The following is a 221,275-nucleotide window of genomic DNA, read 5'->3' on the forward strand; positions in this document are numbered from 1 at the left end:
GATCATAAATTCCGGCGCAACGGTGAAGGCGGAAGGGGTTACGTTCTATTTCCCCGACGTCAACAGCGAGATCCGCGCCAATGGCGGTCTGACCTTCACGGCGACAGCGCCGACATCCGGACCCTACAAGGACATCCTGATGTTCGAGAAGACCAGCGACGCCAGCAACAACCGCAACCCGCAGCAATATGTCTTTAATGGCAGCAAGGGCGAGATCCTCAAGGGGATCATCCATCTGCCCAATCGTGACGTGACCTACAATTCGACGACGAACCAGACCAACAACATCACGCTGGTGGTGAATACCATCATCATGAATTCGGCCAACTGGAAGATCGAGCCCCTGTCGGGTGGCGGTTCGACGCCGACGAGCGGTCTCGCCAATCCCCGCATTCTGCGCTGATGCCGGTCGAATGAAGTCAAATCGAGAAAGGGCGTCCGTTGGGCGCCCTTTTTCTCAAGCCTGATCGTCCTGGCCGAGCAAACCGTCGAATACTTCGATCAGCGCTTCGCTGATCGCGCCACCGAGCTTGTGGCCGGCCTCGCGCAACCCTTCTTCGTCCATGTCGCGCGCCGCAAGCGCCAGCGCCGTGCCCTCCTGGGCCACGATTTCCTTGGCGCGTTCGATGGCCCAGAGGGCAAATTCGCTGCGGCTTTCGATGGCGACGGTCTCGTCCATGGTCTGTCCTTGTGGCGGTCTTGGGGTGCTCGGGAATGCGTGAAAAATCGTGCTGGAAACGACAGTGCGACAGCACCGGAAACTGAAATTTCAGACAAGAAAAAAGCCCGGCAAGCCGGGCTTTTCAAAGTGTTTGAGGATCGCATAAACTGCTGATCTCAAATCGGAATTTGGTGCCCAGAAGAGGACTCGAACCTCCACACCCTTTCGAGTACCAGCACCTGAAGCTGGCGCGTCTACCAATTCCGCCATCTGGGCGACGAGGAGCCGTGTAAAGGGACTGCTCCGACCTGTCAACCGGCTTTTTGAAGTTTTCATGTCGGGGCGATGAAGGCGTCTGCCGGATTGGCGGGAAAAGCCGGAAGCGGATTCGCAGATGCGTTGGGACACAGGCATTTTGTACAGTCTGCCACGGATAACGCTGTCGTGAAAAAGCCGTGATCGAAACGCTCTATCTTTCGGTCGGCAAGGCGGTTCGCCCGCCGCCGGGATGAACGACGGGATGACCATATGAAGATTCGATCCGCTTTTGTGGCCGTGGCGCTTGCCGGTGCCCAGCTTTTCACCTCCGTGGCGGAGGCTGCGATGACGAAACCGACGCCACCGGTTTCGCAACAGAGCTCCGATGTGGAAAAGATCGATCTCGTCTGCGACTTCTCCGGTTGCTACGAGACCTGGGACCGCCCGCCGCCGCGCCGTCCACGCCCTCTGCCACCGGAATACTATCCGCCATCCGTCTATGACGAACCGCCGGTCTATCGCCCGCGCCCACGTCCGCCTGTCTATGTCGAACCCGGCTACCGTCCGAGACCGCGTCCGCCGGTTTATGCCGATCCGGGTTACCGCCCGCCGGGCCGCGGCTGGGAGCGGCATGTCGACTGGTGCCTGAACCGCTACCGGTCCTACAATCCCCGTACCAACCAGTTTCTCTCGTCGAGCGGCTACTACAAGGTCTGCCAATCGCCCTTCTATTGAGACGAGCGATTGTTGAAGGCGGTCTTGCGGCCGCCTTTGCAGGTCTCAGCTGTCGAGCCCTTCGTTGCGGCTCCCACGATCGACATGGCCGAGATCACGCTCGGGATCGATGGCATCCCGCACCTTCTGCTTCAGCTCCTTCGGGCCTGGAAAACCGCCATCACGCTTGCGTTCCCAGATCAGGTCGTCGTTCAGCTTGATCTCGAAGATCCCGCCCGTGCCAGGGATCAGTGCCACTTCGCCCAGATCGTCGGCAAAGGTATGCAGCAGTTCCTGCGCCATCCAGCCGGAGCGCAGAAGCCAGTTGCATTGGGTGCAATAGGTGATCGAAATCCGGGGTTTTTCCATCAATACATCCTCACTTCACGGATAAGTTAACCCGTCTAATCAACTTTTCTTCGTGCGTCCAATTGCCACGCGCCGAAGCTTCGGCCATGAGGCGCAGGTTATTGTCATTTTGGAGTTTGTTCATGTCCATTGAACCGAACCGTCTTTTCGTTCCCGCCCTTGCCCCCGTCTATCGTTCCGGCCACGAAGGGGGCGAAACCCTTCTGCGTCTGGTGGCCGGTGGCTTCCTGGTCATCCATGGCGCCGGCAAGATCGTCGATCCCTTCGGCGCCGTCCAGATGGTCGAAGGCCTCGGCTTCTATCCTGGCGTCTTCTGGTCGCCGCTCCTAGCGATCACCGAATTCTTCGGCGGCATCCTGCTCGCAATCGGTCTCCTCACCCGCCCGGCGGCCTTTGCAGCCACGATCGTCCTGCTGGTCACGGTCTATTTCCACTGGATCCAGCTGGATCAGGGTTTCTCCGGGGCTGAAAAATCGCTGCTTTGGTCAGCGATGACCTTCTTCTTCGTGATTCGCGGCGGCAACAGCCAGTCGGTTGATGCGCGCCTGAAGAGAACCTTCTGAAGCCTGGGGGAGGGGGCTTCAAGCGCCGCCCTCCCGTCTTGCCGTGATCGCAGGCGCATGCTTTCTCTGAAGCAACAGCCCACGAGATCCGATTCCCCATGCGCGTTGCCATCGTCGAGAATACCAAAGTCACCGAAGCCGGTCAGGTCGGTATCGCCCTGGCCGAAGCCGGAGCAGAGATCATCACGATCCGCGCCTATGCGGGTGAACCTCTCCCGGAGTTTGGCGCGCATGACGCCCTCGTTGTCTTCGGCGGCGAGCAAAATGCCCGCGACGACGAAAAGCATCCTTATCTGCCGGCGCTCGCAAGCCTGATGCGCCGCTTCGGCGACAGCGACAAAGCCGTGCTCGGCATCTGTCTTGGCAGCCAGTTGCTCGCCCGCGCCTATGGCGGTGATAACCTGATCGGCGCCGCCCCGGAATTCGGTTGGCGCAGCATCGGCCGCACCGAGGCCGGCAAAGAGGATCCGGTGCTCTCTACCATGCCCGACCGTTTCCTCTCCTTCCAGTGGCACGACGACACCTTCACCCTACCGCAAGGCTCTCTTCATCTCGCGGAAAACGAAGCGGCCCGCCATCAGGCCTTCCGCATCGGCCGCGCCGCCTATGGCTTCCAGTTCCATTTCGAGGCCAATCGCGAGGTCGTGCGCAACTGGATGACGCATTTCCCCGAGGTCATCGAGCGCAAGGAGCCCGGCTGGCTCAACCGCCATCCTGAGATCGAACCGACCGACGGGCAGCTTTCCGATGAAGCCGGGCTGGAGCTGGCTCGTGCCTGGGTCCGGCAGATCCGCCCGTCTTGAGCGCATCTCCCGCGTCACCCGGATCCCTTCGCCGGGTTTGACCGACATCAAGCCGCCGCGGCATCCGACCTGCTATCTCCGACCTCACTGATCGGAGTTCTGCTTTGTCCCTGTCCACCTTTGCCTTTGCCGTCCTGCTCCTTCTGCTGACGCCGGGGCCGACGAATACCCTACTTGCCGTTTCAGGCGCCACGCGCGGCATCAAGGCCTCGCTGCCGCTGATCGGTGCCGAATGCGCCGGCTATCTCACGGCCATCGTTCCGCTTGTCTTCTTGGCCGCGCCACTGCTCATTGATCAGCCGGCTGCAGCCCTTGGCATCAAGCTCGCCTCGACCCTCTGGGTCTTGCTGCTCGCCGCCCGGCTCTGGATGCGTCCGCCCTCGGCCAATGCGCAGGGTGGAACGACGGCGGCTGCCGTCTACGCCACCACGGTGCTCAACCCCAAGGCCTTGATCATCGGGCTCGCCCTCATTCCCGCAGCCAGCACGGGTTCGCTGGAAGCACTGTTCCGGCCGCTCCCCTATCTCGCCGTGTTCTCCCTGCTCGTCGTCATCGTCGCCACCTGCTGGCTGAGCGCCGGCGCCGCCATGCTGCGGCGGCTGGCCACCACGAGCCCCCTACTGTTCGGGCGGGTCGCCGCAAGCTGCCTCGCGGTCTTTGCCTTGAGCCTTGCCGGCCGCGCCATCGGCTGGATTTGATCCCGCGTCATTCGCCTCCCTCTTGCGAGCCATCCGCCCCCGTGCTTAATCGAACTTCAATCGATTGAGTTCGCTTCAGAAACCTGTGGGAGGGGGACATGAAGGCAGTGGTCAAGCGCTTGGTTGCGCTCTGCTTCATCATCATCGGGTTGGCCTTCCAGCCGGCCCAGGCATCCCCTGTGGGCGCCGACATGGTCATGCGCGACTGGTATCGCCTGATCCTCGAACTCGTCCGTCATACGCCGACCTATTCGCCCCCCGTGGCAAGCCGCGCCTTCGCCTATCTCGGGGTCACCGCCTATGAGGCGCTGGCGGCCGGCGACACGACCATGACCTCGCTTGCCGGTCAGTTGAACGGCCTCACTCCAGTACCTCAGCGCGAGGTCGGTATCGCCTATGATGAGGCGGTCGTCATGCAGGCAGCCCTGTCATCAGCCGCACGCGAATTCTTCGGCAATACCGGTCCGACCGGTCAGCGCGCCCTGAAGCGCATGACCGAAAAGCTCTCGTCCGAAGTGTCCGCCGGACTTGCCCCCGATCTCGTCGCCCGCAGCCAGGCCTATGGCGAGAGCATAACGGCGCATATCCTTACCTGGTCGCTGGACGACGGCGGCGCCAAGGTCGAGAACATGGGCTTTCCCCTGGAATTCGCGCTCGGGAGCAAGAAGGACAGCTGGGTGCCGACCAGTCTGATCAATCAGCAGCAAATGCCCCTTCTTCCCCAGTGGGGCGAGAACCGTCCCTTCGCCCTGCAGACCGGTAATGCCTGCCCGCTGCCGGCGCCGCCCGTCTACAGCGAGGACAAGGATTCCGACTTTTACAACGAGGCGATGGAGGTCTATGAGGCGGTAAACACCGTGACCGATGAGCAGCGCGCCATCGCCCGCTTCTGGTCGGATGACCCGATGCTCTCGCCCACCCCGCCCGGCCACTGGATAGTGATTGCGCTGAAGGTCCTCGACGAGCAGGATGCAAGTGCTGCGGAGCACGCCGATTTGCTTGCCCGGCTCGGGATTTCGCTCGCCGACGCCTTCATCGGCTGCTGGCATTCGAAATTCGAATACGACCTGCTCCGCCCGGTCACCTACATCAAGCGGGTCATCGATCCCAAATGGGAACCGATCCTGATCACGCCGCCCTTCCCGGAATATCCCTCCGGCCATTCCACCCAGTCGGGTGCGGCAGCCACCGTGCTGACGGCCTTCTTTGGCGAGAACTTCGCCTTCACCGACAACACCCATGAAAAGGACAAGCTGCCGAACCGGAGCTTCAAGAGCTTCTGGGGCGCGGCAGAAGAAGCCGGCGTCTCGCGCCTCTATGGCGGCATTCATTTCCGCGCCGCGATCGATCGCGGGCTCGATCAGGGGCGCTGCATCGGCGAAAAGGCGGTCGCCCTGAGGACGCGCGGATGACGGCCGAAGCCATCCCCTCTTACCATCGCCGAACCGCCCTTGCGGCCGCCCTGTTCGCCGCGCTGCAAGCCGGCACAGCGCTTGCCAATGGCGGCCCCGTCGTTCCCCGCTTCACCGACGAAACCGCCTCCAGCGGCATCACCAGCACCTATCGCGGCGACTGGGAATTCATGGTCGGCGGCGGCGCCGGCAGCTTCGACTGCAATGCCGATGGCTTCCCCGATCTCGTGCTGGCTGGCGGCGAGGACAAGGCGAAATTCTACCTCAACCGAAGCGAGGCTGGCGGCCCCCTCAAGTTCGACGAACAGGTGTCCGGCCTCGAACTCGACAAGGTGATCGGCGCCTATCCGCTGGATGTCGATGGCGACGGGCTGCAGGACGTCGTACTGCTGCGCTCCGGTGAGAACGTCGTGATGCGCGGCCTTGGCGAATGCCGTTTCGAGCGCGCCAACGAGGCCTGGGGATTTGACGGCGGCGACGCCTGGTCGACGGCCTTTTCCGCCACCTGGGAGCGCGGCAACTCCTGGCCGACGCTCGCTATCGGCAACTATATCGACCGCTTCGAAGACTTCGAGCCCTGGGGTTCCTGCACCGACAACTGGCTGCATCGCCCGTTGTCCGCTACTGAGCATCGCTTCGCCCCGCCGCTCTCGCTCAATCCCTCCTATTGCCCATTGTCGATCCTTTTCACCGACTGGAACCGCTCCGGCACGCCCTCGCTGCGCGTCTCCAACGACCGCGAATATTACAAGGGCGGCCAGGAGCAGATGTGGCATGTTGAGCCGGGCAAGGCACCGGCGCTCTACACCCAGGAAGAGGGGTGGAAATACCTGCGCATCTGGGGCATGGGCATCGCTTCCCATGACCTCGATTTCGACGGCTATCCGGAATATTTCCTGACCAGCATGGCCGACAACAAGCTGCAAAAGCTTGGCGAAATTCCCGCGGACGGCAAGCCGAAGCCCTCTTATGTCGATGTCGCCTTCGCCAAGGGTGCCACGGCCCACCGGCCCTATACCGGTGGCGAGATCCGCCCTTCGACCGCCTGGCACACGGAATTCGAGGATGTCAACAATGACGGCCGCGCTGACCTTTTCGTTGCCAAGGGCAATGTCGCGGAGATGCCGGACTTTGCCGAGAAGGACCCCAACAACCTGCTCGTCCAGGGCGAGGACGGCAAATTCATCGAAATGGGCGACAAGGCCGGCATCGCCTCGATGGCCAAGGGCCGGGGCGGCGCACTCGCCGACTTCAATCTCGACGGATTGGTCGACCTCCTCGTCGTCAACCAGGGGTCTCCGGTGGAGATCTGGCGCAACACGACGGAAGGCGCTGGCCGCTTCCTGCAACTGGCGCTGCGCCAGGACGGTCCGAACCGCGACGCGGGCGGCGCCTGGATCGAGGTGAAAACCGGCGATGTTGTGCAGCGCCGCGAGCTCACCATCGGCGGCGGCCATGTCAGCGGCAAGACCGGCTGGCATCACTTTGGTCTGGGCGAACAGGCAGAAACCGAGATCCGCGTGCTTTGGCCGGATGGCGAGGTTGGGGATTGGCAGACGGTGGCGGCTGACGGGTTTTATCTGGTCGAGCGCGGGGCGGCCCCGAGGGCCTGGAAACCGGGCGAGGGGATGTGAGGGTGGATATCTCCCCCTTGGTGGGGGAGAAAGCGATTTCGATGAATTAGGCGAGCGCAAGCCGCCTAAACATCTGAAATCGCAAGAGAGGGGCTCCGTTCGTCGTGCCCGCAGACTGATCCCCTCACCAACAAAATCTGAGGTTTAGCCCGGATCGGGCTAAGTCCTCGATTTTGTAACCGCTCCCACAAGGGGAGAGGCATAATCAGCGCTCACTCCACCTCTTCGACCGCAGCCTCCGCCACCCGCTTCTGAAGCGACTCGATGCAGTTCTTGGCGCTGGATTTCGACTTGTAGGTTTCCGAGCGCACCATGATCTCGCCATTGCCGGCGCGGAAGCGGACAAAGGTCTCGCCGTTCTTGGCTTCATCGATCTCGAAGCGATAGCCGCTGCCGGTTTCCTCCTTGGTGAGGTCGACGACGGGGGCGGCGGGCGCATTTTTCTTCAGCGACTCGACGCAGTTCTTCGCACTGGCCTTTGACGCATAATTCTCCGACCAGACCATGATTTCGGCATTGTAGACGAACTGGACGCGGAACTCGCCCTTTTCGGTCTTCAGGATCTTGAACTTGTGCATGCCCGTCTCCCCTCTCTTGCCCATCGGCTTATGATTGCATTCGAATGCTAGCGTGACTGGGGCGAGCGGGCAAGAAGGCCTCAGAAGCCCTGGAAGAGGAAATCCGTGGCGGCAGTGATCTCATCGGCGCGGGCGGAGAGATCGGCGATCGAGGGGCCGACAGCAGAGATGGGGACCGTCGTCATGAACTGGGTGAGCATCGCAAAGGTTTCGCCATCGATGGCAAGGCGCGGATTGAGGCGAGGAACAAGGGTCGTAACGTCACCCACTGGTGTAAGCGGCACGACTACGCGCGTCGTCAGGGCATCCAGCAGCTTGGATTGCACATCGACGGCCAGGCTTCCATCGTTCCCGATCCGGTGAACGTGGAAGCGGGCCATGGTCAGAACATCCGATACTTCGCGAGTGGAAGGCCATGCTTGGCGACGTAATCGTTAGAAGCCTGGATCGCCTCGGCGTTCTCGATTTTCCAGCGCCGTTCTTTCTCGGCCTTGATGGCAAGCGCGATGCCCTGTTCAGCCGCACCCGTGATGTCGAGGCCAAGGGTTTCAGCCTCGGCAACAAGGGCTTCACTGACAGTCAGGTCATGGGCTTTGCGGGCTTCGATCGACATGGCGCAACTCCGAAGTTGCGCAATTATAGCGCGGAATTCGCATTCAATAAAGTCGATGCCGAGGGCGGCGAACCGCCCCCGGCGGAGGTGTCAGCCCTTCGGCGGATACGGATCATTGCCATAGGAATTGCGCCCGCGGATGCGACCGTTTTCTCCATGGATCAGCATTTCCGACTGCTGGTTCTGCGCGATGCCTCGGGCAATGCCGATAGCCTCGCGCTGGGTTTCGACGACCTTGGTGGCCCGCTCGGAGCCTGCACCTTTGACTGCCCAACCATTGGCATGGGGGACAACGTGTTGATCGCGTTTGGTCATTTTCAGAATCCTTTTTCGATCGTGAGGAGGAAGGTCGCTGCTTTCGCAGCGACCTCGCTTCGTCATGCTGAGCGCTTCTGAAGGGCCGCTTCGCGGCTGCCGATGAACTTCCGTTCTTTCAGAACTTCGTTCACGCGGCCCGGATTGACGTCGAGACGCGCCGCAATCCGGTTCTGAAACTCGCCGGTCCAGTGGCAGAGCCAGATCTGGACGGCGTCATCGAAGGTGAGCGCAGGGCTCGGTTTTGCATTATCGCTCATGATAATGACCTCCGTTGAGGATGCCCTCTTGAAACGGAGACCGAGAGATGCGAGTCTGAAATTGTAACGGTTCAGATATCGGCATTCTCAGTACATCCGTCCAACGGATTGGGCTTGTCCGCTGACACCACGGGTCACATTGCAGGTCGGGTTGCCGCCCTTTCTGTTTTGTGACCCTTTCGTTACTGCCAACCGCGACGGCGCTCGGTGGTGCGATTGGCTACTTTTCTTCTATTCATAATCGTCTCCGAATTACTGTCACGCAGGTCGATTCCGCGTGAATAAACTAGCTTTATATTGTGGTGATGGTGGCTGCAAACACTAAATATAGTACTAACAGATTGTTGCCGCCAGACCCAGACCCCCAGCCGGGCGGTCAAAGTCGCACAAATGTCCTGTTGCGGAAGGCGTCGTCAGAACACCATTCCACCTCACAGAAAGCCGCCACAATGTTTGATAAAACCCGGCCTCGTTATGCCCGGTCCAGTCGCCGCCGCAACAGGTTCCATTAACATCGTCCCGACTGATTCCGTCAAGGGGTGGTCTGTGAAGGAAATGTTAACGCTATATCTTGTGGTGGAAGACTGTGGGTAGCGCTTAAAGCGTTAAGTCATTGAATACAATGATTTAATCCCGTTGATCGCAACGGAAGTATTTCGTTCTAGCTGAATATATACTTGTAGATAAGTGAAAGAGGGGCCTGCCCACCCCTCACTCGTCGCTCATCTTCAACGCTGCGATAAACGCTTCCTGCGGGATCTCGACCTTACCGAACTGGCGCATGCGCTTCTTGCCGGCCTTCTGCTTGTCGAGGAGCTTGCGCTTGCGCGAAGCGTCGCCGCCGTAGCACTTTGCGGTCACGTCCTTGCGGAGCGCCGAGATGGTTTCGCGGGCGATCACGTTGCCGCCGATGGCGGCCTGGATCGGAATCTTGAACATGTGCTTCGGGATCAGGTCCTTGAGCTTTTCGCACATGTCGCGGCCGCGCTTTTCGGCTGCCATTCGGTGCACCATCATCGAGAGGGCATCGACCGGCTCGCCGTTGACGAGGATCGACATCTTGACGAGGTTGCCCTCGCGATGGCCGTCGAGATGGTAGTCGAAGGAGGCGTAGCCCTTGGAGATCGACTTCAGGCGGTCGTAGAAATCGAAGACCACTTCGTTGAGCGGCAGCTCATAGGTGATCATCGCACGCTTGCCGACATAGGTGAGTTCGGTCTGCACGCCGCGCCGGTCCTGGCAGAGCTTCAGGATGCCGCCAAGATAGTCGTCGGGGGTGAGGATCGTCGCCTTGATCCACGGCTCGTGGATTTCCGAGATCTTGACCACGTCGGGCATGTCCGCCGGATTGTGCAGCTCGCGCTCCGTGCCGTCGGTCATGAACAGCTTGTAGACGACGGAAGGGGCGGTCGCGATCAGGTCGAGATCGAATTCGCGCTCGAGGCGCTCCTGGATGATTTCGAGGTGAAGCAGGCCAAGGAAGCCGCAGCGGAAGCCGAAGCCGAGAGCGGCAGACGATTCCATTTCGAAGGAGAAGGAGGCGTCGTTGAGGCGCAGCTTGCCCATGGCAGCGCGCAGGTCCTCGAAATCGGCGGCATCGACCGGGAAGAGACCGCAGAAGACGACCGGCTGGGCCGGCTTGAAGCCCGGCAGCATGTTGGCGGTCGGGCGCTTGTCTTCGGTGATGGTATCGCCGACGCGGGTATCGGCCACTTCCTTGATCGAACCGGTGAAGAAGCCGATTTCGCCCGGGCCGAGGCTATCCACGGCAACCATCTTCGGGGTGAGCACGCCGACGCGCTCGACCGCGTATTTCGCGTCCGTGCCCATCATGCGGATGGTCTGGCCCTTGGTGAGCACGCCGTCGAGCACGCGCACGAGAACCATGACGCCGAGATAGGTGTCGTACCAGCTGTCGACCAAGAGGGCCTTGAGCGGGGCCTTCTCGCCGCCTTCGCTCTTCGGCGCCGGCAGTTTGTGCACGATGGCTTCGAGAACGTCGGGAATGCCAAGACCGGTCTTCGCCGAGATGAGAACGGCCTCAGAAGCATCGATGCCGATGACTTCCTCGATCTGCTCCTTGATGCGCTCGGGCTCGGCGGCCGGTAGATCCACCTTGTTGAGGACCGTGACCAGCTCGTGATTGTTGTCGATCGCCTGGTAGACGTTCGCGAGCGTCTGGGCTTCCACGCCCTGCGAGGCATCGACGACCAGCAGCGAGCCTTCGCAAGCCGACAGCGAGCGCGAGACTTCATAGGCGAAGTCGACGTGGCCGGGTGTGTCGATCAGGTTCAGCACATAGGTTTCGCCATTGTTGGCCTTGTAGTGCAACCGCACCGTCTGGGCCTTGATGGTGATGCCGCGTTCCTTCTCGATGTCCATGTTGTCGAGGACCTGCTCCGACATCTCGCGGTCGGCGAGGCCGCCGGTCGACTGGATCAGGCGGTCGGCCAGCGTCGATTTGCCATGGTCGATGTGGGCGACGATGGAAAAGTTGCGGATATGGTCGAGAGGGATGCGGGACGATGTGCTCATGGCACGCGCATATAGCAGCGACGTCTCTCCGCGCCTAGCGGGAAATTGTCGCGATGGCCCGGAGAAGCAGGCTTTTCACACCCCGAACTGCTCCGGCCAGTCGCGGCGGGTGGCGACCTGGCCTTCCGTGCGCAGACGCCGGACCGTGTCGAGGTCGATCTCGGTGATCAGCCAGTGGCTTTCCTCGACCGCGTCGCTCTCGCTTTCGGCATAGATGCCATTGGGCGGCATGCCGTAGTCGGAGGGCACGTAAAGGGCAGCGCGGCCGCGGTTTTCGTCGAGTGCCGGTGACCACGGGGCGGTTCCTGCCGTGGGTGACGATAGGACGGCAATCTGGTTTTCCAGCGCCCGGGCCTGGGCGCCGATGCGCACGCGATAGGCGCCGGCCAGCGTGTCGGTGCAGGAGGGGGCGAGGATCAGGTCAACGCCCTGTTCGGCGAGGGTGTGGGCTAGCATCGGGAACTCGTTGTCGTAGCAGATCAGGATTCCGAGCTTGCCAAGCGGTGTGTCGAAGGCGGTGAGGCCATCCTTTCCGGCAGCAATGCCCCATTGCTCGCGCTCGAAGCGGGTCATGATGATCTTGTCCTGATGGCCGATCAGACCATCCGGGCCGAAGAGGTAGGCGCGGTTCCGGTATTGGCCGTCGGGATCGAGCACCGGTGCGGAACCGGGCTGGAAGACGATCGAATGGGTGCGCGCAAGTTCCTCGCAGAGCTCGACCCAGGCCGGGATCAGAGGCTGGATGCCGGCGATCGAGCCGTGCCGATCCGAGCGAGTTTGCGCGTCAAGCTGACCCGCGAGCACCAGGCCGGCATATTCCGGCAGCAGCAAGAGTTTCGCGCCGCGATCGACAGCTTCATGCACCAGATGCGTCAGGTGAAGGACGTACGCCTCCCAGCTCTCGATCAGATCGATCTTGTATTGGCAGGCGGCAAGGGTGAGGGCTGTCATAGGGTCAGATCCCGGATCCAGAAGGAAAGCGGCTTCGGGCTTTCGACGGTTTCGTCGAGGTCGCGCCAGGTGAATGTCGTGCGAAGCTCGGGGTGATGGGTATAGCCGCGCTTGGCCCAAAAGGCGTCGAGCGGCACGTAATCGGCCGGGCGGCGCGGATGATCGGCGGGGCGCTCGACGGCGCAGAAAGTGGCGTAGCGCAGGCCAAGCTTTCTGGCCTGCTGCTCGCGGCCTTCGAAGAATTGCACGCCGATGCCCTGGCCGCGATATTGAGGCAAAAGCACGCTTTCGCCGAAATAGAAGAACTCGTGCGGATCGAGCCCGGCCTGGAGGAAGGGGCGTTTCACCTCGTCCGTCTCGCCGGCCATCGGAGTTCCCGTGGCAACGCCGACCACCTGGTCGCCATCGATGGCGAGCACGAAGATGGAGCCTTCGGACTTGGCATAGGTCGACAGATAGGTTTGTTCGTAGTCCGGGTTCCCCTCGTAGAGGTAGGGAAAGGTGCGGAAGACGGTAGTTCTCAGCCGAGCAAGGTCGTCGAAGAAGGGTGTCGCGTCGCTGCCGGAAAAGGATTGAATGGTGGTGGCCATAGAGTGTTTTCAGTCCGTTGCGGAGTGGTTATACCCATCTGCGACCACCCGAGAAAGCAATTCCACGACGAGGAGTGACCAATGACCGCCGCCACCACCATCCGCGCCTATTACGACGCCTTCAATGCCGGCGACATGGACCGTTTTCTGGCACTCCTGACCGATGACGTCGCGCACGACATCAACCAGGGTGCCCGCCAGACGGGCAAGGACGCCTTTGCCAAATTCATGGACCACATGAACCGCTGCTACAAGGAAGAGCTCACCGACATGGTGGTGATGGCCAATGAGGACGGCACGCGCGGCGCGGCCGAATTCATCGTCAACGGCACCTATCTCGCAACCGACGAGGGCCTGCCGGAGGCCAACGGCCAGACCTACCGCCTGCCTGCCGGCGCCTTCTTCGAGATCCGCGACGGCAAGGTCGCCCGCATTTCTAACTATTACAGCCTCCCCGACTGGATCGCCCAGGTCGGCGGCTGAACGGGGCCTTAGGGGCTCAGAACTTGTAGCGAACGCCAACGACATTGGCGTTCGTCGCACCCTTCATGTTGCCGAGTGTCCGCCAGGCGCCTGAGCGATGGTGCAGACGCCAGAAGAATTCCGTATTCGAGGTCTCGCTAAAGGACAGATTGACCTCCGGCCCGAGGTAAAAGAGCGCGCGGGCATTGCCCTGGTCCTCGCGCTCTTCATCAGCCTCGCGGCCCGGATGTGCTTTATTGACGAAGCTCAGACCGGCCGTGAATGCAGGCGAGAGAAAGAGGCCGTCGCCGAGGCGGATCTGGTCATAGCGCACAACGCCACCGCCCCAGACCTCACCGGTGAAACCTTCGCCAAAGCGGACCGCGATGCCGGCCTCGACGCCCAGCCTGATTCCGCCGATCTCGTAGGGAAACAGCTGGTAGCCACCGCCGATGATGTAGTTCTTTTCATAGTCGACAGGGATGAGGGCCGCACTTTTGAGCATGTCTTCGCGCGTCATCGCGCCGCCGAACCCGAAGATGGCTTCTTGCCCGCTGCCATCCATATATTGCTCGCTGGTGTCGGCGCGGGCTGCGGTGGATGTCTGCAGGGTGATCAAGCCGAGAAGACACAATGCGGCTGAGCGCTTCAGGATGTCCCTCGTGCAGCGAGCTCTGGCCAGGCCCGAACTTGGGGGCAGGGAGAGTGTCAGCAACATGGCGCTCTTTCCTCCATCGGGGTCGTTTCACAAAGTTAGGGGCCGCGTGTCACCACGCGACCCCTGCCTCCTGCCAGTATAGGCCTCAATTCATCGAGGACCAGTCCTTGCGCACGTCATCGGCATTTTTCGAGAGATGAACGTGCTGATCGACATGGTCGACCCAGTCGAGCGGAATGTAGTGGTGCTGGCCATCAGGGGAATCGTTCTTGGTCAGCTTGATGCGGCTTTCGCCGTCCATGTGGTCGACGGTGCCGACATGGGCGCCGTCCTGGGCGAGAACTTCCATGTGTTCGCGGATCTGATCTGCAGAAATCATTGGTCATGCTCCTCTCGGGTTGGGGTGCCAAAGAAAGACCCGACGGGTGGCATTTGTTCCGGCCGCTCGCCACACAAGACATCAGGCAGGCAGGGGAACATCCATGCCTCAGATGCATTGACAGACACCCGCGCGAGATCCCTCGCCGACAGCGAGTCCATATATGTTTCCGAGAATTGCGATCATCGGTACCGGTCCCACCGGCCTCTACACGTTCAAACAACTGATCGGTTCCACCGTTCCCTTGTCCATCACGCTTTACGAAGCGGAAGGCGAGCCGGGAAAGGGCACGCCCTACCATCCCGACATGAACGATCCCGCCATGCTCTCCAACATTCCGAGCATCGAGTTTCCGGCGTTTACGGAGACCCTGGTCGAGTGGCTGCGACGACAGGATGACGAGACGCTGATGCGCCACGGCATCCGGCGCGAGACGATTGATGAGCGGGAGTTTTATCCGCGTCTCGTGCTTGGCGACTACATGCAGGCGCAGTTCGAGCGGATGCAGGCTATCGCGGCCGAGCGTGGTCACGAAATCTTTGTGCTTGCCCGCCACAAGGTGATCGATATCGAGATCCAGGCCGATGCGATCCGCCTTCGCGTCAGCCATGTCGACGGCGAAAACGACGCGGCCTACGACCATGTCGTCATGGCGACCGGCCACAACTGGCCCGACAGCACGGAAATCCGGCCCGGCTATTTCGTCTCGCCCTGGCCGGCGACGGTTCTGACATCAATCCGCAACGAGGCGGTCGGCATTCTCGGCACGTCGCTGAGCGGCATCGATGCGCTGATGACGGTGGCCACAGCCCACGGAATGTTTTACGCCGATGCGGCAGGCGACCTGCAATATCAGCCAGCCGAAGGAACCGAGGCGTTCAAGGCGACGCTGATGTCGCGCAAGGGCATCCTGCCGGAGGCTGATTTCTACTGCCCGCTCCCGTATGTCACGCCCCTGGTCTGCACCGAAGGAGCGATCGATGCGCTGATTGCCACGGGACGTCACGATCTGCTCGACGAGGTCTTCGAACTCTTCCGCGGCGAAATCGTTGCGCGCGACCCCGACTATGCCGCCCGGATCGGCCTGTCGCAGCTGACGGTCGAGACCTTTGCCACCGCCTACTATGCCGATCGCAGCGAAAACGATCCCTTCGTCTGGGCGGCAAAGAACCTGGCCGAAGCGGAGGAAAACCGGCAGAAGCGCTATACCGTGCCGTGGCGCTACGCGATCCTGATCACCCACGAGATCGTGGCAAAGGTCATCCCGCATCTCGATCAGAACGATCTGAAGCGCTTCCATCGCCACTTCAAGGGCATCTTCATCGACGACTATGCAACGGTGCCGCTGATGTCGATCCGCCGGCTTCTGGCGCTGGCCCGTGCAGGCAAGCTGTCGATCCTGAAACTCGGCGAGGATTACGAAATCCGCACGGCCGAGGACGGCTTGGAGCGCGGCGCAGAGATTGTGGTCGGTGGCACCACGCATAGCTTCGGCGCCTTTATCGACGCGACCGGCCAGGAGACGCTGTCCGCGACCGACCTGCCCTTTCCGACGCTTGTCGATCAGGGTGGCGTCCGAGAAGCCACGACGCCGAAGGTCGAGGCTATCCGATCGCTCGACCGGGATCCCGACATGGTTCGCACCGGGGGCATTGACGTCGATGAATTCTATCGCCCGCGTCTCGGTCTGATGTCGGAAGGCAGGCTCTATTGTGCAGCGGTGGCCTTCCTGCTGCACAAGGAGCCCTTCGTGCAGGGCATCACCAGCGCGCGGGATATTGGCGAGACGGTCGGCAGGGCGATCCTTGCGGATATCGCGGAAGCCAAGGCACCCGTCTTTCAGATCTCAGCATAAACTTCGTCGCCGACGCTGATTGTCACGCCTTCGGTGGGCGTGGCGTAGACGCCGAGATTGCGCTTGTTGTGACGCATGATGCCGCGCAGGACATCAGGCTCTTCCCCCAAGCCTGGCTGGGCGACCAGCGTCATGCCGCAGCGGCGCGAGGCTTCCGTCACATGGATCTCTGCTTCGCCGATCCTGACGATACCGCCTACCCAGTCGTTTTCGACGAAGCCTGCATCGTCTTCCGTCTCGATCAACACCGAGGGGCGGAAGCGTCTCGCATCGATCGGCGGGAGGTCTGTGATCGATGCGAGCGCGTGCATCGAAGCCGTGGTCACGAGGTGAAGCGGCGCCGGTGCGTAGCGGTTGGAGACCACAGGGAAGCGGTAATCGCCCGTGCCGACGAGGCCGATCGCGACCGGGAAGCCGAAATGCTCTGCCAGCCGGTCCGGCAATTCGCCGTCATCGAGTGCATGCTCGGCGCCGTCGGCGAAGCGCAGGACAGGCAAGCCTGCTGCCGGTTGCGAGGCGGAGATGAAGAGGGCGGGGCGCCAACGCGTTTCCTTCTCAGGGGCGGCGGCAAGGCCCGTTTCCGGATCGAACAGCGCAAAGCGCCGGTCACCCTCGATGCCTTCAGGCGAGACGGTGATCGAGGCGAGCGGCTCCCCGCCAAGTGAACTCACCGGATAGCGCCAGACTTCCCGCACTCGACCGATTTTTCGCATGATGACTCCCGTTTCAGACCATCACCATACGTCGAAAAGCCGCTCTATGTTCCCGCATTTCTGCGGAGCGCCTCATTCCGCCGGATTGGGTCAGGTCCAGTCGAGCACGATCTTGCTCGCCTTGCCGGCGCTAGCGAGTTCGAAGGCTTCCGCATAGTCGTCTACCTTCATCCGGTGGGTGATGACCTTGCGGATATCCAGGCCGCTTTCGAGCATGGCGAGCATCTTGTGCCAGGTGTCGAACATCTCGCGGCCATAGATGCCTTTGAGAGTGACCATGCGGAAGACGACCTTGGAGAGATCGAAATGGAAGGGCCGGGCCGGAACGCCGAGAAGCGCGATGCGACCGCCCATTACGAGATGGTCGATCATCTGGTCGAGGGCCGCCGGCGAGCCGCTCATCTCAAGCCCGACATCGAAGCCTTCCTTCATCTTCAGCTTTGACATCACGTCGCGCAGGTCTTCCTTCGCGACGTTGACCGGATGCACGTCGGCGACTTCTGCCGCAAGCGCCAGGCGCTCCGGATTGACGTCGGTGATGACAACGTGACGCGCGCCGACATGGCGGGCGATCGCCGCACCCATGATGCCGATTGGGCCGGCGCCGGTGATGATGACGTCCTCGCCGACGAGATCGAAGGCAAGCGCCGTATGGACTGCATTCCCCAGCGGATCGAGGATCGCGCCGATCTCATCGTCGATCGTGTCCGGCAGCGGGATGATGTTGAAGGCCGGGATCTTGGCGAATTCGGCAAACGTGCCCTGCACATTGACGCCGATGCCACGGGTTTCCGGGTCAAGGTGATACTTGCCGGCGCGTGAGGCGCGGCTGTTCATGCCGACGAGATGGCCCTCGCCGGAGACACGCTGGCCAATTGTGAGATTGCGGACATTCGCGCCGACGGCGACGATCTCGCCGGCATATTCATGACCCGTGATCATCGGCACGGGGATGGTCTTCTGCGCCCACTCGTCCCATTTGTAGATGTGGACATCGGTGCCGCAGATGCCGGTTTTGTTGATCTTCACCAGCACGTCGTCGGGGCCGATTTCGGGAACGGCTGCATCGATCATCCAGATGCCAACTTCGGATTTCTGCTTGGAAAGCGCCTTCATTGTCAGATCATCCCGATGGTCTTGCCGGCATCGATGAATGCGGCGATGGCGGTGTCGATATCGGCCTCGGAAAGCGCTGCCGACATCTGGGTGCGGATACGGGCCTGGCCCTTGGGCACGACGGGGAAGAAGAAGCCGGCGACATAGACGCCGCGCGCATCGAGTTCGGCAGCAAGCTTTTGCGCCAGCACCGCGTCATGGGTCATGACCGGGATGATCGGCGTCTCGCCGGGAAGCAGCTCGAAGCCGGCCTCGGTCAGGCCCTGGCGGAAGCGCCGGGTGTGGCCGGTGAGCTTGGCGCGCAGATCGTCGGCGCTTTCGGCGATCTCGATTGCCTTCAACGAGCCAGCAGCAACGGCAGGCGCCAGGCTGTTGGAGAAGAGATAGGGCCGTGCCCGCTGGCGAAGCAGGTCGATGGCCGCCTTCGGCCCGGCAATGAAGCCGCCCATGGCGCCACCAAGCGTCTTACCGAAGGTGCCGGTGATGATGTCGACGCGGGTGCCGACACCGGTCAGTGTCGGCGTGCCCTTGCCCTTGTCCCCCAGATGGCCGGTGGCATGGCATTCGTCGATCATCACCATGGCGCCGTATTTTTCCGCGAGCGCGCAGATCTCCGGAAGCTTGGCGACATAGCCGTCCATCGAGAAGACGCCGTCGGTGACTACAAGCCGGAAGCGCGTGCCCTCGGCAATCGCCTTCTTCAGCTCGTCTTCCAGCCCGTCCATGTCCGAATTGGCGTAGCGATAGCGCTTCGCCTTGGAGAGGCGCACGCCATCGATGATCGAGGCGTGGTTGAGCGAGTCGGAAATGATCGCATCTTCAGGACCGAGCAGCGTCTCGAAAATCCCGCCATTGGCATCGAAGCAGGCGGCAAACAGGATCGCGTCGTCCTTGTCGAGATAGCGGGCGATCGCCTGTTCGAGCTGACGGTGGATATCCTGCGCGCCGCAGATGAAGCGCACCGAGGCCATGCCGAAGCCATGGCTGTCGATCGCGGCCTTGGCCGCCTCTTCGATCTCGGGATGGTTGGCAAGGCCGAGATAGTTGTTGGCGCAGAGATTGATCATCTCGCGCGTGCCCCGGGCGTCGCGCACCTGGATGCGGCCCGATTGCGGGCTGACGATTTCGCGCTCGCGCTTCAGGAGCCCGTCGGCTTCGATGCCCTGGAGAATGTCGTTGATGTGGTCGAGAAAGCCGGTCTGCATGGGAAATCCCTCGATGCTGAATAATTCCAGCATATCGGAATTTTGTCCTGCGGCAATCGATATTTTGGAATTGCCTTTTCGCCTATCTGTGTAGCACGACCAGCAGGCCCTTGCCGATATCCGTTCCGCCATTGCGGATCGCATGCGGAACATCGGACCGGTAACGGGCGGTTTCGCCTGATCGAATCTGGGTCTTGCTGCCGCCGCTGGAAATCTCGAAACCGTCTGTGAAGGCGGTGAAATGTTCGAAGGCACCGATCGAATGCGGCTGGCTCACAAGGGCACCGCCCGGATCCATTTCGAGCTCGTACCATTCCGTCTGGCCGGCGAGCCGGGGCGAGCTCAGGATCTTCAGCCGGCAGGAGCCGTCGGCGCTGCGGATGACGGGCGTGTGCATGACCGAGGTCACCTCGATTTCCTCACCTCCCGCTACAGAGGTGCCGTTGCCGATCAGGTCGGACAGCTCGATTTCCATCGCCTGGGTGAGGCTCCAGAGCACGGCGAAGGTGGGATTGGCCTCGCCGCGCTCGATCTGGCTCAGCATCGACTTGGAGACGCCGGACAATGTGCCGAGCTGTTCGAGCGTCAGCTTGCGCGCCTTGCGCTCGCGCTTGATGGCCGGGCCGATCTCGGGAGTGTGCTGCTGCATTGGCTTTGTCCTGCGGTCTCGCCGGCGGGTGCCGACCGCTTCTTTTACGCCGAGCATGCCGTGCTGCGGAAGAGGGTGGGCAGGAAAGCTTGACTCCAATATCTGCGCGTGAAATTCTCAGATAATGGAATCGGAAGATCAATTCGAGAAACATGTCGCCGAAAGGCTGAAGCGCCTGCGCGTCGAGCGGGGGCTGACACTCGAGCAGTTGGCGGACCTATCAGGCGTCAGCCGGGCGATGATCTCGCGCATTGAGCGATCAGAGGCAAGCCCGACCGCGGCCTTGCTGGCGCGGCTCTGCTCGGCGCTCGGTGTTTCGCTGTCTGTCTTCTTTGCCAGCGCTGAAACCGAGCCGTCGCCGCTTGCCCGACGGGTCGATCAGCCGGTCTGGCGCGATCCGGAAAGCGGCTATCTGCGCCGTGCGATTTCGCCCCCGGGCACAGGCAGCGGCACCGATATCGTCGAGGTGGACTTTCCGGCTGGTGCCGAGGTCCGATTTCCCGGTCGCCCCACGGGCCGCAGCCAGACCCAGCATGTCTGGGTCTTCGACGGCGTGATCGAACTGATGGTCGGCGCCACGGTACACCGGCTCGAAGCCGGCGACTGCCTCTTCATGAATGTCGGTGACGTGCATGGCTACAAGAACCCGACCGACAGACCCGCCCGCTATGCCGTGGTGATTTCCCTCGGCCCCTGACCCTCTCCCACATCCGACGACAGGACCTGACCCATGCCCACGCCCGACATTCGTCCGCTTTCCAAAGCCGATACGCTTGGCGCCTTGCCCGACCTCTGCGAAACGCTCTCCGATTGCGTCGAAGGTGGCGCCTCGCTCGGCTTCATGTCGCCTTTCGCGCCCCATGATGGCGAAGCCTTCTGGCGCGGCGTCGCAGAGGCAGTCGGGCGCGGCGAAGTCCTGCTCTACGGCGCCTTTCGAGGCGATCGGCTGGTCGGCACGGTTCAGGTCGGTTTTGCCTCGAAGCCGAACCAGCCGCATCGCGGCGATCTGATGAAGCTTTTGGTGCATCGCGACGCCCGTGGTCTCGGCCTGTCGAAGGCGCTGATGGCGGCCGCCGAACAGGGGGCCGCGCGTGCTGGACGCACGTTGCTGGTGCTCGACACGGCAGCAGGCGAGCTTGCCGAGGCGCTCTATGAAAAGCTCGGCTGGCAGCGTTCGGGCATCATTCCGAACTATGCGCTGTTTCCGGATGGGCGCTACTGCGACACAGTGATCTTCTGGAAAACTGTGGCCTGATGGCATCTCTGCCAAGTTATTGAGATTGAGCCCAAAAAACGTCTGAGCTTCGCCCTTTTCAGCGATAGACGCATCTGCTTATCGTCCGTCCGCTTAACAGATTCCGGGGGGAAGGACTTCAGATGGTTGCAAAAGCAACTTTGAGATGGATGGGATTGGCGCTGGCTGTGGCCGTGGCGGCGCCCGCACTGGCGGCAGACGTGACATTTGTCATGCGCAACGATCATCCGAATGCCGTCGAGGTCGAACTCTACAGCCAGGATCGCGACCATATCTGGCCGGGCGACGATCAGGTCTTTTATCTCGATGACGGCGAGACCAAGGAGATCCCCCTGTCTTGCGAAGAAGGCGAGACGATCTGCTACGGCGCCTGGATTTCGGGCGACAAGCAGAGCTATTGGGGTGTCGGTCCTGAGAATGCCGAGAATTGCGAGAACTGCTGCTATACCTGCACCGGTGGCGAGACCGAGCAGATCAATCTGACGGAATAAGTTCCGTTCGGCGGGGGCCGAGGGGCGGGGGTGATTTTTTTGGTCGGTTGACCAGGAAAATCGCCCCCTTTGCACTTGTGGCTGAGGCCGTGACGAGGCTAGTTTTCTCTCCAAAACACCAGAGGGAAAACAACAGACATGCGCGTATTTTATTCCGAAAAGCACAAGCTGCGTGACGCCAAGACCGAACTGCATGGCGGCCTGCTGGTCAAGCCTTTCGAAGGGCCGTTCCGTGCCGAATGGGTGCTGGCGGGTGTGAAGGAAGCAGGCTTTACCGATGTGCGCGCGCCGGTCGAGCATGGGCTGGAGACGGCACTCAAGGTGCATGATGCCGGCTATCTCGAATTCCTGCGCACCTGCTGGGACCGCTGGCAGGCACATGGCTTCGAAGGCGAGGCGATCGCCACCTCCTTCCCCTGCCGCCGCAGCCAGACGGGTCGCGTGCCGAAGAATATCGACGGTGCGGTCGGCTACTATACGAATTCGGCGGAAACCGCGATTTCCAAGGGCACCTACGAGGCGGCCATCGCTTCGATGGACGTGGCGCTGTCCGGCGCTGACTGGCTGAACGAGGGCAACCGCTTCGCCTTCTCGCTGTGTCGCCCGCCCGGCCACCATGCCGGCATCGATCTCTTCGGCGGCTATTGCTTCATCAACAACGCTGCGGTCGCCGCCCAGCGGTTGATCGACCACGGCGCGAAGAAGGTCGCGATCCTTGACGTCGACTTCCACCATGGCAATGGTACGCAGGACATCACCTATCGCCGCGGCGACATCTTCTTTGCCTCGCTGCATGGCGAGCCGGAAGACGCCTTCCCCTTCTTCCTCGGTTATGTCGACGAAACCGGCGAGGGCGACGGCGAAGGCCTGAACGCCAACTATCCCATGCCCTCCGGCACACCCTTCGAGATCTGGTCCGCAGCCCTCGAAGACAGTCTGAAGAAGATCAAAGCCTATGGTGCAGAGGCGATCGTCGTTTCGCTCGGCGTCGACACCTTCGAAAAGGACCCGATCAGCTTCTTCAAGCTGAAGAGCCCTGATTATATCCGCATGGGCGAAATGATCGCGGCAAACGGCGTGCCCGTCCTGACCCTCATGGAAGGCGGTTACGGTGTGCCGGAAATCGGCCTCAACGTCGCCAATGTGCTCAAAGGGCTGGAAGGCTGACAGCGCCTCAATAGGTCTTTGCGACCTCGGTGAAATGGCGCTTCAGCCGCGCCACGTCGGCCGGATCGATTTCAATTCCGGTCACCGCGATCCAGGGATCGATATGGTGCTGCGGCGCATAGACATGTCCGTAGCCGACCGGGCTCGTCGTCGCGATCATCATGTCGAACAGCAGTTGCAGCATGGTGAGCACGGGATACCAGGTAAGCTCTGGAGAGACATCCGGACCCCGCGTGCCAGAGAGCCAGGCGGGCGCGCGGTAGGCCGAACGGGGGTCGAAAAACACCACGGCGTCGCTGGCATATTGCAGGTAGACGATCCGCAGTGGCCCCCATGCGGCATAGGATGAATTGAGATCGGCTTGCTGGTTGGTGAAGCGCGCGATCGAGCCGTCGCCGTAGCGGGGCAGCCAGGCGGGTGAGCCCGCTTCCCGGCCCGCGGTGAGTTCGCTCCACATCCGGCTCTGAAACGGTGGGCCGACCCACAACGCGCCATAGAAGGGATCGGCGACGATTTCGAGAAGATCAACCGAACTCTGCGAGTTGAGGGCTCCAAGGCTCAGGCCATAGAGCACCAGCCGAGGGCGTTCATTGGCCGGCAACTGCTTCCAGTGACGATAGACGGCGCGAAACAGCGCCTTTGCCGACTCCGAGCCATATTCCGGCTCGACCAGCAGCGAGAGCCAGCTGGTCAGATAGGAATATTGCAGGGCGACGCTTGCGACATCGCCGCGGAGCAGAAGGTCGAGCGTGTCTGCCGCCGCAGGGTCGATCCAGCCGGTGCCGGTCGGGGCCTTGATCACCAGCGTCGAGCGTTCGAAACCGCCCTGCCGGATCAGTTCCTCGAGCGCGCGTGCTACGCGCGTCTCGATGTTTTCTCCATTGTTGAGGCCCGCATAGACCCGGATCGGCTCCAGTGCCGGCTCTCCCCAGAAGCGCTCGATATCTTCGCGCGTCGGGCCGGAGGCGATGTAGTGCCGACCCTGACGGCCAAGACCATGCCAGGCGAGACGCGAATCCGGGCCGCCGGTTTTTGCCGGTGAGGTCGGCGCGGCGAATTCGTCCTCCATCAGGTCGTCCAATTGCTGGAAGGAGGAATCGGCAAGCCGGATTGCGCCGCGCAGCACGACGTTTTCGCCGATCGACCAGAAGATGAAAGCGGCGATGACGAAGCCGATCGCGGTGGCGAAGCGTGCCGGGAAGATGGTGGCCATGCGTGCCGCCAGCCGCCTGAACAGCATCATGAACAGGCGGCCGATCCATAGCAGGCCGAAGAATAGGGCTGCGGCCACCAGCACCGCTTCAAGATATGAGACGTCGAGAGGGGGCATCTGCCAGAGCACACGCGCTGATTCCTGCCAGACCGCGGAGCGCCAGAGCGCCACGGCCATTGCGGAAACACCAAACGCGGAAATCCAGAAAAGCACCTTGTCCCGGCGCAGGCTTGCCTCAGGCAATTCGAAAAACCGCCAGAGAGAACTCAGGAGAACGCCGAATAGATAGCCGACGGCGGCAGTAAGTCCGGAGAGCGACCCCTGCACCACAGCCTCGCGTGGCATGAGGCTGGGTGTGAGCGATGCACAGAAGAAGGCGATCGCGAGAACCACGCCCGGCAGGGAAAGCTTGCCGATCAAGATCTTGACGATGACCGACAGTGCGTTCTCTCCTGCTTCAAGCCGTCAGAGCCGTTGCGGCTCCCGTTCCGTTCTGCCAAGGAGCTTAGTCGACTTGCTCTGCCATTTGAAGGGCATGGCGTGACCCTGCGGCAAAAGCAGACAAACCCGGCCAGGGGCCGGGTTTGTTGTTGTCGCGATGATGCCTTGATCAGAGCGTGCCCTGGCGCTGCTGGATCATCTGGTAGGTATCGAAGCTGTATTCGGCGATCTGAGCCCAGAGATAGGCGTCCTGCTTGAACGCCTGCTGGCTGTCGAAGAGCTTCTTGAACCACTCGTTCTTTGCCGAGAGATCCGCATAGGTTTCCTTCGCTGCCTTGTGGCAGGTGTCGAGGATATCCGACGAGAAGGCGCGCAGCTGTGCGCCGCCGGCCACCAGTTCGCGAAGGGCTGCTGCGTTCGAGGCGTCGTAGCGGGCGAGCATCCGGGCGTTTGCCGCAGCGCAGGCGTCCGTCAGGATGCGCTTGTAGTTTTCCGGCAGTCCATTGAACTTGTCGAGGTTGAAGAAGGCATGCACGGTCGGGCCGCCTTCCCACCAGGCCGGGTAATAGTAGTAAGGCGCGACCTTGTAGAAGCCGAGCTTCAGGTCGTCATAGGGGCCGACGAATTCGGTGGCGTCGATCGTGCCCTTTTCGAGCGCCGGATAGACGTCCGAGCCGGCGATCTGCTGCGGCGTGACGCCGACCTTGGCCATGATCTCGCCGGCAAGACCCGCGATGCGCATTTTCAGACCCTTGAGGTCGTCGATCGTCTTGATTTCCTTGCGGTACCAACCGCCCATCTGGGCGCCGGTATTGCCGGCTGGAAGCGCATAGATCTTGTGGCTGACGAGGAACTCGTTGAGCAGCTCGTTGCCGCCGCCGGCGGTGAACCACGAATTGGTCATGCGGGCATTGAGACCGAAGGGGATGGCGGTGCCGAGCGCAAAGGCCGGATCCTTGCCGATGTAGTAGTAGCAGCAGGTATGGCCCATCTCGACGGTATCGGCGGTCACGGCATCAGCCACCTGCAGCGGCGGCACGATTTCGCCGGCAGCGAAGACCTGGATTTCGAACTGCCCGTCGGTGGCCTTCGAGACGCTTTCAGCGATGTCGGTGGCGGCCCCGAAGATGATGTCGAGGCTCTTCGGGAAGGACGAGGCGAGGCGCCAGGTGATCTTCGGATTTTCCTGGGCGATCGCGGGTGCGGCAAGCGCTGCGGCACCGATGCCGGCGACACTGGCCTGCTTGAAAAATTGACGGCGGTTCATGATCTCTTGCCTCTGATAATACGCACTCCTCCAGCTCCCGCGGTGGGTCTAGTCGCGCATGACCCGGAGTGCAAGTTCAAAAGCTCAGGAAATTGTCCGGCAACCCGACCAAATTTGCCTATTCTTTCGCGCAGGCGGTGTTCCGCGCAAGGAACTGTCAGGACGGGTTGCGCATCCGCGGGTCGTCGAAGGCCGGATTGTAGAAGAGGGACAGGACAAGGCTCTTGGCAATGCGTTCGGCACTTGTCATGAACCAGCCATGCGCGTCTTCCGAAGCGCCGATCTCGACGAGCGTGTCGGAAAAGAGGTGCAGCCATTGATGGAAGAGCCCTTCCGCCATGCCGTCGACGTTCTGGTGAGCCATCACCGGCTTGCCGCCATAGGCGCCTGTCTTGAAGGCGACGGAACTCCAGAAGGCCTTCATCTTGACCATATGGTCCGGCCAGCGTCCGGCGAGCCGCCCGTCGAAGACAGGGCCGAGTTCCGGATGCTGGCGGATATGCCCGTAGAAGGTCTCAACCAAGAGGTCGATGAAGGCCGCATCGACGCCCATCGCCGCCATCTCGGCCTGGGCGCGCGCCGTGATTTCAGCGCGGTGGGCGGCACGCCCCGTTAGTTCCATTGTCATCGGTTTCGTCTCGTTCTTGGGCTTCGGACACCTGATGCATCCTGCCGTGCAAATGGTCCATGCGGCATCTTGATACAAGCCCTGCCATGGCATAAGTTTAGAATAGTTCTAATTCTGGTGGCAATCGTCATGTTCAGTCTTTTCCAGAGGGGCGGCAAGCGCCCCTTCGATACACTCTCCGAACAGGAGATCCTGGCGCTTGCCATTTCCTCCGAGGAGGACGATGCCCGCATCTACCTCGCCTATGCCGACCAGTTGCGGGCGGCCTATCCGCAATCTGCCAAGGTCTTCGAGGATATGGCCGAGGTGGAGCATACCCACCGCAACATGCTGATCGAGATGCACCGGGACCGTTTCGGTGAGCGCATCCCGCTGATCCGGCGCGAACATGTGCGCGGCTTCTACGATCGCAAGCCCGATTGGTTGCGCAAGAACCTTTCACTCGAGCAGATCCGCGAGGAGGCCATGCAAATGGAGGAGGGGGCCTATCGCTTCTATCATGAGGCTGCCCAGCACACCTCCGACGCCGGCATCCGCAAGCTGCTCGGCGATCTCGCCATGGCCGAACAGGGGCATGAAGAGATCGCGACCATGCTCGGCGACCGGCATCTGCCGGAAGATGCGCGCGAGACGGAAGACGAAACGAAAAAGCGGCAGTTCATTCTGACCTATGTCCAGCCGGGACTGGCGGGCCTGATGGACGGCTCGGTTTCGACGCTGGCGCCGATCTTTGCGGCGGCCTTCGCGACCGGCGACACGTGGTCGACCTTCCTGATCGGCCTCTCCGCTTCGGTCGGCGCGGGCATCTCGATGGGCTTCACAGAGGCCGCCCATGACGACGGCAAGCTCTCGGGCCGCGGCTCGCCGCTCAAGCGCGGTCTCGCTTCCGGCATCATGACGACGGTCGGCGGTCTCGGCCACGCATTGCCCTATCTCATCCCGCATTTCTGGACCGCGACGATCACCGCCATCGTCATCGTCTTTTTCGAGCTGTGGGCGATCGCCTTTATCCAGAACCGCTATATGGAGACGCCCTTCTGGCGCGCAGCCATGCAGGTGGTGCTCGGCGGCTCGCTGGTGCTGGCCGCCGGCGTGCTGATCGGGCAGGGATGACGCAATGCGAGGAGCGGCTGCCGTCGCCTTAGACTGCAGCCTTCTTCTGTCGCGGCATCTCCTCGGTCTGGTACATGGACAGCGTATGTCCGTCTGGATCGGCAAATTCAGATGACCAGCCGCCGGGCGCATGGCTGACGGGTGTCACGATTGTGACGCCCTGCTCGGCCAGTCCCGCAACCATGTCGTCGATGCCGCCGTCTTCGAGGTCGAAGACGATGATCGGTGAATTGCCGGGCCTGGTCTCCATTTGGAAGAACAGGAGATCGATGCCGTTGGCCGTCGAGGCAATGAGCCAGTCCGGTTCGCCCGGCTCGTTCGGCATGCGCTGAAGGTCGAGCCCCAGCGTCTCGCCATAGAAACGGGCGGTGCGATCGATATCGGCGACGTAGTAGCAGATATTGGTGAGTTTTTTGGATTTCAGCATGGAGAACTCCCGTGTTGGAATGCGAACGTGTTCATGTTGCCGCTGGCCGTGTTTTCGTGAGGTCGCGTCCAAAAGAAATCAGATGACCGTCCGGATCATGGGTCGCAAGCATCGCGTCGACATGGCCGATCAGCGGACGCAGTGACTGGCGGATCGAGCCGAAGGTGAGGTTTCCGCACAGCCGTTCCGGTACTGCACCAGTGAATTCAAAAGGCCGCAGGCGTTTGCGGATCTCGCAGATCCTTTGGCGCAGCGCCGCCTCGTTGAGCTTCAGCAGATGGCGGATCTCGGCATGCGTCTGGCCATTGAGAGCGAGCAGAAAGGTGGTTCTGAGGCCGGGCGGCAGGCGTTGCAGATGGCGGTCGAGGTCATTCGGCTCGGCCGGTTCCCTGGTCTGCGGTTGCCAAAATACGAAGACGCTCTCCTGCTGCCGACGCCTGACTGCCGATCTTGCCACGAAGGTGCTGCGATGGCGCAACACGCCGCGCAGCCAACGCAGGTTCTCCGGCTTGGAAAAATCCTCCCGGCCTGCGGTGATCGCGGCAAGGAGCGCGTCCTGGAGAAGGTCTTCCGCCTCGTCCGCCCGCCGGCTGAGGCGTCGTGCCTCGTTGAGAAGCTGTCTGAACTGTCTGGCCTGCACGATGTCCCCCACTCACCCGTCATGGTGGCAGACCCCGGCTGACCCGACAAGCAGCAGAGATTGAGTTTGGCTGAGGTGAGCGATTGCGACAGGAATGAATGGTCACATGCCTGCAACAATCCGTGGATAAGGCGCCTTCATGAAAGCATCTCCCGCGACCATCGGTCTGGGCGTCACCATGACCATCGGTTACGGAACGCTCTATTACTCCTTCTCGGTGCTGGCGCCCGAGATCGCGCGCGAATTCGGCTGGGGCCAGAGCTTCGTCTTCGGCGTCTTCTCGTTCGGGCTGCTGGCGGGCGCGGTGGCAGCCCCTGTGCTCGGGCGGCTGGTCGATCGATACGGCGCACGGCTGATCCTCTGTCTCGGCTCCGTTGCGGCAGCACTTTCGCTCGCGCTGTTTTCGATGATGCAGAACGCCTGGCAATTCGCGGCGATCACGCTTGTCGCCGAATTCATCGCGCTTGCGGTGCAATATGACGCGGGCTTCGCGGCTCTTGCCCAGAGCCATGGCCGCGAGGCGCGCGCCCATATCACGCTGGTGACGCTGATCGCGGGCTTTGCCTCCACCGTCTTCTGGCCGCTGCTGCAGTGGCTGCTCACCGTCATGACTTGGCGCGACATCTACCTGGTGATGGCCGCGATGCACCTCCTGATCGCGCTGCCGATCCATCTGGCCCTGCCGAGGGCACGGATGGTCGCGCCGGAAGCGACCGTCCGTGAAGAGCAATCGACCGGCGAGCCTGTTCTCGACGGCGAGCGCAAACGCCGGATGATCCTCATGGCAACGGCTTTTGCCGCCGGAGGTTTCGTCATGTCGGCGGTGGGATCGACGCTTCTCGTCCTGATGCGCGACCTCGGCTATGCCACGGCGATGGCAACGCTTGCCGGAAGCCTGATCGGTCCGAGCCAGGTGGCTGCCAGACTGATCGAATATGTCAGGCGCAACCTGTTCTCGCCGCCGCTGACTGCGATCATCGCCGCTTCGGCCATGGCGCTGAGCCTCGCCATTCTTGCCGGTGCACTGGTCCAGCCGATGGCGGCCTTTGCCATCGCCTTTGCGATCTTCTACGGTGTAGGGCAGGGGCTGACCTCGATCGTCCGCGGCGTCCTGCCGCTGCACTACTTTGGCGCTGCGGGCTATGGGCGGACCATGGGCACGCTGGCATCGGCCCGCATCATCGCCTCGGCGATTGCCCCCGTGTCCGTGATCTGGCTGAACGAGATGGTCGGGACCAATGCAGCTCTGGCTGCATTGGCAGGCATGGCCTGCCTGACCGTGATCGCCACCCTCGCACTGACGCGCGAGAGACGAAGCTGACCGACTTTACTGCAGCGCGCCGACCAGAACGTCGGAGGTGCCGTTCTCGATGGTGACCCAGCGGCCGGTGTCGGTCGAAGACTGGCGCTTGAGAAAGGCATAACGCGTTTCGGTCCAGAGCTTGACGTCGTCGTTGAGGTTGTCGAGCACGAAGTCGCCCGACTGGGTGCGGACCGTCAGCACCGCATGACCTTCGCCATCCGGCTTGCGCACCACGGTGATCAGGAGATCGGCCGCATTGAATCCGGCTTCCATCAGCTTCTTGCGCTTCAACAGCACGAAATCCTCGCAATCGCCGAGATCGACCGGATAGGCCCAGACTTCCTCGCGGCCGTAGATCTCCATATCCGTCATGGGGACGATGGCGTGGTTGACGCTGGCATTGATGTCGCGAATGACTGTCCAGCCATGGTCAGTCACCTTCGGCGGAAGTGTCGGGCGGGTCCGGATGCTGCACTCATCGGGCAGGGCCTTGCAGAATTCGTAATGGCCGATGGGCTGGGATGTCACGGCGCCGGTGATCATCGATCGCAATGTCTGCGGTGCCGAAAGACCCGCATGGGCAGGTGCGAGCACCGCAACTGCAATGATCAGCGCCTTGATGGCGCGCGAGCCGTTCGTCATGAACACGTCCCCTGTATCCTTAACAAAAGGTTAAGATTGCATGAGGACGTGAGTCAACGGCGCGGCAGGCTCTCTCCCGCGCAATTCATCCGGTATGGTTAAAATGCGACAGTTCCAACAGCCGAAATGAGAATCGGTTCCCAAGATCGAGAGAAAATATAAGGATCGAAATACTCAGATCATTGAAAGTATCGCCGATTTCATCTTGGCGATGTCTTCTGGGCGGGAAAGCCGGTGGTCGCCATCGCGAATCAGCGTCAGCACCACGTCGTCGAGCGGCAGGAATTCCATCAGCTTCAGGGCGTGCTGATATGGCACATCCGGGTCCTTCATGCCCTGTAGGATATGGACGGGGCAACCGGTTTCGATGAGCCCGGTCAGCACCCGGTTCTTAGCCCCGTCTTCCATCAGGGCGCGGGTGAAGATGTTGGGCTCCGGACTGTACTCGGATGGTTCTTCGAAGTAGCCACGCTCGGCCAGGGATTGCCGCTCTGCCGCAGTCAGGCCGGGCTCGATGAGCTCCGATGTGAAGTCGGGTGCCGGCGCGATCAAGACGAGGCCGTTCACCGCGAAGGGCAGGCCGAGGCGCCGTGCCTCCTCAATGACGCGAAGTGCAATCCATCCACCCATGGACGAGCCGATCAGCACGACCTTCTGGACGCCCGACGAGGCAAGAACGGCTAGCGCTTCCTCGGTCCAGCGCGAAATGGTGCCCTTCCGGAAATCGCCGCCGGATACCCCGTGGCCGGAATAGTCGAAGCGGATGGCGGTGAGCCCCTGATCCCGGGCGAGAGCGTCCATTTCGATTGCCTTGGTGCCGGCCATATCGGAGCGGTAGCCGCCGAGCCAGACCAGGGCCGGCCGTTCCGGGCCGGTTCCCATGCGGGTGATGACCGCGATGTCGCGGGCTGCGTCACCGGAGCCGACGGTCAATGTCGTCTGTCTGAGGATGTTGGCTGTGTCGGTCATCGCGTGCTCCTTTTGTCGAATGCTGTAAAACACATCCAGGAAGTGAGCGACAACAGGTGATTTTCTTTCGCAAGCATGCTATTGACACTGCCGTTGCAGATATCACATAGCCCTTTGACGCGGATGCGCGCGGGTTTACGCTGCGACATTCCGAAATGTTTTGAGGAGAATACGACCATTCGCAGACCGTTCAAGACCGATGCCCCCGTAAAGGACGGGCCGCGCTCCAACCGTGAAATCCGCATTCCGAAAGTCCAGCTGATCAACGAAGAGGGCGAGAACCTCGGAGTCATCGCGACGGATCAGGCGTTGCGCATGGCTGAAGAGGCCGGACTGGATCTGGTCGAGATTTCGCCGAATGCCGAGCCTCCGGTCTGCAAGATCCTCGACCTGGGCAAGCTGAAATACGCCAACCAGAAGAAGGCGGCCGAAGCGCGCAAGAAGCAGAAGATCGTCGAGGTCAAAGAAATCAAGATGCGCCCGAACATCGACACCCATGACTATGAGGTGAAGATGAAGGCGATGAACCGCTTCTTCGAAGAGGGCGACAAGGTCAAGGTGACCCTGAAGTTCCGTGGCCGCGAAATGGCCCACCAGGAACTCGGCATGAAGCTCCTGCTTCAGGTCAAAGAAGACACCGCGACAATCGCCAAGGTGGAAGCCGAGCCAAAGCTCGAAGGCCGCCAGATGATGATGGTGCTCTCGCCGCGTTGAGTGCTGCCGCATGGCAGGACCGGATGAAGCCGCCTTACGGGGCGGCTTTTTTCATGCGTGGTTTTTGCCGGCTCCTTGTCTGACAGAACGCTGATCTTCACAGCGGCCGCTCTGTCAGGGGCATTGATGCGTGATCCCTCCATCGAAAGCGATTGCGAAGCTCGAGGGATTCCAGATGCCCCGATTTTCTGCGCCGGACCTTGCTGGTCTCGATCACGACACTGGCAGCATTTACTCTGATCCATGCCGCCGGTCTCGCAGAAGCCCTCGGCAATGTGCTCGGCAACGCCAGCACTTTGCCCAGGCCGAATCGTCGTGGCCGTCGAGCGCGCCGCCAAACACATCCGGCTTGATGTTGAAGATGACCGTCCGGGTGTCGCAGAGGCGGCCCTTGCGGAGGTTGCCGCCCGTAGCATTCATCTGGTTGAAGGCAAGGTTCCCGGGCTCGGGCTGGCGATCACCTCCGATATTCTCACCGCTTATGGCGGTGCGATCGTCTTTTCGCGGGGTGTAACCGGGGCCGAAGGGTAAGCTTGCTTTTGCCGGCGGGCCATGAACGGAAGATTCCGCCCGCCACCCGTTGCGCTTTTTCGGGTCTGCGGTTATAAGCGCGCGTCCGAACGGTCCGGCAGGGCATGCCGTGGCCGTTCTTTATGCTTGAAAACGGGCAATCGTCAGCCTGTTTCGATACAAGAACAATGGAGTAGCAAAATGCCCAAGATGAAGACGAAGTCTGCCGCCAAAAAGCGGTTCAAGATCACGGCGACCGGCAAGGTTCTCGCCGCCGCTGCTGGCAAGCGCCACGGCATGATCAAGCGTTCCAACAAGTTCATTCGCGATGCCCGCGGCACGATGGTTCTGGCTGAACCTGACGGCAAGAAGGTCATCAAGAACTACCTGCCAAACGGTCTCTGAGACCCGCTCGCTGTTGGACAATTAAGGAGATCATGACATGGCACGCGTAAAACGTGGCGTAACTTCCCGCGCCAAGCACAACAAGGTATTCAAGCAGGCCAAGGGCTTCTACGGCCGCCGCAAGAACACGATCCGGGCCGCCAAGGCTGCCGTTGATCGTTCGAAGCAGTTTGCCTACCGCGACCGCAAGAACAACAAGCGCAACTTCCGCGCTCTGTGGATCCAGCGTATCAACGCTGCCGTCCGCGAATTCGGCCTGACCTACGGCCGCTTCATCGACGGCTTGAACAAGGCTGGCATCGAAGTCGACCGCAAGGTCCTCTCCGATCTCGCCATCCATGAGCCGGCAGCATTCGCGAAGCTCGTCGAAGCTTCCAAGAAGGCACTTGCCTACCTCAAGGACGCAGGCACCGCCAACGAGTTTGAAAGCGCGGTCAAGTAACCAGCGCTTCCCAGACTTTTTTGACTATGGATTGGGAAACCCGCGCTGGACGTCCGGCGCGGGTTTTCGTTTTGCCGTAACGGCGGCGAGGAATGCATATGGCCTCTCTGGCAGAGAGATCCGGTGCGCCAATGGGTGAACGGGATCTCCAGGACGATGAAATTGCGGAAATCGTGCGGGCGCTCGTCGAAAGCGACGGTCGGGTGCAGCGCCTTGACCTGCCGCGTCGCCGCCTCTGGATAAAACGCCAGGGCGGCAAGGTCATGCCGGGGTTCGTTGCCCTGCAGGGGCTGGCTGCCGCTCTTTTCCGCCTGCCGTTTCTCAGGCCGTCGCCGCAATTGGCGCCCGAGGCGATGCAGGCCCGCGAAATCGAGCGATTGCGCGCCTTCGGCAAGGCCGGATTTCCGGTGCCCCGGCTTGTCTATGCCTCGGCGACGGCGATGGTCATGGCAGATGCAGGACCGACGATTGCCGAACACATGCGACGGGTGCGCGCCGACGCCGCTGCCCATGACGCCTTTCTGGTCAAGGGCGCAGATGCGCTCGGGCGGGTGCATGCCGCGGGGCTCAGTCACGGCAGACCGCATGTTCGCGACTTCTTCCTGGCGGACGGTGCTGTCGGGTTCATGGACTTCGAGGAGGATCCGGCCTCCGTCATGCCGCTGGAAACGGCGCAGGCCCGGGACGTGCTCCTCTATTTTCTCGTCGTCACATCCTTTGCCGCGTCCCCCGACGTGACCTGCCCGGCCGCACTCGACGCCTGGCTTCGCCATGCTCCGATAGCTGCGCGCCGGGAATTGCGGGCCTTGGCCTCGGTCGCCGGTCGAATTTTGCCGCTCGCCCGGTTGATCGGCCGCGTGCACATGGGTAGTGATCTGCGACGCTTCATCATGGCTACGGAATTTCTGATGCAGGCCCCGCTCGACAGGGCGGATAGCCCGAACACCGCCAAGGCAGGACAAGATGGTTGAACTAGACGTTTTGAAGGCACAGCTGCTTGCCGAGATCGCCGCAGCCGGCGACGAGCAGGCGATCGAGGCGGTGCGTGTGGCGGCCATGGGCAAGAAGGGGTCGGTCTCCGAACTCCTGAAGACGCTCGGCACGATGAGCCCCGAAGAGCGCCAGACACGGGGTGCCGCGATCAACGCCTTGAAGAACGAGATCACCGAGGAGATCACGACGCGAAAGACGGCGCTCAAGGATGCGGCGATCAATGCCCGCCTGAAGGCCGAGACGCTGGATGTCTCGCTGCCCGTCCGCTCCTCGCCGGCCGAGCGTGGCCGCATCCATCCAATCAGCCAGATCGTTGACGAGATTACCGCGATCTTCGCCGATATGGGCTTCTCGATCGCCGAAGGTCCCGATATCGAGACCGACTATTACAACTTCACGGCGCTGAACTTCCCGGAAGGCCATCCGGCCCGCGAGATGCACGACACCTTCTTCCTCCAGCCGGATGAGAACGGTGAGCGCAAGGTGCTGCGCACGCACACCTCGCCGGTGCAGATCCGCACCATGGAAGCGCAGAAGCCGCCGATCCGCATCGTCATTCCCGGCAAGACCTATCGCCAAGACTCGGACGCCACGCACTCGCCGATGTTCCATCAGGTCGAAGGCCTCGTCATCGACAAGACGGCCAATGTCGCCAACATGCGCTGGATCCTCGAAGAGTTCTGCAAGGCCTTCTTCGAGGTCGACAGCGTCACCATGCGCTTCCGCCCGTCCTTCTTCCCCTTCACCGAGCCGAGCTTCGAGGTCGACATTCAGTGTGACCGTTCCTCGGGCCCGATCGTCAAGTTCGGCGAAGGCAAGGACTGGATGGAAATCCTCGGCTGCGGCATGGTCCACCCGAACGTGCTGCGCGCCGGTGGCCTCGATCCGGACGAGTACCAGGGCTTTGCCTGGGGCATGGGCCTCGACCGCATCGCCATGCTGAAATACGGCATGCCGGACCTGCGCGACTTCTTCAACGCCGATGTCCGCTGGATGAGTCATTACGGCTTCCGCCCGCTCGACGTGCCGACCCTGTTTGGTGGTTTGAGCAACTGATCTGCGAATGACTGGCCGCCATGACGGCCAGATGGAGGGGCAGTTGGAGGCTGCCCCATCCTTGTGAATGAAGGCAAATGTGACGTGATTGAACATCTCGACAACATGCGGCCGGTCGATCTGCTTTGCGATGACGACTTGCTGCATGTGGAACTGACGGACGGTCGTATCGTCAGCGTCCCGGTCTGGTGGTACCCGCCCCTGCAGGAGGCGATGCCGGTGGAGCGGAACAACGTGGAATTCATGCCGTCGAGCATTCACTGGCCCGATATCGATCTCGATGTGACGGTGGTCAGCATGCTCCTCGGAAGACAGGCGTCAGGCGCGCGACCGCTGGACGCTTCGGGCAAGATGCAGATGGGAACGAGACAATGAAATTCACACTCTCCTGGCTGAAGGATCACCTGGAAACCGAGGCCTCGCTTGAGGAAATCTGCGAGCGGCTGACGGCCATCGGCCTTGAGGTCGAGGATGTCGATGACAAGGCGGCCTACAAGCCCTTCGTCATTGCCAAGATCCTGACGGCGGAAAAGCATCCCGAGGCTGATCGCCTGAAGGTGCTCTCGGTCGATGCCGGTGACGGCAAGCCGGTGCAGATCGTCTGTGGCGCTCCGAATGCCCGCGCTGGCATGATCGGCGCACTTGCGCGTCCGGGCACCTATGTGCCGGGCATCGACGTGACGCTCTCCGTCGGCAAGATCCGTGGCGTCGAAAGTCATGGCATGATGTGCTCCGAAAAGGAGCTCAATATCTCCGATGACCACAATGGCATCATCGACCTGCCCGAGGATGCGCCTGTCGGTACATCTTTCGCCTCTTACGCCGGCCTCGACGATCCGGTCATCGAGATCAACCTGACGCCGAACCGCCCGGACTGCACGTCGGTCTTCGGCATCGCGCGGGATCTGGCCGCTTCCGGTCTTGGCAAGCTCAAGGCGCCTAAGGCGCCCGCCTTCAAGGTCGAGGGAGAGACCCCGGTCGAGGTGAAGCTCGAGCTCGAAGACCATCTTTGCCCGGGCTTTGCCTATCGCCTCGTGCGCGGCGTGACGAACGGCCCGAGCCCGAAATGGATGCAGCAGCGTCTGCTGTCGATCGGGCTTCGTCCGATCTCGGCGCTCGTTGACGTCACCAACTACATGACCTTCGACCAGGGTCGTCCGATGCATGTCTTCGACGCCGACAAGGTCAAGGGCGCACTGGTTGTCCGTCGCGCGAAGGAGGGCGAGGAGATCCTCGCGCTCGACACGCGCACCTACAAGCTGAACCCGAACAACGTCGTCATTGCTGACGACAACGGTCCGGAATCCATCGGCGGTATCATGGGCGGCGAGCATTCGGGCTGCGACGAGAACACCGTCAACGTCCTGATCGAATCCGCGCTCTGGGACCCGATCAACATCGCCAAGACCGGTCGTGCGCATGGCATCATCACCGATGCGCGCTACCGCTTCGAACGCGGTGTTGACCCGGAATACATGATCCCGGGGCTGGAGCGCACCACCGAGCTGGTGCTCGAGATGTGCGGCGGTGTCGCGGCCGAGAAGAAGGTCGTCGGCTACAAGGGCCATGAGAAGAAGGTCGTCGACTTCCCCTATGCGGAAGTGAAGCGCCTCACCGGTCTCACCGTTTCCAACGAGGAGTCCCGCGAGATCCTGACAGCCCTCGGCTTCGAGATCCTGTCGGGCGACGAGACATCCGCCAAGGTCTCGGTCCCGTCCTGGCGTCCTGACGTCGATGGCAAGGCAGATCTCGTCGAAGAAGTCATGCGCGTACACGGCGTCGACAACATAAAGCCGGAACCGCTGCCGCCGACCGGTTCGGTCAATGCCAAGATCTTGACCACGCTGCAGATCCGTACCCGCACGGCGCGCCGGGCGCTCGCCTCGCGCGGCATGCTGGAAGCCGTCACTTGGTCCTTCATTCCGGCCGAACACGCCGCGCTCTTCGGCGGCGGCCAGCCGACGCTGAAGCTGGTCAATCCGATTGCGGCTGACATGTCCGACATGCGGCCTTCGCTGCTGCCGGGTCTCCTAACAGCTGCCCAGCGCAATGCCGACCGTGGCTTCGGCGATGTGGCAATCTTCGAAGTCTCCGGCACCTATGAAGGCGATACGCCTGACACCCAGCGTCGCGTTGCCGGTGGCGTGCGTCGGGGTACGGCCTCGATCGCCGGGGCTGGCCGTATGTGGTCGAATGGGGCCAAGGGCGGCGGCAAGGCGGTCGACGTCTTCGACGCCAAGGCCGATGCGCTGGCCGTGCTCGAAGCCTGCGGTATTCCGGTTGGCAATGTGCAGATCGAGCAGGGTGGCCCCGAATGGTACCACCCGGGCCGTTCCGGCACGATCAAGGCTGGCCCCAAGGTCGTGCTCGGCACCTTCGGTGAGTTCCACCCGAAGACGCTGGAAGCGCTCGACGTTTCCGGTACGCTGTGCGGCTTCGAGATCTATCTCGACGCCCTGCCGGAGCCGAAGAAGAAGGCGACCCGCACCAAGGCAGCACTTGAGCTTTCGCCCTTCCAGATGGTGAAGCGCGACTTCGCCTTCGTCGTCGAAAAGGCTGTCGAAGCCGGCGCGATCATCAAGGCGGCGACCAGCGCGGATCGCAAGCTGATCTCGGGCGTCAACGTCTTCGACATCTTCGAAGGCGCATCCGTCGGAGAAGGCAAGAAGTCGGTGGCGATTGAAGTGCTGATCCAGCCGGCCGACAAGACGCTGACCGACGAGGATTTCGACGCGCTGACGAAGAAGATCGTCGGCAATGTCGAGAAGTCGACGGGTGGCACGCTGCGCGCCTGATCTTTTGGTGGCGGACTGACTTGGTCCGCTTGCCGTAAGACAAAGAAAAAGCCCTTTCCCTGCATGTCAGGGAAAGGGCTTTTTGATTTGAATCCAGTGGTCATGGACCATCAGGAAGGTCGGGCTTCACCATCAAACCTCAAAGGCTGACGCGACGACCTTCCTTGTCGGCGGACTTGCGGTCGTCGCCATGCTTGGCGAGAATCGCCTTGGCGTCTTCGACCGAGATGCGATGCTTCTTGGCAAAGGGAATGGGTTCATAGCCCTTGGTGTTGTCGTCTGCCATGCTGGTCTCCAATTCTGGAAATGCGCCGGCAGGATGCCGGAGCCCTAGATGTCGCGGGTATACGGGGAAGAAAAACTCGCATGTGGCGAGCGGATGCGACGCGTGCGAAGGGCGTCGCCTATGAACGCTATGTAGGGATTTGCGGCAGAAAGCTCAATACTTCTTCTTGCGCAGCGTCTTGTTGCCCTTCGGCCCGGAATAGACGGGCGTGCGGTCGCGGTTTTCCGCCTGCAGCTGCCGCCAGCGGTCGAGACGGGCAGGATCGAGCGTGCCCTCCTTGATCACCGCCTGCACGGCGCAACCCTTCTCATGCGAATGGCTGCAATCGCGGAACTTGCAGAGTGGCGCAAGCTCGGTGATCTCGGCAAACAGCGTGTCGATGCCATCGGTGATGTCGCTGACATAGAGCGTGCGAATGCCGGGCGTATCGATCACCCAGCCGCCACTCGCCATGGAATGCAGGGATCGGGCGGTCGTCGTGTGCCGCCCCTTGGCATCATGCTCGCGGATCGAGCCGGTCTTCTGAGCCGTTTCAGTGCCGTGACCGGCGAGCGTATTGACCAGTGTCGACTTGCCGACGCCGGATGACCCGACGAGCGCCACCGTCTGGCCGGGACCACACCAGGGCATCAGGGGGGTGATGGCTTCAGGCGAACGCGCATTGACGATGACGACGGGCAGATCGCGCTGCAGCCTCTGGGCCTCGTCGGCATAGACGGATGGGTCGTCGACCGTGTCGGCCTTGGTCAGCACGATCACCGGACGCGTGCCGGCCTCGTTGGCCATGACAAGATAGCGTTCCAGCCGAGCAACGTTGAAATCGGCATTGCAGGAGGTGACGATGAACAGCGTATCGACATTGGCGGCGGCGAGCTGCTGGCCGATGGCGCCTTCGGTCCGCCGCTGAAAAACGGATTGGCGATCGAGGCGACGTACCAGCAGACCTGTATAGGGTGCGGCGAGAACCCAGTCGCCTACGGCAAAATCAGCCGTATTGCTGTTTGGCGGAAGCTCGATCTCCACCGGCCCGGTGCTGTCGATCGCCTCCAGGCGGTCGCGATGTACCGAAGAGATGCGGCGCACTATGAGGTCACTCTCCTCGGCCGTCACCTGCTCGGCAAAAAAGGCGTTGAAGCCGAGCCGCGCGAGCGCGGCGGTGTTGTTGAGGGCGGTCAAGGGCGAAACCCTGGGGCAGGACGTGGAGCCATGGAGACTTTCAGCGTTGGGATCAGAGATCGACGCTTCTCTTAGCGCAGAAAGTTGTCGCTGACGCTAGAAATCGTCCGTGCCATCCGTCGCAGGTGCCGGATATGCGATCAGACCTTGAGTTCCACCGGCTCGGCGGCGGTGACGGGTTGTCGGCGCGGCAGCCGGGCAAACATCACCGCATTGCCGGCGAGCGTCAGTGCGAGGCCCACCATCGCCAGCGGCGTGAAGTGATAGTCCTCGTAGAGGCTCGACAGCGTCAGGGCGACGACGGGAAAGAGCACAGTGGCATAGGCGGCCTTCTGCGAGCCGATGCGCGAGACCAGCATCAGATAGGTGGTGAAGCCGACGACCGAGCCGATGACGGAGAGATAAACGAGGGCGGCGAGATAGGTCTGGTTCGGCGGCAGCACGATGGGCGTGCCGGTGATGCTGATCAGGGCAAGAAGCGCGATCGAGCCATAGCTCATGCCCCAGGCATTGGCGGTTACCGGCGCGATGCCGGCGGCGCTGTTGCGGCGGGACGCCATGTTGCCGAAGGAAAAGAACAGCGTGCCAAGCGCCGAAAGCCCGATGCCCTTCCAGCTGTCCGGATTGACGGCGATGAAGATCTCAGGCCCGAAGAGCAGCGCAAGCCCGTTGGCGCCGAGACCGGCGGCGACCAGCGTGCGTGGCTTGATCTTGTCTCCGAAGAAGATCCGGGCATTGACGGCGTTGTAGACTGTGGCGAGCGAGAAGACGACGGAGATGAGACCCGAGGGGACATAGCTTGCCGCGTGATAGAAGCAGAGGAAGTTGCAGCAGAAGAGGGACAGCGCCTGGACGAGGATGAAGGGCTGCTGCTTCAGCGTCGGCCCCTTCAGGCGACCTGTGAGCGCCATTACGCCGACGAGCACGAGAGCTGCAAGCGCGAAGCGATAGAAGACCGAGACCAGCACCGGCACCGGCCCGATCTGCAGCGCGATCGCGATCCAAGTTGTGCCCCAGATCAGCACGGTCGACGAGAAGAGAAGGAGATTGGTCATGGGCTATGCCTCGCTTTCGAAAGGCAGGTAACGCCGCAGGCGCCATCCATTCTTGCAAGATCTTGCGGTGATCTTCGGCGTGTCGGCCAATGAGGCCCGATTGCCGATGGCGCAGCGCACAAACCGCGCTAAAATACGAGGCGATCTTTTGAAGGTACTCCATGCTGCACACCGCCACCGTTTTCGGCTCCCTGTCCGCCTCGTCCCGTGCCGAGCGTGGGGAAACGCTTGACCTCGGTGAGGGCAGGGGAAGTGCGATCTGGCGCAACAGCCATGACCGCATGCGCTACGAGCGGATCGACGGCCACACTTTCAGCTGTTATCTGCGCGGCGGCGACGGGACGCGGCGGCTCGATGCCGGCAGCATTGCCGGCTGGCCGGGCGCGCTCTGCATCATGCCGCAGGGGGCCTCGTCGGAATGGGAGATCACCGACAACTTCGAATTCGTGCATCTCTATGTCGCCGACGACGAGCTGCGCCGCTTATTCTCGGAGACCTTCGACCGCGATGCCCGGCTGATGCTTCTGCCTGAGGCGACCTTCGACGAGGCGCCACGATTGGCAGAGGCTTTGGTGCATCTGGCCGCTGCCACGCAGGGCGGCAACCGGCTGCTCGCCGAACAGGCGATCACCTCGGCGGTCGAACAGCTGTTTGCCGATCCGCGTTATGGCGGCGAACGGCGTCCGGTGCTGCGTGGCGGTCTGGCGCCCATCCTGCGGCGGCGCCTTGTCGAGCATATCGAGGCGAGCCTCGATCAGACGATTACGCTGAAGGATCTGGCGAAGCTCGCCGATTTGAGCGAATTCCATCTGCAACGGATGTTTCGCTTGAGTTGCGGTGTCTCCCCGCATGACTTCATCCTCAACCGCCGCATCGATCGCGCCCGGCGCATGCTGGAAGGCAGCGAGCCGATTGCCCAGATCGCCACCGCCTGCGGTTTCAGTAGCCAGAGCCATCTGACGCGCATGTTCAAGGCAGTCACCGGCACGACGCCGTCGGCCTATCGCCGCGCGATCAGTGGCTGAGCGAGGCGCGGCGCTGTCGCTTTGCCCTAGCGGGCGGCGCGGGTGAACTGGATCAGCGGCCGACCATGATGCGCCGATGGCTCGACATGGGCGTCGATCGAGAAAACCTCGCGCAGCAGGTGCTTCGTGAGCACCTCCTCCGGCGTGCCGCAGGCGACGACCCGGCCTTCCTTCAGCACGATAAGCCGGTCGCAGAACATCGCCGCGTGATTGAGGTCGTGCAGGGCGATCACGCTGGTGAGCGGCAGATCCGAGATCAGCGACAGAAGCGCGATCTGATGCTGCACGTCGAGATGGTTGGTCGGCTCGTCGAGAATGATTTCCTTCGGGGCTTGTGCCAGGGCACGCGCGATATGCGCCCGCTGCCGTTCGCCGCCGGAGAGGCTCTGCCAGCTATGGTCCCGCTTTGCCTCCATGCCGGCCCGCTCCAGCGCCTGCTCGACGGCCGTCTGGTCTTCTGCAGTCCAGGCGGAGAACATCGAGCGATGCGGAAAGCGACCGAGCTTGACGACGTCGGCGACCTTCAGGTTGGCATTGGTCGTCGCATGCTGTTCAACGAAGGCGACGCGCTGCGCCATCGTCTTGCGGGCAATCGACTGGATATCGTGTCCTTCAAGGCTGATGCTGCCCGAATGGGGACGCTTCAAGCCTGCGAGCAGCCGCAGCAGCGAGGTCTTGCCGGAGCCGTTGGGGCCGAGCAGGCCAAGCGTCTCGCCGGGGCGTGCGGCAAAGCTCACCCGGTCGAGAATGGTCTTCGACCCGATCTTCCAGGTGATGGTATCGGCCGTGATGCTCATGTCGGGCGCTGGAAACGATAGAGGATGATCGAGAAGACAGGCACGCCGACGAGCGCGGTCACGACGCCGATGGGCAGCACCTGCTGCGGAACCAGGATCCGAGAGGCGATATCGGCAAGCACCATGAAGATGGCGCCGCCGATGGCGCAGGCCGGAAGCAGGCGGATGTGGAGCGGTCCGACGAGGAAGCGCGCAGCATGCGGGATGACGAGGCCTACAAAGCCGATCGAGCCGACCATGCTGACGATCGTCGCCGTCAGCATGGCGGTGAGACAGAAGAGCGCGAGCCGGGCGCGACCGACATTGACGCCAAGTGCTGCGGCAGCCTCGTCGCCAAAGGCGAAGGCGTCGAGGATGCGGGAATAGGCGAGGCAGGCGATCAGGCCAAACCCGACGACCACGGAGACCAGCATGAACTCCGGCCAGCGCACGCCGCCGAAGCTGCCGAGCAGCCAGAACATCACATCACGCGCCTGCTGGGCATTGCCGGCAGTGGTGACGATATAGGAGGTGGCGGCGTTGAAGAGCTGGGATGCAGCAACGCCGGCGAGGATCGTGCGGTCGGCCCCGCCCCGCGTGCCGTTGGAGAGGAGCGCGACGAAGAGGAAGGCGGCAAAGGCCCCGGCGAAAGCGCCGGCCGAGAGGGAGACAGCACCTGAACCGAAGCCGAGGATGACGATACCGACGGCCCCTGTGGAGGCGCCAGCCGAAATGCCGAGCACATAGGGTTCGGCCAGCGGGTTGCGCAGAAGCGACTGCATGATGGCGCCCGAGATCGCGAGCCCCGCACCGCAGAAGGCCGCGACAAGCGCCCGGCTCAGCCTGTAGTCCCAGATCACGGCTTCATGGATGCGATTGAGCTCGGCTGTCGTCCAGCCGAGCTTGTTGGAGATCGCAAGGAAAGTGGTGCTGATCGGGATCGGCAGATCACCGATCCCGACACTCAGAGCCACCACGAAGACGACGGCAGTCAGCGCCAGCGCGACCAGCGCTGAAACGCGAAACACCTGCGCTGTACCTGCCGACCGTGTCACTTGATCAGACCGCGTGCCTTCAGCTGCTCGGAAACCTGTTCGGCACCATAGATGGTGCGGATCGTCGGGTTCATCGCCTGGCCGTCCATGACGACGATGGCGTTGTTCTTGACAGCCGGCATCTGGCTGGTCGCGGGGTCAGAGGTCAGGAAGGCAATCTTGGCTTCCGGCTTGTCGAGTTCCCAGCGGTTGCGGTCGAGGCTGGCGACGACGATGACGGAGGGGTTGGAAGCGATGATGCTCTCCCAGCCGAGCGCCGGCCATTCGGCTTCCGTGTCGATCGCGTTCACGCCGCCAAGCACGTCGGCGATATAGCCGGATGCACCGTTCTTGCCGCCGAGATAGGCATCGGCAGACGGCGACTGGCTGGAGAACCAGAAGACGTAGGAGAGCTTCTCGTTCGAGGCCGGCACGGAGGCGCGAAGAGCTGCCTCGCGGGCCTTGAAATCGGCGATCAACGCCTGGCCGCGATCGGCGACGTCGAAGATCTGCGAGAGTTCGTCGATCTCCTGATAGAGGCTGTCCATGCTCCAGAGCTTGTCACGGGCTCCGTAGAGATCTGTGTCGTCCTTTTTCTCCAGGCAGGTGCTCGGCGAAAGATAGGTCGGGATATCAAGCTTGGTGAAGTCTTCGCGCTTGGCGACCTTGCTGTCCGGTCCAATCAGGCTCGGCAGGGCGGCGGCAACGAAATCCGGGTTTTCCGAAAGGATGGCTTCAAAGGTCGGGAACTCAACGGTGAGCAGCTTGACCTTGGCATTGGCCTCGGCCAGTTCCGGGAGCACTTTGCTCGGCCAGAAGGCCGTGCCCGCCATCTTGTCTTCGAGGCCGAGCAGCAGAAGGATTTCCGCGCTGTTCTGGCCGAGACCGACCGCACGTTCCGGCGCCTTCGTGAAGGTGACGTCGACGCCGCAATTCTGGATCGTCAGCGGATACTGCGTTGCCGCTGAAGCGGATGTGGCCAGAAAGCCGAAGGCGGCCACGCCGGCGGCAAGCAATGCGGAAGAAAATTTGGTCATGGGAGGATCCTGCAAAACACGATGGCAGCCACCTACTGCGAAATGCTTTTGCAAACAAGATAGAAAAACTCAGGTTATTGCGCGGCCAGCATCAAGATCCTGACTTCACGTGTTTGCCAACGTCTTCAACGCCCGTTCCAGCACCCGATACGGGCGCGCATCGCCCATATGCGCGACGTTGAAGCGCATGAAGCCGTCTGATGACAGCGAGGGGCTGAAGACATTGCCTGGCGCCAGCACCACGCCCTGCGGCAGGGCGGCCTGCGCAAGCGCGGTGGAGCTGACACCTTGGGGCATCCGGCACCAGAGATAAGGCCCGCCGCGTGGCATCAGAACCGGCGCGATGCCGAGGTCGCAGAGCCGGGTTGCGGTCGCGCGCCGCTCCGTGTCGAGGCGTCGATGCAATTGCTCAAGGTGTTTGCGATAGCCGCCGCTTGCGAGAACGCCGTGGATCGCCTCGGTCGCCACCTGGCTCGGTCCGCCGAACTGGATGGCGACCTGCAGGTCGGTGAGCATGCGGATGCGCTCGGGGTCGGCGGCGATGAAGCCGGTGCGCAGCGAGGCGGAAATGGTCTTGGAAAAGCTGCCGATGCGGATGACGCGGGAAAGCCCGGCGAGCGTGGCAAGCGTGATTGCCGGCTCCGGTTCGAAGTCCGCGAATATGTCGTCCTCGACGACCAGCATGTCCGAACGGGCGACGATGCCGAGCAGCTGGAAGGCGATCTGCGGCGATAGCGTCGCGCCGGTCGGATTGTGCAGGCCGGAATTGGTGAGATAAAGCCGCGGCGCCTCGCGCGTCACAGCGGCCTCGAATGCGGCGATGTCGGGTCCATCTGAGGTGTAGGGCACAGGGATCGCAACGGCCTGATGGGCCCTCAGCAGCGTCTGGAAATTGAAGTAGCAGGGATCGTCGACGATCACCCTGTCGCCGGGGCGCAAAAGCAGCCGGCAGACCAGATCGAGCGCCTGGGTGGCAGAGCCTGTAAGCAGCACCTGATCTCCGGACAGCGTAATCGACTGCTGACGCAGTCGCATCTCGACGAAGCGCCGGAGGCCAGCACTGCCGCGCGAGGGTCCGTAATCCGTCATGAGGCTGGGCGCTTGGCGGAGCACGTTTCGCATGCCGGCATGCAGGAGGGCGGTCGGCATCCAGTCCGGCGGCAGCCAGCCGCAGCCGGGCTTCGATGTGCCTGGATCGGCGTCCAGCGCCTGACGCGCTACCCAGAAGGGATCGACTTCCGGGGGCCTTGGCGGCTCAAGCCGGACAAGTGGTGCGGGCGTGCGGCCGGCCTCGGTGACAAAGAAGCCGGAGCCGGGGCGAGCCCGGATCAAGCCCTCGGCGGAGAGCCGGTCATAGGCTTCGACCACGGTCGAGGGCGATACCGAAAGCTCCGCAGCCAGCCGCCGGATCGAGGGCAGACGGTCGTTTGGTACGAGCTGACCCGAACCGATGCGGCCTTGAATAACGGCCATGACATGGGCCGTCCTTGAGGCGGGCAGCTCCGGTGGTTGAACGCGCTCGTTCATCTGTATGGCCTTTGTCATCAATACAGTTTGGCCAGATTGTATCGCTCCGTTTCTGGATGCGCCAGCCCCTTCGCGCGATAGGGGAGGGCAGGAAAGAAGGAGATAAGAATGACGACGTCTTGGAAAGCCTGGGCAAGCGGTTTCATCGGCGTGCTGATCTTCAGCGGTTCACTGCCGGCAACGCGGGTGGGGCTTGCCGATTTCGCCCCGCTGTTCCTGACTTCGGCGCGGGCCGTGATCGCCGCACTTCTGGGAGCTGCCCTGCTTATCGCGATGCGGGAGAAGCGCCCCCTGCGCGGAGATCTGTTGCCACTGGCCATCGTCTCGCTTGGCGTCGTTGTCGGCTTCCCGCTGCTGACGGCGCTGGCGCTGCAGAGCATCAATTCCGCCCAGTCGATCGTGTTCATCGGATTGCTACCGCTCTGCACCGCGCTGTTCGGCGTCTTGCGGGCGGGGGAACGCCCCTCTGCTGTTTTCTGGATGTTCTCCGTCACGGGAGCGGGGCTCGTGGCCGGCTATGCGCTGTTGGCGACGGCGGACATGGCGCTGCAAGGCGCAGTGTTGATGATTGCCGCAGTGATCGCCTGTGGCCTGGGTTATGCCGAAGGCGCGCGGCTGTCGCGTCGGCTTGGCGGCTGGCAGGTGATCAGCTGGGCGCTGGTGCTGTCGCTCCCGGTGATGCTGCCACTGGCGCTCTGGAGCGTGCCGGAGGATCTTACCGCCGTTTCGACATCCGGCTGGTTGGCTCTCGCTTACGTCTCGCTGTTCAGCATGATGATCGGCTTCATCTTCTGGTATCGCGGTCTGGCACTGGGCGGCATTGCCTCTGTCGGGCAGCTGCAGCTGCTGCAACCCTTTCTCGGTTTCGTGCTCGCCGCAGGGCTGTTGCATGAGAAGGTGAGCCTTCCCATGCTGGCGACAGCCCTGCTGGTCGTTCTCTGCGTGGCGGGTAGCCGACGCTTTGCTTGACAAAGCATGTCCAGCAAAAGTGCGTCAGCGGTTTTGCGTCCGGACTGCGTCAAACCAGCCGAGCGACTTACCGTCCCGCCATCTTCGCCATGGCCTCGCCATACCGTGCGCCGGCCACCTTGTCAGGCGAGACGACGGAAGACAGCGTGGCGAGCTCGTCGGCCGAGAGCGTGATCCCGGTCGCATCGATGTTGCTGTCGAGATTGGCGATCTTGGTCGTGCCGGGGATCGGCACGATGAAATTGCCCTGGGCGAGTACCCAGGCAAGCGCCAGCTGGCCGGGCTTCACGCCCTTGTCCGCCGCCATGGTTTCGAGCGCGGTGACAAGCGCCAGATTGGCGTCGAAGTTCTCTTGGTCGAAGCGCGGCAACCCGCGGCGGAAGTCGTTTTCGCCAAGCTTGGAGAGATCCTTCAGGGCGCCGGTCAGCATGCCGCGACCGAGCGGCGAAAACGGCACGAAGCCGATGCCGAGTTCGCGGCAGGTGTCGAGCACGCCGTTGGTTTCGGGGTCGCGGGTCCAGAGCGAATATTCGCTCTGAATGGCCGAGATCGGGTGCACGGCGTGCGCCCGGCGCAGCGTCGCAGCACTTGCTTCGGACAAGCCCAACGCCTTGACCTTGCCTTCCTTAACGAGGTCCGCCATCACGCCGACGGTCTCCTCGATCGCAACATCAGGATCGACGCGGTGCTGATAGAAGAGATCGATGACCTCGACGCCGAGCCGCTTCAGCGACGCCTCGGCGACGGCCCGCACATGTTCCGGGCGGCTGTCGAGGCCGGAGGGGCGTGCGGCCTTGGCCTCGTCGCCGATGGTGAAGCCGAACTTGGTGGCGATTACCACCTGGTCGCGATGCTGGCGTAAGCCTTTGCCAACCAGTTCCTCATTGGTGAAGGGGCCATAGACCTCCGCCGTGTCGAAGAAGGTGACGCCACGCTCCACCGCGTGGTCGAACAGCTTCTGCGCCGCCGCCTCGTCGATATTGGTGCCATAGCCATGGCTCATGCCCATGCAGCCGAGGCCGATGGTCGAAGTGGTGAGGGTGCCGAGTCTGCGGGTCTTCATGATCATGCTCCGGCTTGATTGAGTTGGTTCATCTGCGCGGTCGTCAGCTGCAGTTTTCCGGCCGCGATCAGGCTCTCGAGCTGTCTGAGGCTGGTGGCGGACGCGATCGGTGCGGTGACGCCGGGCTGTGCGGCGATCCAGGCGATCGCGACGGATGCCGGACTGGTGCCGGTTTCAGCCGCCACCTGGTCGAGGGCGCCCAATATATCGAAGCCGCGCGTGTTGAGATAGGGCTCCATGTCCTCGCCCCGCGCCTTGCCTTCGGTATCGGCAGCGCTGCGATACTTGCCGGTGAGGAAACCGGAGGCCAGCGCATAATAGGTGATGACGCCGATCTCTTCGCGCTGGCAGAGCTCTGCGAGTTCACCCTCGAATTTCGAGCGGGTATAGAGATTGTATTCCGGCTGGATCACGTCATAGCGCCCGACGCCGGCCTTGGCTGCCGCATCGAAGGTCGCCTGCAGCTGTTCGGCGTCGAGGTTGGAGCAGCCGATCGCGCGCACCTTGCCGGCATCTTTCAGCTTGGCGAAGGCGGTCAGGCTTTCCTCATCGTCCGTTTCGGCATCCGGCCAATGGGCCAAATAGAGATCGATATAATCGGTCTGCAGGCGGCGAAGCGAATCCTCCACGGCCTCTGCAACGCGGCGGGCACTGAGGCCCCGCTTCTTGCCGCCGAGATCGGCGCCGACCTTGGTAACGATGACGGCATCCTCGCGCTTCACACCGCCGCGCTTCAGCCAATTGCCGATGATCGTCTCGCTTTCGCCACCGACATTGCCGTCGACCCAGAGCGAATACATGTCGGCGGTATCGATCGTATTGAAGCCGGCCTCGAAGAAACGGTCGAGTATGTCGAAGGACGTCTTCTCGTCGGCCGTCCAGCCGAAGACATTGCCGCCGAGCACGACGGGAGCGATCGAAAGGCCGGTGCGGCCGAGAGCACGTTTCTGCATGGAAAGCCTCGGGAAGAGATGGGGGATCAAGGGTCGACGCTATCAAGCGTAAGTCGAAGGCACCATTGAAAATCATTGATGGGTTCTGAAGCTGGACTATCAATAGCCCAGTCCCGACCTCGATATGGGCCTCGTATTGCGGCTTTCCAGTGTCGGTGCCGCTTTCAGGTCCCAGTCTTGCGAAAGGCGCTGGGCGACAGGCCGTGATGCTGGGAAAAGACCCGGCGCATGTGGCGCGAGGAGGCAAAGCCTGCGCGCAAAGCGAGGCTCTCCATGTCTAGCCTGCTTTGCATGAGCAATTCCTGCGCCAGCGTCACCCGCATCAGGTTGACGTAGTCGACAACCGACTGACCGACATGTTCGCGGAAGAGGCGGGACAGATGCCGTTCGCTCAAATGCGCGATCTCGGCGAGCCCCGGCAGCGACCAGTCGCGCGCTGGATCCGCCATGATCGCATCCTGGGCCCGGTGGATGGCCGGATGAATATGGTTGCGGCCCGAAAGCCAGGGCGAGAGCTGAGGGTCCTGGCCGCTGCGCCGGAGATAGATGACCATCTTGCGCGCGGCAGACAGTGCTGCCTGCGGCGAGGCGAAGCGGCTGACGACATGCAGCATGAGGTCGATGCCGGTCGAGATGCCCGCACTCGAAAAGCGGTTGCCATCTTCGACATAAAGCCGGTTCTCCAGAACACTCGCCGTTGGGGCAAGTGCCCGGAGTTCGTCGAGGCAATCTGCGTGCGTGGTACACTGATAGCCCTCCATCAGCCCGGCGGCCGCAGCAAGCAGCGCGCCGGAGCAGATGGTGACGAGCCGCGTGTCTGGCCTGACCGTGCGGGCGAGCCAGCGCGTCAGTATCTTCAGTTCGGCCTCGCGGGCGATCTCTTCCGCGCCGACGGTAAGGCTGCCGGAAATGACAAGGATCGCATTCTCAGGCAGCGTCTCAGGCAGGGGTTCGAGACCGTCAATCATGAGCCCGATGGAGGTCTGCTGCCGCGATTGGGCAGAAATGTAGCGATAGTCGAAACGGACCCGGTCCTGTTCCTGGTTCGCGTAGCGCAGCACCTCCAGCGGACCGGCGATGTCGATCAGCAGCGTGTCGGGCGGAACGAGGATGAAGACCGGGATCACGTCCATCGTGGGTGGTCTCAGGCGGCGGCCGACAGCGGCGCAAGCGCCTGCTCGACGGTCACGATCCGAGCGAAGCGGTTGGCGAGCACCAGCTCCGTGCGCATACGGATGTCGTCGGCGGTAAAGACCCGGCCGGATGCATGCGTCATGGGGAAGGTGAGCGTCGCCTCGGTGACGAAGTCGACCGCGAAGCCGAGATCGGATGCATGGCGCGTCGTGGTCTCGCAGCACTGCTCGGTGCGGATGCCCGAGACGACCACGCGGGAGATGCTCTTTTCGCGCAGCCAGGCCTCGAGACCGGTGTCCACTAGTGCGGAATGCACGCCCTTGTGGAAGGTTACTTCGGGGTCGATGGAGATCTCGTCGAGTGCCCGGATGAGGCCGCTTTCCAGCCGGAAGGCCGCGTCCGTGTCGACATGGAAGATCTGCACGATCGGCATGCCGGCGGCCTTTGCGCCATCGATCAGCGCCTGCTGCCTCGAAAGGTAAGCGGGAAGTTCTGATGCGTCCCAATAGGGCGCATGGCGAAAGCTTTCCTGGACGTCGACCACGATGAGGGCGGTATTATGAGCGGACATATTCGTCTCCTGTCGTTGCGATGACATCTAGCATATGTCCTCGCATTCAGGACACCATGCGCGGAGCGGACGAAGATGGGACATATTCGGCCATTCGCCTTTCTGTCCGCGCGGGCAGATTGTCTGACAACCCGTTGCGCCCCGCCTGTGCTTCGCCTAATGTCCGCCGCGACATTTTGGAGGAGGAATAAAGATGCTGCGTTTTGGAATTCTGTCGACGGCCAAGATCGGTCGCGAGCTTGTCGTGCCGGCGATCCAGGATGCCGAAAATGCCGTGGTGACAGCGATCGCCAGCCGCGATCTGGCGAGAGCCCGCGAGATGGCCGATCGCTTTTCGGTGCCGCATGCCTTCGGCTCCTACGAGGAGATGCTGACCTCCGACCTCATCGATGCCGTCTATATTCCGCTGCCGACCTCGCAGCATGTCGAGTGGGCGATCAAGGCCGCTGACGCCGGCAAGCATGTGCTCTGCGAAAAGCCGATCGCGCTAAAGGCTGAAGAGATCGACGAGATCATCGCGGCCCGCGAGCGCAACAAGGTGCTGATCACGGAAGCCTATATGGTGACTTACGCACCGGTCTGGCTGAAGGTCCGCGAACTGCTGGCCGAGGGCGCGATCGGCACGTTGAAGATGGTCCAGGGCTCCTTCACCTACTTCAATCGCGACCCTGACAACATGCGCAATATCCCCGAGCTTGGCGGCGGTGCATTGCCCGATATCGGTGTCTACCCGACGATCACCACCCGCTTCGTCACGGATAAGGAGCCGGTCCGCGTCCAGTCGACCATCGAGCGTGATCCGGATTTCGGCACGGATATCTATGCGAGCGTGAAGGCTGACTTTGCCGATTTCGAACTGAACTTCTATGTCTCGACCCAGATGGCCAACCGCCAGCTGATGGTCTTCCACGGCACTGACGGCTTCATCGAGGTGAAGTCACCCTTCAACGCCGATCGCTGGGGTGCCGAGGAAGTCGAACTCACCAATCGCGGTCACAACGTCTCGCAGATCTTCCGCTTCCCCGACAGCCGCCAGTACAAGCTGGAGGCAGAGGCCTTTGCCCGCGCCGTGGCTGGCACCAAGGGGGAGGTCGTCACACTGGAAAGCTCCAAGGCAAACCAGAAGCTGATCGACGCGATCTACCGCGCCGCCGAGAAGGACGGTTGGGAAGCGGTCTAACCAACCGCTTACCCGTCAGCGTCTGAAGACGTAGCGCGAATAGCCGAAGAAGCTGAACAGCATGGCCGCGATGGAGGCAAAGACCAGAGCGGCATAGGGGCTGAGCAGCGGTGCGCCGATCAGGAGCAGGGCATAGACCCCGTAATTGATCAGCGACGTCACGACACCGATAAAGCCGTAGCGAAAGCCTTCGCTGACGACTGAGCGCTTCGATGCGCCGAAGGTGAAGTGCCGGTTCAGAAGCCAGGTCGTGGTCATGGCAACGGCAATCGCGCCGATCCGGCCGGCGAACGGGCCGATTGGCGTGAAGCTCAGGAACAGCCAGAGCACACCGGCATCCACAAGGAAGCCGGTAGCGCCGACGATGGCGAAGCGCAGAAACTTTCTCATGCCGCCCGCGATGCGTCCTTTGTCGAAACCTTCGACGACCGTTCACGCCGCGGTTTCCCCACTTCCGTTGCCGGCTCCTTGGCGGGAGTCGAAGGGGCAAGTGCCGGCAGCGTTAGATAGTGGATCCGGAGCTGTTCGGCCCTGGAGCGCGCGAGCGAATCGAGAATGAGCGCTGCCGTAAACGACAGGAAGGACATCATCATCAGCGCCATGGCGCCGATCCAGGTCGGCATGCGCGAGACGAGCCCGGTAGTGAAGAATTCGTAGAGAACGGGCGCCATGGCCGCGAGGCTGACACCCATCAGGCCGGCCGCGATCAGGCCGAAAAAGGCGAAAGGTCGCGTTTCCTTCATGAGCATGGCGAACATCCAGAGGATCTTGAAGCCATCCTTGAAGGTCGAAAGCTTGGAATGCGAGCCTTCCGGCCGGCGTCCGTAGTCGAGTTCGATCTCGCAGACCGGAAGCTTCAGCCGCGAGGCGTGCACGGACATTTCCGTCTCGATTTCGAAGCCCGCGGAAACGGCGGGAAAGCTCTTCACATAGCGGCGCGAAAAGGCGCGGTAGCCGGAGAGGATGTCGGTGAAATCATTGCCGAACAGCACGCGGTAAAGTTGGTTGAACAGTCGGTTGCCGAAGGCATGGCCCTGGCGACCGGCGTCGTCATGCACCCCGCGTCGGGTGCCGACCACCATGTCGACACGTTCGGTGATCAGCGTGCGGATCAGCTCCTCGGCATCTGCAGGGCCATAGGTCCCGTCGCCATCGGCCATGATGTAAATGTCGGCATCGATATCGCAGAACATGCGGCGCACCACATGGCCCTTGCCCTGGCGGCGTTCGCGCACGACGGTCGCGCCCGCGAGCATCGCCTTCAGCGCCGTGCCGTCGGTCGAGTTGTTGTCATAGACATAGATCTTCGCCTCGGGCAGGGCCGCGCGGAAATCGCTCACCACTTGGCCGATAGTTGCCGCCTCGTTGTAGCAGGGCAGGAGAACGGCGATGTCGAGGGAAGGGCTGGCCTGCTGGCTCATCGGGACCTGCTCTGAAGCGCTGGGGTTCGGGCAGCCTGCGGCCACCATTGGTTTTACTATTTCTTGAGAAGGTTAAGGCTAGGTTTCAGGCCACCGCAGTGTTTGAAATACGGTCTGCCGGTTGTTTCCCTCGAAGAAACGCCCGAGACGGACCCGGAGGTTTGACGAAGCATGGCCGACATCACCTTGCCTGGCGCGTCGAAAGCCCGGGCGCCGCGCCCGCTCCTTTTCTGGGCGCTGGTTTACGGTATCGTGACCATGGTGGTGCTGGCTGCGCTCAACCTGCCGGCCGCCCGGGACTATGTGGGAGCCGACAACGACGATGTCCTGCGGCTCGTGCAGGTGCGTGATCTGCTTGCCGGTCAGTCCTGGTTCGACCTGACGCAGTATCGGCTGGGGCTTGTTGGCGGCACGCTGATGCATTGGTCCCGCCTGATCGATCTGCCGATCGCGCTGCTGATCCGCCTATTCGCCCAGTTTGTGCCGATGGAGCAAGCTGAGGCACTGGCCCTGCTTGTCTGGCCCTTCCTTCTCATTCTGCCGCTGATGGCGGCGGTCGCCGTTGCAGCCCGCCGCATGGGCGATGATGTCACCATGCATCTGGCACTGATGCTGACGGCGGTCTTCGTCGTCACCGGCAACCGCTTCCTGCCGGGCTCGATCGACCATCACAATGTCCAGCTGGTTCTGGTCGCGACCATGGCTGCGGGGCTGGTCGATCCGGCGCGTGGGCTCGTTGGTCATGCGTTCGCCGGCCTCGCAGCCGCACTCGCGATCGCCATCGGCGCCGAGACCACGCCCCTGGTGGCGACCGCCTGTGCCACCGTCGGCATCCTATGGGCGCTCGAGGGTGAGGTTTATGCGAGGGCGGCGCGCGCCTTCTCCCTGACGCTTCTAGTCAGCCTGTCTGCCATGTTCTTTGCCACCGTGCCATCGGTCCAGTATGCGGTGGTGACCTGCGACAGCCTTTCGGTCGGCTTCTATGCGGTCGTCGGCATCGGAGCCGCGTCCCTCTTCATTGCCACGCAGCTTCCGCGCATGGGCGATCGTCGGTTGCGGATTGCGGCGATCGGCGTGACCGGCGCCCTGGTGTTGGCCGGCACCCTGGCTATCGCGCCGCAATGCCTGCAGAACCCGCTGAACGAACTCGATCCATTGCTGCACACGCTCTGGCTTTCCGGCGTCATCGAGGCCCAGTCCTTTGTCGATCAACTCGCCAAGGACCCCGCAGCCTTCGGAGGCTTCTACGCCGTCGGTTTCTTCGCCATTGGCGTCTGCCTGTTTCGCCTCGTCAATGGTGACCGGATCCGCAGCCATGCGATCATGCTCGGTCTGATAGCAGTCTCTTTCGTCATTGCGCTGATTCAGGTGCGCGGGGCGATTTTCGCCAATTTGCTCGCCATCCCGCCGCTGGCGCTTTTGATCGGCGAACTGAGGCGCAAGGCGCGCGAGGAGCCGCAGCAGCTTGGCACGGGCCTGCTTTTTGCGCTCGCCGCCTTCCTGTCCGTGCCGAGCGCCTGGGCGCTGTCCGGGGTGCTTTTTGTCGAGGGAACGGCGGGTGTAACCAACCGGATGAAGGGGCTTGCTCAGACACCGGCCGCCATGGCTGGGGCCAAGCCGGCCTGTGACGCGCCGGCAGGATTTGCGGCCCTGAGCAGCCTGCCGGATGGCGTGGTGGTCGCAGCTGTGGATCTAGGCCCGGAAATCCTGCGTTTCACCCGCCACCGCGTCCTGTCCGGCCCCTATCACCGCAATCAGGGTGGCATGCTGACCGAACTGCATGTCGGGCTGGCCGAGCCGGAGGAGGCAGCCGCCTTCCTGCGCGGCGCCGGGGCGACGATCCTCGTCTTCTGCCCCGACCTCACGCCCACACAAAACATCGCGTCGACAAAAGTCGACGGGCTCTATGCCGGCATGATGAAGGGGGAGGTGCCCGCCTATCTCAGGCCCGTGCCCGTCGAAGGCGCCTCCGGGATGCAGATTTACAGGGTGGACCTGCCGTGAGCGGAAAGCGCTTGATGACGGGTGCTTTGGGCTGATCTTGGCCCCGTTTTCCGCTAGGGAAGGGGCATGAGCAATTTCTTCGACAACGATTCGCCGACGAACCTCACCGAATTTTCCGTTTCGGAGCTTTCGGGCTCGATCAAGCGCACCATCGAAACATCCTTCGATCATGTGCGGGTGCGCGGCGAAATCTCCGGCTATCGCGGGCCGCATTCCTCGGGCCATGCCTATTTCAGCCTGAAGGACGACAAGGCGCGCATTGATGCGGTGATCTGGAAGGGCTCCTTTTCCAAGCTGAAATATCGCCCGGAAGAGGGCATGGAGGTGATCGCCACCGGCAAGGTCACGACCTTCCCGGGTTCGTCGAAATACCAGATCGTCATCGAGCAGATGGAGCCGGCCGGTGCGGGCGCGCTGATGGCCCTGATCGAGGAGCGTAAGCGTCGCTTTACGGCCGAGGGCCTGTTTGACCCCGCGCGCAAGCAGCTTCTGCCCTTCCTGCCGAAGGTCATCGGCGTCGTGACTTCGCCGACCGGTGCCGTCATCCGCGATATCCTGCACCGCATCTCCGACCGTTTCCCGGTGCATGTGCTGGTCTGGCCGGTCAAGGTCCAGGGTGAGGGATCAGGCGACGAGGTGGCGAACGCCATCCAAGGCTTCAACGCGCTGGAGCCCGGCGGGCCGATGCCGCGGCCTGACGTGCTGATCGTGGCGCGCGGCGGCGGCAGCCTGGAGGACCTCTGGAGTTTCAACGACGAGGCCGTGGTCCGTGCGGCGGCTGCGAGCAGCATTCCGCTGATTTCGGCGGTCGGCCACGAGACTGACTGGACGCTGATCGACTATGCGGCAGACGTCCGTGCGCCGACCCCAACGGGGGCGGCGGAAATGGCAGTGCCCGTGAAGGCGGATCTTGAGGCGCAGGTGGCCACGCTGTCTGCCCGGCTTGCCGGCGCGATGAACCGCCAGATGGACACTCGCCGCCAGAACCTGCGCAGCCTTGTGCGGGCGCTGCCTTCGCTGGACCAGTTGCTGGCCTTGCCGCGCCGCCGTTTTGACGAGGCGGCCGCAGGTCTCGGCCGCAGCCTCGAACTCAACACCATGAACAAGCGCCGCAGCTTCGAGCGCGCAGCGGCGAAACTGTCGCCCGACATGCTGGCGCGCAGACTGGTGGAGCGTAAGCAGAAACTCACGGAAAATGCCGTGCGCGCCGAACGGGTCATCGAGCGGCTGATCGAGCGCAACAAGGCCCGCCTCGGGCGTTTCGATGCAACGTTGACGGCAGTTCCGGCGCGGTTGAAGGCGATGACGGAGCGCTCGAAGGACAGGCTGGAAAGCCTCGGTCGCCGTGCCGACAGCGCCGTGATGAACGACCTGCGCCGTGCCCGACAGTCACTGGTGTCGCAGGATCGTGTGCTGCAGTCACTCTCCTACAAGAACGTACTGGCGCGCGGTTATGCCGTGATCCGCGACGAAAATGATCGCCCGGTTTCGCGCGCCGACGGACTGTCGCATGGCCAGGCGATCGCGATCGAATTCGCCGATGGGCGAGTAGATGCCGTTGCTGGCGAGGGCGTGTCCCCGCCGGAACCGTCTGCCCCGCAGCCGGCCCGCGCAGCCGCCGTGTCCAGGCCGGCCCGCAAGAGCGAGCCGCCCGCCGGGCAGGGTAGCCTCTTCTGATGGTCGCCCGACGGTTCCTCGTCGTGCTCGCCCATCCCCTGCCGGAGAGCTTTGCCGCGTCTGCCGCACGGGCCGTGGTGCAAACGCTGGAAGCAAAGGGCCATCAGGTCGACCTGCTCGATCTCTATGCCGAGAACTTCGACCCGCGCCTGACGGCCGCCGAGCGGGCGGCCTATATGGAGCCGGGCTATCAATCACCTGAAGACGTCTTAGGCATTGTCGAGCGGCTGAAGGCAGTCGACGGGCTGGTGCTCGTCTTTCCGCAGTGGTGGTTCAATCTGCCGGCCATCATGAAGGGCTTCATCGACCGCATCTTCGTGCCCGGCGTCGCTTTCGACCACGACAAGGCCGGCGGACGGATCGTGCCGCAGATGACCCATATCAAGAGCTTCTGGGTCGTCACCTCCACCGGTTCTCCGTGGTGGGTGGTTCATCTCTATATGGGCAATCCTGTCAAACGCATCCTGAAGCGCGGTGTGGCCGCCTTCTGCGCCAAGTCCGTCGATTTTCGCATGCTGGCGCTGCACGACATGGACCGCGCGACGGAAGAGAAGCGCAAAGGCTTCTTGGCGAAACTCAAGGCCGCCGTCGCGAGCATTTGATGCAGAAAACGGGATGCGGTTGCAATCGCGCAAATTACACTTTTGATTGAGATTAGAGCCGGAATGAAAACCGATGGTTGACATTCATTAGGAAGGCGTCTATCTATTGGTCATCGATATTTGCTTGCTGAGCTTTGGTTACCGCGCATCATTTGCGCCCTGTCGAACCTTCTTTCAAAAATCGTTACCTCCGCAGCGCATCCGCGCTGGGGCACTCTATGCGCTATGAAAGGGTTCATCATGACCACTGGCACAGTAAAATGGTTCAATTCCACCAAGGGCTTCGGCTTCATTCAGCCTGACAACGGCGGCCCGGACGCTTTCGTTCACATCTCTGCCGTTGAACGGTCGGGCATGCGCGAAATCGTTGAAGGCCAGAAGCTGGCTTACGACATGGAGCGCGACAACAAGTCGGGCAAGATGTCGGCCTGCAACCTGCAGGCAGCCTGATAGATCCGGGATCCGCTTTCCTTTGACCACGGATGTACTGGCACTGTCGAAGGCACGATCCCACGGAAGGTCAGGCGGTTTGCCTGGCCTTTTTTTATTGCCCGACATGGGCAAGCCTCCTGAAAGGAGATGACATGACCGAGCAACTCACCAAGTCGCGCCAGACCGCCGAACTCGCCTTTGCGAAGACGCAGTCGCAGTTTCTGGCCCGCGGTCGCGCGATCGACGAGCAGGATGCGATTACCTCTGCCCGTGACGAGAAGACGCTGCGCCTGCGCGAAGCCCGTCTGACACGCGAACGCGAAGCGCGCGAAAGCGCAACGGCGGCCCTCGTCGCCAAGCGCGCCCGTACCTGACCCCAGTTCCAAGAGATCGGAGCCCCAATGAAATTTACGAGAGACCATGGCCTCGCCGAGCGCCGTACCACCGCAACCGACGCCAAGGCAGCGCTGCTTCAGGCTTACAAGGCCGCCCATGCCGCTGCCGATCCTGAGCGTGAAGCACGCATGGCAGAACGCGCGGCCCGTGCCGAAGAGCGCGTCAAGCGCCATGCCGAACGCGACCGCCTGAAGGCCGAGGAAAAGATCCGCGCCGAACAGGAAGCCCGCGAACGCGAAGAAGCCGCGATCGCTGCGGCAAATGCCGAGAAGGACGCCCGCGAACACGCGGAAGCATCGCGCATCAGCCGCGTCGTCGAAGACGAAGCCGCCCGCAAGGCCGAGCGCGACCGTCGCTACGCCGCCCGCAAGGCCCGCCAGGGCTAATTGCAGTCATGATTCCTCGTCGGGCTGCGAGACTGCGGCCCGCATCGGCGGACGCGAACGCTCCGTCACCGCGATTGGTTGTGCGCAACCGATCAAGCTGATGTGATTATACTGGAAAACCATTCTTCCGATCTCCACATGTCCGGATGAAGCCGGATGTGCTCCCAAGCGTCCGGCGAAAAGGAGCATGATCATGATGAAGAAACTCGTCGTCGCCGCAGCCCTTGCTGCGGCTACTTTCGCCGCCCTTCCGGCCGGTGCCGCAACCTATGTCGAGGCCGGCGGCTGGACGCCCCGCGAAATCCTCTTCGGCAAGCAGTATAATGGCAATGTCAATGCGATCCGCGTCGATCGCGGCGGTGTCGACCGCCATACCTATCCGATGCAGGTCATCTACCCCACCGGCAACAGCATGCGGCTTGCCCAGGCGGCCGTGACGGAAGATCCGAGCCTGTCTGCAGCGCTTGAGGTCCGTGGCATTGCCGTGCATAACGTCTTGTGGGTCGAGACCGCCTTCAATGGCGGCAAGATCGTCTATTATCGCTGATTGGAATTTGGCGGCGCGTCTGTCGCGGGAAATCTCCGAGATCTCGCGACAGACGCGCATCACAAATGTCTGATATGACTCCGTCCCAGATCGAGAGCCTGGGAGGGAGTTATGCGCCTTGCAGTCTACAACGTCGAGAACCTGTTTGATCGCGCCAAGGCGATGAACCTGGAGACCTGGGAGGACGGCCGCCCCGTCCTCGAGAAATTCGCCGCTTTGAACGCCTTGCTCGGCGAGGTTAGCTATACGCCTGCTGACCGCAGGAAGATGGCGGATCTGATTGTCGAGCTCGGAATGGAAAAGAGCGACACCGGACCCTTTGTCATTTTGCGCCGGAATCGCGGCGGCCTGCTGAAACGGCCGAGCACGGGCGGCGTCGAGATCACAGCGTCTGGTCGCGCCGATTGGGTCGGCTCGCTCGAACTGCGCGACGAACCAATCAACGAACACGCCATGCGCAACACCGCGAGCGTGATCCGCGACCTGAAGGCGGACGTGCTGGGCGTGGTCGAAGCGGAAAGCCGCCCCGTGCTCAAGGCCTTCAGCGACGAGGTTCTCGCCTCGATCGGAGGCACACCGTTTCGCCACGTGATGCTGATCGATGGCAATGACGAGCGCGGCATCGATGTCGGCCTGATGTCCGGCCCACAATTTCCGATCGGCCGGATGCGCAGCCATGTCGACGACCGGCTATCCGATGGCAGCGACCGCATCACCTTTTCCCGCGACTGCCCGGAATTCGAGGTGACGACCGCAAGCGGCAACAGGTTGCTGGTGATGGTCAACCACTTCAAGAGCAAGGGTTTCGGCGGCAAGGCCGAGTCCGACCGGCGCCGCAAGGCCCAGGCGACGCGCGTTGCCGAGATCGTTAAGGAGCGCATCGCCGAGGGCTGGGATTATGTCGCTGTCATCGGCGACCTCAATGATACGCCCGACAGCGATCCCCTGAGTCCGCTCCTCAAGCATGGCGGCATGACCGATGCCTTCACTCATCCGGCTTTCGACGATGGTGGCTACAAGGGCACCTATGGCCTCTGCAATCCGGGCAACAAGATCGACTATCTGCTGCTCTCGCCGAACCTCATCGACAAGGTGGAAAAGGGCGGAGTGATCCGCACCGGCATGTGGCCGGGATCGAGGCCGAAGCGCTGGGACACATACGAGGAACTGAAGAGGCCGCAGGACGCGGCCTCCGATCACGCGGCACTGTGGGTCGATCTCGACATTTAATGCACTGCCCTCAGGCCCATTCGCCCTGACGCATGACCGGCACCTTCGAACCATCCGCACGGATGCCGTCGATATCCACCTTGTCCGAGCCGATCATCCAGTCGATGTGGATGAGCGAGGAATTGCCGCCTTGCGCCTTGATCTGCTCTTGGCTGAGCGAGGCGCCGTCCAGGAAGCACTTCGAATAGCACTGGCCAAGCGCGATGTGGCAGGAGGCATTTTCGTCGAACAGCGTGTTGTAGAACAAGACGCCCGAGGCCGAGATCGGCGATGAATGCGGCACGAGCGCCACTTCGCCGAGGCGCCGCGCACCCTCGTCGGTGTCGAGCACCTTGTTGAGCACGGCCTCGCCCTTGGAAGCCTTGGCCTCGACGATCCGGCCACCTTCGAAACGCACCTGGATGTCGTCGATCAGGGTGCCCTGATGGCTGAGCGGCTTGGTCGAGGAGACATGGCCCTCCACCTTCAGCGCATGCGGCGTTGTGAAGACTTCCTCGGTCGGGATGTTCGGATTGCAGGTCACGCCGTTCTTCGCCGTTGAGGCGCCGCCATGCCATTCGTGGCCGTCCGCAAGACCGACAGTGAGATCCGTGCCGGGGCCGGTGAAATGCAACGCTGCAAAACGCTCGCCATTCAGCCAGGTCGACCGCTTCTTGAGTTCGCCGTTGTGCTCGGCCCAGGCCGCGATTGGATCATCGCGATCGACGCGCGACGCGGCAAAGATGGCATCCGCCAGCTTGCGCACGGCCTCTTCGATCGGCATGTCAGGGAAAACGAGCTTCGCCCAGGACGGGTTGGGATAGGAGCAGATGTTCCAGTTGATGTCGAAATTGGAGATATGCTCGAGTGCCGGCTTGTAGGCGATCGAGGTCGCCTTGTTGGCGCGCCCCACCTTGGTCGGGTCTTCCTGCGACAGCAGCAACGGATTGTCGCCAGCGATCGCAAGGCGCGCGGCGCCGTTCTCGTAAGCCTTGGCCATGCCATCAAAGAGCCAGTTCGGCGCCCGGTCGAAGCTTTCGTCATGACCGTGACGATAACGGGCGAGCGTCGTCTCCTCGTCCGAGTAGAAGGTCGTAACCGTCGAGGCGCCCGCCTTATAGGCATGCGCCGTGATCAGCCGCACCAGCGGCACGGCGACGAGCGGCGCGGTCAGCACCAAGTCCTGACCCTTCTGCAGCTGCAGCCCGACCTTGATCGCCACATCGGCGAGCTTGTCGAGTTTGGCGGGATCAATGGAGGCGGAGGAATCGGGGAGGGTCATCGGGCATTCCTGTGTTGATTGTCACGCCAGACTTAAGGGGAAAGATGGCGAAGTCCAGACCATGGGCAAAGGTCAGGCCATTAGCGGCGCCGCGATCGCGCCAAGCGCCTTCAGCGCATCCTGCGGCGAGAGCCGCACCTGCAATCCGCGCTGCCCGCCATTCATGTAGACGAGCGCCTCGTCCATGGCTGATATCTCGATAGCCGTCGGCACCTGCTTCTTCTGGCCGAAGGGGCTGATGCCGCCGACGACGAAGCCGGTGAGCTTTTCCGCATTGGCCGGTTTCATCATCGCCGCCGATTTGCCGCCGAAGGCGCTGGCGAGCTTCTTCATCGACACTTCCTTGTCGGAGGGCACGACCACGCAGACCGGCTTGCCATCGAGCTCGGCCATCAGCGTTTTCAGCACCCGCGATGGATGCTCGCCGATCGCTTCCGCCGCCTGCAGCCCGATGCGCTCGGCATTCGGGTCGTAGTCATAGGCCACGGTGGTATAGGCCACACCGGCCTTGTCGAGAAACTGCGTGGCGCGGGTGGTCTTCGCCATGCCATCAGTCCTTGAAGGTCTGCTGATAGATCTCCGGCTTGAACCCGATGGTGAGTTCTCCGTCCACATCGAGCACCGGCCGTTTGATCATCGACGGCTGCTTCAGCATCAACGCCTTGGCCTTGGCGGCATCAAGCCCTTCCTTCTTGTCGTCGTCGAGCTTCTTAAATGTCGTGCCGGCCTTGTTGAGCAATACTTCCCAGCCAACCTTGCCGATCCAGCTGTCGAGGGTTGCCGCATCGATGCCCTTGGCCTTGTAGTCGTGGAAGTCATGCGCCACGCCATGCTCGTCGAGCCAGGTGCGCGCCTTCTTCATCGTGTCGCAGTTCTTGATGCCGTAGATGGTGATCGCCATGGGCCGCTGGTCTCCTGTTCGTGACCGACGGATAGCAAGACGATCACATAGCTGGCAAGCCGACCGCGTGGCCTCGCTGTGCACCCGCTGGGTGTCTGTGCATCCCTACATGAAACGGGTTGATCGTTCGCCCCGATCGGGCCAACCTGCACCGTCAGGAGAGGATGCTTGATCATGGCGACCAACCACGTTTTTGCGGTGTTCGAAACAAGGAGCGGCACCTGTGCGATCGCCTGGACCGATGCGGGCATTTGCGGCTTTCATCTACCGGGTGACGAGCCGGAGCAGGCAGAGCGCGCTATTCGCCGGCGTTTTGCGGCTGCGGAGCGCGCGTCTCCGACCATGGACATCGCGGTAGTCATCGATCGTGTGCGAGGCTACTTTGAAGGTGAACGCAGCGACTTCTCCGACCTGCCTCTCGACCTCTCTGCCCAGACGGATCTGTTCCGGCAGATCTATCTCGCCACCCGCCGTCTCGGCTGGGGGAGCACCACGACCTATGGCGGTCTCGCTGGGGCACTGGAACTTGGGCCGGCGGACGCCTGGACGATCGGCCAGGCCATGGCCAAGAACCCGATCCCGCTGATCATTCCCTGCCACCGGGTTCTGGCGGCGGGTCGCAAGATCGGTGGCTTTTCCGCCCCCGGCGGATCGGACTCCAAGCAGCGTATGCTGGAGCTGGAAGGTGTCGAATTGCCCGACACGACCCCGGCCCAGCAGTCTTTCGGCTTCTGAGAAGGGGCCAAGAAAAAAAACGGAGGGCGATGGCCCTCCGTTCTATTGGCGTTGTCAGAGTTAAGGCGCCTGCCTCATTCCCACTCGATTGTGCCCGGCGGCTTGGACGTCACGTCGTAGACGACGCGGTTGATGCCGCGGACCTCGTTGATGATCCGGGTAGCCGCCCGTCCCAAGAATTCCATGTCGTAGTGGTAGAAGTCGGCGGTCATGCCGTCGACCGAGGTGACGGCGCGCAGCGCGCAGACGAACTCATAGGTGCGGCCGTCGCCCATGACACCGACGGTCTGGACCGGCAGCAGCACGGCAAAGGCCTGCCAGATCGCGTCGTAGAGGCCGGCCTTGCGGATCTCGTCGAGATAGATGGCATCGGCTTCGCGCAGGATGTCGAGCTTTTCGCGCGTCACGCCGCCTGGGCAGCGGATGGCGAGACCCGGACCGGGGAAGGGGTGGCGACCGATAAAGCTATCGGGGAGGCCGAGCTCCTTGCCGAGCACGCGCACTTCGTCCTTGAAAAGCTCGCGAAGCGGTTCGACGAGCTTCATGTTCATGCGATCGGGCAGGCCGCCGACATTGTGGTGGCTCTTGATCGTCACCGATGGACCGCCGGTAAACGAGACGCTTTCGATGACGTCGGGATAAAGCGTGCCCTGGCCGAGGAAGTCAGCGCCACCGAGCTTCTTGGCTTCGTCCTCGAAGGTCTCGATGAACAGGCGGCCGATGATCTTGCGCTTGGTTTCCGGATCGGAAACCCCTTCCAGTTCGCCGACGAACTTGTCGACGGCATCCACATGGATGAGGTGCAGGTTGTAGTGTTCCTTGAACATGGCAACGACATCGGCCGCCTCGTTCTTGCGCATCAACCCGTGGTCGACGAGGATACAGGTCACCTGATCGCCGACGGCCTCGTGGATCAGCAGGGCTGCGACGGAGCTATCCACGCCGCCCGAGAGCGCGCAGATGACGCGCTTGTCGCCAACCTGGGCTCGGATCTGCTCGACCGCCTTCTGGCGATAGGCATGCATGGTCCAGTCGCCCTTGATGCCGGCGATGTTCTGCACGAAGTTCTGGATGAGCTTCGCGCCATCGGGCGTGTGAACGACCTCAGGGTGGAACTGCACGGCATAATACTTGCGCGCCTCGTCGGCGATGAAGGCGAACGGTGCGTTGGACGAGGTGGCGAGCACCTTGAAGCCCGGCGGGATCGCGGTGACGCGGTCGCCATGGGACATCCAGACTTGATGGCGCGAGCCGACCGACCATAGACCTTCGAAAAGGCTGCAATCCTGTTCGACCTCGAGGAAGGCGCGGCCGAATTCGCGGTGATGACCACCTTCGACCTTGCCGCCGAGCTGGGCGCACATGGTCTGCTGGCCATAGCAGATGCCGAAAATCGGAAGACCGCTGTCAAACAGCACCTGCGGCGCGCGGGGGCTTCCCTCATCTAGCGTGGAAGCGGGGCTTCCCGACAGGATGATCGCCTTGGGCTTCAGGCGGTGGAAGCCTTCTTCGGCGGACTGGAAGGGGACGATTTCGCAATAAACGCCGGATTCACGAACGCGGCGTGCGATCAGCTGCGTTACCTGGCTGCCGAAATCGACGATGAGAACACTGTCGGGATGTGCTGTCTGGGTCATGGCGAGCCTTTAAAGAAAAAGGCGCCCTGTTTCAATGGCAGATCGCCCAGAGAATCTCGAATTTTTGTGCAGCCTCTCAGCAGAGGGGAGGTTGCTTCGGCGGGCTGATCACCGTGTTGGCCGGCAATATACGAGCTTCTTCCACGAAACCCGTTGTTTGCCTTGCCATTCATATCTCTGGACGTCGACACCCGATTTATGACTGACGTCCGTGATGATGTTTTCGGTTGTCGGACGCCCCTGAACCTCCGCACATGCCTCTGTAAGGAGCTTGTCGATAAACGCCACCTTAGCCTCCATCGACAGTTCGGACGCGTCGTCCGGCTTGTTGATGACGATTGTCAGATTCGGCCCATACTCCGCAACGCCGCTTTGCATGGCCGTCTGACTGACGAAGTAGGTCTTTCCATCGGGGCCGATAACTTCGCGTTCTCCGGAGCTTGGCAGCCGTTGAGTGTCTTGTGCGCGAGACCTCTCATGCTGTTTCAGCATTTCTTGGATCTCGGGCGGCAGTCTATTGTCAGCCCTCGATGCGCATCCGCCAAATACCAGGAGTGCAATGCTGGTCAGTGAGGCGACAAATGTCCGCATTAAAGGCTGTCCCAGAAAGTGCTGAAAGAACTGAACGTATAGCGGTGCGGCTTAAAACCAGAAGACGCCGTCTTCAAGCGCTGTCTGCAGACCATCGACCGCCAGCGCCAGCTTCTTGTCGATGACGTGCAGATACTGCGTCCAGTCGTCGATATGGTTGACGTCGTCACGGCCATCCGAAATGCCGCGCAGCCCGATCAGCGGAATGTTGAAGCTCTGGCAGGCGCGCAGGATCGCGAAGGTCTCCATGTCGACCATCTGCGCATCGATTGATTGGTAGGCTACGCCTGAGACGACATTCGCCCCGGTCGACAGCGTCGCCGTTGGAATGCCGGGGATGCGCAACGGTAGCTCGACGGAAACGGGGAGATCGAGAAACGGCGTCTTGCCCTTCTCAAAACCGAAGGCAGAGGCATCCATGTCGCGATAGGAGACGGCCGAGACCTGATAGATTTCCGCCTGTTCTAGTGTCGCCGATCCGGCCGAACCCAGCGAGACCACGAGATCCGGCAGGTCGTCGTGGCTCGACAGGCGGGCGAGTTCCTTGGTCAGGACAACGGCAGCCTCGACAGGTCCCACTCCGGTCATCAGCGGCGAGATGCGGGTGCGCAGGAAGACGCCGTATTCGGCATCCGCTGCCATCACGAAAAGCACGCTTTTGCCGGCGATCGGCTTCATCTCATAGGTCATCCGGAAATGCCCTCGCGACCGCGGATCACCATCATCGTGCTGGTCATCGAGGCGATCAGCTTGGCCGGACCGTCTGTCAGCGCGTAGCCGCGTCCGTCTGCCACGATGATGTTGGAGCCGGGCTTGGTGATTTCGCCGCGAAACAGGAAGCGCTCGCCGCGCCCCGGCGACATCAGGTTCACCTTGAACTCGATGGTGAGCAGCGAGACTTCGGGCGTGGTCACCGTATAGGCCGCATAGCTGCAGGCGGTATCGAGGGCGGCCGAGATCACGCCGGCATGCAGGAAACCATGCTGCTGGGTCAGCTTGCGGTCATAGTCGAGTTCGATCTCGACGACGCCGGGGCTAACGCTCGACAGTGAAGCCCCAAGCGTTTCCATGGCTCCCTGCCGCGCAAAACTCTGCCGAATCCGTGTTTCCACGGCTTCCTGATCGTAGTCCACCATGCCTAGTCCCCTTCGGCGGCGAAAGTGGCACGGTCGTTCCGGGCAGGCAACCCGGCGACCGGCAAATTCAGTTCAACCAGGCGAGGCTGATATTGAGAATGCCGGCGAAGGTGACCCAGGCGAGATAGGGCACGAAGAGCAGCGTCGAGATTCGGTCGATCGGCCTCGCCTTGATCATGAAGGCGATGATCGTCACCAGCATGCCCACGATGACGGCAAGCGCCAGTTCGGGGTTCTGCAGACCGAAAAAGGCCGGCGACCACATCAGGTTCAAGGCCATCTGGGCGAACCAGAGCTGCATGGCCGCCGATTTCGGCGCGCGCTGCCAGATCCGGGCGCCAGCCACGCCGATCAACACGTAGAGCGTCGTCCAGACCGGGCCGAAAAGCCAGGCGGGCGGGTTGAAGAACGGCTTTTCGAGCGACTGGTACCAGTCGCCGGGCGCATGGGTGAGGCCGGCGAGTAGCCCCGCGCCAACGACGAAACCGATAAAGAGGATGTAGCTCAGGATCTTGGACATGCCAGGCATCTAGGGCAATCCTTGCACTTCGGCCAGTCTTTAAAGCTGGATGATATGCTGGTCCCACGCGACTGGGTTCTTTCGGTCGAGAAAGTCGCCGCGATAGGAGGAGACGGCAAAGCTAGTCGGCGAGGGGGCAATGCCCGCTGCATCGGTAAGGACCGTTTCGGAAATCAGCCGTCCGTCCCTGCCGTCCAGCACGGCCCAGAGCCCGTTCTTCGGTGACGCGATACCGACGAGACCTTGCGCCTGGTTGACCGCGATGGCACCGACATAATTACCCAGCCGGTCGGTCGTTTCGTCGGGCAGATCGACGAAGGAAATCGGCGCGCCCTTGGCAAAATGCCCGACCAGCGGCGGCCGGTCGGTGCGCGGCCCTTCATACTGGCAGGCAAACCAGATCCGACCATCTAGTGCTACATCGAGGTGACGCGTGGAAAGCTGCTTGAGATCCGGCGGCAGCACATGCTTCTCGATCAGCGCCCCGGTCGTGGCATCGGCCAGAACCAGCGAGGGCTCCATGTGGTCGAGATTGCGCTTGGTGCGGCCAAAATCCGGATGCGTCTCGATCCCGCCATTGGCGATGACCAGAAGCCCGTCCGCCGTGACGGTGATGTCATGCGTGCCGATGCCATGGGCCGGAACCTCGCCCACCCGCTCGAAGCCGGAGAGGCAATCATAGATCCCGATCACGCCGGCATTGGCATCGAAGTCGTTTTCGCTGGCATAAAAGAGCCGGCCATCGGGCGAAAAGGCGCCGTGGCCGAAATAGTGTCGGCCTTCCGCAGCGGCGATGATGCGGGGCTCCACGGATTTTTTGGCGTCGAAGATGACGGCGAAGGTCCCGGGCCGCCTTGCAAAGGCAACCGAAAGCCCGTTTGCAGCGCTATGGCAAAGGCCGTGAATACGACCGGGCAGGGCGATCTCGTCGATCAGTGTGCCCGCCTCGCTGACGAGGCCGATCGCGAAGCTGCCGTCGGGGCGCTTCAGGCCGCTGGCATAGACCGCATCCGTGCGCTCAAGCGCAAAGGCCGACCGTGCGCCAAGCCCCGTCACGAAGGCAAGCCCTGCGGAGCGCAGAAAGGCACGACGATCGATGAGCGGCGTGGATATCATCTCAGTCGCCGTCGGAGAACGAGAAGCCGGCGGCAAGCCCGATGCCGCCACCGAGATCGTTGTTGAGACGGAGGATCAGGTCGCGACTGTTGAGCAGCAGGAAGTCGAGCTTGGCGATCTGCGCCGGATCCTCGAAGACCTTCGCCACATCCGGCTTGATGTCGGCCGACACGCGCGAGAGGGACCGTGCGACGAAGTCCGTCGAGGAGACGACCGAGCGATTGCCATCGGCCAGAAGCTCGACCATGCCCGAGGTGTCGAGCAGCGCGCGCACAGCCTCGATATTGACGGTGATGGAGCGGAAGGTATTGCCAGAACGCCAGTAGATCGCCTGGCGCGGCAAGGCTTTCTTGGGGTCGCCCTTGTAGAATTGCTCGATGCGCTGGTCGCGGATCGTCTCGGCCGCATGCACGAGCACGCCGAGCAACTCCTTGGCGACTTCCGCCTCGTCGCGGTAGAGCGGACTGTCGGGCCCCGGTGCCTTCCAGGCGGCGGCCACACCGTCCGGCGCATCCCAGGCGGCGGAGAGCTCCGAGCCTAGGCGCGTGAGGTTGGCCGCAATCGCCGTGCCATACTGGCAGCGGTAATTGCCTTCGGTAGTTGTGAGCACCTCGGAGCCGGTGCCGAACAATACGAATTCCAGCGCGCCGAGCCCCTGCATGGCGACGCTCTTACCCTTCAGTGTCTCAACCGAGGTGACGCTTGGATCGGGCTTGGCAAGGGCTGCCTGGACCTGCTTCAGCCCGGTACCCTTGCGATCAGGGAAGAACAGGATGCGCTCGAAGCGGTTGTCGTCGAGTACAGGGCCGACGCGGACGATCTCGATGCGCGACCAGGCTTCGACGAGATCGCCGAAGGTCGACTGCGCATTCAAGAGGTTCTCGGTCGAATGCGCCTCGCACAGCATGGCCATGGATTCCTCCATGGTCGCAGCCTCTTCGGTGAAATGGCGGTAGCCGGGACGGATGAAACCGTCGACGGCTCGGGCCATCACGGCTGGCACCTTGGCGGCGTCAAGCACGCCAACGGTCGAGTTCGATTCCTGCGCCAGGGCTGGCAGTGGCAGCAACATCGTGGAGAGAAGGACAAGGCGCGTGAAAAACCGCATCAGAGGGACTCCAGAAACGAGATCAGGGCCTTGCGGTCCTTGGGGGTGGCGGCGGCGAAGGCATTGCGGGCGGCTTCCGCCTCCCCGCCATGCCAGAGAATGGCCTCGGTCAGGTTTCGCGCCCGGCCGTCATGCAAGAAGAACGTGTGGCCGCTGACCACCTGCGCGAGACCGATACCCCAGAGCGGCGGCGTGCGCCACTCCCGCCCGGTGGCATCGCCCACGGCCTGACCGTCGGCGAGACCTTCGCCCATGTCATGCAGCAGAAAATCGGAATAGGGCCAGATCAGCTGAAAGGCCTGTGCCTTGTTTTCTGCCTTGCGGCTGGTCACGAATTTCGGCCGATGGCAGGCGATGCAGCCGCTGGCGTAGAAGACCTCCTTGCCACGCAGGACTTGGGCGTCAGCGACATCGCGCCGCTTCGGCAGGGCCAGGTTCTTGGCATAGAAGGTCACGAGATCCAGCACCGGATCGGGGGCTTCGGTATCGCCCAGCCGCGGCTGGACGCCGGTGGCCGCTTCGAAGCAGGCGGTCTGCTTCTCGGTGCAGTCACCGAAATGCCTGGGATCGTCAGGTGTCGAAATCCCGATATCGCCGGCAAAGGCGCTGGCGCTCTGATCGCGCACCGAAGCGTTCTGCGCCTTCCAGCCGAAGCGGCCGAGCTTGATCTCTCCCGTGCGGTGATCCCGGGCGCGGGCGGCGCGTCCGGAGATGCCGTCACCATCGAGGTCATCGGGATCGGCAAGTGCCCTGATGTCTTCCTCCGGAATCGCTTCGATCAGGCCGAGCCCGATCATCGGATTGGCGATGCGCGGGGAGAGGGTCGTCGTCGGATCAAGCGGACCGTAATTGAGGTCACGGACGGAATAGCTGGGGAGGCGCAGCATGACCGTCTCGCCGCCTGATAGCGTCACCGGCTCTTCGGTATAGGTGATGACCATGCGCCCCTCGGCGGAGATGCCGGGCACCGCCTGGTCCTGCAACTGGCCACCATAGACGGGATCGGGCAGCGAGGTGATGTCGAGCCGGTCGAGCTTGGCCTGCTCCTCGGCCGTCGCAGCAGCGCGCGCGAGGCGGAAGAACATCGAGGTATGGTCGCGATCGCCCTCCGGCGGGTGGCCACGCCCGTCCTTCAGGTGGCAGCTCTGGCAGGCCCGCGCATTGAACAGGGGGCCGAGGCCGTCCGAGGCCTGGGTCGAGGAGGGGGAGGAGACCCAGAGCTTGCGGAACAGAGCGTTGCCGAGCTTGAACTCTTCTTCTTCGGCGAAGGTGATGTTGGCGGAAAAGTCGGAAAAGGAGTCGGCGCTCACGCCGCGCGGGGAGGTGCCGGCCCCGCCCTGCATCAGTTCAAAATTCTCGGCCTTGCTGAAGTCTTCCGTCGGACGCGTGACGGCGATGACGCGGGAGATGTCCTTCGGCTTCAGATCGGTTCGTCCGACAGCCTCTCCGGCGGCAACGGGCGAGATGGTCAGGCCCGTTGTCAAAAGCATGCCGAGGCCGGCGAGGGTGGCCTTGCGAGTTCTCATGATGGGGATCGGGCCGCTCCCTTGGAGGGGCGGCCCGCCTTTGCTGCTTACTGGAAGACGGCCTCAGGACTATCAAGGCTGTCGGAACCTTCAAGCTCGATCGTGCCGAGCTCCAGCGACGCAATGACGCGCTGGATGGTCTGGGTCTGATCAACAAGGCCGTCGATGGCAGCCTGCACTGTGGCATTGCCCTCGGCATTGCCTTCGCCAATCATCTGGTCATAGGCTTCCTTGGTCTCTGCACGCTCGGCCATCGTGTTCATGGCAGCCAGCGTCTTGTCGAGCTTGTCCTTCATTTCCTGATCGAGCGACTGATCCTTGGCGGCAACGAGTTCGGAAAGCGACGGTCCGGTCATCTTCGTGCCGTCGACGCGCGTGTATTCGCCGGTATAGGCGGATGAGATGCCGATGGCGTCGTTCAGATGCGAGGCATGCGTGTTGTCGGAGAAGCAATCATGCTCTTCTTCCGGGTCATGCAGCAGCACGCCGAGCTTCATGCGCTCGCCGGCGAGTTCGCCATAGGAGAGCGAGCCCATGCCGGTGAGGATCGCGGAAATGCCCTTCTGCTCATCGGCGAGAACGGCCTTCGTCGCTTCGCCCTCCGGCGCCCAGGCCACGACCATCTCTTCCAGATCCTGCAGCAGCAGCGTCGAGGCGGCCTTGAGATAAGCGGCGCGGCGATCGCAATTGCCATTGGTGCAATTGGCCGTGTCATAGTCAGTATAGGGGCGGTTGCCGGCGCCGGGCCCCGTGCCGTTCAGATCCTGGCCCCAGAGCAGGAATTCGATGGCGTGATAGCCGGTCGCGACATTGGCTTCGACTTCACCGGCTTCATGCAGCGTCTCGGCGAGGAATTCCGGCGTGATCTCGGAGGCATCGACCTCTTCGCCATTGATCTTGATCTTCGGGTTGGCAATCACATTCGCCACATAAAGCGCATTGCCGTCACTCTCGGTACCGTAACCGGCATCGACATAGTCGATCAGGCCTTCATCCAGCGGCCAGGCATTCACCTTGCCTTCCCAATCATCGACGATCGGGTTGCCGAAGCGATAGACTTCCGTCTGCTGGTAGGGGACGCGTGCGGCAATCCAGGCTTCGCGGGCAGCCTTCAGCGCCTCTTCGCTGGGCTTTGCGATCAGCGCATCAATGGCCGCATCGAGAGCCTTGGCGGTGGAGAGCGAGTCCTCGAACTTGGCATGGGCAAGTTCTGCATAGTGCGTCAGCACGTCCTTGGGCGCAGGTGCCGCGATCGCCGGGCCGGCATAGATCGCAGCCGATGTGACGAGCAGCGCGACGGACGCGCCGATGACGGATTTCCGGATCATGGTGTCTCCCTTCGGCGCCGACTGGGCGCCTCAATGTAATCGGACGGCCATGTCTTCGCGCAAAAAGAAACTGGTGTCAAACAGTCGAGTATACGAAGTACTCGCTGAAATTGACGAGGGTCAAATCACGTCGGGCGACGGCGCATCCGACAGAAAAAGAAGCCGTCCGTATCCATGCTGGCGGGGCTGAGTGTCACCGTCTTGCCATCCGTTGACCGCGGCTCTGGAGCCGAGCCGCCGAAAAGGCGCGTCCAGTCTTCAACCACCGAGACGATCTCGAAGCTCGGATTGGCCTCGCAGAAGGCCTGGACCTGACGGTCGTTTTCTTCCGGCAGCACCGAACAGGTGACATAGAGCAGGGAGCCATTCGGTTTGACGAAGGTTGAGGCTTCGGTGAGTGCCTCCTGCTGCTGCGTCATCCGCTCCTGCAGGTTCCGGTCGGTCAGGCGCCACTTGGTATCGGGGCGGCGCCGCCAGGTGCCGGTGCCGGTGCAGGGGGCATCGACCAGCACCTGGTCGCAACGCTCTCGAAGGTTTGCGAGCCCCTTGGTGCTGTCATGGACCTGGACGTTATGGGTGCCGGCACGCTTTAGCCGCTCGATGATCGGCGCCAACCGCTTGCGGTCGGCGTCATAGGCATGCACCTGGCCCTTGTTGTTCATGGCAGCCGCCATGGCGAGCGTCTTGCCGCCACCGCCGGCGCAGAAATCGAGAACCTGATCGCCTTCGCGCGGCGTCACGAGATCGGCGACGATCTGCGAGCCCTCGTCCTGAACCTCGAACCAGCCCTTCTGGAAGCTGAGTTCTGCCGTAACGTTCGGCAGGCGGGACGGGCCTTCGCCAGCCGGAACGCGCATGCCGAAACGCGCGATCGGCGAGGCCTTGGCGCCGGAGCGATCGAGCGCCTTCAGCACCTTGTCCCTGTTGGCCTTCAGCGTGTTGACGCGCAGATCGAGAGTCGGGCGGGTGGCGAGCGCCTTGGCTTCGGCCAGCCAATCGTCGCCGAAGGCTTCTTCGAACGACGGTTGAACCCAGTCGGGAATGTCACCCTGGACGTTGAGGGGAGCAACGGAAAGGTCGCGGGTGGTAAAGGCCTGGATCTGGCTTTCGGAGAGGGCAGCGGGCGCAAAATTGTCGCCTTCGAGTTCCGCCTGCAGGGTCTCAAGGCTCATGCCCCATTGCCGCAGGAGAACGGCCCAGCCAAGCGCGTGCGCGCTGTCGTCATCCATCAGCCAGGCATGGGAGAGCTTCATGCGCAGGGCATCGTAGACGATATTGCCGATGGCCGCCCGATCGCCGGAACCGGCGAAACGATGCGAAAGGCCCCAATCCTTGAGGGCATCGGCAACGGGACGGCGACGGGTTTCGATGTCGCTCAAAACTTCGATCGCACCGGCAAGACGGCCGCCCAGGCGCATGGTCATTCTCCTCTGAAAGAAGAGAGCGTGGTAACGACGATCAGGGGCAAGAGCAAGCGCCTAAAACCCGACGGACCAATCGCCGCTCCCGAACTTGGATGTCTTAGCTGATGATCTCGTAGCAGACCTTGGCATGGCCGGAGCGGATCATGCCGATGTTCTGGGCCGCAGCCTTGGAGAGGTCGAGCACGCGGCCGCGGATGAAGGGACCGCGATCGTTGATGCGGACGACAACGCTCTTGCCGCTTCGCGCATTGGTGACTTTCAGCTTGGTACCGAAGGGCAGGGTCTTGTGAGCCGCCGTCAGTCTCGTCGGGTTCATGCGCTCGCCGGAAGCCGTCTTCGATGTCAGCGCATACCAGGATGCGCCACCGCAGGACGACTTTGCATTTGCACTCGAAGGCGCGAAAGCAAAGAGTGCAGCAATAGTTGCGGCGGCGAAAGCAGAGCGGTGGTTGATGATCAAGATTTACGTCCCTAGTCGTTGACACGAGCAATTTGTTGCGTGACGACGGCTAGGCAGGGTGAAAAATGGCAAAAACGTGCCCGAAATCTATCACGAAAAATTACAAGCTGAAACATTCGTGATGTCCGCAAGGCAAGTCTTTACCTTAACGAAATGTGAATTCGTCAGAAAAATCGTTTGATTCCAGGAGTCTTCATGGAATTAAAAACTCACGATTCCACCGTTTGCGGCATTCACGGAAGCGGTAAAGAAAAATTTTGCTCACAGGTCATATTTGTTGCCTAAATTGTGGTGCTGAAAGGGCCAGACGCTCGTCTGCGCAGGCATTGCGGCGCTCAGAGCGCAAAGTTGGACCCCGTAAAACGCCCCTTCAGGCCCGTTGGTTCCATGTGTCGGAGGCAAGTAGATCGACCAACGACATCATGTAATTCGGGTACTGGAAGTTGAAGCCGAGACGCTTGATCTTGGCATTCGAAACGCGCTTGTTTTCGCCATAGAAGGAGCGCGCCATGGGGGTCAGCTCCGCCGTCTCGAAAGGCTGCTCCGGCGGTGCATCCATCTCCATCAGGCGGGCGGCTTCGGTTACCACGTCCTGCGGCGGGGAGGGCATGTCGTCGGTGACGTTGAAGATCCCGCCCGTCTTGGGGCCGGCGAGGAAGGCGGTCGCCGATGCAATGTCCTCGACGCGGATGCGGTTGAACACCTGGTCCTTTTTCACCAGTCGGCGGGCGGTTCCATTGGCCAGGTTCATGAAGGTGTTGCGGCCAGGACCATAGATGCCGGAGAGCCGCAGGATCGCGAGAGGCAGGTTGTCCCGTGCCGCCACCACCTGCCACGCCTGCTCGGCCTCCACGCGCTCGACCGAGCGCACCGAGACCGGCTTCAGCTCCGTCTCCTCGTTGACCCAGGCACCGTGATGATCGCCATACACGCCGACGGTCGAAAGATAGGCGATCCATTCGAGCTTCGGCATGACGGCCTTGATGCCGGCCTGGCCGCAGAGCCGGATCAGCGGGTCGCCCTCACTGCCCGGCGCGATCGACTGAACGAGATGCGTGGTCTCGGCAAGCTCGGCAAGAAGGGGCTCCGACAGGCTCGTGCCGTCGAAGACAAAGGGCCGGATGCCCATGTCCTCAAGCGCCTTGCCCTTCTCTGCACTCCGTGTGGTCCCGGCGACCGAGGCGCCCTCGCTGCCGAGAAGCTTGCCGATTGCCTTGCCCGAATAGCCGGCTCCAAAAATCATCAAGCGCATGCGTCAGCTCTCCGTCGTCCATTCCTGTCGGACATGCTCGTCCGTTTCCGTCATCAAATGCGCGCTCTGCAGGGCGGCAAAGCGATCCGCCGGCAGAAGCCTGGACAGCGCCCAGGCGGCCATGCCACGCACATCAGCCGAGCCGTCCGTCAGCAGCCTCTCACAGGCCGGCGCCAGATCGAGAGAGCCGGAATTTCCGGCTGCAATCAGCACATTGCGCACGAAGCGGTCCCGCCCGATCCGCTTGACCGGCGAGCCGCTGAAATAGGTGCGGAAGCTCGGATCGTCCAGCGTCAGAAAGAAAGCGATCTCGGGCGCCTTCAGGTCATCGCGGGCGACAAGCTTCATCTCGCGGGCGGCTGCGGCAAACTTGTTCCAGGGACAGGCCGCGAGACAGTCGTCACAGCCATAGATGCGGTTGCCAAAGGCGGGGCGCAGCGCCCGGTCGATCGGCCCCTTGTGTTCGATCGTGAGATAGGAAATGCAGCGCCGCGCATCGATCTGGTAGGGGGCCGGGAAGGCGTCCGTCGGGCAGGCGTCGAGGCAGGCTCGGCAGGAGCCGCAATGGTCGCGCTCGGGTGCATCGATCTCGAGTTCGGCCGTGGTGAACAGGCTGCCGAGGAAGAGCCATGAGCCGAAGTCGCGGCTGACGAGATTGGTGTGTTTGCCCTGCCAGCCGAGGCCGGCTGACGCCGCAAGCGGCTTTTCCATGACGGGTGCGGTATCGACGAAGACCTTCACGTCTTCGCCCGCACGCGCGGCAAAGCGCGTCGCCACTTCCTTGAGGCGTCCCTTGATCACGTCGTGATAGTCGCGATTGCGGGCATAGACGGAGATCGCCGCCTTATCGGTCTGCGACTGCAAGTGCCGCGGATCCTCGTCCGGACCGTAGTTCATCCCGAACATGACGATGGAGCGCACATCCGACCAGAGGACGCGCGGATCGGCGCGGCGCTCTTTTGTCTCTTCCATCCATGCCATCGTGCCGTGTCGTCCGGCCTCAAGAAAGGTCTCGAGCCTTGCGGGCGCTTCGGGAATGGCCTCCGGCAGCGTGATGCGACAGAGATCGAAGCCCTGTGCATGGGCCTCCTGACGCAGGAAACGCGTGAGCTCTGCCTGCCGCTTCCGGATCTTGGGATCGATCTGCGGCTCGTCCATGAAGATAACCGTCAGAAGTCGAGGTCGGCGTAATGCGACACCGGCGTGATGCCGCGCACGCGCTCTGTCAGCAGCGGGCGGAAGGAGGGGCGCGACTTGATGCGCTGATACCATTCCTTCGCGACCGGGAACTCGTTCCAGTCGATTTCGCCGAGGTAGTCGAGCACGGAGATGGCTGCCGCCGCCGAGAGGTCGGCATAACTGATGCGGTCGCCGGCGAGCCACTGACGCGAGCCGGAAAGCCAGGTCAGGTATTTCATGTGATGGCGAATGTTCGAGCGCGCCGTGCGCAGAACCTTGGAGTCGGGCGCACCGCCACCGAGGCCATTGGGAATGATCAGCTTGTGCACCCGCTCGCGCACCAGTGGCTTGGTGACATCCTGCTCCATCTTCTGCAGGAACCATTCCGTCAGTCGGCGGATCTCTGCCCGCTGGAACGGGTCTTCCGCGAAGAGCCGCCGGTCGCGCTTCAACACGCCATGCGTCTCGTCGATGAACTCGGAAATGATGGTCGGGCCGCAAAGCGCGCGCATATTGTCGTCAACATAGACGGGCAGCGTACCGGCGGGATTGAAGGCCAGGAACTCCTTGCGCTTCTCCCAGGTCTGTTCCTCCACCAGATCCGTCTGGAAGCCGTATTCGGACAGGACCAGTCGAATGAAACGGGACGCGGTGGACATCGTGTGATGATACAGGGTCGGCATCGGAACTCGAATTCTCGGATTTTTCAGTGGCCGCAGCGCAGGCTGTCGAAGCGGCTGGTCATCGGCGCGGCTTCCAAGCTATAGGGTTTCGGCCCCCGCAATACAAGCAAATCACTTTGCCTTCCCCTAGAAGGAGACCTCATGGAAGATCAATCCATTATCAGCGCGCTCGTGCTCGGCGTCATCGAAGGCCTGACCGAGTTCGTGCCGGTGTCATCCACCGCGCATGTTCTGCTGGCCGGCCATTTCCTCGGTTTCGAATCGCCAGGCAACACCTTTGCCGTGTTGATCCAGCTGGGCGCGATCCTCGCCATCCTCAGCGTCTACTTCGCCAAGCTGCTCCAGATCGCGCTATCGCTCCCGACCAGTGCCGAGAGCCGCCGCTTCGTCGGCGCGGTCCTTCTGGGCTTTCTGCCTGCTGCCGTGATCGGTGTTATCGCACATGACTTCATCAAGACCGTGCTCTTCGAGACGCCGATGCTGATCTGCGTGGTGCTGATCCTCGGCGGCTTCGTCCTGCTTTGGATCGACCGCCTGCCGCTCAAGCCAAAATACCACGACGTGGCGGAATACCCGTTGTCGCTCGCATTGAAGATCGGCCTTTGCCAGTGCGTGGCGATGATTCCTGGCACCTCGCGCTCGGGCGCGACGATCGTCGGCGCGCTGCTGCTGGGTGCCGACAAGCGCTCGGCGGCGGAGTTTTCCTTCTTCCTGGCCATGCCGACCATGCTCGGCGCGTTCACGCTCGATCTTTACAAGAACCGTAACGCGTTGACTGTCGACGACACCCTGATCATCGCAATCGGCTTTGTGGCGGCCTTCGTCTCGGCGCTCTTCGTCGTCAGGGGGCTTTTGAATTTCATCTCGAAGCGAGGCTATGCGCCCTTCGCCTGGTGGCGCATCGTCATCGGCACAGCAGGCATCCTCGGGCTGCTTATCACCGGCTAAGGCCGGCAGAGCCGAGGCAAGAAAAAAGGCCGTCCCGAGGGGCGGCCTTTTTGATTTTGGGAGATCAGTTGGTCGGCGGGATCGAAGCCGTCGAGCACGGATCGATGCCATAGGCGGGCGAGCAATTGTCCTTTCGGGCGGCGACAGTGGTCGGCGCCAGGAACGAGCCGGCGATGATGACCAGTGCCGCACATGCGAAGAACAGTGCGATAGGCTTGCCCATGAAAATGCCTCTTGAAACTGACTGAGATGAAGGGCTGGCACATGTTTCCGGCCGGCCGTTGGGGGCCAGTCTTTACGCATTGCCACGACCGCCATCAATAGGCGATCTTGCTTTATCCGGGGTTAACGCAGGTCTTTGTTTAGCTGCGTCTTTTGTGCAACGGCGAGACGATCACCCAGTGTTGAAGGCGGCCTCAGGCCGCCTTGCCGGTCCCGGTGTACTGGCCATGCACGCGGTACTGCACGAGATAGGTCGGCAGGATTGCGGCCATGGTCACCGGCTCGATGCCGAGGCCTTCCAGCGTGCGCCCTTCCGCCTTGGCGGCGGCCGAGACGACATTGTCCTTCTTGAGCAGCTTCACCTGGTCGCTGGTGAGCGGCGGGGTGATCAGCGGCACGGCAGAGGCAATGCTGCCGATCAGCGAGGCGATGCCGAAAGGCAGCGTGACAAGCGCACGCTTGCGGCCGACGATTTCCAGCATCATCTCGAGACATTGCTTGAAAGTCGCAACATCGCGGCCGCCGAGTTCGTAGATCTTGCCCCGGGCGATCGAGCCGTCGACGGCACGCGCCACGACTTCGGCGACGTCACCGACATAGACCGGCTGGAACTTGGTCTTGCCACCGCCGACGAGCGGCAGGGCCGGCGCGATGCGGGCCATGGCCGCGAACTTGTTGAAGAAGCCGTCTTCCGGACCGAAGACAATCGACGGACGCAAGATGATGGCGTCGGGCAGGATCGACTGGACGGCGGCTTCCGCACGGCCCTTGGTCGCGGCATAGACCGAGTCCGACTTGGCATCGGCACCGATCGCCGAAACGTGGGTCAGTGTCGCGCCGACCGAGCGGGCGGCTTCAGCAACCGCGCGGGCGCCAAAATCCTGGACCGCATCGAAGCCGTTGCGGCCGCTTTCGAAGAGGATGCCGACGCAGTTGACGACATGGTCGGCGCCCTGGACCGCGGCATCGACCGATGAGCGATAGCGCAGGTTTGCCTGGACGAAAGAGATCTGGCCGACATTGCCGAGCGGCTGCAGGAAGCCTGCGAGATCAGGGCGGCGAACGGCGACGCGGATACGATAGCCGCGCTTGGCGAGTGCCCTGACGACATGCCGTCCGACGAAGCCCGAGCCCCCGAAGACGGTGACGAGCGGCGGAAGGTTGGACAAGGTCATGGACGGCTCCCCTGAACTATATATAGGCGCACACGATATGCGCGATCTGGCTGGCCTCTCTTAACCGAATCGTCCGGCGGGGGAAAGGCCCGTCAAGGCCGCATCCGCCGGACATTGAGGCGCAGGGTCAGGGCGGGCTCAGATGCCCTCGACAACCACAATTTCCCCGTCCGCCACTTCCTGGCGGATCTTGGCGGCGATCTGGTACTCCGGCGAATTGTAGCAGTCGACGGCGGCCTGGTGTGATGGGAATTCGACCACCACATTGCGCGCCCGCCCGTCGCCCTCGAGCAGGGTATAGGCACCGCCCCGCGCGAGGAATTTGGCGCCATAGGTCTCGAAGGCCGGCTTTGCGGCGGCGACGTAATCCTTGTAGCGCTCCGCATCGCGGATATCGACGCGTGCGATCCAGTATCCCTTGGCCATAACGTCCTCCCGGTTTGTCTTTGATTATGCCTGCTTGGCCATCGCCTCGTCCATCTCGGCGAGAATGGCGAGCGCTGCCGCCTTTGGATCCTCGGCCTTGACGATTGGGCGGGCGACGACGAGGTGGCTCGAGCCGGCGGCGATGGCGTCGGATGGCGTCATCACGCGCTTCTGGTCACCCTTGTCGGCACCTGCCGGGCGGATGCCGGGGGTAACGATCGCCAGTTTCGGCCCGACGACGCCACGCACGGCCGACGCCTCTTCCGCCGAGCAGACGATCCCGCCCATGCCGGCGATGCGCGCCTGTTCGGCGCGTTTCAGCACGAGCGTATGCGGATCGTATTCATAGCCGGCATCGGTCAGATCCTGTTCGTCCATGGACGTCAGCACCGTGACGCCGAGCAGGCAAAGGCCCGAGCCCTCGGCCGCCTTGACCGCAGCCGCCATGGCCTTCGGATAGGCGTGCAGGGTCAGCATGGTCATGCCCATGCGGGCGATGTTCTCGACTGCGGATGCCACCGTGTTATCGATGTCGAGCAGCTTCATGTCGAGGAAGACTTGCTTGCCCTCTTTCGCGAGGTCACGGGCAAATTCCAGCCCGCCGGCAAAGGCGAGCTGATAGCCGATCTTGTAGAAGGAGATGCTGTCGCCGAGCGTGGAAACGACCCGCTCCGCTTCCTGGACGGTCGGAACATCCAGTCCGACGATGAGACGGTGACGTGCGCTCAAGTTTAAGACTCCTGCCAGATCTCCATGGCCGTCCAGTCGCATGAGATGCGTCGGTCTGCAAGGGAGAAGCAAAAAAGATTGCCACCGCCCCCAGGTTGATCTCTCTGCCGGCTGATCGGAGTGGCGGACATATGGCATTTCAACAGGGTTCCGACGCCGCCGTGACCGATGAATGCGATCGGCTTGTTCGCGTCGTGCGTCGCAAGGATCGCGTTCACAGCCCCGACGATGCGCGCCTGCGCATCTGTTGCACGCTCCCAGCCGCGATAACTTTCCTCCGGATGCGCGAAGAACCAGTCCGCGGCCTTCTCGAAATCGGAAGGTTGGAGGAATCCTGTGGCAGAGCGGTCATTCTCGTGGGTAGACGGGTCGATTTCGATCCGGAGCCCCGCGGTGGCGGCAAGGATCTCTGCGGTCTCGATCGCCTTGCGTTCTCCGCTGCTGATGATGCGCGTCAGGCGCTGCACCCAAGGCTGTCTGGCGCAAGTTTCCGCCCGTGCGCGACCCACGGCCGAAAGGCCCCAGTCCGGTACCGGAACCGATGAGTCGATCTGCACCTGCGGGTGCGTGATGTAGAGGCCAAACATCGAAGAAGGCTCAGGCCTTGCGATAGATCCAGAGCTGGGCCGGCGGGATGTTGCGCACGACGAAGTCGAAATGCTGGATGTGGTAGCGATCGGGCTTGGCGATGATCGGCGACACCGGACCATAAGTGATCTGCACCACCGGGCGCCCTTCTGGGATGCGGGACAGCAGATCTTCGAGCAGCTGGATGCGCGCTTCCATCGGGAAGCTCAGCATCGGTACGGCCGATATCACGCAGTCGAAGGTCTTGTCGGCGAAGTCGCCGAGGATGTTTTTGAGGTCGAAGGCATCGCCGTGGATGAAGTTGACGCCCGCATAATCCTCGACGAGTCGGCGGTAGAAATCCTCGGAATATTCGACGGAAACGATCTTTTCTGCCGGAACGCCGCGCGCCAGGATCTGCTTGGTGATGACCCCGGTGCCGGGGCCAAGCTCGAGCACCGGCGAGCCGGACTTCGGCTCGATGACACTCGCCATGCGCTTTGCCGTCACGGACGACGTCGGCACGATCGCGCCGACGAGCTTTGGACCCTGCATCATGCCCTTGAAGAACCGGATTTCTTCGTCGAATTTCTTCTCGAACCGTTCCTTCAATCGGATGGCCATGATCGTCCCTCTTCTTGTTGCTGCTCGATTGCTGCGAGCCGAATGCGACAATTTTGGGCCAAGTTGTCGCAAACGCAAGAAAGAATGACGCAAGTGGGCAAAATTCCTGTCTGAGCCCTGGGCGCGTTACACGCGCATCGGCATCAGGACATAGAGCGCGTCGGCGCCGGCGGTGTCGCGAATGAGCGTCGGAGAGCCGGCATCGGCAAGCAGAAAGATCGCATCGTCGCCGGAAAGCTGGGCGGTGATGTCGAGGAGATATTTGGCGTTGAAACCGATCTCCATTGCGTCGCTTTCATAGCCGACGGCGACTTCTTCCGTCGCACTTCCCGAATCCGGATTGTTGACGGTCAGCATCAACTGGCCGTCGGCGAGCGCCAGCTTCACGGCGCGGCCACGCTCGGACGAGATCGTCGAGACGCGGTCGACGGCACGTGCAAACGTCTGGCAATCAACCCGCATTTCCTTGTCGTTCGCCTGCGGAATGACGCGCTGGTAGTCCGGGAACGTGCCGTCGATCAGCTTGGAGGTCAGGACGACCGAGCCGATGGAGAGACGGATCTTGGAATCGGAAATCTCGATGCCGATTGTGAGATCCGGATTGTCGATGAGCTTCTGCAGCTCTCCGACCGTCTTGCGCGGAATGATGATGCCGGGCATGCCTTCCGAGCCCGAGGGGGCATCGACATCGGCGCGGGCCAGACGATGGCCGTCGGTGGCAACGGCGCGCAGCTTCAAGGCGCCGCCTGCCTCGATCGTGTGCAGGAAGATACCGTTCAGGTAGTAGCGAGTCTCTTCGGTCGAGATCGCAAACTGGGTGCGATCGATCAGCATCTTGAAGTCGGATGCCTTCATCTTGAAGGAATGGGTGAAGGTGCCGGCGGTGAGATCCGGGAAGTCCGACTGCGGCAGGCACTGCAGCGAGAACTTCGAGCGGCCGGAAGCGACCGTCATCGTGCCGCCATCCGGGTTCGTTGCGAGCAGAACCTCGGAACCGTCGGGCAGCTTGCGCACGATTTCATAGAGCAGATGGGCCGGAACGGTGGTGGCGCCTGCCTGCTCGACCATGGCCGGCGTGCCTTCGGTGATCTCAAGGTCGAGGTCCGTCGCCTTCATGTCCAGTTCGGCGCCTTCGGCCTTCAGCAGCACGTTCGACAGGATCGGGATCGTGTTGCGACGCTCGACCACGCGATGCACGTGATTGAGGGACTTGAGGAGATTGGACCGTTCAAGAGTTATACGCATGGGATGCTACCGCTTTCGACGTGTCGTCTTCCGGAGTTCCGGATCGGAAAATAGGGGCCGGGCAGTCCCCGGGCCGGACGATGTGGACGGGCAAAATGGCAGTAAATCTGCGGGAAAAGCAAGAGGCTCCAAGGTTTTCCACGTTCGTCCCACGCCAAGATTATCGGAATGGTTTATGGGCTGGGCACCCTTGCCGCGAGCATGGGGGTGGAGGATAAAGGCCGCATGACAACTGAAGACAAAAATGCCGCCACGGCGCAGACTTCCAAGCGCTATCGCCTGAACGACACGTCGATTGCGGCGCGGCCGCTGGAGCCAGCGCTTTATCTGGTCGCGACCCCGATCGGCAATCTCGGCGACATCACCATCCGCGCGCTGGAAACGCTTGCTGGTGCCGATGTGCTCGCCTGCGAGGACACAAGGGTCACCCGCGTCCTTCTCGACCGTTACGGGATCGAGAACCGGCCTTATGCCTATCACGAATACAATGCAGACGAGGCAGGTGCGCGTCTGCTCGCCACCCTCGAAGCCGGCAAGTCCGTCGCCCTCGTCTCGGATGCCGGAACACCGCTCGTCTCCGACCCGGGTTATCGCCTCGGCCAGCTGGCGATCGAAGCTGGCCACCGTGTGGTGCCGATCCCAGGCGCTTCCGCACCGCTCGCGGCCCTTGTCGGTTCCGGCCTGCCGAACGACGCTTTCCTGTTTGCCGGTTTCCTGCCGACCAAGGACAAGGCGAAACGGGACCGACTTCGCGAGCTTTCCAAGGTGCCGGCAACGCTGATCTTCTTCGAGTCCCCGCATCGTATTGGCGACACGCTGGTCGCGGCGGCCGATGAACTGGGCAAGGATCGGCCGGCCTCCGTCTGCCGCGAATTGACCAAGACCTTCGAGGAATTCCGCCGAGGTCCGCTCGGCGATCTCGCCGCTGATTATGCCGACAAGACGGTCAAGGGCGAGATCGTGCTGGTCATCGGCCCACCCGCTCCCGATGCTGCGCCCGACGCCGCCGATGTCGATATCCTGCTCGCCGAGCTATCGACCACCATGCCGACAGCCAAGGCCGCAACGGAAGCCGCAAAGCTGACCGGCCTGCCGCGCAAGGAGCTTTACCAGCGGCTCCTGGAACTCAAGGGTGCCGCATGAGACCCAAAGGCGCGGATCAAAAACGTATCCGCGCCGAGAGGCTGGGCCGCTGGTCGGAATACCGAGCCGCCCTCGCGCTCCTCCTCAAGGGCTACCGGATCGTGGCGCTGCGCTACAAGACGAAGGCTGGCGAAGTGGACATCATCGCCCGTCGTGGCGATCTCGTCATTTTCGTCGAAGTGAAAGCCAGACGAGATCTGCGCTCAGGCGTCGATGCCGTCGGCTACGCAGCTGAGCGCCGCATCGCCAATGCCGCAGATCATTGGCTTCGCAGGCAATCCGATGCAACACGGTTGTCACTTCGACATGATATCATCGTCGTGCGGCCATGGCGCTGGCCGGTCCATTTCGAGGGCGCATTTTAGCTTCGTTTCACTTTCGAACCGCAAATAATGAAACCTTCGTTTTGTGACAGCTCTGACACAAAACTTTCAAGTCGCTGTCATGGAGCGGCCCTAATGGAGCCCTCACCGCAACAACCGGTGGAGAGGATCTAACCCATGATCAAGAAGATTTCCCTGGCCGCTCTGGCCCTGACCATGACCGCATCGACGACGCTTGCCGCGACCAACATCACCTGGTGGCACGGCATGGGCGGCCGTAACGGCGAGGTCATCAACGAGATCGCCCAGAAGTTCAACGAAGCCCAGAGCGAATGCGCTCTGACGCCCGTCTCCAAGGGCTCGTACGAAGAAGCCCTGTCGGCCGGCATCGCCGCCTTCCGTTCGGGCGAACAGCCGAACATCCTGCAGGTCTTCGATGCCGGTGCCGCCACGATCATCAACGCCAAGGGCGCGACCATCGCAGCCGAAGACCTCCTGAAGGACAACGGTTTCGAATTCAACCGCGAAGCCTTCATCGAAGGTGTCCGCTATTTCTACGCCGATAGCGAAGGCAAGTTCGTCGGGATGCCGTTCAACTCTTCGGCGCCGATCATGTACATCAACGACGAAGCCCTGCAGAAGGCCGGCGTCGAAGCCCCGAAGACCTGGGAAGAGTTCGAAGCCATCGCGCCGAAGCTGAAAGAAGCCGGCTTCATCCCGCTCGTCCAGTCGCAGCTCACCTGGCAGTTCACCGAGAACTTCTTCTCGCGCAACAACATCCAGTTCGCTTCGAACAACAACGGTTATGACAGCATCGTCGACACGACGATCAACGTCACCGACGAAAACCACGTCATGATGTATGACAAGCTGAAGGCCTGGTACGATCAGGGCCTGTTCGGCTATTACGGTGCTGCCTGGAACGACAACCAGAAGGTCTTCGAAGAAGGCAAAGCTGCTCTCTGGATCGGTTCGTCGGGCTCCTTCGGCGGCCTGCAGAAGACCGCGACCATGCCGTTCTCGGCAACCTTTTTGCCTTACTGGAACTCGATCGAAGGCGCTGGCGTCCACTCCTTCATCGGTGGTGCTGCCCTCTTCGCGATGGCTGGCAAGTCGGCTGAAGAAAACAAGTGCTCGGCCTCCTTCTTCAACTTCCTGACCTCGACCGAAGTCCAGAAGTTCTACCATCAGGCCACCGGCTACGTTGCCATCACCAACGCCGCTTACGAGCTGTCGAAGTCGGAAGGCTATTACAACGAAAAGCCGGCTGCCGAAGTTGGCATCCAGCAGCTGCAGCTGCCGACCGCCGAGTGGAACAAGGGCTATCGCCTGGGCTTCTACCCGCAGATCCGGGCCGTGATGGAGCGCGAATACAACCGCCTCTTCGCCGGTGAGACCACGGCTAAGGACGCCATGGAAACGATCAAGAAGGAAGCCGACGAGCTTCTCGCCCGCTTCGCCAAGACCGCTGGCTGATCATTTCTGAAACTTGATTGGGACCCGGGGGCGACAAGCCCCCGGGACTTGCATTGAGAGGGCTCCATGAAGCGCGTCCAGTTCAACTCGCGATATCTGCCGTATCTGTTCCTGCTGCCACAGTTCGCGATCATCTCCATTTTCTTCTACTGGCCCTCGATGCAGGCGATCACCTCGTCCTTCTATATCGAGGATCCCTTCGGCTTTGGTTCGAGCTTTGTCGGTGCCGACAACTACACGGATGCGCTCGCCTCGCCGGAATACCAGCGGATCGCCCGCTTCACGATCGGCTACAGCCTGATCGTCACTTTCCTGGCTCTCTCGATCGGCATGCTGCTCGCTCTCAAGGCGGATGCGGTGATCCGCGGTCAATCGGCCTATAAGACGCTGCTGATCGTCGTTTATGCGATCGCGCCGCCGGTGGCCGGCCTAATCGGAATGATGATCTTTGACCAGCATATCGGCCCCTTCGTGAAATTCGCCGCGTTCTTCGGCTGGGACATGAAGGTCGGCCTCAATTATTTCGACACGGCCTTCGCCATGGTAGCGGTCGCCGTCTGGAATCAGATCCCCTACAACTTTATCTTCTTCCTCTCGGGCCTCCAGGGCATTCCGGCCTCGATCCGTGAGGCGGCGGCCATCGACTGCAAGTCCGGCACGCGCCGCTTCTGGACGGTGATCCTGCCGCTGCTTACCCCGACCGCCTTCTTCCTGTTGGTCATCAACATGACCTATTCGCTCTTCGACACCTTCGGCGTCATCGACGTCATCGTGAAGGACAAGGCGGCGAACAACCCGATCACGCTGGTCTACAAGGTCTATCTCGACGGTTTCCGCGGCAATGACCTTGGCTCGTCTTCGGCCCAGTCGGTCATCCTGATGCTGGTCGTCTTGGTGCTGACCATGATCCAGTTCCGCTTCATCGAACGCCGCGTTCACTACGGTTGAGGAGAGCGCCATGTACCGCACCAAATTCTTCGATCACCTGATCCTGATGGCCGGCGTAATTTTCATGCTCGGGCCGCTGGTCGTCGCCTTCACCACCTCGACCCATTCGGCAGCCGAAATCCACACCAATGGCCTGATGCTGTCGATCGGCGATGATTTCACCGAGACCTATGACAGGGTGCTCTTCAAGTCCGGCGGCTTCACCGGCCAGGTGACGGGGCTGACCATGGCGATGAACTCGCTGATCCTTGGGCTTGGCTTCGCCATCGGCAAGATCGTGCTGTCGATGCTCGCGGCCTATGCCATCGTCTATTTCCGCTTTCGCTTTGCGACCCTTGCCTTCTGGTTGATCTTCACCACGCTGCTCCTGCCGCTCGAAGTGCGCATCATGCCAACCTACAAGGTGATGAGCGACCTCTCGCTCCTGAACAGCTATCAGGGCCTGATCCTGCCGCTTCTCGCATCCGCAACCGGCACCTTCTTCTTCCGGCAGTTCTTCAAGTCCGTGCCGGACGAACTCCTGGAGGCAGCCCGCATCGACGGCGCCGGTCCCTTCAAGTTCTTCATCGACGTGCTGGTGCCGCTGTCGCGCACCATGATCGCCGCCGTCTTCATCATCATGTTCGTCTATGGCTGGAACCAGTATCTCTGGCCCATGCTGATGACCACCGACGAGCGCTTCTACACGCTGATGCGCGGCATCAAGCAGATCCTGCAGGTCTGGGTCGGATCGCAGATCCCCGACTACAACGAAGCCTTTGCCATGGCCGTGCTCGCACTGCTGCCACCCGTCATCGTGGTGGTGGTGTTCCAGAGCTGGTTCATCAAGGGCCTCACCGAAACCGACAAGTAAAGGGAGTGCCGACCATGGCGTCCATCGACATCAACGAAGTCTGCAAGATCTACGACAAGGGCGGCGCCAAGGCCGTCGATACCGTCGACATCCAGATCGAGGACGGCGAGTTCATCGTCCTCGTCGGCCCCTCCGGCTGTGGCAAGTCCACGCTTCTGCGTATGGTGGCGGGTCTGGAGGAAATCTCCCAAGGCACGATCTTGATCGGCGACCGGGTGGTCAACGAGGTCGAGCCAGCCGATCGCGACATCGCCATGGTCTTCCAGAACTATGCGCTCTATCCGCACATGACCGTCTACGACAATCTCGCCTACGGCCTGAAGAACCGGGGCACACCGAAAACGGAAATTGCCGAGCGCGTCGCGGAAGCCGCGAAAATGCTGGAGATCGAGAAATATCTCGAGCGCAAGCCGCGCGCACTTTCGGGCGGCCAGCGCCAGCGCGTCGCCATGGGCCGCGCCATTGTCCGCAAGCCGGCCGTCTTCCTCTTCGACGAGCCGCTCTCCAATCTCGACGCCAAGCTGCGCGTCACCATGCGCGGCGAAATCCGCAAGCTGCAGAAGCGGCTGAAGACGACCGCGATCTACGTCACCCATGACCAGCTGGAAGCGATGACGCTTGCCGATCGCTTGGTGGTCCTGAACGGTGGCCGCATCGAGCAGATCGGCACGCCGCTCGAAGTCTACAACCGTCCTGCCTCCACCTTCGTCGCGAGCTTCATCGGCTCCCCGGCCATGAACCTCGTGGATGCCCGCATCGAAGGCGGACAGCTTCACTTCGCGGATGTCGTGCTTCCCGTGGACGGTGCTTGGTCGGACGGTCCGGTCCGTCTTGGAATGCGCGCCGAGGATCTCGTTCTGACGCATGAGAACGATGCGCAGTTTTCGCTGGCAATCGACTATGTCGAGGAACTCGGCGCTCAGCGTCTGGTCCATGGTCTGGTCGCAGGTCAGCCGATGACGGCGGTCGTCGCCTCGCATGTCGAGTTGCGCGAACGTCTTTCGCTGCGCATCTCCCCGTCCAAGCTGCATGTCTTCTCCGCCGATACCGGGCGCCGGCTGAACGCGGGTCTGCCGCCTTCGGATAGGCAGCCGGTCGCGCAGGAGACCGAGCGGGTCTTCGCCTGAGCGTTCCGGGCTTCACCATCGCTTCAGCAAAATTCAAGGTCGGCGGCGTTGCCTTCGCGCGGCGCGCCGCCTAAATCTGCTGGGCAATCGCAGGGGATAGCTCATGGCCAATATCAGAAACGTCGCCGTCCAGATGGATCACGTATCCACGATCAACATCGCGGGCGATAGCACCTTCGCCATGAGCATCGAGGCCCAGAACCGCGGCTACAAGCTCTTCCACTACACGCCTGACCGGCTCTCGATGCGCGATGGTAAGGTTTTCGCAACCGTCGAGCCGATGGAACTGCGCGACGTCAAGGGTGACCACTACACCCTCGGCGCGCTGGAACGCGTCGATCTCTCGACCATGGATGTCATCCTCCTGCGTCAGGATCCGCCATTCGACATGGCCTACATCACTTCGACGCATCTGCTCGAGCGCATCCATCCGAAGACGCTCGTCGTCAACGACCCGGCCTGGGTGCGCAATTCACCCGAGAAGATCTTCGTTACCGAATTCGCCGACCTGATGCCGCCAACGCTCATAAGCAAGGATCCCGCCGAGATCGCCCGGTTCCGGGAAGAGCAGGGCGACATCATTTTGAAGCCGCTTTACGGCAATGGCGGCGCGGGCGTCTTCCACTCGACCCGCGACGACCGCAACTTCTCCTCGCTGATGGAAATGTTCGGCCAGATGTTCCGCGAACCCTTCATCGCGCAAGGCTACCTGCCGGCTGTGCGCAAGGGCGACAAGCGCATCATCCTCGTCGATGGCGAGCCTGTCGGCGCGATCAATCGCGTTCCTGCCGAACACGATGCGCGCTCCAACATGCATGCCGGCGGCAGGCCGGAGCCGACCGAGCTTACCGCGCGCGAGCGGGAAATCTGCGCCCGCATCGGTCCTGCTCTCCGCGAGCGCGGCTTTCTGCTCGTCGGCATCGACGTGATCGGCGACTACATGACCGAAATCAACGTGACGTCGCCCACTGGACTTCGTGAGGTGAAGAAGTTCGGCGGTGCGGATATCGCAGCCCTCCTCTGGGATGCGATCGAACGCAAGCGCGCCTAACCCGCTGAATCCTTTTCGGAAGTTCGGTTGCCGTTCCGGTCGTTCAACCGGATGCAACCCTGCGCCTATCTGCAGGTGCAGATGTTCCGCAAATGTTCTTGCGCTCGATTGCTTCTTATGCGAGATTGTTCCCGTCGTCACACGCAATATGAAGTTGCAGTGATGGCTTCAGATCGATCGGCGAGGGCGGGCAATGGTAGCGCGTGTCAGTACGGTTGCATTCCAGGGCATAGAAGGCGTGCCCGTCGAGGTTCAGGTCATGGTCGCGCCCGGCAAGACGGGCATGCAGATCGTCGGTCTGCCGGATAAGGCCGTGGCCGAGAGCCGCGAACGGGTCCAGGCGGCGCTGCATGCCTCGGGTCTGGCGCTCCCCGCCAAGCGGGTGACGGTCAATCTCGCACCTGCGGATTTGCCCAAGGAAGGATCGCACTTCGATTTGCCAATTGCCCTTGGCCTGATGGCGGCTCTCGGCGCCATCCCGGGGGATGCACTGCAGGGCTTTCTCGTGATCGGCGAACTCAATCTCGACGGCACGATCGCGCCGATCGCGGGGGCTCTGCCTGCGGCGATCAGCGCCAACGCCATGGACAAGGGGCTGATCTGCCCGGCCGACAGCGGCGCCGAGGCCGCCTGGGCCGGCAGCGAGATCGATATTCTCGCCCCGCGCAGCCTGATCGCGCTGGCAAATCATTTCAGGGGCACGCAAGTGCTCTCTCGGCCGGAGCCATCGATCCGGGCGCTTGCGGCCAACCTGCCGGATCTCGCCGACATCAAGGGTCAGGAAAGCGCCAAGCGGGCGCTGGAGGTCGCAGCCGCGGGCGGGCATAATCTGCTCTTCGTCGGCCCGCCAGGCTCGGGCAAGTCGATGCTGGCTGCGCGCCTGCCGTCGATCCTGCCGCCGCTCTCTGCGGCAGAACTGCTCGAAGTCTCTATGATCCATTCGATCGCGGGGCAGCTATCCGGCGGCAAGCTCTCCGATCGCCGACCCTTCCGCACGCCGCATCACTCCGCCACCATGGCGGCTCTTGTCGGCGGCGGGTTGAAGGCCAAACCCGGTGAGGCGTCGCTTGCCCATCACGGCATTCTCTTCCTCGACGAACTACCGGAATTTGCGCCGCCCGTGCTCGATGCACTCCGCCAGCCGCTCGAAACCGGCGAATGTATCATTGCCCGCGCCAACCACCGGGTCTCCTATCCCTCCGACTTTCAGCTGGTGGCGGCCATGAACCCCTGCCGTTGTGGCATGGCGGGCGAGCCTGGCCATGTCTGCGCGCGCGGCATCCGCTGCCAGACCGAGTATCAGGGCCGCATCTCGGGACCCCTGATGGACCGCATCGACATCCGCATCGACGTGCCTGCCGTCTCGGCCACGGATCTGATCCGGCCTCGCGCGGCTGAAAGCAGTGCGGAGGTGGCGAAACGCGTCGCCTCGGCCCGCACCCGTCAGCGGGATCGTTTCGAGCGCCTTGGTCTGCCCTTCAGCACCAATGCCCGTTGCTCGACGGCGCTGATCGAGACGCTGGCCGAGCCGGATGCCTCGGGGCTGCAATTGTTGCGCGATGCTGCGGAGAAATTCCGCTTTTCGGCGCGCGGTTATCACCGGGTGTTGAAGGTGGCGCGGACCCTTGCCGATCTCGATGGGGTGGAAACCCTCGGGCGGATCCATCTGGCCGAGGCGATCTCTTACCGCATCGCCTCCGAACGGCTGGCAGCCGCCGCGTGACCGGCGATCTTTAGGAGGAGGGGTCGAAAGCACGGGTCGGGATAGGAGAAGGCGATAATTAGCCTGGCAACGCCGTCGGGCGAAGCATGTCGACCGGAAGCGTGAGGCGCACCTCAGCTCCGGTCTCCGGATAGGTGATCTCTGTCTGGCCGCGCACGCCAGCGATGACGCGTTTCATCAGGGTGGAGCCGAAACCGCCCGATCCCGGCTGTGGCGCATGGGGCGGTGGACCGCCACTTTCGCGCCAGCGCATGACCAGTTGCTCTGTTCCGTCTTGGGCCATTTCGATGTCCCAGGTCAGGGATACCTGGCCATGGCCAACGCTGAGGGCACCGTATTTTGCCGCATTGGTGCCGAGCTCGTGCAGGATCAGGCTGAGCACGACGACGGTCTGCCCGCCGATCGGGACGCGCGGACCATGCCCGGTAAAGCGGGGAGTTCCGACAATTGCGAAGGGTTCAAGCGCCTGGTCAACCACGACTTGGAGAGAGGCGTCTTCTCCCTGCCGCAAACCACGCAACAGGAGATTCGACCGCCCGAGCGCGGTCAAGCGGTCACGCAGTCGCGCTGCGAGCTCATCGGCGCTTGAGGCATTCTTGAGGGAGAGGCTGATGATCGCATTGATGGTCGCGAAAATGTTCTTCAGTCGGTGGTCCAGCTCCTGGGCCATGACTTCCTGCTGTTCGGCAAGCCGCTGGATTTCTTCCCGCGTCCTGATTTCCTGCCGGTAGGCCCGAGTTACCAGGTAAATCATCGTCAGTTCGGTCGTCACGACGAAGACGTAGAGACCCATGGCAAGCAGAGTGCCCATCGAAAAGTCAAAGCGGCCGGGGCTGATGAAGAAATACCAGGCGGACAGGCCGGAGAGGACGGCGACGAGAATCCCCTGGCGCAGCCCCACGACAAAGCCGCAAATGATGACGGCGGGGAAGAAAGTCAGGAAAGGAAAGCCAGCAGGCAGAACGGGGTCGAACCAGGCGCGTACGGCAAGCGCGATAGCAAAGACGATCAGGCTCGCAACATAGGTCGCGATGAGTTTGCTCGGCGACAGGCGGTCTTCTACGGATGCAAAGGCCGGCAGGCGTTGTAGGAATGCGCGCATGTGCCCCCAGAAGATGCATTCAATCTTTCGGAAATCACCCTAACCCGGTAAAGAGACGCCCGCAATCGGAAGGAGAACGCCGGAGAGGCCCCGGCGTTCCATCAGATCAATTCACTCGCCGAGACCGGCAAAGAGCGCCGTCGACAGATAGCGCTCGGCAAAGGACGGAATGATGACGACGATCGTCTTGCCGGCATTTTCTTCACGCTGGCCAAGCTTGATCGCCGCCGTCAGCGCGGCACCCGAGGAGATGCCGACCGGCACGCCTTCAAGGCGGGCAACGAGACGCGCATTTTCGAAAGCTTCGTCATTGGTCACGGTGATGACCTCGTCATAGACATGGGTATCCAGGATCGCTGGCGCAAAGCCCGCGCCGATCCCTTGGATCTTGTGCGGGCCGGGATTGCCACCGGAGAGAACCGGGCTGTCGGCCGGCTCGACGGCGACGACCTTGATCTCGGGCTTGCGGCTCTTGAGCACCTGGCCGGTGCCGGTGATGGTGCCGCCCGTACCGATGCCGGAGACGAAGATATCGACCTGGCCGTCGGTGTCGTTCCAGATTTCCTCGGCTGTCGTCTTGCGATGGATTTCCGGATTGGCGGGGTTCTCGAACTGTTGCGGGATGATTGCATCCTGCGTGGTCTCGGCCAGTTCCTGTGCCTTGGCAATGGCGCCCTTCATGCCCTTTGCGCCCTCGGTCAGGACAAGCTCGGCACCGAGCAGGGCCAGCATCTTGCGGCGCTCGATCGACATTGTCTCGGGCATGGTGAGGATCAGGCGATAACCCTTGGCCGCCGCCGCAAAGGCAAGCGCAATGCCGGTATTCCCGGATGTCGGCTCGATGAGAACGGTCTTGCCAGGCACGATCTTGCCCTGGGCTTCCAGGCTCTCGATCATGGCCACACCGATACGATCCTTGACCGAGGCGATCGGGTTGAAGAATTCGAGCTTGGCGAGCAGATGCGCCTTCACGCCCTTTTCCTTGGCAAGCTTGTCGAGCCTGACGATCGGGGTATCGCCGATCGTTTCGGTGATTGAGCCATAGACGCGTCCACGGCCGGGTTTCTTCTGCTCAGTCATGGGTTTCTCCCTGGTGATTTGGTTGGCGCGAGCTTACGCCTGCCGACCCGTCCTTGCCAGCATAGCCATGCCGCAGCGGGCTTGATCCGTGGAAAAATCTGCTCCGTGGGCCGGTCGCATTCGCCTTCGGATAAGAAAAGCGCCTGCGGCCTGTTTGTTTCATGCCGCGCGGCGATCAGGCCGCGCGTGCCGCAATATAGGCGGCCGTGCCGGCAAGAATGCCGGCAGCGCTGCGGTTCAGGACTTTCAGCGCCTCCGGCCGCTTCAAGAGCCCGCGCGCCTGGGCCGCAAGCAGGATATAGGGCAGAAGCACCGCCATCAGCACGACGAAGGTCAGGCCAACGAGCAGGATGTAATCGGCAAGCCCGATTGCCTCGAGCGGGATCAGCGTCGGGACGAGAGCCACGTAGAACAGCATGGTCTTCGGATTGCCGAGCGTCACCAGAAGACCGGAGAGGAAGGACATGGACGGGCGCATCGCACGCTCAGCCTTGATGTCTTGCGGCAGGAGCCCTGCGGTCCAGAGCTTCCAGGCGACATAGACGAGGTAGGCGGCGCCTAGGAATTTCAGGATCAGGAAGGGCGTCACGAAGGTTTTCGCCAGCACCGAAAGCCCGAGGATGACGGCAGTCAGATAGACGAGATCACCGAGGATGAGGCCGAGCCCCATGAAGAAGGTCGGCCGGAAGCCGGAGCCCAGCGCCCGCGCCACAATCGCGGTCATACCCGGTCCCGGAATGGCGGCCGCGATGAACAGCGCGCCGCAATAAGCGATGATGGTGGTCAGGGTCATGGGGGCTCCTCCTCGCTCATTCCTAATCTCGGGCGGTAAGACTTGCAACGGTGACACGATCGCGATTGCAGCCCTCAGCCGGTTGCCGTTAGGAGGCATCAACCGCCGTGAGGAAACGATCTCGTGCCAAGCATGCCCGCATTCCTTGCCTTCAGCCTTGTCTGCCTTGGTATGGTCCTGACGCCCGGGCCAAACATGATCTATCTGGTGTCCCGGTCTATCTGCCAGGGTGCCATGGCAGGCCTCATTTCGCTGGGCGGTGTGGCGCTCGGCTTTGTCGTCTACATGCTTCTCGCAGCCTTCGGCATCACCGTCCTGCTGCTCGCCGTTCCCTTCGCCTTCGAGATGCTCAAATTCTGCGGCGCGCTCTATCTCGGCTGGCTCGCCTGGCAAGCGCTGAGGCCGGGAGGCCGCTCGCCCTTCCAGGTGCGTGATCTACCTGCTGACAGTCCCCGCAAGCTCTTTGTCATGGGGCTTGTCACCAACCTGCTGAACCCCAAAGTCGCGATCCTCTACCTGTCGCTTTTGCCACAGTTTATCGATCCAACCCGCGGCAGCGTTCTGCTCCAGTCGCTGGTTTTGGGTTTTACGCAGATCGTCATCGGCGTCACGGGCAACGGCCTGATCGCCCTGTCCGCAGGCTCCATTGCGCTCTTCCTCGCCGGGCGTCCGTCCTGGATGGTGGTGCAGCGCTGGCTCATGGGCACGGTGCTCGCGGCTCTCGCGATCCGCATGGTGACGGAAGCGCAGCGCTGAAATCCGAAAAGGGCCGCTTCTCAGAAATCCGCCAGGGGCGAGAGCATGAAAGGCTGAGTCAGAGACGCAGGCTCAAGGCCCCTCACCATGAGCACACAGTCGCCTTGATGCGGTCTTGCTGCACCTTTCCAATCGAGCCGATCTGGAGGGAAAAACACCTCGGCATTCTGGAAATTCGGCCCGAGGCTTGCCACGATATGGCCCAGCGGCGGGACATTGCGGGCCGCGACATCCAGGATCTGCAGCGACGTTTGCCCCTGGGGTTTCCAGGCAATCACCGCATCGTCTTCTGCCAGCAGGCTCAGCCTGATGTCCGGATCGAAGTGGGCGTTGAGCAGGAACATCTCCTTTTGCCTAACGACGGAGAAGGTCTCCGAGACGGGTTGCCGAGTGTCCAGCGCCATCTGAACCATGTGGAGATCCGCCGTCTGTTTCAGGTCGAGGTCACGCGCCCTGGGCACAGGCAAGTCAGCTTGTGGAACGGCACCATAAAATTTGAACTGGGGTATGGTTCGGAAGCCGTAGGGTTCATAGAGCCCCGGCTTGTCCGTCAGCAATATCCCGGCTTCGAAGCCTCCGCGTTCCGCCCAGTCGAAGGCCCGCTTCATCAGGGTCCGGTATAGCCCCTGTCCGCGATAATCCGGCCGCACGGCGCCAGACTGGTAGCCAGCGGCCCGAACCACGCGTCCATTGACAACGAGCGGCATGGAGAAGGCGGAGAAATTCGCAACGCATCGCCCTGACGGATCGAAATAGCCAAACGGCATCGATGTGGGATCAGGTCCGCCCAGTTTCATCTGGTGGGAGATGTCGATGCCGAAGATGTCCTGGAGCAGATCCGCGAGCGCCTGAAACGCCGCAGGGTCTCCAAAGTAACCTTCCCGCAGCGTCAGGGCCTCCAGCATGCTGCACCCTCACACCCCGGTCGAGCCGAAGCCGCCGGCACCCCGCGCCGTGTCGCTCGTCTCGGTCACCTCGGTCACGCGTACCTGAGTTACCGGTGCGATCACCATCTGGGCGATGCGCATGCCGCGGGTGATGACGAAATCCTCCTGGCCGAGATTGATGAGCAACACCTTCACCTCGCCGCGATAATCGCTATCGATGGTGCCGGGGGTGTTGAGGCAGGTCACGCCGTTCTTGAAGGCGAGACCGGAGCGCGGGCGGATCTGCGCTTCGAAACCTTCAGGGATTTCCATGATGAAGCCGGTGGGCACCAGCGCCCGCGCGCCCGGTGCAAGCGTCATCGGCTCCCCATCGGACACCGCTGCCCTCAGATCCATTCCCGCCGCTCCTGCCGTTTCATAGGCGGGAAGATGAAGCCCTTGTCCATGAGGCAGGCGCTTGAGGTTGAGCACGGGGCCGATGACGTCTGAGCGGATGGTGGACATGGCGGAATTCCTTTGTTTGTCGCGCTCAATTGCATATTGGCCGTCGAAACGCTAGATAACCGCCCGACCAGAAGGACTCCTGAGATATGGCTGAAACGCTCGCCGAGGCGGTCTCCCGCCGCCGCACCTTTGCTATTATCGCCCACCCGGACGCGGGCAAAACGACGCTGACCGAAAAGCTGCTGCTGTTCGGCGGCGCGATCCAGCTTGCCGGTGAAGTCAAGGCGAAGAAAGATCGCATCCAGACCCGTTCGGACTGGATGAAAATCGAACGCGAGCGCGGCATTTCGGTCGTAACCTCGGTCATGACCTTCGAATATGAAGGCAATGTCTTCAACATCCTCGACACGCCCGGTCACGAAGACTTCGCAGACGACACCTATCGCACGCTAACCGCCGTCGACGCGGCCGTCATGGTCATCGACGCTGCCAAGGGTATCGAGCCGCGGACCTTGAAACTGTTCGAGGTCTGCCGCATGCGCGACATTCCGATCATCACCTTCATCAACAAGATGGACCGCGAAAGCCGCGATCCCTTCGAAATCCTCGACGAGGTCGAAGAGAAGCTGGCGCTCGACACGGCCCCGATCACCTGGCCAGTCGGCCGTTCCAAGACCTTCTGCGGCTCCTATCATCTTGCCAACAACACCTATCGGGGCGGCGATGCCCAGGTGGAGCCGCTCAAGGTCAACGGTCCGCAGAGCGTGGCGGAGAACCTGCCCGAAAACGAGCGCCAGACCTTTATTGACGAGCTGGAACTCGCCCGCGAAGCCTGCCGTCCCTTCGACCGCCAGAGCTTCCTCGAAGGCCATATGACGCCGGTCTTCTTCGGCTCGGCACTACGCAACTTCGGTGTCCGCGACCTGATCAACGCGCTCGGCGCCTACGCGCCGCCGCCGCGCGACCAGGTGGCCGATACCCGGACCGTGCATGCCGCCGAAGACAAGATGACCGCCTTCGTCTTCAAGATCCAGGCCAACATGGACCCGAACCACCGCGACCGCATCGCCTTTGCCCGCATTTGCTCCGGCAAGCTCGAGCGCGGCATGAAGGCGCGCTTGGCCCGCACCGGCAAGCAGATGGGCCTGACGGCGCCGCAGTTCTTCTTCGCCTCGCAGCGCCAGCTAGCAGATACGGCCTATGCCGGTGACGTCGTCGGCATCCCGAACCACGGGACGCTGCGCATCGGCGACACGCTGACCGAAGGCGAAAACCTCGTCTTCCAGGGCGTGCCGAACTTCTCGCCGGAGATCCTGCGCCGCGTGCGGCTGGAAGATGCAATGAAGGCGAAGAAGCTGAAGGAAGCTTTGCAGCAGATGGCCGAAGAGGGCGTCGTGCAGCTCTTTTCGCCGGAAGACGGCTCGCCGGCCATCGTCGGCGTCGTCGGTGCGCTGCAGCTCGACGTCCTGAAGGAGCGACTGCAGGGCGAATACGGTCTGCCGGTGTCCTTCGAAATGTCGCGCTTCTCCGTCTGCCGCTGGATCTCGGCCGAGAACAAGGACGATCTGGAAAAGTTCATGACCCAGCGCCGCGGCGACATCTGCCGAGATCTCGACGGCGACCCGGTCTTCATGGCGCAGGACCAGTTCTCGCTGCGCTACGAGTCCGAGCGTTACCCCGCGATCAAGATGGTCGCCATCAAGGAATATCACGTCGCCAAGGCGGCGTGAGTTTGGTCGAGAGCGGTGACGGTTACGCCGTCACCGCAGCGTAGGTTCATTCTGCTGCCTTGATCCGCAGTCCCAGGGAAGCGTCGAACTCCACCCTAAGCGTCTCATAGCTCGCAATTGTCGGATGGCTGGTCTCCAGCGGATGGGCATGGGTCGCCGTGATCACCGCGACATCGGCGCCCGCCGCTTCTCCGGCTCTGACGCCGGCCAGCACATCCTCAAACACCAGGCAGCGGGACGGATCGAACCCGAGCCGCTCTGCACCGAGCCGGTAGCCGGCGGGATCCGGCTTGCCGATCTTCACGTCCTCCGCCGTGACGATCTTGAGCGGCTGCGGCAGGCCGGCGGCCCCGATGCGGGCGCGGGCGAGGGCGGAGGGTGCCGAGGTCACAATCGCCCAGCGTTCGGCAGGTAAGCTTTTCAGAAAGTCGATGGCGCCGGGGATCGGCACGATGCCCTCAAGATCCTCGATCTCGCCCCGCTCGACCTCGAGCGCTTCCCTCACCACATCGATGCCGGGCAGGTTCAGCGCGCTGATGGTGTCGATCCCGCGCTTGCCGTGCATGGTGGGCAGGAAGGTTTCGAGATTCAGACCGTGCTTCAATGCCCAGCGGCTCCAGACGCGCTCGGCAGCCGCGATGGAATTGAGCAGCGTTCCGTCCATGTCGAAGAGAAAGCCATCATAGGAGCGGTCGAAAAGCCGGTCGGGGGCGTGATGCAAGGCAATCTCCTCGGGTCGGTTGGATATCCCGGCCTCCCTAGCGGCTCTGGCCGTCGGCTGCAAACTCTGAATGGGAATGACGGGCAGGCACAGGTGACAGGAACGGCGCTGTCGCATAGTCTGACGCCTGAGAGACAGGGGCGTCTGGCGCAAGCCGGGCTGAGAAGCACCCTTTGAACCTGAACCAGATCATGCTGGCGGAGGGAGTCGCTCGGGTGTCGCGCCAGATAGATCCGCGCTGTGCCCGTTGCGTCTTCGTCGCCTTGGGAGACGCAGACATGAGATCATCCACCATCCGCAACGTGCTGACCATCGCCGGCTCCGACCCTTCCGGTGGAGCAGGCATCCAGGCCGATCTCAAGGCCTTCTCGGCCCGCGGTTGCTACGGAATGGCTGTTATCACGGCGCTGACGGCGCAGAACACAAAGGGCGTCTCGGCCGTCGTGCCGCTCGATCCTGGATTTGTCGCCGAGCAGATTCGCATGGTCTTTGCCGATGTGCGCGTGGATGCAGTTAAGATCGGCATGATTGCCAATGCCGGCATCGCATCGGCCGTCGCCGAAGCGCTGAAACCCTATCGCGGCATTCCCGTCGTTCTCGATCCCGTCATGATCGCCAAGGGTGGCGCCTCTCTGCTCGATCCGGATGCGGTCGAAGCCTTGACGTCGGACCTTCTGCCGCTCGCCACGCTTCTGACGCCGAACCTGCCGGAGGCGGCAGCCCTGCTCGGCGATCCCGAGGCTTTCGACCGGCGGATCATGGAATCCCAGGCCGTCAGGCTGACAGCACTCGGACCCCGGGCTGTGCTGCTCAAGGGTGGCCATCTGGCCGGTCCCGAAAGCCCAGATGTCCTGGTTGCGGATGGCCAGGTGACCTGGTTCGAGGCGGATCGGATCGCAACGCGCAATACGCATGGCACCGGCTGCTCGCTGTCGAGTGCGCTTGCTGCCGAGCTGGCGAAAGGGCTTGAGCCGCAGGAGGCCGTGCGTGTTGCCAAAGCCTGGCTCGCGGAGGCCGTCCGGAGTTCTGGCCAGCTGTCGGTGGGCTCAGGACACGGGCCGGTGCATCATTTCCATTCACTCTGGCAGGATTAGTTGTCCCCGTCCTCCGGAAGTCCCTGAACGGCGAAGACAAAGGGCAGGGCGGACCTGCCGAACGACTGGTGTGTCGGAGCGAGTGCTCGGCGCTGGTCGACGCAGCCGAGCCGCAAGCCGATCTCGCCGTCGGCGCTTTCGCGCCACATCGGCGAACCGCAGTTGCCGCAGAAGAACTGATCGCTCGGCCGGCCGCTGTCGCCCATTTTCCGGTAACGCTTGGCCTCGCCGGCCAGAAGCTGAAATTGACCGGGAAGAGCCGCGACTGTGACCCTGTAAGCTGAGCCCGTCAGCTGCTGGCAATCCGTGCAATGGCATACGCCGACGGCCTGTGGATCGACCTCGGCTTTGTAGCGGATTTCGCCGCATTGGCATGCCCCGGTTACGCGCATGTCCTTCTCCGGTAAAAGAAAACCCGGCGCTGGAGACGCCGGGTTGAAGTGAACTTGACTGCGTGGGGTTAATGATCGGCCTTGATAAAGGTTCCGTTCTGCAATTCCTTCATTGCCTGCATCAGCTCTTCGCGCGTGTTCATCACGATCGGTCCGTGCCAGGCGACCGGCTCCTTGATCGGCTTGCCGGTCACCAGCAGGAAGCGGATGCCCTGCTCTCCCGCCTGAACGGTGATCTCGTCGCCGGTGTCGAAGACGACAAGCGTCCGGTTGCCGGAGAGGTCGCGGATATTGAGCTCTTCGCCCATATATTCCTTCTCGACCTTGACGCCGAAGGGCTTGGACGCATCCCGGAACGAGCCGGAGCCGGCAAAGATATAGGCAAAGGCCGAGCGATAGGTATCGACCGGGAAGGTCTTGCGCTTGCCGGGCGGCACGGAGATGTCAAGATAGACCGGGTCGGCGGCGATGCCGTCGACGGGGCCATTCTTGCCCCAGAAGTCGCCACAGATGACACGCACGGCGGTGCCGTCATCGTCGATCACAACGGGAATGTCTGCCGATTTGATATCCTGGTAGCGTGGCGTGGTCATTTTCAGCGAAGACGGCAGATTGGCCCAGAGCTGGAAGCCGTGCATACGGCCGGCAAAATCGCCCTTCGGCATTTCCTGGTGCAGGATGCCGCTGCCGGCAGTCATCCATTGCAGGTCGCCTGCACCCAGCATGCCCTGATTGCCGAGGCTGTCGCCATGCTCGACGGTGCCGGCCAGCACATAGGTGATCGTCTCGATGCCGCGATGCGGATGCCAGGGGAAGCCGCGGACGTAGTCCATTGGCTCGTCGTTGCGGAAATCGTCCATCATCAGGAAGGGGTCGGTCATCGAAGGATCCCCGAAGCCGAAGACGCGGTGCAGCTTGACACCGGCGCCTTCCATGGTCGGCGTGGCGCGGCTCTCATGCTTGACGGGGCGGATGGACATTCGGGGACCTCCTCGGGGAAACGGGCTCGTTGCTTGGGCAGCAATATAGGCGAGAGAACCATGGCACGCAGGCCCGCCGGGCAGAACGCAGTGTTCACTTTTGTGCCAGTCGACAGCAGGAAGAATGTTGCGCTGCACGACAAAAATTTGTCATGAAGGAAGCCATGTTTGCAAATCATTAGTCTATCGGGCGAAGACTACCAAGGATTCGCAGTCGGTCGATGGACCTGGGGCAGAATTCATATGTGTCGTTGGGCAGCTTACCGTGGTGTTCCGATCTTCCTCGAGGAGCTGGTGACTTCGCCTGCGCATTCCCTGATCGAACAATCCCATTGCGCAACCCGCGCCAAGACCGCCACAAACGGCGATGGCTTCGGTCTCGCCTGGTATGGGGATCGCCCCGAGCCGGGCCGCTTCCGGGATGTGCTGCCGGCCTGGTCCGACTGCAATCTGAAGAGCCTCGCAAGCCAGATCCGCTCCCCGCTCTTCCTCGCCCATGTGCGCGCCGCAACCCATGGTGCCACCCGCCGCGACAACTGCCATCCCTTCGTCCAGGGAAACTGGTCCTTCATGCACAACGGCCAGATCGACAATTTCGATCGCATCCGCCGACCTATGGAAGGCATGCTGGACGACGAGCATTTCCATGCCCGTGTTGGTACGACCGACAGCGAACTGCTCTTCCTGCTGGCCCTTCAGTTCGGTCTGCGGGACCGTCCGATCTCGGCCATGAGCGAGGCCGTGGGCTTCGTGGAGCAGATCAGCCTGCACCTCACCGGCACCGCGCGCATTCGCCTCACGGCGGCTTTCTCCGATGGCAAGACGCTCTATGCCGTGCGCTATTCGACGGATGAACATGCCCCGACGCTTTTTGCAGCGCCGATGGGGCCGAAGGGCAGCTTCTGCCTCGTCTCGGAGCCGCTGAACGATGAGACGGACACCTGGGTGGAGATCCCCGCAGGCAGCGCCGTGATCCTCAGCGAAAACGGCCTGGATGCCGCCGAGTTCAAGCCTGCAGTCGAGCGTATGCGGGTCGATGAGATCCGTCAGCCGGCGATGGCTGCGGTCTGATCACAGCTTACTCGACGATGCCGAGTTCGGCGCGCAGCTTGCGGGTCAGCGACGCACTCACCGTGCGATAGGAACGGGTGAGATATTCCATAAGGTCGGCTTCGCCGAGCTCGCTGTCCGGTTCGACGCTCACCCATTTGCGCTTGGCGAAATAGGGCGCCTGTGACACGCCTCTGAGCGATGTCAGGATCTCGAAGCTTTCTTCGCTGACCTTGAACGTTAACCGGCTTTCACCGTCGGTCAGCAGCGCAAAGACCTTGTCCCCGACCTTGGCGACACGGCTGTCCCATTGGTCGACCTGTGTTGTGCCGGCGAAACCTTGGACGGAGGCGTCGAAGCCGGATCGCGTAAAAAGGCTCATGCGCCTGTCCCGCCGATCTGGGTCGCGATCCAGAGCGCCAGCCGTTCGGCCACCTCGTCCTTGGAAAGATCCGGCCAGGCTTCGACCCCGTCGCGGGAAATCAGCTTCACCCGGTTGCGATCGCCGCCCATGATGCCGGTCTCGGGCGAGACATCATTGGCGACGATCAGGTCGGCACCCTTGCGCTCAAGCTTGGAGCGGCCGTTTTCCTCGACATTCTGGGTCTCTGCGGCAAAGCCGACAACGAGCCGTGGGCGCTGAGGATGATGGCCGACGGTCTTGAGGATGTCAGGGTTTTCCGCAAGCTCGAGCGGCGGCGGAGCCTCGCCGGGTTGCTTCTTGATTTTCTGCCCGGCGGAGGACGCCACACGCCAGTCGGCGACGGCGGCGACCATAACGGCAATGTCGGCCGGAAGCGCCGAGAGCACGGCATCGCGCATCTCTTCGGCCCGCTCCACATGTTGGGTGCGAACGCCGGCGGGATCGGCAATGGTCACGGGTCCGGAGACCAGGGTAACCTCGGCGCCCAGGCGGGCAAGGGCGGCCGCGATCGCATGACCCTGCTTGCCCGAGGAGCGATTGGCGATGTAGCGCACCGGATCGATCGGCTCGTGGGTCGGGCCTGAGGTGACAACGGCCTTCATGCCGGCAAGCGGCTTCGGTCCCGAGAGCAGGTCTTCGACACGGTCTGCAATCTCGATCGGCTCGGCCATGCGCCCGCGACCACGCTCTCCGCTTTCGGCCATCTCGCCCTCCATCGGGCCGATGGACTGGATACCGTCACGTTGCAGGGTGGCGTAGTTCCGCTGGGTCGCCGGATGAGCCCACATTTTCGGGTTCATCGCTGGCGCAATCAGCACCGGGCGGTCGGTCGCGAGAAGCACGGTGGAGGCAAGATCATCCGCAAGCCCGTTCGCCATCTTCGCTATCAGGTCGGCGGTCGCGGGTGCGACGAGCACGACATCACATTCGCGCGCCAGTCGGATATGGCCGACATCCTGCTCGTCCTCGCGGGAAAAGAGCTCGGTATAGACATGGGAGGCCGACAGTGCACCGACGGCGAGCGGCGTGACGAATTCCTGAGCGCCACGTGTCATGATCGGCTGCACGCTTGCACCGCGCTCCCTGAGCCTCCTGATAAGATCGAGGCTCTTGTAGGCGGCGATGCCGCCCGCGATGACAAGCAAAATGCGCTTTCCGGCCAAGCTCATGAAGAAGCACCCTTAATCTCTGCGGCGCGACCCTAACGCAAATCGGGTCGCTGGCAAATCACTGGACTCCGCAGTGGTAAACGCGGCTCAAGCTCCGCTGTCGAGCTTGAGTGGGACTTCCGCAACGGTGCCTTGCGTGCCTTCGAGATAGTGCAAACCTTCTCCCAGCGTCGAGGCCATGGATTTGACGATCCGGCTCCCGAGACCGGTTCCCTTCGGCGCGCTCTGCGGATCAATGCCGACGCCGTCATCCTCGACCCGAAGCAGCGCCTCGCCATCGCCCCGCATCTTCAGATGCACCCGGATATCGCCGGCCTGTCCGGGCGCATAGGCATATTTGAAGGCGTTGGTGACGAGTTCCGTGACGATCATGCCGACCGAAACCGCCTTGTCGGCGCTGAGGGAGATGGGATCCGCATCGAGCAGCAGGCGCACGGGCTTTTCGGCGCTATGCAGCGAATTATAGAGCTCGACGGTAAGTCGGTTGAGGTAACGATCGAGCTCCACCCGGCTGACGTCGTCGGAGGTGTAAAGACTGCGATGCATGCCGGCGATGGCCGTGATACGGGCCTGGGTTTCCGCCAGTTCCGCCTTCACTTCGTCGCTGCGGGCCGCCGAGATCTGCAGCCTGAGCAGGCTGGCGACCAGCGCCAGCGAGTTGGCGACACGATGGTTGACCTCGGCCAGCAGCGCCTCTGCGCGTTCCTTGCCGAGCCGGATCTCTTCATCGGCGCGGGCTTTGGCTGCACGCAGCTGGGCATTGGCGACCGTCTGCTCGATTGCGCTCGATAAGAGCGACAGGAAGTCGTCGCTGACCGTCTTGATGACATAGTCAGCGGCACCCGCCTTGATCGCCTCGATCGCCACCTGCGCCTCGTTCGATCCGGTGACATAGACCACCGGCACATCGATCTCGGCCTCGCGCATGCGGCCGAGCACATCGTGGCCGGTCGTCTGGCGCAGGTAATGATCGAGTACGACGACGTCGAACCCTGCGGTCGTCAGGAGTTCAAGCGCGTCTTCGGCGTTCTCGGCATGCGACACCTCATGGCCGAGCCGGCCCATATGCCTCTGGACCAGCCGGGCAATGGCAGCATCGTCATCGATGTAGAGAACGCTGAAGCTCATCGCCTGACCGCCATCAGGGGATTTGCATGACGGAGAAGAACAGTCCGAGCTGGCGAATGGCGTTGGCGAAATTGTCGTAATCGACAGGTTTGGTAATATAGACATTGGCCCCGAGATCGTAGCAGCGCTGGATTTCGCGTTCGTCATCCGTCGTCGTGAGGATGACGACCGGGAGCCGTCGCGTGTGCGGATTGGATTTAATCTGGTCGAGAATATCGGTGCCCGACATATCAGGCAGATTGAGGTCGAGCAGGATCAGCAAATAGCGATCTTCGGAAACCTTGCCGCTACGATCCGTACCCAGCACATAGTCCAGCGCCTCGGTGCCGTTGGTAAAAGGTACGATCTCGTTGCTGACGCCAGCGCGGCGTACGTTCTTTTCGATCAAACGAGCATGACCCTCGTCGTCTTCGACCATAACAATGGTGACTTCTTTACCCACGGCTTTCATTATCAACTCCGTACCAAGCGTGACAGATCAGATGGCAGTCGCAGTACGAAGGTTGACCCTTCTCCTAAACGGGATCGAACGGTTATCTCCCCTCCGAGGTTCCGTGCCAGTGAGCGGACATGGGCAAGGCCGATGCCTTCACCCGATTTATCCTGCTGCCCGGAGCGGCGGAAAAGTTCGAAAATGCGTTCGTGGTCCTGCTCTGCAATGCCACGGCCGTTATCCTCCACCTCAATCCTTACCATGTGACGCCCTTCGGGCGCGGTTCGGACGGCGAGGGTCAGGGGCCGCTGGGGATGCTTGTACTTGATAGCATTGTCGAAAAGGTTACCAAGGATTTGTTCGACCGACAATCGATCGGTGGTCAGGCGGGTGGCCTTGATGTCGAGATCGATACGTCCGTCGCTTTCGCTGATCTGGTGATAGACGCTGTTGGTGATGGTCTCCAGCATCGGCTGCAGTTCGACGATTTCGGGCTTCAACTGACGCCGCCCGTCGCGCGAGATCTTCAGGATCGCGTTGATCAGTCCATCCATCTTCTTCGTCGATGAACGGATGAAGCCGATGGCTTCGGGAAGATCTTCTGACGCTGCCAGTCTGGCCTCGCGGATCTCCTCTTCGGACACCGGCTTGCCATCGTTCAGGACATAGGCCTGCAAGGATTTCAGAGAGGCATCGAGCTCGGCTGTAAAGCCCATGATGTTCACGAGCGGTGCTCTGAGATCATGCGTGACGATATAGGCGAAGCGCTGGATCTCCTGGTTTGCCTGCATCAAGTCCTCGGTGCGTTCCGCAACGCGGGCCTCGAGGCCCTGGTTCAAGACCTCCACCTCGCGCCTGGAGGCCGCGAGCGCGCGCACATGCTGGGCGACGACCAGGATCGCACCTCCCATCACGGCAATGATGGCGATGCCGCCGGCGACCGTGATCCATTGAAGCTGCTCGGTCGCACTGATCTGGGCCTCGGTCCCTCGCTCGACATTGGCGTCCGAAAGCTCCTTGAACTGATCGAGCATCGAGCGGATGTCGTCCATAAGCTCACGGCCGACATCGCTCTGGATCAACTCGACGGCCTGTGCCTGCTCGCCGCTGCGCACGAGATTGATAGCCTGCCCCATCTCGGCGAGCTTCCCGCGGACCCGCTCACGTAACCGGTCCATCTGGGCTGCCTTGATCGGGCGATCGGCAACCGCTGCTGCGAGCCTGTCGACCTCTTCGCGGATTTCGCCGACGGCGGACTCGTAGGGCTGGAGAAACAGTTCGTTGCGCGTGATGACGAAGCCGCGCTGGCCCGTCTCGGCATCGGTCAGCTTCTGCATGAGGTCGGCCGACATTCGCCGGATGTTGCGTTCCTGCAGGATATATTCAAAGGTCGTCTGGGTACGCTCGACGAGACCGAAGGTCGCGACGATAATGCCGACGAGGATTGCAGTGCCGATCAGGAGAAAGAGCAGCGTGGACCGGACGAAGCCGGTTTGGGTGGCAGACATGTCACTCCTGAAGGAACAAAAAACGCGTTAGGTGGTTCCAACGCACGATCGATCGCTTTGTTCCATCAAAAAATCGAGGAGTTGCGATTTATTTGTCGGCGATCCTTGCCGTCAGGACACCTGAAAAGCGGTCACCACAGCTGCGACCGCGATCACCCAGAGCGCAATCCGACCAGACCGTGTATGCCGCGCTTCTGCCCGTCCGATGCGCTCGGCGGTATCGGCATCGAAACGCAGGCCTTCCTCGCTCATGCGCACGATCTCGCCATGAAGCTTCTCGGTCTTGGTGGCGATTTCCGGCAGCGCTTCGGCCAGCCGTAGTGCCGCCTTGGCGCCATCCTTGATATCAGTCGCAATGCGCTTGGGACCGAGATTGTCGCGGATCCAATGCGAGACGACCGGCTCTGCAGCCTTCCACATGTTGAAGCGCGGATTGAGAATGCGCGAGACGCCCTCGACGACGACCATCGTCTTTTGCAGCATCACCAGTTCCGGGCGCGTCTGCATGTCGAAGATTTCGGTGACTTCGAACAGCAGAGTCAGCAGCTTGCCCATGGAAATGGTCTCAGCCGGCTGCCCGTGGATCGGCTCGCCGATCGCGCGGATCGCCTGGGCGAAGCTCGCGACATTGTGGTGCGACGGCACATAGCCGGCTTCGAAATGCACCTCTGCGACGCGCATGTAGTCGCGCGTGATGAAGCCGTAGAGGATCTCGGCGAGGAAGCGCCGTTCCTTCTTTCCAAGGCGCCCGGCAATGCCCATGTCGACGGCGACGATCATGCCGGCCGGATCGACGAAGAGATTGCCCGGATGCATGTCGGCATGGAAGAAGCCGTCGCGCAGCGTATGGCGCAGGAAGGACTGGATCAGCGTGTCGGCAAGCGCATTGAGATCGTGGCCGGCAGCGCGCAAGCCTTCGACATCCGACATCTTGACGCCATCGATCCATTCCATGGTGACGACGTCGCGGCCTGTGCGTTCCCAGTCGACTTCGGGCACGCGGAAGCCCGGGTCGTCCTTGGTGTTTTCCGCAATCTCGGACAGGGCCGCCGCCTCAAGGCGGAGATCCATCTCGACCTTGGTGGTCTGCTCCAGCGTCTTCGTCACCTCGACAGGACGCAGGCGCCGCGTGTGCGGCAGGAAGCGTTCCTGGAGATGCGAGACGAGATACATGGCCTCGAGGTCGGCCGCAAAGCGCTTGCGCACGCCTGGGCGGATTACCTTGACGGCGACCTTTCGCGAGCCCTCAGGCGTTGCGAGCTGGGCCGGGTGCACCTGGGCGATCGAGGCCGCGGCGATCGGTTCACCGAAATGCGTGTAGAGCTCTTCGATGGTGCGGCCGAGCGATTCCTGAATGGTCGTCTTCGAGGCTTCAGTCGGGAAGAAATCCATCCGGTCCTGCAGCCCGGCGAGATCCTCTGCAAATTCAGCGCCAACAACATCCGGACGGGTGGCGAGAAACTGGCCGATCTTCACATAGGACGGACCGAGGCGTGCCACGGCTCTGGCGAGACGATCCGACCGCTCGACTGATTTCGCCCGGCCACGCGCGAGCGGCGCGACGGCCGCCTTGGCAATCCCGACGAGGGGTGGAAGTCCTTCGGACGGCAGGGCAGCGACGACACCTTCGCGCACCAGCACCCAGCCAACCCGTGCCAGACGGAAATATGCCCCGATCGTGCTCATGCGCCTCAGATCTTCCAGCCGGAATGGAGCGCCGCGATGCCGCCGGTGTAATTGGTGAAGCGAACGTTGGAGAAGCCGGCGCGCTCGATCATCCGGGCAAAATCCGGCTGATTGGGGAATTTGCGGATCGACTCGACGAGATACTGATAGGGCTCGGCATCGCCGGTGATCATCTTGCCAAAGCGCGGGATCGCATTGAACGACCAGGCATCATAGACCTTGTCGAGCAGCGGCAGTTCGACTTCGGAGAACTCCAGGACGAGCAGACGTCCGCCGCGCTTCAGAACGCGGAAGGCCTCCGACAGCGCCACATCGATATGCGGCACGTTGCGGATGCCGAATGCGATCGTATAGGCGTCGAAGCTGTTGTCCTCGAACGGCAGGCTTTCGGCATTGGCCTCGACGAAAGTGAGGTTGGGGGAAAGCCCCTTCTTCTCCGCCCGCTCGGCGCCCACGCCCAGCATGGAGCCGTTGATGTCGAGAACGGTCGCATGCGCCATCCGGTTGGAGGCTTCAACGATACGGAAGGCGATGTCGCCCGTGCCGCCAGCAACGTCGAGCACCTTGTAATTCTGATCCTTGCGTGGATTGAGAGCTGCCACCATCGCATCCTTCCAGACACGGTGCAGGCCGGCCGACATCACGTCGTTCATGATGTCGTAGCGCTTGGCCACCTTGTGGAAGACATCGTTGACCAGGCCCTGCTTTTCCTGCTCGTCGACCTGGCGGAACCCGTAGGAGGTTTCCATGCCGCCATCGGCGGAAATGCGGCTTGCAGTCATCAGTTCACTCCACATATCGGAACGGTCGGCAGACCATAGCGAAAAGACCTGTCCCGCGCTATCTGCGCAGGAGAAGCCTTGGCTTCGCTGGTCTATAGACCTTTAAAGAAGCGGTTCAAACAGAAAGATGGGCTGAAATGCCGGAATTGCCAGAGGTTGAGACAGTCAGACGCGGCCTTGCGCCTGCCATGGAAGGCGCCAATCTGCAGCGCCTGGAGCTGCGCAGGCCGGATCTGCGCTTTCCTCTCCCGCGCGATTTTGCCGCAAGGGTCGAAGGTCGGCGTATTCTCGCGCTGTCCCGTCGGGCGAAATACCTGCTCATCGACCTTGAGGACGATCTGACTGTCATCGCGCATCTCGGCATGTCCGGCTCGTTCCGTATCGAAGCGGCAGCCGAGGCAAACCTCCCCGGCGTCTTCCACCACGAGCGCAGTAAGGATGAGAAGCACGACCACGTCGTCTTTCATCTGCAGCGTCCGGAGGGCCCTGTCCGCGTCGTCTATAATGACCCGCGTCGGTTCGGCTTCATGGAGCTGATGGCGCGCTCCGCGCTCGACACCTATCCCGCATTTCGCGATCTCGGCCCCGAGCCGGTCGGCAATATCCTGTCCCCGGACTATCTGGCGACGCGCTTTGCCGGCCGCAGCCAGCCGTTGAAGGGTGCTCTGCTCGATCAGAAGGTGATTGCCGGCCTCGGCAATATTTATGTCTGTGAAGCGCTCTGGCGATCGCATCTGTCGCCGACCCGCAAGGTTTCGACCCTGGTCACGGCGAAGGGCAAGCCGAAGGTGGAACTTGAACTGCTCACCCAGTCGATCCGCGAGGTCATTGCCGATGCGATCGAGGCAGGTGGTTCGTCGCTGCGCGACCATATCCAGGCGGATGGCACCTTGGGGTACTTCCAGCATTCCTTCCGCGCCTATGATCGGGAGGGCGAGCCCTGCCTCACGGATGGTTGCAGGGGTACCGTCGAAAGGATAGTTCAATCCGGCCGCTCGACATTCTATTGTCGCACCTGCCAGAAATGAGGCCTTCGGGTCGTGGAGGAGGAAGCCATGTCATTTGAAACCCTGCTGATCGAACGGCGCGACCGCGTTGCGCTGGTGACGCTGAACCGGCCCCAGGCGCTGAATGCCCTGAACTCGACGGTCATGCGCGAGCTCAGCCAACTCTTGAGCGAACTGCAGGCCGACGTGAGCGTCGGCGCCGTGGTGCTCACGGGCTCGGAAAAGGCCTTCGCTGCCGGTGCTGACATCAAGGAAATGCAGTCGCTTGGTTTCGTCGACACCTATACCGGTGACTTCATCGGCGGATGGGACCATATTGCCGGCTTCCGCAAGCCCTTCATTGCTGCCGTCTCCGGTTTTGCCCTCGGCGGTGGCTGCGAGCTCGCGATGATGTGCGACTTCATCATCGCCTCGAAGACCGCGAAGTTCGGCCAGCCCGAGATCACCCTTGGCATCATTCCCGGCATGGGCGGCTCCCAGCGCCTGACCCGCGCCGTCGGAAAGGCAAAGGCCATGGATCTCTGCCTGACCGGTCGCATGATGGATGCCGCGGAAGCGGAAAGTGCCGGTCTGGTAGCGCGCGTTGTCGAGCCCGAGCGCCTGCTGGACGAGGCGCTGGAAGCCGCGGCCAAGATTGCCTCCTTCTCTCTCCCGTCAGTGATGATGGCGAAGGAAGCCGTGAACCGCGCCTTCGAGCAGACCCTGGGTGAAGGATTGCGCTTCGAGCGCCGGCTGTTTCATTCCCTGTTTGCGACCGAGGATCAGAAGGAGGGCATGGCGGCCTTCGTCGAGAAGCGGAAGCCCGCCTTCAAGCACAGATAAGCGCAAGGGAAGGCGCGTTATCTGCAGAATCCGCGTTGACGCATTCGCGCTTTCCCGCTATATGCCCGCCCACGGTTGGGAAAGCCGATGCGCTTTTCCCATGAAACAGCTCCCCAAGTGCTGGTATGGCAGGTCGCAACGACCCGACGCGGCGATGGTGGGCTTTGGTTTGAATTCGAGAGAGGCATCATGGCCAACACAACTTCGGCGAAGAAGGCGACCCGCAAGATCGCTGCCCGTACTGCAGTCAACAAGGCTCGTCGTTCGCGGGTCCGTGGTTTCATTCGCAAGGTCGAAGAAGCCATCGCTTCCGGCGACGCTGCTGTCGCCAAGGACGCCCTTCAGGCAGCTCAGCCTGAGATCCAGCGCGCTGCCACCAAGGGTGTGGTTCACGCCAACACGGCATCGCGGAAGATCTCGCGTCTGGCCGCTCGTGTGAAGGCCCTGGCTGTCTAATTTTAGACACCTTTCTGACATTTTTCGAAGAGCCTGGCGTCGCGCCGGGCTTTTTGTCGTTGTTGCTTACGATTATTGAAAATTGATGTTTTAGAGTTTTCTGCTGCGCTGCATCTTGTCAGTCCGATGACATGAAAAACACAATGATTTCATATGGTTGTGGGAGGTGCCGCGGAGCGGGGTACCTTCTTGCTGGGGCGGATTGGCCCCCTTACGAGTCAAGAGAAATTTTATTTTTTCGCATTGCCAACGCCTCATCTTGTGCCCGTTTGGGAATCTCCTTGATTCAAAAGCGATTCTTTTTCGCCCGAATGTGACGCTAAAATGAAGTACGAAGAGTCAATGGTCCAAGCGCCCGATAGCCTAAAAATCGGTGTTGATCTTGGCTTTTGATCCTGCCTTAATGTTTCTCAGCAAGAGGCCAGCCAATGGCCGAAAACGATGGTCCGGACGGCAGCAATGTCATCGTGACATGTCGCTCTTGCCGGGGCGGAGTGTTTCCATTCCGTTTTCTCATAAAGTGATCGACATTGCATCGGAAACTTGGCTGTTTCCGCGTGATGGCGGTTTTGCGCCTTGATGGTGGCCGGTGGCCACGACAAGGACAAGGATGTGCGGCATGACGAGGATGCCGCATGTATGGGCACTGCGATTGTCGTGAGGGGGCGATGGCAAGTTGAGCCGGCTTTTGGCTGAAGTCGGCACGATGTGTTCGGGGACTGTCGATCCCCTGGGATCGACGAGAGATGAAGCGGCTGTCGGGCGGCAATGGACGCGCCCGGCACCTGGAATGAATTTGGAAGGCGGCAAAATGCATATGAACTCTATGACGGCCGGTGCGTTGGCGAACGGAGACAATGCACATTCGGCGCTCGGCGCCGCATGCTCCGAAGGGGCAGGAGACAATGCCGAGATGAAGCATGATGCTCTGTTTGAACGTTTCAGCAAGCGGTTGAAGGCTCAGGTTGGTGTAGACGTGTACCAGAGCTGGTTTGGGCGCCTGAAGCTCCATTCCGCATCGAAAAGCGTGGTACGCCTGACCGTACCGACAACCTTTCTGAAGTCTTGGATCAACAACCGTTACCTCGACCTGATCACGTCGATCTTCCAGGCTGAAGATCCGTCGATCCTGAAGGTCGAAATCATGGTGCGCAGCGCCAGCCGCAGCACCCGGGGCCCTGTCGTCGAGGAGCGTTCGGTCGGATCGGAAGTCAGCCAGCCGGCTTCGCCGCGCAGGGCCGGACCGCAGACCGTCGGCCAGATCGCCTCGGCCCAGACCCAGGCACCGTCGAACGCACGTACCACGCAGGCAGGTCCGCTGTTCGGCTCGCCACTCGACAGCCGCTACACCTTCGATGGTTTCGTGGAAGGTTCCTCGAACCGCGTGGCTCTCGCCGCTGCCAAGACGATCGCTGAGGCCGGTGCCGGCGCCGTGCGCTTCAACCCGCTCTTCATCCATTCCTCTGTCGGCCTCGGCAAGACGCACCTGTTGCAGGCCATCGCCAATGCTGCGATCCAGAGTTCGCGCCAGCCGCGCGTTGTCTACCTGACCGCCGAATACTTCATGTGGCGTTTCGCAACCGCGATCCGCGACAATGATGCCCTGACGCTGAAGGATTCGCTGCGCAATATCGATCTCCTGATCATCGACGACATGCAGTTCCTGCAGGGCAAGATGATCCAGCATGAGTTCTGCCACCTCTTGAATATGCTGCTCGATAGCGCCAAGCAGGTCGTCGTCGCCGCTGACCGTGCGCCTTGGGAACTGGAATCGCTCGATCCGCGTGTCCGTTCGCGCCTCCAGGGTGGCGTAGCCATCGAGATGGAAGCGCCTGACTACGACATGCGCCTCGACATGATGAAGTCGCGGCTCGACGTCGCCCGCAAGGACGATCCGTCGATCGATATTCCCGCCGAGATCCTGGAGCATGTTGCCCGCAACATCACCAGCAGCGGCCGCGACCTGGAAGGCGCGTTCAACCAGCTGCTCTTCCGCCGCTCCTTCGAGCCGAACCTGTCGATCGAGCGCGTGGACGAACTGCTCGCTCACCTCGTCGGCGCCGGTGACCAGAAGCGCGTTCGCATCGAAGACATTCAGCGCGTTGTCGCCCGCCATTACAACGTCTCGCGCCAGGAACTGGTGTCGAACCGCCGCACCCGCGTCATCGTCAAGCCACGCCAGATCGCGATGTATCTGTCGAAGACGCTCACCCCGCGCTCCTTCCCGGAGATCGGCCGTCGCTTCGGTGGTCGTGACCACACGACGGTCTTGCACGCGGTTCGCAAGATCGAGGAACTGATCTCGGCCGATCAGAAACTGTCGCAGGAAATCGAGCTTCTGCGTCGTCTGATCAACGAGTAAGCCTCCAAGCCGAACGTATAGTGCCACCGCGAATGCCATCCGGCGCGCGGTGGCTTTTTTGTGCCCGCGCGCCGTTTCAGGCCCCGGCGATCGCGATGATCTCGGGGCTGGTCTCGGAATAGGGGCTGCGATCCCACCAGCCGCGCAGGTCGACCTCGACAAACCCGGCAGTCCGGAGAAGGCGCTCGATGGTCTCGGCGGGCGCAAACCTCAGCCGGCTTTCGCTGACCAGCGTCTCGTCCGTGGCTTCGATCGTGAAGACCGCATCGAAGGTTACGTGTTCACCCTCGGCATCCTTGATCTGGTAGTAAACGTCGACCGGCCCGATGCCGGTGATGACCCGCTGTTCATGCGTCTTCTCCCGGGTCCAGCCTTCCCAGGCTCTGTTCAGCGGATTGCGGCTTTCGAGGATCAGCTTGCCGCCAGGCGCCATGTGCCGGTGAATGTTGCGCAAGGCAGCCAGGGTTTCGGCATCGTCGGGAAAGACCTGGAAGACGTGTCCCGTCATGATGGCGAGGTCGAAACGAGCAGGGAGTTCAAAGGTTGAGGCCGTCGCCTGGACCCAGTCGACAAGACAACACTCATCCTTAGCGCGCGCGACCTTCAGCATGCCCTCTGCCGGATCCACACCCGTGACCTTGTGCCCGCGCCGCGCCATCCTCAGCGTCACCGATCCCGTGCCGCAGCCGATGTCGAGGACACGGCAGGGCGCTTCGGGAAAGTTTTCATAGAAATCGCCGTCTCCGCCATGATGGTTGAAGGCGTCGTAGAGGCGGGCCATGTCGAACCGGGCAAAGGCGGGATCGACAGGCATCGTCTCTTTCTCCTCAGCAGGCAAGATCCGCGACGACGGCGTCCAGGATCAGCATGCCCGGCGGCGTGCAGCGAAGCCGCGAATTGCCGAGCCGCTCGATGAAACCCTGGTCCAGCAGGAACTGCTCCTTGTCCGGATCGGGATCGCGGCCGGAAAGCTGCTGCCACCGGGCAAGGTCAACACCCTCTCGCAGGCGAAGGCCCATGAGCAGAAGCTCGTCGGCCTGCGCCTCGTGATCGAGCTCCTCGCGTTCGATGATGCCATGGCCATTCTGCTCGACCGCCGTAAGCCAGGTCTCGGGGTGCCGCTCAGCGACGGTCGCGATCTTCGTCCGCCCCTGGGTGAGACGTCCATGCGCGCCTGGACCGATGCCGGCATAGTCGCCATAACGCCAGTAGGTGAGATTGTGGCGGCTCTCCGCACCCGGACGGGCGTGGTTGGAAACCTCATAGGCCGGCAGACCTTCGCGCGCAGTGATCTCCTGCGTCGCCTCGTAGAGTGTGGCCGCATGCTCGTCATCGGGGACGATCAGCTTGCCCGCCTTGTGCAGACCGTAAAATGCTGTGCCTTCCTCGATCGTCAGCTGGTAGAGCGAGAGATGGTCGACCGCGTAGGAAATCGCTTCCTTCAGCTCCCTCTCCCATGCTTCCACCGTCTGGTTGGGCCGGGCGTAAATCAGGTCGAAGGACATGCGCGGGAAGATCTCGCGCGCCAGTCGGATGGCTTTGAGCGCATCCGCCACGTCGTGCAGTCGTCCGAGGAACCTGAGGTCCGGATCGTTCAGCGCCTGCACCCCAAGCGAAACACGATTGACGCCGGCTGCCCGGTAGCCGTGGAAGCGGGTCGCCTCGACGCTGGACGGGTTCGCCTCCATGGTGATCTCGATACCATCGGGCATATGCCAGTTGGCCGCAATGCCGTCGAGGATCGCGCCGACCGTCGAGGGATCCATCAGCGATGGCGTACCACCGCCCATGAAGACGCTGGTGACGGTCTTCGGCCCGGACATGGCCCGCACAGACTTCAGTTCGGCGAGAAAGGCGGCGACAAAGCGCGCCTGATCGACCGGCTGGTGCCGCACATGGCTGTTGAAGTCACAATACGGACACTTGGCCGCGCAGAAGGGCCAATGCACGTAGACCCCGAAACCGGGCTCGCCAGTGTCGGGCAGGAGCGTGAAAGGCCGTTCGGTCAAGGCGTCATGCCTCCAGGCAGGTTTCGACGAAAAGCTTGAAGGCCCGGGCACGGTGCGACAGAGCCTCCGCATCACCCGGCTTCCAACCGTGCTTCTCGTCCGCCGTCATCTCGCCGAAGGTGCGCGTATGTCCCTCGGGCTGGAAGACCGGGTCATAGCCGAAGCCGGCGGTGCCGCGCGGCGGCCAGGCAACCACGCCCTCGACCTCGCCACGGAAGAATTCCGTATGACCATCCGGCCAGGCGAGGCAGAGCACGCTGACGAAGCGACAGGTCCTCTGAGCCGCATCCGTCGCGCCGCGCTCTTGGAGAGCCTTCTCGACCTTCTCCATCGCCATCTGGAAATCGCGGCTGCCATCCTCGCGCTCGGCCCAGTTCGCCGTATAGACGCCCGGAGCGCCGTCGAGCGCATCGATGACGAGACCACTGTCGTCGGAGAGCGCAGGCAGCCCCGAAGCCTTAGCCGAGGCCAGCGCCTTGATCGCGGCGTTTTCCTCGAAGGTCGTGCCAGTCTCGTCAGGCTCGACGAAATTTAGGTCCTTCGCGGACTTGGCCGAAAAGCCGAAGGGGCCGATCAGATCGGCGATCTCGGCGATCTTGCCGGCATTGTGGCTGGCAACGATAATCGTGCGGGTGTCGAGTTTGCGCATGCGATAGGTCCGTTCAAGAAGTCCAAAGGGTGCGGGTTGCGCATTCCAGGCTGTTTCCGGCCGGATCGCGGAAGTAGATCGAGCATGCGCCGTTCGGCCATGTCAGTTCGGATTCGACCGGTATGCCGGCCTGCTGCAGCCGGCTGCGCATGGCATCGAGATCGTCGTGACGGACGATGAAACAGACATGGCCAGGGCCCCTCGTCCCGTGGGTCGGGACGGGGAAGGGGTCATTGGCGATGGGCTTTTGCGTTTCTGCCGGATTGAAGATCAGAAGGACGCCGGACCCGCACCGATAAAAGATATGCCGGTTGCCGCCACGGCGGATCTTTTCCAGACCGAGGACGCCGTCATAAAACGCCTCCGCCTTGTCCAGATCGTCCGCATAGAGTGCGGTTTCGAGTATCCCTTCGATCATGCGGCCCTTCTTCTCAGGCGATTGTCTGCTTCTGCAGCGCTACCAGTTCGTCGATGCCGTTGCGCGCCAGACCAAGCAGCGTCAGGAACTCGTCCTGGCTGAACGGCTTGCCTTCGGCCGTGCCCTGGATCTCGACGATGCCGCCGGAGCCGGTCATCACGAAGTTGGCGTCCGTTTCGGCAGCCGAGTCTTCCAGATAGTCGAGGTCGATCACAGGCTGGCTTGCGAAGATGCCGCATGAAACGGCCGCGATATGATCCTTGAGGACCTTCTCGACCTTGATCATGCTGCGGGCTTCCATCCACTTCAGGCAGTCATGCAGGGCTATGAAGGCGCCGGTGATTGCCGCCGTGCGCGTGCCGCCATCCGCCTGGATAACGTCGCAGTCGATCGAGATCTGGCGTTCGCCGAGGGCCTCCAGATCGACGATTGCCCGGAGCGACCGCCCGATGAGGCGCTGGATTTCCTGCGTACGACCGCTTTGCTTGCCCGAGGCGGCCTCGCGCTTCATGCGGTCGCCGGTGGCACGCGGCAGCATGCCGTATTCCGCCGTCACCCAGCCTTTGCCGGAATTGCGCAGCCACGGCGGGGTCTTTTCTTCCAGGCTCGCCGTGCACAGCACATGCGTGTCGCCGAACTTCACCAGGCAGGAGCCTTCTGCATGCTTGGAAAAGTTGCGCTCGAACGAAACCTTGCGCATTTGATCGGTTTTTCTGCCGGATGGCCGCATTGCAATCTCCTGGGTTGTCAGTTGCCTTCTAAGGATCGAGCAGCGTATTTGCAAAGAAAAACCATGCCGCAGCGCAGAGAGCCTCGTGCGTGGTGAAATACCCCTTGGTCATCTTGGAAGCAGTGATTATATTTCCAGCATGAAACTTCTGAGATCATGTTCGCTCCGATAATGGCATCACCGAAGACGACCGTCGCAGACGTTTCCGCATCCCTGGACGATCGCTCCCGGGAGGTCTTTCGCCGTATCGTCGAGACCTATCTCGACAGCGGTGATCCGCTCGGTTCGCGCAATCTTTCACGCCTGCTGCCCATGTCGCTGTCGCCGGCCTCTGTGCGCAACGTCATGAGCGATCTCGAAGAACTCGGCCTCATCTATGCGCCGCATATCAGCGCCGGGCGCCTGCCCACGCAGGCCGGCCTGCGCTTCTTCGTCGACGCCTTCATGCAGATCGGCGATCTTTCCGAAGGCGAGCGGGACGAAATCGAACGTCAGATCAGGCCTTCCAGCGCCGATCAGCCGATGGAAGCCATGCTGACCGAGGCAAGCCGCATGCTGTCCGGCCTGTCGCGCGGCGCCGGCCTCGTCATCTCGGCGAAGAACGACCCGGTGCTCAAGCATGTCGAATTCATCCGGCTCGAACCGACCAAGGCACTCGCTGTCCTCGTCGGAGAGCATAATCAGGTCGAGAATCGCATCATCGAACTGCCGGCAGGTGTCACCGCCTCGCAGTTGACCGAAGCGGCCAATTTCCTGAACGCCAACCTGACCGGCCAGACTCTGCGCGAACTGCGTGGCCAGATCGAAAACCTGAAGGCCCAGGTGGCGACAGAGCTCGACACCCTGTCACAGGATCTAGTCGAACGTGGCATCGCCGTGTGGTCGGGCGAAGTGGCGGAAAAACAGCCGGCCCGCCTGATCGTCCGCGGTCGCGCCAATCTGCTCGAAGGTCTCGCCGGCTCCGAGGACATCGATCGCCTGCGCCTGCTCTTCGACGATCTAGAGCGGAAGGAAAGCTTGATCGAAATCCTTGATCTGGCCGAAAGCGGCCCGGGGGTCCGGATCTTCATCGGATCGGAAAACAAGCTTTTCTCGCTTTCCGGTTCCTCGTTGATCGTAGCACCCTATCGTGATGGCGAAGACCGTATCGTCGGCGCCGTCGGCGTGATCGGTCCGACCCGCCTCAACTATTCGCGCATCGTGCCGATGGTCGATTACACCGCACAGCTGATGGCGAGGCTCTCGCGCGGCGCGCGGTAAGCCAATTTCCCCACAAACCCTTGATTTTTTCTCGTCAAACCCTGATATCGGGCACGCATTCGAAAGCTTTGAGCTTCGAAAACGAGACATCATCCGGAGAACGTCATGACCGAAGAAACCAACAAGAACGGACCTGACGCGGCAGCTACCGAGGCAGAAGCAACCGCGACCAGCGAAGAAGGGCAGGTTGCGAACGAAAGCGAGGCCGGGTCCGCGCAGGAGATTGATCCGATCGACGCATTGAAGGCAGAAAATGCCGATCTGCGCGACCGCTTCCTGCGTCTGGCGGCTGAAATGGACAATCTGCGCCGCCGCACCGACCGCGAAATCAAGGATGCCAAGTCCTATGCGGTGACCGGCTTTGCCCGCGACATGCTGTCCGTATCCGACAACCTGCGCCGCGCGATCGAGACGTTGCCGGAAGAGGCCCGCGCTGCCGCTGACGCGACCCTCACCGCTCTGATTGAGGGCGTTGAAATGACCGAGCGCGGCATGCTGGCAACGCTCGAGCGCCATGGCGTGCGCAAGATCGAGGCTGAAGGTCAGAAGTTCGATCCGAACTTCCATCAGGCGATGTTCGAGGTGCCGAATCCGAACGTGCCCAACAACACGGTCGTCCAGGTCGTTCAGGCCGGTTACGCCATCGGCGAGCGTGTGTTGCGTCCGGCCATGGTCGGCGTTGCCAAGGGCGGCCCGAAGTCGGAAGCCGCAGCCGAGGATACCGCCAAGGCGTGAGCAGACGTGATCTCGCGTGAATGAAAAAAAGCGCCCCATTCGGGCGCTTTTTTGCTGTCTTGACTTGAAGGCAGTCGCTCAGGCGGCGTTGGACGCCTGTTCCTCGTTGAGGAAGGTGTAAATGGCGGAGGCCGATTCAGTCGCCCTGAGCTTTGCCACCAGGTCCTGGTCGCGCAACACGCGCGCAATACGTGACAGGGCCTTGAGATGATCTGCACCCGCACCTTCGGGCGCGAGCAGCAGGAAGACCAGATCGACCGGCTGATCGTCGAGCGCTTCGAAATCGACCGGCGTTTCCAGCCTTGCGAAGACGCCCGTGATCTTGCTGATCTTGTTCAGCTTTCCATGCGGGATGGCGATGCCGTTTCCCACGCCCGTCGAGCCCAGGCGCTCGCGCTGCAGGATCACGTCGAAGATTTCCCGTTCCGGAATGTCGGTAAGCTTGGAGGCTTTGGCCGCAAGTTCCTGAAGCAGCTGCTTCTTGGAGTTCACCCGGAGAGCCGGTACGACAGCATCCTGCTGCAGCAAATCTGCCAATGCCATATCAATGTCCTTCATGCCTCGGGTCGAAGCTCGGGCGGCCACCTTTCGGCAGCCGCCCAGATCGACCGTCAGCCTTTTATGTTGGCGGAATCGATCCACCCGATATTACCGTCATTGCGACGATAAACGATATTCAATTGTTCACTTCCCGGGTTTCTGAACAGAAGAACCGGGTCGTCGGTCATGTCGAGAGCCATAACTGCGGAAGCGACGGACATGGTCCGAAGTTTCTTGGTGCTCTCGGCAACGATCGTCGGCGCATAGTCCTCGGGAAGTTCCTCGTGATCCTCGTCGACGGAATCCATAACCGTGTAGGCGACCTCGATCGACGGGTTCTGTGCTTCTCCCGCGTGATGATCCTTCAGCTTGCGCTTGTAACGGCGCAGGCGCTTCTCGACGCGCTCGAAGGCGGTGTCAAAGGCCACTTGCGGATCATTGGCCTCACCTGCGGCATGCAGGTTTGCGCCGGTATCGAGATGCACCAGGCAATCTGCCGCGAAGCGCGACTGCGACTTCGAGACGACCACTTGCCCGGAATACCCTCCGTCGAAGTATTTGGTAACCGCATCCTGGATTCGATCTTCGATCCGCTGCCGGAACGTTTCGCCGATTTCCATCTGCTTGCCGGATACACGCACACTCATGGAGTTTCCCTTCTTATGATTGGTTGCGTATCCATTTTACGCCAAGCGACGGCCGCGTCCAAGCTTTTCGAACGGTTAGGTTAGTCTGTGCCTTCGTTTGTCGGGCGTCGTCGAAGGAACTTTCCTTCGGTTGACAGTGTGCGCTGTCGATTGCGGCGCGCTTCTAGCCGCCCACGGGGAAAGAGTCAATCTCCTGTTAATCTTTCGGGCGGGAAGGGGGCCGTCAGCCGGCTGAAACCTTGGCCATGGCGCGCTTTTCGCGACGCCTCTGGACGGAAGAAGGGATATTCATCGACTCGCGATATTTGGCCACGGTGCGCCGTGCGAGGTCGACGCCCGATGATTTCAGCTGATCGACAATATCGTCGTCGGACAGCACGGCTTCGGGGCTTTCCTTTTCGATCAGGGCGCGAATGCGATGGCGTACGGCTTCCGCCGAATGGCTGTCGCCGCCTTCCGCCGAGGCGATCGACACGCTGAAGAAGTATTTGAGTTCGAACAGCCCGCGGGGCGTGAGCATGTATTTATTCGTCGTCACGCGACTGACGGTCGATTCGTGCATCTTGATGGCATCGGCGACCGTTTTCAGATTCAGCGGCCGAAGATGATCGACGCCTTGCTCGAGGAAGGCGGACTGCTGGCGCACGATCTCGGCTGCGACCTTGGTGATCGTGCGGGCGCGCTGGTCGAGGCTGCGCGTGAGCCAGTTGGCATTCTGCAGACATTCCGACATGAAGGCCTGGTCGGGAGCCTCCTTGGATGCCCCTTGGCGCCCAACGGCGGCCATGTAGGTATGGTTGACGAGCACGCGGGGAAGCGCATCCGGATTGAGTTCGACCTGCCAGCCTCCGAGCCCGTCGGGACGCACGACGATGTCAGGCGTCACGGATTCGCTGACCGCATGCTCAAAGCTGCTGCCCGGCTTTGGATTGAGCTTGCGGATCTCCGACAGCATGTCGACGAGGTCTTCCTCGTCCACGCCGCAGATCTTCTTCAACGCGGCAAAATCGCGCTTGGCAAGCAGTTCGAGATTGTTGACGAGGCCTGCCATCGCCGGGTCATACCGGTCACGTTGACGCAATTGGATCGCCAGGCATTCGCTGAGGCTGCGCGCAAAGACCCCGGCGGGCTCGAGCGTTTGCAGGGTCACGAGAACCGCCTCGACATTCGCATGGCTCAGGCCGAGGCGAGACGCCACCTCGTCGAGGTCCGCGCGCAGATAGCCTGCTTCATCGAGATGGTCGATCAGCACGGAGGCGAGCAACTGATCGGAGGCCGACGTGAGCGCAAAGGGAACTTGCTGGTTCAGGTGATCCCGGAGGCTGACCTGCCCGGCAACGAAGTCGTCAAGGTCATAGCCCTCGCTTCCGTCGCCGGACTGACCCGGCATTGATTTCCATTGCCCAAGCAGTTCCGGCGCATCGGGCCGTTGCAGGGAGCCTTCGTCCGCGAAGGCGGTATCGTAATTCGTATCGAGTCGGTCGTTCAGGCGCTCGCTCGCGCCATTCTCATACCAGTCGCTGTCGAGCGATGGAGAAGCGCCTGTTTCGTCGGAGGCGGCCTGGCTTTCCTGGGCCGTGTTGCCGTGGCGATCGGCATTGTCAGGCAGGTCGCCGCCCAAATCGCCGTCATCTGCCGCCATTTCGAGCAGCGGATTCCGCTCCACTTCCTGCGCGATGAACTGCATCAGTTCGAGGTGAGTCATCTGCAACAGCTGAATCGACTGCATCAGCTGGGGAGTCATCACCAGGGCCTGGCTTTGTCGCAGGAACAGATTGGCGGATAAGGCCATGACGGACGCTCGACTCCCCGCAATCCCGCCTTTTCTGGCGGGAAATTCCACTTGGCCCAAAAATTGCTTTTTATTTTGTTTTGGTCAAGCCGCGGGAGGGGAGAGGCGGTCTTTTCTTCAAAGATCCGTCAGAGGCTGAACTGTTCGCCCAGATAGAGGCGGCGCACATCGGCATTGTTGACGATGTCGTTGGCCCGGCCATGGGTGAGCACTTCACCCGCATGGATGATATAGGCGCGGTCGATCAGGCCAAGCGTTTCACGCACATTGTGGTCGGTAATGAGAACACCGATGCCGCGTGCCGTGAGATGTCGCACGAGATTCTGAATGTCGGAGACGGAGATCGGATCAACGCCGGCGAAAGGCTCGTCCAGCAGCATGAAGGTCGGATCGGTCGCAAGCGCTCGGGCAATTTCCAGACGCCTGCGCTCACCGCCGGAAAGCGCCACCGCCGGAGACTTGCGCAGCTTCTCGATGTGGAATTCTGCCAGCAGTTCGTCGAGCTTCTCTTCGCGCTTGCGCTTGTCGGAAACATGGACCTCAAGCACCGCACGAATATTCTCTTCCACCGTCAGGCCACGAAAGATCGACGCTTCCTGCGGCAGATAGCCGACGCCCAGACGGGCGCGCCGATACATCGGCATGGAGGTGACGTCGTTGCCGTTGATCGAGATGGTGCCGGCATCGACCGGAACGAGGCCCGTGATCATGTAGAAACAGGTCGTCTTGCCTGCCCCATTGGGCCCGAGCAGACCGACGGCTTCGCCGCGGCGCACCACCAGCGAAGCACCGTTGACGACGCGGCGCGAATTATAGGTCTTCGTCAGTCCGTGAGCGATCAGTGTGCCTTCATAGCGCGACTTGTCGCCCGGCAGGCCGGTCGGGTTCGCCGCCTTTTTGGGCTGCTTCGTCCTGGAGAAAAATGGAATGTGCACGTTCACGCGAACCCGTCAGTTGCTCTGCTGGGACTTGGGGTCGAGCTGAATCTGAACGCGCCGGCCACAGCTGTCGAGCTTGGCCTGACCGGAATTCATCTGGACAGTGAGTTTGCAGCCGACAAAGACGTTCTGCCCTTCCGAAAGCACGACGCGCTCGCCTTCGAGCACGAAGAGCTGCTGCGCCATGTCGAAATATCCGGTGTCCGCAGTCGCCTGCTGCGTGCCGGAGGACAGGAACACCTTCTGAGCCACGTCGATCTTCTCGATGTCGGCATTGCCCTGCGTCACGGTCTGGCCCTCGCCGCGATAGTGAACGACCATGGTCCCGGCCTGAAGGGTCGTCGTGCCCTGCACAACCTTAACATTACCAGTGAAGAAGGCCTTCTTTTCCTGTTCGCGGATCTCAAGCTGATCGCTTTCGATCTGAATGGGCTGGTCGTTGGACAGCTTCAGGCCGTTCATCTGGCTGTTGGTCGTCTGCGCCGCTGTCTGTCCGGCGAGCAGGCCTGCCGAAACGAGAAGGAAGCCAGCAAAGGAAAACTTGGCGAAGGAGCGGTAAATCATGGCTGGGCGGCTTCCGTGGACCGATTGCTTTGAATGGCGGACGGCTCGATGTTCAACTTGACGCTGCCCGCGAAGATCATGGTTCGCCCCTTATCCTTCATCTCGAGCGAGTTCGCAACAATCGACGCGCCTTTGGTCTGGATGGCGACGGGATCATTCGTCTTCATCGTGCCGCCGGCAATATCGAGATTGGCGGAATTGAACTGGGCGTCTATGCCGCTGCTGAGATTGAGGGTGAATGGCTTGTCGAGATTGAGGGTGTTCGCGCCACGGTCGAAGATGCCGCTCGAGGCGACGACGCGGGCGATGATCTTGTCGTTGACCGGCACGGCTGCGGCAATGGTCTCGAGCGCGATCATGTTGGGATTCTTGATGTCCTGCAACGCCCGCTCGGCGCGCATCGAATAGCGCACGCCCTCGTCGTTGCGGCCCGCGATCGCCGGCTTCTCCATGACGACCTTGCCATCTTCGATCTTGGCAGATTCGATCTGCAATTCGTCGGGCATCAGGCTGCGCACGAAGGAGACCGCAACGAAGGCCAGCGTGATGGCGAGGGCCACGACAGGCAGAAGGAAGCGCAGACGCCGGACGCGACGCGAATGGCTGACCGCCCGCCGATAGGCATCGGCTTCGGATCGGCGCTCCAGCGGCGTCAGGGCCTCATGTGTCGCTTCCAGCATTTGATAGTATCCGTCTATTGTGGCGGTGGCCGTCAGCAAACCGCCTGGCTCGTCGTTTCGCATGTCCGTTCGGCATTGCCAATATGGATTGTGGCAGAACCGTTACAAGAAGCGACAGACAAGCCATGCCGGGGACGGAGGGTGAAAATGTGACCCTCGCGATCACGATATTGCGTGTGACGCTCGTCATATCTCTCGCAAAGACGGCAATTTATGGTTAAGTTGTTCCTTGACTGAGCTTTTTTGCTTTGGCAACGTTATCGGCGCTCAACGTCACAATAGAAATTTCAGGGGGTCCGCGTGATAAAGTCGGAATTGGTGCAGATCGTCGCGGCCCGCAATCCGCATCTTTATCATCGCGATGTCGAAAACATCGTCAATGCAGTTCTGGACGAGATCACCGACGCGCTTGCAGGCGGCAATCGCGTCGAACTGCGCGGCTTTGGCGCCTTTTCCGTCAAGAACCGTCCATCCCGCTCGGGACGCAACCCGCGCACAGGCGAAACCGTTTTCGTCGAAGAGAAATGGGTTCCGTTCTTCAAGACGGGCAAGGAACTGCGCGAGCGCCTCAACCCGGGCATGGGTGACGAGGACGACGAATAAGCGCTTTTCGCGTTGAAAATTCCGCCCCTGTCCTTAATTTGAGCCCATGGAGGTGACCGCAGTCGCCTCGGAGTGAACAGGGAGTTGTCCAGATGATCCGGAAAGTCGTGAGCCTCGTGGTGTTTCTGCCCCTCGGCGTGCTGCTGATCGTTCTGGCCGTGGCCAATCGCGGAGTCGTCAGCCTCGCGCTCAACCCGTTCAATCCGGCAGATCAGGCGCTGTCTGTCTCCGCACCCTTCTTCGTCTTCCTCATTCTTGCAGTGATGTTCGGTGTGCTCCTCGGCTCTGTCGTGACCTGGTTCACCCAGGGCAAACACCGGAAGAAGGCGCGCAGCCAGTCGCGTGAAGCGCAGCAATGGCAGGCAGAGGCCGATCGCCAGAAGACAAGGGCTGAACAGATTGCCGGTTCGACGCTGCCCCAGCTCGGCGCCAAGTGACATCAGGGCAATCGGACTCGCGGCAAATTTCCTTTCCGCGCCGGGCCGGCAATGCTAAGGGCTGGGCCAAACCAACACGACCCACGGATCATTGACGTGAAGAACAAGGAACGTCGCCCCGGCGCCAAGCCATTTCCGGGAGCGAAGGCCAAAGGCAGCGGCGAAACACGGCCGGCAACGGCAAAGCCTTATGCCTCGAAGGGCAGGGACGAGCGTCAGGCACGACCGCCGCGGCGTGAGACCGAGGCGCCAAAGCCGAAGCCGCAATCGCCCGATACAACGGCTGAACCTGCCCGAGTTCTGACGGTCCGCAACGGTAACCGCCCGGCCGAGCGCGTGCCGCTGATCCTCGAATCCTCAGGTGCGGGCGACTTTCACCTGATCGACAGCGGCGACGGATTGAAGCTTGAGCAATACGGCCCCTATCGCATCGTTCGCCCCGAAGCCCAGGCGCTTTGGCCAAAGGCGCTGCCATCCCATGTCTGGGACAAGGCGGACGCGGTGTTCACCGGCGACACGGACGAAGACGGCATGGGTCGCTGGCGCTTCCAGCGCGAGGCGCTCGGCGAAACCTGGCCGCTCTCCCTGCTCGGCGTCGATTTCCACGGCCGTTTCACCGCCTTCCGCCATGTCGGCGTCTTTCCGGAGCAGATCGCCCACTGGAGCTGGATGAAAGAGAAGATCGAGGCTGCCGACCGGCCGCTCAAGGTCCTCAACCTATTCGGCTATACCGGTGTCGCTTCGCTTGTGGCCGCCGCCGCTGGCGCCGAAGTCACGCATGTCGATGCTTCGAAGAAGGCGATCGGCTGGGCCCGCGAAAATCAGTCCCTGAGCCGCCTCGACAAGGCGCCGATCCGCTGGATCTGCGAGGATGCGATGAAGTTCATCCTGCGCGAGGAGCGCCGCGGCCACCGCTACGACATCATTCTTACCGACCCGCCGAAATTCGGCCGTGGCCCGAATGGCGAGGTCTGGCAGCTCTTCGACCATCTGCCGTTGATGCTCGACATCTGCCGCGAACTGCTGGCGCCTAAGGCCGTCGGGCTCGTTCTGACCGCCTATTCCATCCGTGCGAGCTTCTATTCGATCCACGAACTGATGCGCGAGACCATGCGCGGCAAGGGCGGCCTCGTCGAGTCAGGCGAGCTCGTCATCCGCGAGGCCGGTCTCGACGGCAAGACGCCGGGGCGTGCGCTCTCCACCTCTCTCTTCAGCCGCTGGGTGCCGAAATGACCGATGATTATCGCCAGGACGGCCCGCGCCGCGTCGGTCAGGTCAAGGAGGTCACCAGCCTCGCCAATCCGATCATCAAGGACATCAAAGCGCTTTCCCAGAAGAAGAGCCGCGACGAAAGCCGCACCTTCCTCGCCGAAGGTCTGAAGCTCGTCATCGACGCGCTCGATCGGGGCTGGACTATCCGCACTCTGGTCTATGCCAAGGCCGGCAAGGGCAAGCCGCTGGTCGAAAAGGTCGCTGCCCGCACTGTCGCCGCAGGCGGCCTCGTGCTGGAAGTCAGCGAAAAGGTCATGTCTTCCATCACCCGGCGTGACAATCCGCAGATGGTCGCCGCCGTCTTCGAACAGCGCTGGACACCGCTTAAGGACATCCAGCCCAAGGGCTCGGAAACCTGGATAGCGCTCGACCGTGTGCGCGACCCCGGCAATCTCGGCACGATCATCCGCACAGCCGATGCTGCCGGTGCCTCGGGCGTCATCCTCGTCGGCGATTGCACCGATCCCTTCTCGATGGAAACCGTGCGCGCCACCATGGGCTCGATGTTCGCCCTGCCGCTGGTGAAGACGACGCCGGCCGATTTCCTCAAGTGGAAGAAATCTGTCGATGCCCGCCTCGTCGCCACGCATCTCGCCGGCGCTGTCGATTACCGCACCATCGACTACAAGTCGAAGCCGGTCATCCTGATGATGGGCAACGAACAGTCCGGCCTCCCGGATGAGCTGGCGGCCGCTGCCGACAAGCTGGCGCGTATTCCGCAGGTCGGCATGGCCGACAGCCTCAATCTAGCGGTGGCCACCGGCGTCATGCTCTTCGAGGTTCGCCGCCATCTGCTCGCCCTCGACGGAGCCAAGTGACCATGCTTGCAGCCTTCAACCGGCCGCTGCCGGTTCTCACCTTCATTGCGGTCGCGCTCATTCTCGATCAGGCGATCAAATATGCGGTGGAAGTCTATCTGCCGATGCACGAGCTGATCCCCGTTCTGCCGTTCTGGGCACTCTACCGCACGCATAATCTGGGCGTCGCCTTTTCCATGCTGTCCCATCTCGACGGCTGGTTCATCATCGGCCTGCGCCTGGTCATCGTCGGTTTCGTCTTTTGGCTCTGGCGCAAGACGGGGCCTGAGCAGCATTTCGCCCATCTCGGCTTTGCGATGATCATCGCAGGCGCGCTCGGCAACATCATCGACCGCTTCACCTATGGCTATGTGGTCGATTACATCCTGTTTTACACGGACACCTGGTCCTTCGCGGTCTTCAACTTGGCGGACAGCTTCATCACCATCGGCGCGATCTGCATCGTCCTCGACGAGATCATCCAGCATCGCAAGCCGAAGCCGCCGGAAGCTTGAAAGGCGGAGAAGCTGTTCGAAGTTTTGTCACTTTCCTGTAGCAGTCTCGTGTTTAAAGGCCGTGACTTCAACGCTGGATAGATCCCATGAGCGTGGAACTGATCGAACGAGACCTTCTTCTGGAAAACCCGGCCGGTATGCCGCCGGGGCTTTCCGCTTCGCGTGATCTGCTCGGCCGGATCGGCAGCCTGGAAACCAGGCTCGCCCGCAGCGAGCGCGAGATCGACGCCGCCCAAGCCGTTCGCTACCGGGTCTTCGTCGAGGAGATGAAAGCCCAGGTCGATCCGGAGTGCGCCCGCCGCGGCCGCGATATCGACCATTGGGACGGCCTGTGTGACCATCTGCTCGTTCTCGACCGCGCGATCGAGGGCGATACGGAAGAGCAGATCGTCGGCACTTACAGGATCCTGCGCCATGATGTGGCGGTTACCCATGGCGGCTTTTACTCAAGTTCGGAATTCGCTGTCGGCGATCTCGTTGCCCGCCACAAGGACAAGCGTTTCATGGAGCTCGGCCGCTCCTGCGTGCTGCCGCAATACCGCACCAAGCGCACGGTCGAGCTGCTCTGGCAGGGCTGCTGGGCTTATGCACTGCAGCACCGAATCGACGCCATGTTCGGCTGCGGTTCCTTCCCCGGGACCCAGCCGGAGGAGCATGCACTGGCACTTTCTTTCCTGCACCACAACGCGGTTGCGAAGGGCGAGTGGGCCGTCGATGCCCTCCCGCATCTCTACCGTGAAATGGATCTGATGCCGTCGGAAGCCGTCAATGCCCGCCGCGCGCTGTTCTCGATGCCGCCGCTGATCAAGGGCTACCTGCGCCTTGGCGCCATGGTCGGCAACGGCGCGGTCATCGATCAGGCCTTCAACACCACAGATGTTCTGATCATCCTGCCGATCTCGAGCATCTCCGGCCGCTACGTCAATTATTATGGCGCCGACGCCGGTCGCTTCGCCAGCGCCAGCTGATCTGATCACCTTCTGCCCTGCGGGAGAAGGTGGCGCGCGCCGCTGAATGAGCGGGGCGGCGGGGTCCATCCATTGACGATTGCGATCATCTCGAAACAGCGCAAGCGGATGATGGCAGTCGGCCGACACCTCTCCGGCAATCCTCTTTAACCTCGACCCTGGTCATCCGCATCGGAACTTCCGCCACCATCGGCAGGTCGGCAAGCTCCCGAAGGCTCATCTCGCGCAAAGCGGGATGGCCCAGCGGATCATGCCGCCAGTCCTGCTCGTGGCAGCCCCGTCGGCTACGTGGTCTCATCCAGGAAAGCTTGAGCATGTAAGTCCCTCCCTGCGCCGAATGAATGGCGTGATCAGTTCCGTGTTGCCTGTTTCTCTGCTTTCGGGATCCTCAATTCAATTGAGTTTTACCGCTAGTGGCTATAGCTTTCCTATATGAGAAATCTCAATCAGGTGCATCTGAACGGTCTGCGCGCCGTCGAAGCCGTCGCCCGCCTCGGCTCGCTCCAGGCGGCGGCCGACGAGCTAGGCGTCTCCATCGGTGCAGTCAGCCAGCAGGTCATCAAGACCGAACAGCAGCTCGGCCGCCTGCTTTTCGAGCGCACGAGCCGTGGCATGGTCCCGGTGGAAACGGCCGATGACATTCTGGCCCGCCTTGCCAATGGCATGCGTCATCTCTCTGACGCCGTGGATCTGGCGAAGCGGACCGACGACAGCCTGCTGACCATTTCGGTCGCCCCGGTCTTTGCCGCCCGCTGGCTCGTGCATCGAATTGCAGACTTTTCCGAGCGCTTCCCGGAAATCGGCCTTCGCATCGACGCCAATGACCGCCTGACCGATGCCACTCAGACGGATGTGGATGTCAGAATTCGTGTGGGACGCGGCCATTGGCCGGGTTTCAAGGCCGAACTCATCCTGGAGCAACGGGTCGCCCCGCTCTGCACCCCGGCCATGGCCGAAAAGCTGCGCGAGCCCGCCGACATCCTCGACCTACCGAAGGTCATCGATGGCAGGGCCATGTTTACCTGGGATGTCTGGCTTTCCGCGGTGGGTCTTGAGGGTGCGGAGATCAAGGCCCGCCACACCTTCAGCGAGGCCTCGCTCTGCCTCGATGCGACAATTGCAGGGCAGGGGGTGATGCTGGCCTGGCAGACCATCGCGTCGCATCAGCTGCAGCACGGCCAGCTCGTCGCGCCCTTTGGTCCGGCGGTCAAAACCGGCTTCGGCCATTACTTCGTGATATCAGAGAATGCTCGACGTTCCGACAAGGTGGAAAAGTTCAAGCGCTGGCTGAAGCGCGAAATCGAGGACGACATGGAGCGGCTCGCAAAAGCCGCTCCGGTCTTCGCTTAACCCGCGGCGTTATAGGCCGCGATCGCCGCCATGTTTACGATGTCGCTGTCTTTTGCGCCCATCTGGGCGATCTGTACCGACTTTTCGAGGCCAATGAGCAGTGGCCCCATCACGGTCAGGCCGCCCAGTTCCTGCAGCATCTTGGTCGAGATTGCCGCAGAATGGATCGCCGGCATGACCAGCACATTGGCCGTGCCCGAGAGGCGGCAGAACGGATACTGCTCCATGCGGTGATGGTTGAGCGCGATGTCCGCGCCCATCTCCCCGTCGTACTCAAAGGATACGCCGCGCCGGTCGAGGATCTTCACGGCTTCCCGCACCCGCTCCGAACGCTCGCCGGTCGGATGCCCGAAGGTGGAGTAGGCTAGCAGCGCCACGCGCGGCTCCAGTCCGAGCCGGTGTGCGACGCCGGCTGCTTCTTCCGCGATATCCGCCAGCTCATCCGCCGTCGGCATGTCGTGCACGGCGGTGTCTGCCACGACGATCGTGCGGCCACGCGCCAGAGCCAGCGACACGCCGATGACCCGGTGGCCGGGTGCCGTGTCGATGCAGCGACGCACGTCTTCAAGCGCGGTGGAATAGTTGCGCGTCGTGCCGGTCACCATCGCATCCGCATCGCCCAGCGCCACCATGCAGGCGGCGAAGTGGTTACGGTCGGTATTGATCAGCCGCTGCGCATCGCGATGCAGGTAGCCCTTCCGCTGCAGGCGGGCATAGAGATATTCGGTATAGGCCTCGACGCGCGTCGACATGCGGGCATTGACCACCTCGATGCCGGGACGGTCGAGATCGATCCCGGCCCGCTCGGCCGTCGCCTTGAGCGGCTCGTCGCGGCCGAGCAGGATGGCGGTGCCGAGGCCGAGATTGGCAAACGAGATCGCCGCACGCATGACCTGCTCCTCTTCACCTTCGGCAAAGACGACGCGCTTCGGATGGCTACGCACATGTTCGTAGATGCGCTGCGTGGCGGCAGCGATCGGGTCGCGCCGGGCGGAAAGCTCATGCGCATAGGCGCCGAGATCCTCGATTTCCCTGCGTGCCACGCCGCTTTCCATCGCAGCCTTGGCGACGGCGACCGGGATCGCCGAGATCAGGCGCGGATCGAAGGGCACGGGGATGATGTATTGCGGTCCAAAGCGCGGCCGCTCGCCCTGATAGGCGGCTGCCACATCGTCAGGCACATCCTCGCGCGCGAGATCGGCGAGCGCCCGGACAGCGGCGATCTTCATGGCATCGTTGATCTGGCTGGCACGCACATCGAGCGCACCGCGGAATATGTAAGGGAAACCCAGAACATTGTTCACCTGGTTCGGATAGTCCGAACGTCCTGTCGCCATGATCGCGTCGGAGCGGATGGCAGCGACCTCCTCGGGTGTGATTTCCGGGTCCGGATTGGCCATGGCAAAGATGATCGGGTTGTCCGCCATCGAGGCGATCATGTCCGAGGACAAGGCACCCTTCTGCGATAATCCGAAGACCACATCAGCGCCGACCATGGCTTCCTTCAGCGATCGCCGATCGGTCTTGACCGCATGCGCCGACTTCCACTGGTTCATGCCTTCGGTGCGGCCCTGATAGATCACGCCCTTGGTGTCGCAGAGGATGATGTTCTCGCCATTGAAGCCCATCGCCTTGATGAGCTCGATGCAGGCAATGGCCGCAGCCCCGGCGCCGTTGCAGACGAGCTTCGTCGTCTTGAAGTCGCGGCCCGTCAGTTCCAGCGCGTTGATGAGGCCAGCCGCCGCGATGATCGCAGTCCCGTGCTGGTCGTCATGGAAAACAGGAATGTCCATCAGCTCGCGCAGCCGGCTTTCGATGATGAAGCAGTCGGGCGCCTTGATGTCTTCGAGGTTGATGCCGCCAAAGGAGGGGCCGAGATAGCGAACACAGTTGATGAACTCGTCGACATTTTCGGTGTCGACCTCGAGATCGATCGAATCGACATCGGCGAAGCGCTTGAAGAGAACCGACTTGCCTTCCATCACCGGCTTGGAGGCGAGCGCTCCGAGATTGCCGAGACCCAGGATGGCAGTCCCGTTCGAGATGACCGCAACCATGTTGCCGCGCGTGGTGTAGTCGTAAGCCGTGGCCGGATCGGCGGCGATCGCCTTCACGGGCACGGCAACGCCGGGGGAATAGGCGAGCGACAGATCGCGCTGGGTTGCCATCGCCTTGGTCGGGGTGATCTCGAGCTTGCCGGGGCGGCCCTGGGAGTGAAAGTCGAGCGCTTCCTGTTCCGTCACCGAGACTTTCGTCCGGCCGGTCGTCTTCTCGTTTGCCATGCTTCCCCTCACCTTGTTGTGGGCAGCGGGCGATCGCCGGCCCATCCTGGTTGTTTTTCCTCGCCTTAAGTCGTTAGTGTTGCACGACTTCCTTTTCAAGAAAACATTGAGCCCGTGACGCTATATCAAGCCACCCAAAGTGATGTCCTGAACGTCGCCGAGCTGACCTCGGAGGAGAGCCGCGCGACGGCCACTCCGATGATGGAGCAATTCATCGAGATCAAGGCAGCCAACCCAGGCAGCCTGCTCTTTTATCGCATGGGCGATTTCTACGAGTTGTTCTTCGAGGATGCGGTCGATGCCTCCCGCGCGCTCGGCATCACGCTGACCAAGCGCGGCCAGCATCTCGGCCAGGATATCCCGATGTGCGGCGTGCCGGTGCATGCGGCCGATGATTACCTGCAAAAGCTGATCTCGCTCGGCTTCCGCGTTGCCGTCTGCGAACAGATCGAAGACCCGGCAGAGGCCAAGAAGCGCGGCTCGAAGTCGGTTGTGAAGCGCGACGTCGTGCGCCTCGTCACGCCGGGCACGATCACCGAGGACAAGCTCCTCTCCCCCTTCGAATCCAACTATCTCATGGCCCTCGCGCGGATCCGGGGCGGCTCCGCCCCGCAGCTGGCACTCGCCTGGATCGACATTTCCACCGGCATCTTCCGCCTCGCGGAGACGACAGAGACGCGCCTTCTCGCCGACATCCTGCGCATCGAGCCGCGTGAGTTGATCGTGCCCGATACGCTTTTCCACGACGAAGAGCTGAAGCCGGCCTTCGACGTGCTCGGCCGTGTGGTCGTGCCGCAACCCGCCGTGCTCTTTGACAGCGCCAGCGCCGAAGGTCGGATCGCCCGCTATTTCGGCGTAGGAACGCTGGATGGTTTCGGCGCCTTCTCCCGCGCCGAAATCGCCGCGGCCGCTGCCGCCGTCGCCTATGTCGAAAAGACCCAGATCTCCGAGCGCCCGCCGCTCGGTCTGCCGGAACGGCAGAATGCGGCGTCCACCCTCTTCATCGATCCCGCCACGCGCGCCAATCTCGAACTGGTGAAGACGCTGTCCGGCGACCGCAACGGTTCGCTCCTTAAGGCCATCGATCGCACCGTGACAGGTGGCGGCGCGCGTCTGCTGGCAGAGCGCCTGATGTCGCCGTTGACGGACCCGGTAGCCATCGCCGACCGCCAGGACTCGATCGCTCATCTCTTGTCCGATGGTCTGCTCGTCGACCGCCTCCGCGACGCCATGAAGCGCGTGCCCGACATGCCGCGCGCGCTCTCCCGTTTGGCGCTCGATCGCGGCGGCCCGCGTGACCTCGGCGCCGTCGTCGCCGGTCTCGCAGCCTCTGCCGAGGTTGGCGGACTGCTCGATCCGTCCAACCTGCCGACGGAACTGTCTGAGGCTCTTGCTGATCTCGCGGCGCTACCTGCCGATCTTGGCTCCAGCCTCGCGGCGATGCTTGCCGACGAACTGCCGCTCCTGAAGCGCGACGGCGGTTTCCTGCGCGATGGCGCAATCCCCGAACTCGACGAACTCAGGGCTCTGCGCGACCAGTCGCGCCGCGTCATCGCCGGCCTCCAGCTGCAATATGCCGAGGAGACCGGCATCAAGTCGCTGAAGATCAAGCACAACAATGTGCTCGGTTATTTCATCGAGGTAACCGCCGGAAACGCCGGCCCGATGACCGAAGGCGACGAGGCCAAGTCTCGCTTCATCCATCGCCAGACCATGGCAAACGCCATGCGCTTCACCACAACCGAACTTGCCGACCTCGAAAGCCGCATCGCGAACGCCGCCGGTCAGGCACTGTCGTTGGAACTTGCCGCCTTCGATCAGATGGTGGCAAAGGTTGTTGCGGCCGCGGAACCGATCAAGGCTGCTGCCCGCGCACTCGCTGTCATCGATGTCGCGTCAGGCCTTGCAGCCTTGGCAGAAGAGCAGGGCTATTGCCGCCCGCTGGTCGATGACTCGAGAATGTTCGCCATCACCGCCGGACGCCATCCGGTGGTCGAGCAGGCGCTCCGCCGCCAGGCAGCAAGCCCCTTCATCGCGAACGATTGTGATCTCTCGCCCAACGATACGAAAGGCCCCGGCGCCATCTGGTTGCTGACAGGTCCCAACATGGGCGGTAAGTCGACCTTCCTGCGCCAGAATGCGCTGATCGCCATTCTCGCGCAGATGGGCTCGTTCGTGCCGGCTGGTGCCGCCCATATCGGGATCGTCGATCGGCTCTTCTCCCGCGTTGGCGCCTCCGATGATTTGGCCCGTGGCCGCTCCACCTTCATGGTCGAGATGGTCGAGACCGCAGCCATCCTCAATCAGGCGACCGACCGCTCGCTGGTCATTCTCGACGAAATCGGTCGCGGCACGGCCACCTTCGACGGCCTCTCCATCGCCTGGGCCGCCGTCGAGCACCTGCATGAGGCAAACCGCTGCCGCTCGCTCTTCGCCACCCACTTCCATGAGCTGACGGCGCTGTCGGAGAAGCTCGCCCGCATGTCGAATGTCACAATGCGGGTCAAGGAATGGGACGGCGACGTCATCTTCCTGCATGAGGTCGGCCCAGGCTCTGCCGATCGCTCCTACGGCATCCAGGTCGCCCGTCTCGCCGGCTTGCCGGCGGCCGTCGTTGCCCGCGCCCGGGAAGTTCTGACCCGCCTCGAAGACAGCGACCGCAAGAACCCGGCCGCCCAGCTGATCGACGATCTGCCGCTTTTTCAGGTCGCCGTGCGCCGCGACGAGATCCAGAAATCCGGCCCGTCGAAGGTCGAGGAGGTCCTGCGCTCACTCGATCTTGACGACCTCACGCCTCGCCAGGCGCTGGATGCGCTCTATGATCTGAAGAAACAACTTGGCAAGCCTTGACCGGTAGAGTGCCTGTCAATCGCGCCCGAAAAGCGCTATAGCGCCACCCATTCCGGTTGATTCCCCGGTCCCAAGAGATGATGCCGCGCCCATGGCCACTGCAGAGCTTGCCTTCGACGATCTCCTCGACATCGACGCGCTCCGTGCGTCCTGCAAGACCATCGCAGAGGCGGGATGTGGCAACATGCTGGAGACCCGCTCCAAGCTTTTGCCGATCCTGAAGAAGGCCTCTGCCGAGGCTCGCGAACAGGCGCGGCTGAAGCTCTTCGAAGATGGCAGTGGCCTCAACTGCGCAAACCGCATCTCCTGGATCCAGGACCAGCTGATCTCGGTGATCTTCGATTTCGCTCGCACCCATGTCTATCCGAAGGACGCGAACGGTCTGGCTGTCGCGGCCGTCGGCGGTTACGGCCGCGGAACCCTTGCGCCGGGCTCCGACATCGACCTGCTTTTCCTGCTGCCGCAGAAGGCCGGTCCCGCCATGCACAAGGCGGTCGAATTCGTCCTCTATCTGCTCTGGGATGTCGGCTTCAAGGTCGGCCACGCCACCCGCACGGTGGAGGAATGCATCCGGCTGTCGACCACGGACATGACCATTCGGACCGCGATCCTCGAAACCCGCCATATCTGCGGCGATGAGGCTCTGGTCACCGAGCTGCAGCGCCGATTCGATCAGGAAGTGACGACGGGTACCGCGCCGGAGTTTATTGCCGCAAAGCTCGCGGAGCGTGACGAGCGTCACCGCAAGGCCGGCGACAGCCGCTACCTCGTCGAACCCAATGTCAAGGAAGGCAAGGGGGGCTTACGTGATCTGCAGACCCTCTTCTGGATCGCCAAATACAACTACCACGTCCGCGATACCGGCGAATTGGTCCGTCTTGGCGTTCTCTCCCGCCACGAATGGCGCCTTTTCCAAAAGGCCGACGATTTCCTCTGGGCAGTTCGCTGCCACATGCACTATCTGACCGGCAAACCGGAAGAGCGCCTGTATTTCGATATCCAGCCGGAGATCGCCAAAAGCCTCGGCTATCAGGCGCGCCCGGGGCTTTCCGCCGTCGAACGCTTCATGAAGCACTACTTCCTGGTGGCAAAGGATGTCGGCGACCTGACCCGCATCTTTGCAGCAGCGCTTGAAGATCAGCAGGCCAAGGCCGCACCCGGTATCGGCGGCATGATCGGCCGCTTCGCCAACCGCCCGCGCAAGATCCCCGGTGCCAGCGAATTCATCGACGATCGCGGCCGCATTGCGCTCGCCGATCCCGGTGTCTTCAAGAAGGACCCGATGTCGATCATGCGCCTCTTCCACGTGGCGGATCTGAACGGGCTCGAATTCCATCCCGACGCTTTGAAGGCCGTCACACGCTCGCTGTCGCTGATCAACAACGAGTTCCGCGAAAGCGAGGAGGCAAACCGCCTCTTTCTGTCGATCCTGACTTCGCGCAGGGATCCGGGTTTCATCCTGCGGCGCATGAACGAGGCCGGCGTGCTCGGGCGTTTCATGCCGGAATTCGGCAAGATCGTCTCGATGATGCAGTTCAACATGTATCATCACTACACGGTCGACGAGCACTTGATCCGCACGCTGGAGGTTCTCTCCGAGATCGACAAGGGCAAGGCGGAGGAGATCCATCCGCTCGCCAACAAGATCATGCCGGAAATCGAGGATCGCCAGACACTCTATGTTGCGGTCCTCTTGCACGACATCGCCAAGGGCCGGCAGGAGGATCACTCGATCGCCGGCGCCAAGGTCGCCCGCAAACTCTGCCCGCGTCTCGGCCTCTCGGCCAAGCAGACCGAGATGGTCGCCTGGCTGATCGACCAGCATCTCCTGATGTCGATGGTCGCCCAGACCCGCGACCTGCACGACCGCAAGACGATCACCGATTTTGCCGAGAAGGTGCAGTCGCTCGACCGCCTGAAGATGCTGCTGGTGCTCACCATCTGCGACATCCGTGCGGTGGGCCCCGGCGTCTGGAACGGCTGGAAGGGCCAGCTCCTGCGCACGCTCTATTACGAGACCGAGCTTCTCCTCTCAGGTGGCTTCTCGCAGGTCTCGCGCAAGGAGCGCGCCAAGCATGCCGCCGAGCAGCTCAGTCAGGCGCTCGAAGGCTGGAGCCAGAAGGATCAGCGCACATACACTAAGCTCCACTATGAGCCCTACCTGCTTTCGGTCGACCTCGAGGACCAGATCCGTCACGCCCATTTCATCCGCCAGACCGATAAGTCGGGTCAGGCGCTGGCGACCATGGTGCGCACCCACCAGTTCCACGCGATCACCGAGATCACGGTGCTCTCGCCCGACCATCCGCGTCTCTTGTCGATCATTGCCGGCGCTTGTGCCGCAGCCGGCGCCAACATCGCCGACGCTCAGATCTTCACGACATCGGACGGCCGCGCGCTGGATACGATCCTGATCAACCGGGAATTCCCGATCGATGAGGACGAGACGCGCCGCGCCGCCACGATCGGCAAGATGATCGAGGACGTGCTGTCGGGCCGCAAACGCCTGCCGGAGGTCATCGCCACCCGTACAAAGGGCAAGAAGCGCAACAAGACCTTCCCGGTTCAGCCGGATGTCCGCATCTCCAATGCGCTGTCAAACAAGTTCACCGTCATCGAGGTGGAATGCCTCGACCGCATCGGTCTTCTCGCTGAAATCACAGCGGTTCTGTCGGACCTGTCTCTCGACATCCATTCGGCCCGAATCACCACCTTCGGGGAAAAGGTCATCGATACCTTCTATGTCACCGATCTCGTCGGACAGAAGGTGACCAACGAGAACAGGCAGGTCAACATTGCCAACCGCCTGAAGCCCGTGATGACCGAGCAGCCCGACGAGCTCAAGGACAACATGCCCTCCGGCATCATCGCGCCGCCACGGGCAGCTGCGGTGCCGAAGAAGGCACGGGCCTGAGACATGAGCCTCGTCAAGAAATTCATGACGGTCGGTGGTGCGACGCTCGGCAGCCGCATCTTCGGCTTTGCGCGCGAAACCCTGATGGCCGCGGCACTCGGGACCGGTCCGGTCGCTGACGTCTTCTACGCCGCCTTCCGCTTCCCCAATCTATTCCGCCGCCTTTTTGCCGAAGGAGCGTTCAACGCCGCCTTCGTACCGCTCTTTGCCAAGGAAATCGAGGCGAATGGCATTGATGGCGCCAAGCGTTTTTCCGAAGAGGTCTTCGGAGTTCTCTTTTCTGTCCTCCTGATCCTGACGATAGGCATGCAGCTGTCGATGCCGCTGCTGGTCCAGTGGATCATCGCGCCGGGCTTTGCCAACGACCCGGAAAAGTTTGACCTGACGGTCCGCCTCGCGATCGTCATGTGCCCCTATCTCATGTGCATGTCGCTGACGGCCATGCTGAGCGGCATGCTGAATTCGCTGCATCACTTCTTTGCCGCCGCCATTGCGCCCGTCTTCCTCAATATCTTGATGATCGGTGCGCTTGGCTGGGCGCTATGGACGGGGGCTGATCCCGCCGCGACCGCCTGGGCTTTGTCCTGGTCCGTGCTGGGGGCCGGCCTTTTGCAGATGGCCGTGGTCTATATCGGCGTGCGCAATGCCGGCATCCGGATCGGCTTCAAGCGTCCGCGATTTACCCCGAACGTGAAGCGTCTGCTGGTGCTGGCCGTACCCGCGGCGATCACCGGCGGCATCACCCAGATCAATCAGCTGATCGGCCAGGCCATCGCCTCGACCAAGGAGGGCGCGATTTCGGCCCTGCAATATGCCGATCGTATATATCAGTTGCCGCTCGGGGTCGTCGGGGTCGCCGTTGCCGTCGTGCTGCTGCCCGAACTCGCCCGGGCCTTGAAGGGCGGCCATATGAAGGAGGCGGGCAATCTCCAGAACCGCTCGATTGAATTCGTCCTCTTCCTCACCCTGCCAGCCGCTGCCGCCATCTGGGTACTGTCAGATGAAATCATCCGGGTGCTCTACGAGCGCGGCGCTTTTTCCGAGCAGAATACCGCCGTGGTTGCGTCGATCCTCGCGATCTATGGCATCGGCCTGCCGGGCTTCGTGCTGATCAAGGCGCTCCAGCCGGGCTATTACGCCCGCGAAGACACCAAGACGCCGATGCGTTTCACCATGGTATCGGTCGCGCTCAACACGGGGCTTGCCATCACGCTCTTCCCGATCTTCGAAGAGAGCGGCATCGCCATGGCCGAGGCCGCTGCCGGCTGGACCAACACCATCCTGTTGTTTTCGGTGCTGCTGTGGCGGGGCCACCTCATTTTCGAGTGGTCGCTTGTGACGCGGACCCTGCGTCTGATGATCGCCTCCGCCATTATGGCCGGCCTGCTCGTCTATCTCTCCGATCGCTGGGCTGACTGGCTTTCACCATCAAGCCCGCTCTTCGAGCAGTTGCTGGCGCTGGGTGGGCTGATTGCAATCGCCATGCCGGTCTATTTCGGCATCGCCTTCCTAATTGGTGGCGCCGACTGGCGTCTGGTGCTCCGCAGCCTCAAGCGCAGGAAAAAGACAGCGGACGAGGCCGTTGTCAGCCCGGCCGAGCAGGATCAGCAATAGGTCCAAGTGCGTTTCGGGCCGATATCGACATGCACGATGCCGTTGCAGTAGCGCCCGATGCCGCCGATGCCGGGCGCGCTGCGGGCGGCGGCCACGATCTTCTTCTCGGGCACGCCGGGCACGCGAATGTCCGCTGCAAAACAATGGCTGTGCTGCGAGCGGCCCGAGCGCGGGCGGTGGCCGGAGGTCACGACCGGCGTCTTGCCGGTCTTCTTGGCGATGTGAGCGAGGATGCCCTTCAGCTCATCGGGAAAACAGTTGGCTTTGACGCTGACACGCTGCAGCGTATAGGCGACAGTGGTGTCGTGCTTCATGAAGAAGTGGCGCTTCTTCTTCTCCACGGCCTCGACGGGCGAGAGGAGACAGAGCGAAACTACGCAGCCGAGCGCGACGCGAAACAAAGTGCGCATGAGTGACCTTCTGGAATGGGATTGTTCTTTGGAGCGATCCAGATCGCTTTCGGCGGGTTTTTATTCCCCGAAATGTGTCAAATTTGGTGCGCTTTGCTCTTTTCTGCTTTTCGAGCCCGCATCAGCTCGCGAATCACGGTCTTGGCACGTCGCAAATTCATTCCCTAAACCCCTCGATTCTGGGAGCAAATTTCCCTATGCGTGACATCGAGTGCGTCTTCGTCACACATCAAACTGAAAGTGCGATTTCATGAGCGGAAACAGCCTCTTTCTCGTCAGCCTGGTCGTCGATACCTATGATCGGGCCAAGGCCTTCTATTGCAGTGCCCTCGGCCTCGAGTGCCTTGAGGACAGCCTGATGCCCGACGGCAAACGCTGGCTGGTGGTCCGTCCAATAGGTGCCGAGGTGCCTCGCTTCTGATCGCCGAGGCGCCGAACGATGCCCAGCGTGCAGCAATCGGCAACCAGACCGGCGGTCGCGTCGGCTTCTTCCTGAAAACGGATGATTTTGCCCGCGACCATGCGCGCTTCGTGAAGGCGGGTGTCGTGTTCAAGGAGGCTCCGCGTCTTGAGGTCTATGGAACCGTCGCCGTGTTCCAGGATCTCTATGGCAATCTCTGGGACCTGATTGAGCCGGCGCCAGCAGAGCCTTCCTTGTCCGCCGAAGTGAGCGCTTGATTGCGCCCCGCCCGCCGTGCATAAGCCGTGACCGACACGATCAGAGGATCGGGCCCTCCACCAGCCTGTTGAGGATTATTATGACTGAGTTCAAGCCGCTGGTTTTCTCCGGCGTTCAGCCGACTGGCAATCTCCATCTCGGCAATTATCTCGGTGCGATCAGGAAGTTCGTCGCGCTCCAGGAAAACAACGACTGCATCTACTGCGTCGTCGATCTGCACGCGCTGACGGCCCAGCTCGTCCACGAGGACATGGCGACCCAGATTCGTTCGATCACCGCCGCCTTCCTCGCCGCCGGCATCGACCCGAAGAAGCACATCGTCTTCAACCAGTCCCAGGTGCCGCAGCATGCGGAACTCGCCTGGATATTCAACTGCGTCGCCCGCATCGGCTGGATGAACCGGATGACCCAGTTCAAGGACAAGGCCGGCAAGGACCGCGAGCAGGCCTCGCTCGGTCTCTACGCCTATCCGAGCCTGATGGCCGCAGACATTCTCGTCTACCGCGCGACCCATGTGCCGGTTGGGGAAGACCAGAAGCAGCATCTGGAGCTCGCCCGCGACATCGCCATGAAGTTCAACCTGGACTTCCATGACAAAATCAAGCCGACCGGTCTCGGCATCGACATCAAGGTCGGCGAAGAGCCGGTGCATGCTTATTTCCCGATGGTTGAGCCGCTGATCGATGGCCCGGCGCCCCGCGTCATGAGCCTCAAGGACGGCACCAAGAAGATGTCGAAGTCGGATCCGTCTGATCTGTCGCGCATCAACCTGATGGATGACCAGGACGCGATCTCCAAGAAGATCCGCAAGGCCAAGACCGATCCGGATGCATTGCCGAGCGAGACGGAAGGCCTCAAAGGCCGTCCCGAAGCCGACAACCTCGTCGGCATCTTCGCAGCCCTTGCCGACAAGTCGAAGGCCGATGTGCTTTCCGAGTTCGGCGGCCAGCAGTTCTCCGTCTTCAAGCCGGCACTGATCGATCTGGCGGTCGCGGCACTCGGCCCGATCAATGCCGAGATGCGCCGCCTGATGGAAGACCCCGGTCACATCGATGCGGTCCTGCGCGACGGCGGCGAGCGTGCCCGCACCCGCGCCGAAAAGAACATGAACGAAGTCCGCGACATCATCGGCTTCGTGCGATAAGGTCTCGGTCGCTGGCGGGTCCGCCCGGAGCCCGCCCGCGTCACATGTCATCGGTCCGGCGGCGGGGTTCTTTATGGTTTCAACGCGTCTGTCACGTCTTGAAGGTCACCGCCGCAAGTTCATGGCGGTGATCGACAACACCCCGGAATGCTCGCGCGCGGTCCACTATGCCGGCCGCCGCGCCAAGAATTCCAATGGCGGACTGGTGCTGATCTACGTGATCCCGGAAGGCGACTTCCAGCAGTGGCTGGGCGTCGAGGAGATCATGCGGGCGGAGGCCCGGGAAGAGGCCGAAGCCATCATGGCGAAGGCAGCCCAGACCGTGCGCGACACCATCGGTATTGAGCCCGAGCTCATCATCCGCGAGGGAAGCGCCTATCCTGAGATCAACAGTCTGATCGAGGAAGACCGCGACATTGCGATCCTCGTCCTCGCGGCCGGCTCGACCAAGGAAGGGCCGGGCCCTCTGGTCTCGATGATCGCCGGCCGGGCTGCCGCTTTCCCGATCCCGGTCACGGTCCTGCCGGATACGCTGACCAATGAGGAAATCGACGCGCTTTGCTAATTTGAGCATCCTGCCGATCACGTCTTGAAGATGGAGCCTGCAGGGTCTATTTTTGAAACATTCTAATCTTTAGCGGTGCATTCACCGCCCGGAGGCCATTATGTTCATCCAGACCGAAGCCACGCCGAACCCGGCGACCCTGAAATTCTTGCCCGGCAAGGTGGTCATGGAAACCGGCACCGCCGAGTTCCGCGATGCCGGCAGCGCGAGCGCTTCTCCGCTTGCGGCGCGCATCTTCGCGATCCCGGGCGTGACCGGCGTCTTCTTTGGCTACGATTTCGTCACCGTCTCCAAAGACGGTCCGGAATGGCACCACCTGAAGCCGGCAATCCTCGGCACGATCATGGAGCATTTCATGAGCGGCGCACCGGTCATGGGAACGGCTTCGACATCGGCACAGACCGACACCGATGAGGAATTCTTCGATGCCGGCGACGAGACGATCGTAGCGACCATCAAGGAACTGCTCGAGACCCGCGTCCGCCCCGCCGTCGCCCAGGATGGCGGCGACATCACCTTCCGCGGTTTCAAGGACGGCAAGGTCTTCCTCAACATGAAGGGCTCCTGCGCCGGCTGCCCGTCCTCGACGGCGACCCTGAAGCATGGCGTGCAGAACCTGCTGCGCCACTTCGTTCCGGAAGTGCAGGAAGTCGAAGCGGTCTGATTGGACCGGACTGGAGACGAGATGATCGTTCTTGCGATCGACACGGCGGGTGTGGACTGCGCAGCCGCCGTTTTTGATTCGAAGGCGGACAAGCTCATCGGGCGTGTCAGCGAAACCATTGGTCGTGGCCATGCCGAACGGCTGATGGCGATGATCGACGAGGCGCTTGCTGAAGCCGGGCTCACGCTCGGCGATATCGAGCGCATTGGCGTGACCGTCGGTCCCGGTTCCTTCACCGGCATCCGTGTCGGTGTCGCGTCCGCCCGTGGCCTGGCTCTCGCGCTCGGCGTCGATTGTGTCGGTGTTTCCACGCTGGAAGTGCTTGCGCAGACGATGTCGACGACGGACGGGTCGATCCTTGCCGCGATCAATGCCCACCGCGACCAGATCTATGCCCAAAGCTTTGTGAACGGTGTTCCCCAGGATGAGCCGCTACTGCTCGAGCTCGATGACTATCTCGCGCGCGCAGCTGCTCCCGGCGTGGTCCTCGTCGGTTCGGCATCCGCCCTCGTCGCCGACCGGAATGCCGAGACCGGCCCCGACCATTACCCGATCGAGATCGTCGCGCGCATTTCAGCAGTGGCGAAAGCTCAGGGCAAGCCGAAGCCGCTTTATCTCAGGGGACCGGATGCCAAACCGCAGACCGGGTTTGCCGTATCGAGAGCCTGACATGCGCGACAGCCTGTTCTACCGCCAGCCTGAGTTCGAAATTGTCCCCATGATCTCCGAACACTGCCACGCAGTCTCCGAGCTGCATGGCCAGCGCTTCCCGAGAGCCTGGGGCGATGGCGAGTTCCTGAGCTTGCTTCTGCAGCCCAACACCTTCGGCTTTGCCGCCTGGCAGACCAATACGCTGATCTTCAAGGCCCCGCTCGCGGGATTCGTGCTGGCGCGCGAGGTCGCCGGCGAGGCAGAAATCCTGACGATTGCGGTGAGCGACAAGGTCGCCCGCTTCGGCCTCGGCTGGCGGCTGATGCAGGCGGCACTGCGCGAAGCGAAGTCGCGGGGTGGTGAATCCATGTTCCTGGAAGTCGATGATGGTAACCACGCAGCCCTTGGGCTTTACCGCAAGCTCGGCTTCGAGAAGGCCGGCGAACGCCCGGCCTATTACACCGACGAAAACGGCCGCCGGTCCTCCGCGCTTGTCATGCGCCGTGATCTTCGCTAACCGGTCGGTTGGACGAACCGACCTTCTGCGGATATGCTGACACCATGAATGACGCCCTGAAATCGTTGGAAGCGCTGTGTGCCGAGCGGGGCATGCGCATGACCGAGCAGCGCCGCGTCATCGCTCGCATCCTCGAAGAATCCGACGATCACCCGGATGTTGAGGAGCTCTATCGTCGCTCCTCCAAGATCGATGCCAAGATCTCGATCTCGACGGTCTACCGCACCGTCAAACTCTTCGAAGATGCCGGCATCATCGAGCGGCACGATTTCCGTGACGGCCGCTCTCGCTATGAGACCGTTCCGGAAGAACATCATGATCACCTGATCGATCTGAAGACCGGTACCGTCGTCGAATTTCATTCACCGGAGATCGAAGCGCTCCAGGAGCGGATCGCCCGTGAACACGGTTTCCGCCTCGTCGGCCACCGCCTCGAACTCTATGGCATTCCGCTGTCGAAGGACGAGAAATAAGCCGATGCCCGCCATGCCAGTGAGGCCCGCGTGATCAACTGGCTGAGGGTCGGGCTCTATCTCATTGTGCTGCTGGTGGTCTCGGGGCTGCTGATCCCAGTCCAGCTGTTGGCGCTGCGCTTCGACTGGCTGCTTCGCCGCCGTTTGCCGCGCCGCTGGCATCGGCTGGCCCTCTGGTTCCTCGGCATCCGCGTGCATGTCCACGGCACCCTCGACACCCGCCGTCCGCTGATGATCGCCGCCAATCACGCCTCCTGGAAGGATATTCTCGTCCTCGGCTCGCTCGCCGATGTCACCTTCATCGCCAAGACCGAGGTCGGCTCCTGGCCCGTCTTCGGCTTCCTGGCGAGGTTGCAGAAAACCATCTTCGTCGTGCGGGAAGAAAAGCGCCGAACCGGCGACCAGGTCAATGAGATCGCAGCCCGCATGGCCGATGGCGAAATCGTCGTGCTCTTCCCGGAAGGCACGACGTCGGATGGTAACCGCATCCTCGGCATCAAGTCTTCCCTCTTTGGGGCGGCCGCAGCCGCACTGCCGAATGAAGAGGATGCGGTGGTGCATGTCCAGCCTGTCGCGATCGCCTACACCCGCGTCCAGGGCATGCCCATGGGCCGCTATCACCGTCCGATCGCCGGCTGGCCGGGTGATGTCGGGCTGATGGAGCACCTTATGGGCGTCTTGCGCGCCGGAGCGCTCGATGTCGACGTGACCTTCGGCGAGACGGTGGAGTTCAAGAAAGGCGACAGCCGCAAGGCGCTTGCCATCCGCATCGAGGAACAGCTGCGCACCCTGCTGCTCGCCCATCTGCGCGGTCGGCATCGCCGCTGAACGTGGCGGCCAACTTTTCGGTTTAATCGCGCACCGAAAACCACTAAATAGCGCGCCATGACCCAGGAAACCGCGAGCCTCACCGAAACGCCGATGCCGGGCGCCAACACGCGCAAGGTCTTCATCAAGACCTATGGCTGCCAGATGAACGTCTATGACAGCGGCCGCATGGCCGATGCCCTCGCGGCGGATGGTTATGCCCCGACCGAGGTCATGGAAGAGGCAGATCTCGTCCTCTTGAACACCTGTCACATCCGTGAAAAGGCCGCCGAAAAGGTCTATTCGGCGCTCGGTCGCCTGCGTGAGCACAAGAAAGCCCGCGCAGCTGAAGGCAAGGAATTCATGATTGGCGTCGCCGGTTGCGTCGCCCAGGCTGAAGGCGAGGAAATCTCGCGTCGAGAACCAGCAGTCGACGTGGTGCTTGGCCCCCAGACCTATCACCGTCTGCCGCAGGCGCTCCAGAAGGCTCGGGCCGGCGAGCGCGTGGTCGATACCGAATATGCGCTGGAAGACAAGTTCGAGTACCTGCCGGACCCGACCAAGGTCGCGGGCAAGCCGCGCTCGGTCACGGCATTCCTCACCGTGCAGGAAGGCTGCGACAAGTTCTGCACCTTCTGCGTCGTGCCTTATACCCGTGGCTCGGAAGTCTCCCGCCCGCTCTCCCAGTTGCTGACCGAAGCCCGTCGCCTCGTCGATTCAGGTGTGCGCGAATTGACCCTGCTCGGCCAGAACGTCAATGCCTGGCATGGCGAAGACGAGAAGGGGCGGGCGATCGGCCTCGGCGATCTGCTCTACCGGCTCGCTGAAATCCCCGGTCTCGCCCGCCTGCGCTACACCACAAGCCATCCGCGCGACATGGACGATCGGTTGATCGAGGCACATCGCGATCTCAGGATGCTTATGCCCTATCTACATCTGCCGGTGCAATCTGGGTCCGACCGGATCCTGAAAGCCATGAACCGGCGCCACAAGGCCTCCGAATATGTCGCCCTCATTGAGCGCATCCGTTCTGTCCGTCCTGACATCGCGCTGTCGGGCGATTTCATCGTCGGTTTCCCGGGCGAGACGGATCAGGACTTCGAGGACACGATGAATCTCGTCCGCGAAGTGAACTACGCGCAGGCTTATTCGTTCAAGTATTCGACACGTCCCGGCACGCCCGGCGCCGATCTGCCGGATCATGTGGCCGAGGATGTGAAGACCGAACGCCTGGCACGGCTCCAGGCGCTGTTGCTGGAACAGCAGCAGGCCTTCATGCAGTCGATGATCGGCAAGACCATTGATTTGCTCCTGGAGAAGCCGGGCCGCATGCCGGGGCAGTTGATCGGTCGGTCGCCTTGGCTACAGTCTGTGAATGTTGATGCAAAGTCATCGCAAATCGGTGACATTATACAGGTACGAATCACCGCAGCCGGCCCAAACAGCTTGTTTGCCGAGGTGGCAGAGGGTTAGAGTGAGGGCCTGAACCTGATCGCAACAGGAGCCTGATCGCTTGAACGCAACAGAAGTGGTTTCTTCACCCTCGCGCAATGTCCGCACAACTGCGACCGACGCCAATCACTTCATTTTGACGTTCGAGAACAACAGGCTTGCGAGCGAGCTTTTTGGCCAGTTCGACCAGCATCTGAAACTTCTCGAGCAGCGCCTCCAGATCGAAGCCCGTGCCCGTGGCAATTCTGTTGCCATCACGGGCGAGTTGCAGGCCACCAACCAGGCCCGCCGCGCACTCGATTTCCTCTATGCCCGCCTGCAGAGCGGCGGATCGGTGGAAGCCTCCGACGTCGAAGGTGCCATCCGCATGGCGGTCGCCGCAGACGACCAGCTGTCGCTTCCGACGCTGGAGCGCAAGGCGAAGCTCTCCATGGCGCAGATCTCCACGCGCAAGAAGACGATCGCGGCCCGCACCCCGACCCAGGACGCCTACATGCGCGCGCTGGAGCGGTCGGAAATGGTCTTTGGCGTGGGCCCGGCCGGTACCGGCAAGACCTATCTTGCCGTTGCCCATGCCGCCCAGCTGCTGGAGCGTGGCGTTGTCGATCGCATCGTCCTGACGCGCCCGGCCGTCGAAGCCGGTGAGCGCCTCGGCTTCCTGCCCGGCGACATGAAGGAGAAGGTCGATCCGTATCTGCGCCCGCTCTATGATGCGCTCTACGACATGATTCCGGGCGACAAGGTGGAGCGTGCCATCACGGCCGGCGTCATCGAAATTGCCCCGCTTGCCTTCATGCGTGGCCGCACCCTTGCTAATGCCGCGATCATCCTCGACGAGGCGCAGAACACCACCTCGATGCAGATGAAGATGTTCCTCACCCGTCTCGGTGAAAACGGTCGCATGATCATCACCGGCGACCCGAGCCAGGTCGACCTGCCGCGCGGCGTGACGTCGGGTCTGGTTGAGGCTTTGACCGTGCTGAAGGGTGTCGAAGGCGTGTCGGTGGTCCGCTTCAAGGACACCGACGTTGTGCGTCATCCGCTTGTCGGCCGCATCGTGCAGGCCTATGACGCAAAGTACAAGGTACAGGACGAGAGCGAGCAGAGCGAGCACTAAGCCCGCTCTGCGATCACACGATGAGCCAGTTGGACATACAGATTGCCGTCGAGAGCGACGGTTGGGCAGATGAGACCGCGTTGGAGGCTTTAGCTCTACGCGTGCTCGGTGCGGCAGAAACCTATATCGCTACGAAAGAAGCTCAGCCCTTCCCGACGCAGCCGACAGAGGTTTCGCTCGTCTTCGGCGACGATGAGATGATCCGCGAGATCAATGCGGAATGGCGCAGCAAGGACAAGCCGACCAATGTCCTGTCCTTTCCCGCTTTCCCGCTGACCCCTGGCAAGATGCCCGGTCCGATGCTCGGCGATATCATCATCGCCCGCGAGACAGTGGAGCGTGAAGCCGTTGATCTCGAAAAGAGTTTCGAGGATCATCTGACACACTTGATGGTTCATGGATTTCTGCATCTCTTCGGCTACGACCATATCGAAAACGATGACGCCGAAAAAATGGAAGCGCTGGAGACTCGCATTCTGGCAGAACTTGGCCTATCTGACCCCTATGCGGGGCAGGACCCCATCTGATAGTCTGGAACAATGAGCGATTTTGCAACGAAGTCGGCCCCCGAGGCCAAAGAGAGTAACGAAGGATCGTCTTCGGACGAGGGCAGTAGTCCTTACCGAGCGGAAAGCTCGGCACGCCAACATCCTTCCTTCTGGGCCCGACTGGGCCGTATTCTGAAGCCATCCTCCTCCACGAGCCTGCGCGAAGACCTAACGGTCGCCCTGAGCGCCGATGCCAGCCTCGGCGAAGCTTTCACGCCCGAAGAGCGGGCGATGCTCAACAACATCCTTCGCTTCCGTGAGGTCCGTGTCGAGGACATCATGGTCCCGCGTGTCGACATCGAAGCGGTGGATCAGAGCGTCACCATCGGCGAGTTGATGACCATTTTCGATGTGTCTGGTCGCTCGCGCATGCCCGTCTATGCCGATACGCTGGACGATCCGCGCGGCATGGTCCACATCCGCGACTTGCTCTCCTACGTCACCAAGCAGGCCCGTAGTCGCAGGCGCGTGGCTGCCAAGGCAGCCAACGGAGCAACTGGCGGCGAGAAGGCTGAAAAGACCGAAAAGGTCGAGAAGTCGGCCAAGCCGAAGATGGACTTCGATCTTGCCCGCATTGATCTGAGCAAGACGGTTGCCGAAGCCGGCATCATCCGTTCCATCCTTTTCGTGCCGCCCTCGATGCTTGCCTCCGACCTGATGAGCCGCATGCAGGCAGCCCGCACCCAGATGGCGCTCGTGATCGACGAATATGGTGGCACGGACGGCCTCGTCAGCCACGAGGACATCGTCGAAATGGTCATCGGTGACATCGACGATGAACACGACGACGAAGAAGTCATGTTCAGCCGCGTCTCCGACGACGTCATTATCGCCGATGCGCGCGTCGAACTGGAAGAGATCGCCGAAGCGATTGGCCCGGATTTCGACATTGCCGACCGGATCGAAGACGTCGACACGTTGGGTGGTCTGATCTTCTCGGCGCTCGGACGCATTCCGGCGCGTGGCGAAGTCGTGCAGGCAATGCCCGGTTTCGAATTCCATATTCTGGATGCGGATCCCCGGCGCATCAAGCGCGTCCGGATCGGCCGCAAGCGCGCCGGCGCCCGCCGTCGTTCGACGACCAAGGGTGATGTTGAGGTCCGTGCGGACGAGGCTGCCGAGGCAAAGGCCCCGAAGGCCTCCGCGCCCGCATCGGGTGAGACTGCGGCAAAGCCGCGGACAAGGGCTCCTGCCAAGCCGCGCGCACCGAAGGTCGAAACACCACCCGCCGCCGAGCCGGCCCCGGAAGCCCCGGTGACCGAGATGGAAAGCGCCGAGCGATCGTCAGCCTGACGGTCGCCATCCTCAGCGCCGAAAACCGCGACATGGCCTCCGTTTTTTGGGAGACTGCCCGCGATTGATTCGGGGCAAAAGGGGTGGACATGCAGGCTTTGGCAACGAGGATCCTGCTGTTGTGGGGGCTGAGGCGGGCGGGGCTCGCGGTTCTCGCAGGCGCAATCGGGGCGCTCGCCCTTCCGCCCTTCGACATCTTCGCGTCGATGTTCATCTCCTTCACGCTGCTGGTCTGGCTGCTGGACGGCGCGACCGGCAATGCGGAAACCGGCAGGGCAGGGCTGTCGTCCTCCTTTTGGACGGGCTGGCTCTTTGGCCTCGGCTATTTTGTCTGCGGCCTCTGGTGGCTCGGAAATGCCCTGCTTCTGGAAGCGGATGAATTCGCCTGGGCAATTCCGCTGGCGGTACTCGGCCTGCCCGCCGTGCTCGCGATCTTCTACGGACTGGCCACGATGCTTGCGCGTCTCGTCTGGTCGGACGGGATGGGCCGCATTGCAGCACTTGCTGCCGCCTTCGGTCTTGCCGAGTGGCTGCGCAGCTTTGTCGCGACCGGTTTCCCCTGGAATGCGATCGGCTATGCCGCCATGCCGGTCCCCCTGATGATGCAGTCGAGCCATGTGCTCGGCGTCCTCGCCATCACACCGCTGGCCGTTTTCGTCTTTTCTGCTCCAGCACTCCTCGGCACGCGTCGAGGCGCGTGGCCCGGCCTGCTTTTGGCCGCGAGCCTGCTCAGCGCTCATCTGGGCTATGGCGCCTATCGCCTCTATGTCGCGCCGGTGGCGGCAACGGATCAGACGCTCACTGTCCGCCTCGTGCAGCCATCGATCGATCAGTCGCAAAAGATGGAGAACACCGACCGCATCGGCATCTTCGAGAAGCATTTGGCGCTGACGGCAGCCCCACCCGAGGAAGGCAAGCCCCGGCCGGATGTGATCGTCTGGCCGGAAACCTCCGTCCCCTTCATCCTGACGGAAAACCCCGATGCTCTGGCGCGGATCGGAGATGTACTCCAGGACGGGCAGATCCTGCTGACCGGCGCCGTCCGGGCGGAAGAACGTGGCGCGGGCCAGATGCCGCTCTATTACAATTCCGTCTACATGATCGACGACAAGGGACAGATCCTCGCCGCGAGCGACAAGGTCCATCTCACGCCCTTCGGCGAATACGTGCCTTATGAGGGCCTGTTGCGGGAATTCGGGATCGAGGAGTTGATCAGCCTGCCCGGCGGCTTCACCGCAGCCTCCAGCCGCACGCCATTGAAGCTTCCTTCAGGCCTCGGTCTCTATCCGTTGATCTGCTATGAAGCGATCTTTCCGGCGGAAATTGCGCCTGATCTGGCCGGCGCCAGTGTCATCCTGAACGTCACCAATGACGCCTGGTTCGGCGCAACCCCGGGCCCCTATCAGCATTTCCTGCAGACCCGCTTGCGTGCAGTTGAGACTGGCGCGCCGCTGATCCGTGTGGCCAATAACGGCATTTCCGCCGTTGTCGACCCCTATGGACGCGTTATTGAGGGACTTTCCCTTGATGCTGTCGGTGCCGCTGATGCAACCTTCGGTGTAGCATCTGTTCCGGAACGGAGCGGCTACAACCATAATTTAAACTTATGGTTGGTATTGGTGTCCATGACCCTGGTCGCCGTAGTTTCTAGTCTGGGTTTTATTAGGCGGACGAATTGACCAAAAACCCCTAAAATTGCATAGTGGCTCAGACCGATAATCTGCAAGTATGCTGGAAAATGATCAATGGCGAGCACAACGTCTCGTTTTGGTTTGGCGGGTATGGGGTTATGGTCGCAACGCCAACAATTTTGTCAGGACGACATTAATGATCGAGAACAAGAAGAAGCCGAACCCGATTGACATCCATGTCGGAAGCCGGATTCGCCTTCGTCGTACAATGCTGGGCATGAGCCAGGAGAAGCTGGGCGAGAGCCTGGGCATCACCTTCCAGCAGATCCAGAAGTATGAAAAGGGCACCAATCGCGTTGGCGCGAGCCGCCTTCAGAACATCTCCAATATTCTGACTGTGCCGGTATCCTTCTTCTTCGAAGATGCGCCGGGCGATCAGCCGTCGAACTCGGGCATGGCTGAAGCCTCCAGCTCGAATTATGTCGTTGACTTCCTGTCGTCCTCCGAAGGCCTGCAGCTCAACCGCGCCTTCGTGAAGATCGGCGACGCCAAGGTCCGTCGCAAGATTGTCGATCTGGTCAAGGCTCTGGCGGCCGAAGCTGACAGCGAGTGAACTCAGATACACGCCTGACAAAGAGAGCGGCCGCAGGGTCGCTTTTTTTGTGTCCGCAGAAGGAAAAATTTACTCACATAAAGATATATTTATGTGGTTGTGTCCTTGTCATCGGGTTTCGAACTGAGTAACGATGCCCGCCATCCATACTTTGAGGGGAATCCCGATGCGTGCGAATTACCTATTTACCAGCGAGTCCGTATCCGAAGGTCATCCGGACAAGGTTTGTGACCGAATCTCCGACGAAATCGTCGACCTCGTGTATCGCGAAGCCGCCAAGACCGGCGTTGATCCCTGGACCGTACGCATCGCCTGCGAAACGCTTGCCACCACCAACCGTGTCGTCATCGCCGGTGAGGTCCGCCTTCCGCCGAGCCTGATGAAGACCGACAAGAATGGCAACGAGGTCATCAACCCCGCCAAGTTCAAGTCCGCCGCCCGCAAGGCGATCCGCGATATCGGCTACGAGCAGGACGGCTTCCACTGGAAGACGGCCAAGATCGATGTGCTCCTGCATTCGCAGTCCGCCCACATCGCCCAGGGCGTCGACAAGGCTGCCGACAGCTCCAACAGCGAAGGCGCTGGCGACCAGGGCATCATGTTCGGTTATGCCTGCAAGGAGACGCCGGACCTGATGCCGGCCCCGATCTATTATTCGCACAAGATTCTGCAGACACTCTCCACCGCCCGCAAGAAGGGCGAGGGTGATGTCGGCAAGCTCGGCCCTGACGCCAAGAGCCAGGTCACAGTCCGTTACGTCGACGGAAAGCCGGCCGAAGCGACCTCGATCGTTCTTTCCACCCAGCATCTCGACGAAAGCTGGGATTCCAAGAAGGTCCGCCAGGTTGTCGAGCCCTTCATCCGCGAAGCCTTGGGCGAATTGAAGATCGCCGATGATTGCGCCTGGTACATCAACCCGACCGGCAAGTTCGTCATCGGCGGTCCGGATGGTGACGCGGGCCTCACAGGCCGCAAGATCATCGTCGACACCTATGGCGGCGCAGCCCCCCATGGCGGTGGCGCCTTCTCGGGCAAGGACACGACCAAGGTTGACCGCTCGGCCGCTTACGCTGCCCGCTACCTCGCCAAGAACGTCGTCGCTGCCGGTCTCGCCGAGCGCTGCACGATCCAGATCTCCTATGCCATCGGCATTGCCCAGCCGCTGTCGATCTATGTCGACCTGCATGGCACCGGCAAGGTGACCGAGGACGAGGTCGAGGCTGGCATCCGCAAGGTGATGGATTTGTCCCCGTCGGGCATCCGCCGCCATCTTGACCTGAACAAGCCGATCTATGCTAAGACGTCGGCCTACGGCCATTTCGGCCGAAAGGCTGGCCGTGACGGTTCCTTCTCCTGGGAGAAGCTGGATCTGGTCAAGCCGCTCAAGGATGCGATCAAGGCTTGATCTGAATGACGGAACAGGAACGCAGGACGAGGTCGACCGAAGCTTTCTTCGGTCGACGCAAGGGCAAGCCGTTGCGCGAGCAACAGGTCGAGCGCATGGAAACCGTCCTGCCGGAGCTGAAGGTCGACCTCGCATCCGCGGTGCCGGCCGACCTCAAGTCGCTCTTCGCTGTTCCCGTCGACAAGATCCGTCTGGAAATCGGTTTCGGCGGCGGTGAGCATCTGGTTCACCGCGCCCGCACCAATCCCACCACAGGCTTCATCGGCGTCGAGCCCTTCGTCAATTCCATGGCGAAACTGCTCGCGGTCGTGGAGGTTGAGGGTTTGAAGAACATCCGCGTCTACGACGATGATGCGACACAATTGCTGGACTGGCTGCCGGAAGGCCAGATCGATCAGATCGATCTCCTCTACGCCGATCCCTGGCCCAAGAAAAAGCACTGGAAGCGTCGTTTCGTCTCGCAGGTCAACCTGCAGCGTTTCCACAAGGTGCTGAAGCCGGAAGGCATTTTCTGCTTCGCCTCCGACATCGATACTTATGTCAATTGGACGCTGCAGCACTGCCGCGATCATGGTGGGTTCGAGTGGCTGGCCCGCAATGCGAGCGACTGGCTCACGCCCTATGAGGGCTGGCCGGGGACGCGCTACGAAGCCAAGGCCCGACGTGAAGGCCGGTCATCGGCCTATCTCACATTTCGCAAGCGCTGATTCGCATCTCTGAGATGTCAGGTTCGCTGCACCTGTTAGTGCAGCGAAACGGTCTTCAGGTCGTCTTCCGCTGCCTTGAAAAAGGTGCTGGACCGGTTGTCTGTGAGCAGGATCGGCGTGCCGTCTGCGGCAAACAACGCCCACAGATCCAGGGTTGGATCGATTTCCGGAGCTTCCGGAAAGCAGCGGGACACTTCGTCCGATTTCATCTTCCTGATATAGCCCACTTCGCCGGCGCCGAGATGCGCCAGTTCGGATTTCGTCAGGCTGGATGAGGCTTCTTTGAGTAACATTCCGATCCTCCGCGTATGAGGGAGAGGCGGCCGAACATTGCCGCGAACTTCATTCTGCGGTGGAGATGTTAATTTTCCTTACCAGATGCACGGGATCATGCCGGATGATCTCGATTGCGAGAAGCCCGTTTCTAAGCGAGGCACCGGTCACTTCCATACCGTCTTCTATGGCAAAGACCCGCTGGAACTGACGTGAGGCAATGCCGCGGAAGAGATAGTCTGCCTCCTCGCGTTCTACCTGCTTGCCCCGAATCACGAGTTGATTGGCTTCCACGCTGACATCGAGTTCGTTCTCGGCAAAACCAGCTACTGCCAGCGTGACGCGCAACCGTTCTGCCCCCTTCTGCGGCGCGAGCCGCTCAATGTCGTAGGGCGGGTATCCGTCGCTGCCGCGCGGGCGCCGGAAGGCGCTGCCGTCGCCAGTGTCGAAGGTAATGAGAAAGGCTTCGGTTGGCAGTCTGTTGCGTGTCATTTCATTCCCTCGTTCAGTCCTGCGGGGACTGTCCGTCCAAGCCGAATATGGGAAATCGCGCGCGCCCCGACAAGCACTGTCTTGCTTGACAAAAGCGAACCCGCGCTCCAAGCCTCGGGCTTTCGACTTTAGGATTGCCCCATGACAGAACCCCGCAAGATCATCATCGATACTGACCCCGGTCAGGACGATGCCGCCGCCCTCATGCTCGCCTTTGCCAGCCCCGACGAACTCGACCTGCTCGGCATCACCACGGTCGCCGGCAACGTGCCGCTCACGATGACGAGCCGCAATGCCCGCATCGTCTGCGAGCTCTGCGGCGAGACCGATCGCCGGGTCTTTGAGGGCGCAGATCGCCCGATGGTACGCCCGCTCGTCACGGCAGAACATGTGCACGGCAAGACCGGTCTTGATGGCGCGGTATTGCCGGAGCCGACCATGGCCGTCCAGAGCCAGCACGCCGTGGACTTCATCATCGAGACAGTCCGCAACGAGCCGGCAGGCACCGTCACGCTCTGCACGCTTGGTCCGCTGACGAACATCGGCCTTGCGCTTCAGAAGGCGCCTGATATCGCACCGCGCGTCAAGGAACTGGTGATGATGGGTGGTGGCTTCTCCGAGGGGGGCAACATCACGCCAGCCGCCGAATTCAACATCTATGTCGATCCGCATGCCGCGGCCGCCGTCCTCGGCTCGGGCATTCCGGTCACCATTATGCCGCTTGATGTCACCCACCAGCTGATGACCACCAAGGCCCGCGTTGCCCGCATGGCGGCGCTCGGCACAAAGCCAGCCAAAGTCATGGTCGAGTGGCTGGAATTCTTCGAGCGCTTCGACGAGGAGAAATACGGCTCGGATGGCGGACCGCTGCATGATCCGACTGTCGTCGCATACCTCTTGAAGCCAGAACTCTTCAGCGGACGGCACTGCAATGTCGAGATCGAGCTGCAGTCCGAGCTGACGGTCGGCATGACCGTCGTCGACTGGTGGCGCGTCTCCGGTCGCACGCCGAATGCGACCTTCATGCGCAGCGTCGATGCCGACGGCTTCTTCGATCTGTTGATCGAGCGCTTTGCCCGCCTTTGATTGAACGAAGAAGGGCGCTGCCTCGGCAGCGCCCTTCGATTTGGACTTGGGCTCTGAAACTCAGAACTCTTCCCAATTGTCGGCGCTTGCAGCAGCGCCGCCTGCCGCCGCCGCCATCTTCCGGGGGGCGGGTGTATAGGCCGTTGCTCTAGGGCTTGCCGGCGCCATGCTGGGGCTTCGCATCGTCTCCGCTGCAGCACGCAGTGCGGCAACCGGTGCGGCGGCACCCGTAACCTGGAACTTCGCCACGAGGCCGCGCAGCGTGTCGGACTCGTTGCGCAGCGCCATGCTGGCGGCCGTCGTCTCTTCCACCATCGCAGCGTTCTGCTGGGTCACCTGGTCCATCTGGTTCACGGCGGCATTAACCTCCTTGAGGCCGGACGCCTGTTCGCTGGCCGAAGCGGAGATCTGGCGAATGAGGCCGTTGATCTGCATGACCTGCTGGGCAATCTTCTGAAGCGTCTGCCCGGCCTCCCCGACAAGCTCGACGCCATCCTTGACCTGAGCGGCTGAGGCATTGATCAGCGACTTGATCTCCTTTGCAGCCGTTGCCGACCGCTGGGCGAGTTCGCGAACCTCCTGCGCGACGACGGCAAAGCCCTTGCCGGCTTCCCCGGCACGAGCAGCCTCGACGCCGGCATTGAGGGCGAGCAGGTTGGTCTGGAAGGCGATCTCGTCGATGACCCCGATGATGCGGGAGATTTCCTGCGACGACTGTTCGATGCCATGCATCGAGGCAACTGCCTTCTGGACAACCTCGCCGGACTTTTCGGCATCCTTGACGGCAACCGAAACGGTGTTTGCCGCGGTCCCGGCATTGTCGGCGCTCGAATTGACCTGCTCGGTCAGCTCGTTGAGAGCCGCCGCAGTTTCCTCGAGGCTCGCCGCCTGTTGCTCGGTGCGCTTGGAGAGGTCGGCTGCACTTTCCGAGATTTCGCTCGTGCCAGCGGCGATGTTCACGACGCTGCCGTTGACCGAGGCGATTGCCTGTTCGAGGCTCGCCACCGCATCGTTGAAGTCGCGTTTCAGGGCGGCATACTCGCCCGGGAATTCGTCGGCGATCCGGTAGGTGAGGTTGCCCTGCGAAAGCTGGGCGAGACCGCTGCCGAGTGCGGTGACGACATGCTGCTGCACGGAAGCGGATTGATTGCGTTCCTCTTCGTTGCGACGGCGCTCGCCCTCAGCGGCCTTGCGCTGTGCGTCTGCTTCGGCGGCAAGCATGTTGCTTTCGGCAAGCTTGTGGCGGAAGCCATCGAGCGCCTTGGCAACCAGACCGATCTCATCCTGACGGTCCTGGTTGGAAACGTCGCTGGCATAGTCGCCCTTGGTCATGCGTTCGACGTCGCCGACGAGTCCATGCAACGGGCGCTGAGCGATCGAACGCACTGCCAGGAACAGCGCCAGCATGACGGCACCGAGCACGATCAGGCCGCCGATGATCATCATCAGGGTCTGCGCCTCGACGGGTGCGTTGATCGCCGCATGCGGGATGTCGATGATGACAGCCCAAGTGGTGTTCACGCCCGGCACGGCAAAGGGAAAGAGCAACCGGTCAAAACCTTCGCCATTGGCGTCCGCCAGATTGGGAACGAGGTTGCCGGTACCGCTTGAGAGAGCCGTCTTCAGTGCGTCTGCGCCGGCTTCCTCATATGGCTTCATCAAGAGTTCGTCCGTCGGAGCCACCAGCCATTGCTGGCCCTGTGCCACCAGAAGCACGCGGCCGGTCTCGAAAGGCTTGAGCGCCTTGAGCTTGTCCGAAAGGGACAGAAGCGAGATATCGACGCCGCTGACGCCGATCATCTTGCCACCGGAGAAGACCGGATAGGCGATGGAGCTCATTGTCGTTGGCACATCAGTGCCTTCGGCCAGATAGGGAGCCGTGATCGCGCCCTTGCCGCTCTTGGCCGCAAGCGCATACCACTCGGCATCATACTTGGCGGCGAAGGTCGAGAACTGGATGGCGCCATTGCGGTCCTTGGACCAGTAGGGGGTGAAAATCCCGTCGTCATTGGCGCCGAGATCGGCCTGCCCCTTGACGTCGTCCTTGCGGCCGTCAATGCCACCCGGCTCTTCCGCCATCCAGCTTCCAAAAGCGAACGGGTTCTGTTCGAGATTGGCCTTCAGGATGTTTGTGATGCCCTGACGGTCGAAGGATTGCCCCTCATGGCCGCGGCCGATGACGCCGGCCATCGTGCGGGCCGCACTCGCAAGCTCGCCGATATCGCCGGCCACTTCACGGGCGATCGATTTCGCCTCTGCATCCGCCTGTTCCATGGTCAGCGCATGAACACGGTCGCGGGTCTGCGAAATCAGAACGAGATTGGAAAGGAAAAGCACAAGTCCGATGGCGACGCCGGTGACGACCAGGAGCTTGGCGGCGATCGAACGGGTAAAAAAGGCGAACATGGAAGCCTCGAAAACTGAGGATCAGGACGCAGGGACATTCGTTCCACACCCTCATGGCGCGGCCGGGCATGCTTTCGCATACCCCGATCGCGACCGATGCTATGTTCCATTGTTTAAAGTTGAATAAATCAGACTTGTGCCCGCCCCGCGAATACTCAAAGCGCGGCGGCAACCTCGCCCGCGTCCGGGATTGCCGGCTGGGCGCCGGGTTTGAGGCAGGCAAGCGACCCGGCGACGGCCGCGCGGCGCAGTGCGTCGCCGAAAGCAAGGCCTGCGTCGAGGCTTGCGGCAAAATAGCCGCAGAAGGTGTCGCCGGCGCCGACCGTATCGACCGGCACGATCTTCAGGCCCTTGGTCCGGTGCAGAGTGCCACCTTCGGCAGCGATCACGCCCTCGGCGCCGAGGGTGACGATCAGGATCTGACCGGTCTTGCCATGCATGTCGAGGAGGATCTGCTCCCGTTCTTCGCCCGTCACGTTGTCACGACCGACCAGTCGTTCGAATTCGGTCTCGTTGGCGATGACGATATCGGCAAGCGCCGCCAGAGCTTCTGTCTCCGGGATGAGGGGTGCGATGTTGAGCACCGTGCGGACGCCTCGGGCTTTCGCGCTCTCAAGTGCCGCCTTGACCGAGCCTGCCGGCACCTCCTGTTGCAACATCAGAATATCGCCATCCTGCATGCCCTCGACCGCGCTCTCGGCCTGCGCGGCGCTGACGGTACCATTGGCGGCGGGCACGACGGCAATCATGTTCTCGCCGTCGCCACCCACCAGGATGAGCGCGGTGCCGGTCGGACCGTCGACGCGGGCCACACCCAAGAGATCAGTCCCGGCCTTGTCGAGAAGATCAAGCGCCGGGCCCGCGAACTCGTCGCGCCCAACGGCACCGACCATGCGCACCTCAGCCCCGGCACGCCGGGCCGCCAGCGCTTGGTTCGCACCCTTGCCACCCGCAGCTGTCGCAAATCCCGTTCCGGCGACCGTTTCGCCCGGCTTCGGCAGCCTTGGCGTGGTGGCGACGAGGTCCATGTTAATGGAGCCGAAGACGGTGATCATGAGCGCGGGCCTCCCTGAATGCTCTAGGCTGTCGCGCTCTTTTGGACCGGGTCTCAGTCGTCGTCAACAACCCTGAGCTTGAGGAGACCCGTGCGGCTCTCGACGGCGCGGCTGGGCGCATCGTCGCCATCCTCTCGTCCGCCGGGTGTTTCGAATTCCATGGCTTCGATCTTGGCGCCGCGTTTTGCCAGCTTGTCCGAGGAGGTGATGATCATTTCGACATCCTTCTGGGCCGCGAGGAAGTGGCTTTGAAGCTTTCGCGTCCGGTCATCCAGGCGTCCAAGGTCCTCCATCAGGCGGATGACTTCGCCCTGGATCAGGTGCGCCTGCTCGCGCATGCGCTGGTCCTTCAGCACGGCCTGAATTACCTGAATGGAGAGCATCAGCAGCGATGGCGAAACAATTACCACCTTCTGCCGGTGCGCTTTCTGCACCACGCCTTCGAAGTTCTCGTGGATCTCAGCAAAGATCGATTCCGACGGCACGAACAGGAAGGCCATGTCCTGGGTCTCGCCGGGGATCAGGTACTTCTCCGAGATGTCGCGGATATGCACCTCCATATCCCGGCGGAACTGCTGCGACGCTGCTTTCTTCTGCTCCGGATTTTCCGTCTCCCGGATCACGTTCCAGGCTTCGAGGGGGAACTTCGCATCCACCACCAGTGGCGGCGAATTGTTCGGCATCCGGATGGTGCAGTCGGGGCGCGACCCATTCGACAGCGTCGTCTGGAACGCGTAGGCGCCCATCGGCAAGCCGTCGGCGACAATCGTCTCCATCCGCGATTGCCCGAAGGCGCCGCGCGTCTGCTTGTTGGACAGGATCGCCTGAAGGCCGACGACATCCTTGGCAAGCGACTGGATGTTGTTCTGCGCGGCATCGATCACCGCCAGTCGCTCCTGCAGCGTGCGCAGGTTGTCATGCGTCGACTTTGTCTGCTCGGTGATCGTCGTGCCCAGCCGATGCGTCATGCCGTCAAGCCGTTGGCTGATCGACTGATTGAGCTCGGCCTGGCGGCTGCCGAAGACCTCGGCCATGGTTGCAAGCCGCCCCTGCATTTCGGCCTGGGCTTTCAGCAGTTCTGCAAGCCGCGCTTCCGCAGCTTCGTCCCGCCGTGCCGTCTCCTCGCGCAATTCGGCGCGCAGACGTGCGGCCCGCATCGAAGCGATGACCATCACGACAACGGGCAGGAAAAACAGAGCAGCCGCGAGGCCGATGAGGAACGCGGGCTGAAGAGTGACTGAGCCAATGGTCACTGCCGGAATGTCGAGAAGGGTCATGCGCGTCATGATAGCTGATTCGGACCGCGAAAACAGATCAAAGAGTGAACGTACGTTTCCCTGCCGGGAAGTCACAGGTTGCTATAGCGAAAAAATACGCGCCTTCAGTATGTGACGATAATCAATCCTTCCCCGGAAATCTGGACGTTTTTCGTTCAGTGCGACCGCGATGCGCTCGCGAAGGCAAAAATATGCTCTCCCCCGACAACTGAACATTTACCATTTTAGAATTCCCTGAAGGTCGCTTATCAGCATTCGCTGATATTTTTGTGAACCAGAAGAGTGAAGTACCGGCCATGGCGTCGCAAACCGAAAATGCAGATCTGAAGAACCGTCTTCGCTTCCTGGGATTGGACGACAAGGGCAGGGATACTCTGCGAAGACTGGGGCCGCTGATCCGCAAGAATATCGGCGGTGCGCTCGAAATCTTCTACGACAAGATCCGCAAGGTTCCAGAGACCGCCGCTTTCTTCCGCAACGATGATCACATCAAGGGCGCCAAGAAGCGCCAGGAAGAACACTGGGGCATCGTCGGCACCGCAGACTATACGGACAGCTACGTCGAGGGTGTCACCAAGGTCGGCAAGGCCCATGCCCGCATCGGCCTGGAGCCGCGCTGGTATATCGGCGGTTATGCGCTCGTTCTCGAGCAGCTCGTGCATGCGGTCGTTCGCGAACGTTGGCCGAGCCGTTTCGGTCGGCGCAATTCCGAGCAGCTCGCCGAAGAGATCTCCGTTGTCGTCAAGGCTGCCTTGCTCGACATGGACTATTCCATCTCCGTCTATCTGGCGATCCTGGCCGAGCAGCGTCAGGCTGCGGAAGACGCCCGGCTGAAGGCGGAAGCCGAGCAGGCAACGGCGCTCGCAGCCCTGCGCGGCGCACTCGGCAAGCTGTCTGCCGGCGATCTTGAAGCTCGCCTGCCGAACGATCTGCCGGCCAATTTCGCGCAGATGGCCGAGGACTACAATGCGTCGGTCGATGCCCTGCGCGCGACGATCACGACCGTACGTCATTCTGCCGACGAAATCTTCAAGTCGACGACTGCGATTTCCGATGCCACCGATGATCTCGCCCAGCGCACCGAGCAGCAGGCGGCAGGTCTTGAGGAAAGCACTGCCGCGCTGCACGAGCTGACCCAGAATGTCACCCTGACCGCCGATGGCGCGAAGGAAGCTGCCACGGTTGTCGGCGCCGCCTTGACGGAAGCCCGCGTCTCCGAAGAGGTTGTCTCCCGCGCCGTCACCGCCATGGGGGCCATCGAGAAATCCTCCGACGAGATCTCCAAGATCATCGGCGTCATCGACGAGATTGCCTTCCAGACCAACCTTCTGGCGCTGAACGCCGGCGTCGAGGCTGCCCGTGCAGGTGAGGCCGGGCGTGGCTTCGCGGTCGTCGCGCAGGAAGTTCGTGAGCTTGCGCAGCGTTGCGCCAACGCCGCCCGCGAGATCAAAAACCTGATCTCGCAGAGCTCGACACAGGTCGAAGCCGGTGTCGGCCTCGTCAACAATGCTGGCGACGCGCTTGGCAAGATCATCGTCCGCATCGGCGAGATCAACGACATCGTCGGCAAGATCGCGCTTGCTGCAGCTGACCAGTCCGGCGGCCTGCGCGAGGTCAACACGTCGGTACAGTCGATGGATCAGATCACCCAGCGCAACGCCACTATGGTCGAGGAAAGCTCGGCCCAGACCGCGACGCTGATGGAAGAGGCAGGGCGCCTCGTTCAGGCGCTGCAAGGTTTCAAGACGAGCGGCAGCCGCACGCAGACCTCGAACCATGGCAGCAACTACCGCATGGCCTCTTAAACCGGACTCTGCCCCTCACGGTAGCGCGGAATGCGCGCTACCGTTTAGAAACTATTCAGCAAACCGTGGCAGTTCTGGTTGATAGCAGTCAAATCGAAAGTCCCTCATCGCATCATGACCTCGAACACTCAGAACGACCTCACCGAACGTCTTGAATTCCTGGAAATCGATCAGAAGACGCGCGGTACGCTCGCCGAGCTTCGCCCCACGATCAAGGATGTCCTGGGCGGGGCACTCGACAAGTTCTACGCCAAGATTTCGAAGACCGGAAAGACCGCCGCACATTTCCGCGATGGCGCCCATATGAATGGCGCAAAGAGCGCCCAGATCGGTCATTGGGACAAGGTCGCGAGCGGCAACTTCGATGAAAACTACGTGCGCGGGGTCACGGCGGTCGGCAAGGCCCATGCCCGTATCGGGCTCGAGCCGCGCTGGTATATCGGTGGCTACTCCATGCTGGTCGGCGAACTTCTGGCCGGCATCCTGGTCAAGCACTGGCCTTTCCCGTTCGGCAAACAGCATGCCGCCTCGCTCGCCGACAAGATGCGCGCCGTGGTGAAGGCCGCCATGCTCGACATGGACTATTCGATTTCCGTCTACCTGGAAGAGCTGGAAAGCCGGCGCCGGGCGCTCGAGGAAGAGCGTGCCCGTTTCGAGGCCGATCAGGCGATTGCCATGGAGCATCTGCGTCGTGGCCTGGAATCGCTGGCCCAGGGTGACTTCGAAGCTCGCATGACCACCGACCTGCCTGAGAACTTCAAGGAGATGGCAGGGTACTACAACGACACGGTCGATCGCCTGAACGTCTCCTTTGCCGCGATCCGCCGCGCCTCGGAAGGTATCCTGACCGGTACGGACGCGATCGCTCATGCGTCGGATGAACTTGCCAGCCGCACCACCCGTCAGGCAAGTGGCGTGCAGGAAAGCTCCACCGCCCTGCAGCAACTGTCCGTCAGCGTCAGCCAGACGGCCGCCAATGCCGAGCGCGCCTCGCAGGAAGTCCGCGATACGCAGCAGCAGGCGAAGACGTCAGGCACGGTTGTGTCGAAAGCGGTCTCCGCCATGGATGCGATCGAGAAGTCCTCGACCGAGATCTCCAAGATCATCGGCGTGATCGATGAAATTGCCTTCCAGACCAATCTGCTCGCGCTTAACGCCGGCGTCGAGGCAGCCCGCGCTGGCGATGCCGGCAAGGGCTTTGCCGTGGTCGCCCAGGAAGTCCGCCAGCTTGCCCAGCGCTCAGCCGATGCGGCGAAGGAAATCAAGCAGCTGATTTCCCAGAGCTCCGCCCAGGTGAAGGAAGGTGTCGGTCTTGTCACCGGCACCGGGGAAGCCCTGACCGACATCATCACGCGCATCGATGCGATCGACACCTTCGTCTCCGACATCGCGACCGCCGCCAAGGATCAGGCGATCGGTCTCAATGAAGTGAACCAGGCGACCCGCAACATGGACCTGCTCACCCATGAGAACAGCGACATGGTCGAGCGCACGTCGGACGAGACGCGCCGCCTGCGGACCGAGGTCGCTGGTCTGGTCGAGCAGTTGTCGCAGATCCGAACCCGTGGCGACGGCACCATGCCCGAGGCGCGCCAGGTCGGCGGCCGTCGAGCCGCCTGACCGGTTGTCAAACGGGAAGAGCCACGCGTTTTTTCCGTTTCCTCCGTGGGGAAGTTGCGCTAAGGGAGGCCATGACCATCAAGCCTCTCATCATCCTGCCCGATCCCCTGCTGCGTCAGGTATCCGCGCCCATCGAGCGCGTCGATGCCGAGCTCGAGCAGTTGATCGATGACATGCTCGAAACCATGTACGAAGCGCCGGGCATCGGCCTTGCCGCGATCCAGGTCGGCGTGCCGCGTCGGCTGCTCGTCATCGATCTCGCCAAGGAAGGCGAAGAGCCCGCGCCGCTCGTCTACATCAATCCGGAGATCCTCAAGAGCTCGGACGAACGCTCCGTCTACGAGGAAGGCTGCCTGTCGATCCCGGACTATTACGCCGAGGTTGAACGTCCGGCCTCGATCACGGTGAAGTCGATCGGCCGCGACGGCAAGGAAACAGTGACCGAGGCCGACGGCCTGCTCGCCACTTGCCTTCAGCATGAAATCGACCATCTCAATGGCGTACTTTTCATCGACCATATCTCCCGCCTGAAGCGTGAGATGGTGATCAAGAGGTTCACCAAGGCCGCCCGTCAGAAGATCTGATCCCGGGCGTCAGCAACCGCCTCGAGGCAGACACGATGGCACTTCGCATCATATTCATGGGCACGCCGGATTTCTCCGTCGCGACCCTGAAAGCGCTGCATGCGGCGGGCCACCAGATCGTCATGGCCTACTCGCAGCCGCCTCGTCCCGGTGGCCGTCGTGGTCTCGATCTGCAGAAGTCGCCCGTTCATCAAGCCGCCGAGGACCTCGGTATCGAAGTCCGCCACCCCCTGAATTTTCGCGATCAGGCCGACCGGGACGCCTTCGTTGCGCTTCAGGCCGACGTCGCGGTGGTCGTTGCCTATGGCTTGCTGGTGCCGGAAGCGATCCTGAACGGCACGCGTCTCGGCGCCTATAATGGCCATGCCTCACTCCTGCCGCGTTGGCGGGGTGCTGCCCCCATCCAGCGCGCCATCATGGCCGGTGATGCCGAGACCGGCATGATGGTCATGAAAATGGATAGGGGCCTCGACACGGGCCCGGTTGCACTCACGCGCAAAGTCGCGATCGATCCAGACATGACAGCCGGCGAACTGCACGATGCCCTGAGCCTCGCAGGTGCCGAAGCCATGGTCGAGGCAATGGCGAAGCTCGAAGCGGGTACTCTGGAAACGGTCGTTCAGGCCGAAGACGGTGTGCTCTACGCGGCAAAGATCGATAAGGCCGAGACCCGCGTCGACTTCTCCCGTTCGGCAACCGAGGTCCACAACCATATCCGCGGCCTCTCGCCCTTCCCGGGCGCCTGGACCGAGATCGAGGTCAATGGCAAGCCCGAGCGCGTCAAGCTCCTCGCCTCGCATCTCGCCGAGAAGGATAAAGTGATGGCGGCTGCCGGCACGGCCCTTGACGAGCACCTGACGATCGCTTGCGGTACGGGCGCAATCAGCCTCGTCCGCCTCCAGAAGGCCGGCGGCAAGGTACTGAACGCGGAAGACTTCCTGCGCGGCACCCCGTTGCCCAAGGGCACGGTGATCGCCTGATGCCGCGCTTCCGCATGACCGTCGAATATGATGGCTCGGCCTATGTCGGCTGGCAGCGCCAGGAGAACGGCCATTCCATCCAGGCCGCGCTCGAACAGGCGATCCTGTCTTTGACCAGCGAGACTGTGGTGATCCGGGGCGCCGGCCGCACCGATTCCGGTGTGCATGCGATGGGCCAGGTGATCCATGCCGATCTCTCTCGCGCCTGGGTGCCGCACAAGTTGCGAAATGCATTGAACGCCCATCTCGCCATGGCGTCGGAACAGGTCGCCGTACTCGAGGTACAGGCTGTCCCGGACGAGTTCGACGCGCGCTTCTCGGCGCTTCGCCGGCATTATCTCTACCGGATCATCACCCGCCCGGCGCGCTTAGCGCTGGAGGACAAGCGGGCCTGGTGGGTGCCGAAGCCGCTCGATCACGAGGCCATGCATGCGGCAGCACAGCAGCTCGTCGGTCACCACGACTTCACCACCTTCCGCTCGGCCCATTGCCAGGCAAAGAGCCCCGTCCGCACGCTGGATCGTCTGGATGTCACGCGCTCCGACAATCTCATCGAGATCCGCGCCACGGCCCAGAGCTTTCTGCACAATCAGATCCGGTCTTTCGCCGGCACGCTGAAGCTTGCCGGCGAGGGCAAGATGACACCTTCAGATGTGCGCGGTGCGCTCGAAGCCCGTGACCGTGCAGCCTGCGGGCCTGTCGCCCCGCCGGAAGGACTGTTCTTCATGGCTGTGGATTATCCCGGTGACAAGCCCTTTAGCGGCTGAGGCTCAGTCTCAGCCCGGATAGACGCCGAGATAGCGTTGCAGCATCTCGGCAATGATCATTGCCGGCACGAGCAGGATCAGAACGATGGTCGAAACCATCAGCAACTGGTCGCCGACGATCATGCGCATGATACGAAAGAGTGCCGCGATGACCGCGATCATCAGCAGGAACCACAACAGCGCCACGATGCCCGCCAGGCCTGGCAGGAACATCATCACCAGGACCAGCAGGCCGTAGGAATAGGAGACCGGCAGCGCGAGCCAGTTGGTGACCACCACCATGGACGCGAACTTCTCGCCGATCCCGATAGTCCAGCAGAGAACCCCCAGCAGGATCAGCGGAAAGAGCCAGTTCGACGCCTCGACCAGTGCAAGGCGGAAGAAGAAAAGTGCGCCCGTCTCCGTCCCCTCCGGCAGGCCCTGGAGATAGAGCAGTCGCCACCAGGCAAACGAGATCAGAATGGCCGGCAGTGCCCAGAGGATCGACCAGAAGGAGCGCATCGCGCCACGATCGCTGAGGTCGAGATAGGAAAAGCCTGATGGATCCTGCTTGAACAGCAGCCAGAGGCCCCTGAGATAGAACTCGACCTCTTTAAGAGTCGGCATGGGCGAACCACTGTTCGATGAAGGTCTGATAGATCACGGTGAGCGTTTCCAGATCCGAAACGGCGACCCGCTCGTCGACCATATGCATGGTCTGGCCGACGAGGCCGAATTCGACGACGGGGCAATAATCTTTGATGAACCGCGCATCCGAGGTGCCGCCCGTCGTCGAGAGCTTCGGCGTCTTGCCTGTCACCGTCTCGATCGCACCCGACAGCGAGGCGATCAGCGCATTGTTACGCGTCAGGAAAACATGGCTCGGCCGCTCCGACCAGGTGATGTCGTAGCCGATCGCGGCCCGTTCCGGGCGAAGTTCTGGATCGACAGCGGCCTCATCGAGACGGCGAATGATCTCTGTCTTGACACTGTCTGCAGTCCAGACATCGTTGAAGCGGATGTTGAACTTGAAGCGCGCCGAAGCTGGAATGACGTTCGTCGCCGCATTGCCGACATCAATGGTGGTGACTTCGAGGTTGGACGGCTGGAAGTTCTCTGTGCCTTGATCGAAGGCCGGGAACATCAGGCTCTTCGCAAGCGACAGTGCTCCACGTACCGGATTGTCGGCGAGATGCGGATAGGCCGCATGGCCTTGCACGCCCTTCACCGTCACTGTCCCCGAGACCGAACCACGCCGGCCGATCTTGATCATGTCGCCGAGTGTATCGGGATTGGTGGGCTCACCGACCAGGCAGGCATCCCAGCGCTCGCCACGCGTCGCCGCCCATTCGAGCAACTTCACCGTGCCGTTGACGGCAGGTCCCTCTTCGTCACCGGTGATCAGCAGCGAGACCGAACCCTTCGGCACTTTTCCGGCTTCGACCAGCCGCGCATAGGCGGCGATGAAGCAGGCGATTCCGCCCTTCATATCGACGGCGCCACGGCCATAGAGCATGCCGTCTCTGATATCGCCGGAGAACGGGCCAGCGCTCCAGTCGGTCTCGGCACCGACGGGCACGACATCGCTATGGCCGGCAAACATCAGATGCGGACCATCCTCGCCGGCCCGGGCATAGAGGTTCTCGATATCGGGCGTGCCCTCGTCCTTGGCGACCATTCGGTCCACCTTGAAGCCAAGAGGCGAGAGGAGACCTTCGAGCACATCGAGCGCGCCGCCTTCGGCGGGCGTGACGGAGGGGCAGCGGATAAGGGCCTGGAGGACGTCGACGGGATTGGTTGCGGTCATGGACACTTTTACGGGATTGGCCGAGGTCCGGTTCAGCCCGGCCGTCGGTGCCTTGAGAAGATCAGGCAGACTTAGCCGATCCGCTGGGGCCTGTCACCCACCACGCGCCCCTCAGGGCGAACGCATATCAGGACCCGGTCCATAGCGGTTCTCATCCTCGACCGAGGGCCAGACACAAAGCACAAAGAAAATGATCAGCGAGAACGCAGGCATGATCAGGAGCGCCGCCACCACACCGGGCATGCCGATGTCGTGCAGCCTTTTAGTGCCGAGCATCAGCAACGACAGCAGGGAGAGGGAAGCTGAGGCAAGGAAGAGCGAGAGGAACCCGGACGTGACCTGTTCGTCCGATTGCCCCGTGATAAACGCGAGCACGGCCGCATTCGTCATCATCCAGAATAGTGTGCCGAGGATGAAGATGCGCCGGCCGATGCGCCCGTCCCAAAGGAAGAGCGCCCAGCCGACGGTGGTCTCACGCCCCGGCGTCGCCATCAGGCTCAGTCGCGCAACAATTCGTTGATGCCGGTCTTCGAGCGGGTCTTTTCGTCGACGCGCTTGACGATGACGGCGCAATAGAGATGCGGCGCCGGCAGACCATTCGCCATGACGGCATTGCCCGACGGCATCGAGCCGGCAACGACGACGGAATAGGGCGGCACTTCGCCATACATCACTTCGCCCGTGGCACGATCGACGATCTTTGTCGACTTGCCGATGTAAACGCCCATGCCGAGCACCGAGCCTTCGCGGATGATGCAGCCCTCGACGACTTCCGAGCGGGCGCCGATGAAGCAATTGTCCTCAATGATTGTCGGGCCGGCCTGCAGTGGCTCGAGAACGCCGCCGATGCCCACGCCGCCGGAAAGGTGAACATTGGCGCCGATCTGGGCGCAGGAGCCGACGGTCGCCCAGGTGTCAACCATGGTGTTTTCACCGACATAGGCGCCGAGATTGACAAAGGACGGCATCAGAACGACGCCCTTGGAAACGTAAGCCGAACGGCGGACGACGGCATTCGGCACGGCGCGGAAACCGGCCGAGCGGAATTCGCTTTCGCCCCAGCCTTCGAACTTCGACGGCACCTTGTCCCACCAGGTGGAAGCACCCGGGCCGCCCTTGACGACTTCCATATCGTTCAGGCGGAAGGAGAGGAGCACGGCCTTCTTCAGCCACTGATGCACGGTCCAGCTGCCGTCTTCGCCGCGGGCTGCGACGCGAACCTGGCCGCTGTCGAGAAGGTTGAGCGCTGTCTCGACGGCATCGCGGATCTCGCCCTTGGTCGCCGTCGTGACGGTATCGCGATTGTCGAATGCCGCTTCGATGACGTGTTCGAGCTGGGCGAGATCGGTGGCGCTCATCTGAATTCCTTAAACTTCGTTGTCTACCGTGGGGATGGAAACGATCAGGACCTGATCGAAAATTCGCGCAAAGCTCTAGCGCATAAAGGGCTGGAAGAAAACAGCCGCAGGAGCTCTGCGCTTTGGAAAGGAAGAGGCATGGCACGGTGGAAGAACGGCAAGCACAGGCGCAAGGACGGATCCTGGGATCCCTTGAAGGATAGCTCGACCGACAAGCAGACAGCTGAAGTCATTCCGCGCACCCCGCAATCGGCGTCTTCGTCCTATACGCTGGCCTATGTCGACGACGAATTCCTTTGCCGCGAGGAACTGCGCCCGGTCCGTCTGCAGCTCGAACTGCTGAAGACCGAGATGATCCTGACCGAGCGCAGCATCAAGTCGACGGTCGTCATGTTCGGCGGCGCGCGCATCCCAGCACCTGGCGAAGCTGCCTGGGCGGCGAAGAACGATATCCAGAAGAAGAACCTGGAAGACGCTTCGATCTATTATGAGGAAGCCCGCAAGTTTGCTCAGCTCTGCTCTGAGCATGCACAACACAGCGACTACCAGGAATATGTGGTCGTGACCGGCGGCGGACCGGGTGTCATGGAAGCTGGCAATCGCGGTGCTCAGGAGGTCGGCGCGCCCTCGATCGGCCTCAACATCGTCCTGCCGCACGAACAGGCGCCCAACCCCTATGTGACGCCGGAACTCAGCTTCAACTTCCACTATTTCGCCATCCGCAAGATGCATTTCCTGATGCGCGCCAAGGCGATCACCATCTTTCCAGGCGGCTTCGGCACGCTGGACGAATTTTTCGAAACGATCACGCTGATCCAGACCAAGCGTATGGCGCCGATCCCGCTGATCCTTTTCTCCCGCGCCTTCTGGGAGGACATCGTCAACTTCGAGGCGCTTGCCGCCTTCGGCACGATCGCCCCTGACGATCTCAAGCTTTTCCAGTTTGCCGAAACGGCCGAAGAGGCCTGGAAGATCATCGCGGACTTCTATGATCTCAACGAAGAAACGGCCCCGTAAGGGGCCGTTTCGGCACTCATCGATCTGCGGAGATCCGCATCAGCGGAACATCACCGGCCGCTTCGGCATGTCGTCGGCGCTGATGAAACCGTCATTGTTGCGGTCCATGCGGGTGAACATCCGGTCGACCATGGCGGTGGCCTCCGCCTGGCTGATCTGGCCGTTTTCGTCGGTATCGGCCACCCGCATCATGCGACCTGCGCCGCGCATACCATCCGGACCACGACGATTTTCACCGCGCTCGGCACGTTCATTGTGCCAACCTTGACGCTTGCCGTGCGGGCCCTTGCCATCGCGCGCTTCGCCACGCGGGCCGTCGTTCATGGCCTGCTCCTGCGGTGCATCACCCGGGGGTAGGGTGGGTGCGTCGGCCTTGGCCGCTTCCCGTGCCGCCTGGCGCTCGGCCCGCATGGCTTCACGGTTGGCCTTGTACTCCTCGCGCATCGCTTCGCGGTGCTGGCGTATCTCGCCTGGTGTCAGCACGCCGTCCTTGTCGGCATCGATGGCGGCAAACAGCGCGGTGCTTGCTGCTGTCGCTTCTTCCTTGCTGATCTTGCCGTCTTTGTTGGTGTCATGCTGCTGCAGCATCTGCACGAACATCGCTTCCGGACCACCACGGCCGGGGCCCCGGCGTTCACCGCGGTCCTGTGCGAAGGCGCTGCCAGCCGTGCCGATCATCAGAGAGGCGGCCACGGCGGCCAGCGTCAGGGTCTTGCCGTTCATTTGGTATCCTTTCGAGTATCTGCTTCGATGGGATGACCGTAGAGGCGGGCGGGCTCAGGCCCTACTTAACTCTCGGTAAGCTGCATGAAACTTTCGTAAGCTTGCGCTCACACTGCATGGGAGAGCAGCCGCTGCAGGAAGGTCGTGAGATCGTCGGTGAGATAGTCGACGACATCGGCATCGATATGCTCGACCCGCTCCCAGGTCTCCAGGATCGCGGTATCCAGATTGCGCGGCACAAGCAGCACGGTCTTCATGCCCAGCGCCTTAGGCACCATCAGATTGCGCGGCAGGTCCTCGAACATGGCGGCATGTTTGGTGTCGATGCGGTTCAAACTCGCGAACTTGTCATAGGTTGATCCGGCAGGCTTGGGTACGTAATCGGCAGCGACAATGTCGAAGATGTCGTCGAAATGGTCGAGGATGCCGAGTGCCCGCGCAGCCGCTTCCGCATGCGCAACCGTGCCGTTGGTGAAGATGAATTTTCGACCCGGCAGCTGCTTGATCGCAGTGCCCAACGCCTCGTCCGGGATCAGGGCCGAATAGTCGATCGCATGCGCCCGCTCTAGAAACGCGTTCGGATCGACCTTGTGGTGCAGCATCAGTCCGGCGAGCGTCGTGCCGTGTTCATGGTAGTAGCGCTTCTGCAGCAGTTTCGCCTCTGCCGGCTCCATCTGCAGCAATTCAGCCACGAAACCGGTCATGTTCGTGTCGATCTGCGCGAAGAGATTGATGTGATGCGGATAGAGCGTGTTGTCGAGGTCGAAGACCCAGTCGCGCACATGGGAAAAGTCGGCGGGCGAGGGGATCTTGGCTGGCGTGTTCATCATGTCCTCTTGGGCAGTGCGAAGGGCCTGACGACATCAGGCGCGTTGCCTCTAATTAGCATTGGTCGCCGCTTCGGGAAGTGCTATCTGGGAAAGATGGGAAAGAAGATGGCGATTTCGGCGATGGAACGGGTCGTGGTCCTGCAGGATCGCAAGCGCCTGCCCGCGCGCTTCCATCCGGTGAGTTCAGGCACGATTCGCCAGCGTCAGGCGTGAGCCGCAGGACCTGAGGCGTAAGCTCAAGGCCTAACCGCGACCTTTTCCGATCTCCTGCCGCAAGCCGACACCCCCGCGCTTCGGCCTTTCTGGACGCTTTCCCATGGAACTCTGGGCCCTCATCACGGTTGGTAGCGCCTTCCTGCAAAACCTGCGCTCGACGCTGCAGAAACACCTCAAAGGACGGATGGGCACGACAGGTGCGACCTTCGTCCGCTTCGGCTTCGGCCTGCCCTTCGCCTTCCTCTACCTCGCAATCCTGCACCTCGGCCTCGACCGTCCCCTGCCGGTGCCAGGGCTGACCTTTGCGATCTGGGCGGTCATCGGGGCACTCGCGCAGATCACGGCGACCTTCCTGCTTGTGCACCTTTTTTCGTTCCGTAACTTCGCCGTCGGCACTGCCTATTCGCGCACCGAACCCGCGCAAGCGGCTTTGCTGGCGCTTCTTCTGTTCGGCGAAACGATCGGCTTGGGCACGACCGCCGCAATTCTCGTCTCGATCCTCGGCGTCATGCTGATTTCCGTGGCGCGCACGGCCTTCACGCCCTTGAGCCTTGTCACCTCTGTGGGCAGCCGCACGGCTCTGATCGGCCTCGCCTCCGGTTTCTTCTTCGGCGTCTCCGCGATCGCCTATCGCACCGCCTCGCTGTCACTGTCCCCGAGCCTGCCCGCACCGGATGCCATGGTGCAGGCCGGCTACACGCTCTGCGTCGTCATCACGATCCAGACCCTGTCGATGTTTCTCTGGATGGCCTGGCGTGATCGGACAGAGCTGACCCGCGTCCGGGCCGCCTGGAAAGTCAGCGCCCTCGTCGGCTTCGTCGGCGCCACGGCCTCCTTCGGCTGGTTCACGGCGATGACCCTGCAGCAGGTGGCGGTGGTGAAAGCCTTGGCTCAGGTCGAGATGCTCTTCACCTTTGCGTCGTCAGTGCTGTTCTTCAAGGAGAGGATCAACAGGCTGGAGATTGCGGGATGCGTGCTGATTGTGTTCGGGGTCTTGTTGTTGGTTCTGGTGTGAGGAGGGGCGCGACGCGCATCTCCCCCCTTGCGGTTTCGCAAGAGGGGGGCTCGGTGAGCTTTGCGCCAGCGGAACCTTGCCCCTCTCTGGGAAAATCTGAAGTTTAGGCGGCTTGCGCTCGCCTAAGCCTTCGATTTTCCATCCTCTCCCGCAAGGGGGAGAGGAACGCCGCCACGGCCGACTCACCACGACGGACACCCTTGCCCCGTTGCGACCCATCCCGCTGCGCGATACACCGGACGGCACAAGCGCGCCGAGGGCGGGGAGACAAAAGTGCACACCAAGACACCCGCGTCACCAACGATCAGCGCCGACGCCGAACAGCCATACCCCAAGCGCTGGACGGCGCTGGCGGTCATGATGCTGGCAAACTTCATGAACCTGCTCGATGTCACCATCGTTAATGTCGCGCTGCCGAGCCTGCAATCCGAGCTTGGCGCGACCTCCAGCCAGATCGAATGGGTGGTCGCTGGCTACGTGCTGGTCTTTGCGCTCGGGTTGTTGCCGTTTGGCCGGCTCGGCGATGTCCGGGGCAAGAAGCAGGTCTTTCTGGTCGGCGTGGCGGCCTTCACCTTTGCCTCGCTGCTGTGCGGTCTCGCGCCCGATATCGGCTGGCTGGTGGTGGCGCGGTTGTTGCAGGGCGCGGGGGCTGCGGTGATGACGCCTCAGGTGCTGGCGATTGCCCAGATGATGTTCCCGCCGAAAGAGCGCGCTGCGGCCTTCTCCTTGTTCGGCCTCAGCGCCGGCCTCGCTTCGGTGTCCGGCCCTATCCTTGGCGGGTGGCTGATCAGTCTCGATGTACTCGGACTTGGCTGGCGGCCGATCTTTCTCATCAATATTCCAGTCGGGATCATGACCATCCTGCTCGGCTGGCGTCTGATCCCGGCACTTCCGCCCAAGCCCGGCCTGAAGAACGATTTCGTCGGCATCATTCTGGCTGCCCTGACGATCTTTTGCATCATCTTCCCGCTGATCGAGGGACGCGGTTTCGGCTGGCCCCTTTGGTGCTTCGTGATGGTCGCGATGGCCATTCCTTTTGGCGTGGCTTTCGGCTTCTGGGAGCGTCGCCAGCACCGGATCAAGGCACCGGAACTTTTACCCGTCGCGTTGATGAAAAACCGCAACTATGTCATCGGCTCGCTGATGACCGCGACCTTCTTCTCGACCCTCCCGGGCTTCTTCCTGATCTTCGCGATGTTCCTGCAGCAAGGCTATGGCCTCACCCCGCTGCAGTCGGGCATGACCACCGTGCCCTTTTCCGTCGGCATCTTCGTCGCCTCGCTCATCTCTGGCCGCCTCGGTAGTATTGCGCCGCGCATCCGCGTGGTGGCCGGTGTCGTCATGGTGATGATCGGCATGGGATTTTTGCGTGCCGAGATTCAGACCTTGGGAGAGAGCATTGACCGCATGGCGCTCCTGCCCTGGTTTCTTCTGAGCGGCCTTGGCATGGGCATCGCGATTGCGCCGATGTTCCAGCTCGTGCTGGCTGGCGTGCCGCCGCAGGATGCGGGCGGCGGATCGGGCGCGCTTCAAGCCATCCAGCAGGTGGGAAGTGCGCTCGGCATTGCGATCGTCAGCGAGATCTTCTTCTCGGATCTGGCGCGCAATGCCGCCGCGGGGATGTCGGGACAGGAGGTTTATGCCGAAGGCCTGAGCCTCGGCCTCATCTACAACTTCGTCGCCTATGCGATCGTGCTGATCGCGGTTGCCTTGATGCGCACGGTGACACCGGGAAGCGAGAAGCTGGAGCGTCCGCTGCCGATCGAGTGACCGGCAGCGTTGAGATCCGGGTCAGGGAACGAGCAGCGTGCCCGCACCCGTCTCGGTGAAGAGTTCGAGCAGCACGGAATGGGCGGTCTTGCCGTTCAAGATGACCACACCCTGGACGCCGGCCTGGATCGCTTCGATGCAGGTCTCGACCTTCGGGATCATGCCGCCTGAGATCGTCCCGTCCTTGATCAGCGCATGGGCTTCAGCGACCGACAGTTCCTTGATCAGCTTGCCATCCTTGTCGAGAACGCCGGGCACGTCGGTGAGGAAAAGCAGGCGCGAGGCATTGAGCGCGCCTGCAATTGCACCGGCAAAGGTGTCCGCATTGATATTGTAGGTGGCGCCATCGCGGCCAGGCGCAACCGGCGCGATGACCGGGATCATTTCGGAGCGGGCAAGCAGGTCGAGCAGGGTGCGGTCCACTTCGACGACGTCACCGACGAAGCCGAGGTCGAGCACGCGCTCGATATTGCTGTCGGGATCGCGGACCTTCTTCTGCGCCTTTTCGGCAAAGACCATGTTCCCGTCCTTGCCGCAAAGCCCGATCGCCCATTCGCCGGTCTGGTTGATCAGCGCGACGATTTCCTTGTTGATCGAACCGGCCAGCACCATCTCGACGATCTCGACCGTCTTCTGGTCGGTGACGCGAAGACCGTTCTCGAAGCGTGATTCGATGCCCATGCGGGCAAGCATCGCCCCGATTTGCGGGCCGCCGCCATGCACGACGATCGGGTTGACGCCGGACTGCTTCAGAAGCGCGATATCGGCAGCGAATGCCTTGCCGAGCTCCGGATTGCCCATGGCATGACCGCCGTATTTCACAACGATGGTCTTGTTTTCATAGCGCTGCATGAAGGGCAGGGCCTGGGCGAGAAGCCTGGCCTGCGTTTCGCTTTCGGAAGCCGTCATCGGATACCCTCGTTCTGGATCGCGGCCTTTTAGCGCATCCGGACGACAGAGGGAATAATTGTCCGGCAATATAAGCGACCCATGATGGGCGCATCATGACATGCTTCTTCTTCTCGTCGCATTGTCTGCTGAAAATGGTGCTCTATATCTCGGCCAACTGCACCAGGGGGCTTCATGGAACGCGACGATATCGGCGGCTTGCTGGCCCGCGTGGCGCTGAAGGACCGTGCCGCCTTTTCTCTGCTCTATGGTCGCATTTCGGCGAAACTTTTCGCCATCTGTCTGCGTATGCTGAAAGACAGGGGAGAGGCTGAAGAGGCTCTCCAGGATGTGTTCGTGAAGATCTGGCACAAGGCCGGGACCTATACGGGTGCGGGCGACAATGCCTATCCCTGGCTCTGCGCGATCGTCCGCTACCATTGCATCGATCGTCTGCGCGCACGGCGGCCGGAAGGAGAAGACATCGAAGCTGCGGCCGATATTGCCGATCTGGCGCCCGATCCAGAAGAGCATGCGGTGCTCAGATCCGAGGGCGGCCGCATTGACACCTGCCTGGAGGCATTGGATCCTGATCGGGCGCTCGCCGTTCGCCAGGCCTATGTCGAGGGGCTGTCCTACCAGGAGCTGGCGGATCATTTCGCCGTTCCGTTGAACACGATGCGCACATGGCTGCGGCGCAGCCTTTTGAAACTGAGAGAGTGCATGGATGAGCACGCCTGACCAAAGCAAGGGAGACCGGTCGCGAGATGAAGTTCTCGCGGGCGAATATGTCCTCGGTGTCCTGAGCGGAACTGAGCGGCAGAAGGTGGACGCGCGCCTGCGCCACGACCGACAGTTCGCCGCCATGGTCAAGCGCTGGGAAGAGAACCTCATCCAGTTCAACGACGATTACGCCGAGGTCGCAGCCCCGGATCAGCTGTTTTCGAAGATCGAGGATCGGCTGTTTGCGTCTCCTGCCGCGGTCGCGGCGGTAAAGGGCAGCCTGTGGAATTCGCTGGTACTCTGGCGGGGCCTGAGCTTTGCTTCCATTGCGGCACTCGGTCTAGTGTTCGGGCTCGATTATGCAGAACGCATGCGTCCGAAGCCGCAGGCGGCGCTGACCGCCGAACTCGCTGGCGAGAACCAGGCGATTGCCCTGCATGCACGCTACGACGGGAACTCGGGCCGCCTCGCTGTCACCCCCGTCGCAAGCGGCGGTGCTGATGAGAAATCACTCGAACTCTGGCTCGTAGAGGGTGAGCAGGCACCGATATCGCTCGGCGTATTGCCCCAGACCGGGCAAGGCGAACTCGACGTTCCCGAGGCGCTGCGCGCGCGCCTGACGGAAGGTGTCGTGCTGGCCGTCAGCCTTGAGCCTTTCGGCGGCTCGCCGACCGGACAAGCCACGGGGCCTGTCGTGGCGCTCGGCGAAGTTCGTCCCTGACGAAGAAATTCTGTCATGAATTCAATGGATTGGTTTCAGGCGGTCGATTTTTTCGGGCCGCCTGAAACTTCTTTGGACAACCCGCCGTCCTTGGTGGTGTTCCCGCTGAGGAATGCCCCGATGTCCCGCCCGAACCGCAGGGACACGATCGTGAACACCAAGGATAAGAGGATACCTTCAATGTTCAAGACCGCTCTTCGCCCGCTCGCATTCTCCGCAGCCATCTTGGCAGGGGCTGCCGCAGCCTATGCCGCCAATCCGATGGTCGGCGGTGGTGAAATGCTCGAAACCAAGAACATCGTCGAAAACGCCGTCAACTCGCAGGATCACACGACGCTCGTTGCCGCCGTCCAGGCAGCCGGTCTCGTTGAAACCCTTTCGGGCGCCGGTCCGTTCACCGTCTTCGCTCCGACCAACGAGGCCTTCGCCAAGCTGCCGGCCGGCACGGTCGACACGCTGCTGAAACCTGAGAACAAGGAACAGCTCACCAAGGTCCTGACCTGCCACGTCGTGGCGTCGGAAGTGATGGCGGAAGCCCTCGTCAAGATGATCTCCGACAATGGCGGTGAAGCCGATGTCGCGACCGTCGGCGGCTGTGTCCTGAAGGGCAAGGCGGCCGACGGCAAGGTGACGCTGACCGACGAAAACGGCGGCGTCTCGACCGTGACCATCGCGGACGTCAAGCAGTCGAACGGCGTCATTCACGTCGTCGACGCGGTGATCCTGCCGAAGATGTAAGGAATACGGTTCGACCCGGTCACCGCCTGATCGGGCCGATCTGATCGGAGCCTGAGCGTCAAAGGCTCCGACCGATGGCCTCGCTGATTGCCCCGCGCAATTGGTCGAGGCCATCACCTTTTTCAGAAGATGTCGAAAGCACGACAGGGAAGGCTGCGGGGCGCTTCTTGATCTTTTCCTGCGTCTCCGCAATCAGCTTCACGACACCTGGGGCCTTGATCTTGTCGGTCTTGGTCAGCACGATCTGGTAAGAGACGGCGGCCTTGTCGAGCAGCGAAAGCACCTCGTCATCGTTCTTCTTGATGCCGTGACGGCTGTCGATCAGCACATAGACGCGCTTCAGCGTCGCGCGACCCCGAAGATAATCGAAGACGAGCTTCGTCCAGGCATCGACATGTTCCTTCGGCGCCTGCGCATAGCCGTAGCCGGGCATGTCGACGAGCGCCATCGGCGGCAGGTCGCCTGCCCCGCCGGAATAGCCGTCGGGCACGAAATAGTTGAGTTCCTGCGTGCGACCGGGCGTGTTCGAGGTGCGAGCCAGGCCTTTCTGGCCGACGAGCGCATTGATCAGCGACGACTTGCCGACATTCGAGCGTCCGGCAAAGGCCACTTCAAGCGGCCCTTCTGGCGGCAGGAATTCCATCGACGGCACGCCGCGGATGAAGATCCAGGGGCGGCCGAAAAGCGGCTGGTCGGGTTTGTCGTGTATTTCGGTCATGGGCTGGCCTTTCGTAAGCGGGACAGATCCCGGTTTTGGCCCGGAAAGTCAAGCAGCCGCGGTCGGGACCGGACGCGAGGCCTGCCGCGCATGGCTGATCAGATAGGTGAACAGGGCGGCCATGACGAGCGCGCCGCCGATGATCGTGCGCCCCGACGGGATCTCGTTATGCAGAAGGACCATCCAGACAGGCGCAAGGATCATCTCGGCGGTGCCGAGAAGCGCCGCGAGTGCCGAGGGGATCATCCGGGCACCGGTGACGTAGAGCGCCATGCCGAGCCCGAGATTGAGGGCGCCGAAGCAAAAGAGCAAGGTGAGGTCCTGGAAGCCGACGGCAAAGGCGCCGGCCTGGCTTGCTGCGATAGCGCAGGCGATGAAGGAGCCGCCGCAGGCAGCCGGCGTCATGCGGATGCCGGGATAGCGGCGGGTCAGCACTGTCATGCAGGCGAAGATTGCCGGGATCGCCGCAGCAAGCGCCAGTCCGAGGATCGAGCCACCTTCGCCGATCGAGGACGAGACCATGATTCCCACACCGAGGATGACCGCACCGATGGCACCCCAGGTGACCGGCGTGATCGGTTCCCCGAGCACGACGCGCGCGAGAAGGGCTGCAAACAGCGGGATGGATGCCATGAACAGCACGACATTGGCTACCGGTGTCATGGTGACGGCAAGCACGAAGAAGGTCGAGACGAGGGCAAAACCGACGGCGATGCAGAAGCCCGGCCAGCCCATGGCGCGGAACAGGCGGATCGTGCCATCGATCCGGTCACGGATCAGCATGAAGGCAAGGAGAAAAAGGCCAGCGAACAGGCAGCGCCAGAACACGATCGTCCAGCCGTCCTCCACGCCGATGAATCGCTGGATAGCACCGCCATAGCTCCAGGCGACTGCCGAGCCGGCAACGAGAGCAATGCCAAGCCAGGAGCGTTGTGCGGAGGAGGATATGTCTGCCATGGGCCTGAATCTCGATCACCATAGAAAAAGCCCCGGCTTGGCCGGGGCTTTTGATCGTCACTTGGTCTGGGCCGGTTTCCGGCGGAACGTATTGGCGATGTTCTTGAACAGTTCGATCTCCACGCCGTGACGTTTCATGATCAAGGCCTGCTGCAGGATCGACAGCGTGTTGTTCCACGCCCAGTAGATCACGAGGCCAGCCGGGAACGTGCCGAGCATGAAGGTGAAGATAACGGGCATCCAGTTGAACAGCATCGCCTGGGTCGGATCCGGCGGCGTCGGATTCATGCGCATCTGGACCCACATGGTCACACCCATGATCAGCGGCCAGACGCCGATCATCAGGAAGAGCGGAGGGGTGAAGGGCAGCAGCCCGAACAGATTGAAGAGGCTCGTCGGATCGGGAGCGGAGAGATCCTGGATCCAGCCGAAGAACGGCGCATGACGCATCTCGATCGTGACGTAGATGACCTTGTAGAGCGCGAAGAAGACCGGGATCTGCAGGAGCACCGGCCAGCAGCCGGCCACTGGATTGATCTTCTCTTCCTTGTAAAGCGCCATCATCGCCTGCTGCAGACCCATGCGGTCGTCGGCATACTTGGTCTTCAGTTCTTCGAGCTTCGGCTGCACACGCTTCATGTTGGCCATGGAGGCGTACTGCTTGTTGGCGAGCGGGAAGAACAGCAGCTTGACGACGATGGTGGTGAGCAAGATGGCTACGCCGAAATTGCCGACGAGATGGAAGAAGTAGTCCATCAGGTGGAACATTGGCTTGGTGATGAAGTAAAACCAGCCCCAGTCGATCATCAGGTCGAACTTCGGAATGCCGAGGCTTTCCTGATAGCTGTCGATGACCGGAACCTGCTTGGCTCCAGCGAACAGCAGGGTCTTGACCGAGGTGCTCTGGCCGGCCGGAATGCTCACGGCATCGTTCTTGTAGTCGGCCTGGAAACGGGCCTGACCGTCGGTGAAGTAGGAGAAGCGCGATTCGTAAGGCAGGGTCTGCTGCGGGATCAGCGATGCGGCCCAGTACTTGTCGGTGATCCCGAGCCAGCCGCCGGTCGCCTTGGCATTGGTGATCGCGGCTTCTTCGACATCCGAATAGTCGTGCTCGACCAGGCTGCCTTCGGCGCCGAGAACGCCGAGGAAGCCTTCATGCAGAACGAAGATCGAAGGCGTGCTCGGCTTGTTGTAGCGGGTAACGCGGCCGTAAGGCGCGAGGCTTGCGGAGGCAGCGCCATTGTTGACGATCTGGTCCTCGACGGTGAACATATAGTGTTCGTCGACCGAGATGGTGCGGGTGAAGGTGAGGCCGGCCTCGTTCGTGTAGGTCAGCGTCACCGGTGTCGCTTCCGTGAGCGTGGCACCTTCCGGCGCGGTCCAGACGGTGTTCGGACCCGGAACCGATCCGGCATTCTCACCGGCGATGAAGCCGAGTTCGGCGAAATAGGCATCACGCGTTTCGGCAGGGTTGAAGAGCGTGACGATCGGGCTCGTCGGGTCGACGGTCTCGCGATACTGCCGGAGTTTCAGATCGTCGAAGCGAGCGCCGGTCAGGTTGATGGAACCTTCGAGGTCCTGGGTTTCGATGGCAATGCGTGCAGTTGTGGCAACGGCGGCATCGCGGCTTGCTTCCGGATTTGTGACCCCTCCCGCCGGCAAGCTGCCGTCAACAGTGGCGGTTGGGTTCGTTGCCTGCTGCTCGGCCTGTGCCTGCTGCTGGGCGATCTGCGCCTCCTGAGCCTGACGCTGGGCCTCGATACGCGGGTTCATATAGAAGAACTGCCAGGCGAGTACGATCACCACCGATAAGGCAATCGCGATGAAATAGTTGCGGTTGTTCTGCATCACTCTTTCCTGGGAGCGGTCTTGTTTGACCGGGAGTTATTCGTCTGGCGGTTTTCGATGCGCAGGATCAATTGCCGGGACAATTGATCGAAAGGCACATCCAGTACCTCGCGCCGGGCGACAATGACATAGTCGTGTCCCGGCTGCATTGCAAACGCCGCATTCAGTCGCACGGCTTCTTTCAGCCTGCGCCGCATGCGGTTACGTTCCACTGCATTGCCATGTTTCTTGGTGACCGTGAAGCCCACGCGGGGCGGCGCGTCATCCTTGCGGTCGAGAACCTCCAGCAGGAAGGTGCGACCCTTGCGCGCTTCGCCGTGCCTGACGGCGAGGAACTGAGGCCGGCTCTTGAGCCGGCCAACAGATGTCTTGGAGTCCGTGGACGTCATGGGCCCGTCAGTCTCGTCGGGCTCATCCGGCCTTAGGCCGAAAGCTTGGCGCGGCCGCGAGCGCGGCGAGCGTTGAGCACCTGACGGCCGCCCTTGGTGGCCATACGCGCACGGAAGCCGTGGCGGCGCTTGCGAACAAGCTTGGAAGGTTGGAAAGTACGCTTCGACATTTATTTAATACCGCGGGGTGCGGCCCTTCTTGGATGTGCAAATTGCAACAGCGTTTTGGTTCGTCGCACGGGTAAGCGCCGCCGGGCGCCTGTTTCCGAACGTGCGCGGCTTATAGTGTCAGGGGGCGCAGGAGTCAATCAGGTCGCCGTGATGCCTTTATCCTGCGAATGAAGGCGAAAAAACCTCGCCTTGCCACACATCCGCCACGCCGCTTCCTTCGTTAAGGTTGGTAACCCCGCGAAAGAACATGACCAAACTTTCATGTTTCTTCACGGCTTGCGCGTGCTAGGCATTGAAAACACCGCTTTACACTGGCGTCGTCACGTCGTTTTGGGCAGCGTCACAATTGCGCGACAGACACGGACGACAAGGAATGAGGGCCGATGTTCGACCGGCAGGACAGTCATCTGCAGGCCGACCTCTCCGAGGGGTATGCCATGCCGTCCCGGATCAGGGGGCTCTCCGGCAAACTCCTGTGGCTGACGATCGCCTTTGTCATGCTGGCCGAAATCCTGATCTTCGCGCCGTCCGTCGCGACGATGCGCCAGCGCTGGCTGCAGGATCGGCTGAATACGGCGGCTGCCGCCGGCGTGGTGATCGACGGGCTACAGCCACTGGAACTGCCGCGCAACGTCCAGGAAGATACGCTGACGACCACGGGAACGAAGGCCATCGTGCTTCGCAAGGATGGTACCTCGCGCCTGCTTGCCGTGACCGAGATGCCGAACGAGGTGGATGCCGCCTTCGACCTCTCGGATTATTCGGAACTAGGGTCGATCCGCGACGCCTTCTATACGCTGATTTTTGGCGGCGACCGTCTGCTGCGCGTCTACGGGCCCATCGCGGAAGGCAGTGATGTCACCGTCGAGATCGTCATGGACGAAGCGCCGCTGCGCAAGGCCATGCTTGGCTATGCCCGCAACATCCTCTTCGTATCCTTGATTATTTCCGTCATCGCTGCCGTGTTGATGTTCCTGGCGATCAATCGCGTGATGATCATGCCGGTGCGGCGTCTGGCCCGCAGCATGCAGGTGTTTGCGGAAAATCCCGAAGATCCCGCCCGCGTGTTGCCGCCGACCGTCGGGAATGACGAGATCGCGGTCGCGGGGCGTCATCTTTCACGGATGCAGGACCAATTGCAGAAGACGCTGCGCCAGCAGAAGACGCTCGCCGACCTCGGTCTCGCCGTCTCCAAGATCAATCACGACATGCGCAACATCCTGGCCTCGGCCCAGCTGATGTCCGACCGCCTGGTCGATGTCGATGATCCCCTGGTGAAGAGCTTTGCCCCCAAGCTCTTGCGGACCATCGATCGCGCCGTCGGTTACACCAGCGAGGTTCTCTCCTATGGCCAAACCTCGGAAGCCGAGCCGCGTCGTCGCCGCTTCCTTCTGTCGGAAGTCTGCCAGGAGGTTCGGGACCTCCTGCATCTAGGCCACGAGGCGGGTATCGAATTCATCGACAATGTCGGCGTCGACATCGAAGTGGATGCCGATAGCGAACAGCTCTTCCGCGTAATTCACAACATCTGCCGCAATGCCGTCCAAGCGCTGGCCACTTTCACGCCTGACGATCCCGAGCATGGACGGCGCATCACCTTGTCCGCCCAACGGACCGGGTCGGTCGTCGCGATCGTCATCGACGACACGGGGCCCGGCATGCCCCGCAAGGCGCGGGAAAACCTGTTCACCGCCTTCCGCGGTTCCGCGCGTTCGGGCGGCACGGGGCTCGGTCTTGCGATTGCCCGCGAGCTTGTGATCGCCCATGGCGGCACAATCGCGCTTGTGGAAAAACCGGGTCCCGGCACCATGTTCCGCGTTGAAATCCCTGACAGGCCAGTGGCTCTCGACGATTGGCGCGCCCGCGCGTGAGATCGTCCCGCAAGGCACGTGACAGGAAAATGACTCTTTTTTCAAATGGGCGCTTGCAATCCTGATCGTCCCGTTTTAGAGGATCGCCACACGCCGACGCACAGTCGGTTTTGGCAAGCACCCGTAGCTCAGCTGGATAGAGCACCAGACTACGAATCTGGGGGTCAGAGGTTCGAATCCTTTCGGGTGCGCCATTCCTTCTTCCTTTGATAGTGATCCGAGTGTAGGTCTCAGCGGCTAGGCGAGAGCTCGTTGCGATGTAGCTCCCGTGGGCTTCAACGCGGGTGATCGCGGAGGCGTTTCACAAGCACGCAATAAAAGCACTTGGATATCTCGTTCCTCTGATTTAACACGGCGCCGGCAACGTTGCAGGTCGCCACCTGTGATGTATCCCCTTGAGATGTCGCATAAGCTTGTGCTCTTGAAGGGCAGGGGCCCGTTTTCGCGGCGGGCTGGTCGACCGGCATGGGGTAATGACATGAGATGGAAGCGCACTCTTCAATTGCTCGACGTTCACGCCGAGGGTGAAATCGGAAAGGTTGCCGTCGGTGGCGTGCCGAAGATCCCGGGTGAGACGGTGGCGGAGCAATTGCTTTGGCTGAACACCGATCCCAAGGGCGAGGCGCTGAGACGCATGCTGGTGCTTGAGCCGCGCGGCGCGCCGATCGGTTCCGTCAACCTGCTGCTGCCGCCGAAGACCCCCTCCGCCGATGCCGCCTTCGTCATTCTCCAGCCCGACCAGGCCCATGCGAGCTCCGGCTCCAACTCGATCTGCGTGACGACGGCGCTTCTGGAAAGCGGTATGGTCGAGATGCAGGAGCCCGAGACGATCGTCATGCTGGAAACGGCAGCCGGCCTCGTCAAGGCGACCGCGACCTGCCGTGACGGGCGCTGCGAGCGCGTTAAGCTCACCATGGTGCCGTCCTTCGTACACGAACTGGATGTGACGCTCGACACCGAACAATGGGGTCGCATCACCTTCGATCTGAGCTATGGCGGCATCTTCTACGCGCTTGTCGATGTCGGTCAGGTCGGGCTCACGATCGAAAAGGGCAATGCCCGGGCGCTGGTCGAGGCCGGCATGATCCTGAAGGAAGAGATCAATCGCAAGATCCCGGTGGTCCATCCCGAGATCCCCGCGATCTCGGGCGTGGCCTATGTGATGTTCCGTGATGTCGATCCTGACGGGGCAATCCGCACCTGCACCACGATGTGGCCGGGGCGCGTCGATCGCTCGCCCTGTGGCACCGGCAACTCGGCCAATCTGGCGACGCTCCATGCACGTGGCAAGGCGAAGATTGGCGACGTGATGCTGTCGCGGTCGATCATCGGCTCCGAATTCGAGGTCGGACTCTCGGCCCTGTCGGATGTGGCCGGACGTCCCGCTGTTATCCCTACCATCAGCGGTCGCGGTTTCACCTTCGGACTGCATCAGGTGGCGCTTGACCCCTTCGATCCCTTCGAGCGGGGCTTTGCGCTCACCGACGTCTGGGGACCGTCCTCCGGCTCCATCGGTTGACTCTTGCGCACCGGTTTCTGCATTGTTTCAAATTGAATGAAATTCGATGCTCTACGGTAGCCGAATTGTAAGGGTCTTGGTTTTCGACATCTTGCTAAGCATCGATACCGGCGAATAAGTAAGCTCCATCGTCATGAACGCGACAAGTATTCCGTAAATGAAAGCAAACGCTACGACAGGCTCCGCCCTGCCGCTTCCGGCAACCACGCTTCCGACACTGCGCGGATGTGCGATTTTTTCTGGTCTCACGCCGGAAGAGGACCGCGAGTGGCTTTTGCGCTGCCATTCTCGCACGCTGAGTGCCGGCGAAAGTCTGGTCGATTTCGAGGATATGTCCAAGGATGTCTTCATCGTCCAGACGGGCGAGATCCGCGCCGTGCTGCGTTTCTCCGTCGGTAAGGAGGCCATTCTCGGCAGCTTCAAACGCGGCGACATCCTCGGCGAGCAGTCGGCCATCGATGACATGGCGCGATCCGCAAGCCTCATGGCTGTCAGCGACGCAACAGTGACCGTGATCCCCTGCATCGTCTTTCTCGACATCCTGCGGCAGAGATCGGATGTCGCGCTGGCGCTGCTGCAGCTTCTGTCGAAGCGTATCCGGGCGATGAACGACCGTTTGTCCGAGCTGTCGTTTCTCGACACCAAGCACCGCCTTTACAACACGCTGCTCAGGCTTTCGCGCGTGCGCAACGACGGAGGTCGCGAACGCATCATTTCGCCGCCGCTGGTGCATGCGGAATTGGCAGAACATATCGGCGCAAGCCGTGAAACGGTGTCGCGCGAAATGTCGAGGCTGGCGCGCGAGCAGCTGGTGGAGCGCACCAGCCGTGCCATCGTTCTGAAGAATCCCGTGGAGCTCTCCCGACGGATCTCGCGCGCCCTTGAGGGCTGAGTGCGGCCACCCGATCAGGGGTAGATGACGCCCTTGCGCAGGATGACATTGGCGTAGAGCCGCGGCTCACCCGTCTGTACGACAGTATGGGCGGCCTTTACCCGGTTGTAGAAATCAGCGCCGATCAGCTTGGTCACGGGGACCTTCGGCTCATGCATTGCGCAGCAGTCGATGATCTCCTGATGCACCGGATCGATCTGGTCGGGCTTGCCGCCGACGACAGAGCGAAAGATCGCTTCCGGCACGAAGTCGTCGACCGGCATCACGCTGAGGATCGCGTTTAGCACGGGCACGAGGTGATGCCCGTCGAGGCGAACCAGCCGTCTTGCATGCTCCAGCGCTGGATAGTTGCCGTCGACGATCGCGATTTCGTCGCCATGCCCCATGGCGCGCAGGGTGGCGAGGAGCTCTGGGCTCAATAGGGGGTCAATGCCCTTCAGCATGGGTGGTATCCTTGAACAACACGGTTTGATCGATGAGGTAGCGGTCGAAGATCGGCAGGCTGGCGCCGCCGATGGCGCGGGCCTGATCGCCGACCTCACCTTCGACGATGTCGGGAATGACCACGCCCTGAAGGTCGAGGCGGTTCATCGCCTCGATGGTGGCCTTGACCAGGCGATGGCGAACCCAGGCCGGGAAGCCGCCATCGATGATCGCGGCGGCAAAGTCGATGATCGACGCGGCCGCGATCACGGCCTGTGCGAGCGCCGCCGCCGTATCCTGGATCCAGATTTCCAGTGGCTCGCCGAAGTCGATCCATTCTTCCGCCGCATACCAGAGCGGCTGCGGATCGAGCCCGCGTTCGCGCAGCAGGTTCTCGAGTACGAAGATCGAGGCAATGTCGAGAAGCTGGCGCGTCTGGCCGTGTTTGTCGCGGACGGGCAGGGGCCCTATGGCTCCTGCGGTCCCGGTTCGACCGACGAAAAGAGACGAATTGACGACGATGCCGCCGCCAATGAACGAGCCAATATAGAAGTAGACGAAATCCGGATAGCGCTGGCCTGCGCCAAACACCAGTTCTGCCCCGCAGGCACTGGTCGCGTCGTTGCGCAGATAGACGGGATGCGCCATGCGGCTCTGGACCTCAACCTGAAGGTCGACCTTGCGCCAGATATCCATCGCCCCTTCCGGTGCGCCGACTTCCTCGGCCCAGTTCCAGAGTTCGAATGGGGCGGCAATGCCGATCCCGGCAATGCGGGCCCGCGTGGTTTCGTCCATCTCAGCTTCCATGGCGGCGATGCCGTCGCAGATGAAAGGCAGCAGATGGTCCGGATGGGGGTAGCGATAGGTGCGGTGGCGTTGCTCCCGGATTGTGCCTGCAAAATCCATCAGCACGAGGTCTGCGCTGCGGCGGCCAATCTTAACGCCGAAAGAGAAGACGGCTTCCGGGTTGATGAACATCGGGACGGAGGGCTGGCCCACGCGGCCGCGGATCGGTTCGCCGCGCATCAAGAGTTCGTCGCTTTCGAGCGAGCGCATGATGACCGAGACGGTCTGGGCGGAAAGGCCGGTGAGGCGTGCGATGTCGGCCTTCGAACAGCCGGGATTCTGCCGAACCAGTGACAGCACCAGCCGCTCGTTATAGGCGCGCACGCGCACCTGGTTCGAGCCGCCGCCGGCGCTCACCCTGGGCGCCGGATCCGCCAGTCGTGCATGATCATCCTGTGACACTGAAGGCCGCTCCTCCCGACCGCTTCCTTTTACGAAAGCGCTCGCAGAATGTCACACCGATTTAATAATTCAACTGGATTTATTTATTGACAGCTGAAATCTCCTCATGTTCTAAATGGGCCCGTGGAGGAGTGGATGCCTGATGGCAGCCGATCGGATCGCCGGAAGGTGATCCGTGCCGACACGCTGCGGCCGGAGGAGCTGGCCGACACCATTCGGGAGGATTACCAAATGAAAAAGTCTCTGATCACTGCTGCCCTGTCGACCCTGGCCCTCGGCGTTGTTTTCGCCGCCCCGGCGCAGGCAGCCGACGTTTCTGCCTGCCTCATCACCAAGACCGACACCAACCCCTTCTTCGTCAAGATGAAGGAAGGCGCGACCGCCAAGGCCGCCGAACTCGGCGTGAGCCTGAAGTCCTATGCCGGTAAGATCGACGGCGATTCGGAAAGCCAGGTTGCCGCCATCGAAACCTGCATTGCCGATGGCGCAAAGGGCATCCTGCTTACCGCATCCGACACGCAGGGCATCGTTCCGGCCGTCCAGAAGGCCCGTGACGCAGGACTCCTCGTCATCGCCCTCGACACGCCGCTGGAGCCGATCGACTCCGCCGACATGACCTTCGCGACCGACAACCTTCTCGCCGGGGAACTGATCGGCAAGTGGGCTGCTGCAACCCTCGGCGACGCCGCCAAGGACGCCAAGATCGCCTTCCTGAACCTCACGCCTTCGCAGCCGTCGGTCGACGTCCTGCGTAACCAGGGCTTCATGAAGGGCTTCGGCATCGACACCGTCGACATCAACAAGATCGGCGACGAAACCGATCCGCGTATCGTTGGCCATGACATCACGAACGGCAACGAAGAAGGCGGCCGTACCGCCATGGAAAACCTTCTCCAGAAGGATCCGTCCATCAACGTCGTTCACACGATCAACGAACCGGCAGCTGCCGGCGCCTATGAAGCGCTGAAGGCTGTTGGCAAGGAAGGTGACGTGCTGATCGTGTCGGTCGACGGCGGTTGCCCGGGCGTCAAGAATGTCGCCGAAGGCGTCATCGGTGCGACTTCGCAGCAGTATCCGCTGCTGATGGCATCGCTCGGCATCGAGGCGATCAAGAAGTTCGCAGACACCGGCGAAAAGCCGGCTGCGACCGAAGGCAAGAACTTCTTCGACACGGGCGTCGCTCTCGTCACCGACAAGCCGGCAGCTGGCGTCGAGTCGATCGACACCAAGGTCGGCACCGAGAAGTGCTGGGGCTGATCGAACTCCTGCGCCTGAACTGAAACGGCGGCGGGAGTTCGTCTCCCGCCGCCAGGCGCAACGCCCGGCCTTTGCGCGGCGGCAGGCCGGGCGTATCCTTCATGTAGAATACTAAGACCAACGGCAGGGAGGATGACCCATGCAGCCGGCCAATCCCGAGACGCGGACCACGCAGGAATTTGAGAAGGTCCTAACGTCGAGTTCGACCGAAGTCGCCTCGTTCGACCGTCACGAAAAGAGTGCGCTCGAGCGCTTCCAGCATTTCCTGCATTCGAGCCCGGCAGCCGTAGCGCTCATCGTGCTTGTGCTGTCGATCGCCGTCTTCGGCATAATTCTCGGCGGCAAGTTCTTCTCCGCCTTCACACTGACCCTCATTCTCCAGCAGGTTGCCATCGTCGGTATCGTCGGAGCGGCGCAGACGCTGGTCATCCTGACGAAGGGTATCGATCTCTCGGTCGGCGCCATCATGGTGCTCTCCTCGGTCGTCATGGGTCAGTTTGCCTTCCGCTACGGCCTTCCTCCCGAGCTGGCTGTGATCTGCGGTCTTGGCGTCGGCGCCTTCTGTGGCTTCATCAACGGCGTGCTCGTGGCGCGCATGAAGCTGCCGCCCTTCATTGTCACACTCGGCATGTGGCAGATCGTGCTCGCCACCAACTTCCTCTATTCCGCCAACGAGACGATCCGCAGCCAGGACATCGACGCCAACGCGCCGATCCTCAAGTTCTTCGGCGAGAACATCCGCATGGGTGGCGCGGTGCTGACCTATGGCGTTATCGCCATGGTGCTCCTCGTTGCACTCCTCTGGTACGTGCTGAACCACACTGCCTGGGGCCGCCACGTCTATGCGGTCGGTGACGATCCGGATGCGGCGGAACTCGCAGGCGTCAACGTCAAGCGCATGCTGATCTCCGTCTACACGCTGTCCGGCCTCATCTGCGCACTCGCAGGCTGGGCGCTGATCGGCCGTATCGGTTCGGTGTCCCCGACCGCCGGCCAGTTCGCCAATATCGAATCCATCACGGCCGTGGTGATCGGCGGCATCTCGCTCTTCGGTGGGCGTGGCTCGATCCTCGGCATGATCTTCGGGGCGTTGATCGTCGGTGTCTTCCAGCTCGGCCTGCGTCTGATCGGCACGGACCCGCAATGGACCTATCTCTTGATCGGCGTACTCATCATCGCCGCCGTCGCAATCGACCAGTGGATCAGAAAGGTAGCAGGCTGATGACCCAGGAACCCATTCTCACAGCCCGCGGTCTGGTCAAGCGTTACGGCCGCGTCACGGCCCTCGACCAGGCAGACTTCGATCTCTATCCGGGTGAGATCCTTGCCGTCATCGGCGACAACGGTGCCGGAAAGTCTTCGCTGATCAAGGCGATTTCCGGTGCCGTGATACCGGACGAGGGCGAGATCCGCCTCGATGGAAATCCGGTGCAATTCCGCTCGCCGATCGAGGCGCGCAAGGCCGGCATCGAGACCGTCTACCAGAACCTCGCTTTGTCGCCGGCACTGTCGATCGCCGACAACATGTTCCTCGGTCGCGAACTTCGCAAATCGGGCGTCATGGGCAGTCTGTTTCGCAAGCTGGACCGGCCTGCAATGGAGAAGATCGCCCGCGACAAGCTCTCCGAACTCGGCCTGATGACGATCCAGAACATCAATCAGGCGGTGGAGACGCTCTCGGGTGGCCAGCGCCAGGGTGTGGCTGTGGCGCGTGCTGCGGCCTTCGGCTCGAAAGTGATCATCCTCGATGAGCCGACGGCCGCACTCGGGGTCAAGGAAAGCCGCAAGGTGCTCGAGCTGATCCTCGACGTCCGCTCGCGCGGACTGCCGATCGTGCTTATCAGCCACAACATGCCGCATGTCTTCGAGGTGGCCGATCGCATCCATGTTCACCGCCTCGGAAAGCGTCTCTGCGTCATCAATCCGAAGGACTACACCATGTCGGATGCCGTCGCCTTCATGACCGGCGCCCGTCCGGCCCCAGAGGTCGAGCGCGCCGCATGACGCCGGTGCTGGATGATCTGATCACCGAGATCGAGCGGCGGGCGCAGGATGGTGCCCGCTTGCTCGTTGGCGTCGCCGGACCGCCGGGTGCGGGAAAGTCGACGCTGGCAGATCGCCTGCACGAGATACTCGTGGAGAGGGGCCACCGCAGCGCGGTCCTGCCGATGGATGGCTTCCACCTCGACAATGCAATCCTTGAACAGCGCGGTGACATCGCCCGCAAGGGCGCTCCGCATACCTTCGACATCAGGGGCCTGGGCGACCTGCTGAGAGCCGTCAAGGCCGGCGGCGAAGTCTTCACGCCCGTCTTCGATCGTGACCGCGAACTCGCCATCGCCGCCGCTCGATGCATTGTAGCGGAAGATCGCATCGTCATTGCCGAGGGCAACTATCTGCTGCTGCAGCAGGGGCGCTGGGCGAGCCTCGCGGATCTCTTCGACCTTACCGTCATGGTCGCGCCGCCGATCGAAGAACTGGAGCGCAGGCTCGTGGCACGCTGGACCCATTATGGTCTCACACCGGCACAGATCGAAGCGAAAGTAGAAAGCAACGATTTGCCCAATGGCAGGCTCGTCCTCGAGCGTAGCGCCGCAGCAGATTTTACCTTCCATACCTTCTGATTGCGCCAGGTGCAGAGCATAGTCGAGCCTGCGAAAATTCTTAAGTTCTAATTAAATGTGCCATCGGTAAAATTGTACCGGTTTGGTTCAGCGAATTTCAGCCTCCCCCTGATACAACTCCTCCATGAAAGGTTAACGCAGTTCCCGTCCGGCCTGGAAGGCTGACGGAGCCCGGGCTGGGCGTGTTTATGGGGGTTTGGAAATGGCCATACTAATTGTCGAAGACAATCCGACCAATGCGATGATCATCAAGCATCTCGCAAGGAAGGTCACCGTCGAGGAGATCAAGGTCGCCGGCGACGGCAACACGGCTCTGATGCTGTGTCATGCCGAGAACTTCGAAATGTTGATTGTGGACCACCTGCTGCCGGGTATGTCCGGGCTTCAGTTCGTCAAGGCTGTGCGCCTGATGGACCGTTACCGTGATGTTCCTGTGGTGATGGTGACGGCGGACGACGAGCCGCGTCTTCGCGAAGAAGCAAAAGCCGCCGGTATCACGGACTTCCTGCAAAAGCCGGTTGAAGCGGTCGCCTTCCGCAAGCTGCTTTCGGATCACCTCGGCGCGGGCGCCGTGCATCCTGAACTGCGTTCGGCCTGATCGGAAGGAGCTGCACCATGAAGAGCATTATCGCTGCGATACTTGCAATTGGTCTCTCGGCAACGGCCGCCCTGGCGCTGGAGGCGCCGAGCGGACCGGTCGTGCTGACCGTGACGGGCAAGATCACCAATACCAATGCCGGTGACGCCGCTCAGTTCGACATGGCGATGCTGGAGAAGCTGAAAGGCCGCAAGGGCGAGATGGAAACGCCCTGGACAACTGGCAGGGTCACCTTCGAAGGTCCGCTCCTGCGCGAAGTCCTCGCTGCAGTCGGTGCGACCGGCAAGAGCCTGAAGGTCCGCGCCCTGAACGACTACGCCGCCGATGTGCCGGCTGACGACGCGAAGCTCGACACCATGCTGGCGACCAAGCTCGACGGCAAGCCGATGTCGGTCCGCGACAAGGGCCCGCTGATGCTGGTCTATCCATTCGATCTGAATGCAGACCTTTACAACGAGAAGTACTTCTCGCGGTCTGTCTGGCAGATCAAGGAAATCGAGGTCGGCCAGTGACAATGACAGGCGCCACAGCACGGAAATTTGCAGGCGGAGGCACGGTTGCCTTCGTCCTGCAGACCGTGTCTGCGGTGCTTCTGATCGTGCTTCTGGTGCTCTTCGTCGATATCGCGCGCCAATACCGGATCATGGAGGATGGCGTCCGTGAAAATTCGCTCTGGTCCGTATATCAACTGGACCGCGAAGTGCGGCAGTTCAATCATAGCCTGACCGGTGTAAACGGCGATCCACAGGATGCCCGGCTGCTCGACGAACTGTCCCTGCGCTACGACATCCTCTATTCCCGCGTCTCGATCCTCGATCAGGCAAAATTCGGGACCTATTTCTCCGGCGACGAGCATATTCGCGGCTACATCGCCGCCGTGACGGAAGGTGTCCGCGCGATACAGCCGATGTTCGATGCCTACGCTGCCGGGACGGTGCCTACTTCCGAACAGTTGGCTGAGCTCGACACGGCGCTGGTTTCCATGGGGCGCGTGGCAGAGGATTTCCTGCTCTATACCAACACCCGTGTCAGCCATGAACGGGCAGACAGCCGGTCGACGATCCTCAACTTGGAGCGAACCTCCACCGTCATGTTGACCCTGCTGATGGTGTCGGTGGTCTTCCTCGTCGTCACGCTCAATCGGCAGCTTCGCTCGGTCCGTCAGTCGAGCCACGAATTGCAGGTCATGGCGACCCAATTGAGCGAGGCCTATGAAGCGGCCGATGCCGGTAACCGCGCGAAGTCGCAATTCATGGCCACCATGGGCCACGAGATCCGCACGCCGCTGAATGCGATCCTCGGCATGTCGGAACTGCTCGAACTCTCGGAACTGCCCGACGACACGATCCAGAGCGTCAAGACCATCCGCTCTTCCGGCGAAGCCTTGCTCGAGATCATCAACGAGATCCTCGACTTCTCCAAGATCGAGCACGGCAAGCTGGAGCTGGAAGAGCGTGCCTTCGACGTTTGCGCGCTCGCTGAAAGCACGGTCAGCATCATCCGCGGCCGCGCCGACGATCACGAAAACACCGTGATCCTCGACCTGCCGGATTCTCTGCAGGCGCTTTACGTCAAGACCGACCCGACGCGCCTGCGACAGGTCTTGCTCAATCTGCTATCGAATGCCGTCAAGTTCACTCATCAAGGAACGGTCACGCTGCGCCTGCGTGACTTCTACCGCGAAGGCAAGCTGATGATCCGCTTCGAGGTGGAAGATACGGGCATCGGCATCGATGAGGCCGGCCTCGACAAACTGTTCAAGCCCTTTTCTCAGGTCGATGCCTCGATCAGCCGTCGCTACGGTGGCACCGGTCTCGGCCTCACCATCTGCAAGCAGATCGTTGAAAAGCTGGGCGGTGAACTCGGCATGAGCAGCACTGTCGGCGTTGGTTCGATCTTCTGGTTCGAACTGGGCGTTGTCCCGGTAACCCGCGAAGAAGCGAACGGCCTCGCTGCCAAGGTCGTCGCCGAAGAGACGTTGCCGCGATGCCGCATCCTGTTGGTCGAAGACAACAAGGTGAACCAGATTGTCGCCACCCGTTTCCTGGCGCGACTGGGCCAGGATGTCGAGATTGCCAATGACGGTGCTGAGGCCGTGTCCATTACTCGCGAGCAGCGCTTCGATTTGATCCTCATGGACATGCAGATGCCTGTCATGGACGGCATCGAGGCGACGAAGCGCATCATTGCTGAGCGCGGGCCCTCTGCCGATGTGCCGATCATCGCCATGACCGCCAACGCTTCTGACGACGATCGACGCCGTTGCCTTGATGCGGGCATGCAGGGATTTGAATCCAAGCCAGTGACACTTGAGAGATTGAAGAAAATGATTGCCCATACGACGTCTTCCGCACGCGAAAGTGCGCCGGCAACGGCCACGACGACGGCCCCGCAGAAGCTTGAATTGCCTGAGCTCGATCTCGCCGAGATTCCGCTTCAGGCCATGCCTGCCCTCGGCATCGAGGGATTGGACGAAGCGCGTCACGCCGAACTGGTGGATGCCCTGGGCGAAGAGGTGTTCCAGGAGCTGGTGGAATCCTTCTTCGACGATGCGACCAGTCTGCTTGACGAACTGAACGAGGCCCTTCGCCGCAACGACCCTGAGAAAATCGACCGTGTCCTGCACACCATCAAGGGCGCAGCCTCGAATGTCGGCTTGAATGATCTGGCCGTAAAGGCCCATGCGTTGCGCAGCCAGAGACCGGCTGCTGCGGATATCGAAATGCTGGGCGAGGAAATTCTCGCTCTGAAATTCAAACTGGTTGCCTGAGAAGCACGGAGGCGTTCATGCGTATTTTGTTGGTGGACGACAACAGCACCAATCTGAAGCTCCTGACGAAGCTCGTCGGTAAGCTCGATCACTGCGAAGCCTTGCCTTTTGCGAGCCCCGATTCCGTGCTGTCAGCCCTGCCGGAGCTCGATTTCGACATTGCCATCATCGATTACCAGATGCCGGTCTATAATGGGGTGGAGCTCTATACGGAGATCGTCCGTTTCGAGAAATATGCCAACGTCCCGGTGATCTTCGTCACCGCCGACAAGGACATGACGACCCGCATGGCGGCTCTCAATGCCGGTGCGATCGATTTCCTCACCAAGCCGGTGAACCCGGTCGAGTTTCAGGCGCGTGTACAGAACATCGTCAGCCTCGCCCGTGCCCGGCGCCAACTGGCCGACCAAGCCGAGTGGCTTCGCCGCGAGGTCGAACGTGCCGTGGGCGAACTGCGCGAGCGCGAGCAGGAGATCATCCATCGCCTGACGCTCGCTGCCGAGTACAAGGACCCGGAGACGGCCCGCCACACATTGCGAGTGGCGGCCTATTCGGAAGCGATCGCGATCGAACTGGGTCTGCCGAGCCATGTCTGCCACGACATCCGGCTGGCGGCTCCCATGCACGATATCGGCAAGGTCGCGATGCCCGACACGGTGCTTCTGAAGCAGGGGCGTCTGACGGAAGCCGAATATCGCCAGATGCAGTCGCATGCGGAGATCGGCAGCGACATTCTCGGCCGCTCCCGTTCCTCGCTTCTGCAACTGGCCTCGGAGATTGCCGCCAGCCACCATGAGCGCTGGGACGGTCAGGGTTATCCGAACCGACTCGTGGGGACTGCAATCCCGATCTCCGGGCGCATCGTCTGCGTGGCCGACAACTTCGACGCTTTGACGACGGAACGCCCTTACAAGCCGGCCTGGAGCTTTGAGCGCACGGTCGAGCATATCCTCGGCCGCGCCGGCACCCAGTTCGATCCGGATTGTGTGGCCGCCTTCGAGCGGGCGCTTCCAAGGATCCAGGCAATCATGGAGCAGGATCGCCGCGAGCAGATGGAGGAGGCCGACAAGGCGGTGGCTTCCGCGAACGAACGGGTTGCCTGATCCTTTGATCCGGCGGGATGGACATGCTAAGGGCGGCGAGTTCTCGTCAAGCCGGAGGCTCGCCCCATGTCATCTCTCACCATCCGCCGCCCCGACGATTGGCATCTGCATCTGCGTGACGGCGCCATGCTGGAAGGCGTGATCGGCGACACCAGCCGGCACTTCGCCCGTGCGATCATCATGCCGAATCTCGTGCCGCCGGTGGTGACGACCGATGACGCGCGTGCCTATCGCGAGCGGATCCTGAAGGCGGTGCCTGCGGGCGATCGCTTTGAGCCATTGATGACGCTCTATCTCACGGAACACACCAATCCCGATGACGTGGAGGAGGGCAAGCGCTCCGGCCTGATCACGGCGGTGAAGCTTTACCCGGCCGGTGCCACGACCAATTCCCATGGCGGCGTGCGCGACATGGAAAAGGCGATGCCCGTGCTCGAGCGCATGGCCAAGGTCGGCCTGCCGCTCTGCGTTCATGGCGAAGTGACGACGCCCGAAGTTGACATCTTCGATCGCGAAAAGGTCTTCATCGACACGGTCCTCGATCCGCTACGCAAGCGCCTGCCGGAACTGAAAGTGACCATGGAGCATGTGACGACTGAAGACGGCATCCAGTATATCCGCAGCGCCGATCGCAACCTTGCCGGCTCCATCACCACCCATCACCTGATCATCAACCGCAACGACATTCTCGTCGGCGGCATCCAGCCACATTATTACTGCCTGCCGGTCGCCAAGCGCGAGAACCATCGACAGGCGCTGCGCAAGGCGGCCGTCTCCGGCGATGCCAGGTTCTTCCTCGGTACCGACAGCGCGCCGCATGTCGATCCGTCGAAAGAATGCGCCTGCGGCTGCGCCGGCATCTACACCTCGATCAACACCATGAGCTGCCTTGCCCATGTCTTCGAACAGGAAAACGCACTGGACAAGCTCGAGGCCTTCACCTCGTTGAACGGGCCGGCCTGGTATGGCCTGCCCGCAAACGAAGAGACCATCACCCTCGTCAAGCGCGAGGAGCCGGTCGAGTTCCCGGGCAAGATCTTCACGGGCGCCGGGCCGGTGACGGTCTTCAATCCGAAATTCCCGCTGCACTGGGATGTCGCCTGAACCGAAAAATGCCTCGCTGATAACGCGAGGCATTTTTTTGAAGGCGTGGAGGGGCTGAAACAGCCTGCGTCAGGTTCCGAGCGAGCCGAGCTGCGGCCAGAGGCCAAGCACACCGATCACGATCAGATAGATCGCGACGACATAATTCAGCAGGCGCGGCATGATCAGGATGAGAACGCCGGCGATGAGGGCGACGAGCGGCTGGATGACGAGCATGTTGTCCATGGAGATTTGTCCTTCGTGAATGGTGAGCCGTAAAGATTTGTCGAGGCCGATTGTTCCATGCCACGCCCATCTGGCGGCCGGCGCGGCTTGCTGCTATTGCGCTTCTGACCGTGTTTGACAGGAGCGCCCGATGATCCAGACCCCCTTCACCGAACCCGCCGTGATGGCAGAACTCGTGGCGAAGATGCTCTGGGAGATCAAGGCGGTGCATTTCAATGCGGCCGAGCCCTACAAGCTCTCGTCTGGCATGAGGAGCCCTGTCTATATCGACTGCCGCAAGCTTCTGTCCTATCCGCGCGTCCGCTCCACCGTCATGGATTTCGCGGCCGCGTCCTTGATGCGCAATGCCGGCTTCGAGCAGTTCGACTGCATCGCCGGCGGCGAGACGGCCGGCATTCCCTTTGCAGCCCTGCTTGCCGATCGCTTGGGCCTGCCTATGATCTATGTGCGCAAGGCTCCCAAGGGCCACGGCCGCAATGCCCAGATCGAGGGCAACATGCCGGAAGGGTCGCGCGTCCTCGTCATCGAGGATCTGACGACGGCCGGCGGCAGCATGTTCAAGTTCATCGATGCGATCAGAGCGGCCGGTGGCGTCGTCGATCACGGCATCGCACTGTTCTTCTACGGCATCTTCCCGGAGGCCGAGCAGCGTTTCGACGACGGCAAGGTCAAGCTCCACTACATCGCCACCTGGCGCAATGTCCTGGCCGTCGCCCGCGACCAGAAGCTGTTTGACGAGAAGACCCTGTCGGAAGTCGAGGCCTTCCTCGATGCCCCGCTCGAATGGTCCGGCCGCAATGGCGGGGTTTCGTCGCTCGCCTGAGCAAATGCTCACAGTCGCACTGGAAATACAAGGCGACTTGGTTTAAATCGATTGAAACAGAAAACTGGGAGGTCGAGATGATCCTGTGTTGCGGCGAAGCGCTGATCGACATGTTGCCACGCGAAACCACGCTCGGCGAGCGCGCTTTTGCGCCCTATGCCGGCGGCGCGATCTTCAACACGGCGATCGCCCTCGGTCGGCTGGGCATCGACACCGGCTTCTTCACCGGGCTTTCCGACGACATGCTGGGCGATATTCTGCGCGACACGCTGAAATCCTCCGGCGTCGATTTTAGCTATTGTGCGACGCTCTCGCGCCCCTGCACGATCGCGCTGGTGAAGCTTACCAACGGTCAGGCATCCTACGCCTTCTACGACGAAAACACGGCAGGCCGGATGATATCAGAAGCCGATCTGCCGACGCTCGACGACAGCTGCGAAGCCCTGCATTTCGGCGCGATCAGCCTGATTCCGGAACCCTGCGGCTCGACCTATGAGGCGCTGATGACCCGCGAGCACAAGACCCGCGTCATCTCGCTCGACCCCAATATCCGCCCCGGCTTCATCAAGGACAAGCAGGCTCACCAGGCCCGCATCGCCCGCATGGCCGACATGTCCGACATCCTGAAATTCTCCGACGAAGACCTCGACTGGTTCGATCTGCCGGGCACCCAGGACGAACGCGCCGCCCACTGGCTGACGCGCGGCGCCAAGCTCGTGGTGCTGACCAAGGGGGCTGAAGGCGCCACTGCCTATACCGCGAACTTCAAGGTCTCCGTCCCCTCGAACAAGGTCGAGGTGGTCGACACCGTCGGCGCTGGAGATACGTTCGACGCGGGCATTCTGGCATCGCTCAAGCGCCAGGGTCTGCTGACCAAGGACAAGGTTGCGACGTTGTCGGAAGACGCCGTGCGCGAGGCGCTGACGGTTGGGGCGAAGGCTGCGGCGGTGACGGTGTCGCGGGCCGGGGCCAACCCGCCGACGGCGGCTGAGATTGGGTTCTGAGGCATCGGAAGTGGTAGTCGATAAGTTCGTCTCGACGAACTTATCGACTACTCGCCTCGTTCCGATCAAACCTGAAGTCGGCCGACCGCCGACCACGGAAGGCTCACAGGCGCTGAAGAAGGTCTTGCCGCGCGGGCTTACGTGCAACATCGAGCGCGCGCCAGTCTGCAGCGCGAATTTCGATGTCATCACCTTCCTTCAGGTTCAGCGCTTCGACCACGTTGGCGGGAAGGCGCACTGCAAGGCTATTGCCCCATTTCGCGATCTACATGGGAATCCCAAGGATATACGACTGCGGAAAAGTATATCTACTCGGCCTGCCAAGCAAGCGCACGGCCTTGCTGTGAGCCTCTCGGAAGAGGCTGTGCGATAGGCGCTAACGGTTTGCGCGAAGTCGGCGGTAGAAGCGTTTCTGGAGCTTGCCATCCCTTTAGGGATTCAAATCTGGATCAATTCCCACTGGGACATCAAGGCTTGGAAAACTTCCGAGTTCTTTAGGTTGCGCGTACGCCCAAGCTTTGAAGAAATGTGCAGGCTCCCCGCAGCCCCGACATTTGATTTTGAATTGCTGAATGCCGTCTCGTTCGTGATGACCGTTGGCGACGCCGCAAAACTTGCACTCAAACCGATGCCACGACGGGACAACGACTACTTCGCCATCTTGAATATCTGCAACCACATAAACCCGCGAGCACATCGCACAGACGATGCGGCTTTCCATCTTCATATTTTCAGCGCGTCGACGTAGTCGGAAACCGCACTCGCAAGGGATTGTAGAAAAGTTGCCGGATACAAAATTCCAACGCTCCTGAGAGAGAACAAAGGTCAGGTCCTCGACGATCGCGTCGCACATCTCGCGAATATCTGCGGGTGTGCGCTTCGACTGCCTTATCTTCGCGACTGTTGGGACATGCACAACGCTTGAGAGGCGATTATACTTTTCACTGAGCCAACGATAGCCGAGCCGTTGGTCTGTGCCGACGTCGTAAGTTGAACCGTCAGTATTCTCGAACTGAAGCTCTAGCGGCTTATCGGCGTCCGGGTCGAGGCTGCGGAGAACGCGCATCACAACATGCGGTTGCCACGTTTCGAGGTCGGATGCAGATACCTCAGGACGGTAGGTACACAGGAGGCTGTATGCATAAGCCTCGATGGCTCTTCGAAGTTCAAGTGAATAATAGACGGCGCTTGCTTCGCCTCCATTCTGAGCGAGATTTTTAGCCAGTGATAGGTGATACGCCGCAAGCTTTCTGTACTCCCAAGCATCAACTGTGTTCTGATCGCTCACAATTTACCCATTGCCAAACTTGCCCCCCGCATAGTCGCATATAATTCCCTTCCAGGGTATTCAAACCTGCCGCCGCTCCGCCAGCGCCGAGACCAGCCCGACCGTCGAGCTGTCATGCCCGGTCGCCGCGACTTTGCCCTGGACCACCGGCAGAAGTCCTGTCGCGAGTTCCTTTCCGAGCTCCACACCCCACTGGTCGAACGAATTGATCCTGAAGACGACGCCTTCGACGAAGACGCGGTGCTCGTAGAGCGCGATCAGGCGGCCGAGCGTATAGGGGGTCAACTGCTCGTAGACGATAGTGATCGACGGGCGGTTGCCGGAGAAGACGCGGTGCGGGGCGAGGAAGTCGGCTTCTTCGCCGGCAACACCCTTGGCGGTCAACTGGCTCTTGGCTTCAGTCAGTGTCCGGCCCTTCATCAGCGCCTCCGACTGGGCGAGGCAATTGGCGATCAGCAATTCGTGCTGGTGGCGGAGTTCCGGCTCGAAACCGTTGGCGGCGATCAGGAACTCGACTGGGATGACGCTCGTGCCCTGGTGGATGAGCTGGTAGAAGGCGTGCTGGCCATTGGTGCCGGGCTCACCCCAGACGACGGGACCCGACGCACCGTGGACTGGCTTGCCATCGATCGTCACGCTCTTGCCGTTCGATTCCATGTCGAGCTGCTGCAGATAGGCCGGAAAACGCGACAGACGCTGGTCATAGGGCAGGATTGCGCGCGTCTGGTAGCCGAGAACATTGCGGTGATAGACGCCAAGTGCCCCGAGCAGCATCGGCAGGTTCTGCCGGAAGGGCGCTTTGCGGAAATGCTCGTCCATCGCATGGCCGCCAGCGAGGAAATCGCCGAAGTGGTCGGGCCCGATCGCGATCATCAGCGGCAGGCCGATCGCCGACCAGATCGAATAACGACCGCCGACCCAGTCCCAGAAACCGAAGACGCGTGACGCATCGATGCCGAAGGCCGCGACCTTGTCGAGCGCGGTGGAGACGGCGCAGAAGTGGTGGCCGACGGCCGCTTCGCCTATCGCATTGGCAATGAAGGCGCGCGCCGTCTGGGCGTTGGTCATCGTCTCGATGGTTGTGAAGGTCTTCGAGGCGACGATGAAAAGCGTGGTCTCGGGTGCAAGCGCCTTCAGCGTATCGGCGATATGGGCGCCGTCGATGTTGGAAACGAAATGCAGCCGCGGGCCGTCATGGAAGGGCGAGAGCGCAAGCGTCGCCATGACAGGGCCGAGATCCGAGCCGCCAATGCCGATATTGACGACGTCAGTGATCGGCTTGCCGGTGGCACCCTTCAACTCGCCGGAGCGGATGCCATCGGCAAATTTGCCCATGGCCTCGAGAACGCCGTTGACGTCAGGCATGACATCGCGCCCATCGACCATGACGGGACGGTTCGAGCGGTTGCGAAGCGCGGTATGGAGAACGGCGCGGCCTTCGGTGAAGTTGATCGGTGCGCCCGAGAACATCTCGTCGCGCTTTTCGGCGACCCCGGCCGTCACCAACAGCTGCTCGAGCTGTTCGAGCACGTCGTCATTCACGGCGCATTTGGAATAATCCATCAACAGATCGTCGAGCGAAGCGGAAAACCGGCTGAAGCGCTGCGGATCTGCGGCAAAGGCGGCGCGCAGGTCTTCGGCATGGGTGGCGGCGACCGTGCTCGTCAGCGTGTCGATGATGGATTGCATCGGAATGTCCCTGGTTCGACGATGATGCCGGGGACCTTATTAGTGAGTTGAGACGGGATCAAGACGAAGGGGAGGCTAGAGCCTCCCCAAATTTAAATCGATTTATTTTCCGTCGCGCAGCTCTCGCCGCAGGATCTTGCCGACATTGGTTTTCGGCAGTTCGGTGCGGAATTCAATGTAGCGCGGCCGCTTGTAGTTGGTGAGGTTGGCAGCGCAATGCGCCTTCAGCTCGTCGACGGTGAGGTTCTCGTCCTTCTTGACGACAAAGAGCTTCACTGCCTCGCCCGAATGCTCGTCTGGCACGCCGACGGCGGCGCATTCGAGCACACCCGCATGCATGACGGCCACTTCCTCGATCTCGTTCGGATAGACGTTGAAGCCGGAGACCAGGATCATGTCCTTCTTGCGGTCGACGATCTTCACATAGCCGCGTTCATCCATGAGGCCCATATCGCCGGAGCGGAAGAAGCCGTCATCGCTCATCACCTTGGCGGTTTCTTCCGGACGCTGCCAATAGCCGGCCATGACCTGTGGGCCGCGGATGCAGATTTCGCCGACTTCGCCGATCGCCATCGTGGCGCCGTCCTCATCACGGATCTCGATGTCGGTAGAAGGCAACGGCAGGCCGATCATGCCGGTGAATTCGCGCGCATCCAGGCGGTTAACGGTCGCAACCGGCGATGTCTCGGAGAGGCCATAGCCTTCGGTAATCGGACGCCCCGTCATCTCCAGCCAGCGTTCGGCCACCGGCCGCTGGATCGCCATGCCGCCGCCGAGCACGAGCATCAGCGAGGAGAAGTCGATCTTCTTGAATTCGGGGTTGTTCATCATCGCGTTGAACAGCGTGTTGAGGCCCGGGAAGACATGCGCCTTGAAGCTCTGCAGCTCCTTGATGAAGGCCGGGATGTCGCGCGGATTGGCGATCAGCAGGTTGTGGCCGCCAAGCGCCACGCCCATCAGCGAATTCACCGTCAGCGCGAAAATATGGTAGAGCGGCAGCGCGCAGACGAAGTTCAGCACGTCGGGGCGGTTCTGCCCGGCAAAGGCGGCTTCCAGCCAGAGCGCGATCTGCTGTTTGTTGGCGAGCAGGTTGGCATGGGTGAGCGTCGCGCCCTTGGACACACCAGTGGTGCCCCCCGTATACTGAAGGAAGGCGACATCGCTCGACACCACGTCGACAGGCTTCAGCGCAAGCTTCTCGCCTTCGGCCAGCATCGCCTTGAAGCCTTTGTGTCCCGGGATCGACCAGGCCGGCACCAGCTTCTTCACCTTGCGAACGACGAGATTGACGATATGGCCCTTCAATCCCAACATGTCGCCCATGGTGCAGACCACGACATGCTTGACGTCGGTACGCGCCACCACCTGCTCGACCGTATGGGCGAAATTCTCAAGCACGACGATCGCCTTGGCGCCCGAATCCTTGAGCTGGTGCTCCAGTTCACGCGGCGTATAGAGCGGGTTGACGTTCACGACCGTCATGCCGGCGCGCAGGATACCGTAGACGGTAACCGGATTCTGCAGGATGTTCGGCGTCATGACGGCAACGCGGTCGCCCTTCACTAGGCCCTTCGACTGCAGCCAGGCCCCAACCTTGCGGGACTGCTGTTCCAGTTCGCGGAAGGTCATGCCGCGGCCCATGCTGGAGAAGGCCAGGCGATCGGCAAATTTCGCGCAGCTCGCTTCGAAAAGCGCCCCGAGCGAAGAATGCGCATGCGGTGCGATCTCGGCCGGAACCGATGCCGGATAGGAGTTGACCCAGATTTTTTCTGCGGCGCGGCCGCTGAGGCGGCTCAGGGTTTCCGTCATGTAATCCTCCCGAAAATCATTGGTCTGCCAGGCACGCCCTTTCAGGACTGGTTCCTCCTCAGGTCCCGAAAGCTTATGCTTTCACACCGGCAGTGCAAGTGTGGGAAGGCTATATAACCTTGACGTAAACGTCAACATTGCGTCGCTCGGCTTTGCAGGTCGTTTGTGAGGAACCATGCGCTGGGGCGCCCGTTACCTCTGCATGCACAACCAAGAAGGAGGACTTCCCATGTTGCACGAAAACCGTAACACCGCCGCCAGCCAGGATCCTTACGTCAAGGACACCCCGAGCCTGATCGCCAGCGACAAGGTCGAAGGCACAGCCGTCTATGGCCGCGATGGCGACCGCATCGGCTCCATCCAGCGCGTCATTCTGGAAAAGAAGGGTGGCCGTGTCGCCTACGCCGTTCTGGGCTTTGGCGGCTTCTGGGGTATCGGCGACGATTACTACCCGCTCCCCTGGGAAAAGCTGACCTATGACGAGAGCCTTGACGGCTATCGCATCGACCTGACCAAGGAGCAAGTCGAGGGTGCCCCGCGCGCCACTGACGACAGCGACGACTGGTATCGAAACAATGGCCGCTCGGTCTATGACTACTATGGCGTTCCGCCATACTGGATCTGATCGGACGATCACCACTATGCCGTGGAAGGGCCTCGCTTGTCGGGGCCCTTTTGCCGTTCAGATCGATGGAATTGGGTAAAGTGGACGGCAGCGTAATCGCGCTGCAGCAGGAGAGACGTCAATCAACCCGCCCGAGCCCGTACTAAAGTTTACGGCACTCGCGCCCTACGGCGCTCATGGCACAGAATGACTGAGTGGGAAAGGGACGGGCCCTCGAATTTTCTTGGAAAATGGTGCCGCTTGCAGGACTCGAACCTGCGACCCCATCATTACGAATGATGTGCTCTACCACCTGAGCTAAAGCGGCCAGCGCTGGAGCGTGAAAAAGCCCGTCGCGTTTGGTGAGGGGCTGATACAGGGATTGCCCGCTGATTTCAAGACGCATTTCGGCGGCGGCGGAAAAATTCCGCAGCCGCCGCGCTGGCTTTCCGTTTACCGCAACGGCCAGGTCTTCGGCCAGTTTGCAATATCGATGGTCTCGTTCTCGTCGATTTCTGAGGGGCAATCCCGGAATGCCTCCTCGACGAGCACGAGTTGCGGGCCAATTGCGCCCTCGGCGAGCTTCCATTCGTTGAAGGTTCCGCAATCGCCCACGCCGCGTCCCTTGAAGAAGGCAGAGAAGGTCTTTGCTTCGTAATCATAGCTGAGATTGAAGGCGCTGGTTGTCGCACTCGGTGCGCCCTCCTGCATCGTCGGGAAAGGCAGTGTCGATACCGTGCCATAGACGTCCACGAAGACGGCATAGGGAAAGTTGTAGGCCCCGCCCATGCCGCAGGGCGTCATGTATAGCGTTTGCTCCTCGGCCAGCTTATGGGCAAGCGCGTTACCCTCGAGCATGGTTTCTTCCGTTTCCGCACATTCGCCGCCATCGGCGAAGCGGGCCCGGACCGTCTCGGGGAAGTCGGAGAAGCGGCGGATGTCCGAGACTGGCGGCGGCGGATTGGGGGCCTTGTCGCCCTTCGCGCTCATGGCATCGACGTGACCGACACGTTTCTGGAATTCGTCGATGAACAGCAGGCTTGCGGCAGCGCCGGCCAGCGGGATCTCGCCTTCCGCGGTCATTTGACCGCGGGAGATGGTGATCTTCGCCGTTGTGCCATTCTTCAGGCTGTCGATCAGGCCGTTGCCGATGAAGTCGCCGGACAGCGAGAGAGCGGCGGCATTTGCGTCGATCGCGATTTCGCTGTCCTTGAAGGTCGCCGGCGCACCACCGTCGATCGAAATCGCAACGGTCAGTTCACCCTCGCCCTCAAGAAGAGAATACTCGGACGGCGAGATCAAAAGCGCGACGGGCGCTTCCGGCAAGCCACTGCGCTGCAGCTCCAAGCCCGAGATGGGGTTGTCGGAGATGAACTGGCGCATGCTGCAGGACAGTGTCTGCGAGCAGCTCACCTGCCAGGATTTGAACTCCTTATAGGCGCCGTCGGCAGCGTTGACGGCAAAGGAGCTGCCGGCCAGAGCGGCAAGCGTAAGGCTCAAGGTGGATAGACGCATGTGGGGTCCCCGCAAATCAGTGTTGCGGGGACGCTATCAGTGCCGGTCTCAGCCGCAAATCGCCTTTTTTGCGCCTATATATTCGCGTTCCAACCGGTCGACCACGGCCGCGACCGGCTCGACGGCCTTCACCGCCCCGATGCCCTGGCCGCAGCCCCAGATATCCTTCCAGGCCTTGGCCCCGGTGGTCGCCTTGTCGAAGTCCATCTTCGAGGGATCGGCGACCGGCAGGTTGTCCGGATCCATGCCAGCAGCAACGATCGACGGTTTCAGATAATTGCCGTGAATGCCGGTGAAATAGTTGGAATAGACAATGTCGTTGGCATGGGCATCGACGATCGCCTGCTTGTATTCGGCGGATGCACGCGCTTCTTCGGTCGCGATGAAGGGGGAGCCAATATAGGCCATGTCGGCGCCCATCGCCTGGGCAGCAAGCACAGCACCGCCATTGGCGATCGCCCCGGCAAGCAAAAGCGGCCCGTCAAACCATTCCCGGATTTCCTGGACGAGGGCAAAAGGCGAGAGTGTGCCGGCATGGCCGCCCGCTCCGGTCGCCACAGCGATCAGGCCGTCGGCGCCCTTGCGGATCGCCGAATTGGCATGGCGGTTGTTGATCACGTCATGCAGGACGATTCCGCCATAGGAATGCACGGCGGCATTGACCTCCGGCACGGCGCCGAGCGAGGAAATGACGATAGGCACCTTGTATTTGACGCACATCATCAGGTCGTGCTCGAGCCGCTTATTCGACATGTGCACGATCTGGTTCACCGCGAATGGGGCGGCAGGACGGTCCGAGTTCTGCGCGTTGTGAGCGGCGAGATCCTCGGTGATTTCGGCCAGCCATTCGTCGAGTTGCGCCTCCGGCCGGGCATTCAGCGCCGGAAACGAACCGACGATTCCCGCCTTGCACTGGGCGAGCGTCAGTTTTGGATGCGATATGATGAAGAGCGGCGAGGCGACGACGGGGAGCCTCAGATTGTCTTTCAGGATCGGCGGCAGGGCCATCACTTCACCTCCCATGAAGTTTACGTTTACGCAAACGTCAAATAGCAGAACATGGACGGCGAGGAAAGCCGGTCCTATGCTCGACGGTCATGCAGACGTCGGATCCCCGAAATGCTGACATTGCCTACGCAGCCTCATTCCTGTGTTTATTCGGCGCCATACGGGTTTTCCGGGCTTGTGCTTGAAATATCCAGAGTTTACCGAATCGAAACTATGATTGCGATGTGGCTGGGGCGATCCCCGAAGGAGTATGGCGGCCAATGAGTGGATTGGAAACGGCCATCAGGAACGCCCTGGAGCGCGCCGACCGTTCGAATGCGGAGGCCCGTGCCCGGGTCTATCAGTCTGCCCGCCAGGCGCTCGAAACGGGTCTGCGCAAGCAGAACATCGACGACCCCGAATCCATAAACTATCAGCGCCGCCGCCTGGAGGCGCTCATCCATTCCATCGAGCTCGAAGAGCGCGCCCGTCTGGAAGTGCGTCCCGAACCCTCGGTGCCTCAGCCGGCCGCACCGGTGGCGGGGCCGTCACAGCGGGCTGCCGAGCCGCCGGCACCAACGCCGCCCGATCGGCGAACCGGTCGTGTCGAGCCCGGCTTCGCCGCGGGTGATCCGCCAGTCGGCGCCCAGACAGGCTACCGCGAGCCTTCTTTCGACGAAGAGCCCGACATTGCGGCGAGGGCGTCCGTTGACGCGCATGCCGATGATGAAGGGCCAATGCCGGACATGCGGTCCGAGCGTCCCCTGCAGGCACCACGCCGGCGCCGCGGGATTGTGGCTCGACTGACCATCGTGTCGATTTTCTTGGCGACGCTCGGGATCGGCGCATGGTGGATCTACTCCTCCGGGCTGCTGCTCACGGAGGCCGAGCGCGACACCTCGGTGCCCAATCCGCCGCCGCGCGCCGAAGCGGAAGACTTTACCGGAGCGGCAGAGGAGGCAGCCCCGGCCGGATCCGCAGGACCGCAGGCGCTCGATGCGCGCGGTGGCTTCTCGGATGACTGGGTCGAGGTCTTTGCCCCACAGCAGGTCTCGGCGCTTCGTCCCCGCGCCAACGCGCTCGTCGACATCGTCACGGCCAGCGACGGCAGTGCCGCGCAGATCGTCTCGCGCAGCGGTGACGAGGCTGGCGTGATCGAAGTGACGGTCCCGACAGAGGTCTTGCGTGAAATGGCAGGCCGCACCTCCACGATTGCGCTCACCGTGCAGTCGATGGATGACGAGCCGGTCCAGATCTCCGTCGAATGTGATTTCCCGCGCATGGGCGACTGTCCGCGCCACCGCTTCACTGTCAACCCGCAAAAGCTCGATGCGCTGTTCCGCGTCTCTTTCGATAACGGCATGGCGCCGTCCACCCCGGGCCGCCTCCTGATCAATGCAGATCTCGCAGGCACCGGACGCGGCGTGAACCTTTACGCGATCCGCGTGCTGCCCGGCCAGTGACGGTCGCGTAAGCATGATGGGGGGGGGCGACGGCCACTCCCCCCAAAAAGAAAGTCACTTCAGGAAGTCGGGGCCGCTGCCGATGATCTTCTTGTCGAGCTTGCCGATCTTCTCGATGTCCTTGCCCTCGTAGTCGAGCGACAGCAGCATGTGGCGGATCAGGTTTAACCGCGCGCGACGTTTGTCATTGGCGTGCAAAACCGTCCACGGGGCGCGCTCGGTGTGGGTTTCCTTCAGCATCCGATCGCGCTTTTTCGTGTAGTCGTCCCACTTGTTTAGGGCCGCGATATCCATCGGTGAGAGCTTCCAGCACTTCAAGGGATCGTGGCGACGGTCATGGAAGCGCTTGAGCTGCATTTCCTGGCCTGTATCGAGCCAGAATTTGAAGAAGCGAATTCCTTCCCGGTCGATCAGCTTCTCGAAGCGCGGTGCCTGCTCGAGAAAACTCTCGTACTGGTCGGGCGTGCAGAAGCCCATGACCGGCTCGACGCCGGCGCGGTTGTACCAGGAGCGGTCGAACAGAACGAATTCGCCTGCTGTCGGAAAGTGCGAGACGTAGCGCTGGAAATACCATTGCCCGCGCTCGGTTTCCGTCGGCTTGGTCAAGGCGACCACGCGGGCGGAGCGGGGGTTCATGTACGAAAGCGTCGCATGAATGGCGCCGCCCTTGCCGGCCGCATCCCGGCCTTCGAACAAGGCCATCACGCGTTCGCCCGTCTTCTGCATCCAGAACTGCACCTTCACCAGCTCTATTTGCAACTGGGTGAGTTCTTTCACATAGTCCTTCTCAGAAAGCTTCTTGTCATAGGGAAAGCCACCGGACTTGAGCGCCTTGTCTTCGATCCAGTCCGGCAGATCCGGCAGATCGATGTCGAAGACCTGCTGGGTTCCTCCGACCGAGAGGGTGACTGCCCTGCTTTCGGTTTGCGCGTCCATCCTCGGCTCCCTGTGCCTTGTAAACTTCTGATGGTCTTAATTGAGCCCAAGCCGAAATGAAGTTCAAGCATCTCGGTTCCATCTGGAGGCGCATCGATCGATCCACCGGGGAAAGGCCCGACCTGCGATGGCACAGCGGTGTAACTTCTGTCATGAATCAGGACTATCAGACTTGGACAACGACGAGGCGGAGAACGCGCGCGCATGCAGGACGATAGGGGTGGCGGTTGGCGCAAGGATCTCCGACAGCTTCTGTCGGCCTGGGTTTACATTCTGGCAGCCGCACTCCTTGCCGTGAGCGCCTGGGCAACGGGCGCTGCCACTGGCTATGCGATCACCCTGTTCGTGCTGCTCTTTCTGCTTGTCGTATTCCGGCAGCTGCCGGAGGAAGACACGCCAACCGCGCCAACACCGGCCGTGACAGTCCCCGATCCGCCGACCGATCCGCTTCCTCTCATCCTGGCATCGCTCGACGGCCTTGATATGCCGATTTTCGTCCTCAGCCCTGAGGCCGAGTTGATTGCCCAGAACCAGGCGGCGCATAAGGTGTTCGGCGAGCTCGTCGTCGGCCTGCATGTCTCGACGCGCTGGCGCTCCCCCGGGATTCTCGACATGATCCGCGAGACGACCGAAACCTCTCAGCCCAACCAGATCGAGCATTCCGAGCGTCACCCCTCCGAGCGGGTCTATGTGGTGCGGGTCGCGCCGATCGACGCCGACGAGGCGGCTGGCGTTTCCTATTTCCTTCTGTCGTTCAAGGATATCTCGGAGCTACGTCGGCTCGATCGCATGCGCAGCGACTTCGTTGCCAATGCCAGTCACGAATTGCGCACGCCGCTTGCATCGCTGCGCGGCTTTATAGAGACCATGCAGGGACCGGCCCGCGACGATGCCAAGGCCAAGGATCGGTTTCTCGCCATCATGCTTGATCAGGCAAACCGCATGAGCCGCCTGGTGGATGATCTCCTGTCCCTTTCGCGGCTGGAGCTGAAGGCCCATGTGGCGCCGGACCAGAGCGTGGAGCTCGCGCCGATCCTCGGTCATGTCAGGGACAGTCTCGCTCCACTGGCCGCCGAACTTGGTGTTGAGATCCGGCTCGATCTGCCCAAGGAGAAGATCGAGGTCCTGGGTGAGCGCGACGAACTCGTCCAAGTCTTTGAGAACCTGATCGAAAACGCCTGCAAATACGGTCAGGATGGAGGAGTGGTGGAAGTTGCGCTGCGCCGGGACCCTGGCGGTGCGACGGAAGTCAGCGTGCGCGACCACGGTCCTGGCATTCCGGCAGAACATGTGCCGCGCCTGACCGAGCGATTTTACCGAGTCAATGTCGAGGATAGCCGGTCGAAAAAAGGGACCGGTCTCGGTCTTGCGATCGTCAAGCATATCCTCACCCGCCACCGTGCGCGTCTGATTGTCAGGTCCGAGCTTGGCCAGGGCAGCGTCTTCACCGTTCGCTTTTGACATAAAGCGATATGTCTGCGTGTTGATGTATGACTAAGATGTTGTAATTAAACATCTATTTTTGTCACAAATGTTTCATCGAACTGACATAAAAGCAAGGGCGAAGAGCCGCTAAGAACGCAGTCGCCGCTGCTTGGGAGACGCTGCAACGGCCGCAAAGACACACAAGCCCTTTTCGGGAGATGATCATGAACGCTCTGAAACTTTCCGCAGCTGCCTTGGCGGCCACCGTGGCCTTCGCCGGCGCTGCTGTAGCCCGCGACCAGATCCAGATTGCTGGTTCTTCCACTGTCCTGCCCTACGCATCCATCGTTGCCGAAGCCTTCGGCGAAAACACCGATTTCGCCACCCCGGTTGTTGAGTCCGGCGGCTCTGGCGCCGGCCGCAAGAAGCTCTGCGAAGGCGTGGGTGAGAACACCATCGACATCGCAAACTCTTCTTCGCGCATCAGCAAGTCCGATATCGAGCTCTGCAAGACCAATGGCGTGAACGACATCCAGGAAGTTCGCATCGGTTACGACGGCATCGTGTTCGCTTCGGACATCAACGGTCCTGAATACGCCTTCACCCCGGCCGACTGGCACAACGCTCTTGCTGCCCAGGTCGTTAAGGATGGCCAGCTGGTTGCCAATCCTTACAAGGCTTGGAACGAAATTCGCTCTGACCTGCCGGCTCAGCCGATCCTCGCCTTCATCCCGGGCACCAAGCACGGCACCCGCGAAGTCTTCGATGTGAAGGTCATTGAAGCTGGCTGCGAAGAAAACGGCACGCTCGAAGCCCTGATCGCTGCTGCTGGCGGCGACAAGGATGCTGGCAAGAAGGGCTGCATGGCTCTGCGCACCGACGGCACCTCCGTTGACATCGACGGCGACTACACCGAGACGCTCGCTCGCGTCGACGCCAACAAGAACGGCATCGGCGTCTTCGGCCTTTCCTTCTACCAGAACAACACCGACAAGCTGCGCGTAGCCACCATGGGCGGTATTGTTCCTTCGGTTGAGACCATCGCCAAGGGCGAGTACCCGGTTTCGCGTCCGCTCTACTTCTACGTCAAGAACGCCCACCTCGACGTCATCCCGGGTCTCCAGGAATACGTAGAGTTCTTCGTTTCTGACGAAATGGCCGGCCCGGATGGCCCGCTGGCGGCCTACGGCCTCGTTTCCGACCCGGAACTGGCCCAGACGCAGGAAGCCGTCAAGGCCCGCACGCCGATGGCACCGCTGAACTAATCTGATGCATCGGCCGGCGGCGCATGATGTGCCGCCGGCCTTTTTTGTTTGGCAGGGGACTATTGTCATATGAGTGGCGGCATCATCGTTCTCATTCTTGCGGTGCTCGCGTTGATCGGCTTCGTCCTCGGCAAACGCCGTGCACGCTCTCTCGCCGACAGCAGTGGTACCAAACTTCATTCTCTCTCAGGCTATTACGGTCAGACGGTGGCCCTGTTCACCGCGGTCCCTGCCTTCCTGCTGATGCTGGCATGGCTTTTCGTGCAGCCGATCATTGTCGAAGGTCGCGCCGACGCTTTGATCCCGGATAATGTGATCCCGCAGGGCGGCGCACGCAGCCTTGTACTGTCGGATGTACGGCGCATCGCCGGCGGCCTCGACGCGATGATTGCCAATCAGGATGCAAGCGCAAGCGCCCTTGTCGATGGTCAAATCGACGTCTCGACCGTGCGAGCACGGCTTGCCGAAGTCGGTGTCGCGCTGGCAGGCGACGTGCCGGTTGAAGTTTTCGAAGCCGCAAAGGTGTATCGCGAGGCAGCGCGTACCGGTTCGATGATCATGACGTTTGCCGTGCTCGCACTGGCGCTAGGTCTTGGGCTCTGGTCTCTGAGCCGGATCCGCCCGGACATGCGGGCTCGCAATGTCAGCGAGACCTTCGTCACTGCCCTATTGATCGGCTCCTCGACGATCGCCATTCTAACGACGGTCGGTATCGTTGGTTCGTTGGTCTTCGAGACCATCAACTTCTTCAAGATGTATCCGGCCTCGGAATTCTTCTTCTCAACGGTCTGGAACCCGCAGTTTCGCGGTGGCTCGGAGCTCGGCATTCTGCCGCTTCTCTGGGGCACCATGTATGTGTCCTTCGTCGCGCTGCTTGTCGCCGTCCCCATCGGCCTTTTGATCGCAATCTATCTGTCCGAATATGCCAGCCCGACGCTGCGTGGCTTTGCCAAGCCAGCGATTGAGGTCCTGGCCGGCATTCCGACGATCGTCTACGGTCTCTTTGCCCTTGTGACGGTCGGGCCTCTGATCCGCGACTGGCTCGCCCAGCCCCTCGGGCTCGGCACATCGTCCTCGTCGGTGCTGACGGCGGGTCTCGTGATGGGCATCATGATCATCCCGTTCGTCAGCTCGCTGTCCGATGACATTATCAACGCCGTACCGCAGACATTGCGCGACGGTTCCTATGGCCTGGGTGCCACGCAATCGGAAACGATCAAGCGCGTCATCCTTCCGGCAGCCCTCCCGGGTGTCATGGGCGCCATCCTTCTCGCGGCAAGCCGCGCGATCGGTGAAACCATGATCGTCGTGCTCGGCGCCGGTGCCGCGGCAAAGCTCGACCTCAACCCCTTCGAGGCCATGACGACCGTCACGGTCAAGATCGTCAGCCAGCTGACGGGTGACACCGAATTCGCAAGCCCCGAGACCCTTGTCGCCTTCGCGCTCGGTCTCACGCTTTTTGTCATCACGCTTTGCCTCAACATCGTGGCCCTCTACATCGTGCGCAAGTACCGGGAGCAGTACGAATGACCGACATCACCGCTTTCGAGGCCGCCTCCAAGGCCGCTGAGACTAAGTCGATCCTCACGTCCGATGCTCGCACGCGCAGCCGTAATGCAGCCGAAGCCCGCTTCCGGATGATGGGACTGATCGCCGTCATCATCGGTGTTTTGGCACTAGTCGGTCTGCTCGCCTCAATCCTGTCGAATGGCCTGTCGTCCTTCCGCCAGACTTACATCTCGCTCGACGTCAATCTTGATGCAGCAAAGCTGGACAAGTCCGGTAACCGCGATCGCGCAGAGATTTCCAAGGTCTCGACCTTCGGCTACGTGCCGCTGATCGAAGCGGCCCTGGCGCAAGCCATGCAGGAAAAAGGCATTGCAGCGGAAGGCTTGAACGCCAAAGCCGCAGCGGAACTGATCTCGAAAGAGGCGCCGGCGAGCCTGCGCAACTATGTGCTGGCAAATCCCGAGGTCATCGGCACGACGGTAACATTCGACCTTCTGGCCTCTGGTCGCGTCGACGGCTATTACAAAGGCCGGGTGACCATGGAGAGCGCGGCGCTCGACCGGAACACCTCGCCCGAGCAGCTGCGTCTGGCAGACGCGCTGAAGGACGCAGGCGTGTTGACGACCCGGTTCAACTGGAACTTCTTCACCGCGCCCGACGCCTCCGATACCCGGCCCGAAGCCTCCGGCCTTGGCGTTGCCATCCTGGGCTCTGCCTACATGATGCTGATCGTTCTGTGCCTGTCGCTGCCGCTCGGGGTCGCTGCCTCGATCTATCTGGAAGAGTTCGCGCCGCAGAACTGGTTCACCGACCTGATTGAAGTCAACATCGCCAACCTTGCGGCTGTTCCTTCGATCGTCTTCGGTATCCTCGGTCTCGCCGTGTTCATCAACTATGCTGGATTGCCGCAGTCGGCACCGGTGGTCGGTGGTCTTGTTCTGACGCTGATGACACTGCCCACGATCATTATCGCGACCCGTGCCGCCCTCAAGGCCGTACCGCCCTCGATCCGCGACGCAGCTCTCGGCGTCGGCGCATCGAAGATGCAGTCGATCTTTCACCACGTCCTGCCGCTTGCTATGCCAGGTATCTTGACCGGTACGATCATTGGTTTGGCCCAGGCGCTCGGGGAGACAGCGCCACTGCTTCTCATCGGCATGGTGGCTTTCGTTCGCGAATATCCTGGCGCTCCACCGGAAGGCTTCTTCGATCCGGCATCGGCCCTGCCGGTCCAGGTCTACAACTGGACCCAGCGCGGTGACCCAGCCTTCGTCGAGCGTGCATCCGGTGCCATCATCGTGCTCCTGGTGTTTCTGATCCTTATGAACCTGATCGCAATCATTCTTCGCCGCCGCTTCGAGCGTCGCTGGTAAGGAGTTCCAAGATGATGAACAATCTCGCGACCAAGATGACCACGACGAAAGCTCCGACAATGACTGAAGCCAAGATCACCGCCCGCAACGTGCAGGTCTTCTACGGTGACAAGCACGCCCTCAAGGATGTCGACATCGACATCCGCCCCCGTTCCGTGACGGCTTTTATCGGTCCGTCGGGTTGCGGCAAATCGACCTTCCTGCGCTGCATCAACCGTATGAACGATACGATCGCGAGCTGCCGTGTCGAGGGAAGCATCCTGATCGATGCCGAAAACATCTACGACACCAAGGTTGACCCGGTGCAGCTCCGCGCCAAGGTGGGCATGGTCTTCCAGAAGCCGAACCCCTTCCCGAAGTCGATCTACGAAAACGTGGCTTACGGTCCTCGCATCCATGGTCTCGCCCGTAACAAGGCGGAGTTGGACGAGATCGTTGCGACCGCGCTGCAGAAGGCCGGCCTCTGGAACGAGGTCAAGGACCGTCTTGATGCCGCCGGTACAGGTCTTTCCGGTGGTCAGCAGCAGCGTCTGTGCATCGCGCGTGCCGTCGCCGTCAGCCCGGAAGTCATCCTGATGGACGAGCCCTGCTCGGCGCTCGACCCGATCGCCACCGCCAAGGTGGAAGAACTGATCCATGAACTGCGCGAGAATTTCACCATCGTCATCGTGACGCACTCGATGCAGCAGGCGGCCCGCGTTTCCCAGCGCACCGCCATGTTCCACCTCGGCAATCTGGTCGAGGAGAACGACACCGACAAGATGTTCACCAATCCGGATGACCAGCGCACCCAGGACTACATCATGGGCCGCTTCGGCTGAGCCCGGGCACCATCCTCGGTTGAACTCAATTTCAAGGACGTTTCAAATGGGCTCCACACACATCTACTCGGCCTTCGACGAGGAACTGAAGTTCCTGATGCGCCGTATTTCCGAAATGGGCGGTCTGGCGGAACAGATGGTCGCCGAAAGCGTGCGCGCGCTGGTCAATTCCGACGCTGCCCTCGCTCAGAAGGTGATCTCCGACGACGTGCTCATGGATGCCATGGAGCGCGAGATCGGCGACAAGGCAGTCATCACCATCGCAAAGCGCCAGCCGGTCGCCTCGGATCTTCGCGAAATCATCGGTGCGCTGCGTATCGCGGCCGATCTCGAGCGCGTCGGTGACCTCGGTAAGAGCAACTCCAAGCGTGTCGTCGCCGTTCAGGCAACCGGCGTTCCGCGCAAGCTCGCTCGTGGCCTGGAGCACCTTTCGGACCTGGCTCTTGCCCAGCTCAAGGAAGTGCTCGACGTCTACACGACCCGTTCGGCTGAAAAGGCTAAGTCCATCCGTGACCGCGACGAGGAGATCGATGCGATCTACACCTCGCTCTTCCGCGAACTCCTGACCTATATGATGGAAGACCCGCGCAACATCACGAGCTGCACCCATCTCTTGTTCTGCGCCAAGAACATCGAGCGCATCGGCGATCACGCGACCAACATCGCCGAGACCATCTACTACATGGCCACCGGCGCCCAGCCGGAAGGCGAGCGCCCGAAGGAAGACCTGACCTCTTCCGTCGGCGCGATCACCGAGTGACGATGGCCAGCGAGGTTGATGATCAATGCAGCCGAAGATTGCCGTAGTCGAAGACGAGGAGGCCCTTTCGGTCCTCCTGCGTTACAATCTCGAAGCCGAGGGTTATGAGGTCGAAACGATCCTGCGGGGCGACGAAGCCGAGATCCGGCTTCAGGAGCGCGTGCCCGATCTCCTGATCCTGGACTGGATGCTTCCGGGCGTCTCCGGCATCGAACTGTGCCGCCGTTTGCGCGTGCGACCCGAGACCGAGCGTCTGCCGATCATCATGCTGACGGCGCGCGGCGAGGAAAGCGAGCGCGTGCGTGGTCTGGCGACAGGTGCCGACGACTATGTCGTCAAGCCCTTCTCTACCCCGGAACTGATGGCTCGCGTTAAGGCCATGTTGCGGCGTGCCAAGCCCGAAGTCCTGTCCAGCGTCCTGCGCTGCGGCGACATCGAGCTTGATCGCGAGACGCATCGGGTGCATCGCAAGAGCCGCGAGGTTCGTCTCGGGCCGACCGAGTTCCGCCTTCTGGAGTTCCTGATGGCGTCGCCTGGCCGGGTCTTCTCTCGCTCGCAGCTTCTCGACGGTGTCTGGGGCCACGACATCTATGTCGACGAACGTACGGTCGACGTGCATGTCGGTCGCCTGCGCAAGGCGCTCAACTTCTCCAACATGCAGGATGTCATCCGCACCGTTCGCGGTGCCGGCTATTCGATGGAAGCCTGACCGGCCGAACCCATCATGCATCAAGGGCCGCGCGGATTGTCCGTTGCGGCCCTTTTCCATGGGCGACAGGCGGTAACGAAAAACGGGCCCCGAAGGACCCGTCTAAAACTCCAAGCTTCGCTTGATATCAGCGAGCGGCCTTGCGGCGTTCGCTGACAGGCTGATAGGCGAGCTTCGCGTGATAGGTACAGTAAGGTGCGCTATCGGCGATTTCGCAGCCGCAGAAGTGGAAATCGTCCTTCATCGGATCGCCGATTGGCCACTTGCAGGTGCGCTCGGTCAGCTCGGTGAGGGCGAGACGTCGCGAGATCGGCACGACCACGTTCAGCGGACGGCGAACTTCGGCTTCCTCGTAAGCCTCGACCTCGATCTCTTCCTTCAGCATTGTCGCGCCAGCTGCACGGGTCACGGTTCGCGTGGTCGCCGTCGCCGCAGGCCGGTTCTGGAAGGTCGCCGGACGCTGCGTCTGCGCCGGACGTTTCGCCGGGCGTGCCGCAGTCGAGCTGCCGCCTGCCTTGGCCCGACCCGGAAGGTTCAGTCGGTGTACCTTGCCGATAACGGCATTTCGGCTCACGCCGCCGAGCTGTGCCGCAATCTGGCTTGCGCTGAGGCCTTCGGCCCACAGTCGCTTCAGTCTTTCGACCCTGTCGTCACTCCATTGCGCAGTCGTCATGCCACTTCTCTCCGCCGCTCGCGTCTGTCATGGCAGAATCCGTCACCCCTGCTTCGAACGAATTCGAAACATAACCGCCTCGTTACTGTCGGTGAGCACTTCCGCCGCATGCAATCTATTAATGAAATTTAACCTAGTGGCACGCTGACTCCGTGACAAGAGTCGGGGGAATCATCTGGAATCGATTTTCCGGTTTTCCCCAACTTGCTTCCCGAGTGAGTCAAGTATGCAACAGGTGGAATCTTGTCGCGCACGCGTCTGGGGCGAGGCGACCAAATCCGCGTCTACTCCTGCGATTCCTGTGGAATTCGTTGACATTGCAGGGTGAAATGCCGATAGTGCCCGCGCC

General features: G+C 61.8%; 230 protein-coding genes, 3 tRNA genes, 1 pseudogene and 1 riboswitch (1 of these 235 only partly in view). Of the genes and pseudogenes, 116 read left to right on the forward strand and 118 right to left on the reverse strand.

Going from position 1 to position 221,275, the window contains the following annotated elements:
• Window positions 1–403: the final stretch of a TadE/TadG family type IV pilus assembly protein gene (locus tag D4A92_RS07895; RefSeq protein ID WP_006725115.1), read on the forward strand. It extends 824 nt beyond the left edge of the window; only the last 403 of its 1,227 coding nucleotides appear in the window; its start codon lies beyond the left edge, outside the window; its stop codon occupies window positions 401–403.
• Between the two features lie 54 nt (window positions 404–457).
• Here D4A92_RS07895 and D4A92_RS07900 read toward each other — a convergent pair whose 3' ends face one another.
• Both D4A92_RS07900 and D4A92_RS07905 read right to left on the reverse strand, forming a co-directional pair.
• On the reverse strand, window positions 458–679 hold the full coding sequence (locus D4A92_RS07900; protein WP_054149481.1) for a hypothetical protein: 222 nt from the start codon (window positions 677–679) through the stop codon (window positions 458–460).
• 171 nt (window positions 680–850) lie between these two features.
• Window positions 851–937 (reverse strand) — tRNA-Leu (locus tag D4A92_RS07905).
• 252 nt (window positions 938–1,189) lie between these two features.
• Here D4A92_RS07905 and D4A92_RS07910 point away from each other — a divergent pair.
• The gene (locus D4A92_RS07910; RefSeq protein ID WP_203019143.1) at window positions 1,190–1,654 is read left to right on the forward strand and encodes a BA14K family protein; all 465 of its coding nucleotides are present in this window, start codon (window positions 1,190–1,192) and stop codon (window positions 1,652–1,654) included.
• A 45-nt stretch (window positions 1,655–1,699) separates the two neighbouring features.
• On the opposite strand, the gene D4A92_RS07915 is transcribed toward D4A92_RS07910, so the two are convergent.
• Complete coding sequence (locus D4A92_RS07915; protein WP_203019145.1) at window positions 1,700–2,005, reverse strand: SelT/SelW/SelH family protein; 306 nt, start codon at window positions 2,003–2,005, stop codon at window positions 1,700–1,702.
• A gap of 119 nt (window positions 2,006–2,124) precedes the next feature.
• On the opposite strand from D4A92_RS07915, the gene D4A92_RS07920 reads away from it, so the two are divergent.
• The 5 genes from D4A92_RS07920 to D4A92_RS07940 all read left to right on the forward strand — a co-directional run bounded on the left by D4A92_RS07920 (window position 2,125) and on the right by D4A92_RS07940 (window position 7,112).
• On the forward strand, window positions 2,125–2,565 hold the full coding sequence (locus tag D4A92_RS07920; protein ID WP_203019147.1) for a DoxX family protein: 441 nt from the start codon (window positions 2,125–2,127) through the stop codon (window positions 2,563–2,565).
• A 98-nt stretch (window positions 2,566–2,663) separates the two neighbouring features.
• Entirely contained in the window at window positions 2,664–3,368 is a 705-nt protein-coding gene (locus D4A92_RS07925) for a type 1 glutamine amidotransferase (RefSeq protein WP_203019148.1), read from the forward strand.
• Window positions 3,369–3,472: 104 nt separating this feature from the next.
• A complete protein-coding gene (locus D4A92_RS07930; RefSeq protein WP_203019149.1) occupies window positions 3,473–4,066 on the forward strand; it encodes a LysE family translocator in 594 nt (197 codons plus the stop codon).
• A gap of 98 nt (window positions 4,067–4,164) precedes the next feature.
• The gene (locus tag D4A92_RS07935; RefSeq protein ID WP_203019150.1) at window positions 4,165–5,478 is read left to right on the forward strand and encodes a vanadium-dependent haloperoxidase; all 1,314 of its coding nucleotides are present in this window, start codon (window positions 4,165–4,167) and stop codon (window positions 5,476–5,478) included.
• Window positions 5,475–7,112, forward strand: coding sequence for a CRTAC1 family protein (locus D4A92_RS07940; protein ID WP_203019151.1), 1,638 nt, complete (start codon window positions 5,475–5,477; stop codon window positions 7,110–7,112). The genes D4A92_RS07935 and D4A92_RS07940 overlap by 4 nt, the downstream gene beginning before the upstream one ends.
• 212 nt (window positions 7,113–7,324) lie before the next feature.
• Here the strand turns inward: D4A92_RS07940 and D4A92_RS25315 are convergent, their stop codons facing one another.
• From D4A92_RS25315 to D4A92_RS07980, 8 genes are all read right to left on the reverse strand, one after another.
• On the reverse strand, window positions 7,325–7,690 hold the full coding sequence (locus D4A92_RS25315) for a YegP family protein (protein ID WP_203019152.1): 366 nt from the start codon (window positions 7,688–7,690) through the stop codon (window positions 7,325–7,327).
• An 80-nt stretch (window positions 7,691–7,770) separates the two neighbouring features.
• Entirely contained in the window at window positions 7,771–8,070 is a 300-nt protein-coding gene (locus D4A92_RS07950) for a CcdB family protein (RefSeq protein ID WP_203019154.1), read from the reverse strand.
• A gap of 2 nt (window positions 8,071–8,072) precedes the next feature.
• Complete coding sequence (locus D4A92_RS07955; protein ID WP_203019156.1) at window positions 8,073–8,303, reverse strand: type II toxin-antitoxin system CcdA family antitoxin; 231 nt, start codon at window positions 8,301–8,303, stop codon at window positions 8,073–8,075.
• A 90-nt stretch (window positions 8,304–8,393) separates the two neighbouring features.
• Entirely contained in the window at window positions 8,394–8,618 is a 225-nt protein-coding gene (locus D4A92_RS07960; protein ID WP_203019158.1) for a DUF2188 domain-containing protein, read from the reverse strand.
• 62 nt (window positions 8,619–8,680) lie between these two features.
• Window positions 8,681–8,878 carry a hypothetical protein gene (locus D4A92_RS07965; RefSeq protein WP_203019159.1) on the reverse strand — a complete coding sequence of 66 codons (198 nt, stop codon included), beginning with the start codon at window positions 8,876–8,878 and terminating at the stop codon, window positions 8,681–8,683.
• Between the two features lie 711 nt (window positions 8,879–9,589).
• On the reverse strand, window positions 9,590–11,413 hold the full coding sequence (gene lepA / locus D4A92_RS07970; protein ID WP_203019160.1) for a translation elongation factor 4: 1,824 nt from the start codon (window positions 11,411–11,413) through the stop codon (window positions 9,590–9,592).
• Between the two features lie 75 nt (window positions 11,414–11,488).
• Window positions 11,489–12,364: a carbon-nitrogen hydrolase family protein gene (locus tag D4A92_RS07975; protein ID WP_203019162.1), complete on the reverse strand. Its 876-nt coding sequence runs from the start codon at window positions 12,362–12,364 to the stop codon at window positions 11,489–11,491.
• A complete protein-coding gene (locus D4A92_RS07980) occupies window positions 12,361–12,954 on the reverse strand; it encodes a GNAT family N-acetyltransferase (protein ID WP_203019164.1) in 594 nt (197 codons plus the stop codon). The genes D4A92_RS07975 and D4A92_RS07980 overlap by 4 nt, the downstream gene beginning before the upstream one ends.
• Window positions 12,955–13,035: 81 nt before the next feature.
• Here D4A92_RS07980 and D4A92_RS07985 point away from each other — a divergent pair, with 81 nt between their 5' ends.
• Window positions 13,036–13,437 (forward strand): ketosteroid isomerase-related protein, encoded by a 402-nt coding sequence (locus D4A92_RS07985; protein ID WP_203019166.1) that lies wholly within the window; start codon window positions 13,036–13,038, stop codon window positions 13,435–13,437.
• A 16-nt stretch (window positions 13,438–13,453) separates the two neighbouring features.
• Here the strand turns inward: D4A92_RS07985 and D4A92_RS07990 are convergent, their stop codons facing one another.
• A complete protein-coding gene (locus tag D4A92_RS07990) occupies window positions 13,454–14,134 on the reverse strand; it encodes a hypothetical protein (protein ID WP_203019168.1) in 681 nt (226 codons plus the stop codon).
• An 85-nt stretch (window positions 14,135–14,219) separates the two neighbouring features.
• Window positions 14,220–14,453 carry a DUF2171 domain-containing protein gene (locus D4A92_RS07995; protein WP_006725089.1) on the reverse strand — a complete coding sequence of 78 codons (234 nt, stop codon included), beginning with the start codon at window positions 14,451–14,453 and terminating at the stop codon, window positions 14,220–14,222.
• A gap of 163 nt (window positions 14,454–14,616) precedes the next feature.
• Here D4A92_RS07995 and D4A92_RS08000 point away from each other — a divergent pair, with 163 nt between their 5' ends.
• Window positions 14,617–16,308 carry an FAD/NAD(P)-binding protein gene (locus D4A92_RS08000; RefSeq protein WP_203019170.1) on the forward strand — a complete coding sequence of 564 codons (1,692 nt, stop codon included), beginning with the start codon at window positions 14,617–14,619 and terminating at the stop codon, window positions 16,306–16,308.
• Here the strand turns inward: D4A92_RS08000 and D4A92_RS08005 are convergent.
• The 4 genes from D4A92_RS08005 to D4A92_RS08020 form a co-directional block, all read right to left on the reverse strand.
• Complete coding sequence (locus tag D4A92_RS08005; RefSeq protein WP_203019171.1) at window positions 16,293–17,021, reverse strand: MOSC domain-containing protein; 729 nt, start codon at window positions 17,019–17,021, stop codon at window positions 16,293–16,295. The two genes, D4A92_RS08000 and D4A92_RS08005, sit on opposite strands and share 16 nt — an antisense overlap.
• A 90-nt stretch (window positions 17,022–17,111) precedes the next feature.
• Window positions 17,112–18,137: an L-threonine 3-dehydrogenase gene (gene tdh, locus D4A92_RS08010; RefSeq protein ID WP_203019172.1), complete on the reverse strand. Its 1,026-nt coding sequence runs from the start codon at window positions 18,135–18,137 to the stop codon at window positions 17,112–17,114.
• Window positions 18,138–18,139: 2 nt separating this feature from the next.
• Window positions 18,140–19,342 (reverse strand): glycine C-acetyltransferase, encoded by a 1,203-nt coding sequence (locus D4A92_RS08015; protein ID WP_203019872.1) that lies wholly within the window; start codon window positions 19,340–19,342, stop codon window positions 18,140–18,142.
• Window positions 19,343–19,424: 82 nt separating this feature from the next.
• On the reverse strand, window positions 19,425–19,991 hold the full coding sequence (locus D4A92_RS08020; RefSeq protein ID WP_203019173.1) for an XRE family transcriptional regulator: 567 nt from the start codon (window positions 19,989–19,991) through the stop codon (window positions 19,425–19,427).
• 121 nt (window positions 19,992–20,112) lie between these two features.
• On the opposite strand from D4A92_RS08020, the gene D4A92_RS08025 reads away from it, so the two are divergent.
• From D4A92_RS08025 to D4A92_RS08040, 4 genes are all read left to right on the forward strand, one after another.
• The gene (locus D4A92_RS08025; protein WP_203019873.1) at window positions 20,113–20,688 is read left to right on the forward strand and encodes a helix-turn-helix domain-containing protein; all 576 of its coding nucleotides are present in this window, start codon (window positions 20,113–20,115) and stop codon (window positions 20,686–20,688) included.
• Between the two features lie 33 nt (window positions 20,689–20,721).
• Window positions 20,722–21,246 (forward strand): GNAT family N-acetyltransferase, encoded by a 525-nt coding sequence (locus D4A92_RS08030; RefSeq protein WP_203019174.1) that lies wholly within the window; start codon window positions 20,722–20,724, stop codon window positions 21,244–21,246.
• Between the two features lie 149 nt (window positions 21,247–21,395).
• The gene (locus D4A92_RS08035) at window positions 21,396–21,737 is read left to right on the forward strand and encodes a hypothetical protein (protein ID WP_203019874.1); all 342 of its coding nucleotides are present in this window, start codon (window positions 21,396–21,398) and stop codon (window positions 21,735–21,737) included.
• Between the two features lie 138 nt (window positions 21,738–21,875).
• Window positions 21,876–22,904 carry a histone deacetylase family protein gene (locus D4A92_RS08040; RefSeq protein ID WP_203019175.1) on the forward strand — a complete coding sequence of 343 codons (1,029 nt, stop codon included), beginning with the start codon at window positions 21,876–21,878 and terminating at the stop codon, window positions 22,902–22,904.
• A gap of 7 nt (window positions 22,905–22,911) precedes the next feature.
• Here D4A92_RS08040 and D4A92_RS08045 read toward each other — a convergent pair whose 3' ends face one another.
• From D4A92_RS08045 to D4A92_RS08055, 3 genes are all read right to left on the reverse strand, one after another.
• Window positions 22,912–24,537: an alpha/beta hydrolase gene (locus tag D4A92_RS08045; protein ID WP_246754046.1), complete on the reverse strand. Its 1,626-nt coding sequence runs from the start codon at window positions 24,535–24,537 to the stop codon at window positions 22,912–22,914.
• Window positions 24,538–24,727: 190 nt separating this feature from the next.
• Complete coding sequence (locus D4A92_RS08050) at window positions 24,728–25,825, reverse strand: TRAP transporter substrate-binding protein (RefSeq protein WP_203019176.1); 1,098 nt, start codon at window positions 25,823–25,825, stop codon at window positions 24,728–24,730.
• Between the two features lie 157 nt (window positions 25,826–25,982).
• Window positions 25,983–26,453, reverse strand: coding sequence for a group III truncated hemoglobin (locus D4A92_RS08055; RefSeq protein ID WP_203019177.1), 471 nt, complete (start codon window positions 26,451–26,453; stop codon window positions 25,983–25,985).
• A gap of 129 nt (window positions 26,454–26,582) precedes the next feature.
• Between D4A92_RS08055 and mbfA the strand changes: the two genes are divergently transcribed.
• Complete coding sequence (mbfA, locus tag D4A92_RS08060; RefSeq protein WP_203019178.1) at window positions 26,583–27,566, forward strand: iron exporter MbfA; 984 nt, start codon at window positions 26,583–26,585, stop codon at window positions 27,564–27,566.
• Window positions 27,567–27,594: 28 nt separating this feature from the next.
• On the opposite strand, the gene D4A92_RS08065 is transcribed toward mbfA, so the two are convergent.
• On the reverse strand, window positions 27,595–27,993 hold the full coding sequence (locus D4A92_RS08065; protein WP_203019180.1) for a VOC family protein: 399 nt from the start codon (window positions 27,991–27,993) through the stop codon (window positions 27,595–27,597).
• Between the two features lie 31 nt (window positions 27,994–28,024).
• Entirely contained in the window at window positions 28,025–28,633 is a 609-nt protein-coding gene (locus tag D4A92_RS08070) for an RNA polymerase sigma factor (RefSeq protein ID WP_203019182.1), read from the reverse strand.
• 139 nt (window positions 28,634–28,772) lie between these two features.
• Here D4A92_RS08070 and D4A92_RS08075 point away from each other — a divergent pair, with 139 nt between their 5' ends.
• Window positions 28,773–29,954: an MFS transporter gene (locus D4A92_RS08075; RefSeq protein WP_203019183.1), complete on the forward strand. Its 1,182-nt coding sequence runs from the start codon at window positions 28,773–28,775 to the stop codon at window positions 29,952–29,954.
• 6 nt (window positions 29,955–29,960) lie between these two features.
• Here the strand turns inward: D4A92_RS08075 and D4A92_RS08080 are convergent, their stop codons facing one another.
• Both D4A92_RS08080 and D4A92_RS08085 read right to left on the reverse strand, forming a co-directional pair.
• Window positions 29,961–30,578: a transglutaminase-like cysteine peptidase gene (locus tag D4A92_RS08080; RefSeq protein ID WP_203019184.1), complete on the reverse strand. Its 618-nt coding sequence runs from the start codon at window positions 30,576–30,578 to the stop codon at window positions 29,961–29,963.
• Between the two features lie 174 nt (window positions 30,579–30,752).
• Window positions 30,753–31,547: an alpha/beta hydrolase gene (locus tag D4A92_RS08085; protein WP_203019185.1), complete on the reverse strand. Its 795-nt coding sequence runs from the start codon at window positions 31,545–31,547 to the stop codon at window positions 30,753–30,755.
• Window positions 31,548–31,724: 177 nt separating this feature from the next.
• On the opposite strand from D4A92_RS08085, the gene infC reads away from it, so the two are divergent.
• The 8 genes from infC (at window position 31,725) to pheT (ending at window position 38,462) form a co-directional block, all read left to right on the forward strand.
• Window positions 31,725–32,261 carry a translation initiation factor IF-3 gene (infC, locus tag D4A92_RS08090; protein ID WP_040299623.1) on the forward strand — a complete coding sequence of 179 codons (537 nt, stop codon included), beginning with the start codon at window positions 31,725–31,727 and terminating at the stop codon, window positions 32,259–32,261.
• Window positions 32,262–32,534: 273 nt separating this feature from the next.
• The gene (locus D4A92_RS08095) at window positions 32,535–32,792 is read left to right on the forward strand and encodes a hypothetical protein (protein ID WP_203019186.1); all 258 of its coding nucleotides are present in this window, start codon (window positions 32,535–32,537) and stop codon (window positions 32,790–32,792) included.
• 180 nt (window positions 32,793–32,972) lie between these two features.
• On the forward strand, window positions 32,973–33,176 hold the full coding sequence (rpmI, locus tag D4A92_RS08100; RefSeq protein WP_054151415.1) for a 50S ribosomal protein L35: 204 nt from the start codon (window positions 32,973–32,975) through the stop codon (window positions 33,174–33,176).
• 37 nt (window positions 33,177–33,213) lie between these two features.
• Window positions 33,214–33,618, forward strand: coding sequence for a 50S ribosomal protein L20 (gene rplT, locus D4A92_RS08105; protein WP_006725066.1), 405 nt, complete (start codon window positions 33,214–33,216; stop codon window positions 33,616–33,618).
• Between the two features lie 98 nt (window positions 33,619–33,716).
• Window positions 33,717–34,589, forward strand: coding sequence for a serine/threonine protein phosphatase (locus D4A92_RS08110; RefSeq protein ID WP_203019187.1), 873 nt, complete (start codon window positions 33,717–33,719; stop codon window positions 34,587–34,589).
• The gene (gene pheS, locus D4A92_RS08115; protein WP_203019188.1) at window positions 34,582–35,667 is read left to right on the forward strand and encodes a phenylalanine--tRNA ligase subunit alpha; all 1,086 of its coding nucleotides are present in this window, start codon (window positions 34,582–34,584) and stop codon (window positions 35,665–35,667) included. The genes D4A92_RS08110 and pheS overlap by 8 nt, the downstream gene beginning before the upstream one ends.
• Window positions 35,668–35,751: 84 nt before the next feature.
• On the forward strand, window positions 35,752–36,042 hold the full coding sequence (locus D4A92_RS08120) for a DUF2442 domain-containing protein (RefSeq protein ID WP_112247581.1): 291 nt from the start codon (window positions 35,752–35,754) through the stop codon (window positions 36,040–36,042).
• On the forward strand, window positions 36,039–38,462 hold the full coding sequence (gene pheT / locus D4A92_RS08125) for a phenylalanine--tRNA ligase subunit beta (RefSeq protein ID WP_203019189.1): 2,424 nt from the start codon (window positions 36,039–36,041) through the stop codon (window positions 38,460–38,462). The genes D4A92_RS08120 and pheT overlap by 4 nt, the downstream gene beginning before the upstream one ends.
• Before the next feature lie 139 nt (window positions 38,463–38,601).
• Here pheT and D4A92_RS08130 read toward each other — a convergent pair whose 3' ends face one another.
• The 3 genes from D4A92_RS08130 to D4A92_RS08140 form a co-directional block, all read right to left on the reverse strand.
• On the reverse strand, window positions 38,602–38,748 hold the full coding sequence (locus D4A92_RS08130) for a hypothetical protein (protein ID WP_166600004.1): 147 nt from the start codon (window positions 38,746–38,748) through the stop codon (window positions 38,602–38,604).
• Between the two features lie 153 nt (window positions 38,749–38,901).
• Complete coding sequence (gene rsgA / locus D4A92_RS08135) at window positions 38,902–39,924, reverse strand: ribosome small subunit-dependent GTPase A (RefSeq protein WP_203019190.1); 1,023 nt, start codon at window positions 39,922–39,924, stop codon at window positions 38,902–38,904.
• 140 nt (window positions 39,925–40,064) lie between these two features.
• Window positions 40,065–40,979 (reverse strand): DMT family transporter, encoded by a 915-nt coding sequence (locus D4A92_RS08140; RefSeq protein WP_203019192.1) that lies wholly within the window; start codon window positions 40,977–40,979, stop codon window positions 40,065–40,067.
• 281 nt (window positions 40,980–41,260) lie between these two features.
• On the opposite strand from D4A92_RS08140, the gene D4A92_RS08145 reads away from it, so the two are divergent.
• Complete coding sequence (locus D4A92_RS08145) at window positions 41,261–42,004, forward strand: helix-turn-helix domain-containing protein (RefSeq protein WP_203019876.1); 744 nt, start codon at window positions 41,261–41,263, stop codon at window positions 42,002–42,004.
• A 26-nt stretch (window positions 42,005–42,030) separates the two neighbouring features.
• Here the strand turns inward: D4A92_RS08145 and D4A92_RS08150 are convergent, their stop codons facing one another.
• The 4 genes from D4A92_RS08150 to D4A92_RS08165 form a co-directional block, all read right to left on the reverse strand.
• Window positions 42,031–42,801: an ABC transporter ATP-binding protein gene (locus D4A92_RS08150; protein ID WP_203019194.1), complete on the reverse strand. Its 771-nt coding sequence runs from the start codon at window positions 42,799–42,801 to the stop codon at window positions 42,031–42,033.
• On the reverse strand, window positions 42,798–43,835 hold the full coding sequence (locus D4A92_RS08155) for a FecCD family ABC transporter permease (RefSeq protein WP_203019195.1): 1,038 nt from the start codon (window positions 43,833–43,835) through the stop codon (window positions 42,798–42,800). The genes D4A92_RS08150 and D4A92_RS08155 overlap by 4 nt, the downstream gene beginning before the upstream one ends.
• Window positions 43,832–44,851 carry an ABC transporter substrate-binding protein gene (locus D4A92_RS08160; protein ID WP_203019196.1) on the reverse strand — a complete coding sequence of 340 codons (1,020 nt, stop codon included), beginning with the start codon at window positions 44,849–44,851 and terminating at the stop codon, window positions 43,832–43,834. Before D4A92_RS08160 ends, D4A92_RS08155 begins: the two co-directional genes overlap by 4 nt.
• A 105-nt stretch (window positions 44,852–44,956) precedes the next feature.
• Complete coding sequence (locus D4A92_RS08165) at window positions 44,957–46,324, reverse strand: PLP-dependent aminotransferase family protein (protein ID WP_203019197.1); 1,368 nt, start codon at window positions 46,322–46,324, stop codon at window positions 44,957–44,959.
• A 162-nt stretch (window positions 46,325–46,486) separates the two neighbouring features.
• Between D4A92_RS08165 and D4A92_RS08170 the strand changes: the two genes are divergently transcribed.
• Entirely contained in the window at window positions 46,487–47,347 is an 861-nt protein-coding gene (locus tag D4A92_RS08170) for a DMT family transporter (protein ID WP_203019198.1), read from the forward strand.
• Between the two features lie 67 nt (window positions 47,348–47,414).
• Here D4A92_RS08170 and D4A92_RS08175 read toward each other — a convergent pair whose 3' ends face one another.
• The 4 genes from D4A92_RS08175 to D4A92_RS08190 all read right to left on the reverse strand — a co-directional run bounded on the left by D4A92_RS08175 (window position 47,415) and on the right by D4A92_RS08190 (window position 51,068).
• Window positions 47,415–48,410 carry an aldo/keto reductase gene (locus tag D4A92_RS08175; RefSeq protein WP_203019199.1) on the reverse strand — a complete coding sequence of 332 codons (996 nt, stop codon included), beginning with the start codon at window positions 48,408–48,410 and terminating at the stop codon, window positions 47,415–47,417.
• Window positions 48,411–48,412: 2 nt separating this feature from the next.
• Window positions 48,413–49,363 (reverse strand): aldo/keto reductase, encoded by a 951-nt coding sequence (locus tag D4A92_RS08180; protein WP_203019201.1) that lies wholly within the window; start codon window positions 49,361–49,363, stop codon window positions 48,413–48,415.
• A 164-nt stretch (window positions 49,364–49,527) separates the two neighbouring features.
• Window positions 49,528–50,496, reverse strand: a complete 969-nt coding sequence (locus D4A92_RS08185; RefSeq protein ID WP_203019203.1) for a GlxA family transcriptional regulator — start codon at window positions 50,494–50,496, stop codon at window positions 49,528–49,530.
• A gap of 11 nt (window positions 50,497–50,507) precedes the next feature.
• On the reverse strand, window positions 50,508–51,068 hold the full coding sequence (locus tag D4A92_RS08190; protein ID WP_203019205.1) for a cysteine hydrolase family protein: 561 nt from the start codon (window positions 51,066–51,068) through the stop codon (window positions 50,508–50,510).
• 193 nt (window positions 51,069–51,261) lie between these two features.
• Here D4A92_RS08190 and D4A92_RS08195 point away from each other — a divergent pair, with 193 nt between their 5' ends.
• Window positions 51,262–52,248, forward strand: a complete 987-nt coding sequence (locus tag D4A92_RS08195) for a Gfo/Idh/MocA family protein (protein WP_203019207.1) — start codon at window positions 51,262–51,264, stop codon at window positions 52,246–52,248.
• A 15-nt stretch (window positions 52,249–52,263) separates the two neighbouring features.
• On the opposite strand, the gene D4A92_RS08200 is transcribed toward D4A92_RS08195, so the two are convergent.
• Window positions 52,264–52,638 carry a GtrA family protein gene (locus D4A92_RS08200; RefSeq protein ID WP_203019208.1) on the reverse strand — a complete coding sequence of 125 codons (375 nt, stop codon included), beginning with the start codon at window positions 52,636–52,638 and terminating at the stop codon, window positions 52,264–52,266.
• Window positions 52,635–53,669 carry a glycosyltransferase gene (locus D4A92_RS08205; RefSeq protein ID WP_203019209.1) on the reverse strand — a complete coding sequence of 345 codons (1,035 nt, stop codon included), beginning with the start codon at window positions 53,667–53,669 and terminating at the stop codon, window positions 52,635–52,637. Before D4A92_RS08205 ends, D4A92_RS08200 begins: the two co-directional genes overlap by 4 nt.
• 171 nt (window positions 53,670–53,840) lie before the next feature.
• Here D4A92_RS08205 and D4A92_RS08210 point away from each other — a divergent pair, with 171 nt between their 5' ends.
• From D4A92_RS08210 to D4A92_RS08245, 8 genes are all read left to right on the forward strand, one after another.
• Window positions 53,841–55,673 carry a hypothetical protein gene (locus D4A92_RS08210; RefSeq protein WP_203019210.1) on the forward strand — a complete coding sequence of 611 codons (1,833 nt, stop codon included), beginning with the start codon at window positions 53,841–53,843 and terminating at the stop codon, window positions 55,671–55,673.
• 66 nt (window positions 55,674–55,739) lie between these two features.
• A complete protein-coding gene (gene xseA, locus D4A92_RS08215; protein WP_203019211.1) occupies window positions 55,740–57,350 on the forward strand; it encodes an exodeoxyribonuclease VII large subunit in 1,611 nt (536 codons plus the stop codon).
• On the forward strand, window positions 57,350–57,952 hold the full coding sequence (locus D4A92_RS08220) for an NAD(P)H-dependent oxidoreductase (protein WP_203019212.1): 603 nt from the start codon (window positions 57,350–57,352) through the stop codon (window positions 57,950–57,952). The genes xseA and D4A92_RS08220 overlap by 1 nt, the downstream gene beginning before the upstream one ends.
• Before the next feature lie 240 nt (window positions 57,953–58,192).
• The gene (locus D4A92_RS08225) at window positions 58,193–58,402 is read left to right on the forward strand and encodes a cold-shock protein (protein WP_006725042.1); all 210 of its coding nucleotides are present in this window, start codon (window positions 58,193–58,195) and stop codon (window positions 58,400–58,402) included.
• A 134-nt stretch (window positions 58,403–58,536) separates the two neighbouring features.
• Window positions 58,537–58,758, forward strand: a complete 222-nt coding sequence (locus tag D4A92_RS08230) for a hypothetical protein (RefSeq protein WP_054151255.1) — start codon at window positions 58,537–58,539, stop codon at window positions 58,756–58,758.
• Window positions 58,759–58,785: 27 nt separating this feature from the next.
• Window positions 58,786–59,166, forward strand: a complete 381-nt coding sequence (locus D4A92_RS08235) for a DUF6481 family protein (RefSeq protein WP_153763478.1) — start codon at window positions 58,786–58,788, stop codon at window positions 59,164–59,166.
• A 193-nt stretch (window positions 59,167–59,359) separates the two neighbouring features.
• Window positions 59,360–59,713 carry a hypothetical protein gene (locus D4A92_RS08240; protein ID WP_203019213.1) on the forward strand — a complete coding sequence of 118 codons (354 nt, stop codon included), beginning with the start codon at window positions 59,360–59,362 and terminating at the stop codon, window positions 59,711–59,713.
• Window positions 59,714–59,824: 111 nt separating this feature from the next.
• Window positions 59,825–60,943, forward strand: a complete 1,119-nt coding sequence (locus tag D4A92_RS08245) for an endonuclease/exonuclease/phosphatase family protein (protein ID WP_203019214.1) — start codon at window positions 59,825–59,827, stop codon at window positions 60,941–60,943.
• 10 nt (window positions 60,944–60,953) lie between these two features.
• Here the strand turns inward: D4A92_RS08245 and D4A92_RS08250 are convergent, their stop codons facing one another.
• The 3 genes from D4A92_RS08250 to D4A92_RS08260 all read right to left on the reverse strand — a co-directional run bounded on the left by D4A92_RS08250 (window position 60,954) and on the right by D4A92_RS08260 (window position 63,105).
• Window positions 60,954–62,204 carry an aminopeptidase gene (locus tag D4A92_RS08250; RefSeq protein WP_203019215.1) on the reverse strand — a complete coding sequence of 417 codons (1,251 nt, stop codon included), beginning with the start codon at window positions 62,202–62,204 and terminating at the stop codon, window positions 60,954–60,956.
• Between the two features lie 72 nt (window positions 62,205–62,276).
• On the reverse strand, window positions 62,277–62,750 hold the full coding sequence (gene ybaK / locus D4A92_RS08255) for a Cys-tRNA(Pro) deacylase (RefSeq protein ID WP_203019216.1): 474 nt from the start codon (window positions 62,748–62,750) through the stop codon (window positions 62,277–62,279).
• Window positions 62,751–62,754: 4 nt separating this feature from the next.
• Window positions 62,755–63,105, reverse strand: a complete 351-nt coding sequence (locus D4A92_RS08260; RefSeq protein WP_203019218.1) for an ArsC family reductase — start codon at window positions 63,103–63,105, stop codon at window positions 62,755–62,757.
• A gap of 171 nt (window positions 63,106–63,276) precedes the next feature.
• Here D4A92_RS08260 and D4A92_RS08265 point away from each other — a divergent pair, with 171 nt between their 5' ends.
• The gene (locus D4A92_RS08265; RefSeq protein ID WP_203019877.1) at window positions 63,277–63,840 is read left to right on the forward strand and encodes a methylated-DNA--[protein]-cysteine S-methyltransferase; all 564 of its coding nucleotides are present in this window, start codon (window positions 63,277–63,279) and stop codon (window positions 63,838–63,840) included.
• A 74-nt stretch (window positions 63,841–63,914) separates the two neighbouring features.
• Here D4A92_RS08265 and guaA read toward each other — a convergent pair whose 3' ends face one another.
• From guaA to D4A92_RS08335, 14 genes are all read right to left on the reverse strand, one after another.
• A complete protein-coding gene (guaA, locus tag D4A92_RS08270; protein WP_203019220.1) occupies window positions 63,915–65,477 on the reverse strand; it encodes a glutamine-hydrolyzing GMP synthase in 1,563 nt (520 codons plus the stop codon).
• A 108-nt stretch (window positions 65,478–65,585) separates the two neighbouring features.
• Entirely contained in the window at window positions 65,586–66,068 is a 483-nt protein-coding gene (locus tag D4A92_RS08275) for a hypothetical protein (protein WP_006725032.1), read from the reverse strand.
• Between the two features lie 51 nt (window positions 66,069–66,119).
• Window positions 66,120–66,758: a 5'-methylthioadenosine/S-adenosylhomocysteine nucleosidase gene (locus tag D4A92_RS08280; RefSeq protein WP_203019222.1), complete on the reverse strand. Its 639-nt coding sequence runs from the start codon at window positions 66,756–66,758 to the stop codon at window positions 66,120–66,122.
• On the reverse strand, window positions 66,755–67,204 hold the full coding sequence (locus D4A92_RS08285; RefSeq protein WP_203019223.1) for a PaaI family thioesterase: 450 nt from the start codon (window positions 67,202–67,204) through the stop codon (window positions 66,755–66,757). The genes D4A92_RS08280 and D4A92_RS08285 overlap by 4 nt, the downstream gene beginning before the upstream one ends.
• A 67-nt stretch (window positions 67,205–67,271) precedes the next feature.
• Window positions 67,272–67,724, reverse strand: a complete 453-nt coding sequence (locus D4A92_RS08290) for a TspO/MBR family protein (protein ID WP_425958963.1) — start codon at window positions 67,722–67,724, stop codon at window positions 67,272–67,274.
• Window positions 67,725–67,763: 39 nt separating this feature from the next.
• Window positions 67,764–68,840 carry a DUF1513 domain-containing protein gene (locus D4A92_RS08295; protein ID WP_203019225.1) on the reverse strand — a complete coding sequence of 359 codons (1,077 nt, stop codon included), beginning with the start codon at window positions 68,838–68,840 and terminating at the stop codon, window positions 67,764–67,766.
• A gap of 1 nt (window position 68,841) precedes the next feature.
• Window positions 68,842–69,948, reverse strand: coding sequence for an imelysin family protein (locus tag D4A92_RS08300; protein WP_203019226.1), 1,107 nt, complete (start codon window positions 69,946–69,948; stop codon window positions 68,842–68,844).
• Window positions 69,948–71,474: a di-heme oxidoredictase family protein gene (locus D4A92_RS08305; RefSeq protein ID WP_203019227.1), complete on the reverse strand. Its 1,527-nt coding sequence runs from the start codon at window positions 71,472–71,474 to the stop codon at window positions 69,948–69,950. Before D4A92_RS08305 ends, D4A92_RS08300 begins: the two co-directional genes overlap by 1 nt.
• Before the next feature lie 47 nt (window positions 71,475–71,521).
• Complete coding sequence (locus D4A92_RS08310) at window positions 71,522–72,802, reverse strand: imelysin family protein (protein ID WP_203019228.1); 1,281 nt, start codon at window positions 72,800–72,802, stop codon at window positions 71,522–71,524.
• A 125-nt stretch (window positions 72,803–72,927) separates the two neighbouring features.
• Window positions 72,928–74,220, reverse strand: coding sequence for an RsmB/NOP family class I SAM-dependent RNA methyltransferase (locus D4A92_RS08315; protein ID WP_203019229.1), 1,293 nt, complete (start codon window positions 74,218–74,220; stop codon window positions 72,928–72,930).
• A gap of 103 nt (window positions 74,221–74,323) precedes the next feature.
• Window positions 74,324–74,686: a septal ring lytic transglycosylase RlpA family protein gene (locus D4A92_RS08320; protein ID WP_203019231.1), complete on the reverse strand. Its 363-nt coding sequence runs from the start codon at window positions 74,684–74,686 to the stop codon at window positions 74,324–74,326.
• A 370-nt stretch (window positions 74,687–75,056) separates the two neighbouring features.
• Window positions 75,057–75,938: an SDR family oxidoreductase gene (locus tag D4A92_RS08325; RefSeq protein WP_203019233.1), complete on the reverse strand. Its 882-nt coding sequence runs from the start codon at window positions 75,936–75,938 to the stop codon at window positions 75,057–75,059.
• Between the two features lie 3 nt (window positions 75,939–75,941).
• Complete coding sequence (queG, locus tag D4A92_RS08330) at window positions 75,942–77,096, reverse strand: tRNA epoxyqueuosine(34) reductase QueG (protein ID WP_203019236.1); 1,155 nt, start codon at window positions 77,094–77,096, stop codon at window positions 75,942–75,944.
• A gap of 11 nt (window positions 77,097–77,107) precedes the next feature.
• Window positions 77,108–77,800, reverse strand: a complete 693-nt coding sequence (locus D4A92_RS08335) for a glutathione S-transferase family protein (protein WP_203019238.1) — start codon at window positions 77,798–77,800, stop codon at window positions 77,108–77,110.
• 141 nt (window positions 77,801–77,941) lie between these two features.
• Between D4A92_RS08335 and D4A92_RS08340 the strand changes: the two genes are divergently transcribed.
• Complete coding sequence (locus tag D4A92_RS08340; protein ID WP_203019240.1) at window positions 77,942–78,748, forward strand: undecaprenyl-diphosphate phosphatase; 807 nt, start codon at window positions 77,942–77,944, stop codon at window positions 78,746–78,748.
• Window positions 78,749–78,812: 64 nt separating this feature from the next.
• Here D4A92_RS08340 and D4A92_RS08345 read toward each other — a convergent pair whose 3' ends face one another.
• The 7 genes from D4A92_RS08345 to dnaN all read right to left on the reverse strand — a co-directional run bounded on the left by D4A92_RS08345 (window position 78,813) and on the right by dnaN (window position 83,736).
• Window positions 78,813–78,971, reverse strand: a complete 159-nt coding sequence (locus D4A92_RS08345) for a hypothetical protein (RefSeq protein ID WP_203019242.1) — start codon at window positions 78,969–78,971, stop codon at window positions 78,813–78,815.
• A 193-nt stretch (window positions 78,972–79,164) separates the two neighbouring features.
• Complete coding sequence (locus D4A92_RS08350) at window positions 79,165–80,145, reverse strand: complex I NDUFA9 subunit family protein (protein ID WP_203019244.1); 981 nt, start codon at window positions 80,143–80,145, stop codon at window positions 79,165–79,167.
• Between the two features lie 138 nt (window positions 80,146–80,283).
• Window positions 80,284–80,571, reverse strand: coding sequence for a DUF1330 domain-containing protein (locus D4A92_RS08355; RefSeq protein ID WP_076391610.1), 288 nt, complete (start codon window positions 80,569–80,571; stop codon window positions 80,284–80,286).
• Window positions 80,572–80,595: 24 nt separating this feature from the next.
• Entirely contained in the window at window positions 80,596–81,300 is a 705-nt protein-coding gene (gene pyrF, locus D4A92_RS08360; protein WP_203019246.1) for an orotidine-5'-phosphate decarboxylase, read from the reverse strand.
• Between the two features lie 2 nt (window positions 81,301–81,302).
• Complete coding sequence (locus tag D4A92_RS08365) at window positions 81,303–81,887, reverse strand: histidine phosphatase family protein (RefSeq protein ID WP_203019248.1); 585 nt, start codon at window positions 81,885–81,887, stop codon at window positions 81,303–81,305.
• Between the two features lie 10 nt (window positions 81,888–81,897).
• Entirely contained in the window at window positions 81,898–82,491 is a 594-nt protein-coding gene (gene pmtA, locus D4A92_RS08370; protein WP_203019250.1) for a phospholipid N-methyltransferase PmtA, read from the reverse strand.
• A gap of 126 nt (window positions 82,492–82,617) precedes the next feature.
• Window positions 82,618–83,736: a DNA polymerase III subunit beta gene (gene dnaN, locus D4A92_RS08375; RefSeq protein WP_006725013.1), complete on the reverse strand. Its 1,119-nt coding sequence runs from the start codon at window positions 83,734–83,736 to the stop codon at window positions 82,618–82,620.
• Window positions 83,737–83,961: 225 nt separating this feature from the next.
• Between dnaN and rsmI the strand changes: the two genes are divergently transcribed.
• The 8 genes from rsmI (at window position 83,962) to D4A92_RS08415 (ending at window position 92,380) form a co-directional block, all read left to right on the forward strand.
• Entirely contained in the window at window positions 83,962–84,879 is a 918-nt protein-coding gene (gene rsmI, locus D4A92_RS08380) for a 16S rRNA (cytidine(1402)-2'-O)-methyltransferase (protein WP_203019251.1), read from the forward strand.
• On the forward strand, window positions 84,876–85,244 hold the full coding sequence (locus tag D4A92_RS08385; protein WP_203019252.1) for a YraN family protein: 369 nt from the start codon (window positions 84,876–84,878) through the stop codon (window positions 85,242–85,244). Before rsmI ends, D4A92_RS08385 begins: the two co-directional genes overlap by 4 nt.
• A 135-nt stretch (window positions 85,245–85,379) precedes the next feature.
• The gene (locus tag D4A92_RS08390) at window positions 85,380–86,678 is read left to right on the forward strand and encodes an extracellular solute-binding protein (protein ID WP_006725010.1); all 1,299 of its coding nucleotides are present in this window, start codon (window positions 85,380–85,382) and stop codon (window positions 86,676–86,678) included.
• 66 nt (window positions 86,679–86,744) lie between these two features.
• Window positions 86,745–87,626, forward strand: a complete 882-nt coding sequence (locus D4A92_RS08395; protein WP_203019253.1) for an ABC transporter permease subunit — start codon at window positions 86,745–86,747, stop codon at window positions 87,624–87,626.
• Between the two features lie 10 nt (window positions 87,627–87,636).
• On the forward strand, window positions 87,637–88,479 hold the full coding sequence (ugpE, locus tag D4A92_RS08400; RefSeq protein WP_203019254.1) for a sn-glycerol-3-phosphate ABC transporter permease UgpE: 843 nt from the start codon (window positions 87,637–87,639) through the stop codon (window positions 88,477–88,479).
• A 14-nt stretch (window positions 88,480–88,493) separates the two neighbouring features.
• Entirely contained in the window at window positions 88,494–89,606 is a 1,113-nt protein-coding gene (locus tag D4A92_RS08405; RefSeq protein ID WP_203019255.1) for a sn-glycerol-3-phosphate import ATP-binding protein UgpC, read from the forward strand.
• 103 nt (window positions 89,607–89,709) lie between these two features.
• A complete protein-coding gene (gshB, locus tag D4A92_RS08410) occupies window positions 89,710–90,657 on the forward strand; it encodes a glutathione synthase (protein ID WP_203019256.1) in 948 nt (315 codons plus the stop codon).
• Between the two features lie 193 nt (window positions 90,658–90,850).
• On the forward strand, window positions 90,851–92,380 hold the full coding sequence (locus tag D4A92_RS08415; RefSeq protein WP_203019257.1) for a YifB family Mg chelatase-like AAA ATPase: 1,530 nt from the start codon (window positions 90,851–90,853) through the stop codon (window positions 92,378–92,380).
• A gap of 58 nt (window positions 92,381–92,438) precedes the next feature.
• Here the strand turns inward: D4A92_RS08415 and D4A92_RS08420 are convergent, their stop codons facing one another.
• From D4A92_RS08420 to D4A92_RS08430, 3 genes are all read right to left on the reverse strand, one after another.
• Window positions 92,439–93,482: a sensor histidine kinase gene (locus D4A92_RS08420; RefSeq protein WP_203019259.1), complete on the reverse strand. Its 1,044-nt coding sequence runs from the start codon at window positions 93,480–93,482 to the stop codon at window positions 92,439–92,441.
• A 111-nt stretch (window positions 93,483–93,593) separates the two neighbouring features.
• A complete protein-coding gene (gene cysK / locus D4A92_RS08425) occupies window positions 93,594–94,562 on the reverse strand; it encodes a cysteine synthase A (RefSeq protein ID WP_203019261.1) in 969 nt (322 codons plus the stop codon).
• Window positions 94,563–94,737: 175 nt separating this feature from the next.
• Complete coding sequence (locus D4A92_RS08430; protein WP_203019263.1) at window positions 94,738–95,355, reverse strand: LysE family translocator; 618 nt, start codon at window positions 95,353–95,355, stop codon at window positions 94,738–94,740.
• Window positions 95,356–95,487: 132 nt separating this feature from the next.
• Here D4A92_RS08430 and D4A92_RS08435 point away from each other — a divergent pair, with 132 nt between their 5' ends.
• The gene (locus D4A92_RS08435) at window positions 95,488–96,111 is read left to right on the forward strand and encodes a LysE family translocator (protein ID WP_203019879.1); all 624 of its coding nucleotides are present in this window, start codon (window positions 95,488–95,490) and stop codon (window positions 96,109–96,111) included.
• Window positions 96,112–96,131: 20 nt separating this feature from the next.
• On the opposite strand, the gene D4A92_RS08440 is transcribed toward D4A92_RS08435, so the two are convergent.
• Window positions 96,132–97,016, reverse strand: a complete 885-nt coding sequence (locus D4A92_RS08440) for a GNAT family N-acetyltransferase (protein WP_203019265.1) — start codon at window positions 97,014–97,016, stop codon at window positions 96,132–96,134.
• Window positions 97,017–97,025: 9 nt separating this feature from the next.
• Window positions 97,026–97,502 (reverse strand): dUTP diphosphatase, encoded by a 477-nt coding sequence (dut, locus tag D4A92_RS08445; protein WP_203019267.1) that lies wholly within the window; start codon window positions 97,500–97,502, stop codon window positions 97,026–97,028.
• A gap of 86 nt (window positions 97,503–97,588) precedes the next feature.
• Here dut and D4A92_RS08450 point away from each other — a divergent pair, with 86 nt between their 5' ends.
• Window positions 97,589–99,172, forward strand: coding sequence for a peptide chain release factor 3 (locus D4A92_RS08450; protein WP_203019269.1), 1,584 nt, complete (start codon window positions 97,589–97,591; stop codon window positions 99,170–99,172).
• A gap of 46 nt (window positions 99,173–99,218) precedes the next feature.
• Here D4A92_RS08450 and D4A92_RS08455 read toward each other — a convergent pair whose 3' ends face one another.
• Window positions 99,219–99,893: an HAD-IA family hydrolase gene (locus D4A92_RS08455; protein WP_246754048.1), complete on the reverse strand. Its 675-nt coding sequence runs from the start codon at window positions 99,891–99,893 to the stop codon at window positions 99,219–99,221.
• Window positions 99,894–100,019: 126 nt separating this feature from the next.
• A riboswitch (TPP riboswitch) is annotated at window positions 100,020–100,116 on the forward strand.
• A gap of 55 nt (window positions 100,117–100,171) precedes the next feature.
• On the opposite strand from D4A92_RS08455, the gene thiD reads away from it, so the two are divergent.
• Window positions 100,172–100,987 (forward strand): bifunctional hydroxymethylpyrimidine kinase/phosphomethylpyrimidine kinase, encoded by an 816-nt coding sequence (gene thiD / locus D4A92_RS08460; RefSeq protein ID WP_203019271.1) that lies wholly within the window; start codon window positions 100,172–100,174, stop codon window positions 100,985–100,987.
• Here thiD and D4A92_RS08465 read toward each other — a convergent pair.
• Together D4A92_RS08465 and D4A92_RS08470 are read right to left on the reverse strand one after the other, a co-directional pair.
• Entirely contained in the window at window positions 100,984–101,379 is a 396-nt protein-coding gene (locus tag D4A92_RS08465) for a GFA family protein (protein WP_203019272.1), read from the reverse strand. The two genes, thiD and D4A92_RS08465, sit on opposite strands and share 4 nt — an antisense overlap.
• A gap of 68 nt (window positions 101,380–101,447) precedes the next feature.
• Window positions 101,448–102,359, reverse strand: coding sequence for a pirin family protein (locus D4A92_RS08470; RefSeq protein ID WP_203019273.1), 912 nt, complete (start codon window positions 102,357–102,359; stop codon window positions 101,448–101,450).
• Between the two features lie 243 nt (window positions 102,360–102,602).
• Between D4A92_RS08470 and D4A92_RS08475 the strand changes: the two genes are divergently transcribed.
• Window positions 102,603–103,430, forward strand: a complete 828-nt coding sequence (locus D4A92_RS08475; RefSeq protein WP_203019274.1) for a class II glutamine amidotransferase — start codon at window positions 102,603–102,605, stop codon at window positions 103,428–103,430.
• A 7-nt stretch (window positions 103,431–103,437) separates the two neighbouring features.
• Here the strand turns inward: D4A92_RS08475 and D4A92_RS08480 are convergent, their stop codons facing one another.
• The 7 genes from D4A92_RS08480 to ubiE all read right to left on the reverse strand — a co-directional run bounded on the left by D4A92_RS08480 (window position 103,438) and on the right by ubiE (window position 110,539).
• Window positions 103,438–103,791: an MmcQ/YjbR family DNA-binding protein gene (locus tag D4A92_RS08480; RefSeq protein ID WP_203019275.1), complete on the reverse strand. Its 354-nt coding sequence runs from the start codon at window positions 103,789–103,791 to the stop codon at window positions 103,438–103,440.
• Window positions 103,788–105,002 (reverse strand): bifunctional phosphopantothenoylcysteine decarboxylase/phosphopantothenate--cysteine ligase CoaBC, encoded by a 1,215-nt coding sequence (gene coaBC, locus D4A92_RS08485; protein WP_203019276.1) that lies wholly within the window; start codon window positions 105,000–105,002, stop codon window positions 103,788–103,790. The genes D4A92_RS08480 and coaBC overlap by 4 nt, the downstream gene beginning before the upstream one ends.
• An 87-nt stretch (window positions 105,003–105,089) precedes the next feature.
• Window positions 105,090–106,130: a sensor histidine kinase gene (locus D4A92_RS08490; protein WP_203019277.1), complete on the reverse strand. Its 1,041-nt coding sequence runs from the start codon at window positions 106,128–106,130 to the stop codon at window positions 105,090–105,092.
• Window positions 106,131–106,143: 13 nt separating this feature from the next.
• The gene (locus tag D4A92_RS08495) at window positions 106,144–106,581 is read right to left on the reverse strand and encodes a response regulator (RefSeq protein ID WP_203019278.1); all 438 of its coding nucleotides are present in this window, start codon (window positions 106,579–106,581) and stop codon (window positions 106,144–106,146) included.
• A 2-nt stretch (window positions 106,582–106,583) separates the two neighbouring features.
• Window positions 106,584–108,071 (reverse strand): sensor histidine kinase, encoded by a 1,488-nt coding sequence (locus D4A92_RS08500; protein ID WP_203019279.1) that lies wholly within the window; start codon window positions 108,069–108,071, stop codon window positions 106,584–106,586.
• Window positions 108,072–108,182: 111 nt separating this feature from the next.
• Window positions 108,183–109,757 (reverse strand): 2-polyprenylphenol 6-hydroxylase, encoded by a 1,575-nt coding sequence (gene ubiB / locus D4A92_RS08505; RefSeq protein WP_203019281.1) that lies wholly within the window; start codon window positions 109,755–109,757, stop codon window positions 108,183–108,185.
• 5 nt (window positions 109,758–109,762) lie between these two features.
• Window positions 109,763–110,539, reverse strand: a complete 777-nt coding sequence (gene ubiE, locus D4A92_RS08510; protein WP_006724983.1) for a bifunctional demethylmenaquinone methyltransferase/2-methoxy-6-polyprenyl-1,4-benzoquinol methylase UbiE — start codon at window positions 110,537–110,539, stop codon at window positions 109,763–109,765.
• A gap of 137 nt (window positions 110,540–110,676) precedes the next feature.
• Here ubiE and mutM point away from each other — a divergent pair, with 137 nt between their 5' ends.
• The 4 genes from mutM to dnaA all read left to right on the forward strand — a co-directional run bounded on the left by mutM (window position 110,677) and on the right by dnaA (window position 115,186).
• The gene (mutM, locus tag D4A92_RS08515) at window positions 110,677–111,567 is read left to right on the forward strand and encodes a bifunctional DNA-formamidopyrimidine glycosylase/DNA-(apurinic or apyrimidinic site) lyase (protein WP_203019282.1); all 891 of its coding nucleotides are present in this window, start codon (window positions 110,677–110,679) and stop codon (window positions 111,565–111,567) included.
• Between the two features lie 27 nt (window positions 111,568–111,594).
• A complete protein-coding gene (locus tag D4A92_RS08520) occupies window positions 111,595–112,368 on the forward strand; it encodes an enoyl-CoA hydratase (RefSeq protein ID WP_203019284.1) in 774 nt (257 codons plus the stop codon).
• Between the two features lie 189 nt (window positions 112,369–112,557).
• Complete coding sequence (gene rpsT, locus D4A92_RS08525; protein ID WP_006724980.1) at window positions 112,558–112,824, forward strand: 30S ribosomal protein S20; 267 nt, start codon at window positions 112,558–112,560, stop codon at window positions 112,822–112,824.
• Window positions 112,825–113,635: 811 nt separating this feature from the next.
• Window positions 113,636–115,186: a chromosomal replication initiator protein DnaA gene (gene dnaA, locus D4A92_RS08530; RefSeq protein WP_203019286.1), complete on the forward strand. Its 1,551-nt coding sequence runs from the start codon at window positions 113,636–113,638 to the stop codon at window positions 115,184–115,186.
• Window positions 115,187–115,262: 76 nt separating this feature from the next.
• Here the strand turns inward: dnaA and D4A92_RS08535 are convergent, their stop codons facing one another.
• From D4A92_RS08535 to rph, 5 genes are read right to left on the reverse strand one after another with little or no spacing between them, the layout of a single operon-like run.
• Complete coding sequence (locus D4A92_RS08535) at window positions 115,263–116,000, reverse strand: class I SAM-dependent methyltransferase (RefSeq protein WP_203019288.1); 738 nt, start codon at window positions 115,998–116,000, stop codon at window positions 115,263–115,265.
• 13 nt (window positions 116,001–116,013) lie between these two features.
• Complete coding sequence (hemW, locus tag D4A92_RS08540) at window positions 116,014–117,195, reverse strand: radical SAM family heme chaperone HemW (protein ID WP_203019290.1); 1,182 nt, start codon at window positions 117,193–117,195, stop codon at window positions 116,014–116,016.
• Between the two features lie 4 nt (window positions 117,196–117,199).
• Entirely contained in the window at window positions 117,200–117,844 is a 645-nt protein-coding gene (gene rdgB / locus D4A92_RS08545) for an RdgB/HAM1 family non-canonical purine NTP pyrophosphatase (RefSeq protein ID WP_203019293.1), read from the reverse strand.
• 13 nt (window positions 117,845–117,857) lie between these two features.
• Window positions 117,858–118,262 (reverse strand): VOC family protein, encoded by a 405-nt coding sequence (locus D4A92_RS08550; RefSeq protein ID WP_203019295.1) that lies wholly within the window; start codon window positions 118,260–118,262, stop codon window positions 117,858–117,860.
• A 13-nt stretch (window positions 118,263–118,275) separates the two neighbouring features.
• Complete coding sequence (gene rph, locus D4A92_RS08555; RefSeq protein WP_054151197.1) at window positions 118,276–118,992, reverse strand: ribonuclease PH; 717 nt, start codon at window positions 118,990–118,992, stop codon at window positions 118,276–118,278.
• Window positions 118,993–119,163: 171 nt separating this feature from the next.
• Here rph and hrcA point away from each other — a divergent pair, with 171 nt between their 5' ends.
• Both hrcA and grpE read left to right on the forward strand, forming a co-directional pair.
• Entirely contained in the window at window positions 119,164–120,252 is a 1,089-nt protein-coding gene (hrcA, locus tag D4A92_RS08560; protein WP_203019883.1) for a heat-inducible transcriptional repressor HrcA, read from the forward strand.
• Between the two features lie 105 nt (window positions 120,253–120,357).
• Window positions 120,358–120,987 carry a nucleotide exchange factor GrpE gene (gene grpE / locus D4A92_RS08565; protein ID WP_203019297.1) on the forward strand — a complete coding sequence of 210 codons (630 nt, stop codon included), beginning with the start codon at window positions 120,358–120,360 and terminating at the stop codon, window positions 120,985–120,987.
• 78 nt (window positions 120,988–121,065) lie between these two features.
• On the opposite strand, the gene ptsN is transcribed toward grpE, so the two are convergent.
• The 6 genes from ptsN to lptC all read right to left on the reverse strand — a co-directional run bounded on the left by ptsN (window position 121,066) and on the right by lptC (window position 126,148).
• The gene (gene ptsN / locus D4A92_RS08570; RefSeq protein WP_054151256.1) at window positions 121,066–121,530 is read right to left on the reverse strand and encodes a PTS IIA-like nitrogen regulatory protein PtsN; all 465 of its coding nucleotides are present in this window, start codon (window positions 121,528–121,530) and stop codon (window positions 121,066–121,068) included.
• Between the two features lie 68 nt (window positions 121,531–121,598).
• Window positions 121,599–122,174, reverse strand: a complete 576-nt coding sequence (gene hpf, locus D4A92_RS08575) for a ribosome hibernation-promoting factor, HPF/YfiA family (protein ID WP_054149161.1) — start codon at window positions 122,172–122,174, stop codon at window positions 121,599–121,601.
• Window positions 122,175–122,397: 223 nt separating this feature from the next.
• Window positions 122,398–123,966 carry an RNA polymerase factor sigma-54 gene (gene rpoN / locus D4A92_RS08580; RefSeq protein WP_203019299.1) on the reverse strand — a complete coding sequence of 523 codons (1,569 nt, stop codon included), beginning with the start codon at window positions 123,964–123,966 and terminating at the stop codon, window positions 122,398–122,400.
• A 128-nt stretch (window positions 123,967–124,094) separates the two neighbouring features.
• On the reverse strand, window positions 124,095–124,841 hold the full coding sequence (gene lptB / locus D4A92_RS08585) for an LPS export ABC transporter ATP-binding protein (RefSeq protein ID WP_040299610.1): 747 nt from the start codon (window positions 124,839–124,841) through the stop codon (window positions 124,095–124,097).
• Between the two features lie 75 nt (window positions 124,842–124,916).
• Complete coding sequence (locus D4A92_RS08590; RefSeq protein WP_203019301.1) at window positions 124,917–125,468, reverse strand: LptA/OstA family protein; 552 nt, start codon at window positions 125,466–125,468, stop codon at window positions 124,917–124,919.
• Window positions 125,465–126,148: an LPS export ABC transporter periplasmic protein LptC gene (lptC, locus tag D4A92_RS08595; protein ID WP_203019303.1), complete on the reverse strand. Its 684-nt coding sequence runs from the start codon at window positions 126,146–126,148 to the stop codon at window positions 125,465–125,467. The genes D4A92_RS08590 and lptC overlap by 4 nt, the downstream gene beginning before the upstream one ends.
• A gap of 300 nt (window positions 126,149–126,448) precedes the next feature.
• Here lptC and D4A92_RS08600 point away from each other — a divergent pair, with 300 nt between their 5' ends.
• From D4A92_RS08600 to D4A92_RS08630, 7 genes are all read left to right on the forward strand, one after another.
• The gene (locus D4A92_RS08600; protein ID WP_006724965.1) at window positions 126,449–126,751 is read left to right on the forward strand and encodes an integration host factor subunit beta; all 303 of its coding nucleotides are present in this window, start codon (window positions 126,449–126,451) and stop codon (window positions 126,749–126,751) included.
• A 92-nt stretch (window positions 126,752–126,843) separates the two neighbouring features.
• Window positions 126,844–127,188, forward strand: a complete 345-nt coding sequence (locus D4A92_RS08605; RefSeq protein ID WP_006724964.1) for a LapA family protein — start codon at window positions 126,844–126,846, stop codon at window positions 127,186–127,188.
• Between the two features lie 96 nt (window positions 127,189–127,284).
• Window positions 127,285–128,421 carry a class I SAM-dependent methyltransferase gene (locus tag D4A92_RS08610; protein WP_203019305.1) on the forward strand — a complete coding sequence of 379 codons (1,137 nt, stop codon included), beginning with the start codon at window positions 127,285–127,287 and terminating at the stop codon, window positions 128,419–128,421.
• Window positions 128,418–129,278 carry a TrmH family RNA methyltransferase gene (locus tag D4A92_RS08615; RefSeq protein ID WP_203019307.1) on the forward strand — a complete coding sequence of 287 codons (861 nt, stop codon included), beginning with the start codon at window positions 128,418–128,420 and terminating at the stop codon, window positions 129,276–129,278. Before D4A92_RS08610 ends, D4A92_RS08615 begins: the two co-directional genes overlap by 4 nt.
• 2 nt (window positions 129,279–129,280) lie before the next feature.
• Entirely contained in the window at window positions 129,281–129,772 is a 492-nt protein-coding gene (gene lspA, locus D4A92_RS08620; protein ID WP_203019309.1) for a signal peptidase II, read from the forward strand.
• Between the two features lie 137 nt (window positions 129,773–129,909).
• Window positions 129,910–130,740: a GNAT family N-acetyltransferase gene (locus D4A92_RS08625; protein ID WP_246754096.1), complete on the forward strand. Its 831-nt coding sequence runs from the start codon at window positions 129,910–129,912 to the stop codon at window positions 130,738–130,740.
• 432 nt (window positions 130,741–131,172) lie between these two features.
• The gene (locus tag D4A92_RS08630; RefSeq protein ID WP_203019312.1) at window positions 131,173–132,090 is read left to right on the forward strand and encodes a LysR substrate-binding domain-containing protein; all 918 of its coding nucleotides are present in this window, start codon (window positions 131,173–131,175) and stop codon (window positions 132,088–132,090) included.
• Here D4A92_RS08630 and D4A92_RS08635 read toward each other — a convergent pair.
• Window positions 132,087–134,372, reverse strand: a complete 2,286-nt coding sequence (locus D4A92_RS08635; protein WP_203019313.1) for an NADP-dependent malic enzyme — start codon at window positions 134,370–134,372, stop codon at window positions 132,087–132,089. The genes D4A92_RS08630 and D4A92_RS08635 overlap by 4 nt on opposite strands.
• Before the next feature lie 198 nt (window positions 134,373–134,570).
• Here D4A92_RS08635 and mutS point away from each other — a divergent pair, with 198 nt between their 5' ends.
• From mutS to murJ, 3 genes are all read left to right on the forward strand, one after another.
• Entirely contained in the window at window positions 134,571–137,222 is a 2,652-nt protein-coding gene (gene mutS / locus D4A92_RS08640) for a DNA mismatch repair protein MutS (protein ID WP_246754097.1), read from the forward strand.
• Window positions 137,223–137,313: 91 nt separating this feature from the next.
• Window positions 137,314–140,136 carry a [protein-PII] uridylyltransferase gene (locus D4A92_RS08645; protein ID WP_203019315.1) on the forward strand — a complete coding sequence of 941 codons (2,823 nt, stop codon included), beginning with the start codon at window positions 137,314–137,316 and terminating at the stop codon, window positions 140,134–140,136.
• A gap of 3 nt (window positions 140,137–140,139) precedes the next feature.
• Complete coding sequence (gene murJ, locus D4A92_RS08650; protein WP_203019316.1) at window positions 140,140–141,750, forward strand: murein biosynthesis integral membrane protein MurJ; 1,611 nt, start codon at window positions 140,140–140,142, stop codon at window positions 141,748–141,750.
• Here the strand turns inward: murJ and D4A92_RS08655 are convergent.
• Window positions 141,741–142,160, reverse strand: a complete 420-nt coding sequence (locus tag D4A92_RS08655) for a YcbK family protein (protein WP_203019317.1) — start codon at window positions 142,158–142,160, stop codon at window positions 141,741–141,743. The two genes, murJ and D4A92_RS08655, sit on opposite strands and share 10 nt — an antisense overlap.
• A 250-nt stretch (window positions 142,161–142,410) precedes the next feature.
• Here D4A92_RS08655 and D4A92_RS08660 point away from each other — a divergent pair.
• From D4A92_RS08660 to trmB, 16 genes and pseudogenes are all read left to right on the forward strand, one after another.
• Window positions 142,411–142,838 (forward strand): annotated as a pseudogene (locus D4A92_RS08660) (VOC family protein).
• Window positions 142,839–142,918: 80 nt separating this feature from the next.
• On the forward strand, window positions 142,919–143,983 hold the full coding sequence (gene trpS, locus D4A92_RS08665) for a tryptophan--tRNA ligase (RefSeq protein ID WP_203019318.1): 1,065 nt from the start codon (window positions 142,919–142,921) through the stop codon (window positions 143,981–143,983).
• Window positions 143,984–144,056: 73 nt separating this feature from the next.
• Window positions 144,057–144,548 (forward strand): universal stress protein, encoded by a 492-nt coding sequence (locus D4A92_RS08670; protein WP_006724951.1) that lies wholly within the window; start codon window positions 144,057–144,059, stop codon window positions 144,546–144,548.
• A 100-nt stretch (window positions 144,549–144,648) separates the two neighbouring features.
• Window positions 144,649–145,212 carry a NifU family protein gene (locus D4A92_RS08675; protein ID WP_006724950.1) on the forward strand — a complete coding sequence of 188 codons (564 nt, stop codon included), beginning with the start codon at window positions 144,649–144,651 and terminating at the stop codon, window positions 145,210–145,212.
• Between the two features lie 21 nt (window positions 145,213–145,233).
• Window positions 145,234–145,881, forward strand: a complete 648-nt coding sequence (tsaB, locus tag D4A92_RS08680) for a tRNA (adenosine(37)-N6)-threonylcarbamoyltransferase complex dimerization subunit type 1 TsaB (protein ID WP_203019319.1) — start codon at window positions 145,234–145,236, stop codon at window positions 145,879–145,881.
• 1 nt (window position 145,882) lies between these two features.
• The gene (locus D4A92_RS08685; protein WP_203019320.1) at window positions 145,883–146,380 is read left to right on the forward strand and encodes a GNAT family N-acetyltransferase; all 498 of its coding nucleotides are present in this window, start codon (window positions 145,883–145,885) and stop codon (window positions 146,378–146,380) included.
• A gap of 44 nt (window positions 146,381–146,424) precedes the next feature.
• Window positions 146,425–146,853 carry a Fur family transcriptional regulator gene (locus tag D4A92_RS08690; protein WP_006728031.1) on the forward strand — a complete coding sequence of 143 codons (429 nt, stop codon included), beginning with the start codon at window positions 146,425–146,427 and terminating at the stop codon, window positions 146,851–146,853.
• A gap of 33 nt (window positions 146,854–146,886) precedes the next feature.
• On the forward strand, window positions 146,887–147,681 hold the full coding sequence (locus tag D4A92_RS08695) for a lysophospholipid acyltransferase family protein (RefSeq protein ID WP_425959012.1): 795 nt from the start codon (window positions 146,887–146,889) through the stop codon (window positions 147,679–147,681).
• A 57-nt stretch (window positions 147,682–147,738) separates the two neighbouring features.
• Complete coding sequence (gene miaB / locus D4A92_RS08700; RefSeq protein WP_203019324.1) at window positions 147,739–149,133, forward strand: tRNA (N6-isopentenyl adenosine(37)-C2)-methylthiotransferase MiaB; 1,395 nt, start codon at window positions 147,739–147,741, stop codon at window positions 149,131–149,133.
• A gap of 40 nt (window positions 149,134–149,173) precedes the next feature.
• Window positions 149,174–150,229, forward strand: a complete 1,056-nt coding sequence (locus tag D4A92_RS08705; protein ID WP_203019326.1) for a PhoH family protein — start codon at window positions 149,174–149,176, stop codon at window positions 150,227–150,229.
• Window positions 150,230–150,249: 20 nt separating this feature from the next.
• Complete coding sequence (gene ybeY, locus D4A92_RS08710) at window positions 150,250–150,756, forward strand: rRNA maturation RNase YbeY (protein ID WP_203019328.1); 507 nt, start codon at window positions 150,250–150,252, stop codon at window positions 150,754–150,756.
• A gap of 12 nt (window positions 150,757–150,768) precedes the next feature.
• On the forward strand, window positions 150,769–152,070 hold the full coding sequence (locus D4A92_RS08715; RefSeq protein WP_246754049.1) for a hemolysin family protein: 1,302 nt from the start codon (window positions 150,769–150,771) through the stop codon (window positions 152,068–152,070).
• An 89-nt stretch (window positions 152,071–152,159) separates the two neighbouring features.
• A complete protein-coding gene (gene lnt / locus D4A92_RS08720; protein WP_203019330.1) occupies window positions 152,160–153,749 on the forward strand; it encodes an apolipoprotein N-acyltransferase in 1,590 nt (529 codons plus the stop codon).
• 148 nt (window positions 153,750–153,897) lie between these two features.
• Window positions 153,898–154,314 (forward strand): helix-turn-helix domain-containing protein, encoded by a 417-nt coding sequence (locus D4A92_RS08725; RefSeq protein ID WP_006728024.1) that lies wholly within the window; start codon window positions 153,898–153,900, stop codon window positions 154,312–154,314.
• A gap of 166 nt (window positions 154,315–154,480) precedes the next feature.
• Window positions 154,481–155,719 (forward strand): methionine adenosyltransferase, encoded by a 1,239-nt coding sequence (metK, locus tag D4A92_RS08730; RefSeq protein WP_203019332.1) that lies wholly within the window; start codon window positions 154,481–154,483, stop codon window positions 155,717–155,719.
• Between the two features lie 5 nt (window positions 155,720–155,724).
• Entirely contained in the window at window positions 155,725–156,426 is a 702-nt protein-coding gene (gene trmB / locus D4A92_RS08735) for a tRNA (guanosine(46)-N7)-methyltransferase TrmB (protein ID WP_203019333.1), read from the forward strand.
• A gap of 35 nt (window positions 156,427–156,461) precedes the next feature.
• Here the strand turns inward: trmB and D4A92_RS08740 are convergent, their stop codons facing one another.
• Both D4A92_RS08740 and D4A92_RS08745 read right to left on the reverse strand, forming a co-directional pair.
• A complete protein-coding gene (locus D4A92_RS08740; RefSeq protein WP_076391737.1) occupies window positions 156,462–156,719 on the reverse strand; it encodes a DUF1150 family protein in 258 nt (85 codons plus the stop codon).
• Between the two features lie 49 nt (window positions 156,720–156,768).
• Window positions 156,769–157,191 carry an Hsp20 family protein gene (locus tag D4A92_RS08745; protein ID WP_203019334.1) on the reverse strand — a complete coding sequence of 141 codons (423 nt, stop codon included), beginning with the start codon at window positions 157,189–157,191 and terminating at the stop codon, window positions 156,769–156,771.
• 141 nt (window positions 157,192–157,332) lie between these two features.
• Between D4A92_RS08745 and D4A92_RS08750 the strand changes: the two genes are divergently transcribed.
• On the forward strand, window positions 157,333–158,277 hold the full coding sequence (locus D4A92_RS08750; RefSeq protein WP_054149130.1) for a nucleoside hydrolase: 945 nt from the start codon (window positions 157,333–157,335) through the stop codon (window positions 158,275–158,277).
• Between the two features lie 60 nt (window positions 158,278–158,337).
• Here the strand turns inward: D4A92_RS08750 and D4A92_RS08755 are convergent, their stop codons facing one another.
• The 3 genes from D4A92_RS08755 to D4A92_RS08765 form a co-directional block, all read right to left on the reverse strand.
• Entirely contained in the window at window positions 158,338–160,683 is a 2,346-nt protein-coding gene (locus tag D4A92_RS08755; RefSeq protein ID WP_203019335.1) for a methyl-accepting chemotaxis protein, read from the reverse strand.
• A 155-nt stretch (window positions 160,684–160,838) separates the two neighbouring features.
• Window positions 160,839–161,738: a ribokinase gene (locus D4A92_RS08760; RefSeq protein ID WP_203019336.1), complete on the reverse strand. Its 900-nt coding sequence runs from the start codon at window positions 161,736–161,738 to the stop codon at window positions 160,839–160,841.
• 53 nt (window positions 161,739–161,791) lie between these two features.
• Window positions 161,792–163,015, reverse strand: coding sequence for a DNA recombination protein RmuC (locus D4A92_RS08765; protein ID WP_203019887.1), 1,224 nt, complete (start codon window positions 163,013–163,015; stop codon window positions 161,792–161,794).
• Between the two features lie 296 nt (window positions 163,016–163,311).
• On the opposite strand from D4A92_RS08765, the gene D4A92_RS08770 reads away from it, so the two are divergent.
• The 5 genes from D4A92_RS08770 (at window position 163,312) to truA (ending at window position 168,771) form a co-directional block, all read left to right on the forward strand.
• A complete protein-coding gene (locus D4A92_RS08770; RefSeq protein WP_203019337.1) occupies window positions 163,312–164,820 on the forward strand; it encodes a globin-coupled sensor protein in 1,509 nt (502 codons plus the stop codon).
• Between the two features lie 114 nt (window positions 164,821–164,934).
• On the forward strand, window positions 164,935–166,440 hold the full coding sequence (locus tag D4A92_RS08775) for a globin-coupled sensor protein (protein WP_203019338.1): 1,506 nt from the start codon (window positions 164,935–164,937) through the stop codon (window positions 166,438–166,440).
• A 71-nt stretch (window positions 166,441–166,511) separates the two neighbouring features.
• Entirely contained in the window at window positions 166,512–167,024 is a 513-nt protein-coding gene (gene def / locus D4A92_RS08780) for a peptide deformylase (protein ID WP_203019339.1), read from the forward strand.
• Window positions 167,025–167,059: 35 nt separating this feature from the next.
• Window positions 167,060–168,004 carry a methionyl-tRNA formyltransferase gene (fmt, locus tag D4A92_RS08785; RefSeq protein ID WP_203019340.1) on the forward strand — a complete coding sequence of 315 codons (945 nt, stop codon included), beginning with the start codon at window positions 167,060–167,062 and terminating at the stop codon, window positions 168,002–168,004.
• Window positions 168,004–168,771, forward strand: a complete 768-nt coding sequence (gene truA, locus D4A92_RS08790; protein ID WP_203019342.1) for a tRNA pseudouridine(38-40) synthase TruA — start codon at window positions 168,004–168,006, stop codon at window positions 168,769–168,771. Before fmt ends, truA begins: the two co-directional genes overlap by 1 nt.
• A 9-nt stretch (window positions 168,772–168,780) precedes the next feature.
• Here truA and D4A92_RS08795 read toward each other — a convergent pair whose 3' ends face one another.
• From D4A92_RS08795 to dapD, 4 genes are all read right to left on the reverse strand, one after another.
• A complete protein-coding gene (locus tag D4A92_RS08795; RefSeq protein WP_203019343.1) occupies window positions 168,781–169,377 on the reverse strand; it encodes a hypothetical protein in 597 nt (198 codons plus the stop codon).
• Window positions 169,364–170,557: a succinyl-diaminopimelate desuccinylase gene (dapE, locus tag D4A92_RS08800; protein ID WP_203019344.1), complete on the reverse strand. Its 1,194-nt coding sequence runs from the start codon at window positions 170,555–170,557 to the stop codon at window positions 169,364–169,366. Before dapE ends, D4A92_RS08795 begins: the two co-directional genes overlap by 14 nt.
• 111 nt (window positions 170,558–170,668) lie before the next feature.
• Window positions 170,669–171,049 (reverse strand): DUF805 domain-containing protein, encoded by a 381-nt coding sequence (locus tag D4A92_RS08805; protein WP_203019346.1) that lies wholly within the window; start codon window positions 171,047–171,049, stop codon window positions 170,669–170,671.
• A gap of 5 nt (window positions 171,050–171,054) precedes the next feature.
• On the reverse strand, window positions 171,055–171,915 hold the full coding sequence (dapD, locus tag D4A92_RS08810) for a 2,3,4,5-tetrahydropyridine-2,6-dicarboxylate N-succinyltransferase (RefSeq protein ID WP_203019348.1): 861 nt from the start codon (window positions 171,913–171,915) through the stop codon (window positions 171,055–171,057).
• A gap of 138 nt (window positions 171,916–172,053) precedes the next feature.
• Between dapD and D4A92_RS08815 the strand changes: the two genes are divergently transcribed.
• Complete coding sequence (locus D4A92_RS08815; protein WP_203019350.1) at window positions 172,054–172,932, forward strand: LOG family protein; 879 nt, start codon at window positions 172,054–172,056, stop codon at window positions 172,930–172,932.
• 39 nt (window positions 172,933–172,971) lie between these two features.
• Here the strand turns inward: D4A92_RS08815 and D4A92_RS08820 are convergent, their stop codons facing one another.
• Both D4A92_RS08820 and D4A92_RS08825 read right to left on the reverse strand, forming a co-directional pair.
• A complete protein-coding gene (locus D4A92_RS08820) occupies window positions 172,972–173,655 on the reverse strand; it encodes a calcium-binding protein (protein ID WP_203019351.1) in 684 nt (227 codons plus the stop codon).
• Between the two features lie 107 nt (window positions 173,656–173,762).
• The gene (locus D4A92_RS08825) at window positions 173,763–174,482 is read right to left on the reverse strand and encodes a pyrimidine 5'-nucleotidase (protein WP_203019352.1); all 720 of its coding nucleotides are present in this window, start codon (window positions 174,480–174,482) and stop codon (window positions 173,763–173,765) included.
• 319 nt (window positions 174,483–174,801) lie between these two features.
• Here D4A92_RS08825 and D4A92_RS08830 point away from each other — a divergent pair, with 319 nt between their 5' ends.
• Together D4A92_RS08830 and D4A92_RS08835 are read left to right on the forward strand one after the other, a co-directional pair.
• A complete protein-coding gene (locus D4A92_RS08830; RefSeq protein ID WP_203019353.1) occupies window positions 174,802–175,716 on the forward strand; it encodes an EamA family transporter in 915 nt (304 codons plus the stop codon).
• Between the two features lie 273 nt (window positions 175,717–175,989).
• Window positions 175,990–177,486 (forward strand): MFS transporter, encoded by a 1,497-nt coding sequence (locus D4A92_RS08835; protein ID WP_203019354.1) that lies wholly within the window; start codon window positions 175,990–175,992, stop codon window positions 177,484–177,486.
• 21 nt (window positions 177,487–177,507) lie between these two features.
• Here D4A92_RS08835 and argB read toward each other — a convergent pair whose 3' ends face one another.
• A complete protein-coding gene (gene argB / locus D4A92_RS08840) occupies window positions 177,508–178,395 on the reverse strand; it encodes an acetylglutamate kinase (protein ID WP_203019355.1) in 888 nt (295 codons plus the stop codon).
• A gap of 174 nt (window positions 178,396–178,569) precedes the next feature.
• On the opposite strand from argB, the gene D4A92_RS08845 reads away from it, so the two are divergent.
• The 3 genes from D4A92_RS08845 to D4A92_RS08855 all read left to right on the forward strand — a co-directional run bounded on the left by D4A92_RS08845 (window position 178,570) and on the right by D4A92_RS08855 (window position 180,556).
• Entirely contained in the window at window positions 178,570–179,115 is a 546-nt protein-coding gene (locus D4A92_RS08845; protein WP_203019356.1) for a sigma-70 family RNA polymerase sigma factor, read from the forward strand.
• Window positions 179,102–179,818 carry an anti-sigma factor gene (locus D4A92_RS08850; protein WP_203019357.1) on the forward strand — a complete coding sequence of 239 codons (717 nt, stop codon included), beginning with the start codon at window positions 179,102–179,104 and terminating at the stop codon, window positions 179,816–179,818. The genes D4A92_RS08845 and D4A92_RS08850 overlap by 14 nt, the downstream gene beginning before the upstream one ends.
• Before the next feature lie 180 nt (window positions 179,819–179,998).
• Window positions 179,999–180,556, forward strand: coding sequence for a fasciclin domain-containing protein (locus tag D4A92_RS08855; protein WP_203019359.1), 558 nt, complete (start codon window positions 179,999–180,001; stop codon window positions 180,554–180,556).
• A 58-nt stretch (window positions 180,557–180,614) separates the two neighbouring features.
• On the opposite strand, the gene yihA is transcribed toward D4A92_RS08855, so the two are convergent.
• The 5 genes from yihA to rpmH are packed head-to-tail and all read right to left on the reverse strand — an operon-like array spanning window position 180,615 to window position 184,638.
• On the reverse strand, window positions 180,615–181,274 hold the full coding sequence (gene yihA, locus D4A92_RS08860) for a ribosome biogenesis GTP-binding protein YihA/YsxC (RefSeq protein WP_203019361.1): 660 nt from the start codon (window positions 181,272–181,274) through the stop codon (window positions 180,615–180,617).
• A 48-nt stretch (window positions 181,275–181,322) separates the two neighbouring features.
• Window positions 181,323–182,231, reverse strand: a complete 909-nt coding sequence (locus tag D4A92_RS08865) for a DMT family transporter (RefSeq protein ID WP_203019363.1) — start codon at window positions 182,229–182,231, stop codon at window positions 181,323–181,325.
• A 57-nt stretch (window positions 182,232–182,288) separates the two neighbouring features.
• Window positions 182,289–184,079, reverse strand: a complete 1,791-nt coding sequence (yidC, locus tag D4A92_RS08870) for a membrane protein insertase YidC (protein ID WP_203019365.1) — start codon at window positions 184,077–184,079, stop codon at window positions 182,289–182,291.
• The gene (gene rnpA, locus D4A92_RS08875; protein WP_069042425.1) at window positions 184,079–184,468 is read right to left on the reverse strand and encodes a ribonuclease P protein component; all 390 of its coding nucleotides are present in this window, start codon (window positions 184,466–184,468) and stop codon (window positions 184,079–184,081) included. The genes yidC and rnpA overlap by 1 nt, the downstream gene beginning before the upstream one ends.
• Before the next feature lie 32 nt (window positions 184,469–184,500).
• Window positions 184,501–184,638, reverse strand: coding sequence for a 50S ribosomal protein L34 (gene rpmH, locus D4A92_RS08880; RefSeq protein WP_006727993.1), 138 nt, complete (start codon window positions 184,636–184,638; stop codon window positions 184,501–184,503).
• Window positions 184,639–185,022: 384 nt separating this feature from the next.
• Here rpmH and D4A92_RS08885 point away from each other — a divergent pair, with 384 nt between their 5' ends.
• The 4 genes from D4A92_RS08885 to D4A92_RS08900 all read left to right on the forward strand — a co-directional run bounded on the left by D4A92_RS08885 (window position 185,023) and on the right by D4A92_RS08900 (window position 188,921).
• Window positions 185,023–186,510 carry a sensor histidine kinase gene (locus D4A92_RS08885; RefSeq protein ID WP_203019366.1) on the forward strand — a complete coding sequence of 496 codons (1,488 nt, stop codon included), beginning with the start codon at window positions 185,023–185,025 and terminating at the stop codon, window positions 186,508–186,510.
• Between the two features lie 117 nt (window positions 186,511–186,627).
• Window positions 186,628–186,704 (forward strand) — tRNA-Arg (locus tag D4A92_RS08890).
• Window positions 186,705–186,988: 284 nt separating this feature from the next.
• Complete coding sequence (locus D4A92_RS08895; protein ID WP_203019368.1) at window positions 186,989–188,029, forward strand: proline racemase family protein; 1,041 nt, start codon at window positions 186,989–186,991, stop codon at window positions 188,027–188,029.
• A 157-nt stretch (window positions 188,030–188,186) separates the two neighbouring features.
• Window positions 188,187–188,921 (forward strand): Crp/Fnr family transcriptional regulator, encoded by a 735-nt coding sequence (locus tag D4A92_RS08900; protein WP_054149102.1) that lies wholly within the window; start codon window positions 188,187–188,189, stop codon window positions 188,919–188,921.
• Between the two features lie 14 nt (window positions 188,922–188,935).
• Here the strand turns inward: D4A92_RS08900 and D4A92_RS08905 are convergent, their stop codons facing one another.
• Together D4A92_RS08905 and D4A92_RS08910 are read right to left on the reverse strand one after the other, a co-directional pair.
• On the reverse strand, window positions 188,936–189,364 hold the full coding sequence (locus D4A92_RS08905; protein ID WP_203019370.1) for an RbsD/FucU family protein: 429 nt from the start codon (window positions 189,362–189,364) through the stop codon (window positions 188,936–188,938).
• Complete coding sequence (locus D4A92_RS08910) at window positions 189,348–190,592, reverse strand: ROK family transcriptional regulator (protein ID WP_203019371.1); 1,245 nt, start codon at window positions 190,590–190,592, stop codon at window positions 189,348–189,350. Before D4A92_RS08910 ends, D4A92_RS08905 begins: the two co-directional genes overlap by 17 nt.
• 231 nt (window positions 190,593–190,823) lie before the next feature.
• Here D4A92_RS08910 and D4A92_RS08915 point away from each other — a divergent pair, with 231 nt between their 5' ends.
• From D4A92_RS08915 to pyrC, 9 genes are all read left to right on the forward strand, one after another.
• On the forward strand, window positions 190,824–191,849 hold the full coding sequence (locus D4A92_RS08915; RefSeq protein ID WP_203019372.1) for a sugar ABC transporter substrate-binding protein: 1,026 nt from the start codon (window positions 190,824–190,826) through the stop codon (window positions 191,847–191,849).
• A 139-nt stretch (window positions 191,850–191,988) separates the two neighbouring features.
• Window positions 191,989–193,071 carry an ABC transporter permease gene (locus D4A92_RS08920; RefSeq protein WP_203019373.1) on the forward strand — a complete coding sequence of 361 codons (1,083 nt, stop codon included), beginning with the start codon at window positions 191,989–191,991 and terminating at the stop codon, window positions 193,069–193,071.
• Entirely contained in the window at window positions 193,071–193,853 is a 783-nt protein-coding gene (locus tag D4A92_RS08925; protein WP_006727985.1) for an ATP-binding cassette domain-containing protein, read from the forward strand. The genes D4A92_RS08920 and D4A92_RS08925 overlap by 1 nt, the downstream gene beginning before the upstream one ends.
• Window positions 193,850–194,473, forward strand: coding sequence for a nucleoside triphosphate hydrolase (locus D4A92_RS08930; protein WP_203019374.1), 624 nt, complete (start codon window positions 193,850–193,852; stop codon window positions 194,471–194,473). Before D4A92_RS08925 ends, D4A92_RS08930 begins: the two co-directional genes overlap by 4 nt.
• A 202-nt stretch (window positions 194,474–194,675) precedes the next feature.
• Window positions 194,676–195,071: a response regulator gene (locus D4A92_RS08935; protein ID WP_203019375.1), complete on the forward strand. Its 396-nt coding sequence runs from the start codon at window positions 194,676–194,678 to the stop codon at window positions 195,069–195,071.
• A 17-nt stretch (window positions 195,072–195,088) separates the two neighbouring features.
• The gene (locus D4A92_RS08940; RefSeq protein WP_203019376.1) at window positions 195,089–195,583 is read left to right on the forward strand and encodes a molybdopterin-dependent oxidoreductase; all 495 of its coding nucleotides are present in this window, start codon (window positions 195,089–195,091) and stop codon (window positions 195,581–195,583) included.
• Window positions 195,584–195,585: 2 nt separating this feature from the next.
• Window positions 195,586–197,841 carry an ATP-binding protein gene (locus D4A92_RS08945; protein WP_203019377.1) on the forward strand — a complete coding sequence of 752 codons (2,256 nt, stop codon included), beginning with the start codon at window positions 195,586–195,588 and terminating at the stop codon, window positions 197,839–197,841.
• 17 nt (window positions 197,842–197,858) lie between these two features.
• Window positions 197,859–198,944 (forward strand): HD domain-containing phosphohydrolase, encoded by a 1,086-nt coding sequence (locus tag D4A92_RS08950; RefSeq protein ID WP_203019378.1) that lies wholly within the window; start codon window positions 197,859–197,861, stop codon window positions 198,942–198,944.
• A 66-nt stretch (window positions 198,945–199,010) separates the two neighbouring features.
• Window positions 199,011–200,048: a dihydroorotase gene (pyrC, locus tag D4A92_RS08955; RefSeq protein WP_203019380.1), complete on the forward strand. Its 1,038-nt coding sequence runs from the start codon at window positions 199,011–199,013 to the stop codon at window positions 200,046–200,048.
• A gap of 69 nt (window positions 200,049–200,117) precedes the next feature.
• Here pyrC and D4A92_RS08960 read toward each other — a convergent pair whose 3' ends face one another.
• Complete coding sequence (locus tag D4A92_RS08960) at window positions 200,118–200,273, reverse strand: DUF3096 domain-containing protein (RefSeq protein WP_203019381.1); 156 nt, start codon at window positions 200,271–200,273, stop codon at window positions 200,118–200,120.
• A gap of 130 nt (window positions 200,274–200,403) precedes the next feature.
• Between D4A92_RS08960 and D4A92_RS08965 the strand changes: the two genes are divergently transcribed.
• Together D4A92_RS08965 and D4A92_RS08970 are read left to right on the forward strand one after the other, a co-directional pair.
• Window positions 200,404–201,096 (forward strand): orotate phosphoribosyltransferase, encoded by a 693-nt coding sequence (locus tag D4A92_RS08965; protein WP_203019382.1) that lies wholly within the window; start codon window positions 200,404–200,406, stop codon window positions 201,094–201,096.
• 77 nt (window positions 201,097–201,173) lie between these two features.
• Window positions 201,174–202,100 carry a carbohydrate kinase family protein gene (locus D4A92_RS08970; RefSeq protein WP_203019383.1) on the forward strand — a complete coding sequence of 309 codons (927 nt, stop codon included), beginning with the start codon at window positions 201,174–201,176 and terminating at the stop codon, window positions 202,098–202,100.
• Window positions 202,101–202,203: 103 nt separating this feature from the next.
• Here D4A92_RS08970 and D4A92_RS25075 read toward each other — a convergent pair whose 3' ends face one another.
• From D4A92_RS25075 to D4A92_RS08990, 4 genes are all read right to left on the reverse strand, one after another.
• Complete coding sequence (locus tag D4A92_RS25075; RefSeq protein WP_348649889.1) at window positions 202,204–202,338, reverse strand: AbrB/MazE/SpoVT family DNA-binding domain-containing protein; 135 nt, start codon at window positions 202,336–202,338, stop codon at window positions 202,204–202,206.
• Between the two features lie 192 nt (window positions 202,339–202,530).
• Window positions 202,531–203,388, reverse strand: coding sequence for a hypothetical protein (locus D4A92_RS08980; RefSeq protein ID WP_203019384.1), 858 nt, complete (start codon window positions 203,386–203,388; stop codon window positions 202,531–202,533).
• 60 nt (window positions 203,389–203,448) lie between these two features.
• Window positions 203,449–205,077 carry a glucose-6-phosphate isomerase gene (gene pgi / locus D4A92_RS08985; RefSeq protein WP_203019385.1) on the reverse strand — a complete coding sequence of 543 codons (1,629 nt, stop codon included), beginning with the start codon at window positions 205,075–205,077 and terminating at the stop codon, window positions 203,449–203,451.
• Window positions 205,078–205,179: 102 nt separating this feature from the next.
• On the reverse strand, window positions 205,180–206,886 hold the full coding sequence (locus tag D4A92_RS08990; protein ID WP_203019386.1) for a long-chain fatty acid--CoA ligase: 1,707 nt from the start codon (window positions 206,884–206,886) through the stop codon (window positions 205,180–205,182).
• Between the two features lie 229 nt (window positions 206,887–207,115).
• Between D4A92_RS08990 and D4A92_RS08995 the strand changes: the two genes are divergently transcribed.
• Entirely contained in the window at window positions 207,116–207,511 is a 396-nt protein-coding gene (locus tag D4A92_RS08995) for a PRC-barrel domain-containing protein (RefSeq protein WP_006727971.1), read from the forward strand.
• Between the two features lie 231 nt (window positions 207,512–207,742).
• On the opposite strand, the gene D4A92_RS09000 is transcribed toward D4A92_RS08995, so the two are convergent.
• The 3 genes from D4A92_RS09000 to D4A92_RS09010 all read right to left on the reverse strand — a co-directional run bounded on the left by D4A92_RS09000 (window position 207,743) and on the right by D4A92_RS09010 (window position 210,013).
• Window positions 207,743–207,818, reverse strand: a tRNA-Thr gene (locus tag D4A92_RS09000).
• A gap of 125 nt (window positions 207,819–207,943) precedes the next feature.
• Window positions 207,944–209,005, reverse strand: coding sequence for a DUF1176 domain-containing protein (locus D4A92_RS09005; RefSeq protein WP_203019387.1), 1,062 nt, complete (start codon window positions 209,003–209,005; stop codon window positions 207,944–207,946).
• Window positions 209,006–209,053: 48 nt separating this feature from the next.
• Entirely contained in the window at window positions 209,054–210,013 is a 960-nt protein-coding gene (locus D4A92_RS09010; protein WP_203019388.1) for an NAD(P)H-dependent flavin oxidoreductase, read from the reverse strand.
• A gap of 260 nt (window positions 210,014–210,273) precedes the next feature.
• Between D4A92_RS09010 and D4A92_RS09015 the strand changes: the two genes are divergently transcribed.
• Window positions 210,274–211,455, forward strand: a complete 1,182-nt coding sequence (locus tag D4A92_RS09015; RefSeq protein WP_203019390.1) for a hypothetical protein — start codon at window positions 210,274–210,276, stop codon at window positions 211,453–211,455.
• A 54-nt stretch (window positions 211,456–211,509) separates the two neighbouring features.
• On the opposite strand, the gene ppk2 is transcribed toward D4A92_RS09015, so the two are convergent.
• Window positions 211,510–212,391 carry a polyphosphate kinase 2 gene (gene ppk2 / locus D4A92_RS09020; RefSeq protein WP_203019392.1) on the reverse strand — a complete coding sequence of 294 codons (882 nt, stop codon included), beginning with the start codon at window positions 212,389–212,391 and terminating at the stop codon, window positions 211,510–211,512.
• A 204-nt stretch (window positions 212,392–212,595) separates the two neighbouring features.
• On the opposite strand from ppk2, the gene phoR reads away from it, so the two are divergent.
• From phoR to phoB, 7 genes are all read left to right on the forward strand, one after another.
• The gene (phoR, locus tag D4A92_RS09025) at window positions 212,596–213,852 is read left to right on the forward strand and encodes a phosphate regulon sensor histidine kinase PhoR (RefSeq protein WP_246754050.1); all 1,257 of its coding nucleotides are present in this window, start codon (window positions 212,596–212,598) and stop codon (window positions 213,850–213,852) included.
• 188 nt (window positions 213,853–214,040) lie between these two features.
• Window positions 214,041–215,081: a substrate-binding domain-containing protein gene (locus tag D4A92_RS09030; RefSeq protein ID WP_203019394.1), complete on the forward strand. Its 1,041-nt coding sequence runs from the start codon at window positions 214,041–214,043 to the stop codon at window positions 215,079–215,081.
• 69 nt (window positions 215,082–215,150) lie between these two features.
• Window positions 215,151–216,611: a phosphate ABC transporter permease subunit PstC gene (gene pstC, locus D4A92_RS09035; protein WP_203019396.1), complete on the forward strand. Its 1,461-nt coding sequence runs from the start codon at window positions 215,151–215,153 to the stop codon at window positions 216,609–216,611.
• Window positions 216,608–217,963 (forward strand): phosphate ABC transporter permease PstA, encoded by a 1,356-nt coding sequence (gene pstA, locus D4A92_RS09040; protein WP_203019398.1) that lies wholly within the window; start codon window positions 216,608–216,610, stop codon window positions 217,961–217,963. Before pstC ends, pstA begins: the two co-directional genes overlap by 4 nt.
• Window positions 217,964–217,998: 35 nt before the next feature.
• Window positions 217,999–218,784: a phosphate ABC transporter ATP-binding protein PstB gene (pstB, locus tag D4A92_RS09045; protein ID WP_246754100.1), complete on the forward strand. Its 786-nt coding sequence runs from the start codon at window positions 217,999–218,001 to the stop codon at window positions 218,782–218,784.
• 46 nt (window positions 218,785–218,830) lie between these two features.
• Window positions 218,831–219,544, forward strand: a complete 714-nt coding sequence (phoU, locus tag D4A92_RS09050) for a phosphate signaling complex protein PhoU (protein WP_203019402.1) — start codon at window positions 218,831–218,833, stop codon at window positions 219,542–219,544.
• Between the two features lie 25 nt (window positions 219,545–219,569).
• Entirely contained in the window at window positions 219,570–220,253 is a 684-nt protein-coding gene (gene phoB / locus D4A92_RS09055) for a phosphate regulon transcriptional regulator PhoB (RefSeq protein WP_006727960.1), read from the forward strand.
• 127 nt (window positions 220,254–220,380) lie between these two features.
• On the opposite strand, the gene D4A92_RS09060 is transcribed toward phoB, so the two are convergent.
• The gene (locus D4A92_RS09060) at window positions 220,381–220,926 is read right to left on the reverse strand and encodes a GcrA family cell cycle regulator (RefSeq protein WP_203019404.1); all 546 of its coding nucleotides are present in this window, start codon (window positions 220,924–220,926) and stop codon (window positions 220,381–220,383) included.
• Between the last annotated feature and the right edge of the window lie 349 nt (window positions 220,927–221,275).

Origin of the sequence: Rhizobium rosettiformans, assembly GCF_016806065.1 — a bacterium.
Taxonomy (GTDB): Bacteria; Pseudomonadota; Alphaproteobacteria; order Rhizobiales; family Rhizobiaceae; genus Allorhizobium.

Excerpts from the sequence above, each read along its gene's own strand:
- grpE (WP_203019297.1), top strand. The coding sequence starts at position 120,358 with ATGACCGAAGAAACCAACAAGAACGGACCTGACGCGGCAGCTACCGAG.
- D4A92_RS08395 (WP_203019253.1), top strand. The coding sequence starts at position 86,745 with ATGAAGCGCGTCCAGTTCAACTCGCGATATCTGCCGTATCTGTTCCTG.
- D4A92_RS08990 (WP_203019386.1), bottom strand. The coding sequence starts at position 206,886 with ATGACGGAAACCCTGAGCCGCCTCAGCGGCCGCGCCGCAGAAAAAATC.
- D4A92_RS08030 (WP_203019174.1), top strand. The coding sequence starts at position 20,722 with ATGCCCACGCCCGACATTCGTCCGCTTTCCAAAGCCGATACGCTTGGC.
- D4A92_RS08475 (WP_203019274.1), top strand. The coding sequence starts at position 102,603 with ATGTGTCGTTGGGCAGCTTACCGTGGTGTTCCGATCTTCCTCGAGGAG.
- D4A92_RS08675 (WP_006724950.1), top strand. The coding sequence starts at position 144,649 with ATGTTCATCCAGACCGAAGCCACGCCGAACCCGGCGACCCTGAAATTC.
- D4A92_RS08435 (WP_203019879.1), top strand. The coding sequence starts at position 95,488 with ATGCCCGCATTCCTTGCCTTCAGCCTTGTCTGCCTTGGTATGGTCCTG.
- D4A92_RS08290 (WP_425958963.1), bottom strand. The coding sequence starts at position 67,724 with ATGTCCAAGATCCTGAGCTACATCCTCTTTATCGGTTTCGTCGTTGGC.
- D4A92_RS08655 (WP_203019317.1), bottom strand. The coding sequence starts at position 142,160 with ATGCGCACTTTGTTTCGCGTCGCGCTCGGCTGCGTAGTTTCGCTCTGT.
- D4A92_RS08230 (WP_054151255.1), top strand. The coding sequence starts at position 58,537 with ATGACCGAGCAACTCACCAAGTCGCGCCAGACCGCCGAACTCGCCTTT.
- D4A92_RS08075 (WP_203019183.1), top strand. The coding sequence starts at position 28,773 with ATGAAAGCATCTCCCGCGACCATCGGTCTGGGCGTCACCATGACCATC.
- D4A92_RS08625 (WP_246754096.1), top strand. The coding sequence starts at position 129,910 with ATGCCGCCGGGGCTTTCCGCTTCGCGTGATCTGCTCGGCCGGATCGGC.
- D4A92_RS08590 (WP_203019301.1), bottom strand. The coding sequence starts at position 125,468 with ATGATTTACCGCTCCTTCGCCAAGTTTTCCTTTGCTGGCTTCCTTCTC.
- trpS (WP_203019318.1), top strand. The coding sequence starts at position 142,919 with ATGACTGAGTTCAAGCCGCTGGTTTTCTCCGGCGTTCAGCCGACTGGC.
- pheS (WP_203019188.1), top strand. The coding sequence starts at position 34,582 with ATGGTTGAACTAGACGTTTTGAAGGCACAGCTGCTTGCCGAGATCGCC.
- D4A92_RS08420 (WP_203019259.1), bottom strand. The coding sequence starts at position 93,482 with ATGCGCGCATTCCTACAACGCCTGCCGGCCTTTGCATCCGTAGAAGAC.
- D4A92_RS08820 (WP_203019351.1), bottom strand. The coding sequence starts at position 173,655 with ATGAACGGCAAGACCCTGACGCTGGCCGCCGTGGCCGCCTCTCTGATG.
- D4A92_RS08815 (WP_203019350.1), top strand. The coding sequence starts at position 172,054 with ATGGCACGGTGGAAGAACGGCAAGCACAGGCGCAAGGACGGATCCTGG.
- D4A92_RS08940 (WP_203019376.1), top strand. The coding sequence starts at position 195,089 with ATGAAGAGCATTATCGCTGCGATACTTGCAATTGGTCTCTCGGCAACG.
- D4A92_RS08190 (WP_203019205.1), bottom strand. The coding sequence starts at position 51,068 with ATGTCCGCTCATAATACCGCCCTCATCGTGGTCGACGTCCAGGAAAGC.
- D4A92_RS08040 (WP_203019175.1), top strand. The coding sequence starts at position 21,876 with ATGCGCGTATTTTATTCCGAAAAGCACAAGCTGCGTGACGCCAAGACC.
- D4A92_RS08885 (WP_203019366.1), top strand. The coding sequence starts at position 185,023 with ATGTTCGACCGGCAGGACAGTCATCTGCAGGCCGACCTCTCCGAGGGG.
- D4A92_RS08830 (WP_203019353.1), top strand. The coding sequence starts at position 174,802 with ATGGAACTCTGGGCCCTCATCACGGTTGGTAGCGCCTTCCTGCAAAAC.
- D4A92_RS07990 (WP_203019168.1), bottom strand. The coding sequence starts at position 14,134 with ATGTTGCTGACACTCTCCCTGCCCCCAAGTTCGGGCCTGGCCAGAGCT.
- D4A92_RS08900 (WP_054149102.1), top strand. The coding sequence starts at position 188,187 with ATGAAAGCAAACGCTACGACAGGCTCCGCCCTGCCGCTTCCGGCAACC.
- D4A92_RS08965 (WP_203019382.1), top strand. The coding sequence starts at position 200,404 with ATGATCCAGACCCCCTTCACCGAACCCGCCGTGATGGCAGAACTCGTG.
- truA (WP_203019342.1), top strand. The coding sequence starts at position 168,004 with ATGCCGCGCTTCCGCATGACCGTCGAATATGATGGCTCGGCCTATGTC.
- phoU (WP_203019402.1), top strand. The coding sequence starts at position 218,831 with ATGGGCTCCACACACATCTACTCGGCCTTCGACGAGGAACTGAAGTTC.
- D4A92_RS08245 (WP_203019214.1), top strand. The coding sequence starts at position 59,825 with ATGCGCCTTGCAGTCTACAACGTCGAGAACCTGTTTGATCGCGCCAAG.
- mutS (WP_246754097.1), top strand. The coding sequence starts at position 134,571 with ATGATGGAGCAATTCATCGAGATCAAGGCAGCCAACCCAGGCAGCCTG.
- D4A92_RS08915 (WP_203019372.1), top strand. The coding sequence starts at position 190,824 with ATGAAAAAGTCTCTGATCACTGCTGCCCTGTCGACCCTGGCCCTCGGC.
- D4A92_RS08015 (WP_203019872.1), bottom strand. The coding sequence starts at position 19,342 with ATGCAGACCGGCTTTCTCGACCACATCAACGACATTCTCCAGGGCATC.
- D4A92_RS08275 (WP_006725032.1), bottom strand. The coding sequence starts at position 66,068 with ATGCGGACATTTGTCGCCTCACTGACCAGCATTGCACTCCTGGTATTT.
- D4A92_RS08305 (WP_203019227.1), bottom strand. The coding sequence starts at position 71,474 with ATGAGAACTCGCAAGGCCACCCTCGCCGGCCTCGGCATGCTTTTGACA.
- pyrC (WP_203019380.1), top strand. The coding sequence starts at position 199,011 with ATGTCATCTCTCACCATCCGCCGCCCCGACGATTGGCATCTGCATCTG.
- D4A92_RS08520 (WP_203019284.1), top strand. The coding sequence starts at position 111,595 with ATGTCATTTGAAACCCTGCTGATCGAACGGCGCGACCGCGTTGCGCTG.
- D4A92_RS08295 (WP_203019225.1), bottom strand. The coding sequence starts at position 68,840 with ATGATATCCACGCCGCTCATCGATCGTCGTGCCTTTCTGCGCTCCGCA.
- D4A92_RS08845 (WP_203019356.1), top strand. The coding sequence starts at position 178,570 with ATGGAACGCGACGATATCGGCGGCTTGCTGGCCCGCGTGGCGCTGAAG.
- D4A92_RS08080 (WP_203019184.1), bottom strand. The coding sequence starts at position 30,578 with ATGACGAACGGCTCGCGCGCCATCAAGGCGCTGATCATTGCAGTTGCG.
- D4A92_RS08970 (WP_203019383.1), top strand. The coding sequence starts at position 201,174 with ATGATCCTGTGTTGCGGCGAAGCGCTGATCGACATGTTGCCACGCGAA.
- D4A92_RS07925 (WP_203019148.1), top strand. The coding sequence starts at position 2,664 with ATGCGCGTTGCCATCGTCGAGAATACCAAAGTCACCGAAGCCGGTCAG.
- trmB (WP_203019333.1), top strand. The coding sequence starts at position 155,725 with ATGACGGAACAGGAACGCAGGACGAGGTCGACCGAAGCTTTCTTCGGT.
- tsaB (WP_203019319.1), top strand. The coding sequence starts at position 145,234 with ATGATCGTTCTTGCGATCGACACGGCGGGTGTGGACTGCGCAGCCGCC.
- ptsN (WP_054151256.1), bottom strand. The coding sequence starts at position 121,530 with ATGGCATTGGCAGATTTGCTGCAGCAGGATGCTGTCGTACCGGCTCTC.
- D4A92_RS08055 (WP_203019177.1), bottom strand. The coding sequence starts at position 26,453 with ATGACAATGGAACTAACGGGGCGTGCCGCCCACCGCGCTGAAATCACG.
- D4A92_RS08050 (WP_203019176.1), bottom strand. The coding sequence starts at position 25,825 with ATGAACCGCCGTCAATTTTTCAAGCAGGCCAGTGTCGCCGGCATCGGT.
- rph (WP_054151197.1), bottom strand. The coding sequence starts at position 118,992 with ATGCGGCCATCCGGCAGAAAAACCGATCAAATGCGCAAGGTTTCGTTC.
- thiD (WP_203019271.1), top strand. The coding sequence starts at position 100,172 with ATGAGATCATCCACCATCCGCAACGTGCTGACCATCGCCGGCTCCGAC.
- D4A92_RS08795 (WP_203019343.1), bottom strand. The coding sequence starts at position 169,377 with ATGCCGACTCTTAAAGAGGTCGAGTTCTATCTCAGGGGCCTCTGGCTG.
- coaBC (WP_203019276.1), bottom strand. The coding sequence starts at position 105,002 with ATGAGCTTGGCCGGAAAGCGCATTTTGCTTGTCATCGCGGGCGGCATC.
- D4A92_RS08760 (WP_203019336.1), bottom strand. The coding sequence starts at position 161,738 with ATGATCACCGTCTTCGGCTCCATTAACATGGACCTCGTCGCCACCACG.
- pstA (WP_203019398.1), top strand. The coding sequence starts at position 216,608 with ATGACCGACATCACCGCTTTCGAGGCCGCCTCCAAGGCCGCTGAGACT.
- D4A92_RS08300 (WP_203019226.1), bottom strand. The coding sequence starts at position 69,948 with ATGCGGTTTTTCACGCGCCTTGTCCTTCTCTCCACGATGTTGCTGCCA.
- D4A92_RS08500 (WP_203019279.1), bottom strand. The coding sequence starts at position 108,071 with ATGTCTGCCACCCAAACCGGCTTCGTCCGGTCCACGCTGCTCTTTCTC.
- D4A92_RS08950 (WP_203019378.1), top strand. The coding sequence starts at position 197,859 with ATGCGTATTTTGTTGGTGGACGACAACAGCACCAATCTGAAGCTCCTG.
- D4A92_RS08065 (WP_203019180.1), bottom strand. The coding sequence starts at position 27,993 with ATGCTGAAATCCAAAAAACTCACCAATATCTGCTACTACGTCGCCGAT.
- ybeY (WP_203019328.1), top strand. The coding sequence starts at position 150,250 with ATGAGCCAGTTGGACATACAGATTGCCGTCGAGAGCGACGGTTGGGCA.
- murJ (WP_203019316.1), top strand. The coding sequence starts at position 140,140 with ATGAGCCTCGTCAAGAAATTCATGACGGTCGGTGGTGCGACGCTCGGC.
- D4A92_RS08260 (WP_203019218.1), bottom strand. The coding sequence starts at position 63,105 with ATGGCGATCACCATCTACGGCATCAAGAACTGCGACACGATGAAGAAG.
- D4A92_RS08405 (WP_203019255.1), top strand. The coding sequence starts at position 88,494 with ATGGCGTCCATCGACATCAACGAAGTCTGCAAGATCTACGACAAGGGC.
- D4A92_RS08645 (WP_203019315.1), top strand. The coding sequence starts at position 137,314 with ATGGCCACTGCAGAGCTTGCCTTCGACGATCTCCTCGACATCGACGCG.
- pgi (WP_203019385.1), bottom strand. The coding sequence starts at position 205,077 with ATGCAATCCATCATCGACACGCTGACGAGCACGGTCGCCGCCACCCAT.
- yidC (WP_203019365.1), bottom strand. The coding sequence starts at position 184,079 with ATGCAGAACAACCGCAACTATTTCATCGCGATTGCCTTATCGGTGGTG.
- argB (WP_203019355.1), bottom strand. The coding sequence starts at position 178,395 with ATGACGGCTTCCGAAAGCGAAACGCAGGCCAGGCTTCTCGCCCAGGCC.
- D4A92_RS08630 (WP_203019312.1), top strand. The coding sequence starts at position 131,173 with ATGAGAAATCTCAATCAGGTGCATCTGAACGGTCTGCGCGCCGTCGAA.
- ubiB (WP_203019281.1), bottom strand. The coding sequence starts at position 109,757 with ATGAGCACGATCGGGGCATATTTCCGTCTGGCACGGGTTGGCTGGGTG.
- D4A92_RS08750 (WP_054149130.1), top strand. The coding sequence starts at position 157,333 with ATGACAGAACCCCGCAAGATCATCATCGATACTGACCCCGGTCAGGAC.
- D4A92_RS08450 (WP_203019269.1), top strand. The coding sequence starts at position 97,589 with ATGGCTGAAACGCTCGCCGAGGCGGTCTCCCGCCGCCGCACCTTTGCT.
- D4A92_RS08725 (WP_006728024.1), top strand. The coding sequence starts at position 153,898 with ATGATCGAGAACAAGAAGAAGCCGAACCCGATTGACATCCATGTCGGA.
- ybaK (WP_203019216.1), bottom strand. The coding sequence starts at position 62,750 with ATGGCGAAGACCACCCGCGCCACGCAGTTTCTCGACAAGGCCGGTGTG.
- D4A92_RS08235 (WP_153763478.1), top strand. The coding sequence starts at position 58,786 with ATGAAATTTACGAGAGACCATGGCCTCGCCGAGCGCCGTACCACCGCA.
- D4A92_RS08110 (WP_203019187.1), top strand. The coding sequence starts at position 33,717 with ATGGCCTCTCTGGCAGAGAGATCCGGTGCGCCAATGGGTGAACGGGAT.
- D4A92_RS08240 (WP_203019213.1), top strand. The coding sequence starts at position 59,360 with ATGATGAAGAAACTCGTCGTCGCCGCAGCCCTTGCTGCGGCTACTTTC.
- D4A92_RS08925 (WP_006727985.1), top strand. The coding sequence starts at position 193,071 with ATGACCCAGGAACCCATTCTCACAGCCCGCGGTCTGGTCAAGCGTTAC.
- D4A92_RS08140 (WP_203019192.1), bottom strand. The coding sequence starts at position 40,979 with ATGACCAATCTCCTTCTCTTCTCGTCGACCGTGCTGATCTGGGGCACA.
- rplT (WP_006725066.1), top strand. The coding sequence starts at position 33,214 with ATGGCACGCGTAAAACGTGGCGTAACTTCCCGCGCCAAGCACAACAAG.
- D4A92_RS08805 (WP_203019346.1), bottom strand. The coding sequence starts at position 171,049 with ATGGCGACGCCGGGGCGTGAGACCACCGTCGGCTGGGCGCTCTTCCTT.
- D4A92_RS07965 (WP_203019159.1), bottom strand. The coding sequence starts at position 8,878 with ATGAGCGATAATGCAAAACCGAGCCCTGCGCTCACCTTCGATGACGCC.
- D4A92_RS07910 (WP_203019143.1), top strand. The coding sequence starts at position 1,190 with ATGAAGATTCGATCCGCTTTTGTGGCCGTGGCGCTTGCCGGTGCCCAG.
- cysK (WP_203019261.1), bottom strand. The coding sequence starts at position 94,562 with ATGACTGAGCAGAAGAAACCCGGCCGTGGACGCGTCTATGGCTCAATC.
- ppk2 (WP_203019392.1), bottom strand. The coding sequence starts at position 212,391 with ATGGACGCGCAAACCGAAAGCAGGGCAGTCACCCTCTCGGTCGGAGGA.
- D4A92_RS08745 (WP_203019334.1), bottom strand. The coding sequence starts at position 157,191 with ATGACACGCAACAGACTGCCAACCGAAGCCTTTCTCATTACCTTCGAC.
- D4A92_RS08350 (WP_203019244.1), bottom strand. The coding sequence starts at position 80,145 with ATGACCTTGTCCAACCTTCCGCCGCTCGTCACCGTCTTCGGGGGCTCG.
- D4A92_RS08480 (WP_203019275.1), bottom strand. The coding sequence starts at position 103,791 with ATGAGCCTTTTTACGCGATCCGGCTTCGACGCCTCCGTCCAAGGTTTC.
- D4A92_RS08535 (WP_203019288.1), bottom strand. The coding sequence starts at position 116,000 with ATGCCTGTCGATCCCGCCTTTGCCCGGTTCGACATGGCCCGCCTCTAC.
- D4A92_RS08200 (WP_203019208.1), bottom strand. The coding sequence starts at position 52,638 with ATGAGAAAGTTTCTGCGCTTCGCCATCGTCGGCGCTACCGGCTTCCTT.
- D4A92_RS08550 (WP_203019295.1), bottom strand. The coding sequence starts at position 118,262 with ATGATCGAAGGGATACTCGAAACCGCACTCTATGCGGACGATCTGGAC.
- D4A92_RS08170 (WP_203019198.1), top strand. The coding sequence starts at position 46,487 with ATGACGACGTCTTGGAAAGCCTGGGCAAGCGGTTTCATCGGCGTGCTG.
- lspA (WP_203019309.1), top strand. The coding sequence starts at position 129,281 with ATGCTTGCAGCCTTCAACCGGCCGCTGCCGGTTCTCACCTTCATTGCG.
- D4A92_RS08930 (WP_203019374.1), top strand. The coding sequence starts at position 193,850 with ATGACGCCGGTGCTGGATGATCTGATCACCGAGATCGAGCGGCGGGCG.
- D4A92_RS08185 (WP_203019203.1), bottom strand. The coding sequence starts at position 50,496 with ATGGACGTGATCCCGGTCTTCATCCTCGTTCCGCCCGACACGCTGCTG.
- D4A92_RS08325 (WP_203019233.1), bottom strand. The coding sequence starts at position 75,938 with ATGCGCTTGATGATTTTTGGAGCCGGCTATTCGGGCAAGGCAATCGGC.
- D4A92_RS08635 (WP_203019313.1), bottom strand. The coding sequence starts at position 134,372 with ATGGCAAACGAGAAGACGACCGGCCGGACGAAAGTCTCGGTGACGGAA.
- D4A92_RS08130 (WP_166600004.1), bottom strand. The coding sequence starts at position 38,748 with ATGGCAGACGACAACACCAAGGGCTATGAACCCATTCCCTTTGCCAAG.
- D4A92_RS08670 (WP_006724951.1), top strand. The coding sequence starts at position 144,057 with ATGGTTTCAACGCGTCTGTCACGTCTTGAAGGTCACCGCCGCAAGTTC.
- D4A92_RS08470 (WP_203019273.1), bottom strand. The coding sequence starts at position 102,359 with ATGTCCATCCGCCCCGTCAAGCATGAGAGCCGCGCCACGCCGACCATG.
- D4A92_RS08220 (WP_203019212.1), top strand. The coding sequence starts at position 57,350 with ATGGTCGCCCGACGGTTCCTCGTCGTGCTCGCCCATCCCCTGCCGGAG.
- D4A92_RS08495 (WP_203019278.1), bottom strand. The coding sequence starts at position 106,581 with ATGAAAGCCGTGGGTAAAGAAGTCACCATTGTTATGGTCGAAGACGAC.
- pstC (WP_203019396.1), top strand. The coding sequence starts at position 215,151 with ATGAGTGGCGGCATCATCGTTCTCATTCTTGCGGTGCTCGCGTTGATC.
- D4A92_RS08205 (WP_203019209.1), bottom strand. The coding sequence starts at position 53,669 with ATGAGCCAGCAGGCCAGCCCTTCCCTCGACATCGCCGTTCTCCTGCCC.
- lnt (WP_203019330.1), top strand. The coding sequence starts at position 152,160 with ATGCAGGCTTTGGCAACGAGGATCCTGCTGTTGTGGGGGCTGAGGCGG.
- rpoN (WP_203019299.1), bottom strand. The coding sequence starts at position 123,966 with ATGGCCTTATCCGCCAATCTGTTCCTGCGACAAAGCCAGGCCCTGGTG.
- miaB (WP_203019324.1), top strand. The coding sequence starts at position 147,739 with ATGACCCAGGAAACCGCGAGCCTCACCGAAACGCCGATGCCGGGCGCC.
- phoB (WP_006727960.1), top strand. The coding sequence starts at position 219,570 with ATGCAGCCGAAGATTGCCGTAGTCGAAGACGAGGAGGCCCTTTCGGTC.
- dapE (WP_203019344.1), bottom strand. The coding sequence starts at position 170,557 with ATGACCGCAACCAATCCCGTCGACGTCCTCCAGGCCCTTATCCGCTGC.
- D4A92_RS08740 (WP_076391737.1), bottom strand. The coding sequence starts at position 156,719 with ATGTTACTCAAAGAAGCCTCATCCAGCCTGACGAAATCCGAACTGGCG.
- lptC (WP_203019303.1), bottom strand. The coding sequence starts at position 126,148 with ATGCTGGAAGCGACACATGAGGCCCTGACGCCGCTGGAGCGCCGATCC.
- tdh (WP_203019172.1), bottom strand. The coding sequence starts at position 18,137 with ATGAAGGCGCTTTCCAAGCAGAAATCCGAAGTTGGCATCTGGATGATC.
- D4A92_RS09010 (WP_203019388.1), bottom strand. The coding sequence starts at position 210,013 with ATGGCCCTGCCGCCGATCCTGAAAGACAATCTGAGGCTCCCCGTCGTC.
- D4A92_RS08770 (WP_203019337.1), top strand. The coding sequence starts at position 163,312 with ATGGCGTCGCAAACCGAAAATGCAGATCTGAAGAACCGTCTTCGCTTC.
- fmt (WP_203019340.1), top strand. The coding sequence starts at position 167,060 with ATGGCACTTCGCATCATATTCATGGGCACGCCGGATTTCTCCGTCGCG.
- D4A92_RS07980 (WP_203019164.1), bottom strand. The coding sequence starts at position 12,954 with ATGGCCACCACCATTCAATCCTTTTCCGGCAGCGACGCGACACCCTTC.
- D4A92_RS08960 (WP_203019381.1), bottom strand. The coding sequence starts at position 200,273 with ATGGACAACATGCTCGTCATCCAGCCGCTCGTCGCCCTCATCGCCGGC.
- dnaA (WP_203019286.1), top strand. The coding sequence starts at position 113,636 with ATGCATATGAACTCTATGACGGCCGGTGCGTTGGCGAACGGAGACAAT.
- D4A92_RS08250 (WP_203019215.1), bottom strand. The coding sequence starts at position 62,204 with ATGACCCTCCCCGATTCCTCCGCCTCCATTGATCCCGCCAAACTCGAC.
- D4A92_RS08685 (WP_203019320.1), top strand. The coding sequence starts at position 145,883 with ATGCGCGACAGCCTGTTCTACCGCCAGCCTGAGTTCGAAATTGTCCCC.
- D4A92_RS08755 (WP_203019335.1), bottom strand. The coding sequence starts at position 160,683 with ATGTTCGCCTTTTTTACCCGTTCGATCGCCGCCAAGCTCCTGGTCGTC.
- D4A92_RS07920 (WP_203019147.1), top strand. The coding sequence starts at position 2,125 with ATGTCCATTGAACCGAACCGTCTTTTCGTTCCCGCCCTTGCCCCCGTC.
- D4A92_RS08825 (WP_203019352.1), bottom strand. The coding sequence starts at position 174,482 with ATGAACACGCCAGCCAAGATCCCCTCGCCCGCCGACTTTTCCCATGTG.
- ubiE (WP_006724983.1), bottom strand. The coding sequence starts at position 110,539 with ATGACTGCAAGCCGCATTTCCGCCGATGGCGGCATGGAAACCTCCTAC.
- D4A92_RS08615 (WP_203019307.1), top strand. The coding sequence starts at position 128,418 with ATGACCGATGATTATCGCCAGGACGGCCCGCGCCGCGTCGGTCAGGTC.
- rpmH (WP_006727993.1), bottom strand. The coding sequence starts at position 184,638 with ATGTCGAAGCGTACTTTCCAACCTTCCAAGCTTGTTCGCAAGCGCCGC.
- guaA (WP_203019220.1), bottom strand. The coding sequence starts at position 65,477 with ATGACCCAGACAGCACATCCCGACAGTGTTCTCATCGTCGATTTCGGC.
- D4A92_RS08210 (WP_203019210.1), top strand. The coding sequence starts at position 53,841 with ATGGCCGACATCACCTTGCCTGGCGCGTCGAAAGCCCGGGCGCCGCGC.
- D4A92_RS08145 (WP_203019876.1), top strand. The coding sequence starts at position 41,261 with ATGCGCTACGAGCGGATCGACGGCCACACTTTCAGCTGTTATCTGCGC.
- D4A92_RS09060 (WP_203019404.1), bottom strand. The coding sequence starts at position 220,926 with ATGACGACTGCGCAATGGAGTGACGACAGGGTCGAAAGACTGAAGCGA.
- D4A92_RS08465 (WP_203019272.1), bottom strand. The coding sequence starts at position 101,379 with ATGCGCGTAACCGGGGCATGCCAATGCGGCGAAATCCGCTACAAAGCC.
- D4A92_RS08850 (WP_203019357.1), top strand. The coding sequence starts at position 179,102 with ATGAGCACGCCTGACCAAAGCAAGGGAGACCGGTCGCGAGATGAAGTT.
- D4A92_RS08945 (WP_203019377.1), top strand. The coding sequence starts at position 195,586 with ATGACAGGCGCCACAGCACGGAAATTTGCAGGCGGAGGCACGGTTGCC.
- D4A92_RS08335 (WP_203019238.1), bottom strand. The coding sequence starts at position 77,800 with ATGCCGACCCTGTATCATCACACGATGTCCACCGCGTCCCGTTTCATT.
- D4A92_RS07960 (WP_203019158.1), bottom strand. The coding sequence starts at position 8,618 with ATGACCAAACGCGATCAACACGTTGTCCCCCATGCCAATGGTTGGGCA.
- D4A92_RS08415 (WP_203019257.1), top strand. The coding sequence starts at position 90,851 with ATGGTAGCGCGTGTCAGTACGGTTGCATTCCAGGGCATAGAAGGCGTG.
- D4A92_RS08035 (WP_203019874.1), top strand. The coding sequence starts at position 21,396 with ATGGGATTGGCGCTGGCTGTGGCCGTGGCGGCGCCCGCACTGGCGGCA.
- lepA (WP_203019160.1), bottom strand. The coding sequence starts at position 11,413 with ATGAGCACATCGTCCCGCATCCCTCTCGACCATATCCGCAACTTTTCC.
- D4A92_RS08935 (WP_203019375.1), top strand. The coding sequence starts at position 194,676 with ATGGCCATACTAATTGTCGAAGACAATCCGACCAATGCGATGATCATC.
- phoR (WP_246754050.1), top strand. The coding sequence starts at position 212,596 with ATGCAGGACGATAGGGGTGGCGGTTGGCGCAAGGATCTCCGACAGCTT.
- D4A92_RS08195 (WP_203019207.1), top strand. The coding sequence starts at position 51,262 with ATGCTGCGTTTTGGAATTCTGTCGACGGCCAAGATCGGTCGCGAGCTT.
- D4A92_RS09030 (WP_203019394.1), top strand. The coding sequence starts at position 214,041 with ATGAACGCTCTGAAACTTTCCGCAGCTGCCTTGGCGGCCACCGTGGCC.
- D4A92_RS08085 (WP_203019185.1), bottom strand. The coding sequence starts at position 31,547 with ATGACCGACACAGCCAACATCCTCAGACAGACGACATTGACCGTCGGC.
- D4A92_RS08150 (WP_203019194.1), bottom strand. The coding sequence starts at position 42,801 with ATGAGCATCACGGCCGATACCATCACCTGGAAGATCGGGTCGAAGACC.
- mbfA (WP_203019178.1), top strand. The coding sequence starts at position 26,583 with ATGTTCAGTCTTTTCCAGAGGGGCGGCAAGCGCCCCTTCGATACACTC.
- D4A92_RS08020 (WP_203019173.1), bottom strand. The coding sequence starts at position 19,991 with ATGCAGCAGCACACTCCCGAGATCGGCCCGGCCATCAAGCGCGAGCGC.
- pstB (WP_246754100.1), top strand. The coding sequence starts at position 217,999 with ATGACCACGACGAAAGCTCCGACAATGACTGAAGCCAAGATCACCGCC.
- D4A92_RS07935 (WP_203019150.1), top strand. The coding sequence starts at position 4,165 with ATGAAGGCAGTGGTCAAGCGCTTGGTTGCGCTCTGCTTCATCATCATC.
- xseA (WP_203019211.1), top strand. The coding sequence starts at position 55,740 with ATGAGCAATTTCTTCGACAACGATTCGCCGACGAACCTCACCGAATTT.
- D4A92_RS08310 (WP_203019228.1), bottom strand. The coding sequence starts at position 72,802 with ATGATCCGGAAATCCGTCATCGGCGCGTCCGTCGCGCTGCTCGTCACA.
- D4A92_RS08345 (WP_203019242.1), bottom strand. The coding sequence starts at position 78,971 with ATGGGCAAGCCTATCGCACTGTTCTTCGCATGTGCGGCACTGGTCATC.
- D4A92_RS08490 (WP_203019277.1), bottom strand. The coding sequence starts at position 106,130 with ATGAGCTTCAGCGTTCTCTACATCGATGACGATGCTGCCATTGCCCGG.
- rdgB (WP_203019293.1), bottom strand. The coding sequence starts at position 117,844 with ATGCGCAAACTCGACACCCGCACGATTATCGTTGCCAGCCACAATGCC.
- metK (WP_203019332.1), top strand. The coding sequence starts at position 154,481 with ATGCGTGCGAATTACCTATTTACCAGCGAGTCCGTATCCGAAGGTCAT.
- D4A92_RS08095 (WP_203019186.1), top strand. The coding sequence starts at position 32,535 with ATGTGCTCGGCAACGCCAGCACTTTGCCCAGGCCGAATCGTCGTGGCC.
- D4A92_RS07950 (WP_203019154.1), bottom strand. The coding sequence starts at position 8,070 with ATGGCCCGCTTCCACGTTCACCGGATCGGGAACGATGGAAGCCTGGCC.
- hrcA (WP_203019883.1), top strand. The coding sequence starts at position 119,164 with ATGGCATCACCGAAGACGACCGTCGCAGACGTTTCCGCATCCCTGGAC.
- D4A92_RS25315 (WP_203019152.1), bottom strand. The coding sequence starts at position 7,690 with ATGCACAAGTTCAAGATCCTGAAGACCGAAAAGGGCGAGTTCCGCGTC.
- D4A92_RS08280 (WP_203019222.1), bottom strand. The coding sequence starts at position 66,758 with ATGACCTATGAGATGAAGCCGATCGCCGGCAAAAGCGTGCTTTTCGTG.
- D4A92_RS08775 (WP_203019338.1), top strand. The coding sequence starts at position 164,935 with ATGACCTCGAACACTCAGAACGACCTCACCGAACGTCTTGAATTCCTG.
- pmtA (WP_203019250.1), bottom strand. The coding sequence starts at position 82,491 with ATGGCCATCCGATTGAAGGAACGGTTCGAGAAGAAATTCGACGAAGAA.
- D4A92_RS08715 (WP_246754049.1), top strand. The coding sequence starts at position 150,769 with ATGAGCGATTTTGCAACGAAGTCGGCCCCCGAGGCCAAAGAGAGTAAC.
- ugpE (WP_203019254.1), top strand. The coding sequence starts at position 87,637 with ATGTACCGCACCAAATTCTTCGATCACCTGATCCTGATGGCCGGCGTA.
- D4A92_RS08765 (WP_203019887.1), bottom strand. The coding sequence starts at position 163,015 with ATGACCCTTCTCGACATTCCGGCAGTGACCATTGGCTCAGTCACTCTT.
- gshB (WP_203019256.1), top strand. The coding sequence starts at position 89,710 with ATGGCCAATATCAGAAACGTCGCCGTCCAGATGGATCACGTATCCACG.
- D4A92_RS08905 (WP_203019370.1), bottom strand. The coding sequence starts at position 189,364 with ATGCTGAAGGGCATTGACCCCCTATTGAGCCCAGAGCTCCTCGCCACC.
- D4A92_RS08385 (WP_203019252.1), top strand. The coding sequence starts at position 84,876 with ATGAGACCCAAAGGCGCGGATCAAAAACGTATCCGCGCCGAGAGGCTG.
- D4A92_RS08355 (WP_076391610.1), bottom strand. The coding sequence starts at position 80,571 with ATGGCCAAGGGATACTGGATCGCACGCGTCGATATCCGCGATGCGGAG.
- D4A92_RS08390 (WP_006725010.1), top strand. The coding sequence starts at position 85,380 with ATGATCAAGAAGATTTCCCTGGCCGCTCTGGCCCTGACCATGACCGCA.
- D4A92_RS09015 (WP_203019390.1), top strand. The coding sequence starts at position 210,274 with ATGAGTGGATTGGAAACGGCCATCAGGAACGCCCTGGAGCGCGCCGAC.
- D4A92_RS07975 (WP_203019162.1), bottom strand. The coding sequence starts at position 12,364 with ATGACAGCCCTCACCCTTGCCGCCTGCCAATACAAGATCGATCTGATC.
- rsmI (WP_203019251.1), top strand. The coding sequence starts at position 83,962 with ATGACAACTGAAGACAAAAATGCCGCCACGGCGCAGACTTCCAAGCGC.
- D4A92_RS07955 (WP_203019156.1), bottom strand. The coding sequence starts at position 8,303 with ATGTCGATCGAAGCCCGCAAAGCCCATGACCTGACTGTCAGTGAAGCC.
- D4A92_RS08440 (WP_203019265.1), bottom strand. The coding sequence starts at position 97,016 with ATGCTGGAGGCCCTGACGCTGCGGGAAGGTTACTTTGGAGACCCTGCG.
- rpmI (WP_054151415.1), top strand. The coding sequence starts at position 32,973 with ATGCCCAAGATGAAGACGAAGTCTGCCGCCAAAAAGCGGTTCAAGATC.
- D4A92_RS08180 (WP_203019201.1), bottom strand. The coding sequence starts at position 49,363 with ATGCAGAAACGTGCTCTCGGCCGCACCGGCCTTTCGATCGCTCCCGTC.
- dnaN (WP_006725013.1), bottom strand. The coding sequence starts at position 83,736 with ATGCGTATAACTCTTGAACGGTCCAATCTCCTCAAGTCCCTCAATCAC.
- mutM (WP_203019282.1), top strand. The coding sequence starts at position 110,677 with ATGCCGGAATTGCCAGAGGTTGAGACAGTCAGACGCGGCCTTGCGCCT.
- D4A92_RS08920 (WP_203019373.1), top strand. The coding sequence starts at position 191,989 with ATGCAGCCGGCCAATCCCGAGACGCGGACCACGCAGGAATTTGAGAAG.
- dapD (WP_203019348.1), bottom strand. The coding sequence starts at position 171,915 with ATGAGCGCCACCGATCTCGCCCAGCTCGAACACGTCATCGAAGCGGCA.
- D4A92_RS08225 (WP_006725042.1), top strand. The coding sequence starts at position 58,193 with ATGACCACTGGCACAGTAAAATGGTTCAATTCCACCAAGGGCTTCGGC.
- dut (WP_203019267.1), bottom strand. The coding sequence starts at position 97,502 with ATGTCCACCATCCGCTCAGACGTCATCGGCCCCGTGCTCAACCTCAAG.
- D4A92_RS08430 (WP_203019263.1), bottom strand. The coding sequence starts at position 95,355 with ATGACCCTGACCACCATCATCGCTTATTGCGGCGCGCTGTTCATCGCG.
- D4A92_RS07995 (WP_006725089.1), bottom strand. The coding sequence starts at position 14,453 with ATGATTTCTGCAGATCAGATCCGCGAACACATGGAAGTTCTCGCCCAG.
- D4A92_RS08340 (WP_203019240.1), top strand. The coding sequence starts at position 77,942 with ATGGAAGATCAATCCATTATCAGCGCGCTCGTGCTCGGCGTCATCGAA.
- D4A92_RS08005 (WP_203019171.1), bottom strand. The coding sequence starts at position 17,021 with ATGCGAAAAATCGGTCGAGTGCGGGAAGTCTGGCGCTATCCGGTGAGT.
- queG (WP_203019236.1), bottom strand. The coding sequence starts at position 77,096 with ATGGACGAGCCGCAGATCGATCCCAAGATCCGGAAGCGGCAGGCAGAG.
- D4A92_RS08000 (WP_203019170.1), top strand. The coding sequence starts at position 14,617 with ATGTTTCCGAGAATTGCGATCATCGGTACCGGTCCCACCGGCCTCTAC.
- D4A92_RS08995 (WP_006727971.1), top strand. The coding sequence starts at position 207,116 with ATGTTGCACGAAAACCGTAACACCGCCGCCAGCCAGGATCCTTACGTC.
- D4A92_RS08605 (WP_006724964.1), top strand. The coding sequence starts at position 126,844 with ATGATCCGGAAAGTCGTGAGCCTCGTGGTGTTTCTGCCCCTCGGCGTG.
- D4A92_RS07985 (WP_203019166.1), top strand. The coding sequence starts at position 13,036 with ATGACCGCCGCCACCACCATCCGCGCCTATTACGACGCCTTCAATGCC.
- rnpA (WP_069042425.1), bottom strand. The coding sequence starts at position 184,468 with ATGACGTCCACGGACTCCAAGACATCTGTTGGCCGGCTCAAGAGCCGG.
- D4A92_RS09005 (WP_203019387.1), bottom strand. The coding sequence starts at position 209,005 with ATGCGTCTATCCACCTTGAGCCTTACGCTTGCCGCTCTGGCCGGCAGC.
- D4A92_RS07900 (WP_054149481.1), bottom strand. The coding sequence starts at position 679 with ATGGACGAGACCGTCGCCATCGAAAGCCGCAGCGAATTTGCCCTCTGG.
- def (WP_203019339.1), top strand. The coding sequence starts at position 166,512 with ATGACCATCAAGCCTCTCATCATCCTGCCCGATCCCCTGCTGCGTCAG.
- D4A92_RS08690 (WP_006728031.1), top strand. The coding sequence starts at position 146,425 with ATGAATGACGCCCTGAAATCGTTGGAAGCGCTGTGTGCCGAGCGGGGC.
- hpf (WP_054149161.1), bottom strand. The coding sequence starts at position 122,174 with ATGAGTGTGCGTGTATCCGGCAAGCAGATGGAAATCGGCGAAACGTTC.
- D4A92_RS08160 (WP_203019196.1), bottom strand. The coding sequence starts at position 44,851 with ATGACCAAATTTTCTTCCGCATTGCTTGCCGCCGGCGTGGCCGCCTTC.
- D4A92_RS08175 (WP_203019199.1), bottom strand. The coding sequence starts at position 48,410 with ATGAAGACCCGCAGACTCGGCACCCTCACCACTTCGACCATCGGCCTC.
- rpsT (WP_006724980.1), top strand. The coding sequence starts at position 112,558 with ATGGCCAACACAACTTCGGCGAAGAAGGCGACCCGCAAGATCGCTGCC.
- D4A92_RS08855 (WP_203019359.1), top strand. The coding sequence starts at position 179,999 with ATGTTCAAGACCGCTCTTCGCCCGCTCGCATTCTCCGCAGCCATCTTG.
- D4A92_RS08165 (WP_203019197.1), bottom strand. The coding sequence starts at position 46,324 with ATGGCCGTTATTCAAGGCCGCATCGGTTCGGGTCAGCTCGTACCAAAC.
- D4A92_RS08895 (WP_203019368.1), top strand. The coding sequence starts at position 186,989 with ATGAGATGGAAGCGCACTCTTCAATTGCTCGACGTTCACGCCGAGGGT.
- D4A92_RS07940 (WP_203019151.1), top strand. The coding sequence starts at position 5,475 with ATGACGGCCGAAGCCATCCCCTCTTACCATCGCCGAACCGCCCTTGCG.
- pheT (WP_203019189.1), top strand. The coding sequence starts at position 36,039 with ATGAAATTCACACTCTCCTGGCTGAAGGATCACCTGGAAACCGAGGCC.
- D4A92_RS08315 (WP_203019229.1), bottom strand. The coding sequence starts at position 74,220 with ATGCGCCTGGGCGGCCGTCTTGCCGGTGCGATCGAAGTTTTGAGCGAC.
- D4A92_RS08285 (WP_203019223.1), bottom strand. The coding sequence starts at position 67,204 with ATGGTGGACTACGATCAGGAAGCCGTGGAAACACGGATTCGGCAGAGT.
- D4A92_RS08865 (WP_203019363.1), bottom strand. The coding sequence starts at position 182,231 with ATGGCAGACATATCCTCCTCCGCACAACGCTCCTGGCTTGGCATTGCT.
- D4A92_RS08365 (WP_203019248.1), bottom strand. The coding sequence starts at position 81,887 with ATGTTTGGCCTCTACATCACGCACCCGCAGGTGCAGATCGACTCATCG.
- yihA (WP_203019361.1), bottom strand. The coding sequence starts at position 181,274 with ATGACCGAAATACACGACAAACCCGACCAGCCGCTTTTCGGCCGCCCC.